The organism is Algoriphagus yeomjeoni, assembly GCF_003259505.1.
GTDB lineage: Bacteria > Bacteroidota > Bacteroidia > Cytophagales > Cyclobacteriaceae > Algoriphagus > Algoriphagus yeomjeoni.
In genome coordinates this window covers 71,387-302,072 of sequence record NZ_QLLK01000002.1, presented here as the reverse complement: position 1 = coordinate 302,072, position 230,686 = coordinate 71,387, and the positions used below count along the sequence as shown (strand labels likewise).

The 230,686-nt window shown below is 39.7% G+C and carries 209 protein-coding genes (1 of these 209 only partly in view); 101 read left to right on the top strand and 108 right to left on the bottom strand.

From position 1 onward, the window contains the following. A protein-coding gene (locus tag LV83_RS04650; protein WP_111610371.1) for a T9SS type A sorting domain-containing protein crosses the window boundary here: on the top strand, nucleotides 1-432 show its final stretch. The gene continues 3,498 nt to the left of window position 1, outside the view; 432 of the gene's 3,930 nt are visible here — the last part of the coding sequence; its start codon lies off the left edge, out of view; its stop codon occupies nucleotides 430-432. Nucleotides 433-513: 81 nt separating this feature from the next. Here the strand turns inward: LV83_RS04650 and LV83_RS04645 are convergent, their stop codons facing one another. From LV83_RS04645 to LV83_RS04615, 7 genes are all read right to left on the bottom strand, one after another. Further along, on the bottom strand, nucleotides 514-924 hold the full coding sequence (locus LV83_RS04645) for a putative toxin-antitoxin system toxin component, PIN family (protein WP_111610370.1): 411 nt from the start codon (nucleotides 922-924) through the stop codon (nucleotides 514-516). Next, nucleotides 905-1,132, bottom strand: a complete 228-nt coding sequence (locus tag LV83_RS04640; RefSeq protein WP_111610369.1) for a hypothetical protein — start codon at nucleotides 1,130-1,132, stop codon at nucleotides 905-907. The genes LV83_RS04645 and LV83_RS04640 overlap by 20 nt, the downstream gene beginning before the upstream one ends. Before the next feature lie 18 nt (nucleotides 1,133-1,150). Next, nucleotides 1,151-2,224 carry a serine hydrolase domain-containing protein gene (locus tag LV83_RS04635; protein ID WP_111610368.1) on the bottom strand — a complete coding sequence of 358 codons (1,074 nt, stop codon included), beginning with the start codon at nucleotides 2,222-2,224 and terminating at the stop codon, nucleotides 1,151-1,153. 181 nt (nucleotides 2,225-2,405) lie between these two features. Continuing rightward, on the bottom strand, nucleotides 2,406-2,831 hold the full coding sequence (locus LV83_RS04630; protein ID WP_111610367.1) for a hypothetical protein: 426 nt from the start codon (nucleotides 2,829-2,831) through the stop codon (nucleotides 2,406-2,408). Between the two features lie 777 nt (nucleotides 2,832-3,608). Next, nucleotides 3,609-4,355, bottom strand: coding sequence for a DUF2310 family Zn-ribbon-containing protein (locus LV83_RS04625; protein WP_111610366.1), 747 nt, complete (start codon nucleotides 4,353-4,355; stop codon nucleotides 3,609-3,611). 182 nt (nucleotides 4,356-4,537) lie between these two features. Beyond that, a complete protein-coding gene (locus tag LV83_RS04620; RefSeq protein WP_111610365.1) occupies nucleotides 4,538-5,509 on the bottom strand; it encodes a DUF4240 domain-containing protein in 972 nt (323 codons plus the stop codon). A gap of 195 nt (nucleotides 5,510-5,704) precedes the next feature. Continuing rightward, nucleotides 5,705-6,910, bottom strand: a complete 1,206-nt coding sequence (locus tag LV83_RS04615; RefSeq protein WP_111610364.1) for an acyl-CoA dehydrogenase family protein — start codon at nucleotides 6,908-6,910, stop codon at nucleotides 5,705-5,707. A gap of 118 nt (nucleotides 6,911-7,028) precedes the next feature. Here LV83_RS04615 and LV83_RS04610 point away from each other — a divergent pair, with 118 nt between their 5' ends. Next, nucleotides 7,029-7,988 carry a tryptophan 2,3-dioxygenase family protein gene (locus tag LV83_RS04610; protein ID WP_111610363.1) on the top strand — a complete coding sequence of 320 codons (960 nt, stop codon included), beginning with the start codon at nucleotides 7,029-7,031 and terminating at the stop codon, nucleotides 7,986-7,988. A 289-nt stretch (nucleotides 7,989-8,277) separates the two neighbouring features. Here LV83_RS04610 and LV83_RS04605 read toward each other — a convergent pair whose 3' ends face one another. Next, nucleotides 8,278-9,888, bottom strand: a complete 1,611-nt coding sequence (locus tag LV83_RS04605; RefSeq protein WP_111610362.1) for an amidohydrolase family protein — start codon at nucleotides 9,886-9,888, stop codon at nucleotides 8,278-8,280. A gap of 395 nt (nucleotides 9,889-10,283) precedes the next feature. On the opposite strand from LV83_RS04605, the gene LV83_RS04600 reads away from it, so the two are divergent. The 6 genes from LV83_RS04600 (at nucleotide 10,284) to LV83_RS04575 (ending at nucleotide 15,486) form a co-directional block, all read left to right on the top strand. After that, the gene (locus LV83_RS04600) at nucleotides 10,284-11,672 is read left to right on the top strand and encodes an MATE family efflux transporter (RefSeq protein WP_111610361.1); all 1,389 of its coding nucleotides are present in this window, start codon (nucleotides 10,284-10,286) and stop codon (nucleotides 11,670-11,672) included. 24 nt (nucleotides 11,673-11,696) lie between these two features. Then, the gene (locus LV83_RS04595; protein ID WP_111610360.1) at nucleotides 11,697-12,410 is read left to right on the top strand and encodes a 6-phosphogluconolactonase; all 714 of its coding nucleotides are present in this window, start codon (nucleotides 11,697-11,699) and stop codon (nucleotides 12,408-12,410) included. Nucleotides 12,411-12,549: 139 nt separating this feature from the next. Beyond that, nucleotides 12,550-13,929: an MATE family efflux transporter gene (locus LV83_RS04590; protein WP_111610359.1), complete on the top strand. Its 1,380-nt coding sequence runs from the start codon at nucleotides 12,550-12,552 to the stop codon at nucleotides 13,927-13,929. A 63-nt stretch (nucleotides 13,930-13,992) separates the two neighbouring features. Continuing rightward, on the top strand, nucleotides 13,993-14,289 hold the full coding sequence (locus LV83_RS04585) for a hypothetical protein (RefSeq protein WP_111610358.1): 297 nt from the start codon (nucleotides 13,993-13,995) through the stop codon (nucleotides 14,287-14,289). Between the two features lie 45 nt (nucleotides 14,290-14,334). Further along, entirely contained in the window at nucleotides 14,335-14,775 is a 441-nt protein-coding gene (locus LV83_RS04580) for a VOC family protein (RefSeq protein WP_111610357.1), read from the top strand. 246 nt (nucleotides 14,776-15,021) lie between these two features. Continuing rightward, complete coding sequence (locus tag LV83_RS04575) at nucleotides 15,022-15,486, top strand: YehS family protein (RefSeq protein ID WP_111610356.1); 465 nt, start codon at nucleotides 15,022-15,024, stop codon at nucleotides 15,484-15,486. Here LV83_RS04575 and LV83_RS04570 read toward each other — a convergent pair whose 3' ends face one another. Continuing rightward, complete coding sequence (locus tag LV83_RS04570; protein WP_111610355.1) at nucleotides 15,487-15,702, bottom strand: YwbE family protein; 216 nt, start codon at nucleotides 15,700-15,702, stop codon at nucleotides 15,487-15,489. Between the two features lie 168 nt (nucleotides 15,703-15,870). On the opposite strand from LV83_RS04570, the gene LV83_RS04565 reads away from it, so the two are divergent. Then, nucleotides 15,871-16,344: a hypothetical protein gene (locus LV83_RS04565; protein WP_111610354.1), complete on the top strand. Its 474-nt coding sequence runs from the start codon at nucleotides 15,871-15,873 to the stop codon at nucleotides 16,342-16,344. A 93-nt stretch (nucleotides 16,345-16,437) separates the two neighbouring features. Here LV83_RS04565 and LV83_RS04560 read toward each other — a convergent pair whose 3' ends face one another. The 8 genes from LV83_RS04560 to LV83_RS04525 form a co-directional block, all read right to left on the bottom strand. Continuing rightward, nucleotides 16,438-16,686, bottom strand: coding sequence for an acyl carrier protein (locus LV83_RS04560; protein WP_111610353.1), 249 nt, complete (start codon nucleotides 16,684-16,686; stop codon nucleotides 16,438-16,440). 279 nt (nucleotides 16,687-16,965) lie between these two features. Then, on the bottom strand, nucleotides 16,966-18,864 hold the full coding sequence (locus tag LV83_RS04555) for a monovalent cation:proton antiporter-2 (CPA2) family protein (RefSeq protein WP_111610352.1): 1,899 nt from the start codon (nucleotides 18,862-18,864) through the stop codon (nucleotides 16,966-16,968). Nucleotides 18,865-18,875: 11 nt separating this feature from the next. Then, nucleotides 18,876-19,436 (bottom strand): glutathione-regulated potassium-efflux system oxidoreductase KefF, encoded by a 561-nt coding sequence (kefF, locus tag LV83_RS04550; protein WP_111610351.1) that lies wholly within the window; start codon nucleotides 19,434-19,436, stop codon nucleotides 18,876-18,878. Nucleotides 19,437-19,447: 11 nt separating this feature from the next. Next, on the bottom strand, nucleotides 19,448-19,882 hold the full coding sequence (locus LV83_RS04545) for a (4Fe-4S)-binding protein (RefSeq protein WP_111610350.1): 435 nt from the start codon (nucleotides 19,880-19,882) through the stop codon (nucleotides 19,448-19,450). A 181-nt stretch (nucleotides 19,883-20,063) separates the two neighbouring features. Further along, nucleotides 20,064-20,558 carry a hypothetical protein gene (locus LV83_RS04540; protein WP_111610349.1) on the bottom strand — a complete coding sequence of 165 codons (495 nt, stop codon included), beginning with the start codon at nucleotides 20,556-20,558 and terminating at the stop codon, nucleotides 20,064-20,066. A gap of 68 nt (nucleotides 20,559-20,626) precedes the next feature. Continuing rightward, nucleotides 20,627-20,971, bottom strand: coding sequence for a hypothetical protein (locus LV83_RS04535; RefSeq protein WP_111610348.1), 345 nt, complete (start codon nucleotides 20,969-20,971; stop codon nucleotides 20,627-20,629). A 63-nt stretch (nucleotides 20,972-21,034) separates the two neighbouring features. Then, a complete protein-coding gene (locus LV83_RS04530) occupies nucleotides 21,035-22,522 on the bottom strand; it encodes a glycoside hydrolase family 32 protein (RefSeq protein WP_111610347.1) in 1,488 nt (495 codons plus the stop codon). Between the two features lie 9 nt (nucleotides 22,523-22,531). Next, nucleotides 22,532-23,809, bottom strand: a complete 1,278-nt coding sequence (locus tag LV83_RS04525) for a glycosyltransferase (protein WP_111610346.1) — start codon at nucleotides 23,807-23,809, stop codon at nucleotides 22,532-22,534. Nucleotides 23,810-24,117: 308 nt separating this feature from the next. Here LV83_RS04525 and rfbA point away from each other — a divergent pair, with 308 nt between their 5' ends. Next, a complete protein-coding gene (gene rfbA, locus LV83_RS04515) occupies nucleotides 24,118-24,978 on the top strand; it encodes a glucose-1-phosphate thymidylyltransferase RfbA (protein WP_111610344.1) in 861 nt (286 codons plus the stop codon). 6 nt (nucleotides 24,979-24,984) lie between these two features. Here rfbA and LV83_RS04510 read toward each other — a convergent pair whose 3' ends face one another. The 5 genes from LV83_RS04510 to LV83_RS04490 form a co-directional block, all read right to left on the bottom strand. Beyond that, the gene (locus tag LV83_RS04510) at nucleotides 24,985-26,007 is read right to left on the bottom strand and encodes a hypothetical protein (RefSeq protein WP_111610343.1); all 1,023 of its coding nucleotides are present in this window, start codon (nucleotides 26,005-26,007) and stop codon (nucleotides 24,985-24,987) included. Nucleotides 26,008-26,010: 3 nt separating this feature from the next. Then, complete coding sequence (locus LV83_RS04505) at nucleotides 26,011-26,328, bottom strand: DUF3817 domain-containing protein (protein WP_111610342.1); 318 nt, start codon at nucleotides 26,326-26,328, stop codon at nucleotides 26,011-26,013. Continuing rightward, nucleotides 26,328-26,903, bottom strand: a complete 576-nt coding sequence (locus tag LV83_RS04500) for a hypothetical protein (RefSeq protein WP_111610341.1) — start codon at nucleotides 26,901-26,903, stop codon at nucleotides 26,328-26,330. The genes LV83_RS04505 and LV83_RS04500 overlap by 1 nt, the downstream gene beginning before the upstream one ends. Nucleotides 26,904-26,992: 89 nt before the next feature. Continuing rightward, nucleotides 26,993-27,511: an acyl-CoA thioesterase gene (locus tag LV83_RS04495; protein ID WP_111610340.1), complete on the bottom strand. Its 519-nt coding sequence runs from the start codon at nucleotides 27,509-27,511 to the stop codon at nucleotides 26,993-26,995. A gap of 122 nt (nucleotides 27,512-27,633) precedes the next feature. Then, nucleotides 27,634-28,302: a protein-L-isoaspartate(D-aspartate) O-methyltransferase gene (locus tag LV83_RS04490; protein WP_111610339.1), complete on the bottom strand. Its 669-nt coding sequence runs from the start codon at nucleotides 28,300-28,302 to the stop codon at nucleotides 27,634-27,636. A gap of 111 nt (nucleotides 28,303-28,413) precedes the next feature. On the opposite strand from LV83_RS04490, the gene LV83_RS04485 reads away from it, so the two are divergent. Further along, nucleotides 28,414-29,010: a riboflavin synthase gene (locus LV83_RS04485; RefSeq protein ID WP_111610338.1), complete on the top strand. Its 597-nt coding sequence runs from the start codon at nucleotides 28,414-28,416 to the stop codon at nucleotides 29,008-29,010. 65 nt (nucleotides 29,011-29,075) lie between these two features. Here LV83_RS04485 and LV83_RS04480 read toward each other — a convergent pair whose 3' ends face one another. The 5 genes from LV83_RS04480 to LV83_RS04460 all read right to left on the bottom strand — a co-directional run bounded on the left by LV83_RS04480 (nucleotide 29,076) and on the right by LV83_RS04460 (nucleotide 33,983). Further along, complete coding sequence (locus tag LV83_RS04480) at nucleotides 29,076-29,585, bottom strand: hypothetical protein (protein WP_111610337.1); 510 nt, start codon at nucleotides 29,583-29,585, stop codon at nucleotides 29,076-29,078. Between the two features lie 30 nt (nucleotides 29,586-29,615). Next, nucleotides 29,616-30,713, bottom strand: a complete 1,098-nt coding sequence (locus LV83_RS04475; RefSeq protein WP_111610336.1) for a formylglycine-generating enzyme family protein — start codon at nucleotides 30,711-30,713, stop codon at nucleotides 29,616-29,618. A gap of 72 nt (nucleotides 30,714-30,785) precedes the next feature. Next, nucleotides 30,786-31,796: a hypothetical protein gene (locus LV83_RS04470; protein ID WP_111610335.1), complete on the bottom strand. Its 1,011-nt coding sequence runs from the start codon at nucleotides 31,794-31,796 to the stop codon at nucleotides 30,786-30,788. Between the two features lie 197 nt (nucleotides 31,797-31,993). Next, nucleotides 31,994-32,536 carry a ferritin gene (locus tag LV83_RS04465; RefSeq protein ID WP_111610334.1) on the bottom strand — a complete coding sequence of 181 codons (543 nt, stop codon included), beginning with the start codon at nucleotides 32,534-32,536 and terminating at the stop codon, nucleotides 31,994-31,996. Between the two features lie 100 nt (nucleotides 32,537-32,636). After that, on the bottom strand, nucleotides 32,637-33,983 hold the full coding sequence (locus LV83_RS04460; protein WP_111610333.1) for a M20/M25/M40 family metallo-hydrolase: 1,347 nt from the start codon (nucleotides 33,981-33,983) through the stop codon (nucleotides 32,637-32,639). 68 nt (nucleotides 33,984-34,051) lie between these two features. On the opposite strand from LV83_RS04460, the gene LV83_RS04455 reads away from it, so the two are divergent. The 4 genes from LV83_RS04455 to LV83_RS04440 all read left to right on the top strand — a co-directional run bounded on the left by LV83_RS04455 (nucleotide 34,052) and on the right by LV83_RS04440 (nucleotide 37,762). Then, nucleotides 34,052-34,567, top strand: coding sequence for a DinB family protein (locus LV83_RS04455; RefSeq protein ID WP_111610332.1), 516 nt, complete (start codon nucleotides 34,052-34,054; stop codon nucleotides 34,565-34,567). A 132-nt stretch (nucleotides 34,568-34,699) separates the two neighbouring features. Then, nucleotides 34,700-35,494 (top strand): PhzF family phenazine biosynthesis protein, encoded by a 795-nt coding sequence (locus LV83_RS04450; RefSeq protein ID WP_111610331.1) that lies wholly within the window; start codon nucleotides 34,700-34,702, stop codon nucleotides 35,492-35,494. Then, nucleotides 35,495-36,196 carry a potassium channel family protein gene (locus LV83_RS04445; RefSeq protein ID WP_111610330.1) on the top strand — a complete coding sequence of 234 codons (702 nt, stop codon included), beginning with the start codon at nucleotides 35,495-35,497 and terminating at the stop codon, nucleotides 36,194-36,196. It begins immediately after the preceding gene. A gap of 84 nt (nucleotides 36,197-36,280) precedes the next feature. Continuing rightward, nucleotides 36,281-37,762 (top strand): S10 family peptidase, encoded by a 1,482-nt coding sequence (locus tag LV83_RS04440; protein ID WP_111610329.1) that lies wholly within the window; start codon nucleotides 36,281-36,283, stop codon nucleotides 37,760-37,762. 140 nt (nucleotides 37,763-37,902) lie between these two features. On the opposite strand, the gene LV83_RS04435 is transcribed toward LV83_RS04440, so the two are convergent. Then, nucleotides 37,903-38,781 carry a glutamate--tRNA ligase family protein gene (locus tag LV83_RS04435; RefSeq protein WP_111610328.1) on the bottom strand — a complete coding sequence of 293 codons (879 nt, stop codon included), beginning with the start codon at nucleotides 38,779-38,781 and terminating at the stop codon, nucleotides 37,903-37,905. 132 nt (nucleotides 38,782-38,913) lie between these two features. Between LV83_RS04435 and LV83_RS04430 the strand changes: the two genes are divergently transcribed. Further along, nucleotides 38,914-39,645 carry a carboxypeptidase-like regulatory domain-containing protein gene (locus LV83_RS04430; protein WP_111610327.1) on the top strand — a complete coding sequence of 244 codons (732 nt, stop codon included), beginning with the start codon at nucleotides 38,914-38,916 and terminating at the stop codon, nucleotides 39,643-39,645. Here the strand turns inward: LV83_RS04430 and LV83_RS04425 are convergent. Beyond that, nucleotides 39,642-40,148 (bottom strand): DUF4442 domain-containing protein, encoded by a 507-nt coding sequence (locus LV83_RS04425; RefSeq protein ID WP_111610326.1) that lies wholly within the window; start codon nucleotides 40,146-40,148, stop codon nucleotides 39,642-39,644. The two genes, LV83_RS04430 and LV83_RS04425, sit on opposite strands and share 4 nt — an antisense overlap. Before the next feature lie 82 nt (nucleotides 40,149-40,230). Between LV83_RS04425 and LV83_RS04420 the strand changes: the two genes are divergently transcribed. Then, nucleotides 40,231-41,025 (top strand): M48 family metallopeptidase, encoded by a 795-nt coding sequence (locus LV83_RS04420; protein ID WP_111610325.1) that lies wholly within the window; start codon nucleotides 40,231-40,233, stop codon nucleotides 41,023-41,025. Nucleotides 41,026-41,060: 35 nt separating this feature from the next. Here LV83_RS04420 and LV83_RS04415 read toward each other — a convergent pair whose 3' ends face one another. After that, entirely contained in the window at nucleotides 41,061-41,864 is an 804-nt protein-coding gene (locus tag LV83_RS04415) for a 3'-5' exonuclease (protein WP_111610324.1), read from the bottom strand. Between the two features lie 2 nt (nucleotides 41,865-41,866). After that, a complete protein-coding gene (locus LV83_RS04410; protein ID WP_111610323.1) occupies nucleotides 41,867-43,222 on the bottom strand; it encodes a UDP-N-acetylmuramate--L-alanine ligase in 1,356 nt (451 codons plus the stop codon). A 325-nt stretch (nucleotides 43,223-43,547) separates the two neighbouring features. Between LV83_RS04410 and dnaB the strand changes: the two genes are divergently transcribed. Next, the gene (dnaB, locus tag LV83_RS04405; protein ID WP_111610322.1) at nucleotides 43,548-45,128 is read left to right on the top strand and encodes a replicative DNA helicase; all 1,581 of its coding nucleotides are present in this window, start codon (nucleotides 43,548-43,550) and stop codon (nucleotides 45,126-45,128) included. A 6-nt stretch (nucleotides 45,129-45,134) separates the two neighbouring features. After that, nucleotides 45,135-46,133: a quinone oxidoreductase family protein gene (locus LV83_RS04400; RefSeq protein WP_111610321.1), complete on the top strand. Its 999-nt coding sequence runs from the start codon at nucleotides 45,135-45,137 to the stop codon at nucleotides 46,131-46,133. Here the strand turns inward: LV83_RS04400 and LV83_RS04395 are convergent, their stop codons facing one another. Both LV83_RS04395 and LV83_RS04390 read right to left on the bottom strand, forming a co-directional pair. After that, nucleotides 46,134-46,619 (bottom strand): hypothetical protein, encoded by a 486-nt coding sequence (locus LV83_RS04395; protein WP_111610320.1) that lies wholly within the window; start codon nucleotides 46,617-46,619, stop codon nucleotides 46,134-46,136. Nucleotides 46,620-46,732: 113 nt separating this feature from the next. After that, the gene (locus LV83_RS04390) at nucleotides 46,733-47,065 is read right to left on the bottom strand and encodes a tetratricopeptide repeat protein (RefSeq protein WP_111610319.1); all 333 of its coding nucleotides are present in this window, start codon (nucleotides 47,063-47,065) and stop codon (nucleotides 46,733-46,735) included. 74 nt (nucleotides 47,066-47,139) lie between these two features. Here LV83_RS04390 and LV83_RS04385 point away from each other — a divergent pair, with 74 nt between their 5' ends. The 4 genes from LV83_RS04385 (at nucleotide 47,140) to LV83_RS04370 (ending at nucleotide 51,282) form a co-directional block, all read left to right on the top strand. Continuing rightward, on the top strand, nucleotides 47,140-47,877 hold the full coding sequence (locus LV83_RS04385) for an electron transfer flavoprotein subunit beta/FixA family protein (RefSeq protein ID WP_111610318.1): 738 nt from the start codon (nucleotides 47,140-47,142) through the stop codon (nucleotides 47,875-47,877). A gap of 35 nt (nucleotides 47,878-47,912) precedes the next feature. After that, nucleotides 47,913-48,881: an electron transfer flavoprotein subunit alpha/FixB family protein gene (locus tag LV83_RS04380; RefSeq protein WP_111610317.1), complete on the top strand. Its 969-nt coding sequence runs from the start codon at nucleotides 47,913-47,915 to the stop codon at nucleotides 48,879-48,881. Between the two features lie 6 nt (nucleotides 48,882-48,887). Further along, nucleotides 48,888-49,484, top strand: coding sequence for a bifunctional nuclease family protein (locus tag LV83_RS04375; RefSeq protein ID WP_111610316.1), 597 nt, complete (start codon nucleotides 48,888-48,890; stop codon nucleotides 49,482-49,484). Between the two features lie 511 nt (nucleotides 49,485-49,995). Beyond that, complete coding sequence (locus tag LV83_RS04370; protein ID WP_111610315.1) at nucleotides 49,996-51,282, top strand: NupC/NupG family nucleoside CNT transporter; 1,287 nt, start codon at nucleotides 49,996-49,998, stop codon at nucleotides 51,280-51,282. Nucleotides 51,283-51,439: 157 nt separating this feature from the next. On the opposite strand, the gene LV83_RS04365 is transcribed toward LV83_RS04370, so the two are convergent. The 6 genes from LV83_RS04365 to LV83_RS04340 all read right to left on the bottom strand — a co-directional run bounded on the left by LV83_RS04365 (nucleotide 51,440) and on the right by LV83_RS04340 (nucleotide 57,708). Continuing rightward, a complete protein-coding gene (locus LV83_RS04365; protein WP_111610314.1) occupies nucleotides 51,440-51,760 on the bottom strand; it encodes a hypothetical protein in 321 nt (106 codons plus the stop codon). 24 nt (nucleotides 51,761-51,784) lie between these two features. Beyond that, nucleotides 51,785-53,260, bottom strand: coding sequence for a M28 family peptidase (locus LV83_RS04360; protein ID WP_211320453.1), 1,476 nt, complete (start codon nucleotides 53,258-53,260; stop codon nucleotides 51,785-51,787). 54 nt (nucleotides 53,261-53,314) lie between these two features. Then, the gene (locus LV83_RS04355; RefSeq protein ID WP_111610312.1) at nucleotides 53,315-54,022 is read right to left on the bottom strand and encodes a pseudouridine synthase; all 708 of its coding nucleotides are present in this window, start codon (nucleotides 54,020-54,022) and stop codon (nucleotides 53,315-53,317) included. Nucleotides 54,023-54,237: 215 nt separating this feature from the next. Further along, the gene (mnmA, locus tag LV83_RS04350) at nucleotides 54,238-55,452 is read right to left on the bottom strand and encodes a tRNA 2-thiouridine(34) synthase MnmA (RefSeq protein WP_111610311.1); all 1,215 of its coding nucleotides are present in this window, start codon (nucleotides 55,450-55,452) and stop codon (nucleotides 54,238-54,240) included. Nucleotides 55,453-55,686: 234 nt separating this feature from the next. Next, nucleotides 55,687-56,964 (bottom strand): serine hydrolase domain-containing protein, encoded by a 1,278-nt coding sequence (locus LV83_RS04345; protein WP_111610310.1) that lies wholly within the window; start codon nucleotides 56,962-56,964, stop codon nucleotides 55,687-55,689. A 69-nt stretch (nucleotides 56,965-57,033) separates the two neighbouring features. Continuing rightward, nucleotides 57,034-57,708, bottom strand: coding sequence for an ROK family protein (locus tag LV83_RS04340; RefSeq protein WP_111610309.1), 675 nt, complete (start codon nucleotides 57,706-57,708; stop codon nucleotides 57,034-57,036). A gap of 248 nt (nucleotides 57,709-57,956) precedes the next feature. Here LV83_RS04340 and LV83_RS04335 point away from each other — a divergent pair, with 248 nt between their 5' ends. Genes LV83_RS04335 through LV83_RS04325 form a run of 3 tightly spaced genes read left to right on the top strand, consistent with a single transcriptional unit; the run spans nucleotide 57,957 to nucleotide 64,757 of the window. After that, nucleotides 57,957-61,298 (top strand): transglutaminase family protein, encoded by a 3,342-nt coding sequence (locus LV83_RS04335; protein ID WP_111610308.1) that lies wholly within the window; start codon nucleotides 57,957-57,959, stop codon nucleotides 61,296-61,298. 40 nt (nucleotides 61,299-61,338) lie between these two features. Continuing rightward, on the top strand, nucleotides 61,339-63,876 hold the full coding sequence (locus tag LV83_RS04330; protein ID WP_111610307.1) for a circularly permuted type 2 ATP-grasp protein: 2,538 nt from the start codon (nucleotides 61,339-61,341) through the stop codon (nucleotides 63,874-63,876). Beyond that, nucleotides 63,873-64,757: a transglutaminase family protein gene (locus LV83_RS04325; protein WP_111610306.1), complete on the top strand. Its 885-nt coding sequence runs from the start codon at nucleotides 63,873-63,875 to the stop codon at nucleotides 64,755-64,757. Before LV83_RS04330 ends, LV83_RS04325 begins: the two co-directional genes overlap by 4 nt. Nucleotides 64,758-64,768: 11 nt before the next feature. Here the strand turns inward: LV83_RS04325 and LV83_RS04320 are convergent, their stop codons facing one another. The 7 genes from LV83_RS04320 to LV83_RS04290 all read right to left on the bottom strand — a co-directional run bounded on the left by LV83_RS04320 (nucleotide 64,769) and on the right by LV83_RS04290 (nucleotide 71,016). After that, nucleotides 64,769-65,122 (bottom strand): translation initiation factor, encoded by a 354-nt coding sequence (locus tag LV83_RS04320; protein ID WP_111610305.1) that lies wholly within the window; start codon nucleotides 65,120-65,122, stop codon nucleotides 64,769-64,771. A 54-nt stretch (nucleotides 65,123-65,176) separates the two neighbouring features. Beyond that, the gene (locus LV83_RS04315; RefSeq protein WP_111610304.1) at nucleotides 65,177-66,028 is read right to left on the bottom strand and encodes a universal stress protein; all 852 of its coding nucleotides are present in this window, start codon (nucleotides 66,026-66,028) and stop codon (nucleotides 65,177-65,179) included. Between the two features lie 62 nt (nucleotides 66,029-66,090). After that, nucleotides 66,091-67,011 carry a 1,4-dihydroxy-2-naphthoate polyprenyltransferase gene (locus tag LV83_RS04310; RefSeq protein ID WP_111610303.1) on the bottom strand — a complete coding sequence of 307 codons (921 nt, stop codon included), beginning with the start codon at nucleotides 67,009-67,011 and terminating at the stop codon, nucleotides 66,091-66,093. Nucleotides 67,012-67,030: 19 nt separating this feature from the next. After that, complete coding sequence (locus LV83_RS04305; RefSeq protein WP_170124554.1) at nucleotides 67,031-67,618, bottom strand: glutathione peroxidase; 588 nt, start codon at nucleotides 67,616-67,618, stop codon at nucleotides 67,031-67,033. A 115-nt stretch (nucleotides 67,619-67,733) separates the two neighbouring features. Then, nucleotides 67,734-69,524, bottom strand: a complete 1,791-nt coding sequence (argS, locus tag LV83_RS04300) for an arginine--tRNA ligase (protein ID WP_111610302.1) — start codon at nucleotides 69,522-69,524, stop codon at nucleotides 67,734-67,736. A 51-nt stretch (nucleotides 69,525-69,575) separates the two neighbouring features. Further along, on the bottom strand, nucleotides 69,576-69,971 hold the full coding sequence (locus LV83_RS04295) for a GxxExxY protein (protein WP_111610301.1): 396 nt from the start codon (nucleotides 69,969-69,971) through the stop codon (nucleotides 69,576-69,578). Nucleotides 69,972-70,065: 94 nt separating this feature from the next. Further along, nucleotides 70,066-71,016, bottom strand: a complete 951-nt coding sequence (locus tag LV83_RS04290) for an arginase (protein WP_111610300.1) — start codon at nucleotides 71,014-71,016, stop codon at nucleotides 70,066-70,068. Nucleotides 71,017-71,343: 327 nt separating this feature from the next. Here LV83_RS04290 and LV83_RS04285 point away from each other — a divergent pair, with 327 nt between their 5' ends. The 3 genes from LV83_RS04285 (at nucleotide 71,344) to LV83_RS04275 (ending at nucleotide 74,559) form a co-directional block, all read left to right on the top strand. Then, on the top strand, nucleotides 71,344-72,492 hold the full coding sequence (locus tag LV83_RS04285; protein ID WP_111610299.1) for a methionine aminotransferase: 1,149 nt from the start codon (nucleotides 71,344-71,346) through the stop codon (nucleotides 72,490-72,492). A gap of 129 nt (nucleotides 72,493-72,621) precedes the next feature. After that, complete coding sequence (locus tag LV83_RS04280; protein WP_111610298.1) at nucleotides 72,622-73,044, top strand: hypothetical protein; 423 nt, start codon at nucleotides 72,622-72,624, stop codon at nucleotides 73,042-73,044. 129 nt (nucleotides 73,045-73,173) lie between these two features. Then, nucleotides 73,174-74,559: an arginine decarboxylase gene (locus LV83_RS04275; protein ID WP_111610297.1), complete on the top strand. Its 1,386-nt coding sequence runs from the start codon at nucleotides 73,174-73,176 to the stop codon at nucleotides 74,557-74,559. Between the two features lie 63 nt (nucleotides 74,560-74,622). Here LV83_RS04275 and LV83_RS04270 read toward each other — a convergent pair whose 3' ends face one another. From LV83_RS04270 to LV83_RS04250, 5 genes are all read right to left on the bottom strand, one after another. Further along, nucleotides 74,623-75,186, bottom strand: a complete 564-nt coding sequence (locus tag LV83_RS04270; RefSeq protein WP_111610296.1) for a mycothiol transferase — start codon at nucleotides 75,184-75,186, stop codon at nucleotides 74,623-74,625. A gap of 68 nt (nucleotides 75,187-75,254) precedes the next feature. Beyond that, nucleotides 75,255-75,596: an L-rhamnose mutarotase gene (locus LV83_RS04265; RefSeq protein ID WP_111610295.1), complete on the bottom strand. Its 342-nt coding sequence runs from the start codon at nucleotides 75,594-75,596 to the stop codon at nucleotides 75,255-75,257. Nucleotides 75,597-75,825: 229 nt separating this feature from the next. Beyond that, a complete protein-coding gene (locus LV83_RS04260) occupies nucleotides 75,826-76,641 on the bottom strand; it encodes a sugar phosphate isomerase/epimerase family protein (protein ID WP_111610294.1) in 816 nt (271 codons plus the stop codon). A gap of 4 nt (nucleotides 76,642-76,645) precedes the next feature. After that, nucleotides 76,646-77,665 (bottom strand): zinc-binding alcohol dehydrogenase family protein, encoded by a 1,020-nt coding sequence (locus LV83_RS04255; RefSeq protein ID WP_111610293.1) that lies wholly within the window; start codon nucleotides 77,663-77,665, stop codon nucleotides 76,646-76,648. A 378-nt stretch (nucleotides 77,666-78,043) separates the two neighbouring features. Next, the gene (locus tag LV83_RS04250) at nucleotides 78,044-78,976 is read right to left on the bottom strand and encodes an aldo/keto reductase (protein ID WP_111610292.1); all 933 of its coding nucleotides are present in this window, start codon (nucleotides 78,974-78,976) and stop codon (nucleotides 78,044-78,046) included. A 283-nt stretch (nucleotides 78,977-79,259) separates the two neighbouring features. Here LV83_RS04250 and LV83_RS04245 point away from each other — a divergent pair, with 283 nt between their 5' ends. Then, nucleotides 79,260-81,338: a S9 family peptidase gene (locus LV83_RS04245; RefSeq protein ID WP_111610291.1), complete on the top strand. Its 2,079-nt coding sequence runs from the start codon at nucleotides 79,260-79,262 to the stop codon at nucleotides 81,336-81,338. Nucleotides 81,339-81,534: 196 nt separating this feature from the next. Here LV83_RS04245 and LV83_RS04240 read toward each other — a convergent pair whose 3' ends face one another. After that, nucleotides 81,535-82,347: an amidohydrolase family protein gene (locus LV83_RS04240; protein ID WP_111610290.1), complete on the bottom strand. Its 813-nt coding sequence runs from the start codon at nucleotides 82,345-82,347 to the stop codon at nucleotides 81,535-81,537. A 478-nt stretch (nucleotides 82,348-82,825) separates the two neighbouring features. Here LV83_RS04240 and LV83_RS04235 point away from each other — a divergent pair, with 478 nt between their 5' ends. Further along, a complete protein-coding gene (locus tag LV83_RS04235) occupies nucleotides 82,826-83,938 on the top strand; it encodes a hypothetical protein (RefSeq protein WP_111610289.1) in 1,113 nt (370 codons plus the stop codon). 61 nt (nucleotides 83,939-83,999) lie between these two features. Next, nucleotides 84,000-84,353 (top strand): hypothetical protein, encoded by a 354-nt coding sequence (locus tag LV83_RS04230; protein WP_146613688.1) that lies wholly within the window; start codon nucleotides 84,000-84,002, stop codon nucleotides 84,351-84,353. Between the two features lie 88 nt (nucleotides 84,354-84,441). Here the strand turns inward: LV83_RS04230 and LV83_RS04225 are convergent, their stop codons facing one another. Further along, on the bottom strand, nucleotides 84,442-85,101 hold the full coding sequence (locus LV83_RS04225) for a metal-dependent transcriptional regulator (RefSeq protein WP_111610287.1): 660 nt from the start codon (nucleotides 85,099-85,101) through the stop codon (nucleotides 84,442-84,444). A 111-nt stretch (nucleotides 85,102-85,212) separates the two neighbouring features. Here LV83_RS04225 and LV83_RS04220 point away from each other — a divergent pair, with 111 nt between their 5' ends. Then, nucleotides 85,213-87,495 (top strand): TonB-dependent receptor, encoded by a 2,283-nt coding sequence (locus LV83_RS04220; RefSeq protein WP_111610286.1) that lies wholly within the window; start codon nucleotides 85,213-85,215, stop codon nucleotides 87,493-87,495. A gap of 36 nt (nucleotides 87,496-87,531) precedes the next feature. Here the strand turns inward: LV83_RS04220 and LV83_RS04215 are convergent, their stop codons facing one another. From LV83_RS04215 to LV83_RS04170, 10 genes are all read right to left on the bottom strand, one after another. After that, nucleotides 87,532-88,089, bottom strand: a complete 558-nt coding sequence (locus LV83_RS04215) for a DUF3347 domain-containing protein (RefSeq protein ID WP_111610285.1) — start codon at nucleotides 88,087-88,089, stop codon at nucleotides 87,532-87,534. A gap of 4 nt (nucleotides 88,090-88,093) precedes the next feature. Next, nucleotides 88,094-88,795, bottom strand: coding sequence for a PepSY domain-containing protein (locus LV83_RS04210; protein ID WP_111610284.1), 702 nt, complete (start codon nucleotides 88,793-88,795; stop codon nucleotides 88,094-88,096). A 64-nt stretch (nucleotides 88,796-88,859) separates the two neighbouring features. Beyond that, on the bottom strand, nucleotides 88,860-90,641 hold the full coding sequence (locus tag LV83_RS04205) for an efflux RND transporter periplasmic adaptor subunit (RefSeq protein WP_111610283.1): 1,782 nt from the start codon (nucleotides 90,639-90,641) through the stop codon (nucleotides 88,860-88,862). 4 nt (nucleotides 90,642-90,645) lie between these two features. Further along, nucleotides 90,646-92,061, bottom strand: coding sequence for a TolC family protein (locus LV83_RS04200; RefSeq protein WP_111610282.1), 1,416 nt, complete (start codon nucleotides 92,059-92,061; stop codon nucleotides 90,646-90,648). After that, nucleotides 92,058-95,867, bottom strand: a complete 3,810-nt coding sequence (locus LV83_RS04195) for an efflux RND transporter permease subunit (protein WP_111610281.1) — start codon at nucleotides 95,865-95,867, stop codon at nucleotides 92,058-92,060. The genes LV83_RS04200 and LV83_RS04195 overlap by 4 nt, the downstream gene beginning before the upstream one ends. A gap of 93 nt (nucleotides 95,868-95,960) precedes the next feature. Beyond that, nucleotides 95,961-96,377 (bottom strand): HYC_CC_PP family protein, encoded by a 417-nt coding sequence (locus LV83_RS04190; RefSeq protein ID WP_146613687.1) that lies wholly within the window; start codon nucleotides 96,375-96,377, stop codon nucleotides 95,961-95,963. Between the two features lie 65 nt (nucleotides 96,378-96,442). Further along, the gene (locus LV83_RS04185) at nucleotides 96,443-96,880 is read right to left on the bottom strand and encodes a CHY zinc finger protein (RefSeq protein WP_111610526.1); all 438 of its coding nucleotides are present in this window, start codon (nucleotides 96,878-96,880) and stop codon (nucleotides 96,443-96,445) included. Between the two features lie 82 nt (nucleotides 96,881-96,962). Next, on the bottom strand, nucleotides 96,963-97,748 hold the full coding sequence (locus LV83_RS04180) for an AAA family ATPase (protein ID WP_111610279.1): 786 nt from the start codon (nucleotides 97,746-97,748) through the stop codon (nucleotides 96,963-96,965). An 88-nt stretch (nucleotides 97,749-97,836) separates the two neighbouring features. Then, nucleotides 97,837-98,046 (bottom strand): heavy-metal-associated domain-containing protein, encoded by a 210-nt coding sequence (locus tag LV83_RS04175; protein WP_111610278.1) that lies wholly within the window; start codon nucleotides 98,044-98,046, stop codon nucleotides 97,837-97,839. Nucleotides 98,047-98,313: 267 nt separating this feature from the next. Then, complete coding sequence (locus LV83_RS04170; RefSeq protein WP_111610277.1) at nucleotides 98,314-100,542, bottom strand: heavy metal translocating P-type ATPase; 2,229 nt, start codon at nucleotides 100,540-100,542, stop codon at nucleotides 98,314-98,316. A 402-nt stretch (nucleotides 100,543-100,944) separates the two neighbouring features. Here LV83_RS04170 and LV83_RS21705 point away from each other — a divergent pair, with 402 nt between their 5' ends. After that, nucleotides 100,945-101,067 (top strand): hypothetical protein, encoded by a 123-nt coding sequence (locus tag LV83_RS21705; protein WP_262510731.1) that lies wholly within the window; start codon nucleotides 100,945-100,947, stop codon nucleotides 101,065-101,067. A 96-nt stretch (nucleotides 101,068-101,163) separates the two neighbouring features. Here the strand turns inward: LV83_RS21705 and LV83_RS04165 are convergent, their stop codons facing one another. The 4 genes from LV83_RS04165 to LV83_RS04150 all read right to left on the bottom strand — a co-directional run bounded on the left by LV83_RS04165 (nucleotide 101,164) and on the right by LV83_RS04150 (nucleotide 106,144). Continuing rightward, nucleotides 101,164-103,092: a c-type cytochrome gene (locus tag LV83_RS04165; protein WP_111610276.1), complete on the bottom strand. Its 1,929-nt coding sequence runs from the start codon at nucleotides 103,090-103,092 to the stop codon at nucleotides 101,164-101,166. 18 nt (nucleotides 103,093-103,110) lie between these two features. Next, a complete protein-coding gene (locus LV83_RS04160) occupies nucleotides 103,111-104,898 on the bottom strand; it encodes a 3-keto-disaccharide hydrolase (RefSeq protein ID WP_111610275.1) in 1,788 nt (595 codons plus the stop codon). Nucleotides 104,899-105,100: 202 nt separating this feature from the next. Then, a complete protein-coding gene (locus LV83_RS04155; protein ID WP_111610274.1) occupies nucleotides 105,101-105,664 on the bottom strand; it encodes a helix-turn-helix domain-containing protein in 564 nt (187 codons plus the stop codon). Nucleotides 105,665-105,787: 123 nt separating this feature from the next. Further along, nucleotides 105,788-106,144, bottom strand: coding sequence for a DoxX family protein (locus tag LV83_RS04150; protein WP_111610273.1), 357 nt, complete (start codon nucleotides 106,142-106,144; stop codon nucleotides 105,788-105,790). A gap of 117 nt (nucleotides 106,145-106,261) precedes the next feature. On the opposite strand from LV83_RS04150, the gene LV83_RS04145 reads away from it, so the two are divergent. From LV83_RS04145 to LV83_RS04120, 6 genes are all read left to right on the top strand, one after another. Further along, on the top strand, nucleotides 106,262-106,654 hold the full coding sequence (locus tag LV83_RS04145; protein WP_111610272.1) for a winged helix-turn-helix transcriptional regulator: 393 nt from the start codon (nucleotides 106,262-106,264) through the stop codon (nucleotides 106,652-106,654). Nucleotides 106,655-106,782: 128 nt separating this feature from the next. Then, nucleotides 106,783-107,244 carry a GbsR/MarR family transcriptional regulator gene (locus LV83_RS04140; protein ID WP_111610271.1) on the top strand — a complete coding sequence of 154 codons (462 nt, stop codon included), beginning with the start codon at nucleotides 106,783-106,785 and terminating at the stop codon, nucleotides 107,242-107,244. 72 nt (nucleotides 107,245-107,316) lie between these two features. Then, nucleotides 107,317-108,684 carry a TolC family protein gene (locus tag LV83_RS04135; RefSeq protein WP_245946994.1) on the top strand — a complete coding sequence of 456 codons (1,368 nt, stop codon included), beginning with the start codon at nucleotides 107,317-107,319 and terminating at the stop codon, nucleotides 108,682-108,684. A 24-nt stretch (nucleotides 108,685-108,708) separates the two neighbouring features. Further along, a complete protein-coding gene (locus tag LV83_RS04130; RefSeq protein ID WP_111610270.1) occupies nucleotides 108,709-109,761 on the top strand; it encodes an efflux RND transporter periplasmic adaptor subunit in 1,053 nt (350 codons plus the stop codon). A 3-nt stretch (nucleotides 109,762-109,764) separates the two neighbouring features. Beyond that, nucleotides 109,765-112,923 (top strand): efflux RND transporter permease subunit, encoded by a 3,159-nt coding sequence (locus LV83_RS04125; protein WP_111610269.1) that lies wholly within the window; start codon nucleotides 109,765-109,767, stop codon nucleotides 112,921-112,923. A 175-nt stretch (nucleotides 112,924-113,098) separates the two neighbouring features. After that, nucleotides 113,099-113,329 carry an acyl carrier protein gene (locus tag LV83_RS04120; RefSeq protein ID WP_111610268.1) on the top strand — a complete coding sequence of 77 codons (231 nt, stop codon included), beginning with the start codon at nucleotides 113,099-113,101 and terminating at the stop codon, nucleotides 113,327-113,329. Nucleotides 113,330-113,584: 255 nt separating this feature from the next. Here LV83_RS04120 and LV83_RS04115 read toward each other — a convergent pair whose 3' ends face one another. Together LV83_RS04115 and LV83_RS04110 are read right to left on the bottom strand one after the other, a co-directional pair. After that, on the bottom strand, nucleotides 113,585-115,960 hold the full coding sequence (locus LV83_RS04115) for a S9 family peptidase (protein ID WP_111610267.1): 2,376 nt from the start codon (nucleotides 115,958-115,960) through the stop codon (nucleotides 113,585-113,587). A 20-nt stretch (nucleotides 115,961-115,980) separates the two neighbouring features. After that, nucleotides 115,981-116,370, bottom strand: a complete 390-nt coding sequence (locus tag LV83_RS04110; protein WP_245946993.1) for an Hpt domain-containing protein — start codon at nucleotides 116,368-116,370, stop codon at nucleotides 115,981-115,983. Nucleotides 116,371-116,724: 354 nt separating this feature from the next. On the opposite strand from LV83_RS04110, the gene LV83_RS04105 reads away from it, so the two are divergent. Beyond that, nucleotides 116,725-117,372 (top strand): DUF7255 family protein, encoded by a 648-nt coding sequence (locus tag LV83_RS04105; RefSeq protein WP_111610266.1) that lies wholly within the window; start codon nucleotides 116,725-116,727, stop codon nucleotides 117,370-117,372. A gap of 104 nt (nucleotides 117,373-117,476) precedes the next feature. Here the strand turns inward: LV83_RS04105 and LV83_RS04100 are convergent, their stop codons facing one another. Then, nucleotides 117,477-118,094, bottom strand: a complete 618-nt coding sequence (locus LV83_RS04100; protein WP_111610265.1) for a deoxynucleoside kinase — start codon at nucleotides 118,092-118,094, stop codon at nucleotides 117,477-117,479. Nucleotides 118,095-118,100: 6 nt separating this feature from the next. Then, a complete protein-coding gene (locus tag LV83_RS04095) occupies nucleotides 118,101-118,991 on the bottom strand; it encodes a 3-hydroxybutyryl-CoA dehydrogenase (RefSeq protein WP_111610264.1) in 891 nt (296 codons plus the stop codon). 178 nt (nucleotides 118,992-119,169) lie between these two features. Between LV83_RS04095 and LV83_RS04090 the strand changes: the two genes are divergently transcribed. Next, the gene (locus LV83_RS04090) at nucleotides 119,170-120,006 is read left to right on the top strand and encodes a CvfB family protein (protein WP_111610263.1); all 837 of its coding nucleotides are present in this window, start codon (nucleotides 119,170-119,172) and stop codon (nucleotides 120,004-120,006) included. Here the strand turns inward: LV83_RS04090 and LV83_RS04085 are convergent. Next, nucleotides 119,984-120,358 (bottom strand): arsenate reductase family protein, encoded by a 375-nt coding sequence (locus LV83_RS04085; protein ID WP_111610262.1) that lies wholly within the window; start codon nucleotides 120,356-120,358, stop codon nucleotides 119,984-119,986. The two genes, LV83_RS04090 and LV83_RS04085, sit on opposite strands and share 23 nt — an antisense overlap. Before the next feature lie 105 nt (nucleotides 120,359-120,463). On the opposite strand from LV83_RS04085, the gene LV83_RS04080 reads away from it, so the two are divergent. Beyond that, on the top strand, nucleotides 120,464-120,958 hold the full coding sequence (locus LV83_RS04080) for a YkgJ family cysteine cluster protein (protein ID WP_111610261.1): 495 nt from the start codon (nucleotides 120,464-120,466) through the stop codon (nucleotides 120,956-120,958). Nucleotides 120,959-121,004: 46 nt separating this feature from the next. Then, entirely contained in the window at nucleotides 121,005-121,937 is a 933-nt protein-coding gene (locus LV83_RS04075; RefSeq protein WP_111610260.1) for an ROK family protein, read from the top strand. Here LV83_RS04075 and LV83_RS04070 read toward each other — a convergent pair. Together LV83_RS04070 and LV83_RS04065 are read right to left on the bottom strand one after the other, a co-directional pair. Further along, nucleotides 121,918-122,304, bottom strand: coding sequence for a hypothetical protein (locus LV83_RS04070; protein ID WP_111610259.1), 387 nt, complete (start codon nucleotides 122,302-122,304; stop codon nucleotides 121,918-121,920). The genes LV83_RS04075 and LV83_RS04070 overlap by 20 nt on opposite strands. 3 nt (nucleotides 122,305-122,307) lie before the next feature. Beyond that, nucleotides 122,308-123,540, bottom strand: coding sequence for a sterol desaturase family protein (locus tag LV83_RS04065; RefSeq protein WP_111610258.1), 1,233 nt, complete (start codon nucleotides 123,538-123,540; stop codon nucleotides 122,308-122,310). 115 nt (nucleotides 123,541-123,655) lie between these two features. On the opposite strand from LV83_RS04065, the gene LV83_RS04060 reads away from it, so the two are divergent. The 4 genes from LV83_RS04060 (at nucleotide 123,656) to LV83_RS04045 (ending at nucleotide 129,516) form a co-directional block, all read left to right on the top strand. Then, entirely contained in the window at nucleotides 123,656-124,150 is a 495-nt protein-coding gene (locus tag LV83_RS04060; protein ID WP_111610257.1) for a DNA topoisomerase IV, read from the top strand. A gap of 23 nt (nucleotides 124,151-124,173) precedes the next feature. Further along, a complete protein-coding gene (locus LV83_RS04055; RefSeq protein ID WP_111610256.1) occupies nucleotides 124,174-126,075 on the top strand; it encodes a DNA topoisomerase IV subunit B in 1,902 nt (633 codons plus the stop codon). A 95-nt stretch (nucleotides 126,076-126,170) separates the two neighbouring features. Continuing rightward, nucleotides 126,171-128,795 (top strand): DNA gyrase/topoisomerase IV subunit A, encoded by a 2,625-nt coding sequence (locus tag LV83_RS04050; protein ID WP_111610255.1) that lies wholly within the window; start codon nucleotides 126,171-126,173, stop codon nucleotides 128,793-128,795. A 16-nt stretch (nucleotides 128,796-128,811) separates the two neighbouring features. Next, nucleotides 128,812-129,516 (top strand): TrmH family RNA methyltransferase, encoded by a 705-nt coding sequence (locus LV83_RS04045; protein ID WP_111610254.1) that lies wholly within the window; start codon nucleotides 128,812-128,814, stop codon nucleotides 129,514-129,516. On the opposite strand, the gene LV83_RS04040 is transcribed toward LV83_RS04045, so the two are convergent. The 4 genes from LV83_RS04040 to pckA form a co-directional block, all read right to left on the bottom strand. Beyond that, on the bottom strand, nucleotides 129,513-130,118 hold the full coding sequence (locus LV83_RS04040; RefSeq protein ID WP_111610253.1) for a hypothetical protein: 606 nt from the start codon (nucleotides 130,116-130,118) through the stop codon (nucleotides 129,513-129,515). The genes LV83_RS04045 and LV83_RS04040 overlap by 4 nt on opposite strands. 130 nt (nucleotides 130,119-130,248) lie before the next feature. After that, nucleotides 130,249-130,686, bottom strand: coding sequence for a peptidylprolyl isomerase (locus tag LV83_RS04035; RefSeq protein ID WP_111610252.1), 438 nt, complete (start codon nucleotides 130,684-130,686; stop codon nucleotides 130,249-130,251). Between the two features lie 112 nt (nucleotides 130,687-130,798). Then, nucleotides 130,799-131,332, bottom strand: coding sequence for an outer membrane beta-barrel protein (locus tag LV83_RS04030; RefSeq protein ID WP_111610251.1), 534 nt, complete (start codon nucleotides 131,330-131,332; stop codon nucleotides 130,799-130,801). A gap of 135 nt (nucleotides 131,333-131,467) precedes the next feature. After that, nucleotides 131,468-133,069: a phosphoenolpyruvate carboxykinase (ATP) gene (gene pckA / locus LV83_RS04025; RefSeq protein WP_111610250.1), complete on the bottom strand. Its 1,602-nt coding sequence runs from the start codon at nucleotides 133,067-133,069 to the stop codon at nucleotides 131,468-131,470. 283 nt (nucleotides 133,070-133,352) lie between these two features. Between pckA and LV83_RS04020 the strand changes: the two genes are divergently transcribed. Then, a complete protein-coding gene (locus tag LV83_RS04020) occupies nucleotides 133,353-134,891 on the top strand; it encodes a peptide MFS transporter (RefSeq protein ID WP_111610523.1) in 1,539 nt (512 codons plus the stop codon). 88 nt (nucleotides 134,892-134,979) lie between these two features. Here the strand turns inward: LV83_RS04020 and LV83_RS04015 are convergent, their stop codons facing one another. Beyond that, nucleotides 134,980-135,675, bottom strand: coding sequence for a TetR/AcrR family transcriptional regulator (locus tag LV83_RS04015; RefSeq protein WP_111610249.1), 696 nt, complete (start codon nucleotides 135,673-135,675; stop codon nucleotides 134,980-134,982). Nucleotides 135,676-135,822: 147 nt separating this feature from the next. Beyond that, the gene (gene tyrS, locus LV83_RS04010; protein ID WP_111610248.1) at nucleotides 135,823-137,115 is read right to left on the bottom strand and encodes a tyrosine--tRNA ligase; all 1,293 of its coding nucleotides are present in this window, start codon (nucleotides 137,113-137,115) and stop codon (nucleotides 135,823-135,825) included. A 173-nt stretch (nucleotides 137,116-137,288) separates the two neighbouring features. Here tyrS and LV83_RS04005 point away from each other — a divergent pair, with 173 nt between their 5' ends. After that, a complete protein-coding gene (locus tag LV83_RS04005) occupies nucleotides 137,289-140,528 on the top strand; it encodes a S41 family peptidase (protein ID WP_111610247.1) in 3,240 nt (1,079 codons plus the stop codon). Between the two features lie 69 nt (nucleotides 140,529-140,597). Here the strand turns inward: LV83_RS04005 and LV83_RS04000 are convergent, their stop codons facing one another. Together LV83_RS04000 and LV83_RS03995 are read right to left on the bottom strand one after the other, a co-directional pair. Next, entirely contained in the window at nucleotides 140,598-140,927 is a 330-nt protein-coding gene (locus tag LV83_RS04000) for a BlaI/MecI/CopY family transcriptional regulator (RefSeq protein WP_111610246.1), read from the bottom strand. Nucleotides 140,928-141,091: 164 nt separating this feature from the next. Then, nucleotides 141,092-141,841: an acyl-CoA desaturase gene (locus tag LV83_RS03995; protein WP_111610245.1), complete on the bottom strand. Its 750-nt coding sequence runs from the start codon at nucleotides 141,839-141,841 to the stop codon at nucleotides 141,092-141,094. A gap of 142 nt (nucleotides 141,842-141,983) precedes the next feature. On the opposite strand from LV83_RS03995, the gene LV83_RS03990 reads away from it, so the two are divergent. From LV83_RS03990 to LV83_RS03965, 6 genes are all read left to right on the top strand, one after another. Then, on the top strand, nucleotides 141,984-142,349 hold the full coding sequence (locus LV83_RS03990; protein WP_111610244.1) for a phage holin family protein: 366 nt from the start codon (nucleotides 141,984-141,986) through the stop codon (nucleotides 142,347-142,349). Between the two features lie 350 nt (nucleotides 142,350-142,699). After that, entirely contained in the window at nucleotides 142,700-143,263 is a 564-nt protein-coding gene (locus tag LV83_RS03985) for a hypothetical protein (protein WP_111610243.1), read from the top strand. A gap of 55 nt (nucleotides 143,264-143,318) precedes the next feature. Then, nucleotides 143,319-144,221 carry a histone deacetylase family protein gene (locus LV83_RS03980; RefSeq protein ID WP_111610242.1) on the top strand — a complete coding sequence of 301 codons (903 nt, stop codon included), beginning with the start codon at nucleotides 143,319-143,321 and terminating at the stop codon, nucleotides 144,219-144,221. A gap of 98 nt (nucleotides 144,222-144,319) precedes the next feature. Then, nucleotides 144,320-144,919 carry an OmpH family outer membrane protein gene (locus LV83_RS03975; protein ID WP_111610241.1) on the top strand — a complete coding sequence of 200 codons (600 nt, stop codon included), beginning with the start codon at nucleotides 144,320-144,322 and terminating at the stop codon, nucleotides 144,917-144,919. Between the two features lie 98 nt (nucleotides 144,920-145,017). Beyond that, nucleotides 145,018-145,989, top strand: a complete 972-nt coding sequence (locus LV83_RS03970; protein WP_111610522.1) for a deoxyhypusine synthase family protein — start codon at nucleotides 145,018-145,020, stop codon at nucleotides 145,987-145,989. A gap of 3 nt (nucleotides 145,990-145,992) precedes the next feature. Then, nucleotides 145,993-147,618, top strand: a complete 1,626-nt coding sequence (locus LV83_RS03965; protein ID WP_111610240.1) for an OmpA family protein — start codon at nucleotides 145,993-145,995, stop codon at nucleotides 147,616-147,618. 106 nt (nucleotides 147,619-147,724) lie between these two features. On the opposite strand, the gene LV83_RS03960 is transcribed toward LV83_RS03965, so the two are convergent. Then, the gene (locus LV83_RS03960) at nucleotides 147,725-149,182 is read right to left on the bottom strand and encodes a Gfo/Idh/MocA family protein (RefSeq protein ID WP_111610239.1); all 1,458 of its coding nucleotides are present in this window, start codon (nucleotides 149,180-149,182) and stop codon (nucleotides 147,725-147,727) included. Nucleotides 149,183-149,435: 253 nt separating this feature from the next. On the opposite strand from LV83_RS03960, the gene LV83_RS03955 reads away from it, so the two are divergent. From LV83_RS03955 to LV83_RS03945, 3 genes are all read left to right on the top strand, one after another. After that, nucleotides 149,436-151,034: a beta-N-acetylhexosaminidase gene (locus tag LV83_RS03955; protein WP_111610238.1), complete on the top strand. Its 1,599-nt coding sequence runs from the start codon at nucleotides 149,436-149,438 to the stop codon at nucleotides 151,032-151,034. A 154-nt stretch (nucleotides 151,035-151,188) separates the two neighbouring features. Then, nucleotides 151,189-152,538: an alanine/glycine:cation symporter family protein gene (locus LV83_RS03950; RefSeq protein WP_111610237.1), complete on the top strand. Its 1,350-nt coding sequence runs from the start codon at nucleotides 151,189-151,191 to the stop codon at nucleotides 152,536-152,538. A gap of 3 nt (nucleotides 152,539-152,541) precedes the next feature. Further along, on the top strand, nucleotides 152,542-153,645 hold the full coding sequence (locus LV83_RS03945; RefSeq protein ID WP_111610236.1) for a glycerate kinase: 1,104 nt from the start codon (nucleotides 152,542-152,544) through the stop codon (nucleotides 153,643-153,645). A gap of 10 nt (nucleotides 153,646-153,655) precedes the next feature. On the opposite strand, the gene LV83_RS03940 is transcribed toward LV83_RS03945, so the two are convergent. The 5 genes from LV83_RS03940 to LV83_RS03925 all read right to left on the bottom strand — a co-directional run bounded on the left by LV83_RS03940 (nucleotide 153,656) and on the right by LV83_RS03925 (nucleotide 155,968). Continuing rightward, nucleotides 153,656-154,096 carry a DUF6526 family protein gene (locus tag LV83_RS03940; RefSeq protein ID WP_111610235.1) on the bottom strand — a complete coding sequence of 147 codons (441 nt, stop codon included), beginning with the start codon at nucleotides 154,094-154,096 and terminating at the stop codon, nucleotides 153,656-153,658. Nucleotides 154,097-154,152: 56 nt separating this feature from the next. After that, the gene (locus LV83_RS21355; protein WP_158530500.1) at nucleotides 154,153-154,302 is read right to left on the bottom strand and encodes a hypothetical protein; all 150 of its coding nucleotides are present in this window, start codon (nucleotides 154,300-154,302) and stop codon (nucleotides 154,153-154,155) included. 61 nt (nucleotides 154,303-154,363) lie between these two features. Then, complete coding sequence (locus tag LV83_RS03935; protein WP_111610234.1) at nucleotides 154,364-154,546, bottom strand: hypothetical protein; 183 nt, start codon at nucleotides 154,544-154,546, stop codon at nucleotides 154,364-154,366. Nucleotides 154,547-154,805: 259 nt separating this feature from the next. Then, nucleotides 154,806-155,162, bottom strand: coding sequence for a response regulator (locus LV83_RS03930; protein WP_111610233.1), 357 nt, complete (start codon nucleotides 155,160-155,162; stop codon nucleotides 154,806-154,808). 215 nt (nucleotides 155,163-155,377) lie between these two features. Beyond that, the gene (locus LV83_RS03925; protein WP_111610232.1) at nucleotides 155,378-155,968 is read right to left on the bottom strand and encodes a DUF4136 domain-containing protein; all 591 of its coding nucleotides are present in this window, start codon (nucleotides 155,966-155,968) and stop codon (nucleotides 155,378-155,380) included. A gap of 320 nt (nucleotides 155,969-156,288) precedes the next feature. Here LV83_RS03925 and LV83_RS03915 point away from each other — a divergent pair, with 320 nt between their 5' ends. After that, nucleotides 156,289-156,771 (top strand): deoxycytidylate deaminase, encoded by a 483-nt coding sequence (locus tag LV83_RS03915; RefSeq protein ID WP_111610230.1) that lies wholly within the window; start codon nucleotides 156,289-156,291, stop codon nucleotides 156,769-156,771. Here LV83_RS03915 and murB read toward each other — a convergent pair. After that, entirely contained in the window at nucleotides 156,768-157,781 is a 1,014-nt protein-coding gene (gene murB / locus LV83_RS03910; protein ID WP_111610229.1) for a UDP-N-acetylmuramate dehydrogenase, read from the bottom strand. The genes LV83_RS03915 and murB overlap by 4 nt on opposite strands. A gap of 146 nt (nucleotides 157,782-157,927) precedes the next feature. Here murB and LV83_RS03905 point away from each other — a divergent pair, with 146 nt between their 5' ends. Genes LV83_RS03905 through LV83_RS03895 form a run of 3 tightly spaced genes read left to right on the top strand, consistent with a single transcriptional unit; the run spans nucleotide 157,928 to nucleotide 161,029 of the window. Further along, complete coding sequence (locus tag LV83_RS03905) at nucleotides 157,928-158,872, top strand: succinylglutamate desuccinylase/aspartoacylase family protein (RefSeq protein ID WP_111610228.1); 945 nt, start codon at nucleotides 157,928-157,930, stop codon at nucleotides 158,870-158,872. A 42-nt stretch (nucleotides 158,873-158,914) separates the two neighbouring features. After that, on the top strand, nucleotides 158,915-160,060 hold the full coding sequence (egtB, locus tag LV83_RS03900) for an ergothioneine biosynthesis protein EgtB (RefSeq protein WP_111610521.1): 1,146 nt from the start codon (nucleotides 158,915-158,917) through the stop codon (nucleotides 160,058-160,060). A 3-nt stretch (nucleotides 160,061-160,063) separates the two neighbouring features. Next, nucleotides 160,064-161,029, top strand: a complete 966-nt coding sequence (locus LV83_RS03895; protein WP_111610227.1) for an L-histidine N(alpha)-methyltransferase — start codon at nucleotides 160,064-160,066, stop codon at nucleotides 161,027-161,029. A gap of 47 nt (nucleotides 161,030-161,076) precedes the next feature. Here the strand turns inward: LV83_RS03895 and LV83_RS03890 are convergent, their stop codons facing one another. Further along, nucleotides 161,077-162,807 carry a phospho-sugar mutase gene (locus LV83_RS03890; protein ID WP_111610226.1) on the bottom strand — a complete coding sequence of 577 codons (1,731 nt, stop codon included), beginning with the start codon at nucleotides 162,805-162,807 and terminating at the stop codon, nucleotides 161,077-161,079. Nucleotides 162,808-163,004: 197 nt separating this feature from the next. Between LV83_RS03890 and LV83_RS03885 the strand changes: the two genes are divergently transcribed. Beyond that, on the top strand, nucleotides 163,005-164,237 hold the full coding sequence (locus tag LV83_RS03885) for a hypothetical protein (RefSeq protein WP_111610225.1): 1,233 nt from the start codon (nucleotides 163,005-163,007) through the stop codon (nucleotides 164,235-164,237). A 119-nt stretch (nucleotides 164,238-164,356) separates the two neighbouring features. Here the strand turns inward: LV83_RS03885 and LV83_RS03880 are convergent, their stop codons facing one another. The 5 genes from LV83_RS03880 to LV83_RS03860 form a co-directional block, all read right to left on the bottom strand. Then, nucleotides 164,357-165,310 carry a YihY/virulence factor BrkB family protein gene (locus tag LV83_RS03880; protein WP_245946992.1) on the bottom strand — a complete coding sequence of 318 codons (954 nt, stop codon included), beginning with the start codon at nucleotides 165,308-165,310 and terminating at the stop codon, nucleotides 164,357-164,359. An 80-nt stretch (nucleotides 165,311-165,390) separates the two neighbouring features. Further along, nucleotides 165,391-166,335, bottom strand: coding sequence for a mechanosensitive ion channel family protein (locus tag LV83_RS03875; RefSeq protein WP_111610224.1), 945 nt, complete (start codon nucleotides 166,333-166,335; stop codon nucleotides 165,391-165,393). A 636-nt stretch (nucleotides 166,336-166,971) separates the two neighbouring features. Beyond that, nucleotides 166,972-168,066 (bottom strand): 4-hydroxyphenylpyruvate dioxygenase, encoded by a 1,095-nt coding sequence (gene hppD, locus LV83_RS03870; RefSeq protein ID WP_111610223.1) that lies wholly within the window; start codon nucleotides 168,064-168,066, stop codon nucleotides 166,972-166,974. A gap of 76 nt (nucleotides 168,067-168,142) precedes the next feature. Next, nucleotides 168,143-169,144: a 1-acyl-sn-glycerol-3-phosphate acyltransferase gene (locus LV83_RS03865; protein ID WP_111610222.1), complete on the bottom strand. Its 1,002-nt coding sequence runs from the start codon at nucleotides 169,142-169,144 to the stop codon at nucleotides 168,143-168,145. A 31-nt stretch (nucleotides 169,145-169,175) separates the two neighbouring features. Next, on the bottom strand, nucleotides 169,176-170,078 hold the full coding sequence (locus tag LV83_RS03860; protein ID WP_111610221.1) for a bile acid:sodium symporter family protein: 903 nt from the start codon (nucleotides 170,076-170,078) through the stop codon (nucleotides 169,176-169,178). A 260-nt stretch (nucleotides 170,079-170,338) separates the two neighbouring features. Here LV83_RS03860 and LV83_RS03855 point away from each other — a divergent pair, with 260 nt between their 5' ends. From LV83_RS03855 to LV83_RS03845, 3 genes are all read left to right on the top strand, one after another. Then, the gene (locus tag LV83_RS03855; protein ID WP_111610220.1) at nucleotides 170,339-171,709 is read left to right on the top strand and encodes a Gfo/Idh/MocA family protein; all 1,371 of its coding nucleotides are present in this window, start codon (nucleotides 170,339-170,341) and stop codon (nucleotides 171,707-171,709) included. Between the two features lie 45 nt (nucleotides 171,710-171,754). Further along, a complete protein-coding gene (locus tag LV83_RS03850) occupies nucleotides 171,755-172,630 on the top strand; it encodes a sugar phosphate isomerase/epimerase family protein (RefSeq protein ID WP_111610219.1) in 876 nt (291 codons plus the stop codon). A 67-nt stretch (nucleotides 172,631-172,697) separates the two neighbouring features. Continuing rightward, the gene (locus tag LV83_RS03845) at nucleotides 172,698-173,777 is read left to right on the top strand and encodes a DUF6807 domain-containing protein (RefSeq protein ID WP_245946991.1); all 1,080 of its coding nucleotides are present in this window, start codon (nucleotides 172,698-172,700) and stop codon (nucleotides 173,775-173,777) included. A gap of 78 nt (nucleotides 173,778-173,855) precedes the next feature. On the opposite strand, the gene LV83_RS03840 is transcribed toward LV83_RS03845, so the two are convergent. Continuing rightward, nucleotides 173,856-174,734, bottom strand: a complete 879-nt coding sequence (locus tag LV83_RS03840; RefSeq protein WP_111610218.1) for an aldose 1-epimerase family protein — start codon at nucleotides 174,732-174,734, stop codon at nucleotides 173,856-173,858. 327 nt (nucleotides 174,735-175,061) lie between these two features. Here LV83_RS03840 and LV83_RS03835 point away from each other — a divergent pair, with 327 nt between their 5' ends. Together LV83_RS03835 and LV83_RS03830 are read left to right on the top strand one after the other, a co-directional pair. After that, nucleotides 175,062-175,655: a DUF6252 family protein gene (locus LV83_RS03835; protein ID WP_111610217.1), complete on the top strand. Its 594-nt coding sequence runs from the start codon at nucleotides 175,062-175,064 to the stop codon at nucleotides 175,653-175,655. A 49-nt stretch (nucleotides 175,656-175,704) separates the two neighbouring features. Then, entirely contained in the window at nucleotides 175,705-176,460 is a 756-nt protein-coding gene (locus tag LV83_RS03830; protein WP_111610216.1) for a hypothetical protein, read from the top strand. 105 nt (nucleotides 176,461-176,565) lie between these two features. Here the strand turns inward: LV83_RS03830 and LV83_RS03825 are convergent, their stop codons facing one another. After that, nucleotides 176,566-177,864 (bottom strand): DUF3472 domain-containing protein, encoded by a 1,299-nt coding sequence (locus LV83_RS03825; protein WP_111610215.1) that lies wholly within the window; start codon nucleotides 177,862-177,864, stop codon nucleotides 176,566-176,568. Nucleotides 177,865-177,973: 109 nt separating this feature from the next. On the opposite strand from LV83_RS03825, the gene LV83_RS03820 reads away from it, so the two are divergent. From LV83_RS03820 to LV83_RS03805, 4 genes are all read left to right on the top strand, one after another. After that, complete coding sequence (locus tag LV83_RS03820; RefSeq protein WP_111610214.1) at nucleotides 177,974-178,570, top strand: class I SAM-dependent methyltransferase; 597 nt, start codon at nucleotides 177,974-177,976, stop codon at nucleotides 178,568-178,570. Nucleotides 178,571-178,693: 123 nt separating this feature from the next. Further along, entirely contained in the window at nucleotides 178,694-179,713 is a 1,020-nt protein-coding gene (locus tag LV83_RS03815; RefSeq protein ID WP_111610213.1) for an aldo/keto reductase, read from the top strand. A 248-nt stretch (nucleotides 179,714-179,961) separates the two neighbouring features. Further along, entirely contained in the window at nucleotides 179,962-180,822 is an 861-nt protein-coding gene (locus LV83_RS03810; protein WP_146613686.1) for a hypothetical protein, read from the top strand. Between the two features lie 4 nt (nucleotides 180,823-180,826). Further along, the gene (locus LV83_RS03805; protein WP_111610211.1) at nucleotides 180,827-181,228 is read left to right on the top strand and encodes a hypothetical protein; all 402 of its coding nucleotides are present in this window, start codon (nucleotides 180,827-180,829) and stop codon (nucleotides 181,226-181,228) included. An 8-nt stretch (nucleotides 181,229-181,236) separates the two neighbouring features. On the opposite strand, the gene LV83_RS03800 is transcribed toward LV83_RS03805, so the two are convergent. Together LV83_RS03800 and LV83_RS03795 are read right to left on the bottom strand one after the other, a co-directional pair. Continuing rightward, nucleotides 181,237-181,851, bottom strand: coding sequence for a DUF4230 domain-containing protein (locus LV83_RS03800; protein WP_111610210.1), 615 nt, complete (start codon nucleotides 181,849-181,851; stop codon nucleotides 181,237-181,239). A 168-nt stretch (nucleotides 181,852-182,019) separates the two neighbouring features. Further along, nucleotides 182,020-184,713 carry a DUF7133 domain-containing protein gene (locus tag LV83_RS03795; RefSeq protein WP_111610209.1) on the bottom strand — a complete coding sequence of 898 codons (2,694 nt, stop codon included), beginning with the start codon at nucleotides 184,711-184,713 and terminating at the stop codon, nucleotides 182,020-182,022. A 311-nt stretch (nucleotides 184,714-185,024) separates the two neighbouring features. On the opposite strand from LV83_RS03795, the gene LV83_RS03790 reads away from it, so the two are divergent. Further along, nucleotides 185,025-185,309 carry a hypothetical protein gene (locus LV83_RS03790; RefSeq protein WP_111610208.1) on the top strand — a complete coding sequence of 95 codons (285 nt, stop codon included), beginning with the start codon at nucleotides 185,025-185,027 and terminating at the stop codon, nucleotides 185,307-185,309. A gap of 117 nt (nucleotides 185,310-185,426) precedes the next feature. Here LV83_RS03790 and LV83_RS03785 read toward each other — a convergent pair whose 3' ends face one another. Then, entirely contained in the window at nucleotides 185,427-185,930 is a 504-nt protein-coding gene (locus LV83_RS03785; protein WP_111610207.1) for a DinB family protein, read from the bottom strand. A 202-nt stretch (nucleotides 185,931-186,132) separates the two neighbouring features. Here LV83_RS03785 and LV83_RS03780 point away from each other — a divergent pair, with 202 nt between their 5' ends. The 5 genes from LV83_RS03780 (at nucleotide 186,133) to LV83_RS03760 (ending at nucleotide 191,829) form a co-directional block, all read left to right on the top strand. Then, the gene (locus LV83_RS03780; RefSeq protein ID WP_111610206.1) at nucleotides 186,133-186,528 is read left to right on the top strand and encodes a heme-binding domain-containing protein; all 396 of its coding nucleotides are present in this window, start codon (nucleotides 186,133-186,135) and stop codon (nucleotides 186,526-186,528) included. After that, nucleotides 186,529-186,993, top strand: a complete 465-nt coding sequence (locus tag LV83_RS03775) for a heme-binding domain-containing protein (protein WP_111610205.1) — start codon at nucleotides 186,529-186,531, stop codon at nucleotides 186,991-186,993. A 579-nt stretch (nucleotides 186,994-187,572) separates the two neighbouring features. After that, nucleotides 187,573-188,556 carry a 2,3-diaminopropionate biosynthesis protein SbnA gene (gene sbnA, locus LV83_RS03770; protein WP_111610518.1) on the top strand — a complete coding sequence of 328 codons (984 nt, stop codon included), beginning with the start codon at nucleotides 187,573-187,575 and terminating at the stop codon, nucleotides 188,554-188,556. Nucleotides 188,557-188,584: 28 nt separating this feature from the next. Beyond that, complete coding sequence (locus LV83_RS03765; protein ID WP_111610204.1) at nucleotides 188,585-190,393, top strand: FAD/NAD(P)-binding protein; 1,809 nt, start codon at nucleotides 188,585-188,587, stop codon at nucleotides 190,391-190,393. Then, on the top strand, nucleotides 190,393-191,829 hold the full coding sequence (locus LV83_RS03760) for a type III PLP-dependent enzyme domain-containing protein (RefSeq protein ID WP_111610203.1): 1,437 nt from the start codon (nucleotides 190,393-190,395) through the stop codon (nucleotides 191,827-191,829). The genes LV83_RS03765 and LV83_RS03760 overlap by 1 nt, the downstream gene beginning before the upstream one ends. A gap of 193 nt (nucleotides 191,830-192,022) precedes the next feature. On the opposite strand, the gene LV83_RS03755 is transcribed toward LV83_RS03760, so the two are convergent. Next, nucleotides 192,023-194,371 (bottom strand): outer membrane beta-barrel family protein, encoded by a 2,349-nt coding sequence (locus LV83_RS03755; protein ID WP_111610202.1) that lies wholly within the window; start codon nucleotides 194,369-194,371, stop codon nucleotides 192,023-192,025. Nucleotides 194,372-194,798: 427 nt separating this feature from the next. Further along, complete coding sequence (locus tag LV83_RS21290) at nucleotides 194,799-195,026, bottom strand: hypothetical protein (RefSeq protein WP_146613685.1); 228 nt, start codon at nucleotides 195,024-195,026, stop codon at nucleotides 194,799-194,801. Nucleotides 195,027-195,779: 753 nt separating this feature from the next. Between LV83_RS21290 and LV83_RS03745 the strand changes: the two genes are divergently transcribed. The 5 genes from LV83_RS03745 (at nucleotide 195,780) to LV83_RS21775 (ending at nucleotide 202,172) form a co-directional block, all read left to right on the top strand. After that, a complete protein-coding gene (locus LV83_RS03745) occupies nucleotides 195,780-196,217 on the top strand; it encodes a transposase (protein WP_111610200.1) in 438 nt (145 codons plus the stop codon). 245 nt (nucleotides 196,218-196,462) lie between these two features. Next, complete coding sequence (locus LV83_RS03740) at nucleotides 196,463-197,758, top strand: serine hydrolase domain-containing protein (protein WP_111610199.1); 1,296 nt, start codon at nucleotides 196,463-196,465, stop codon at nucleotides 197,756-197,758. A gap of 397 nt (nucleotides 197,759-198,155) precedes the next feature. Next, nucleotides 198,156-201,164: a DEAD/DEAH box helicase gene (locus LV83_RS03735; protein ID WP_111610198.1), complete on the top strand. Its 3,009-nt coding sequence runs from the start codon at nucleotides 198,156-198,158 to the stop codon at nucleotides 201,162-201,164. Nucleotides 201,165-201,169: 5 nt separating this feature from the next. Continuing rightward, nucleotides 201,170-201,562 carry a very short patch repair endonuclease gene (locus LV83_RS03730; protein ID WP_245946990.1) on the top strand — a complete coding sequence of 131 codons (393 nt, stop codon included), beginning with the start codon at nucleotides 201,170-201,172 and terminating at the stop codon, nucleotides 201,560-201,562. Between the two features lie 427 nt (nucleotides 201,563-201,989). After that, nucleotides 201,990-202,172, top strand: a complete 183-nt coding sequence (locus LV83_RS21775) for an ogr/Delta-like zinc finger family protein (protein WP_111610197.1) — start codon at nucleotides 201,990-201,992, stop codon at nucleotides 202,170-202,172. A gap of 203 nt (nucleotides 202,173-202,375) precedes the next feature. Here LV83_RS21775 and LV83_RS21285 read toward each other — a convergent pair whose 3' ends face one another. Beyond that, nucleotides 202,376-202,768, bottom strand: coding sequence for a hypothetical protein (locus LV83_RS21285; protein ID WP_146613684.1), 393 nt, complete (start codon nucleotides 202,766-202,768; stop codon nucleotides 202,376-202,378). A 275-nt stretch (nucleotides 202,769-203,043) separates the two neighbouring features. Here LV83_RS21285 and LV83_RS03715 point away from each other — a divergent pair, with 275 nt between their 5' ends. The 4 genes from LV83_RS03715 to LV83_RS03700 all read left to right on the top strand — a co-directional run bounded on the left by LV83_RS03715 (nucleotide 203,044) and on the right by LV83_RS03700 (nucleotide 206,023). After that, a complete protein-coding gene (locus LV83_RS03715) occupies nucleotides 203,044-203,304 on the top strand; it encodes a helix-turn-helix domain-containing protein (protein ID WP_245946989.1) in 261 nt (86 codons plus the stop codon). Between the two features lie 7 nt (nucleotides 203,305-203,311). Beyond that, nucleotides 203,312-205,273: a DUF2075 domain-containing protein gene (locus LV83_RS03710; protein ID WP_111610517.1), complete on the top strand. Its 1,962-nt coding sequence runs from the start codon at nucleotides 203,312-203,314 to the stop codon at nucleotides 205,271-205,273. A 103-nt stretch (nucleotides 205,274-205,376) separates the two neighbouring features. Beyond that, a complete protein-coding gene (locus tag LV83_RS03705; protein ID WP_111610194.1) occupies nucleotides 205,377-205,637 on the top strand; it encodes a DUF559 domain-containing protein in 261 nt (86 codons plus the stop codon). Further along, on the top strand, nucleotides 205,634-206,023 hold the full coding sequence (locus tag LV83_RS03700; RefSeq protein ID WP_111610193.1) for an endonuclease domain-containing protein: 390 nt from the start codon (nucleotides 205,634-205,636) through the stop codon (nucleotides 206,021-206,023). The genes LV83_RS03705 and LV83_RS03700 overlap by 4 nt, the downstream gene beginning before the upstream one ends. Before the next feature lie 218 nt (nucleotides 206,024-206,241). On the opposite strand, the gene LV83_RS03695 is transcribed toward LV83_RS03700, so the two are convergent. Beyond that, entirely contained in the window at nucleotides 206,242-207,144 is a 903-nt protein-coding gene (locus tag LV83_RS03695; RefSeq protein WP_111610192.1) for a hypothetical protein, read from the bottom strand. A gap of 977 nt (nucleotides 207,145-208,121) precedes the next feature. Between LV83_RS03695 and LV83_RS03685 the strand changes: the two genes are divergently transcribed. The 5 genes from LV83_RS03685 (at nucleotide 208,122) to LV83_RS03665 (ending at nucleotide 217,422) form a co-directional block, all read left to right on the top strand. Next, entirely contained in the window at nucleotides 208,122-211,292 is a 3,171-nt protein-coding gene (locus tag LV83_RS03685; RefSeq protein ID WP_111610190.1) for a hypothetical protein, read from the top strand. Between the two features lie 341 nt (nucleotides 211,293-211,633). Continuing rightward, on the top strand, nucleotides 211,634-213,415 hold the full coding sequence (locus LV83_RS03680; RefSeq protein WP_111610189.1) for an ATP-dependent nuclease: 1,782 nt from the start codon (nucleotides 211,634-211,636) through the stop codon (nucleotides 213,413-213,415). 171 nt (nucleotides 213,416-213,586) lie between these two features. Beyond that, entirely contained in the window at nucleotides 213,587-213,973 is a 387-nt protein-coding gene (locus LV83_RS03675) for a P-loop NTPase family protein (protein WP_111610188.1), read from the top strand. Between the two features lie 255 nt (nucleotides 213,974-214,228). Next, nucleotides 214,229-215,983, top strand: a complete 1,755-nt coding sequence (locus tag LV83_RS03670; protein ID WP_111610187.1) for an SIR2 family protein — start codon at nucleotides 214,229-214,231, stop codon at nucleotides 215,981-215,983. A gap of 2 nt (nucleotides 215,984-215,985) precedes the next feature. After that, nucleotides 215,986-217,422, top strand: a complete 1,437-nt coding sequence (locus LV83_RS03665; RefSeq protein ID WP_111610516.1) for an argonaute/piwi family protein — start codon at nucleotides 215,986-215,988, stop codon at nucleotides 217,420-217,422. A 43-nt stretch (nucleotides 217,423-217,465) separates the two neighbouring features. On the opposite strand, the gene LV83_RS03660 is transcribed toward LV83_RS03665, so the two are convergent. Next, the gene (locus LV83_RS03660) at nucleotides 217,466-217,708 is read right to left on the bottom strand and encodes a helix-turn-helix domain-containing protein (RefSeq protein ID WP_158530496.1); all 243 of its coding nucleotides are present in this window, start codon (nucleotides 217,706-217,708) and stop codon (nucleotides 217,466-217,468) included. A 350-nt stretch (nucleotides 217,709-218,058) separates the two neighbouring features. Here LV83_RS03660 and LV83_RS21280 point away from each other — a divergent pair, with 350 nt between their 5' ends. From LV83_RS21280 to LV83_RS03640, 4 genes are all read left to right on the top strand, one after another. Beyond that, entirely contained in the window at nucleotides 218,059-218,247 is a 189-nt protein-coding gene (locus LV83_RS21280) for a hypothetical protein (protein WP_146613683.1), read from the top strand. A gap of 449 nt (nucleotides 218,248-218,696) precedes the next feature. Next, nucleotides 218,697-220,091 (top strand): TlpA family protein disulfide reductase, encoded by a 1,395-nt coding sequence (locus LV83_RS03650; RefSeq protein ID WP_111610184.1) that lies wholly within the window; start codon nucleotides 218,697-218,699, stop codon nucleotides 220,089-220,091. Then, nucleotides 220,088-223,312, top strand: a complete 3,225-nt coding sequence (locus LV83_RS03645; RefSeq protein WP_111610183.1) for a SusC/RagA family TonB-linked outer membrane protein — start codon at nucleotides 220,088-220,090, stop codon at nucleotides 223,310-223,312. Before LV83_RS03650 ends, LV83_RS03645 begins: the two co-directional genes overlap by 4 nt. 722 nt (nucleotides 223,313-224,034) lie before the next feature. Then, the gene (locus LV83_RS03640) at nucleotides 224,035-225,381 is read left to right on the top strand and encodes a RagB/SusD family nutrient uptake outer membrane protein (RefSeq protein ID WP_111610182.1); all 1,347 of its coding nucleotides are present in this window, start codon (nucleotides 224,035-224,037) and stop codon (nucleotides 225,379-225,381) included. A gap of 60 nt (nucleotides 225,382-225,441) precedes the next feature. On the opposite strand, the gene LV83_RS03635 is transcribed toward LV83_RS03640, so the two are convergent. The 3 genes from LV83_RS03635 to LV83_RS03630 form a co-directional block, all read right to left on the bottom strand. After that, nucleotides 225,442-225,729, bottom strand: coding sequence for a DUF6520 family protein (locus LV83_RS03635; protein WP_111610181.1), 288 nt, complete (start codon nucleotides 225,727-225,729; stop codon nucleotides 225,442-225,444). 272 nt (nucleotides 225,730-226,001) lie between these two features. Beyond that, nucleotides 226,002-226,166 (bottom strand): hypothetical protein, encoded by a 165-nt coding sequence (locus tag LV83_RS21350; RefSeq protein WP_158530494.1) that lies wholly within the window; start codon nucleotides 226,164-226,166, stop codon nucleotides 226,002-226,004. A gap of 430 nt (nucleotides 226,167-226,596) precedes the next feature. Next, complete coding sequence (locus LV83_RS03630) at nucleotides 226,597-227,019, bottom strand: MauE/DoxX family redox-associated membrane protein (RefSeq protein ID WP_111610180.1); 423 nt, start codon at nucleotides 227,017-227,019, stop codon at nucleotides 226,597-226,599. A 470-nt stretch (nucleotides 227,020-227,489) separates the two neighbouring features. Here LV83_RS03630 and LV83_RS03625 point away from each other — a divergent pair, with 470 nt between their 5' ends. From LV83_RS03625 to LV83_RS03610, 4 genes are all read left to right on the top strand, one after another. Beyond that, nucleotides 227,490-228,077 carry a cyclic nucleotide-binding domain-containing protein gene (locus LV83_RS03625; RefSeq protein ID WP_146613682.1) on the top strand — a complete coding sequence of 196 codons (588 nt, stop codon included), beginning with the start codon at nucleotides 227,490-227,492 and terminating at the stop codon, nucleotides 228,075-228,077. After that, complete coding sequence (locus LV83_RS03620; RefSeq protein ID WP_111610178.1) at nucleotides 228,074-228,985, top strand: terpene synthase family protein; 912 nt, start codon at nucleotides 228,074-228,076, stop codon at nucleotides 228,983-228,985. The genes LV83_RS03625 and LV83_RS03620 overlap by 4 nt, the downstream gene beginning before the upstream one ends. Nucleotides 228,986-229,004: 19 nt before the next feature. Continuing rightward, nucleotides 229,005-229,199 (top strand): hypothetical protein, encoded by a 195-nt coding sequence (locus tag LV83_RS03615; RefSeq protein ID WP_111610177.1) that lies wholly within the window; start codon nucleotides 229,005-229,007, stop codon nucleotides 229,197-229,199. Between the two features lie 635 nt (nucleotides 229,200-229,834). Next, nucleotides 229,835-230,479, top strand: a complete 645-nt coding sequence (locus LV83_RS03610; RefSeq protein WP_111610176.1) for a DUF6266 family protein — start codon at nucleotides 229,835-229,837, stop codon at nucleotides 230,477-230,479. Nucleotides 230,480-230,686: the final 207 nt, after the last annotated feature.

Genomic DNA, 230,686 nt, shown 5'->3' with positions numbered 1-230,686 from the left:
ACTTACCAATGGTATAGAAATGGAGAGAAAATTCCAGAGGCAACTCAGCGAAATCTGACTGTAAATCAGATGGGTGAGTTTAGCGTGGAGCTAACCAATGAAGCTGGCTGCACTGCGAGATTGGCTTCAGTAAACATGACTATTTCAGGTATTTTTAATCCTAGTATTGTGGTTTCTGAAGAACTGAGAATCTTCCCAAACCCAGCTTCTTCTCAAGTTGAAATTCAAGTTTTGGGAGATCTGAAGTTTGCAGAGAGTTCCATGCGAATCTATGATCAAAATGGCAAGGAAGTCAGCTCCAGCGTGGAGGTAATCCGTCAGAGTTCAAATGCTATTATTTTAGCTATTCCTAGACTTTCTGCAGGAACCTATGTGATTATGGTAGAAGGTCAGGACAACCGGGTTTTTGTCGGGAAGTTGATTAAGCAGTAGGAGTTGTAATAGAGATAGAAAAGCCTCATAAAAGTGATTTTATGAGGTTTTTTGCTTGGGAAATTAAGATCACTTATTAAGCTATTTATGATTATTCCAGTATTCTTTTGGTGTGACTATTCTAGTGTCATCAAAGGTTTTCATAGTAAAATCATTTGTGTTTCCCGTTATCAAAAAATCTGCTTTAGAAATTTGAGCCAACTCTAATAGACGATTGTCAGGGGCATCTTTGATGATTTTCACTTCGTCATTTGGCTCAGAGAATTCGCATATCTCGCTCAATCTAGCGATTAGAAAATCAGCGTTTGTTTTAAAATCAAAAAATCTAGCAAATTTGGGGCGGCTAAGGACTTCAACATATTCTTGAAGTATTTCGCTAGACAGACAAATTGTAGCATTTCTTTCAATGCAATACTCAACAATTAAAAAGGGATAATTTTTTTGAATTAGCGCAGAGACAATTACGTTCGTATCAAGAATTACTTTTTGCATTCCTGTGAGCGTTTATTTCTTCATCTATTTCTTCCATCGTCATATTTGAAAGCCCATATTTTTCTGCAAGTTGAATACTTTTCTCTAGTGCTTGCTTTGTGATTTTTTTTCCGACGATTTCAATAAGTTCAGAAAAAGACATAGAATTTTTATCCAGGCCTAGTTGGTCGAATTCAGAATCAGAAATTAGAAGGTTTAAAGATTTCATAACACTTAATTTTAGAATCTAATTTACGTTTTTTTCTGTTAAGGGTTGATAATCTATTCCTCTTCCCCTTCTCACAATCTTCACCACACGGTTATAGATGATTTCCGCCAAACTCCAGTCATAGCCATCAAAGTTGGTCGTGTTATTAAACTGAATGATGACAGTATCGATGTCTTTGTGATACTTCGCAATGCTCTGATAGCCAACAAGCAAACCGGTATGTTCATACACGTAAATGGAAGAATAGATTTCCTGTTCACCTTCCTTGAATACCGAACCGTCATTTAGCGCACGAAGGAAAATACCCACATCTTCAGCAGTAGCAAGCATTAAGCCTGTGTTTTCTGTTTTAAAATCCTGATCAAGTCCCACGTAATATCCGCTCATCACCTCATCCATATCCACTTCGCTCAAGGAAGTATAAGTGTTTTTCAGTCCAAGTGGTGTCAAAATCTCTTCCCGAATATATTGCTGGTGAGGATATCCTACGGTCTTGTCGATAAGGTCAGAGATCAGCATATAGTTCGTATTGGAATAGCCATAGCCTTCTCCAGGTTCAAAGTCAGCAGGTAAATCCAATGCATAACCTAAGGTCTCTTCCTTGTTAGTTGGAGGATTGGTCCAGTAGTCCGGATGATCGACAAAATTAGGAATGCCAGATCTATGCTGGGCCATCATTCTGAGCGTAATTCTATCCGAGTTTTCTATCCTTCCTGCCAATTCCGGAAAATACTCCGTCAATGTTTTGTCCAATGACAAACGTCCTTCCTTCACCAGTTTGGCTACTGAAACAGCCACATAAAGCTTGGTGATGCTGGCTATCTTAAAAAGTGCTTCTGGGTAAGCTGCGATTTTCTTGTCCCTATCATGCCATCCAGCTGCATAAAACTCTGGGGACTTTCCGCCCTGATCTACATAAACAATCATTCCATCAAATCCCTGTTCAACTCCCTCTTCCAACTGTTCCTGAACTGTATCGGGTAGGGGTAAAATCCAAGCCTTCACCAAAGGCCAAGGCACAAAATACAGGGAACCTATACTGGCAAGGATAAAAAGGATGCGGAGGGTTTGTTTGGTTTTGGAGTTGGGCATTTTTTTAATGAGGCTGGATTAACGGTTTGGCGCTAGGCGCGGTGGCGGATTTCGGCGTATAAAACTGCCAATACACCACAAAAGTTAATCTAAATTAGAATGTTCAATTAATCTTTTTAACCGCAATTGAGCCAAACGCTTGTTACCTGCCGTTTTCAATTTTTATTTATTTCTGGTCATATTATTCTTTGATCAGAGTATCAACTTTATATTCTTTTACCTCAAATATATTGGCAGATGAATCCACTAGTACTGACAAGTGGATTTCCGCTTCACTTCCAAATAAGGTAAAGTCGATGGATGTGGGAAATTCTTTGATTCCAATTATTTCATTTTTATTGTAACCGTATCCTATAAAAGATCCTATTTCCCTTTTTATTTTAGGGTTCACTTTTAACTGCTCAATAGTTTGAGTGACAATTTTTGGCTCCGAACTAATCCAACTAACTAATAGCTCAGATCCAAACGCTAAAATTAATAGTATTGCAAAGTATTTGAAAAACGTCGTGTCAAATTTTTTTCCACTTTTACCCGACCACTGTCTTATAATGAAATAAGCCACAAAAACACCAACAGCGGTGTATAGTATCTTTTCAATGAATTCCATCTAATTGTTTTTTGCAGAGCCTCTATAATTGTAGGTAACGGTTCGCATATGGTGCGTATCCCGTAGGGTATGCACTATATGCATTGTGTGTGCCCAGCATGGGCATCTGATATCGAAGATATCAAATTATTCCAGAGGGTGAAAGTCCCTTATGTGCGGGGGTAACGCCCCGAAGCATTAGCAAGTCGCAAGGTGGTTTGTCGTGAGACATGCACTGAAGGAAGCGAGACAGCAAACCTTGGTTCCAACGAATACGGCCGAGCACGGGAGTGCGAAGGGGGCGCACGTAGTGCTGGATACGGAGGCTATTTAGGTCGGATGAGGTAGCACATCATACTGACGTCCAAAGGTTGGGTAACCAACATGTGCTTAGATGGTAGATCCAGTGGATATTGAGGGAAGGAATATGCTCTTATGCCGATAGGGATCGGCACAGGCTCTGGGGAGATCTCTGGCTGTCGTGAACATCTAAGAGAAGTCAGCAGAGGCCATAGTAGTCAACAGGACTTGAGCTTTGTAAATACCAAGGAGTTCTCACGAGTTGATGAAGGGCCGAACGTATTGTGAAGTGAAAATTCGATAAGGAGCCATCGTGTAGCCTTATCTTAAAAGTAACGGAAAGAGGTTGTTGGTGTAAAGAGCGACAGCCTTATGCTTTACGAACCGCCGTATACAGCCTGTCCCGAGAATCGGGAAGACCCGTACGTACGGTGGTGTGAGAGGCGCACCGTGGGCTTATGGCTCACGGCCGTCTACTCGATTGGCACCAGTTTTTCTTTATTTTCCGTCATAACCAAATATCGTATTACAAGTTTTACAAATTCTATTTGGTCTTATGAGTCCAGAGTCAAATCCTTTTTGTCCACAAACTGGGCATGAATTGTTTTCATCTGGCTCTTTAGTAAAATAACTAATATATACTGGGATTTTAAAATGGTCAGAAAGCTGTTGTCTAATTTTTTCTCCTACCAGATTTAGTTTACCGTTTTTGTAATTAGTCAATTCTTTATAAGCTTCTTTTTCAAAAAGTCCACTTTCTAGCCAGTTTAAATATGTTCTTTCATGTTTTGTTTGCCAATCTTCGAGTGCAATTTCTAATGGAACTTTAGAATAAGGGACTTGTCCTAAACATTTATTACAAGTCAATTCGTCTACAAATTGCAAGGACCTACCTTGCAATAAATAAAAGTCAGAATTTTCGCAAGAGCAATTTATAACATTGTCAACCTCAACAATAACGTTTTTTTCTCTAATTGTCTTAGGTTTGTTTGCAAGGGTCTTATCAAACTTTTCAAGCCAATACTTTTTTATCTCTACATTCTTGTTCCAGGTCTTGAATGAATTATTGTCACGAAAAACAACTATTAGTTCTAAAGTATTTTTGCTTCGTCTTAATTCTCTTGGCTCACAAAAAATTAGATTCTGTCTATAAAGAGAACCTGATAATCCGATAAATTCTTCGCTAGTTGATTTATTGTCAGCCAGTGTCAATTGTATTTTTGCAGGGATAGGTTTGTCAATCATTTTACTGTTTCTATGATTTGCGGACTCTGCTCAAATTGGTGCCAACGGTTCTCAGCTATACGCAGGCAGGGATTTTTACCACTAAACTTCCTACGAAGAACTGAATTTTAAAATTACAACTTAACTGTCCTACGAAGCACGAAACCCCTGCTTGCGTATAGGTGATGTTGGCGGTTCGTTTTTCATTCCCACCCTTTAAAATTTGAATAAGTTTCATAGTCACATCCTGTATCGAAGTCCAACTGTTTTTTTGTCTTTCTTTCATAGGCTTCTTCTGGTAGACTTAAAAGCTCTTCAAAATCTAAATCTTTTGGCATTTTCTTAGGGTCATTCAAAACCTTCTCGAAGAAATCCTTCCCATTTGCAATGGCGCAACATCTCACATAAAGGAAGTAGTCGCCCGAAAAATGATTATTATCATCTTGATATGATTCTTCACCAATATTTCTTGCGTGTTCCCTTGTGTCAAGCAGATATAACTTATAAGCTAGGCTTTCCTTAAATTGCTTAATTTCCGAAACTTTCATTTTTGACAAGTAGTCTATTGCAGGCTGAATTTGGCTGTCTGATGTATTTAAATCCCATTTAATTTTATCAATCACTGCCCAAAACAGGTGGTCTTCAATCATTTTTTTAGGCTTCATTTGTTTCTTTCTTAAATCAGCCCATCGTTTTTCAGATTCTATTTTTGCCTTTTCGACTTCCTCAATGAATGCTTCTTTTTCATTTTCCCATCTCCATTCTAAAAACATATTGTTTCCGAAATCTGGAGTAATTACACCTGAAAGTGGAAAACCTTCTTTTATTCCCTTTCTTCCATCTCCTAATTTGTATTCTAATGATAATTCAAATTCAGTAAGATGAAGATTACCTAAAAATTCATATTCCTTTATTCTATTATATTTTTCATTGTCAGTAAAGAATTCAATGCAATAATTATTGTTGTAGGAAAATCTGTCACGACAAAGAATTTCCCTTAACCTAGAATCGGAAATTTTTGGCTTTTCAATATCAATATAGTTTAAGACACCTAGCATTAATGTCCCACCTTCTGATTCGTCAAAAAATGACTTACCTTTCCTAATCACTTTGAAAGCTCCAAAAAAGTCTCTTTCAAGTTTGGTTATAAAAATGTCTCCTTCTTTTACTTGCATCGTCTGTTTTTAAAATGACCGCCAACGATTGTATATCCCCAATTGGTGATATCTACCCAAATAGGACCGATATCCTCAGGTACTTGGTGATATTTCTCATTTATTTTTTGCTTAGAAAACTTAGTTAAATTTCCTCTCAAAGAGATTTTTACTTTAAAAGAGCCATTTCACCGCGCCCACCGCGGTAAAACGCCCTCATACAAAAGCCCCAATCCCAGTAATCTCCTGACCTAAAATCAGCAAGTGAATATCCTGTGTTCCTTCATAAGTGACCACAGACTCCAAGTTCATCATGTGACGCATAATCGGATACTCTCCAGTGATACCCATTCCACCATGGATTTGTCTGGCTTCACGGGCGATGTTGAGTGCCATTTCTACATTGTTACGCTTCGCCATGGAGATATGCACCGTTTTGGCTTTGCCCTCATTCATCATCTTGCCGACTTTCCAGGCTAGGAGTTGGGCTTTGGTGATTTCAGTCAGCATTTCGGAGAGTTTCTTCTGCACCAGCTGAAAACTTGCTATTGGCTTTCCGAATTGGATCCGCTCAGCGGCATACTTTCTTGCAGACTCATAGCAGTCCATTGCGGCTCCGATTGCTCCCCAGGCAATTCCAAAACGCGCAGAATCCAAGCACATCAGTGGAGCACCCAAACCTGATTTGCCTGGAAGTAGGTTCTCCTTTGGCACTTTCACATTATCAAAAACCAGTTCTCCGGTGCAGGAAGCCCGAAGCGACCATTTGCCGTGAGTTTCTGGAGTGGTGAAACCTTCCATTCCCCGCTCTACGATCAAGCCGTGAATTCTTCCTTCTTCATTTTTGGCCCAGACTACCGCGATATCAGCTTCAGGGGAATTTGAAATCCACATTTTGGCACCATTCAGCAAGTAATGATCACCCATGTCCTTGAAGTTGGTCACCATGCCAGACGGGTTGGAACCATGATCCGGCTCGGTGAGTCCGAAGCAGCCTAAAAATTCTCCAGAAGCGAGTTTCGGAAGGTACTTGTTTCGCTGCTCCTCCGAACCGAATTTATAGATAGGATACATCACCAGCGAACCTTGTACGGATGCTGTTGAGCGCATGCCAGAATCTCCCCGCTCGATCTCCTGCATGATGAGTCCGTAAGCGATATAATCCAATCCTCCGCCTCCATATTGCTCAGGGATTTGCGGACCAAAAGCACCCACATCACCGAATTTCTTGACGATTTCGGTAGGAAAGTGGGCTTTCTGAGCCCAGTCTTCTATGTAGGGAGAGATCTCTTTTTTGACGAAATCCCGGATGGAAGTTCTGATCAATTTATGCTCTTCAGTAAGCAAATCATCCAATTCTAAAAAATCAACTCCTTCAAAGGTATCTTGCTTTAATGACTTTCTGATTTCAACTGACTCCATGTTATTTTTGGTTTATAAAGATGAATCTGTGATTTTTGTCGGGATTTTAAAATCCTCGGCTGATCCTAAGTAAATAGATCACCCACGAAAATACTACCTTTTTATCCTAAAAGTACGCATGGCTGAATCCCATTTTGACCCCAAGATCTTAGATAAAATCGAACTGCTTCAGAAGAAATTCAAAGCCTCTGGTCAGGATATGCTTTCTTACCTGGAAGGCTTGCAGTATGCGGATTACTTGGCCTACTGGGATTATATCAATCTGGATGTCTTGCTTTCACTTCAGCAGCCCAAGACTTCCTTCAAAGACGAAAAAATCTTTATCATCTATCATCAGATCACTGAACTTTATTTCAAGCTGATTATTTCTGAGATGGAGCAGATTGCAGAACTTCAGCCGATTACGGAGGAGTTTTTCAAAGCCAGATTGGAGCGGATCAACATGTATTTCGATCAGCTGATTGGCTCTTTTGCGATGATGTGGAAAGGGATGGAGCAGGAGCAATTTCTCAAGTTCCGTATGTCTTTGCTTCCTGCGAGTGGGTTCCAAAGCGCTCAATATCGTGAAATTGAATTGATGGCTGCAGATGCTTTTAATCTTGTAGCCTTGGATAAGCGAACTGATCCTGATTTCCATACACCGACGGATGAGATTTTTGAAAATTTATATTGGCAGCAAGGAGCAGTGGAATTGGCGACGGGGGAGAAGACGCTGACGCTAAAGAATTTTGAAGCGAAGTACAGCAAGAAATTGATGGACCTCATCGATGCCTACAGACGGAAAAATCTCTGGCAACGGTATATAGATCTGAATGAACCTTCAGCCGAATTGACCGAGACGATGAAGCAGTTTGACCTCAAAGCAAATGTCTTTTGGCCTCTCGCTCATTACAAATCAGCTGTCCGTTTTCTCCAAAGAGATCCAGTGGATATCGCTGCTACTGGTGGGACCAACTGGCAGAAATATCTGCCTCCGCGCTTTCAGAAGGTGATTTTCTATCCAGAACTTTGGACTGAGAAGGAGAGAGAAGAGTGGGGAAAAGGCTGGGTAGTGAAGGAGATTTTTGGGGAAGAGTAGGGATCTAGGAGTAGCAAGATGTAAGTATCAAGTAGTAAGAAATTAGTATCAAGATATTAGAATCAAGATTTAAGACGTTAGATCCAAGAATCAAAACTTAAGAAACAAGAGTCAAGACAATAGTATCAAGACGCAAGTATTAAGATTTTGGAGTTGGTGCTAGTATAGATAAAAGCAATAACGTTAATGTCTAACTATTTAATTGACGCGACTTCGGTCATCGGTCATCGGTCTTCCGTCTAGTCAAGCAAGGGAAATGTGGTCACTGGGATAATAGATGATAAAAGCATCAGCGAGGATAATTCGCCCTCACAAAAGCCTCCGCATTATAATAGCAAAAATCATCAACCAACGCCTCTGTGTCTTCTCTCGACTTAAGATGGGCAAGATGTTTGGCTTCGGAATTCTTTCTTGCCTGTTCGATTACGAAGATTAGATTATTTGAAAATAGCTGAAATTCCAGCGCAGTTGGATAGTGGTCAATAGGGTCAATTAGGCCTTCGAAATCTGTCCCGAGTGTCATGCATTTCCAGATTTTGGGCTTCTCAGCCTCGCTTAGATTTGGATTGGCGTAAGCAGATTTAGCGATTCCCTCAATATTGTCCCAAAGCAGTTCAATTCCATTTCGCTTGGATTTCTTATCCTTCTTGGTAATTCCTAGAATTCGTTGATCAAAAGAAAGACCGAAAAGTCCACCAGTTTTCACGATCATTTCTATGTCTTCTTCGCAGACATTGATATTCCAGGCATTGAATTTTTTGCTGGGATCAGCGTAGCCATCCTTTTCTAAGTGAAAATTTTCTATATGATCTTGTAAGGTTTCTATTCCAGAAAAACCGCAATGCGAAGCTATCACGGGAATTTTATCACCTTTCGCCAAACAAGGTTTGATGATATGTTCGTAATATTCTTGCCGCCCACAGGCACTCATATGCTTGACATCGATCAGGATTCTATAGCCAAGTTTTGGGTTCTTCTCCAAGTTTTCGTTTAGTCCCAATAACTCCAACACTATCCTTTTTCCGAAATCAGTAAAACCCTCGTTCATATTATGAACTTGGTTCAATAGGATTTTTCCCTTGTCCGGAATAGAGTGCGCATGTCCGCAGAGATTGTTATTAAAATGGTGGGAAAAGGTCATAAAAAAGACAGGAACTTTCCACTCGTTTTTGATGATCTGAATCCGCTTTGAAATCTCATCAATTGAGATTCTGTCTTTTTCAAGCAGGTCAGTTCCCAAGGCATGAGATCCTTCTATGGTAAGAATCATCGTGATCTCATCGTCATTTTGAAGGGATTCACTGAGTTCCTTGGATGATTCTGGAATTAGATATCTGGCATTTTCAGCCCAGAGTTCCTTTTTGAATTTGGTTCTCCGCTTCTTTTCATTTTCAAAAATCCTTCTCAAAATACCAGAAGTATGAATCTTATTTGACTCAATTGTTTTTCCAGAATCCATCAGTACAAATTCAAACTCCCTGTTTAATGATTCCCAGTAATCGTAGTTTTTGGATTGCACATAATTGACAGTTTCAAGCGGGATTCGCATATAGAAGGTTTGGATCAGGTCTCTAAGTGGAAGCTTGTCGTGGGTGCTGATGCCAATAGCTATATTCAGCAAATCGCTGGAATTGATCTTGTCCAAACCAAGTACAAACTGCCGCTCCAGCGGATATAGGGAATTGAAGGTTAGTCTCACATTCCCATTCCATGCTTTGACTAGGTCGCATTGACTGTAAGAAGCGCCCATTTTTCCTTTTACATATCCAGCTCTATTGGATGAGATTACGGTCCAAGGACTGAATTCATCCTTTTTCTCATAAGCTTCCCGTTTTTCCTGCATGTGGAAATGGGCTCGCATATGATTGTGACAGTGTAAATCTGAAAACTTCCTAGCCATAGTCTAAAAATTTAAGCGATCGAAATAAATCCTCAGCTTAATTTGTTGATTATTAGGTTAACATGCAATTGGGAGGACTCTTGGTTTGAAAATGGGATGAAAAAGGTCCTGCAGAGAAGATAGTAGCTGTAGACCCTTTGGGCGCCGAAAGGCATTTAGGACCGCAACTTCCAAATCGAAGAGTGGGTAAAGCATCAATTAAATGATCATATGTGCTTTTTTAAACCTGAGTCAAATGAAAATCTAATGATCGAAGTGAAGGGTAGACTTGGGATTTTTATACAAAGAAGGTTTAAGGGTTACTTTTTAAAGTAATTGACTGCATTCAATTTCTGATTTTCGAATATTACTGGCATCTTAGACTGAATGGCCATTTCCCCTCAAACAAACCAAGCATGAGTAATAAAAATCAACTAGCGGAAGTGAGTTTGGTTCGAAGCCTCTTTACCTTGGCTTGGCCGATTATTATGGCCAATATCCTCCAGACTGCCTATCAATTAATAGATACATTTTGGCTAGGGAGGCTGGGAGCAAATGCTGTGGCGGCAGTCAGTATAAGTTTTCCGATTTTGTTTTTGGTGCTTTCACTTGGCGCTGGACTGACCCTTGCTGGAACTGTGATCGTTTCGCAGTTTAAAGGAGCAAATGATAAAAAAATGATTGATTTCGCAGCTTCGCAAACTGTTGTCATTGTCTTTTTGATTTCGATTCTACTGGCTTTTCTCGGCTTCGCCGTTGCTTCCCCTTTGATGAATTTAGTAGGAGCAGGGCCTGAAATTCTGAATGATTCTGTTACTTATTTCCAAGTATCTTCTTTCGGGTTCGTATTTCTGTTTATGTTTTTTGTTTTCCAATCTCTGATGAGAGGGATTGGGAATGTGCTGCTCCCGATGTACATCGTTTTTGGAACTGTTCTGTTAAACTTGGTTTTGGATCCTTTATTCATTTTTGGATACGGAAGCATCGAGGGATATGGTGTGGCAGGAGCGGCTATTGCAAGCATAATTACGCAAGGATTGTCAGCAGCAGCCGGATTATACATTTTGTTCCGAGGAAAGCAAGGCATCAAAATTAAGGTAAGCTTCATGAAACTGGAGTTTAAATGGGTGAAGCGAATGTTTGAACTTGGAATACCGGCCAGTTTGGAGCAATCTTCAAGAGCGGCGGCAATGACGGTAATGGTTATGCTGGTTACCAGTTTTGGTAGTGAAATAGTTGCTGCCTATGGAATAGGAGCTAGAATTCTCAGTTTGGTAATCGTCCCCTCCATAGGAATGGGAATTGCCACTACAACGCTTGTAGGCCAAAATATAGGTGCTGGGCAAATCAAACGAGCGGAAAAAATCGGTGATCTGAGTGTCAAAATAGCTTTCTTCGGACTTACAGGAATTGGGTTAATTCTCTTTCTTTTTGCTGAAACACTGACAGCTTTCTTCGTGCCAAATGATCCACAGGTGATCAAAGACGGAGCGAAGTTCATACGAATTATGAGTTTGAGTTTCGGACTGTTGGGAGTGCAGCAAGTGCTCAACGGGGTTTTCAACGGTTCTCGTTTTACTCAAGCTTCCATGCTGATTTCCATCTTTAGTCTTTGGATGGTTCGCTTTCCAGTTGCCTTTGTACTTTCTGCCAAAACAGAGCTTAGTTTTGAAGGGATTTGGTGGGCTTTTCCAATTTCTAATTTGATCGCAGCTTTGGTAGCTTTTACATATTATAAAACAGGGTATTGGAAAATTCGGACCTTCAGAAATAGAAATGAGTTGATACAATCAGGCTTGGGATGATGATATAAATCAAATGACTAGTAAATGAAACTACACAATTGTAAGAATTACGTAGAGATGAGTCTGCTAGGAGCTGAACTTGTCCATGCTGAAGTAGAGATCAATCCCGATTTGCTTTTCTGTGCTGCGAGCGGGAACTCTCCATCTGGATTATACGAATTGATGGCAGAGAAACACGCGGATTCACCTGACTTTTTTGATTATATGAAAGTGATCAAACTCGATGAGTGGGTGGGTTTGACGAAGGATTCCACCTTCAATTCAGAATATGATATACAGGAAAAACTGCTGAAGAAGCTGGGGATCGATGGAGATCGTTACATCTCTTTCGAAGTGGAAGCGGCGGATCCTGAATCCGAATGTGGTCGAGTTCAGGATGAAATTGACAACCACGAAGGTATTGATATCTGTATTTTAGGAATTGGGATCAATGGACATATTGCGCTAAATGAACCAGCAGAATTTTTACAGCCAAATTGCCATGTAGCGAATTTACATCCGCTTACTTTAGCAAGTGGGATGATTGAAAAAGTTGGAATTCCGCTTTCTGAAGGAATGACTTTAGGTGTTGGCAATATTATGAGTTCCAAAATGGTTATTCTCTTTGTCACGGGCAAAGGCAAAAAGCCAGCGTTGGATTCCTTTTTGGAAGGTAGAATCAGCACAGATTTGCCTGCTTCTCTGCTTTGGCTACATCCGAACGTGCATGTGATCGTAGATAGGAAGTCGGTGCATTGAAAAGAAAGATGCAATGAAGAAGGTGAAAAGCGACAAAATGTGTCCTATATGCGATTAGTAACGCTTTATTAACTCAGCCTGCTTTTCGATCAGCAGAAATTTCCCGTTCTTTCGCCCTTCATAATTTTTCTATCCACCAATGACTTGGCAATTAATCAAAGATGCCCTTCGCGGTAAAGAGCAGGACTTTACCAGTCTCTCGCTGAAAACAGCCATTTTCGTATTAGCTATTCCCATGATCCTCGAGATGATGATGGAATCGGCGTTTGCGGTCGTGGATATCTTTTTTGTGGCCAAACTTGGCGAGCATGCCATTGCTACAGTCGGTTTGACAGAGTCTGTTGTCGTTCTCGTTTATGCCATGGGTTTTGGGATTAGCATGGCAGCGACAGCATTGGTTGCGAGAAGATTTGGAGAAAAAGAATACTTTGAGGCAGGAGCAGCAGCTTTTCAGCTGTTAATCGTTGGAGGAGCTATATCGATTATACTAGGCATTCTAGGCTGGATCTTCGCACCTGATATTCTGGCTTTGATGGGAGCAGAGGCAAAGGTGATAGAAACAGGGGTCAATTATACCCGGATTATTTTCGCAGGAAATACTGCAATCATGCTACTTTTCCTATTGAATGGCGCATTTCGAGGTGCTGGTCAAGCCCATCATGCGATGCGTTCGCTTTGGATCGCCAATGGCTTGAATATGATTTTGGATCCGCTACTGATTTTTGGAGTTGGAAACTGGGCTGGATATGGGTTAGAAGGTGCAGCAATCGCGACGACTTTTGGTAGAGGAATAGGCGTGGTATACCAGTTATATCATTTATTCAATGGTAAGCATAAGCTTAAAATCCTGAAAGAAAACATTGTGATTTCCTGGGAAATTATCAAGAAAATAATGGAAATCGCGATAGGTGGAATGGGGCAATTCCTGATTGATTCTGTTTCTTGGATTGCGTTGACTCGAATGAATGCTGAGTTTGGCTCGGCTTCACTTGCTGGATTTACGATTGCTTTTAGAATATTGATATTCACACTTTTACCTGCCTGGGGATTATCCGGAGCTGCATCTACTTTGGTAGGACAGAATCTAGGAGCCAAGCAACCTGACCGTGCTGAAAAATCAGTTTGGCTGACTACACGATACACCGTGATTTTCATGGCTTCGGTCACAGGTATCTATTTGCTTTTTAACCAGCAGCTGGCTGGCTTTTTTACCTCGATCCCTGAAGTAAAATCAGTAGCTGCACAAGGTCTTTGGGTGGTGGCGCTAGGTTACGTTTTCTTCGCTGTTGGCATGGTGCTGACACAAGCTTTCAATGGCGCAGGAGACACCAAAACGCCGGCTTGGATCAATATCGGCGTACTTTGGTTTATTGAGATTCCACTTGCCTATATTTTGGCTTTTCCCTTTGGATTGGCTCATTTGGGGATTTTTATCTCCATTGCATTTAGCCATAGTTTTCATTCTGTCGTTTCTTTCTTTTTCTTTAGAAAAGGCAAATGGAAGCTCACAGAAGTTTAGGCATGAGGTGAAGTCATATGGTTTTGCTAAATTAAATGACTACAAAGTTCAAAATCTACTCCTATGGAATCTGAAGAACTTATTCTGAGAAAATTAATGGTAGTTATAAAAGATGCTTGTGTTCGTCCAATTCCATCTGATGAGTATTTGGTAAAAAGAATACAGGATAGAATGGAGAGCTTCGATAGTTTGAGAGTTGGTGGTGAGAACAGCGAGCTGCACTTAAGCAATTTTGCGTCACCTGTTTGCTTCTCTGCAGATGAAGAAGTACAAGCAGATTATCGGCTTGAGGATTTGTCCTTATCACAAATTGATGATTGCATTGACGAATTAATTCAAAAGATGGCTGATAGCCTTTGAGGAAGAAACAAGATTTATTTCAATACATACTTAACCCTAAACCCTATGACATCTCTAAACACTTATCTGACTTTTGAAGGAAATTGTGAAAATGCGTTCAACTTCTACCGCTCTGTTTTTGGTGGTGAATTTGCCCATGTGGGAAGATTCTCAGACATGCCTGCTGACCCAACTTATCCTATTGGAGATGAGTTTCGAAACCAAATCATGCACATCAGTTTGCCGATAGGTGAGCATAGTATTCTGATGGGATCTGACACTGGCGGACATGGAGGGCCAGTGACGGTAGGTACAAATTTTTCAATTTCCATCAATACCGATTCTAAGGATAGAGCTGATGCGTATTTTGCGAAGCTTTCCGCAGATGGGAAGGTGACAATGCCAATGGCAAGTACTTTCTGGGGTGATTATTTTGGAATGCTTACAGATCGATTTGGGATCAATTGGATGATTTCTTTTGCTGAGGCTCCTGCGCAGGAAGAGTAAAAGTGAATGAAGTGAAAGCCGAGAAATCCAGTTCTTGGTGATTTTAACCACCGTTCGTGTCACACGAACGGTTTGGTTAAAAATTCAACTATTTCCTACTTTTGGAAAAGCAGAACAACTTTGAGCTAATTTCAACCTTACTCTTTTTCATCTGGCTGGTTTAATGAAAAGCATTTCATTGCTATTTTCAAACCTGCAATTCCTAATTCATCCTTACCTTTGAATTACACCCGCCAAAGAGCATACATGACAAATTCAGATATTTTACGGACGATACGTTATATTTTCAACTTTAAGGATCCCGAAATGGTCGCCATTTTTAAAGCTGGTGGATTGGATCTAAAGCGGGAGGAAGTCGCAAATTTTTTAAAAAATGACGACGAGGAGTATTTCCAGGCAATTATCGATAAAGATCTTGCAGCTTTTTTGAATGGCTTTATTGTCGAAAAAAGAGGCAAAAAAGATGGTGAGGATCCAAAGCCAGAAAAGTCACTAAACAATAATATCATTTTCAGGAAACTTCGAATTGCATTGAATCTGAAAGAAGATGACGTGCTGGAAATTCTTTCATCTGTAGGTATGCACATCAGTCCCCACGAGTTGAGTGCCTTTTTCAGAAAGCCTAGCCAATCCCAATACAGACCATGTAAGGATCAAATTCTCAGGAATTTCTTAAATGGCCTAAAAAAGAAATATCGTCCAACAGCTTAGTTAGTCTTCTACAAAAACATCGACGACTCTTCCAACTTCTCCGGTATCCAGCATGACTTTGATGCCGTGCGGATGAGTAGGAGAAGAGGTAAGGATTCTCTTTACAAAACCTTCAGTGAGTTCACCAGACCGCTGATGGTGTTTCTGTACGATAGTGACTTCACTGTCTAATTGTATGTTTTTTCGGATCGTACCAGTAAGAGTTTTCTTTTCCATTTTTAGATTTGCACGCTTGAACTTGCAAGGTAATTGTGACTTTGATATGATTCAAACAATAAATTATGAATACTTTTTGTAGCATTTTGCATCTATATCACGTAAGAAGTTAAAGCTCCTGTTGTTCCTTTTTTATGCAGTAGCTTTTCACTTAAAGAATTTTTGCATATGAAATTGAAACTAATACCACTATTCGCTTTTGTTTTTATTCTGTTTGGCTGCAAGAACGATGATGACGTTAATCCGGAAGTTTTGACTCAAAATCACTGGGAAAAAGTCTTCCAAGATGCAAGTTTAGATCCTCCCTATGAAGTAGTATATTCTATTGATTTTCAGGCTAATGGGGTTGTAAATTACGAGGCTTTTTTTAGAGATTTGGAAAATAAAAATGTGTTAGGTTTTATAGAATATTACAGTGGCACCTATCAAATTGTTCAGAATAAAATAACTGTTTCAATCACCGAACATTACACAAACCAAGTGAGTGGTGAGATGTATTCGGACAAGGAAAAGTTAAGCTTAGTGGATATAGACAACCAGACTAGAGAATTTCAACTCAGAAATAAGAATTCAGAATTGCATACCATTATGCCTTTGTATGCAAGTTCTCTAGGAATAATTTATGATCGAGTTGAGAAATAGAGTCATCCTAAATTTGAAGGCTTTAAAAAGTAAAGGGCTGATTTCAATTAAGAAATCAGCCCTTTATCGTTGGTTTAGTTTTCAAAACATCCATCAATTGTCTTGCGGGATGTTTACAAGTAACGCTATCAGATCTTTTGGCGTATGAACAGCGCCTAGTTTTTCATCTTGAAAAATTACCTGTAGCTGATATTCCAATTCGAAAATCAGCCCGTTGATGAAGACTTGATCCATATGCAGCTGCTGAATAAAATCTGCATTCTTATGCTGACCAATCAGCGTAATACCATAGGAGTGAAATACTTCAATGGCCTTTTTTAGTAGTGTAAATTGTTGGTTCATAGTAGTGAAATATAGGTGTAGTAATCTGCTCTGAAAATTTTAAAACTTACAGTCTTTCAAAACGGCGTTGGAACTGCTTAGTTCCCAATAATTGAAATAACGTGATAAATCGAATATTCGCTACTTCAAACTAGAGATTTAACAATAAATAGCTTTGTTAATTTCTGTTCCTAGTTTCTTGGTAAATAGGCAAGTAAGCTTTACTTCAAACATCTACGAAGACAAGATGTTTGTTGGATTGATTGAAAAAATACACAAGATAGTCCTGAGTACACCCTGTTATTCTGCAGGCTTTTCTTCTGAATTTACAGCCTCCTTGATAGAATCACTGTCCCAAGTGTGATCATTCACAGAGAATTTTCTCATCAATTCACCCGATAGGAGGCTTTCCTGCATTTCTATCTGCTGACGACTTTTAGAAATATACTCATCTGTATTGTCTTTAAAATTCACCAACACCTTCAGTGCACTCTCGTCATAGTCCCTAAATTGTTTTGCAAGTCTGTGTACAGTATGAGCTCTAAATCCAAGCTTTTTCAATAAATCTTCCCCCATTCTTATGGAAGTATCCAAGTGTTCTCGGTAGATATTTTTCACACCCATTTCCATGAGTTCAAAAGCATCGTATCGGTTTTTGGCCCTTATCATTACTTCCAAATGTGGGAATTCTTCCTTGCAAAGCTCTACTAGTTTTATACTGTACTCTGTATTATCCAGCGCAGAGATCAAAATAGATGCGTCCATCACTCCAGCGGAAAGTAGAAGGTCAGCACGGGTTCCATCTCCAAAATATACTTTGAAGCCCATTTTCCGAAGGTATTCCACCCGATCTGGGTCTGAATCCAGAATAGTTGCTTCCACACCATTTGCCCTAAGGAATCGTCCAAGAGTAGATCCAAAATGCCCGAAACCTATGAGAATCACTTTGTTGTGCTCCTCAATACTGTCCATTTCCTTTTCAATAGTTTTGTGGGTTTTATTAATTGCTGGATTTATGACTTTGTCCAGTACAACCATCAGAATAGGAGTGATGGTCATACTTAATGCGGTGACCGCCATCAAGGTATCAGAAATAGACTGGTCGAAAATCCCGAGCTGTAGCGCAAAGGCATACGTAACAAAAGAGAATTCCCCGACTTGGGAAAGACCTATCGCAAAACTCAGGTTGTCTGAAAGGCTTAGTTTTCTCGACTTTCCTATGATCATCAGAATCACTGTTTTCAGAACTATTATTCCCATGGTCAGAGAAATGACGGTGGTAGCGTTATTGAATATCAAACTGAAATTGATTGTAGAACCCACAGCCATGAAGAAAAGCCCTAAAAGCAATCCTTTGAAAGGCTCAAGATCAGATTCTAGGGCGTGTCGGTAAGGTGAATTGGCTAGGATGACTCCTGCCAAAAATGCACCCAAAGCGGGACTTAGGCCTACTAGTTCCATCAGAAACGAGATTCCAACTACAATCAATAAGGCAGAGGCCGTGAAGAGTTCGCGAAGCCTGCTTTTAGCGACATAATTTAGTAATGGACCAAAACCAAACTGACCGAGAAGTACTACTATCCCAATCGCTCCGAAAATTGATAAGGTCTGAGCCCAGCCCGGTAGGCTATCTATTAAGCCGTGCATTTCAGATGCATTTGTGGAAAGAATCGGATCACCAATGATGAGGAGCGGCAATAGTGCTAAAATTGGGATTACAGCTATATCCTGCATTAGCAGTACTCCAAAGGAAAGCCTACCATTCGGACCGTTCATCTGATTTTTCTCCTTGAGAGATTGCAGCACAATAGCTGTAGAGGATAGTGCCATGGAGAGCCCAATTGCAAGGGATATTTGCCATTGGACTTCGAATAGAATTCCTATTCCAAAAACCAGCGCCGAAGTAATCAGCACTTGACTTAACCCTACTTTTAAAATCAACTGACGCATTTTCCAGAGATTCTTCGGCTCTAATTCCAAACCTATCAGAAAGAGCATCATTACCACTCCGAATTCGGTAGCATGCATGATATCTTGGCCTTGTCCTTCATTTGTAATAAAACCAAGCAAGTAAGGACCTATTAGAATTCCGGCGATCAAGTAACCCAAGACCGAACCCATTCCAAGTTTTTTGGCTAGGGGAACACAGATGATTGCCGCAAGAATATATAAGATGGCATTTACCAAAAATCCATTCATAGGTTCAAAATTTAGAGATTTTTGAAATGAGAGAGATCCGCAGCATCCCGCAGTTCAAGCAGGAATTTCCGATAAGATTCAGCTTTTTTCTTGAGATCAAAAGCGGAGATTTTATGTGTTCCAGCCACTTGAAATGGAGGTAAATAAGTCATGTTGCAGAGCCTGGCAGTTTGCTCAAATGGTCTAAGAAAGTCTTCGATTTTATAGTTATTCCTTCCATCGTATTGATATGCTTCCTGAGATCCACCAGAGGTGATGGCATTTGCGATGTATTTTCCTTTGAGGTAAATACCCCCTGGCCCATAAGCCCACCCAAATTCCAAAACCAGATCTATCCATTGCTTCATGAGCGGCGGACAGGAATACCAATAAATAGGATGATGCCAAATGACGATCTCAGCTTCGAAAAGTGCTTCTTGCTCTGCCTGAATAGAAATATTAAAATCAGGATAGAGTTCATAGAGATCTCTGATTTCTATATTTTCAATACCTGAAATAGCCTGAATTAAGGCTTGATTTGCCTCAGAATGCTCAAATTTGGGGTGGGCAAAAAGTACAAGTACCTTACGCATGTATACTGGCTTTATCCTTGAAAATTAATTTTCTTATGGGTGCCATCACAAAATGGTTTGTTTTGGCTGGATCCACACCTGCAGAAGGCTGATACTTTACTTTGGTTTTTGATGTGACCGTCAGGAAGTTTGACTTTGAGATTACCATAAACCATCAAGGGTCCATTGGGCATTACTTCTACTAGTTGCTCTGACATCACATCTCCTGAACTCGTTTCTTTTTGTTCCTTAAAATAGTACCCAAGTGCACCACTAGGGCACTTGTCTATCTGCTTGACAATCGCTTCTGTACTTGCCCCCTCAGCATTGATCCAAGGTCGTTTTTCAAAATCAAAAACAGAAGCTAAACCTGTGATACAATTTTTGGAATGGATGCATTTGTGAGGTTCCCAAGTAATGGTAACCTCACCATTTGAATATTCTTTATGGATAGGAGTATCCGACATAATCTTTTATTTATAGGTTTGACTTCTTTTTAATATTACAAATTAATCCTTGTAGCCTAGAATTAATAACCCACGGATTATAAAAAAAAGACTCAGCCACTTAACCGAGTCTTTTTGTAACCAATCAAAATTTTGCCTGCAAATTAAGTTGTCTGGCAGGTTCAAACTGAAAATAGTCGTGCTAATTTTTAAGCTGCACTTCCAGTATTTTTTGCCACTTTTCTGCTATTCCGCGTTCTCCTGCTACATCAGTAAAGAGCTCCCCATCATAGATTTCTATTGTTTTAGGGGAATGCGAAGAGTCCTTGAAGTGAAATTGCAATGCTAGGTATTCTAAGATATGACGCTTCTCTTTTCCAACTTGGACCATGCGACTTTTTTCTTGAATACTGACTTTGTTTACCTCTTTTAGGTCTACCATACTTTGCTCAGGATAGCTGCCAAATCTGTGATAAATCAACTTTTTATGCTGGCTATCCAAACCAAGGTGATAATGATTTCTCCATCGCTCATGCTGCGTTGGGAAAGTATTGTTGGAGCTGGAAAACTCCTCAAATGAGGCGAGGTTAGCTGAGGTTAATTTCTTGAGTTTATAACTGTAATACACAAATGGTGAAGCTGTAGCCACCATAGCAAATGAAGTCACAATAAGTGTGACTGGATCAATTGAAATCATAGGATTGGAATTAAATTGAATAGAGTTTTTAGGCGATTGAAGATCGCTAGGCTAGTTTCTATTCAATTTTACCAGGTGTAGAAAAAGTGGATAAAGGTGTCTTTGACGTCAAAAAGTGGAAGGGACTTTTTAAAAAATGAAGGCGATAAATATGTCTTGTATGGACTAACAAATTCAAATTTGCAGTTGGAATTTAACTTGTAGTTTAAGCTCCAATCAACTTTAAATTCGGGAATTTTAAGTATTTCTGGACCAGCATTGAATTGAATGGTACTAAGCTGGATGTGATTGGAAACAGAATCGTGCGAGAGGTCTATATTGGAAGATTCAATAGAGACCGGAAATGCAATAACAGCCACAAACCACATCACCCAACTCAGGGAAATCATGCAGAATGACAGCTGTTTTTTCATTTACTTTCGAAGAAGGATTAAAGGTAAATTAAAATAATCCGAGATGACAATAGGAGCGATATCTTATTTTTTCAAATTATAGATTTTCAAAGAATTGAGACTTTCGGAAACTGCCACATTTTTCCATGGACTTGTAGGAAAAAGGATGGAAGTCATCACTAATTCTCCATCATTTATAAATAACTCAATAGAAGAAGCGTCCAGGAAAATTCGGATTTCCTTAGCCTCCCAGCTCATAGGAGCAGAATGCATAGCAGCAAAATCTCGCTGAAAATCACTCTTTCCTGCATTTCTTCGGTCTATGCTAACCAACCCATTTTCTTTGGAAATGATCACACTTTCTCCTAATTCATTTGACAAGGTCATTGAGAAAGAATCCGATTTGACTTCAGCTGTTAATTCTACTGCCTCTGATGGCAAACCAGCTTCTGTTTGGTTAATCTCAAACTCCTCTGATCTAAGCTTTTCAAGTTCTATGGCAGGGGCAGATTTTAAAAGCAGCGTACCATCCACATCGAATAAGCTGAGTGCTCTAGGGACTGTCATCGCAGACCTCCATGCTTTAGTCGGTACCACGTTTGCATAGAGCCAATTGCTCATCCAGCCTATGAAGAGAGTTCTGTTTTGCTCAGTTGGTAGATTACTCCAAGTTACTCCAGCGTAATTATCTGGTCCGTAGTCGATCCATCGAATCATGGTGTCATCCGGAGTGAATTCACCGTTTTTGAAATCCCCGATAAAGTATTGGGTAGCCGAGCCATTTTGTGGACCACCTGGGTTTATGCTAACTAGCAATACCCATTTTTGCTCTCCTGCTGGTGTTTTGAAAGGAAGTAAATCTGGACATTCCCAGACACCTCCATGCGCTCCGATTGTTTTTCCAAATTCACTTAATAGGGACCAGTTTTTTAAATCCGGTGAGCTGTAAAAATTAATATGATCAAGAACTGCTAAAGTCATTATCCAAGATTTCGAACCGTCTGGATTTGTGATTTGAGATACTTTTGGATCCCGAAAATCTCGGATTCCAGGGTTTTTCAAAACTGGATTCTGTGAATACTTTTCCCAGGTTCTCCCTTTGTCTAGCGAAAAAGCGATTGATTGATTCTGAAAAGTATCCGAAGAAGTTTCTGCCTCTTCTGCATTGTGATGAGTGAAAATTGCCACCAAAGGAGGATTCTCTTTGGTGCCCAACCCAGAGCTATTTTCCGCATCAAAAACTGCACTTCCTGAGAAAATATATCCTAAACTATCAGGATAAAGCGCTGTAGGCAAAGACTCCCAGTTCACCAAATCCCTGCTAACTGCATGTCCCCAGTGCATAGGACCCCAGACTGTGCTATCTGGGTAAAATTGGTAGAAAAGATGGTATTCATCATCCAGATAAACCAGTCCATTTGGATCATTCATCCAGCCTGATTCTGGAGTAAAGTGGTAGTTAGGCCTATATTCCTCAGTAACACTGGATTGAAAAATGATTTCAGGGTCTGACTGGCAGCCAGAAATTATGAGGAAACAAACTGGGATTAGAAGAAGAATAAGTCGATTCATATGATTTGGTTAGTCAAGGCGATTGATCACAAGGTTAAGCACTGTTTCTCGCTTCGCTTCATTTTGGATTACTTTTGAGAGCGTTTTTGCGCTTCCTGTATAAGCTGGATTTGTCCAAAAGTCTACCAAAGCTATCTCAAATTTGCCTGCATCCAAATTGTGTATGCTGGTTCCCAAAGGCCCAAGTTCGCGCTTTGCTATAATTCTGTTCCAAAAATACTGATCAATAATATGGGGAACGATCATTTGAACACATCCATGAGCTGCGCCTTGATGAGTTGTGCCTGAGCCTCCATGATGAATAATTCCTTGGAGCTGTGGTAGAATCCAATCGTATGGAATTTGATTCACATAAAAAATCGAGTCATCACTTTCTTCAATCTGCTCCAATCCACCCCAGGAAGTATTGACAATTGCAGGGATGTTATGCTTTTGAAGTAATTCGATAATTGTTTTAGAGTATTCTTTGGGCTTAGTGTTACTCATTGACCCAAAAGTGAGAAGAATAGCTTTTGGATACTTTTTAAGCCATTCTTTTAGTTCTAATGAAGGTTGGTATTCTTTGAGTTGATTCCTGAAATAGTAACCTACAATCTTCGCTGATTCCGGCCAATTTTCAGGTTTTGGAAAAAGGCTAGGGGAGATGGTATAGATAGTTTGAAGTCGATTCAGTTCAAAATCTTTGAGAGTTTTAGAATTTATTGTTAGTTGAGGAAAATCTGAATAATACTTTCCTATATACTTTCTCATAGCCAGGCGTCTAGTAGCATTAATGAAATTATAGGACTTAAGATTGATTTTGCTACTAAAAGGCTTCCATTTACCTAAGCCTATATGGGGAAATTCTGCTGATGGATGTGTAAGGCATGGCAGTGGGGTAAGCAAGGTATATCGCTCAGGTTCGGCCATCGCTGCCACATAATAATAAAGGCATTTTGCATGAAACACGATTCTATCTGGGTTATGGGTAAGGATTGCATCTCGTTGCTGACTTATGATATTATTTTGAATTTTTAAGGAGCTTTTTGCCAGGTTAATAAAGTTTTTGAGCTGATTCCATCTACTTCCTCCTCCTCCCATGATAGTTTTGCCACTTTGAGAATCAATCAATTCCAAAAATCTTTTATCAAACCCAATGAATTCGTAATCCAATTTGGATACCGTCTCTCTGAATTGCTCTGGAAAAAGGCAGATAACTTCATGACCAGCTTCCGCAAAAATCTCCGCTTGAGCTAAAAAAGGCTCGACATCACCACGTGTTCCTATGGAAGCAAAAAGTATTTTCATCTGTTTATATGTTGTTTTTCACTGGTCAAATAGCCTGTGCCGATTTTTCATAGGGATAATGCCCCGGATAATCATTCCTCTCTGTGGGTAGCTTTCTCATGGGCATTTCATGTCTTAATTTTTTTAATATTTGCTCATTCCGTAGCTTTGAACCATAATCTAGCTCAAATTTTTAAGCTTTTTTATCCAGAATTAATTGAAATGCCTTCTTCAATGAATTGAAGTAAGCAGAGATGACTTTTGATTTTTGTCCTTTTATTGGTAGAAAACCAGAGTTATTAAAATTAAACTAATAGAACCTAAGATACATGAAGGGAATTATTTTGGCTGGAGGATCCGGCACTCGTCTTTATCCTTTGACGATTTCGGTGAGTAAGCAGCTCATGCCAGTCTATGACAAACCGATGATTTACTACCCGCTTTCAGTTTTGATGATGGCGGGGATCAAAGAGATCCTAATCATCACTACTCCTGATGATAGTGAGGCGTTTCAGAGACTTTTAGGAGATGGATCTCAAGTTGGATGTTCCTTTGAATATGCTGTTCAGCCAAGCCCGGATGGATTGGCTCAAGCCTTTATTATTGGGGAGAAATTTATAGGTAATGACAAAGTAGCATTGATACTTGGGGATAATATTTTCTATGGTTCAGGTCTCCACAAAACTTTGCAGGCTTACACCGAGACAGAAGGTGGAGTAGTGTTTGCCTATCATGTGAATGATCCAGAGCGATATGGAGTCGTCGAGTTCGATGAGAACAAAAAGGCTATCAGCATCGAAGAAAAACCTGAAAATCCTAAGTCCAATTTTGCAGTTCCGGGGCTTTATTTTTATGATAATCGTGTGGTAGAAATTGCAAAGAAAATCAAACCAAGTCCTCGTGGTGAGCTGGAAATTACTGACATCAACAATGAATATTTGAAGTTGGGAGAGCTGGATGTAGCTATTTTGAATCGAGGAACAGCTTGGCTGGATACAGGAACTCACCAGTCGCTATTGCAAGCTGCTCAATTCGTAGAAGTAATAGAAGAGCGTCAGGGTTTGAAGATTGGATGCATCGAGGAAATAGCCTATAGAGCTGGCTTTATTGGAGATGAAAAATTGCTTGAGGCTGCCCAAAAGTTAGGAAAAAGTGGCTACGGTGGGTATTTGAGGAGGTTGGTGAAGTAAAGAGAATTACTTCTTGATTAGCTCTTCAAGGCTTGTTTTCATTATTTGCCCCATGTTCTTGCATTCCAGGAACTTATCATTTCCATAATGCTTCGCTAAGTCAGCTTTTAATGAAGCTATATTTTCCGGAAGGGAAATGGTATCGTGCTCCATTGATCGTAGAATATCCAGAATACCTTGCCTAGAAGATTTGAGTCGTGTGGCGATCAATGCACGCTCTTCTTTCTGGTATTGCACCATCGATTCCGGCGTGATGTACTTCATTCCCAACTGGATCAGTACATTGTTTTCCTTGAAATATTGGGGCAGATAAATCGATTTTTTCCCCTCATAAGATTGCTGGTCAAAATCAATCGCCCGAATTCTATAATGTGTCTCCTCAAAGTCAGGAGTAACGTCGATTACAAAGTTTGAAGAATGCATATCTCCAAGCAATCGCACAAAGCAACGTTCGTTGAATTTGACGAATTCCTTGGCCAATCGAATAGGATTCAAATGCGGATCATCCATGTGAGCACGCATGAATTTATCTCCAGGAATACCGGCAATATGCTCCTCGATCAGCGTGTTTTGATGAACTAAGTAAGAGATTCTATTGGGTGAAAGTAAATGTTCAAACTCCAAACCATAAACTCGTGAGGCATCGGCATTTTTGACGTAGAAATAGTCGAAGTTATCGTTGATTCTATTTACAATTCTCACCCGAAATGGCTGAGTATTTCCATACACACAAAGATCAATTCTATCCACATACAAGTGCTCCATCACCGACATGTCGCCACCTGCTTTCAGCAAGGCATAGATTTTTTTGACATTCAGGTGAATCTCTTCACGGTCGGACTGATCGTAAAAAACTGTCTCCCAAAGCGTATCTTGATCCTTGGAATCATATAGCGCAATAGAGCTCGAATAGCGTAACAATTCGTGATAATGGATAGGGATATCCACTTCTCTGGAATACTTAATCAGGTAGCGTCTCAGTCCATTGCTGATCGGAAAAATTCGCTTCTTTTTGCTGATTAATGCCATTTTTTACAAATCCACGTGCTGACTGTTCTTCAGGTTTCTGTCAAAAATAAATGGACCAAAAGGCAAGACTGAAGCAATCAATGCAAATAAAGTTCTGCTGAAATTCCATTTTAACTTATGTGCAGTTGGGAATACGGTGTAGATATAAATGATAAATAGAATCCCGTGAGCCCAGCCTACATATTTCACTGCGAGGGGATAGTCCCACATGTATTTGAGGGGCATTGCGATCAAAAGCAAAAGTAGGAATGAGGTCCCTTCAATAAGAGAGATCCAGCGAAATCGCTTGGCCCAAGTATGTTGTTCTGGTGTTAAACTCATTATTTTTTAGCTATGTTAAATAGGACTTTAAGAGTGTTCCAAAGTTTGCCTTTGAGTGCTTTGTCTTCTGAAATTGTAGATAGTGCATCTGCGAAAAGGTATTCAGTTTCCTTTTCCATATGGATCTGGTAATCTGAAGCAGGCAGTGCATTGATCGGGTGTTTTATACGACCAAACTTCAAAACAATATGTGCATTTAGATCATAAAGTTCTGCCAATGATCTTCCTTCCAGTTCTTTGGAAGAAAGTAGTCCAACTTCATTCATGGAATGACCGACTGCGTTAATCATGTTCACCAGCATCTCCATTACTTCCGGTTTTAATTGCTCCTCCTCATGTAGGACAAGAATTCCTTTTTCGAATTTACCACGAACGACAAGAGGTTCGGGTTTTAGTTCTTCTTTTGGAGGCGTTGCGCCATCAAGATGGACAGTTTTCGGAAGAGTCTTTGGTTTTTCAGCTACTTGAGCAGAAGTTGTTCCTTCGTTTTGCTGATCTGTTTTAGATTCTTTTTCGAAGAAAAAAAGCTCTTCGGTGATGATGTGCTGGAGCTCCTGAATGCTCATATTTTCCATGTGGGAAATTGCTTAAAATTCGCCTTAACACAAAAAAAGAGGGGCAATATCTCTAGTGCCCCTCTAATATTTATTCTCTGTGAATTGGATCAATCCAAATTGAAAATGGACTTCAATTCCACAGCATCTTCTGGTTTCATTCGTTTGGCAAGAACTAATCTAAGCTGCCTTCTTCTCAAAGCACCTTGGAAGTTCTCGATTTCTTCTGGAGTTTCTGGAACTAGTTCAGGAATTCGTGAAGGCTTATTGTTTTCATTTACAGCTACAAAGGTGAAAAACGCACGGTGCGTCATTACCTTTTTATTTGCAGGAATATCTTCGGCTGTCACTTCGATGAATACTTCCATGGAAGAGTTAAATGCGCGGGTCACCTGAGCTTTCAAAGTAACTACATTACCAAGGGCGATAGGCTCTTGGAAAGAGATATTATCTGCAGAGGCTGTCACGACGATGCTGTTTGAATGCTTCTGAGCAGCAATAGCAGCCACCACATCCATCCAATGCATCAGTTTACCTCCCATAAGGTTGTTCAATGTGTTGGTATCATTGGGAAGGACCATTTCGGTCATGATCACTGCGGACTCTCTTGCAAATTTCTTGGTACTCATAAATCTAAATTTTAACAAAAATAGAAATAAAATTTGGCTAGGAAATAACTATCGGTGATATATCGGAATTTAATTCCGAAATCATAATAGAATTATGAGAAATTGAAATTTGAAATTTCAAATCATTTCACCCCCCAACCGTCTTTTCCTAAAAGCGGCACAAATGCAAAGCCATCATATTCTTCTTGAACTACCTTTGTGTTTGATTTTTTAGTGATTTTGAGCATAGCTTGCCGGCGCTTATCACCTACAGGAATTACTAAGATGCCACCTATTTTTAATTGCTGAATCAAAGCTTCTGGAACGATCGGTGCTCCAGCGGTTACAATTATTTTATCATAAGGCGCATAGTCAGGGAGGCCTCCTGTTCCATCACCGTAAAAAAGCTGCATTTCTATTCCCAATCTCGTCAGAAATCGCTTTGTTCCTTCAAATAATTTCTTCTGATACTCAATGGTAAATACCTCTGCTCCAAGTAGATGCAAGATGCTACCTTGGTAACCAGATCCAGTTCCGATTTCTAATATTCTATCTCCTTCTTTAATTTCCAGCAGCTCAGTTTGGAAAGCAACGGTGTAAGGTTGGGAGATTGTTTGACCCTCACCGATAGGGAAGGCTTTGTCTTCATAGGCATGGGAAATCAAAGCAGAATCAAAGAAAAAATGTCTGGGTAAGGTGTTGATAGCCTGAAGAACACGCTCGCTTTTGATGCCTTTTTCCCGGAGCAAAGTTACTAGAGCTCGTCGTTTTCCTTTATGTAAATACGTGTCTTCGAGTTTGAGTAGGGGCATGATTAATTTATGATTCTGCCGTCGAAGATAAAAGATTATTTGGCTTAATTTGAACTTGAATAGGGCATTTGTTGCTTACTCATTGAAACTTTGAAAGTTAAATTCACCGATATGTTTACAGGAATTATTGAAGCTTTTGGTACAATAAATAATATCACCCAAGATGGCAGCAATGTGCATTTTGATTTAGACTCTACACTTGCTTCTGAATTGAAGATTGATCAGTCCCTAGCCCATGATGGAGTTTGCTTGACAGTGGTTCAAACAACACCTGATTCCTATCGCGTAACTGCAATCGACGAAACAATTCAGAAGACAAATTTATCACAATGGAAAGTAGGAAAGAAGGTTAATTTGGAGCGCTGCATGCCTGCAAATGGGCGTTTTGACGGACATATCGTGCAAGGTCATGTAGATCAGGTAGGGAAAGTCAAAAACATATCTGATCAGGATGGCTCCTGGGTTTTCGATCTGGAATTTGATCATGACCTGGGAAATGTGACGGTGGAAAAAGGCTCGATAACCATTAACGGGACGAGTTTAACCTGCTTTAATTCCGGTCCTGGTAGATTTTCTGTAGCTATTATTCCTTACACTTTTGAGCACACCAATTTTCATCAGTTGAAGCCAGGGGACTTGGTAAATCTGGAGTTTGATATTCTAGGGAAATACATACAACGAATCACGAAAGGATACGATTTGCCATGATTTTTTTTAACCACTGAGGCCACAAAGGGAAACGCAAAGTTCGCGATTGTTAGGGTTTAAAGGATTTAATTAAGCTCCTTCCATTTTCTCAGTTGTTCGATTTCTGATTTGAGGATTTCTAGCGCTTCAATCCTTTTTTTTGAATACTCGAGTTCTGATTCAAGATGCAAAGTCGGGTCTGATGGATTTCGCGGAGGGGGTGGACTTGTAAATTTCAATAAATAAGGGAATTTAAAGCTTCTTGAAAGCCCGCATTGTGACATTGTAATAAATTCATCTGAATTAGGGCTATTTGTGTACACTAGCCAAAATTCTTCATTTTCATCTGGGAAAATTGTACATGAATTTGTTAAAGATCCAATTACAAATCCCACCTCTTCCCCCTTTAAAGTTTCCAAAACTTCAAATTTGAAAGAACCATCGTCATTTCTTTCAACAATTTTCCCTAAAAAAATAAGGTCACTTTCTTCATAGTTCAACTTCTGTGCACTTGCCAAATCTTCCTGGAAATAGCAATCGCAAAGTTTTTCTGAATAAAGCTCTGTTACTAAAAGAAAAACTAAAATAAAGTTCATTAAGCTTCACTAACAGTGACTAATCACAATTTACTTCATACTGATTGTTTTCTCTTCAGCATCTTTTACCAATCTGAAACCCACATTAGAAGTACCGCTATCGAAAGCTTGACCCTGACGGGAAGATGGGCGATAATTCACACAGTAGTTATCTGCACAAAGGTAGGAACCACCTTTAATCACGCGTTCCATCGCGTATGGATTGTCAGGATTGTAGCATTGCTTCATGTTGGCATCCAGCTTCGGTGCTTGTCCAGCCAGTCTTGCGTATTTCAGCGCATCATACCAATCATCCGTCAATTCCCAGACATTTCCGATCATATCGTATAGCCCAAATGTGTTTGGAGCGAATGATTTTACTGGAGAAGTTCCTTCAAATCCGTCTAGATTTTGGTTGTCGTTTGGAAAGTTTCCTTGGAAAGTATTAGCTAGATATTGTCCATTTGGAGTTAATTCATCTCCCCAAGCAAAGCGCTTTCCTTCTGCGCCACCGCGTGCGGCAAACTCCCATTCATTTTCCGTAGGAAGTCTTTTTCCAACCCAATCGGCATAGGCTTTAGCATCTTCATAGGCAATATGAACCACCGGGTGGTTTTCTCGTCCTTCCAAATTTGAATCTGGTCCCTCGGGGTTTTTCCAGCTGGCTCCTTCTACCCATACCCACCACAAGGAAATATCCTGAGTCGGAACGGGGTAGGTTGGTGGACTGAATACCATAGATCCCGCTACCAAAAGTGACTCATCTGGTTTTGGGGTGCCAGGAGGTAATTGCTGTTTGAGATCTTCCCATTCCGGTTTTTTCTCAGCGACAGTCACATAGCCTGTAGCGTCCACAAATTTCTTGAATTCTGCATTAGTAACTTCATGCCTGTCCATCCAAAACCCTTTTACTTTCAGGTCTACTGCAGGTTTCTCAGCAGAATAGGCATCTGCCTCATTAGTTCCCATAACGAACTCTCCTCCCGGGATCCATGCCATTCCTTCTATTTTTTCGGATGGTTCAGGCATGCTGGTTATTACCATTTTGTCTTCGTCAATAACCGTTTCAGAAGTCTTTTCCTGACAGGAGAAAAATGAAGTGCTAACCAAGATAAAGCTAGCTAAACTGTATTTTATTGAATTATTCATAAGTGGGTTCCTTCAAGGTTAAAAGTAGTAGAAACTATTCTTTATCCGAAAGATTTCACTAAGTAATGGTGCTTAATCCTCTTCAACAGGAAGCGCATTGATTCTTTCTGTTACTTTTTTTCGCAATTTGTTGAAGAACTGCTTTCGTTCTTTCTCGCATACTACGCTGATTTGAGTTGATTTTTTAATCAGATTTTCGAGGTTACGAAACATTGCATTATTGAATGCTGGATCTGATGTGCCATGGAAATAGATCACGCTATGATTTAAATAGGTTACCTTTTGCTCATCCATGGTGGCAAAAAAAGTATTGTCCCCAATAATAAATTCATTCACGAAAAAGTTATAATCAGCCCCTTCAATTTCTGGATGTGAGGGTATGATTTTCTTGCCCTTTTCAGCCATTCGCTCCAAGTTGTCGATCACCTCCATCATACAATTATATAGAAATAGGGTGTCCTCTTTGGAAGTCATGATACCCATTTCGTGATATAATTCAATCTGCCGTAACGTCACACTTATACCTTCTATGTTCCAGATTTCTGTGGTTGGAATTTTATGGTAGGCTTTGAGAATTTTTTGGGTGATCTCGGCAAACTGATCGTAGGTATTATCCTTGATAGAAAACTTGGTGTCTTTCAAGCTTTCATTAAACAAAATTGATTTTCTCCAGAAAAAGAATTTGAAAGCAGCCAATTCCTTATGATAGTAATGGTGAAAAGGTGGCATGTCTTTTACCAGCCAATAGATGTGTTTTTTAGAGAAGCTATTTACCAGGTTCAACTGGGCATAGACGTCTTCCATCCATTTCATGAAGCTATTTTCCTGATAATCATTTTGGTTACCATGAAAGAGAATGTTATTGGAATGTAGATTAAAAAAGGTGTCCACAGAGATATTGAAGCGACTACAAAGAGTCTCCAGCTCATTGAAATCTAGTAACTTTTCACCTCGAATCCTTCTGTAAGCACTGTCAATGCTGATTTCTAAAATCTCAGCTATTTCGTCGACGAGTGAATTGTAACTAGGTAATGATTGCTTTATTGCTTGGAAAAATGCCGCTTGGCTCTTATTGAAACTCATAGCAACAAGGGTGTAAGGGTATGTAAGTCGTTAAAACTATATTAAGATATAGGAAAGAAGAATAAGAAAAAATCTATACCTCTAAAAGAATTTCATCCAAAGACTTGATTGTCAAATGATAATATAATTATTGTTTGTTTTGTTGTACTTACCTAAGAATAAGGCGAAAAAAAAGCGACTCGAAAGTCGCTTTAAATTTATTCTGCAACATGGGCTGCGGCGTGGAGCTTCCCAAGTTCTTGGTCTATGGTCCAAAGTCCTACTCCTTCTTCTCCAATGATATCGAAAAGCTCAAGCGCTCTTCTAGACATAGTCTCTTCCTCTCTTTGCTCAGTGACATACCACTGCATAAAGCTGAACGTAGCAAAATCCTTCTTGGTGAAGGCATGATCTACAATATTATTGATAGATTTTGTCACGTTGATTTCATGCTCTAATATCAATTCGAAGATTTCTCTTAAGGAATTGAAATTATGTCTAATTCCAGAGATCTCAGGCTGAATGGCATGTCCACCAGCTTCATTGATGTATTGGAATATTTTCATCATGTGCATTCTTTCTTCGTCAGAATGGGTATAGAGGTATTTTGCAGCATTTTCATACCCCATCATATGACACCAAGAAGCCATAGATAAGTAGTAAGCGGAAGATTTGCCTTCCATCTCTACCTGTTGGTTCAATAATTTTTCTGTATCAACAAGTAATGAACGCTGAAGCGTTACAATTTCTTTAGTTTTCATAAGATTAAGTGTTTCATAGTATAAACTAAATATCAGGATTGAAGTTCCAGTTTGGATTGTCTTTCAGCGAATTTGGAATTGATTTAATTAAAGTATGAACTTATCTGGAAAGAGGAATCGGGAAAACAGGAAGGCTTTCTGCTCCAGAATCTGAAACTGACTGTACAGCAAAGAAGTAATTGTCTTTGGAGTACGGTACTGTCAATGAAGTTTCTGTAGTCCAGAATTTTTGTTCCCACATCGAAGAAGAAGTTTCTCGCATCAGCACATAATATCCAGCAGGATTTCCGATTGCAGGAGCTTCCCAAAGTAATTTCGATTTATTGCTCAGCCCACGAACATCTATTTTCACTTCCTGAGGTTGGCCTGGGGAATTAGCCAAAGATGCGAGGGAAGCTAGGTTTACAGCGGAGACTTTTCTCAAGTATTCAAAATCCATAAACTCCGGTAGATCGCCATATTGGATTCCATCTTCTACGCGTACATTTTCGTGCTGATGAATGAAGTTTTCGTTCATTTCAGACATTCGAACAGCAGTGAAGCCATTTCTGGCAAAAGAAGTTTGATCTCCACCGCGCAAGAATCTATCAGCACGATAAATCAATTTCACTTCAAATTGATCGACATACTTATCACCATGCTCCTTGACATACCTTGCCAATTGTCTCGATTTGCTGTCATTATCGGCATTGGTGTACCGACGAATATTACCTTCTTGCTCGGTCTCTGCCACAGGAATTGTTTCTGAGAAAACACGCATTTTTAAGTTGTCTTTGATTAGAGTTTCAGAAGAACTGCTGTTTCCTACGATGTCATTATTTAGCACTGCTATAAGGTTCCATTCTTCTGACTTAGCCTTATCCGCCAAATAGGTAGCTCCTTTTAACCCTTGTTCTTCTCCAGTGAAAGCGACAAACATAATGGTAGCTGAAAACTCATGTGAAGCCATGATTCTGGCTAATTCTATCACTGCTGCAGTTCCACTACCATCGTCATTTGCTCCTGGAGAATTACCTTCAGCATCCATCACATCTTTGTTTCGAGAATCCATGTGTGCCGAAAGGATAAATATTCGAGAATCATTAGGATTAGTTCCTTTGAGAGTCGCTATCACATTAGCGCCAGGAGAGTCCGCCGTTATTCTTCGATTATCAGCTGGAATAGTGAATTTTTCAATTTCTGCGGTCATTCTGCCTCCGGATTGCTTCGCAAAATGATTGAATTTGGAAAGCACATAGCGTTGAGCTGCAGGCATACCATCCTTTTCATCTGTACTCAGGGTATGGCGGGAATTGAAAGAGGCTAATGCTCGCACGTGGTGCTCGAGAGAATCTGAGGAAATTTCAGAAATCATTTGAGCAATTTCCGGATTTCGGATAATAGTAGTTTGTGAAATCGCCACTTGGGTGCAAAGGGCGAAAATGATAATGAGTAATTTTTTCTGCATGATATTGAGGTGGTTTATACTTATGACTTAAATTTATTGCATATATATTCCTCCCAAAGCATTTTTACATGAAAACCATAGATCAACCTAAAAAAGGTGATTATTCGCCTTTTTTTTCAACCTACCTAAATTTAGTGACAGGAAATAATTACGAGGAGCAGGTGCTAAATCAATCGAATGCCCTTTTAAAGCTGTTTGACGAGAAGGGTAAAGCATGGGCAGAAAAATCCTATACAGAAGGGAAATGGACACCCAAGGAAGTACTGGGTCATATCATCGATACTGAAAGAATTATGACTTTCAGAGCGTTATGTTTTGCCAGAGGGGAGAAATCGGCATTACCGGGTTTTGATCAAGATCCCTATGTACTTAATGCTAGATTTGGGCATGTTCCGATTGAACACTTGTTGGATGATTTTGTAAGCCAACGCATGGCATTATTGTCCCTACTTCGAATTTTGCATGAAGACACACTAGATCTGGTAGGGACTGCAAGCGGAAATCCAATTACTCCAAGAGCTCTTTTTTGGATTATTCCTGGTCATTTTATTCATCACCTGAATATTTTAAAGGAACGCTATTAAAAATGAAATCGAGCCGATTTAATCAGGCTGAGAAGAAATAAGAATTATACACCAAGATTATTTTCCTTCTTACGGAACTTCATTGGTAGTCTCGAATAGTCGAGATTGCCACCCCAAAACAATTTAAATTACATGAAACTGTCCATAGTAACCATTGATGCTTTTACCAAAAAGCCTTTTTCTGGAAATCCTGCAGCTGTTTGTTTACTGGAGAATGAACTTACAGCAGATCAAATGCAGATGATTGCAATAGAAATGAATCTGAGCGAGACGGCTTTTATAAGCCGTACTACTCATGACGATTCATTTGGACTGAGGTGGTTTACGCCAGCAGCGGAAGTTGATCTTTGCGGACATGCTACTTTGGCATCCGCATACTGGATGGTAGAATCTGGGTTGGTAAACCCTGGGGATATTATTCGTTTTCAAACTAGAAGTGGAGAGCTTCGGGTCAAAAGTGATGGGGAATGGATGGAGATGGATTTCCCTTTGCTTCCAACTCAAAAAGAAACACATCCTTTTTTCGAGAAGGATTTTTTTGGTTTTCCAATCAAAAGCACTGCGAAGTTGAGAAGCAACTGGATTATTGAATTGGAAAATGCAGAAGCTTTGGAATCTTGCTCTCCTGATTTCACCCTCGTGAAAAAGCATAGTGAGGAAGGAATTATTATTACTGCAGCTGGAAGGAATTCTTTTGATATTTATAGCCGTTACTTTGCTCCAAATTTAGGAATTGATGAGGATCCGGTCACAGGGTTTGCTCACTGTGCTTTGATGGATTTTTGGTTTCAGAGAAATGGGAAAAATAAGTTGAAAGCATATCAGGCAAGTAGAAGAGGGGGAGAACTGCATTTAGAAAAAAGAGGAAATCGCGTAATTATAAGAGGTCAAGCAGTTAAAGTTTTGTCTGGAGAAATTGAATTTTAGATGAATCAATTTGTAAACAAAAGAGGGCGTCAAGTAAAACATGCATTCAATTCTTTTACAGAGTATTGGCTGACCGATGCAAGTTTTGGAGTGCTATTACTGATCCTACTTTTTACAGTATTTGTGCTGCCAATTCTTATCGAATATGGTCATGTGCATGCGTTGTTTGTCAATACAGTCTTTCTGTTTTTGTTTTTCACAGGAATATGGTCATCTCGGTTTAAGATTTTGATAGTATTGACCTCAATTCTTTTTATGACCCAATTGGGCCTTAGAATCCTGCGGTTTTCAAATTATGATTTTGAATTTTACTTGGCAGAAAGAATTGTTGGTATAATGAATATGTTGGTTTTTATATTTCTGAATATCAGGTTATTATTTCGAAATGATGAAGTAAATATTTATAGAATTATTGGGGCCATAAATGTCTATTTATTAGTTGCGATTTTAGGTGCTTTCGTTTTTGAAATCATCTATCTGACTACAGGATCCGGCATAGGCGGCGATGTAGTGCTGGAAGGAATTGACAAAGATTTTGCGCTCTATATTTATTTTAGTTTAGTATCACTTACTACTGTGGGTTTTGGAGATATATATCCCATTCAGGTGATGTCAAAAATGCTTTCGGTTTTCCTCTCTACCATAGGAATACTTTATCCAGCTGTGGTTATTGCTAGACTGGTTTCTGTAAGGAAGAGCTAATTAATTCTACCCATTTGTGTAATTTTTTTCAGGTTTGCATTTACAATTAGTAGTTTCAATTCCGAATAATTATACCCACACTTTATGAGAAAATTTAGTTTAACAGTACTTTTTATGGCTTTACTTTCTGTAGTTTTTGCTCAGGAAGAAAGACATATAGAAATAGAGTCAGCTGTGGTAACTCCCCACGAGACGACCATCAAAGGAAAAAAGGTGCCTTACAAGGCAACGGCTGGAACCCAGCCCGTCTGGAACGAAAAGGGCAAGCCAATAGCTTCCCTATTTTACACTTTCTATGAGCGTACCGATGTTTCAGATAAGACAACTCGCCCGCTTGTGATTTCATTCAACGGTGGGCCAGGTTCGGCATCTATCTGGATGCATATTGCTTACACCGGTCCAGTTGTCTTGAATATTGATGATGAAGGATACCCACTTCAGCCTTACGGTACCAAATCGAATCCACACTCAATTCTAGATGTAGCAGACATCGTGTATGTGGATCCAGTGAATACAGGGTTTTCTAGAATTGTGGATGAAGAGGTGGATCGTTCTACTTTCTTTGGGATCAATTCTGATATTAAATACCTGGCGGATTGGGTAAACACATTTGTTACCCGCCAGCAGCGTTGGGCTTCGCCAAAGTATCTAATCGGTGAAAGCTATGGCACTACGCGTGTGGCAGGATTGGTAGCACAGCTTCAAAATTCACACTGGATGTATTTCAATGGTGTCATCATGGTTTCACCTACAGAATTGGGGATTGAGCGTGGCGCACCAATTCATACGTCTAACTATCTGCCTTATTATGCAGCGACGGCTTGGTATCACAAAGCACTGGATGCGTCACTGCAAAGTCAGGATTTGGAGGATTTCTTACCGGAAGTGGAAGCATTCACAATCAATGAGCTGATTCCTGCTGTGGTGAAAGGAGGCTTGCTGTCCGCAACTGAGCGAGATGCCATAGCTGCGAAATATGCTTTGTATTCTGGATTGGACAAAAAAGTGGTGCTGGAGCACAATTTAATGATACCAACCAATTTCTTCTGGAAAGAATTGCTGAGAGACCAGGGAATGACAATCGGAAGACTGGATAGTAGATATAAGGGCTTTGACAATGCCGGAACAGGCTCTAGACCTGATTTTGATCCAGCATTATCGTCTTGGAATCATGCTTTCGCTCCTTCATTTCAGGTTTATGTGAGAGAGCATCTCAATTACAAAACGGATCTGACCTACAATCTATTTGGCCCTGTTCATCCTTGGAATCGCTCTAATGAGAACACCGGCTATGATTTGGCTGATGCTATGCGCCAAAATCCTTACCTACATGTCATGACGCAATCAGGCTATTTCGACGGAGGTACAGACTATTTCAATGCAAAGTATAACCATTGGCAAATGGACCCATCTGGTAGATTGGCAGATAGACTTTCATGGAAAGGCTACAGAAGTGGCCACATGATGTACCTAAGAGCTGAGGATTTAGAAACTTCCAATGAGGATATTCGTCAGTTTATCAAGAAATCAATGGTAGCGCCAGATATGCCTGCAAAGTATGATTGATAAGATTTAAGTAGTAAGTATCTAGATGCTAGAAAATAGGTCTTTTAAGAAGCCGAAGATAATTCTTCGGCTTTTTTTATTAGTTGGTTTTTCTGGGTCAGACTGAGCGAAGTCGAAGTCTTTACCTCAGTCATATAAATTCAATTAGAAATAGCATGCTTGAACATTTCAAAATCCTCAATCGGTTCCTTTGCACCAATCATCTCTCCCAAAAGCCGATACATATCTGTCGGCTTTTTTCCTTCCTTTCTTAGAAATTGAATGGATGTTGCTCCTTCAGATTTGGACAGTTTCTTGTTTTTTGGGCCTTTCAAAAGTTGGTGATGGTGAAAAGTTGCTTCTTGAAAGGAAGTGAGTTCAAGTCCATTTGCTACGATCTGCTGATCCAATGTTGACCCCAGCAAGTCATTCCCCCTTACGATTAAATCAACTCCATACTGTACATCATCAATTACAGAAGTGAGTTGATAGGCTGGGAGTTTGTCCTTTTTCCTAACGATAAAAAAGGCTGAATCTTCTGGAAGAGTATAGGATTTCTCTCCTGCTGCATAGGTTTTGACTTTGATAAAGTCTGTCTCAAAAGTGTCCATTCGCCAGCAGGTATCAGCTCTTTCCAATGGAATATTTCTCACCTGACAATGCCCTAAATAATAGCCTGAAGAGTCTAATTGCTGGATTTTCTTTCGGGTACAATCGCATGCAAAGACTAATCTTTTTTCACGTATTTCTTCCAATGCTTCCAAATAACTGTTCATTCGGTGAATCTGAGACCATTCCTGCTCAAAGTCCTGAACTGTTTTCGGGCCTTGCTCGTAGCTTATTTCCATAAACTCCAGCGTATCAAAAATATCCTGAACATATTCCGTTCTATATCGCTCCCGATCCAAATCATCTATTCTAAGAAGAATCTTAGCGCCTGTCTCTTCAGCCAAAGCTTTGGTAACCAAAAAAGAATAGAGGTTTCCCAAATGAAGTAAGCCGCTCGGAGTGGGTGCAATTCTTGTGAGTTTCAAATTCATCGGGCGAAATTAAATAGAATAGCGCATAATTACTGTTGAAGAAGTAGTCTAGTCACTTTTGATTTTACTCTTAAGCATCTTTAACTTCCATAAATTCAATAGCTATCAAAAGCCTGCTTATTTTTGGACTTTATGAAATTCAGATTCCTAGTTACCCTATATTTTGCTTTTCTACCAGCAATTCTCGCACAGAGAACCTATTCAGGGAACGTGCTTGATGCTACAGATAAAACATACATGGAAGGGGTGAATGTGGAAGTTCTAGGTTCCACAAGTTCTTCTATAACCAATATTCGAGGCTATTTTTCTGTCAAGGGGAATATAGGGGATACCTTGAAAATCTCCTTTCCGGGATTTATTGAGCAGAAAATATCGTTGGGGGAAGAGACTTTTTTAATGCTTCAGATTCAGGATAGGGCAAGGTTTCTCCCGACTTTTGAGGTAAAGTCTGAGCCTTATGCTTTTCGATTCAAAGATGGGAAATTAACGCTTATCGATCCTGATGAGGAGAAAGCGCCTTCCAATTCAAGTGGTATCAGTGCTGGATATCTTGACTCACCAAATGGGGGAATTGCAATAGCCGGGGTATTATCCTCACTGACCAAGCGGGCGAGACTAGAACGAGAGTATCAGAAAAAACAAGAATGGATGCGGAGGCGAGAAGGATATTATGCCGTCGTTGAATCAGACTCAATTCGTCAAAATCTCATGGTAAAGTATCAGCTTGAACGATCAGATTGGGATAGAATAATTATTCGTTTCAATGAAGGAAACGCCTACCACGAATTTTTGGATTGGAGCAAAGAGCGGGTTTATGCGACGCTGAGTGAGTTTATTGATAGGGAGAGGAGATGGATTAATTAAGATTTTCTCTTGAAAGACCAAGTGACGTAGAATCGTGCAACTTCTTCTTGTTGCGGGTTTTTACCAGTTGAAATCATTGTCAATTTTCCGGTGTCATTTGGCTCTAAAGAGGCAAGAAGAGCAAATAATTCTAGTCCTTGCTCGCAGGTAAATTTGATTTTTTGATTGGCTTTTTTATAGTATTCTGCCCGAAAATCCACAACAAGCATAGCGTATTTTCCCAGACCGCTGATGGCCAACTGGCACAATGCACCTGTACTTAATTCTGCTGCTCCAGCCATTGCAGCAAAATAAATAGAATTAAAAGGATTCTGCGTTCGCCAAGTATATGGGATAGTTACCACACATTTTTCTGCATCCAATTCTTTAATCCGGAATTTCCAAAAAACCGCTGATGGAAGCTTAATCAACATGCCAAACCAGAAATAAAACGGGTTACTCATTTTTTTTTGATAGGCTAAAGCAGCAGGCTTTAAGGAAGAATGGGTTTCTTTGTCGTTCATATTTCTTTAATCGAGAGCTTAAAGTAGTGAAAAATGCTTTCTGGTATTTAATTTGAAACAAGAGAAGAAAAAAACAACCACCATGAAAAAAATAGCAATAGTATTTTGCGCCGGATTAATACTGTATTCATGTGCTAAAGTGCCATTAACAGGCCGGAATCAACTTGCATTGGTATCAAATGAAGAGATCCAACCTTTAGTAGATGAACAATACGATCAGGTATTAAAAGAAGACAAAGTCGTAACCAATACCGCAGACGGGCAAAAGGTTCTCAAAGTGGGGAAGCGTATGGCTGAAGCCGTGGAAAGCTACTTGGCTTCTCAAGGATATCAGGAACTAGCGAACTCATTCGATTGGGAGTTCAATTTGCTCCAAAGTGACCAGGTCAATGCTTGGTGTATGCCAGGAGGTAAAGTGGCTTTTTACACGGGAATTATGCCATTGACTCAAACGGAGACAGGTATAGCTGTTGTCATGGGGCATGAGATTGCGCACGCCGTTGCGTCACATTCTGCAGAGCGTATGTCAAATGGTATGGTCGCTAATTTAGGGGTAAGTGTGCTTTCCAGTGCAATCGGCCAGAACCCTTCAATGACCCAAGCTATTTTCCTTCAGTCTGTTGGTATTGGGGGAGAATTAGGGATGTTGAGTTTCTCGAGAAAGCACGAGTTAGAAGCAGATGAATTGGGTTTGACCTTTATGGCAATAGCTGGATATGATCCACGTGAGGCTCCAATTTTCTGGGAAAGAATGCTTGCCAATGAAAATGGTCAAGCTCCACCGGAATTTCTTTCTACTCACCCAGCTTCGCAAACAAGAATTGACAAGTTAAATAAGCACATGCCTAAGGCTTTGGAATTTTATAAAGGAAACTAATAACAAAAAACCCGGAGTTACTTCCGGGTTTTTTGTTATTGATTAAATCCTCTCAGTTTGATCTGAGTTAGCTTCCTTTTAGTGTCCAACGGGAAATCACCGCGCATCATCCAATCATAGTATCCTGGCTCATCTTTGAGTACCTGAGTGACAGGAGTTCCTTTTTGCTTTCCGAAGTTGAATACTTCTACACCTTCGTTGTTGAACACAAATCTCCCAGCCAGATCTACCATTTTTTCATTCAGCATGTCATGGAGTTTCTTCATGTCGTTTTCGAAGACGCCCATTTTGTTCCCTTGCAAGTCTTCCATTTCTTCTCCTAAATAGCGTTCTATTTGTGCTTTGAACACATCTAATGTAGCAAGTGTGTCTGCTTCAGCACTGTGTGCATTTTCTAGCGTTTGTCCGCAGTAGAACTTGTAGGCGGCAGTGAGGTTTCGCTTTTCCATCATGAAGAAAATCTTCTGCGCATCCAAAAGATTTCTTTTGTCTAAATCAAACTCGATTCCAGCCCTGAGAAATTCTTCTACCAGAAGCGGAATGTCATACTTTAAAACATTAAACCCAGCCAAATCTGATTGACCAATGAATTGGTATATTTCTCTCGAAAGTTCTTTAAAGGTCTTTTCCTCTTTCACATCCTTGTCATAAATGCCGTGAATTAGCGATGACTCAAGCGGAATAGGAATGGTTGGGTTGATTTTCTTGGTGTAGATTTCCTGTCCTCCATCTGGCTTTACCTTCACGATGGAAATTTCCACGATTCGGTCTGTCGAAATGTTGATTCCAGTGGCTTCTAGATCAAAAAATGCTACGGAATTCTTCAAGTTTAATTTCATGGTTAATTGAATTTAGCTTTAATCGGCTCCAGATCCATTTTGTCGTAGGATCCCGAACTCATCAAAAGTAGGTTGGAATTAGTATAGTCTTGAGCCAAAAGGAATTCTTTAAGGCTTTTGCTATCTGTAAATAATTTTAAATCAGGTCGTTGGAAGCCTTCTCTTAATGTATCTTCATCCATCAACTCTAGTTTTTTCAATGCGACAGCATGAGGATCAAGGTACACAATTGCGAGGTCAGCCGCCTCCATTGATTTGGCGTAGTTTGGCAAAAACTCCTTATTCAGCGAAGAGTAAGTATGCAATTCCTGCACAGCAATTAGCTTCCTGTTTGGGAATTGAGTTTTTACAGCCGAAACAGTCGCTTTTAATTTGGAAGGAGCGTGAGCAAAGTCCCGGAAAAGACTGGAGTTACCTGTTTCCACCAAAAGTTCTTGACGCTTTGCTGCGCCTTTGAAAGTCTGGATACTTTTGTAGAATTGTTCTTTAGTCAATCCCAATGCCAAGCAAATATCTAAAGCACCTTGCAAGTTTTGAAGGTTGTGTTCTCCGAAAATATAGATTGGAATATGGCCATTTTCTGTTTCCAGAAAAGTCTTGCCGCCTTTGATGATAGCTGGATGAGCATTATAGGCAGTTTTTGTAGCTGAAATTTCACTTTTCTCAGCTGCTGCTTTTACTAAAGGATCGGCTTCGCAATAAATCAATTCTCCAGAATCAGGAGTTAAATTCATCAATTTGCTAAACTGCTCTTTATATACTTCAAAGTCTGGAAAAACATTGTAATGATCCCAGGCTATTCCGCTCACCAAAGCAATATCATGTTTATAGTGAAAGAACTTCGGCGTTCTGTCTAGGGGAGAGGTAAGATATTCATCGCCTTCGATAATGATCACCGGAGCATCAGAAAGTTTAACCATCAAGTTAAAGCCTTCGATCTGGGCTCCAACGAGATAATCAAAATCTACCTGTTGATCTTTCAGTACATGAAGAATCACCGAAGTAATTGAAGTCTTTCCATGTGAGCCAGCTACGATTACCCGCTTTTTATTCTGACTTTGATTATAGATGAATTCTGGGAAAGAGTAAACAGGAATGCCCAATTCCTGAGCTTTTATAAGTTCAGGATTATCTATTCTGGCATGCATGCCTAAGATTATACCCTCCAAATCAGCTGTGATTTTTTCAGGAAACCATCCATATTCAGCCGGCAAAATCCCCGCTTTTTCTAATCTCGTACGGGATGGTTCGTAGATTTCATCATCAGAACCGGTGACCTGATAGCCTTTTTCTACGAGTGCTAAGGCTAAATTATGCATCACTGCTCCACCGACGGCTATAAAGTGATATTTATTCATTGAGTAAAATAACGAGTGGGAATTATACTTCAAACTTAAAAATAATTATTGGCAGCTTGGGGGCATAGCAATTCTAATTCAAAAGATTTTATTTAGTTGTTGAATTTTGACTGGTTAGTTAAAAGGATTTTGTGTTTGTTTTCCCAATAAATGCAACTACCTGAGTGTCTGAATTTATCTCTTATAATCGGAGTTAAGGCTGGATTTTTGTGATAATTAATAGGTTGATTTCCTTTTCGAGGCTTGGTTATTGAGGAGTTTAATTGTTGATAACTCTGGTAAAAGTTGTTTAGAACTCTTGCCTTTTTCAGAATACATTTGTTCTATGACCGAGAAAAGTAGCAATCCCCGTATTACCCGAAACAAGCCCACTCACCAAAATACTAACATGCTAGGCAAGGTGCCGCCGCAAGCCATTGATCTTGAGGAAGCTGTGCTAGGTGCATTGATGCTCGAGAAGGATGCGTTGACAAACGTGATTGATATTTTGAAGGTGGAGAGTTTTTATAAGGATTCTCATCAGGTCATTTTTCAGGCGATTCTTGATCTTTTTACCGAAAGTCAGCCGATAGATTTGCTTACCGTTACTTCTCAGCTTCGCAAAAGCGGTACGTTGGAGATTGCCGGTGGGGCTTTTTATGTGACTGAACTTACTTCAAAAGTAGCTTCTGCCGCCAATATTGAATACCATGCTCGGATTATCACTGAGCAATCCATCAAGCGTGAGATGATCAGAATTGCGTCTGATATCCAAAAAGATGCTTACGAGGAGACTACTGATGTTTTTGAGTTGCTGGACAAAATGGAGCAGAATCTTTTTGAGATATCTGAAAAAAATATCCGGAAGAATTACTCCGATATGAAGTCCATCATGCGGGAGGCGATCATAGAATTGGAAGCCAGAAAAGGTCAAAAAGACGGTTTGACTGGTGTCCCTTCTGGTTTGACTGCGTTGGATCGAGTGACCTCAGGATGGCAAAAATCAGATTTGGTGATTATTGCGGCTCGTCCTGCAATGGGTAAAACGGCTTTTGTACTTTCTGTTTTGAGAAATGCAGCGGTAGATCACAGTCGTCCGGTGGCAATCTTCTCACTGGAGATGTCCTCGATTCAGTTGGTGAATCGTTTGATTTCCTCCGAGGCTGAATTGGACTCAGAGAAAATCAAAAAAGGTACACTTGCTGAGCATGAGTGGGCTCAATTGGTTCATAAGACTGCAAAACTCTCCAAAGCACCGCTTTTCGTAGATGATACGCCTGCACTTTCTATACTTGAGCTTAGGGCAAAATGTAGAAAGCTAAAAGCTCAGCACGATATTCAGATGATCGTGATTGATTATTTGCAGTTGATGTCAGGAGATTCTAAAGGCGGAGGTGGAGGAAATCGAGAGCAGGAGATTGCAAGTATTTCCAGAGCCTTGAAGAAAATCGCAAAAGAACTAGAGGTTCCTGTAATTGCACTTTCGCAGCTTTCCAGAGCGGTGGAAACCAGAGGAGGAGATAAGCGTCCGCAACTTTCGGATTTAAGGGAATCAGGAGCCATCGAGCAGGATGCCGATATGGTGATGTTCCTTTACCGTCCTGAATATTATGGCATCACCGAAGATGAAGATGGTAATTCTACGCAGGGAGTCGGAGAAGTAATTATTGCTAAGCATAGAAATGGCTCCTTGGACAATGTGAAACTTCGATTTATCGGTAGATATACCAAATTCCAGGATTTGGATGGCTTTGGCAATATGCAAGATCCTCAAGGTGGAAATGCTGTTTACCGACCAACATTCGCAGCTCAATCGAGCGGGATTTCTGAGTTTGATTCTGGAAATACAATCAAACTTCAAAGCAAAGCAAACAGTGATGACGGAGACGATTTATTGAATAGAAATAACTCAGAAGACGCATTTTAAAAGCTTATGAACGCTATAACTCTACAAAGCACTCAATCTTCAAAATTACTACTGACCGATGTTCAAACTCGAAATTTGCATCCTGGAGAAGTACGCGTACTGATTAAAGCTGCGGCGCTGAATCACCGAGATGAATGGTGCAGACAAGGACTTTATCCAAATATTCAGGACGGTGTTGTTCTAGGTTCTGATGGTGCTGGAGTGGTGACTGAGATAGGAAAGGGAGTAGATTATGGGCTGTTGGATAAAGAAGTAATCATAAATCCCGCATTGAATTGGGGAGAAAATCAAAAAGTGCAAGGTCCAAATTTTGAGATTTTGGGCATGCCTAGAAACGGGACACTTGCAGAGTCAGTCATTGTTCCTGTAGACAGACTTTACGAGAAGCCAGCTCATATGACTTGGGAGGAAGCTGCAGCTTTGCCCTTAGCTGGATTAACAGCTTTCCGGGCACTTACTTACCAGGGGAATATTCAGGCTGGGGAAAACTTGCTAGTCACTGGATTTGGTGGTGGCGTAGCTCAATTTGCGGTCCAATTTGGATTGGCACTTGGTGCAAAGGTTTCAACGAGTAGTAGCAGCACTGAGAAACTGGAAAAAGCTAAAGCTTTGGGTGTATCAACTACTTTTAATTACTTGGATCACAATTGGATATCAAAAGCCATGGAAGTTACCAATGGTTTTGATTTGATCATAGATGGAGCTGTAGGCGATACGTTAAATCATCTGATTCAAGTTGCAAAACCAGGTGGGAAAATTGTTTTTTACGGAGCTACTTTAGGGAATCCATCTAAGTTGGAGGCAAGAAAAATATTCTGGAATCAGTTGAAAATTATGGGAACTACTATGGGTTCTGATCAAGATTTTAAGAATATGGTTTCCTTTGTCAACGAGAAAAAAATCAAGCCTATAATAGATCAGGTTTTCGGATTTGACAAGGCAGAAGAAGCCTTTAATCGGATGCGGGATGGAAAGCAAACCGGAAAAATAGTTTTGGTTCCTTAATTAAACCTCGATGTAAGTTTCACCAAATTCCTTTTTGGCGATTCTATAGATCTCATCTTTATCTAGTGGAACTACTAGCATATCGCCAGGTTTAGCGACCATACTGTCCTTCCAAGGCGCCTGAAACTTTAATGTTTTAGTCACTCCTAACTCATCAAAATGTGCTTCATTCACAATAATTCCCAATATTTCCCCCTTTGGATGATAGCAGCCCCAACCATGCTCTAGGGCTTGAACTATAGTGTATTTTTTTTCAAAAGTTTCAGCTTTTACTAAATACAGCTCATTTACACTTGTCTGATTTTCAACCAACCAGTCTCCAACCTCAGCAGTGTTTTGGGTTTCTTCTCCATCAGATGTTTTTGTGATCACCAATTGCCCCGGTTTTGCTTTTTTGGCTCGGATCATACTCTTTTTTTTATAGCGTTTACCGCTTTTTTCTAAAATAGGGAGAAAATGAGCCAGCATTTCTTTTTGGGTGATCATGGAACTATAGGGTTAGATTATTTGATATAGGTCATATAAAACTACTAATTTCAAGTTAAGGATTGCTCACATTTTTTTATGAATTCAGTACTTTTTAGCCAATCTGACTAGTCTTAATCCAAGTCATTTTCAAAGAGAAAATTCTGATAGGCATTCTGAAGCTCTTGCAATGCTTTCATATTTTTTTGTTCACGAGCCAGAGAAATTCCATCTTCAAAAATCACTTTAGACTGCTCTAAATCACCCATTTCTGCATAAAGATGTGCAGCAGGAAAGTACGTTGCAAGATAAGTAGGATGCTCAGATAGCAATTTCATGAAGAGACTATGAGCTTCCTTGGGGTCCGATTCTCTGTGTTCTATAGCCAATGCATACCAGTTGAAAGGGTTCTCCGGTTCCTCTTCGGTAAATTGTTTTAGTAGCGTTATCCTGTCCAGATTGCTCATCAATAGTTTTTTTAATTAAGTGCTTACTGTTATTTTCACGATAAATAAATCTAACCTAATCTAATTCTAAACCAATGAAGATTCTTGTTTGTATCACCCACGTACCCGATACTACCTCCAAGATTCAGTTTACAGCCGACAATACCAAGTTTGATTCAACGGGCGTTCAATATATTATTGGACCTTATGATGATTACGCTTTGGCAAGAGCAGTCGAACTGAGAGATCAAGCGAGTGGAAAGTTAACTGTTATGAATGTAGGAGAGGCGGATTCTGATCCTACTTTAAGAAAAGCTTTAGCAATAGGAGCAGATGATGCTATACGCGTAAACGCTGCGCCTAAAGACTCATACTTCGTAGCCCAGCAAATAGCTCATTATGCAAAAGAAGGAGCTTACGATCTGATTTTGATGGGTAGAGAGTCTATTGATTTCAATGGAGGAATGGTTCATGGAATGGTTGGCGAATTGCTGGGAATGCCGTCCTTTTCGCCAGTGATGAAACTAGATGTAGATGGCTCAACTGTGAAAATGGCCAGAGAAATCGAAGGTGGTAAGGAAATGCTCGAAGCTAGCCTTCCATTGATTGCGGGCTGTCAAGAACCAATTGCAGAGTGGAAAATTCCAAATATGCGCGGTATCATGTCTGCCAGAACCAAGCCTCTTAATGTAGTGGAGCCAGTATCTCAGGAGACTCAGGCTGAAGCTAGCAAATATGAGCTGCCTCCAGCTAAAGGAGCGGTGAAATTGGTGGATAAAGATAATGTGGCAGAGCTGGTGAAGCTGTTGAAAAATGAAGCAAAGGTGCTTTAATAAAAACCCAATAACTTGTTATAAATTAGGATATTATGTCAATTTTAGTATATATAGAACAGGCTGAAGGAAAGGTAAAAAAGACTAGTCTTGAGGCAGTTTCTTTTGCAAATGCTTTAGCAGCACAGACTGGAGAAGGAGATGTGATTGCAGTTGCTCTCGGCACCATTGGAAATGAGGAGTTAGCCTCTGTAGGAAAAGCGGGCGCAGCAAAAGTGCTTCACGGTGCTGAAAGTAAGTTGGATGCCGGAGTGATCCAAGCACACGCTTCCGCGGTAGCACAGGCTTTCAATCTAGTAGGAGCAAAGACATTGGTTTTGGCTAAATCTTCCCTTGGAGATGCAGTTGCGGCAAGACTTGCGATTAAAATAAAAGCAGGCTTGGTGTCAAATGTGGTAGAGTTACCGAAAACTGATTCTGGATACCTTGTGAAAAGGAGTATTTACACAGGAAAAGCTTTTGCTGAAACTTCTGTAACGACAGAAAATAAAATCCTTGCAATCAAAAAGAATGCAATTGATTTGAAGCAGGATGGAGCAGCTGCTCAGGTTGAAACCTTCGATGTGGCGTTGGAAGACGCTGATTTTGCATCAAAAATTACATCTACCGAACGTGCTACAGGCGACGTTTTGCTTCCTGAAGCAGATATTGTAGTTTCAGGTGGAAGAGGCTTGAAAGGGCCAGAAAACTGGGGTATGGTAGAAGATATGGCTAAAATTTTAGGAGCTGCTACTGCATGTTCTAAACCCGTTTCTGACCTCGAATGGAGACCTCATCACGAGCATGTGGGACAAACTGGAGTAAAAGTCGCTCCAACTTTATACATAGCGATAGGAATTTCAGGAGCTATTCAACATCTTGCAGGAGTTAACTCTTCAAAGTGCATTGTGGTCATCAATAAAGATCCTGATGCTCCTTTTTTCAAAGCTGCGGACTACGGAATCGTAGGCGATGCATTTGAGGTTGTGCCAAAATTAAACGAAGCATTAAAAGCTGAATTATAAATTTTTGTGGAAAAAATCATAGAACTTGAGATTTTGGGACTTTCGTCCAATCATTCCCAATCAGGGTCATTTACCTTGGTGTTAGGTGAAGTTGGTGGAGCAAGACGGTTGCCGATAGTGATCGGTATGTTTGAAGCTCAGGCGATCGCTTTAGAAATCGAAAAGATTGTTCCAAATCGTCCCATGACACATGATTTGTTTAAATCATTTGCATCTGGGTTTAATTTTGATATTGAAAGAATCGTTATAACTGACATGAAGGAAGGTGTCTATTATGCTAAAATCAAGTGTAAAGGAGACAAAATCGAGACAGATGTAGATGCTCGACCTTCGGATGCAATAGCTATAGCGATACGATTTGGAAGCCCTGTATTTTGTACCGAAAAGGCTATGTCCGAAGGGGCAGTTGAGCATTATGAGGTAGAGAAAAAGGATGATAAAACACCACCAAAACCTTCCACACAAAAGTTCACGACTAAAAAAGAACCTTCTTTGAAGGATTTCAGCTTGGACAAGCTTAATCAGATGCTTGATAAAGCTATCAATAATGAAGATTACGAACGAGCAGCTCGAATCCGAGATGAAATCAACAAGAGAAACTGATACAGTTTAAGGCCCGGGTTAGCTCGGGCTTTTTTTATGATTTTTTCTTTACCACGAAGACCACAAAGAAAACGTAAAGTGCGCAGTTTTCCTGCTTCCAAATTTAGTTTAAGTCTCATGACTAGGACTCACTTTACTGAAGTTTTCAAACTTCGAAAGACGATAGGGGGAATTTACTTCATTTCTTAGAAAATGATGCAGTCGGGAGAGGGGACTGCATTAAAATGAGCATGTGATACTGTTTGTGATGACAGAAACAGTTACGAAGTGAAATTTCTAGCGTGTTTTAGACGATAAATAGAATGGCAGTCCGAAGACAGCATTAAAATAGGCACAAGTCTGAAGACTTGTGCCAAAAATTGTGTTTTGTGACTCTGAATTCTGATCACTGCGACTGATCACTGTTCACTATTTACCCCTAATTCTCATTTTAAAACTTAACCTCATGATACATGATTGTTTTCCGAACCTGCGTTCCTTATTTTTAGCTTTTATTTGCAACACTTACTGAATGGATTATATAAGAGGAGTCTTTGGTCTGGCCGTCATCGTTTTGGTGGCTTTTATTTTTTCAAGCAATAGAAAGAAAATCGATTGGAGATTAGTTGGTATTGGGATCCTACTTCAATTGGTTTTTGGGTTTTTGATTACTCAGGTACCTGTTGTGGAAAGTGCCTTTGCTATGGTCAGTCGAGGCTTTGTGAAGTTTCTGAGCTTCAGTCGGGATGGGGCAGCATTTATTTTTGGAGATTTAGCAGGAGATGGCTACGGTTTCATTTTCGCTTTCCAAGTTCTTCCTACAATTATCTTCTTTTCTACGGTATCAGCAGGTTTATACTACTTAGGAATACTACAGAAAGTGGTTTTCGGTATCGCTTGGGTAATGGCGAGAACGATGAGATTATCTGGTCCCGAAAGCTTATCAGCAGCAGGAAATATCTTTTTAGGACAAACTGAAGCCCCTTTGTTAGTTCGACCTTTTATTCCTCAGATGAGTAAATCTGAACTGATGTGCTTGATGACTGGCGGAATGGCCACAATTGCCGGGGGTGTTTTGGCGGGTTATGTGGCTTTTCTAGGAGGAGATAGTCTGGAGGAGCAAAGTAGATTTGCAGCTTATCTTCTCGGTGCAAGTATCATGAATGCTCCAGCTGCTATCGTAATGTCCAAGATGTTTATTCCTGAGTTGGAAAAGGAGCGGGTTCAGGACAAGCTTGAAGTGAACGAGGAAGCGATGGGAGTGAACTTGATCGATGCCATGTCTATTGGTGCTTCCGAAGGTTTGAAATTGGCATTGAATGTAGGAGCAATGCTTTTGGCATTTATTGCCGTCATCGCAGCGCTCAATTACCTCTTGATGGGGATTTTGGGAGATGTTACAGGGTTGAATGAGTTTGTGGTGAGAACTACAGGAGGTCAGTTCCAAGGTTTTTCATTAGAATATCTTTTTGGCCAAGTCTTCCGGGTTTTTGCCTGGGTGATAGGAGTGGAGTGGGCAGACACATTGCAAGTAGGTTCTTTGCTAGGTCAGAAAACTGTCATTAACGAATTCGTAGCTTACTTGAGCCTTTCTGAAATGAAGGAAATGGGAAGCCTAAGCGCCAAATCAATTGTCATCGCTACCTATGCACTTTGTGGTTTTTCCAATTTCAGTTCAATTGCAATTCAGTTGGGTGGTATCGCCATCATCGCTCCAAACCAGCAGGCTAATATTAGCCGATTGGGATTAAAGTCATTGCTTGCAGCGTCGCTTGCTTGCCTGATGACGGCGACGATTGCGGGGATGTTGTTTGGGTAGGTTTTTTGAGTAGGGAGTATTAAGTAGCAAGACATAAGATTTTACAGTCTAGACGCAAGAAATTAGAGATCAGAATCAAGAGTTTAGAGGCGAGAGTAAAAAAATTAAAGAGGTAAAAAGAGAGATGACATCATCTTACTTTTTACCTCTCAATTTCTTATTTCCAATCCCCTGTTTTTCTAAATTCTTTTATTTCTAAAAGCCAGTTTTTATATTCTGGGCTTTCAAAGTCCAAATCACCGTTGTCATCTAACGGAGGATAAGGTTGATTGCCTGCTAGAAATCCTTCAAGCCAATATTGTGCTGATTCCGAAATCTCATCCATCTCAGCTTTTGAAACACAAAAGTCTATTTTTTTTATTGGACACCAAGCCAATATCCTTCCAGGAAAAGTGTGAGGGTTCCCTATCAAATAATGCTTTCCTTCACAGCCTTTATGTTTAAACCAAAATCTCTTATCTATTTTGGGAGTGTCCATTAAATATAATTTTTGAAGTACTTATTATTTTTTATCCCCATAAAGCTTTTTCCCTGCCTCTTCATACTTATCACCAGCAACCCACATTGGTTGAGCTTCTGCATTGGCGATGTTTTGCGCAGCAAGGATAAATGACTTCCAGTAAAGCGTCACATAGTCCAAATCCATGGAGTCCACGTGATCTCCAGCTTTGTGATAATACTTGTTGATCTCATCGTCGAATGCCGTGAATCCAAGGCTGAAAGTAGGAGCAGGGATGCCTTCTTTGGCGAAGTTCACATTATCTGATCTATCGTAAAGTCCTTGCTCTGGAGCTGGATCTGCTATAGCTTTCAACCCAAAATCTGCAACAGCCTCAGCAACCAAGTCATCTGCGGTAGTTCTGCCCAATCCGATCACCGTAATTACTGAAGTATCATTATAGCCAGCACCATCGATGTTTAGGTTGTAGATGATTTTATCCAATGGAATTAATGGGTTTGCTGCGAAATAAGCAGAACCTAGAAGCCCTTTTTCTTCTGCAGTCCAAAGTGCCAAAAGAATGGATCTTTTTGGTGGATTTTTGGCAAAGAACTTTGCAGAGTTCATTACCGCAACAGTACCTACAGCATTATCTCTAGTACCATTGTAAATGGAGTCACCACTGGCATCTGGCGCCCCAATTCCCACGTGATCGTAGTGTGCAGATAGCATGACGAATTCATCCTTTAGCGTCTTGTCTGTGCCTTCAATCCACGCAAGTACATTTTTGCCTTCTACAGGTGTGTTTTTCTTGCCTTCTATTAAAAGATTGGCCTCAACCTTACCATCAGTCAATTGATTCTTAATCGTGTTTTTCACATCTTCTATCCAGATGTATGGCATTTTGCTAGACTCGCCATTATCTATTACCATCTGGCTTCGATTGAGGTAATTGACAATCAATGGCCATGGAATAGATGGGATATTAAACCTTTCAATAACTCCGATCGCACCGGCAGCTTCGGCGAGTTTTCCTTTTTCAGCTCCTAAACTGAATAGATCAGCTGGACTCATGCGATCTGGAGCGCCAACGTTGGTCAATAGGATTTTGCCTTTTAAGTCTTTTCCCTCCAAATCTTCTGCAAGTCCAAAACCTACATCGACTAACTCATATTTTCCAGAAATACCATCTCCGCTGATCACAAGCATGTTTTTACCTTGGGAATAAAGCGAGTCCCTCAATTTGATTTCGCCCTTGCTTGGAGGAGAAGACATCATGAATGGAATATTTTGGAAATAACCATCTGCTCCGGGAACTGGTTTTGCACCAGCATCCTCCAACTGCATCGATATGTAATTGTAGGCCATGGCCATTTCTGGAGCCCCAGGGTCTCTTCCTTTCAATTCATCTGATGCTAGATAAGTGAGGTCAGCGACTGCAGCAGTTTCGTTGAATTTTTTATCAATTTTCTTCTTTTGAGCTTCTGCCACAAAAGTCACAGATAACAAAAGGCTTAGTCCTAACAGTGATTTTTTCATAGGGTTTATATAAAGTGTATTCTAAAGTAGTTGAAATTAAGGAAAAGATGGCTTCTAACCTTCTAAATCAAGTGCTGACCAACCTAGATCACTTATTGTTTTTTGGAAATGAGAAGGAAGTGAAGCTTCAATAGATACTTTCTTTTTCGAAATCGGGTGAGTGAATTCAAGCTTTCTAGCATGTAATAGTAGGTTCACCATACCAAATTGCTTCTCGAAAAATTGGTTCTGCTTATTATCTCCGTGTTTTTTATCTCCCAATATATAGTGACGAATATGTGCTAAATGCCGTCTGATCTGATGCGTTCGGCCCGTTTCAGGTTTTAGCTCAAGCAAACTGTAGCGACTTGAAGGATATCTTCCTGTGGTATTAAAAGGGATTTCCGCTTCTGCCAAAACTTGAAAATGCGTTTGTGATTCCTGCAATTTCCCAGAGCGCTCACTTGTCAAGGGATGATCAATCAGGTTCGACTTAATCGTAGGAATCCCTCGAACAATGGCTAGATAAGTTTTCTTCACCGATCGATCAGCGAATTGCTCTTTAAGTAGGGGGAGGACTTCTTCATTCTTGGAGAAAAGCAAAACACCACTTGTCGGTCTGTCCAATCGATGAACCGGTGAAACATGCTGACCAATTTGATCACGAAGCAACTGCAAAGCAAAGACGGTTTCCTCCGCTGCGATAGAAGTCCGATGAACAAGCAATCCAGAAGGTTTATTGATGGCAATAAGGTATTCGTCTTCGAAAAGAATTTCTAACACTGGAAAATTTAAAATGAATGAATTAAGAATTTAAAATAATGGCTATCTGAAAGTAATGAATGGGGTTCAGGTTTGGCTATTCCCCCTTTATAAAGGAGGCTAGGGGGATTTGTTGTTTTAGGTAAAAAGAGGCTAATAAATTGAACTTCAAATTTCAAATTACATTAGCCTCGTATTCCGATAGCTATCGGAACGTAAATTGTAAATCCTAATTCCTAAAATATCGTCCCAGATCCTATACATTCCTCAACCTCATACCAAGCTACAAATTGACCCGAAGCTACACCCTTCTGAGGCTGATCGAAGATGACGTAAAGACCATTTTCTTTCTGGATCAACGTAGCTCCGCTGAGAGGCTGGCGGTAGCGGATTCTGGCTTCGTATCTTCTGCTTTCGCCGATGTTGAGTTTCAAATCTTCTCTAATCCAGTGTATATCTTCGTTTTTGACAAATAAGCCATCACGAAGTAAGCCAGGATGGGTTTCTCCCAAACCTGTGTAGATCACATTCTCTTGCGTGTCAGTAGAAATCACAAATAAGGGTTTTCCGGTTCCTCCTACATGAAGTCCTTTCCTTTGACCAACGGTGAAATAATGTGCGCCATTATGCTCACCAAGGACTTTTCCTTGATTCTGAGTGTAGTGCGTTGGCAGAGAAATAGCATCCAAAGTCTCCTGATTATAGTCTTCAGGAGCAAATCCTGCTGGTATTTGCTTATTCTGGTAGATGGCTAGTTCTTCAGGAATTTGAATAATCTGGCCTTTTTTAGGCTTTAATTGTTGCTGAAGGAAATCAGGCAAACGTACTTTTCCTATAAAGCAAAGCCCCTGACTGTCTTTTTTATCAGCAGTAATTAAGTCCATCTCTTTGGCTTTTGCACGGACATCCGGCTTTTGCATATGCCCGATTGGGAATAGCGCTTTGGCTAACTGACCTTGGTTCAATTGACACAGGAAATAACTCTGATCTTTGTTTGGATCGGCTCCTGCAAGCAATTGATAGGCTGTTTTTCCATCAGCTCCTATAGTTTCGCCTTTCTGGCAATAATGCCCAGTTGCTACAAAGTCAGCCTTTAGCTTTTCTGCAGCTTTCAGGAAAATATCGAATTTGATCTCTCTGTTGCAAAGAATATCCGGATTGGGAGTACGGCCTGCTTTGTATTCAGCAAACATGTAATCCACAATTCTATCCTTGTATTCTTCGCTAAGATCTATGGCTTGAAATGGTATTCCCAACTTTTCAGCTACCAGCATAGCATCGGTGGAGTCTTCCATCCAGGGGCATTCGTTGGAAATGGTGACAGATTCATCGTGCCAGTTCTTCATGAACATCCCGATGACTTCATAGCCTTGCTCGATGAGAAGGTGAGCGGCTACGGAACTATCGACCCCTCCGGAGAGGCCGACTACTACTCTTGGTCTTTCTTTCATACGCTGTAATAAGTAATGGATTCAAGGTCCATTAGGTTACAATGAGTGCAGAACAACATTTTATTAGAAAATGGTTCTGCTTAGCGCAAAGTTAAGGGAAATCTATTGTACTGTGATTTGTTTAAAGTACTCAAACAAAATGTCGTTCGTGATGACACGAACGACGGCAAGAGAAATTTAGTGAGCTAAGATTTTATATCGATCCTGATGACACGAACGATGGTTTAGCTGATTTTAATTAGAGCCGCTAGGCTGATATTTCCCATAAACCGCATCTTTGAACTTTTTGTGAAGCTTGATTTGATCATATGGGAAAAGCTGGACAAAAAGAACGGCTGTAATCTCATTGACCGGATCAACCCAAAAAAGTGTACTGGCTGCTCCATCCCAAAAGAATTCACCTACAATCCCGTTCATTTCTTCAGCACTTGCCGGTGGAGCTACTCGCACTGCGAAATCAATTCCAAACCCTACATTTCCTTTGCTAGGCAACCAGGATCTTTCGGTCACAGAATCAGGAAGTTGATTGGTACTCATGAGCTCAACTGTCTCAGGCTTCAAAACACGGACACCATCAAACTCACCTTTGTGAACCAGCATTCTGGCAAAAGTCATGTAATCGTCCAAAGTCGAAGTAAATCCAAATCCTCCCGGAGTCAGTGGCCACTCATTGATATTGAAGTTATGAGCTTCTTCATTTGGCAATTGTTCGAGCTGACCTTCACCTGTTCTTCGGTAAGATGCAGACATTCTTGCTCTGTCACTTTCTGGGACAAAATACCTTGTATCTGTCATGTTAAGTGGATCGAGTACATGCTCCTGAACATATTGCTTGTATGGAACTCCAGCAATTCTTTCTACCAAAAATGCCTGAACATCCACAGATTGACCATATTCCCACTGGGTACCAGGCTGAAACCAAAGCGGAATTTGCCCGATTCTCTTGGCCATTTCATTTAAATCTATCTCAAAACTTCTCGGATCTTTCTCTGCAAGAATATCACTTAAGCCAGGTATATCAGCACGGTTTGGAAAGCCAGCGGTATGCCGGGTTAAATCTCGAATAGTAACTGGTCTGTCCGCATCAACGAGTTTGATATCTCCATTTTCATCTACACCATCATAGACTTTCATGTCTGCAAACTCAGGCGCATATTTTGAAAGTGGATCATCCAACTGGAATTTACCTTCCTCGTAAAGCGTCATCAGCGCCGTTCCTGTAATTGGCTTGGTCATAGAGTAAATCTGCACAATGGTATTTCTATCCATCTTCACCTGATTTTCCCGATCAGCATAGCCAAAAGCATTGAAATAAACCTCTTGATCTTTTTCAAAAATTAATGCTGAAACTCCTGCAAGATTTCCACTGTCTACAAAGCTCGATAGGGTAGAGTCTATTCTTGCCCGGACTTGCTCATTTACCAGTAGTGTTTCTGTGTTGTCTTTTGACTGCCTCTTTTCACAACTTGAAAAAATAAGGATGGCAAAGGCATAAAGGAATAGGTGTTTCATAGGTATAGGTTATTGGGAACTAGGGTGAATTGAAATCTACGAAAAATGAAGAGGCTGATAAAGTAGGATTTAGAGCTTAAAATCCTCTTCCCAGAACTTGAATCCACCTGTGAAAGCATTTTGATTTGTGCCTAATCTGCAACCTTCAGGAATTTCGGAAAGCAACTTCGAGTTTCCACCACCGAGTAGAATATCATCAGGCTGGAAAGTAGCACGGAAGATTTCAACAGTTTTCTGTACGTTTTTCTCCCATCTCTTTGATCCGCTTTTGGTCAGATACTCTTTATTCACATATTCTTCAAAAGTCTTTTTCTTAAAAGGTAGGTGTCCGCCTTCTAGTGGAACAATGACATTGTGGATCACCATAGCTGTTCCAAGTCCAGTTCCTAAACCAAGAAAAAGCAATTTTTTACCCTCATATCCACCAAGTGCCTGCATGGCAGCGTCATTTATAATTTTAACTGGGCAATTGAAAGCTGCATGGAAATCAAATTTATTCCATCCTTCGCCAAGGTTTACAGGCTCGGAAACAATTCTGTTTTCTTTGACCATACCAGGGAAACCCATGGTAATCATGTCATAGTCCCATTGAGCGGCATTTTCTTTGACTAACTCGACCATCTCTGCAGGCTTGAAATCAGCTCCAGATGGGATTTTAATTCTTTCTTCAGCACCTGTAGCCAGGATTTTTACATTTGAACCCCCTATGTCGATTACGAGGATTTTCTTTTTCTTTTTTTCCATCCATTGAAACTAAATAGAAATGTTTACTTACAGAAGAAGAAATTGATTCAATTCTCAATTTTGAGAAAAAATAGTAGAGAGTTAATACAAAAGTAATTTCTCCTTTATGTGATTTTTCTAGAGCCAAATGCAGAAATGTCCCTTTTCTTACTTTAAATTACACCTAATACGAGCAGCCCAGATGACCCAAATCGTTTGCAATTATTAAATGATTTGATCTTTTTGAAGTAAAATTTTCAACCTAGCCTATGTCTATCAAAGTTGCCATCCGGCACTATACAAAGTACGAGTACGATCGTCACATTACCCTGAGTCCTCAAGTGATTCGATTGCGGCCTGCACCTCATTCACGAACTCACATTAAAGGATATTCACTGAATATTAAGCCGGAAAATCACTTTATAAATTGGCAACAAGACCCATTTGGTAATTATTTGGCCAGAGTAGTTTTTCCTGAGAAAGTCAAGTTTTTTGAAATTGATGTGGAGGTGATAGCCGATATGGTGGTGATTAATCCTTTTGATTTTTTTGTGGAGGATTATGCCGGAAACTTTCCTTTTGAATACGATGAAAGCGTAAAAAGACAGCTTGGACCTTATTTGGAAATCAAAGAGTCAGATCCACTTCTGATGAAACTAGTAGAAAAGGCAAAAGCTTTGATTACTAAAGATATTGTCACGGTGGATTACCTAGTTGCGATAAATTCGATGATTAATCAGGAGCTCCGTTATAATTTAAGAATGGAGCCCGGTGTTCAATCATGTGAAGAAACACTAACATTAGGATCTGGCTCCTGCAGAGACTTTGCTTGGCTGATGGTTCTGGTTTTACGACATGTTGGCTTAGCTTCCAGATTTGCATCAGGTTATTTAGTGCAATTGAAATCAGATGAGAAATCTCTAGACGGTCCATCAGGACCAGAGGAGGATTTTACTGATTTACACGCTTGGACGGAAGTTTACGTGCCTGGAGCTGGTTGGATTGGTTTGGATTCCACTTCAGGTTTATTTGCCGGAGAAGGGCATATTCCACTTGCCTGCACGCCAAGTCCGCAAGATGCAGCACCAATCACCGGAATGTCAGAACCTGCTGAGACGGAGTTTTTCTTCAAAAATGAAGTAACTAGAATTGAAGAGACTCCCCGCGTGACCAAGCCCTATTCTGAGGAACAATGGGAGAAAATATTGGCAGTTGGAGATAGGGTAGATGAAGATTTGGACGCAAATGATGTACGATTAACCATGGGAGGGGAACCTACCTTTGTTTCTGTGGATAATCAGGATGCCCCCGAATGGAATACTGCTGCTGATGGAGAACACAAACGTAGTCTGTCAAATATACTTTTTCATAAACTAAAAGGGGAATTTGGAACTGGCGCTTTGATGCAATATGGCCAGGGTAAATGGTATCCTGGAGAGCCTTTGCCTAGATGGAAATTAGCATGTTTCTGGAGAAAAGATGGAGAACCAATGTGGCATAATGATGCCTTAATGGCTGATCTTTCTGTTGATTATAAACTGACCAGCAAGAAAGCTAAGAGCTTCATGAATACGCTGGTCAAGGAAATTAATGTTGATCCGTTAAATGTGACGCCACTTTACGAAGATCCATTTTATTTCATTTGGCAGGAAGGAAAAGTTCCTGTCAATATCAATCCAGCGAAATACAATTTAAAATCTTCCTTAGAGCGCCAAAAGCTAGCGAAGCTTTTGAAAAAAGGCCTTGGTAAGCCCGTTGGGTATTCTGTTCCTTTGGAATGGGAGTATGAAAAAGAAATGTGGCAAAGCTGTCGATGGAAGTTTCGTAATAAGGATTTGTATTTGGTACCCGGTAATTCTCCTGCAGGCTTACGGTTGCCATTGGACTCGATTGAGTTTACTCCACCAGAGGACGAGCCACTCAAGCCTGAGAATGATTTATTTGCAGAAGTAGAAGCACTTTCTTCAGGCAAAAAAGCGAAACGAGTCAAACGAAATCCAATTAATTCCAAGCGAATTTTTAAGACATCATTGGTTGTGGAAGTTCGTGAAGGGAAATTATTTGTTTTTTTTCCCCCAGTCTCTTTCATAGAGCATTATTTAGATTTAGTGCGTGCTGTTGAACGAACGGCTCAAAAGCTCAAAGTGCCAATTCTCATTGAAGGATATGATCCACCGTCAGATAAGCGAATAGAAAAGATGATGATTACTCCAGATCCTGGAGTGATTGAGGTAAACGTGCAACCCGCCAAGAGCTGGAAGGAGGTTACTCATAATTATGCAGTTCTTTATGAAAAGGCCCGTGAATCGCGACTTATTTCTGAGAAATTCAATGTAGATGGAAAGCATACCGGTACAGGTGGCGGAAACCATATTACACTTGGAGGCTCTTCACCGGAAAATAGTCCTTTGCTGCGGAGACCAGATGTATTGAAGAGTTTTATTACCTACTGGCAACATCACCCAGCCTTGTCTTACTTGTTTTCTACACAGTTTATTGGACCGACTAGTCAGGCTCCACGAGTGGATGAAGGTAGAGATGACATGCTATATGAACTGGAGTTAGCCTTTCAGCAGGTTCCAAATGGCAAAGAAAACGAGATTCCATTTTGGATGGTGGATCGTGTCTTTAGGAATTTATTGGTAGATATTACTGGTAACACCCATAGAGCTGAGTTTTGTATCGATAAGCTTTACTCACCTGATTCCAGTAGTGGTCGTTTGGGAATTTTAGAGTTCCGAGGCTTTGATATGCCACCTCATTACAGAATGAGTATGGTGCAACTTTTACTGATTCGGGCGCTGATGAGCTGGTTTTGGAGAGAGCCATATGATCATAAATTGGTGCGCTGGGGCACTTCTCTTCACGATAAGTTTTTACTTCCTCACTACTGCGAAAAAGATATGCTAGAAGTGGTTAATGATTTGAAAAGAGCAGGCTATGACTTTGATTTGTCCTGGTTTGACCCATTCTTTTCATTCCGTTTTCCATTTATTGGAGAGCTTCAAGTGGATGATATCCATGTGGATTTGAAAATGGCAATTGAACCTTGGCATGTGTTAGGCGAGGAAATGTCCAGCTCGGGAACAGCTCGATATGTAGATTCTTCTTTAGAGCGACTTCAGGTGAAAATCTCAGGATTGACTGAATCCCGTTATCACTTGCTATGCAATGGTCATAGAATTCCTTTGAAAAATACAGGAGTTCAAGGAGAATTCGTAGCAGGAATTCGATATAGAGCTTGGCAACCATATTCTGCCTTGCATCCTACCATTGGAATTGATACACCTCTAGTGATAGATTTGTATGATACCTGGACTAAGAAATCTATTGCTGCCTGCCAATACCATGTAGTTCACCCGGGAGGCAGGAGTTATGATAATTTCCCTATCAATAGCAATGAAGCTGAGTCGAGGAGAATATCTAGGTTTTTTGACTTTGGTCATACGATTAATCCTTCTCCAGATGCACCTTTGACTGTTCAGGATGATCAGAAATCTGGCAGATATATCACTAAACTGGATTTGAAAACAACCTATGATCCTTCACCTGAAATTGTCAATCCAGAATTCCCTTATACGATGGATTTAAGGCGATATAAAAAACGATGATTTTATATTATTTCAGGGTTAATAAGTTCATTTTTGAGGCATGATTGAGTCTTATCTTATTGACAAAATGTTCAATAATGAGCCGTTTCTGGATGAAATGGCCACCGACCAAGGTAAAATACATCCACATTGGGAAAGAATAGCCAAATACTATGAGCAAATAGGCTCAGGTCGTATGGGGCAATTCCATGAGGAAGTTGGTCGTCAACTCCGTGAAAATGGCGTAACATACAATGTCTACGGCGATCCAAATGGGATGAACAGACCTTGGATATTGGACCCCGTTCCGATGGTTTTCAGCAGTGACGAATGGGAGGGAATAGAGAAAGGCTTACTTCAACGTACGGAGTTACTTAACCTGATTTTAGGTGATTTGTATGGGGATCAGACATTGATCAAAGAGGGAAAGATTCCTTTTGAGTTGATTTATAATCATGGGGGATTCCTCAGGCAAGCGCACCACATAAAGCTAGGTGGAGAGCAACAGCTCATACAGTATTCATCCGATTTGGCGAGAGGCCCAAATGGAAAGATGTGGGTGCTTCATGATCGCACCGATGCCCCATCTGGTGCGGGTTATACTTTTGAGAATAGAGCTGCAATGACGCGGGTTTTCCCAGATTTGATCCGTGAAAATCATGCGAGAAAAATCACATCTTATTACCAAACATTCAAAAACACACTTACAAGCCTTACAAATAACAAGGAAAACCCACGGGTGGTGTTATTGTCACCTGGTCCGACGAATGAAACATTTTTCGAACATGCCTACATATCCTCTTTTATGGGATTTACGCTGGCTTTTGGTGAAGACCTTACAGTAAGTGATGGTTATGTATGGCTGAAAACGATCAAAGGTCTTGAAAAAGTTGATGTAATTATCCGTCGGGTTGACGATGTTTTTTGTGATCCTTTGGAATATAAAAGCAACTCCCATCTGGGAGTTGTCGGGCTAATGGAAGCTGTAAGGCAACGAAAAGTTTTAGTCATTAACCCATTGGGATGTAGAGTGTTGGAGAATCCAGGCTTAATGGCATTCCTACCGAAAATCAGTAAGCATCTATTAGGTGAAGACTTGATTTTACCTTCTGTAGCTACATGGTGGTGCGGGCAACCAACCGAGATGAAATATGTCTTTGAGCATATAGAATCCTTGGTAATTCGAAATATCTATAGAGGCACACACAAGAAATCTGTTTTTGGTGGTAACCTCAGCAAGGAGGAAATAGAAAAGTTAAAGCGGGAAATCAGACGCAGTCCATACATGTATGTTGGGCAGGAAATGGTTGATTTTTCTACTACGCCATCTTGGATAAATAATAAGCTGGTTGCTAGAAATGCTGTTTTTCGAAGTTATGTAGTCGCTGACACTGAAAATAAAAACTATAAAGTAATGCCTGGAGGATTGTCCAGAAGCTCTCCAGAGAAGGGGGCATTTTTAGTTTCAAATCAAACAGGTGGAATTAGCAAGGATACTTGGGTTTTAGGTAAAGGAAAAGAAGTTGCAACTCCAGTCGCCAAAGCAATTAAAATTCAGCCTTTGGTTCGAAATGTCCTCCCAAGTCGTACTGGCGAGCGTTTATTTTGGCTTGGTAGGTATTTGGAGCGCGCTGCATATTCTGTACGTTTGATGAGGATGACGCTTCTTTCTTACAATGAAGCGGATGAAGATATTCATGTTCATGATAATCCAGTGCTTAGCACTTTACTGCAAACACTCACCGTAATGACCGGGACATTGCCTGGCTTTACGGTGAAAAAGAATCTCAAAAATCCAGAGGCTCAGCTTTTATCTTTAGTTCATGATGTGAAAAAGATGGGGAGTTTGGCGTATTCAATTCAGTCTTTTCTTACGAATGCATATTCCGTACGCGACAGATTGAGCTTGGATACATGGAGGATTCTGGATAGCATTTCTGAGGAGCTCGCCAAAATGCGAAATGCAGATACCACCCTGATGCAAGCCTATCAAAGCTTAGATAATATGGTGGTAAAGTTGATGGCCTTTTACGGGTTGAATATTGATAACATGACCCGTGAACCGACTTGGCACTTATTGAACATTGGAAGGTTTATAGAATCGGCATCAAACAACTGTTTGATCCTTAAGGGAATGCTGACCAAATCTTTTGATTCTGAATCAAATAAAGAGCTGATGGAAGATACTTTGCGCTGCAATGAAAGTTTGGTGACGTATCGCTATCGATACCGATCTAATTTGGAGATGCATGGGGTGTTGAGCTTGTTGATTCTGCATGAAGACAACCCAAGGTCCTTGATTTTCCAATTATTAGAAATTGACAATCATTTGAGTACGCTGCCAAATCAAGATGAAAAGGAGCTATTTAGCATAGAGCGTAAGAAACTGCTTCAGGCTATCACGAAAATCAGATTGTGCGATATTGACGAAATTTCTATTCCAAATGTAGTAACTCAAGAATTTGTAGAGTTGCGTGTGCTGCTGGATGAGATCATTGGCCTATTGCATGAAACTTCCGATTCTATTTATGAGAAATACTTTAGTCATACAGATACCAGGTATAGTATGATTCAATCTTCTGTTATTCCTGAGATATGAGGTATAAGGTCACACATATCACAAATTATATTTACGATTTTCCTGCGGTGCTCTGTCACAATTTGATGTTCCAGATTCCGCCAGATCTTCCTTTTCAGAATGTTGAAGAATACCTTTGCGAGATCAGTCCAAAGCCAAGTACCGAGATTGAGCGGGTTGATTTTTTCGGAAATAAGTACCTTTATTTTTCTGTGGAAAGATCACACAAGAATCTCACCGTGACCTCTAAAAGTGTTGTTGAGCTCTCTTCTCCATCTTGGGTTTCGGTCAAGCCGGATGAAACAATGCCTTGGGAAAAAGTGGTCGCGTTGCTTCATACCACAAAGACCTCGACCGATGTTCGACAATATTACTTGGAGTCAAAGCATGTGAACTTCATAGATGGGATAGGTGACTATGCTTTAGAATCTTTTACGCCGGGAAGGCCGATCATGGAAGCAATGCTAGACTTGAATACACGAATATTCAATGACTTTGCTTTTACCCCGGGATTCTCTGATATCAGTACGCCACTGGAGAAAGTGTTCAAGCACAAAAAGGGGGTTTGTCAGGATTTCGCACATTTCTCCTTAGCGTGCTTAAGGGTGCTAGGTTTGTCCGCCCGCTATGTCAGCGGTTATTTGGAGACTTTACCACCTCCAGGCAAACCGAAAATGATAGGAGCAGATGCTTCGCATGCTTGGATTGCCATCTACGTTCCTGGCCATGAATGGATTGAGTTTGATGCTACTAATAACCTATTGGTAAATGATAAGCATATCCGAGTTGCTGTAGGTCGTGATTTTGCAGATGTCACACCTCTCAAAGGAATTGTCTATAGTGGAAGTAAACAGGAGATGAAGGTGAGTGTGGATGTGAGGAATTTGGAAGAGGTGGAGTAATCTAAGGAGGATTATCCTCCTGACTTCTTTGCCTTGTATCCTGCTGACTGAAGCACTTGGACTACTTTATCCCGATGATCTCCCTGAATGAGGATTTCTCCTTCTTTAGCTGAACCGCCAACGCCACATTTGTTTTTTAGCATTTTTCCCAGCTCTTTCAAGTCGTCCTCACTTCCTATGAACCCTTCTATGAGAGTGACTTTCTTGCCTGCGCGGGCTTTTTTATCAAGTAAAATTTTCAAATTCTGTTGATTTGGGGCAAGTGTTTCTTCGCTTCCTTCATCTTCAGTTTGAAACTCAAAATCATCGCTAGTTGAATAGACAACTCCATCTCGCTTTTTCCAATCGTTATTTTTTTTCGCCATATCAAATGAAAATACCCACCCCGAAGAGTAGGTATTCTTTAATTAATTCTTGTTTTATTTTACTTTAAATGTCCATACTGGTCGCTTGGCGTGATTTACCACATCTTCTGCGATAGATCCTGTAAATAAATGAATAAGGCCGGTACGACCGTGAGTCGCCATTGCAATCAGATCTGCATCTACATCTTCCGCAAACTCCACAATTCCTTCTTCCTCGGAATTTGAATTGTAAATCTCTGCAACAGCATGTTCTATTTCATACTTATTTACGAACCTCTTGATTCGTGATGCTGATCTTCGAGTCGTTTCAAAATTCCCAGGAGTATTGATAACCACAAGATAAAGATTTGCATCAAACCATTTTTGAAGGGTTTTTAGCCGAGATGCCAGCTCATCTTGATTTTCTTTGAAGTCACTTGCAAATACGATCTTCTTAAATTTAGTTGGATCAGTAGCAGCTTTGACAGTAACCACCGGACAATGGGCTGTTCTCACCACTTTTTCCGTATTGCTTCCAATCAATATTTCCTCAAGCCCACTACTGCCTTTTGACCCCATGATGACCAAGTCTGGATCTTCTTCAATGATAGACGAGGAAATATTTTTAAAAGCATTTCCTAAAACGATTTTAGTGGAAAATGAAAAGTTGCTCTCTTTATATTTTTGCTCCAACTCTTTAAACTGCTCTTTGCGGCGATTTATCAGCTCTATGAAAAAAATCTGATTTTCCATTTCAGGCATCATTTCCCCTCCACCCATTGTGCCCATGCCAGACCCGGAAGGGACTTCTACTACATTTAAAATAGAAATTTCTACACTATCGAATTTGCTGGCTATGGCAGTCGAGAAATCAAGCGCATTCTGGGCTTGTTCTGAGAAATCGAAAGGGACGAGTATTTTAGTCATGGTCAAGTTAAATTGGTTAACCCCAAATTACCTTTATTTAAAAGAATAGAAAAGGACTTTGTTTACCTTTTTCCTAAAAAAACTAAACCAATTCCGAATAATATCACCCAAACCAAGGTGCTGAGTGCCATTTTTTTCAAGTTGGGATCAATCGACTGCGAATCTTTACCTTTTTGCACATTAATACCAATCCGGATCATTAGTGGGAAAAGTGCCAATGCCAATAAAGAAGTCCATTCTTTGGTGATAAAGGCAAATACCAACAAGCAATAGTTACCCCCCAAAATCAAAATCCAATTGTAAATATTGGCAGCTTTTCTACCTATTCTCACGGGAATAGATTTTTTTCCCGCTGTAGTGTCTGATTCTATATCCCGGATATTATTGATATTCAGAACAGCTGTGCTGAAAAGTCCCAATGCAATTCCTATCCAAATTATGGAGTTGTCCCAATCCAAACTATGGAGGAAAAAGGTGCCAAAAACACCCAGCAATCCAAAGAAAAGAAATACCGAAATGTCTCCTAATCCTGCATAGCCGTATGGATTATTTCCTGAGGTATATGAAATAGCCGCCCAAATAGCGACCAAGCCTAATCCCAAGAATATCCCGAAAAGTACCCAATCCTGAATCGCAAAATAGAGTAAAAGTAAACCTGATACTAAGGCTAATATCCCAAAAAGATACATCGCCTTTTTCATTTCAGGTAAAGAAATTAAACCAGATTGGACCGCCCGCATAGGACCCTGACGTTCTTGATGGTCAGCCCCATGAATGGTGTCTCCATAGTCATTGGAAAGATTTGAGAGTATTTGCAAAAATATGGTGGTCAATGAAGCTAGTAATAAGATCTCCCAGCGGAAAACTTGCTTATATACTGCCAAAAATGAACCTGCAAAGATGCTAGCTAGGGCTAGTGGTAATGTACGAAGCCTGACCGCATGGAGCCAGGCTTCTTTTTTTGTTTGAATGGCTTGTTTCACTCAGTCGGAAATCTTCTTATTAAGCGTTGATTAGATCTAGAATTTCCTGATCCAATGGTGATACTTTGGAAGGAAAATAGTTGATAAGTTCGCCTTTTTCATTTAGGATGTACTTGCAGAAATTCCAGCTTGGCTCTTCGTTGTTCCAGCCATTTAAATTTGCGTCTGTTAGCCATCTGTAAATCGGATGTTTATCGAATCCTTTCACTGATACTTTCTCAAACATGGGGAATGTAACGCCATAATTCTCAGAGCAGAAAGATTTAATTTCCTCGTTGGACCCTGGTTCTTGACCTCCAAAATTATTTGCAGGAAAGCCTAAAATGACGATTTTGTCACTATGCTCGGCATAAAGTTTCTGTAATTCTTCGTATTGAGGTGTGTAGCCACATTTAGAAGCGACATTGACTACCATCACTTTCTTTCCTTTGAAGTTGCTAAAATCAACGACATCTCCATTCAAGTCTTTCATGGTGAATTCATAAAATGATGGTGCCATAGTTTCTTTGGTTATAGAGGTGTTTTTAGCTTTTAAAACATGAGTTTTGCTGATAGAGTAGGCACTCATTAGGAATAAAAAACAGCCAAGGAATAATAAATTTTTCATGTGGGTATATTTTGATTTTTTAGGGTCACCCCGAATATTCGGGGCTGGCTATGGAATCTCGCATGGTCTAAAACCGAATAAATATGTGACTTTGGAGTCATGTTTGAGTTCATAATTACATTCGGTCAGGTACAGTGATTCCAAGCAACTGCATTCCTTTTTTCAGTGTCTTTGCAGTATGACCTGAGAGTGCTACTCGGAAAGCAAGAATTGATGAGTCATTTTCAAGAAATATAGGAAGATCTGCATAGAATCTATTGTATTCTTTCGCTAAATCGAAAAGGTATTGTGCTAAAATTGCTGGAGAATAATCCAATCCAGCTTGGGAAATTTTCTTTTCAAAATCATTAAGCAGATAAATTAGGCTCGATTCTGAATCTTCAATTGTACTAACTAAAGAGAAGTCCGCTTGTTTGTAATCAACACCAATTTGTTCGGCCTTTCTTAGGATAGATGCTATTCGAGCATGTGAATACTGAATAAAAGGACCAGTATTTCCTTGAAATTCTATAGACTCCTGAGGGTTGAAAAGCATGCGTTTCTTAGGATCGACTTTCAGCAAGAAGTATTTCAAAGCTCCCATTCCAAGTGTTTCATAAAGCTCAGTGGCTTGGGCCTCATTGAATCCATCGATTTTACCTAACTCCTTTGTGTGCTGTGCGGCTGTATCGACCATTTCCTGCATCAGGTCGTCGGCATCTACCACAGTTCCCTCGCGGGACTTCATTTTGCCTGTAGGAAGATCTACCATTCCATAGGACAAATGATACAAACCTTCGCCGTATGGTCTGCCCAATTTTCTCATGATCTTAAACAATACATCAAAGTGGTAATCCTGCTCATTACCAACAACATATACAGACTTGCTAATTCCAAAATCATCATATTTCAGATCAGCCGTTCCCATATCTTGGGTGATGTAAACAGAAGTTCCGTCTCCACGAAGAACCAGCTTTTCGTCTAGTCCTTCATCAGTTAAGTCCACCCAGACTGAGCCATTTTCCTTTTTGAAAAATACGCCTTTTTCCAAGCCTTCACTTACTATGTCCTTTCCTAACAGATAGGTGTCTGACTCGTAATAATAGTTGTCAAAGCTAACGCCCATGCGCTGGTAAGTTTTTTCGAAACCAGCATAAACCCAGGTATTCATTTGCTTCCACAGCGAAACAACTTCCTTATCATTAGCTTCCCACTTGCGAAGCATTTCTTGTGCTTCTAAGAAGAGCGGTGCATTCTTTTTTGCTTCATCTTCAGATTGTCCTTTCTCCGTGAGTTCAGCAATTTGTTCTTTGTACTTCTGGTCAAAGATCACATAATACTTTCCTGCCAAATGATCGCCTTTTAGACCAGAAGATTCAGGAGTTTCTCCATTGCCAAAATGCTGATAGGCCACCATGGACTTACAAATATGAATTCCGCGGTCATTTACCAAATTGGCTTTGATGACTTCGTACCCATTTGCCTCCAGAATGTTTGCTACAGAAAAGCCCAAAAAGTTATTTCTTAGGTGACCCAGGTGAAGCGGTTTATTGGTGTTCGGGGAAGAGTATTCCACCATCACTTTTTGACCATTTGCAGGGAGTTGGCCTATGTTTTCATTAGCAAAAAGCTTTTGGAAGACATCCACCCAAATCATGTTGTTGAGTTCCAGATTCAGGAAGCCTTTCACCACATTGAAACCGGCAACTTCCGCCACGTTTTCTTTCAGGTATTCACCGATCAGATTGGCTGTTGCTTCAGGAGTTGCTTTGGATACTTTCAGGTAAGGGAAAACTACGAAGGTATAAGTTCCTTCAAATTCCTTCCGCGTAGGAGCGAGGCTGATCTGCTCCAAAGGCAAGTCGTGGTTGAAAATATTCTGAAAGGCAAGTTGAATGCCGTTATGTATTGATTCTTGTATGTTCATGTTTATTCTACCACGGAGGGCACAAAGGGCAACACAGAGGCCACCATGAAATTATTTAGTATTTATGACTCTTCTAATACCCAGTTTAAGTCTAGGTACATTGAAATTAATCAATAATCCAAGTTTGAATTTTCCAAGTTTGACATAATTGAGTGTTTGGGCAAAGTGAATATCTGTAGTTCTTTCCACAGCTTTCAACTCCAAAACTAGCTTACTTTCCACTAAAATGTCAATGCAGTAGCCATTTTCTAGTTCTGCTCCATCAATAATCAATGGCATCTTTTTTTCAACTTCAATAGAAAGTCCTTCATTTCTAAGTTTATAAGCTAATGCTTGTTTGTAGGCATTTTCTAATAATCCGGGTCCTAACTGCGTGTGAACTTCCATAGCGATTCCAATTACCTTGGTTGCAAGATCATTTTCAAAGGTCAAGTCATATCTATCCATCGTCTATCTATAGATTTTTCCCAATTAAAATAAGGATAAAAATGATCATTGTGCTCTCCGTGCTAACCTCTGTGACCACTGTGGTAAAGTAAAATCAAAAATTATCTACCAAACTTTTAGTAGTCGCTTCGAGGACTTCAAAAGCGTTTTCGGCCATCACGTTCTCAGAGTCTAGCGTAGGATTTACTTCCACGATCTCCCAGCAACAAACACGTTTGTCTTGAATGAGTTTGACGTTGAGTTCTATCGCTTCCTCCACCGTCAGTCCATCAGGGACAGGTGTCCCGGTTCCCACGGAGATCGAGCTATCCAAACTATCCACATCAAAGGAAATATAGATTTGATCACAGTTTTTCAGCGACTCCAATGCTTCAGTAGCTATCTGATCTATTCCTTTTTGTCTTACTTCTTTAGTACTAAAGTTTTTGATACCGTAGTTTTTGATTAAATGATCTTCTGGTGCTTCAGTATCACGAACAGTGATAAATACAATATCACTGGGATTTATTTTAGGAGATTCTCCACCTATGGTTTTTATACGTTTCCAAAATGCCAAAGTCTCTTCAGATGGTTCATTCACTTGACAATCCATGTTATCCAGCTGTGCCACCATCGCTAAAGGCATTCCATGCATATTTCCAGAAGGAGTCGTGAAAGGGGTATGTAAATCAGCATGCGCATCGATCCAAATAACCCCTAAACGCTTATCAGGATCTGCGGCTTTTATACCCATGATCGTTCCTGCCGCAGTGCTATGATCCCCAGCTAAAACGATAGGGAATTTCTTTTCCATCCTTAGTGACTCGATGGTGGAATAGACATTTTTCAATACCTGATAAACTCCATCGATGTATTTAGCATAAGGGAAATTGTTTCCCTTCCACAAGTAATTATTCGCATCAGGAACGTTGATCGGATCAAACTGTGTGAAAAAATCAGACTTCTTGTCCAGGCTGGCAATTTTCAAAGCATCAATCCCCAAACTGGCTCCGCGGGTTCCAGCGGCAATCTCTGATCGTACTTCTACTAGTATTATATCACGCATTTTTAGCAGTAGTTAAAGTTATATTGGGTTGGCTAAAGCGAGGCAAAAGTAGTTAAAAATGCCTTTAAATGATCACTATTCAAAGTTCAATTGACAATAGACAAGGGTCAAGTTTGAAAATTATGGTAGGTGGTTTGATATAATTCTCCGCTTTTTTCCCGCAGATTCTCGCTGATAAGGTTCTCAGATTCCCGCAGATCTATTAGTCAGATAGGTAAGAACTTTTTATCGAAAAAATCTACGTAAGTCAGCGCTATTTTTCTGCGCAAATCTGCGGGAAATGAAATCAATCAAAAAATACTAACTCAAAATCAATAGTTTTGACCTATGCCTATTTCATCCAAACTGCCCAATGTAGGGACGACGATTTTTACTGTAATGTCCAAGCTTGCTTCTGACTGTGGAGCAATTAACCTTTCCCAAGGATTTCCTGGATTTGATTGTGACCCTGAATTGTTGGACTTGGTGACCAAATACATGAAAGCAGGACATAATCAGTACGCGCCTATGAGCGGGATCCCTATTTTTCGTGAGAGAATAGCTGAAAAAACTAAGTTGGTTTACGGAGTTAAACTGGATTCAGAAACTGAAGTGACTGTTGTTTCTGGAGCGACTGAGGCTCTTTATGCTGCAGTGTCTGCAGTGGTGAAGCTTGGGGATGAAGTGATTTTATTTGATCCTGCGTATGATTCTTACGCTCCGGCTGTTGAGTTGAATGGCGGGAAACCTGTCTTTGTACCGTTGGAAATGCCAGATTTTTCAGTGAATTGGAATAGAGTGAAATCAGCAATCACGGATAGGACTCGCTTGATTATGGTCAATACTCCTCACAATCCAAGTGGCTATGTATGGACAACCAAAGATCTTAATACACTTGCTGAATTGATTCAGGATAAAGATATATATGTCGTAAGTGACGAGGTTTATGAGCACATCACTTTTGATGGAAGAAAACACTTATCGCTATTGACAAATTCGCTTTTGAGGGAAAGAACATTTGTCTGCGGTTCTTTTGGCAAGACTTTTCATGTGACTGGATGGAAAATCGGCTACTGTTTGGCCCCCCCGCAACTCACAGATGAATTTAGAAAAGTCCACCAGTTTTTGACCTTTAGTACAGCAACTCCTCTACAATATGCTTTAGCAGATTTCTTGGCTGAGCCATCTCGGTATTTGACCTTGCCTGATTTTTATCAAGAAAAGCGGGATTTATTCTGCGAAGGATTGAAGGAAACCTCCTTTAAATTTACTCCGGCTCAGGGAAGCTTTTTTCAAATGGTGTCGTATGGCCATCTTTCTCAGGAATACGACTACGATTTAGCAGTTAGATTAACCAAAGAAATTGGTGTAGCTAGCATTCCTATATCGGTGTTTTTTTCAGATAAGAAGGACCATAAAATTCTTCGTTTTTGCTTCGCAAAGGAAAATAAAGACCTTTTTATAGCTTTGGACAAATTGCAGAACATAAAATTCTAAGCTTTCTAGCTGAATTATCCCATTCTCAATCAGGTGTTTTTATAAACCCTATAAAAATTATAGGGAATATAGGATAATAAGGATAACCCTTTTACATTTGAAGCGTATTAGATCTTTAAACTTGCAACAATGAGCGCATTACCACAAACTAGCCCAATTTCAGAAGAGCAATTGATTAGCTTTTCCAACGGAATTTCCAGCATTTCAGTAAATCAACAGGAAATCGTGAAGATTTTTAGTCAAAAATCAGGTTTGATGATGCAGGGTATTTGCAGGTTTGAGTCTCCCTTTGAAATCCTCTTCCCACTTTTCAAAGGTCTTAGTGAGTCGGGGAAGCCAAAAAGTTTGAATTTGAGATTTTCTTCAGAGGAAAAAGCAGCTTTTTTTTATTATCCTGAAGCCAATCACGCAGCAGTATCGCAGTTCTTTTCGGAATTGGTTTTACTTCTGCAAAAGGAAGTGAAATTCAAGAAAGTACTCAAGGAGGTAATTATCAATAGAAACCATTTCAGGTCTGAGCAGTTTTTACTTCAGCATGCAATGATGGATTGAATGAATAATTAACATATCATTACTATTAACTAATATTGGGACAGTCCGAAGGGATTTGTCCCTTTTTCATTTGAATTCCCCTAATAAAAAGCAATTTTTGCAGGGCTTTAACACCAATTATTTTTGCTAATGAATACTTACAAAGATCTGATTGAGCAGACATTTGACTTTCCTACCAAGGAATTTGAGGTAGAAAACAATGAACTGCATTTCAATGGAGTGAACATGATGGAGATTATAGAAACCTATGGTACTCCGCTTAAGCTTACCTATTTACCTAAAATCTCCGAGAGTATTCAGAACGCAAAGACGTATTTTAAGAATGCAATGGAGCAGCATGATTACAAGGGTAAATACACTTATTGTTATTGCACCAAGTCTTCTCACTTCAGTTTTGTGCTCAACGAAGCGCTAAAAAATGACATTCATATTGAGACTTCATCGACTTTTGATATTCCATTGGTTCGAAGTCTCTATGCGAAAGGAAAGATCACCAAGAAGACTTTTATAGTCTGTAATGGCTTCAAACGTGAGCTGTACAAGAAATACATCACTGAATTGCTCAACGACGGTTTTGTGAACTGTGTGCCGATTTTGGATAACATCACTGAGATCGACTATTATTTGGAGCATGTGAAAGTTCCATTCCAAGTTGGAATCAGAATCGCTGCAGACGAGGAGCCAAAGTTTGGTTTTTACACATCTAGACTTGGTGTGAGATACAATGACATCATCAAGCTGTATGAAGACAAAATCAAGGATAATCCGAATGTAAGCCTGAAAATGTTGCATTTCTTTATCAATTCCGGCATCAGAGATACGGCTTATTATTGGTCTGAATTGACGCGATTTATCCAGAAATACGTGGACTTGAAAAAGATTTCTCCTACGTTGGACTCGATGGATATTGGTGGCGGATGGCCGATTAAGACCAATGTCTTTTTCGATTATGACTACCAGTATATGGCTGAGCAAATCGTGAAAAACATCAAGTGGATGTGTGGCAAAAACAATACGGACGAGCCAAATATTTTCACTGAGTTTGGAAGCTATACCGTCGGAGAGAGTGGGGCTGTGCTTTATTCAGTTTTGGAAGAAAAGCTTCAAAATGACAAAGAGCTTTGGTATATGATCGACGGGTCCTTTATCACGCAATTGCCAGATAGCTGGGGTTTGAATCAGAAGTATATTATGCTAGCTGTCAATAATTGGGATGCAGAATATCATAATATCAATCTTGGTGGACTTACCTGTGATAGCATGGATTATTATAACTCTGAGGCTCACCAATACAATATTTACCTCCCAAAACCTGAGAAGACAGTTCAGTATTTGGGCTTTTTCCATACGGGTGCTTATCAGGAATCGCTAGGTGGATACGGCGGAATTCAGCATTGTCTAATCCCTGCTCCAAAGCATGTTCTGATCGATCGAGATAAAGATGGAAATGTAACCCACAGACTTTTCGCAGAAGATCAGACGGAAGAAAGTATGTTAAAGACTTTAGGGTATTAAAAGAAAAAACGGCTGTTAATTCAATTAGCAGCCGTTTTTGTTTCATTAGTTTGAAAGTTAAAGTTATTCAGGCAATCGACTTCGGAGCATATTGATCTGGCCCATGTGATTTGCCTGATGCTCCATTACATGAAACCATGCCCAGTGATTATTGACCTCTGAGCCTTTGATTTTACTTGAAAACCACCTGTCATCTTTAGTTTTGAGAAGCTCATTCGTTTTTACTCTAACTTGGGTCCAAGCCTCCAGATAATAGCTAATAGGTTTATCTATAAATTCTGCTCTTGCTTCATCTCCTAGGCTAAGCGCAACTCCCCATTTTTCTTTTTCCTCCTCATTTAGCTGTCTGTTTTCAAAAGTCAAAGCTTGATAATAAACTTCTGTGGCAGCCAGGTGCATAATCATAGCACCAATTCTATTGGCTTTATCATCCAACAAAAAATCAGTTTGCTCTTGATTTAGGCCTTGCACGCTCATAATAATTCTTGCCCGGAGATTCTCAAGCATAGAAACCATGTTTCCGATATCATGATCATAGCCTTTAGCAGGGTTAATCTGCGCTTGGCTGATACTGTTGGAGAAAAGAATTAGCCCAATTACAACTGGGAGTTTATGCAGCATTTTCATTGTAGAAAAAGTTAGTGAACTCGTAAAATGGGTAAAAAATCTAAAAGTAGGTAGTCAATAGTTGTTAATCATTCTCCAGACTTAAAGATTCTATTCATCAAAACCCACTTTTCTCCAGGTTTTGCCCATGGAATAGGTTGCTGATATTTCCACATAAAAGCCTCCCATTCGGCGATTTTAGGATTGGTTGCATCGAATTTAGCTTTTTCTTCAAAGTCAAATTCATCTATTGTTTCTAGCAACATAAACATGCGATTTCCTGTACGGAAAATCTCAATATTGAGAATACCTGCATCTATATCATGCTGGGTTACTTCTGGCCAAGCAGCTCCAGGAGAATGATGCTGCTCGTATTCTTTGATGGATTCCTCATCATCAATGAGGTCAAGAGTAAGTGCGAATCGTTTCATTTTTTTAGTATCAAGTTGCTAGATGTAAGTATCAATATATAGATATAAGACTTAAGAGATTAGAGCCAAGAGTCTAGACAGAAGCAAGTCCTCCTTGGAATTGAAAGCTGCGTGGAATAAGAAATACTTGTAAAAGGGGGGTGGGGGTACCTCATTTTCAATGCGTTTTGGGCTTTACGATGGAGGTTCAAAAATCTCAAATCTCAAATCTCAAATCTCAAATCTCAAATCACCGAAACCATTTCCTAAACTCCCCAATCGTCTGCTCAGCTGCTGCATCTGGATTAGGGTAGGGGAAAGCTTCTGCAGAAACAAAACCGCTGTAGCCAATAGTCTTGATAGATTCAGCAATTTCCCTCATTGATGTATGTCCAAATCCCATTGGTCTTCTATTGCTGTCCGCGAAGTGAATATGCCCTATGTATTTTCCCCATTTCAGAATACTTTGTTCTAAGTTTTCTTCTTCAATATTCATATGGAAAAGATCGGCCAATAGTTTTACAGACTTGGTATCCAGCGTATCTAAGAATTTTGAACCTGCCTCAAGTGTATTGAGCAAGTTAGTTTCGTAGCGATTTAGAGGTTCATAGATTAAGGTGACACCTTTTGCTTCGGCATGTTTTCCTAGTTCATTCAATGCTTCAGCTAGCCAAGACATGGTTTCTTCTCTGTCATTTCCAGGAAGTATATTTCCCTGCATCGAACCAATAATCGCCGGTGCACGGAAAGCGGCTCCAAAATCCATCATTTCTTTGATAAAGGAAATTGCTTTTTTCCTGATTTCTGAATTAGGATCGGTAAGCGTCATTCCGTGAATTACCTTTCCAGCGCCGGTTCCCACTGCTGCAAGTTCTAAGTTATATTTTTCAAGAAGTTCCTTTAGTTTTGGAATTTCGATCGCGTCCGCAGAAGCAGTGAAAAGCTCTATCGCATCAAATCCAAGTTTGGACGCTTTATGCATTCCAGCTTCCAGATCCTCCCAAAATATCCAAGGTCCAGTTTTTATTTGTGGCACTAGAGCTATCGTTACACAGGATTTTATCATTTTCTTATTTGTCAAAATCTATCATTATTTTAATTATTCCCTCTTGATCTTTAGACCAATCCGCGAGAGCTTGCTCTGATTCATCAATACTCACCACTTTACTGATTACCTCATCTACCGGAAATTTTCCTTGCTCCAAATAGTCAATTACCTCAGGAAATTCGGTAGTGCAATTTCTAGAACCGAGGATCTCTATTTCCTTTTGAACGAAGAGCGAAGTGTTGAATTCCACAGGTGCTTTTGCGTAGCCTATGCACACAACTCGCCCGGTAAAAGCCACTTCTTCTACAGCCTGACGGTAGGTGATAGGACTTCCAACAGCTTCAATGATCACGTCAGGGCCGTCATTTGTTGTCAGCTCCTGTAGTGTTTGATGCAAGTCAACCTTCTTGGGATTTATGGTATACTTTACACCAATTTTCTTTGCAATCTCAAGTTTAGCGTCATCCAAATCAATTGCGATCACTTCCGCTCCTTTATTAACTGCTGATGCCACAGCTCCTAATCCTACGATTCCACATCCAATTACTGCTACGCGATCTTCAGCACTTACCTTTGCTCGGTTTACAGAATGAAAACCAACGGTAAGTGGCTCTGCCAAAGCTAGCTCACGAAGAGATAATTTTTCAGAAGGAAAAACATCCTGCCAAGGCAAGGTTATGTATCTACACATTGCTCCAGGTCGGCGAACGCCCATGGTTTTATTTTCCTTGCAGGCATTACGTGCTCCTTTTCGGCACGCTATGCATTTTCCACAATTCAAGTAGGGATAAACTGTCACTTTCATCCCAACTTTGACGGACTCAGGAACGTCAGTTCCCAGTTCCTCGATAATTCCTCCAACTTCATGACCGAGGATATTAGGGTATTCCTGAAGGGGAAAAAGTCCTCGATAGCTATTCAGATCACCACCGCAAAAGCCAACCATGCCAACTTTGAGGAGAACTTCACCAGCTTTTGGACTGGGTTTTTCTACTTCCCGGAGTTCTGTTTTGCCGATATCTGTGAGGACTAATGCTTTCATGTGTTTATAATTTGTTTTTTAATGGTCACATGGAATCTCGCGTATGGGATAATTATCTCAGTGTGTGACTTTTCAGTCATGCTCGATTTCATGCGGTATGAGTTATTGTGTTGAATATTTTACTTCAAAATTTATTTTGTGTTGACTTCGACTTCGCTCAATCTGACAAGGTCTTAGGGCTTCACTAAATCAAATTGGACTTCGGCTTCGCTCAGTCTGACTAAATTGTAACGTTGAACGGAGTCTGAAGTCACTCTGAGCGAAGTCGAAGGGTTACTTCTTAAAAACAGATTGCTTCACTTCCCGACGAATCGGGACAGGCTCTCTGTCGTTTGCAATGACGCTGTATACTGTAATCTGATCATTGCTACCTGTCTCCTAAATATTATTCTCAGGCTTTCCTTCGTACCACATTTGGTTTTTGACGGGTGCGACCAGGATTTCTATTTCTTCCAAAAGGCCATCAGGAATTTTGAAATCGAGTACGCTTACGTTTTGAGAACTAGTAGCAAGGTCACACATGCCAACGATAGTCGTAGTGATGTCCCGATGATCCAAAGCATAGCGAATCGCAACGTCACTTAGTTTTACATTAAATCTAGCGCAAAGGCTTAGTAGTTTGGATTGCATGTCCTTCATAGCCTGCGGAGATCTATGCCATTCCGGCAAAGGAGCATCCGATAGAATGCGTTGCATCAAGGGAGCTGCATTCATCAGACCAAAGCCTTTATCCTTTGAAAGAGGAACGAGTTCTCGGTTTATCTCGTCTTCGAGCAAATTGTAATGGGCCCAAGAAAGGACCGTGTCCACCTCTATATTTCGTGTGATTTCTGCCAAGTAATTCACGGGTAAACCTGTGATTCCAATAAACCTGGCTTTCCCGGATTCTTTGAGTTTGACTAAAGTTGGCCAAGCTTCATTAAGAATTTGCTCTTTATCAACGAACTCGATGTCATGAAGCTGAAGCAAATCAACATAATCTGTTTTTAATCTGGAGAGAGATTCATCGACAGATTTGAGAATTCTCTTTTCAGAAAAATCAAATTCCTGTAGGTCATAACGCCCACATTTTGTAGCCAAAATAACTTGTTCACGCTTTCCTTCTAGCGCATTTCCCAGTCGCTTTTCCGCTAAAGTAATTCCGTAGAAAGGAGAAACATCGAAAAAATTAACTCCGTGGTCTATTGCATAGTGAACGGCTCGATAGCCATCTTTTTCGTCAGAAACATCAAAAACATCACCCATAGGCGATGCTCCAAATCCAAGAATAGACAAGTTCAGGCCTGTCTTTCCTAATTTTCTGTATTCCATTTCTTGGGTTATTTGTGGGTTAAATGATAATCAAACCAATATATTGAGTATTTCTGGGGGAGACAATTTATCAGATAGATCGATGATTCTTTAGGTAGCGTTTTAATTAATGAACTGTTTTCAAAAAATGGCCGAGATGAACGGCCTAAAGTGAAATAATGTGAAAATACTGCTTTTTGGAATCCTATTCTACTTTCAAAATCCTTCACTCGTGTATTTATCCCTGTTTTTTACAGCTAAAAATAGTATCATCGCATCTAGAATTAATTTAACCCGAATATATATGAAGCATAAGTTCTTCTTTACCATGGCTGCAGCTTTGGTTACTTCCATTTCTATCTCACATGCTCAGGATAAGCTCAAAAACATGCCTGGCTATGAGCAATACCAAAAAATAGCGCCACAAATAAGGTCTTCTGTCATTCCAGGCAGTCTAAATGTAAAATGGGCTGAGGATGGCAAATCCTTTGAATACGTAGAAAATGGCAAGCTTCAGTCTTTCTCAATAAAAACGAAAAAAGTAACAGAAGTTGGAGAAATCCCAACTCCTGAGCGAAGAGCTTGGAATCGTCCTGCCCGAGGTCGCCAGTTTGATTCGGCAGAGTCACCAGATGGTAAATTCAAAGCATACACAAAGGATCGCAATATGTACCTCAGCAATGCTGATGGCAGCAATGTGATCGCCATCACAACCGATGGTAACGAGGATAATCAAATAAAATACGGTATTGCTACTTGGGTATATGGAGAGGAATTAAGCCAGAATACCGCCATGTGGTGGTCTCCTGATGGAAGTAAAATCGCTTTCTATAGATTTGATGAAAAGGATGTAAAGAAATACTACGTCCTGTTGAATCAATTAAGTTTATATGATTCACTTGAGATCGAAGCCTATCCTAAAGTGGGTGAGCCAAATCTTCCCGTGGATCTGATGGTCTATGATGTAGCGACCAAAAAGATGACTGAATTGGATATCAGAGATGGTAAGCCTTACAGCGATGGAGATTTGGGAACATATATTTATGACTTGTCTTGGACTCCAGACGGCAAAGAATTGCTTTATCACAGCACCAATAGACGTCAGAATATCCTCGAGCTTCGTGCTGCTAACCCAGAAACAGGTAAAAGCCGAACGGTAATCCGTGAAGAGTGGCTTCCGAGTTTTGTGGAGAATTCCCCAGAGATGGAAGTTTTAGCCGATGGTGAGCATTTCATCTGGGCATCTGAAAGATCAGGTTTCAATAACTATTACCTCTACAATTTTGATGGGACACTGGTAAATGCGATTACCACTCATCCTTTTGAAGTTTCCAATATTGTAAAGGTAGATGAAGAGGATAAGACCTTGTATTACATGGCTCGCAGTGGTGAAAATCACATGCTGATGCAGCTACATCGCGTAAATCTTGACGGTACAAAAGATACCCGATTAACAGATCCAGCTTTTAATCACTCGGTGACTATTTCTCCTGATGGGAAATACTTTGTAGATGTAGCTCAAACTCATGACATTCCTCCATTTACCAATTTGGTGGATGCCAAAGGCAAAGTGGTAGCTGAATTGGCAAAAAGTGACATGAGTAGGTTTGAGGAGTTAGGTCTGAATAAAGTGGAAGTATTCACTTTCACTTCTAAAGATGGAGTGACTGAGTTGCACGGAATGATTCATTTCCCATCGGATTTTGACCCAAGTAAAAAATACCCAGTAATCCTTAGTAACTATGGTGGACCTGCTACGAATGCATTTCGGGAGAATTTCACACTTCCAGATCCATTGACTGAATATGGGTTTTTGATATTGAATATTGATGGTAGAAATGTAAAAGGTCGAGGCAAAAAGTTGCTGGATCAATTATACGGAAATCTAGGTTTGGTAGAAATGGATGATTTTGCCGAAGGCATCAAATCACTTCATGATAGACCTTATTTCGATAAGGATAGAGTAGGCGTATTTGGAACTTCTTATGGAGGAACCACAGCGGCTTCTATGCTACTAAGATTTCCTGACTTGATTCATGCGGCTGTCGCAAACTCTTCAGTAACGGACTGGAGATTATATGACAACATCTACACGGAGCGTTTTATGGGCACACTAGAAAGCAATGAAGCTGGTTACAATAGGTTCAGCTTAATGAATATGGCTGACCAGCTACAAGGTGAACTTTTGGTATTCTACGGAACTGCTGATAATAATGTGCATCCATCCAATTCGCTGATGTTGATCAAAGCGTTTCAAGATGCCGGCAAAAGCATAGAGGTGCAAGTAGCTCCAGACGGCGGTCACACCGCCTTGAACAGAGATAGAATGATGGAGTTTTTCATCGAGCATTTGGTTACAGATTACAAAAAAGATGTTCGTTAATTTAGCATAGATTTTATACAAAAACCACCTGCTGAGTGATTGGCAGGTGGTTTTTTGTTTTAGCCGCAAAGTCCACTGAGTCCCGATATCGGGATTCGCAGAAGACGCAGTTGATGCTCAATATAAAATCTAATAATTACCGTCTTTGCGAGGCACGAAACAAGCTAAACTTCAATATTGGTAAGTATTACCATTTCTATTTAAAGCTAGTTACGTCAAGCTTGAATAATTCGGCCGCGTTTTTCCATAGGATCAATTCTTTCTTTTCCTGAGGAAGATCAAGATTCTTCATGAAATTTAAATAGGATTTCATGGAAGAAATTGGCCAATCTGTTCCATAGAGTAGGTATTTAGGATTTCCAGCATAAGTGATCATTTGCTCGAGCTCGTTTTTCATCCAACGCTCAAATTTCTCCGAGAAATCTCCCAATACTAAGCCTGAAAAATCCGCATGTACATTTTGGTTTTTGTAAGTGACTTCCATGCAGTCTTTGATCCAAGGATTGCCGACATGGCAGATCACAATTTTCAAGTCAGGATAATCCACCGCCAAATCATCGTGATGAATAGGGTGGGAATATTTTACCCGTCCTGTGGGCGCATAGGTATCACCTGAGTGAAACATGACTGGCACATCATACTCTATTGCCATGTCATAAACGACTTTCATACGCGTATCATTTGGGTAAAAGGGCTCATAACCTGGATAGAGTTTCAGCCCTTTAATTAGGCCTGCTTCGAGATATTCACCGATTTCCCTTAAATCATGATGATTGTAATTCAAGTAGCTTATGCCAGCCACGACACCTAGGTTTTTCCTGTTTTCAATCGCCTCAACCACTTTTTTGGTACTTGGTCTGTGTTCATTGACTTTATATGAAGTGAGCACCAGAGAATAGTCAACGTGGTTTTCCTCCATGGTTTCAGTCAGTTTATTCAGACAGTCTTCAAGTGAAACTACTCGGTCTTCGTGGTAATTGTTAATGTGGGTATGTACGTCTATGATCATGTTTCAAAAATTGGTTTGTGTAGAATGTACCAATAATTTGACCAAGGTAAAAAAGTCAAATGCGATTAGACGACGAATAAAGTATATTTTCCTCTCTTTTATAGCGCACTATAAGAAGCTGCCAAAGGCTTTAGCCAACCAGATTTTTTTTGAATGTTTGAACCCTTGTAAACCCTGTGATCGCTAAATGGATCAGTTTTATAACCCACTGATGACTAAGGTAATGGAGAATTTGTTGAGCAAATGAAGGTCTTAATTTGTTATTTTTTTCTAAAAATTGAGTACTCCTAAAAATGACATTGAAATCAGTAAAAATTGAAATTGAAAATTCTGAAATAGTTTTAATTTTGGTACTGCTCCCGGATGCAAATTTTTAAGTAACTGATTAATTTTTAAGTAAATACGATTGAATAAATCGATTTAGTAACGGATAGCCGAAACCGTTAACAGTAGGCAAAATTCCTAAATCAATTACAAAATGAAGACAGTAAAACTTGGCAAACTTACCCTTCCGGATTTTGCCGCAGAGAAAGCTATTGGTGTACGAGGTAATGGCTCGCTGATGTATGCCAAAGAAGTCGTCTCAGGAAGGATTCCTCCCAAATTCGGTTTGGATCTTACTTCTGAGGATAACAAAGCTAAGCTTGCTATCCAGCGAATTAAGTTGGAACCAGATCTAAAGATCGGTGTCATCAACGCGGGTATTTACAGTAAAGCAGAGGTGATTTCCCATATAGAAAAGCAAACATCTTTTGGAAAGCAGATTGCAGACGCAGAGGTAAAGTATGCGGAATATATGATGAATCAGATGCTGGGTAAAATTCCGGTTGCTTCTCTGCGATTTGTGATGCCAAAAGCGGAAGCTTTACCCACTATCCCTAAAGAATGGAAAATCATTCCTAAAGCTCAGTGGAAGCTCTTTTCCAATAAGGTTTTATTTTGTGAAAACACTACGGATAGTGTCACCAACGAAGTAGCAAATTATAGAATAAATAATGTGCATCCAGTCTTTGAAAATCGTGGGTTTGAACTTATTAAACTGACTGGTGTGAATGACAATAGGTCAAATTTTGCTGCTAGAGCCAAGGAATCTCGCGTGGTTTATATCAGTGGTATTGGCCATGGGAATTATGATAATTTTACCGGGCATGGCAATGCTAGCTTGATCCGTGTTGGTTCATATGATCCTACGGAAGTTGACCATAGCTCTATCCACTTATTGAGTTGTAGAACTGGAAGGGATTTGGGACCAAATACAGTCAGCAAGGGTGCAGTTTCCTTTATGGGTTACACAGAAAATTTCACATTTACCTGGGCAAATTCAACCCTTTTTTGGAAAGCTGACTCACAATACGATATAAGTATGGCTCTTGGGCGGACTGCGCAACAGGCAGTATCAGATTCTGTTGCTCAGTTTAATGTAGGAATGGCATCTGTACCGGGAACGACTACAGCAGCATTGCTAATGCAAGACCGTGACCTGATGCGTTCTCCCATGTCCGGAATTGCCTGGGGTAGTAAAACAGCCAAGATTCAGCCCTATCTTTTCTACAATATGACATTGGCTGACTATACTATTAGACGTTTTTAATAAATTAAATAGCAGTTGTATACCTATAAATAAGCAACTGCTATTTTTTACTTTTATGACCATGGAAAAGATCACTTTGCCGCCTATCGCTGTAGAAGCTAAAGTAAAACCGCTCAGCTACAATCCGCATACCGCTGACTTTATCTATTATGATAAAGTGGCTGAAGGTGAGCAAAAAATCTACCCACTAACTAATTTGGATAAGGGATCACGGATCAAACTTGCCATCAAACGATACCAGTCCTCTGAGGAAAATGCGCTTGTATCTACATTGAATGGTGAAAGTTACACTAAGGATAAAATTGTCCAAGAAATAAAACAGGGAACACCTATAGGAGAGAACTTCGTCGGATTAGATCTTAACTATTTGGAATATTACCTGAGCACTTTTCCAGAAGTAGCTTTTCTGAAGTAAGAATAGGATAAACACTCATCAACGGAGCATTTACGGCTAAAAATTCTTCTTAAAAAATAGCCTAGAGATAAGACTTAAACTAACTTCATTACCCTATTACTCTTACTAAAAGTCTTTCGCATACTTTTTCGCTCAACGTCTCAGAAGTATGGCCCACATAAGTGGCAACCATACTTTGATCATAGTTTTCTACAGAATTGATGGTTAGCTCTGTCCCCAAACTTAGTTCACGACTGTTAAGAAATTCCAAAAATTCGGTGGATGAATTTGTCAAAGCCGCGAGGATGACGGTTTGTCCAGCTTTACATTTTGAAAGCGTTAAGTAATTGATCTCTTGGATACGCCCTTGCTTATCAGGAATCGGGGAACCGTGTGGATCAATGGTCGGGAAACCCATCATTTCATCCATTCGTTCGAAAAACTTTGGCGCATGAATATGCTCTACTTGTTCAGCAATCTCGTGGACTTCCTCCCAGCCAAATCCCATTTTATTTACTAGAAACATTTCTGTAAGTCTATGCTTGCGGATAATCAGTGCCGCTTCTTTTTTGCCTTTTTGGGTGAGTATAACAGGCTTGTATTTTTCATAAATCAGCCAATCATTCTTCTGAAGAGTTTTCACCATACTATTCACAGTGGGCATACTGACTTGCATTTGTGCAGCCAGTTCTGAGATATTCACCTCATTCTTATCATTTGCCAGGTTAAAAAGGGTCTTCAAGTAATTCTCTTCTGTTTGTGATGCCATGATTTATTGCTTTAGTATTCAAATATGAGAAAATAATGTTGAAAACAATTTTGTTAGATAAATCTAACATTATAAATTTGTCGTATCTAATTTGAAATTATCTCCCAGTTTATGACCTATAAGTATTTTCTTTTTCTGGTTTTTAGTCTTTTCACTTCTGTAGCTTTTGGTCAAAAATATGTGCTCAGTGGTAAGGTCATTTTTCAGGATGAACCGGTAGAATTTGCTAATGTTTTCGTGAAAGGCCTGGGTACTGGAGCAGTTACAGGAGCAGATGGAGGTTTTGAAATTTCAATAACAAAAGCAGGAACATTCACTATTCAGGCCTCTATGGTTGGTTTTCAAACGGCCCAACAGGTAGTGAAAGTACCTGGTGAGGATTTATCGGAGTTGATTTTCTCACTTAAGGAAATGGATGGGGGACTTGATGAAGTAGTAGTCAGTGGTACCATGCAGGAAGTGTCCAAATTGGATAGCCCAGTACCAGTAGAAGTGTATTCAGCGAACTTTTTCAGAGCCAATCCAAACCCTTCAATCTTTGAGTCCCTACAAAATGTAAACGGTGTTCGACCTCAGATCAATTGTAACGTCTGCAACACAGGCGACATTCATATCAATGGTTTGGAAGGACCATATACCATGGTTTTGATTGATGGAATGCCGATCGTGAGCGGTTTGGCGACCGTGTATGGATTGACTGGAATTCCACAGGCACTGATCGATAGAGTGGAAGTAGTGAAAGGTCCAGCCTCTACATTGTATGGTTCAGAAGCTGTAGGTGGTTTGATCAATGTGATCACAAAAAAACCTGAATCAGCCCCTTTGGTGTCTACAGACTTCTTTGCTACAGGTTGGGGAGAGATGAATCTGGATTTGGGTTTGCGCTCAAATTGGGGTGAGAATATTCAATCACTTACTGGTGTAAATGCTTTTTATTATGATAACCCAATAGATAATAACGGCGATGGCTTTACTGATGTGACGCTTTCGAAAAGGATATCTTTTTTCCAAAAAATCAATGTAAGCCGACCAGAAAACAGAGTTTTTACCATGGCAGGAAGGTACGTCTACGAAGATCGATGGGGAGGAGAGATGAACTGGACAAGTGCAGATCGTGGTGGGGATGAAGTGTACGGGGAGAGTATTTATACCAGCAGATGGGAGACATTTGGTACTTGGCAATTGCCTACCTCAGAAACCATGAATTTTCAGTTTTCAGCAAATGGTCATAACCAAAACTCAGTTTATGGGACGACTATTTATACCGCTGAGCAATATATAGGATTCGGGCAATTGACTTGGGCCAAAACTGCCCAGAAACATGGTCTATTGCTTGGAATGGCTTATAGATATACATTTTATGATGACAATACACCTGCCACATCTGATCTGATTTCAGATTCAAATCAACCTTCAGTCATTCATTTGCCAGGGCTTTTCCTACAGGATGAAATTAAGTTTACTCCAAATCAGAGTTTGCTACTAGGAGCGCGATACGATTATAATTCCATCCATGGTTCCATCTTTTCCCCTCGTGTGAATTACAAACTTTCATCAGCTGACAAGAACACGGTCTTTAGGCTTTCGGCAGGAAATGGTTTCCGGGTAGCGAATGTGTTTACAGAAGATCATGCAGCGTTGACAGGAGCTCGGGAGGTCATTTTTACGGAGGAATTAAAGCCGGAGCAAAGCTGGAATGGAAATGCTAATCTGGTGAAGAAAATCTATTCAGATAAAGGTGTGTTTATTGGATTGGACGGGTCAGCTTTTTACACCTATTTCACCAATCGGATTATTCCTGACTACGAGACAAATCCTAATCAGATTATTTATTCCAACTTGGATGGTTCGGCAGTATCCAAAGGTGTGTCACTAAATATCGATGCTGCCTGGCCAAACGGATTTACAGTGACGGCTGGAGGAACACTTATGGATGTGAGTATAGAAGAGGGAGGGGTAAAAACCCGTCAATTACTTACCGAGCGATTCTCTGGCGTATGGTCTGTAGGTTATGAGTTTTTCCGCTTAGGTTTGACAGTGGATTATACTGGAAATGTTTATAGCCCGATGCGTCTTCCTTTATTGGGAGAGCTGGACGATAGGCCTGAATATTCTCCTTGGTATAGCATACAAAATATACAGCTATCAAAAAAGCTAGGTGAAAAGTGGGAGATCTATGGAGGAGTGAAAAATCTGTTGAATTTCACACCCGCTGCAAATTCCATTGCCAGAGCTTTTGATCCATTTGATAGGGGAGTTGACTTTGCACCAGATGGCTCGGTGATTCCTACTCCGGGAAATCCAAATGCCTTGACCTTTGATCCAACTTATGTTTATGCTCCTAATCAGGGGATTAGAGGATTCTTGGGTTTGAGATTTACAATTTCAAATTGAATGTAGGGGGCGGAAAATCTTTCGCCCCCTACAAAATCAAATCTTCTCAGTGACAGAACCGCATTTCAACATTTTGTCCCCGAAGTATGGATTTCTGATTTCTTCAGACAAACTGATCCAATTTGCTCCTTTGTTGCCATTTGCCATAGGGCAATGCTGAAGAAAAAGGTTTCCTGAAGCCAACTCGCTGCTTTTAGCCAATTCAATCATTTGATCAGAAAGTTCATCAAATGCATCACGCTGAATTGCTGTGTCAGTTGTTCCAGCGATTTTCTGGACCTCTTCTTTCATAGAATTGTACTTTTCTTCAGTCAGAAGTGCTTCTAATTTTTTTGCTTCCTCACTTACTTTTTCTCCATTAGTTTCTACCAAGGCATCTTTCAACCCAAAATAGGTATTGAAAATCTGTGTAGTTGACTCTTCTTTAAAAGAAATCATTGTTGTAGGAGTTGAGGCTAATTCATCAGAAGTAGCGGACGACATTTCCTGAGATGCCTCATTTTCCATGTGATCTTCATGAGTAGACTTGCTAGAGCAAGCCATAGATAGTGCTACTAAAACAGATAGTGCAATTGGTAATCTTAGATTCTTCATTGATTTAGGTTTTATTTTTTTGATATATTTTTTTCTGTTTTGTCATAAAGAATAAGGTGAATCCAGAACCTACTGCTGCCAATCCCGCTAGGGAAAATACCCGCAAAAGCAGGTTGTTGAAGTCATCTCTTCCTGCATAATCCATGGTGTGAAACATCCAAAGGAAATCAAACCAACGCCAGGCCCTGTGTCTGACTTTAGAGAATTCTCCACTTTTGGCATCCACATAGGCCACCAAGTTTTCAGGATGATTGAAATGCACTGCCCAAACAGGTAGCGCTGAACCTCGATATTCATGATGAGGGCTAGTTTCTGTTAGGTATTCCATTTCTCTGATTTGCAGATCATCTTTAATGTAGATTTGGGCAATTTCCCGCGCCTCGGTTTCAGAGATTTCCGAATGTAGAACTCCTGACTGTGCATCAAATAACTTGCTTTCATTCACCCAGAAATAGGGTTTATGATTGACAAATCTAAGTTCAAGGGAAGCTATCAAGAGCGTAGAGTCCAGTTTTGACAGATCAATCAATTCTGTTGCATTTTCATGCATCATATGATCCGTTCGGAAATGATCTCCATGAATCTCATCGATATCCGTCCAGCTAAAGTACAAGCCTGAAATGGTCCAGAAAATAAATTGAATCCCGATGAAAACGCCCAAGAATCGATGGATTCTTCTGGCGTAGAATTGATTATTTTTCCTCATTTTAAAGTATTTACTAGTTAAAAGTAAATCTTTATTTTAATTAGTTTCCACTGAAAACTGCCGGCTAGTGACGATGCTCTGCTGAACTAGATACAGCTTTCGATCCATTGTAATCCATAACTGGCTGTCCTTTCAAATAGGTGGCTTTCACTTCCCCGCAAGTCAGCATGGATTGTCCGAAATAAGGGTTTCGAATCTGTTCTGATTCGCTAAGCCAATAGGCTCCTTTATTATCAAAAGCCATCGGGCAAAATTCCTTATAAACCTTGTCTTTCGTCAGTCCAAAAGTTTCCGTCATATCCAGAAAAGCCTGGGAAAGAGGCGCAAAGTGTATTCGTTGTTTTGCGATATCAGTTTCCTTTGCTATCATTTCTGCCGCTTTTTGTACCTCAGTTCGGATCGACATCCATTGATCATAAGCTGAGCCCTTCACCAAATTCATGTCCACCTTTGAAAGGTTACTTTTGATAGAAGCTGCGGCTTTCTGAGTTGCCACTGCGTCGTCGTTGACCAGAGAGTTTTTTACTTTGAAGTATTCCTCGGTCAATTGAGTAACCTGTGATTGAAAAGCCGCGGAAACATCAAGTGTTTTTGTTTCCGGACGATTCATCATGCTGTAGCCTCCAGCCAATTGTGAAGCCGCATCAATAGCAAATACGCCATTGGTAACAATCTCTTCTCCAATCTCTAAACCTGCCTCTACAGCATACATATCGCCCATTTTAGAACCTATGGTAATCTCTCGCATTTCAAAAGCGGGGTATTCGGAATTAGGAACTTTGACATACACAATGGAACGCTTACCTGACCAAAGTAAAGCAGTGCGCGGTATAGCAATTCCTGCATTTTGAGATTTTATATTCGTTTTCACTTTTGCAGAGACAAACATCTCTGGCAAAAGCTTTCCGCCAGGATTATTCATTTCTGCACGTAGAGAGGCCGCTCGGGTATTCGGATTCAAAATCGGATCAATGTATGTGACTTTTGTTTGATAGGTTTGACCGGGAATTCCTGCAGCTGTAAATGAAATGGTATTTCCCACAGCTACCATCGATAAATCCGATTCGTAGGCATCGAGCATCACCCAGATTTTATCCAAGTCTACAATGTTGAAAAGCACTGTACCGGTATTGACATAATCACCCACAGCGATATTCCGCTGGGTAACTACACCGCTATGTTCTGCCAAGACATCAAATTCAGTTTTAGGCGTTCCGGAATTTTCTAAGGTCGAGATTTGTGCATCGGATAATTTCCAAAGTCGTAATTTCTCTCGTGCAGCTTGGTATAATTCTGGGAAAACTTCCCTGGTTTTTAGCGCTTCCAAAAGCTCTTTCTGAGCTGTAACCAACTCTGGCGAATAGACAGTCGCGAGACGCTGACCGAGTTTTACTTTTTCCCCTGTAAAACTCACAAATAGCTTTTCTATTCTACCTGGAAATTTTGCAGTTACAGATGCATTCTGGCGCTCATCAGCCTGAATTTTCCCAGTCAACAGCAACTCTCCGCTACTATTCATCCCCCCAACGATGGAGGTTTGGACATTTGCCAAAGCAATAGCCTCGGGCGTCATCTCATGTACCATTGGGTTGGTAGATCCAGGACTGCTCGCAGTGGCTACAGGAATCAAATCCATCCCACAAATCGGACAATCTCCGGCTTCATTCAGCTTGATCTGAGGGTGCATGGAGCAGGTCCAAAGTTGATCGGCTAGGGATTCCAGCCCGTGATTGTGCTCTGCATCGACAGGTTCAGTCATTGAAGGGCTTATAAGCCAGCCGATTGTGATTCCGATGACAAACAGCAATACTCCAAATAGGTATAACTTTTTAGTTTTAGTTTCCATGTGATTACTTAGAATAAGGTTGAATCCCAGTAGCTGAAAGCATATCCAGCATGGCTAGGGAAGTATATTGTCTGGTAATTGCCCCGATTTTTGAGAATTCGTAGTCCAAAATCAGTTGTTGTGCTCTGAGGACTTCTTCGAAGTCTTGCCCACTTGTAGCGTAAGCAGTTAGTAGTAGGCTGAGGTTTTGATTTGCCAGGTCGAGTTGCTGCTCGTAGAGTCGGACTTTTCGATTGGCATCTTCGAGATCCCGGAAAGCTTTTGCCCACTCAATCTCCAGTTGATTGAGCGTGTTTTCTTTGTTGAATTGAACTGCTTCCTGACGAAGTTCAGTTTCTTTGATCTTTGCTGTAGTCTTCTTTCTATAAATAGGCAAGGTCACGGTCACCATGGGCATAATCATATCCTTTCCACCCATAGACATGCCATCCTCAATTCTAGGCTGAAAGGGCATGTAATTCACACCGGCACCCAGCATTGGTCTGCCGTCCAGTTTTGCCATTTGCTTTTGAGATTCCAGTGCCAAAAGCTCTGCATCGTACATGGCTAGCATGGGATTATTGGCCGAGATGCTATCTAGAATGGCTTGTTTTTCCAAATTCATTACAAATGGCAGTAAGGGTTCTGGATTAGAAAGCTGAGCTTCACGAGGGGAATTCATCAGTTTGTTTAATTCCACCTGAAGGGGAATTTTATTTGCATTCAGCAAATCCAACTCATTATCCAATGTGTTGATTTGTAGTCGAATTCGTAATACATCTGTCATGCCTGGCCCAGTGGATCCCATAGCAGCTGGAGAAGTCATTGCAGAAGAATTCGCTTGGCTTGACATACCCTGAGTTTGATTCCCCATGGTATTCATTCCGGCTGAACCTGCAGAAACGCTGGAGCTTGAAGAAGGTGCCATGGGTGTTGAACTCGGTCCTTCTGCAGATGAGGAAGAATTTTCAAAGCGGATCAAGGCCATTCGCTCGTATTTGCGCAGGATTTCCAGATTTTCTTCAGTGATTCGGATTTCCTGTTCCAATTCTGCCAAGGCGTACCAAGTAGTTTTAACTTGGAAAAACAGGTTGTTTTTGGCATCCAAGAAAAGCTGATAGCGCGCCAATGCCATTTGATCGGCTTCTGACTCTTGAGCTTTAAGCATTCCAAACCAAGGGAACATTTGCATCAAGCGGATATCTGCCTGCTGATTCCCCATAAATCGCTCCATTGGTCGAAAGTAAAATCCAACTTGAAGCTCAGGATTGGGAAGGCTGACTTGATTTCCAATTTCTGTTGCGGCCAAATATTCATTGTAATAGGCTTTCAGTTCAGGATTATTTTCCGCCGCCCTGACCAAATATTCATCGAGATTTTGTGAAAGAGCAAAATGCCCAACACTGGCCCAGAGAATCGCTAATGTGAGTAGCTTTTTCATGTGTTCTTATTTTTTAATTTTCGCTCAGCCCACCAACTGAAAAGCACTGGGACAAGAAATAAGGTGATCAACTCTATCGTCATTCCTCCAAAAGAAGGAATCGCCATAGGGATCATGATGTCAGATCCCCTTCCTGAAGAAGAAAGTACCGGAATCAAGGCCAGCAGGGTAGTGGCGGTGGTCATGAGACATGGCAAAACACGCCTACTTCCCGCTTCCAGCACTGCTTCTCGAATTTCTTTTACCGTTTTCGGACTGTTGGATTCAAAGCTTTGCTTGAGGTAGGAAGCTACAACAACCCCGTCGTCTGTAGCTATTCCAAACAGGGCTATAAACCCTACCCAAACAGCCACGGAGAGGTTGTAGCTTTTCATTTGAAATAATCCCCGCATCTCTGTACCGAAAAAGGAGAAGTTTAGAAACCAATCCTGTCCATATAACCAAAGCATGAGGAACCCTCCGGAGAAAGCCATTGCAATACCTGAAAACACAAATACCGTTGTGGAAACAGATTTGAATTGAAAGTATAAAATCAGGAAAATTGCTATCAGACAGAGGGGAACGACAATCGCTAGGCGTTGCTCGGCTCTGACCTGGTTTTCGTACGATCCTGAAAAAGCATAGCGTACTCCGGTTGGAACTATCAATTCACCTGAGTCTATCTTGCTCTTCAGGTAGCGTTGTGCGTCTTCTACTACGGTCACTTCCGCAAAACCAGGCATTTTGTCCAAAAGCACATAGCCCACCAGAAAACTGTTTTCCGCCCGAATCATATCCGGTCCAGGTCTATAGGTGATATTGGCCAATTGTCCAAGTGGAATATAATTACCAAGCGGGGTAGGGACTTGGATGTTTTCGAGTGCCGCTGGATCGTCACGGAATTCCCGGGCATAGCGAACTCGGATAGGGAATCGCTCTCTACCTTCTACAGTCGTGCTGACTTTCATACCTCCAATGGCCGTTTCAATGAAATCCTGCACATCGACCACATTCATTCCATAGCGGGAGATTTGCTCCCGATCAATGTCGAGTTCGAGGTAAGGCTTACCTACAATCCGATCTGCAAAGACCGCTTCTTTCTTGACTGATGGCACTTCCTTGAGGTATTGCTCCAGCTTCATTCCAAACTCCTCTATAGTTTGAAGATCAGGCCCATATACCTTGATTCCCATAGGAGCTCTCATGCCAGTTTGAAGCATGACCAGTCGAGTCTCGATGGGTTGAAGCTTTGGAGAGGAGGTCACTCCTGGAATATTGATGACTCCAATTATCTCTTCCCAGATATCGTCAGGAGAAGTGATTTCCGCTCGCCATTGTCGGAAGTATTCACCTTCATTATCAGGAATCATGTTGGCCGGGTCGATATTACCTGGTGTATTTAAACTGGGATCGTAAAATTCTCCCGATTTCAATTCATAATATCCATCCTCATTTGTTTTAAAACGAAGACGATTTCCATCTGCGTCCGTGGCATATTCTGATTTGTAGTTGATCGTATTTTCAAACATTGAAATAGGAGCAGGGTCAATGGCAGTCTCTGCACGGCCTGCTTTTCCAACTACTAAATCCACCTCAGGAATCGCAGTCACCAGCATATCCAATTGAGCAAGTACCTCCTTGTTCTCTGTGAGACCTGAATGCGGCATGGTCGTAGGCATCAATAGAAAAGAACCTTCATTTAGCGAGGGCATAAACTCTTTTCCCAATCCTGGAAAACTATGCGTCATGCTCGACCAGAATCCTGTCGCACGAAGATTCCATCCGATTCGGTCTGCAGTATTAGAGAAAACACCAAAAACCCGATCGAAACCCAACCAGACATTCATACCCAAAAGGAATATGACTAATGGCATGATTAAAAATTTGCCTTTATTATTCAGACACCAGAGAAGAATCCTAGGATAGTAGTGAAGGAAAATCGAAAAGGTTCCTAAGACCAATCCGATAATTAAAGCGATGAATATGAAATTCGTCAATAGGCTATTGGAAACACCTAATGGGAGCCATTTGATAGTTAGCAACCAGGAAATCGCAATCACTGTGATTCCAACACGGATATAATCCTGGTACTTTCCAACTCGCTCTGGATAATAGTGGATGAGCAGGTTTGCAATTCCAAAAGCAAATAAGACCCAACCAGCCCAAGCCCATATGGTAAAAGCTACAATAGGTCCTAAAACAACCAGTGCGATATTCAGATAAAGTCCTCTTTGCTTACTAGCGCTTTTCAAAGAGAAAACCCAATGAGAAAAAGCCGGCATGATCAAGAGTGTAAAAATCAAAGCCGCTATCAAAGCAAAGGATTTGGTGTAGGCTAAGGGACCAAAGAGCTTTCCTTCTGCTGCCTGTAAGGTAAATACTGGCAAGAAGCTGACGATTGTTGTACTTACTGCGGTGAGTATGGCAGAAGCTACCTCTGATGTAGCCAAGTAAACGGTCTTCAACTTTGACTGTCCTGCAGGAGCATCTTCTAAATGACGCAGCACATTCTCATTGAGAATAATCCCCAAATCCACCATGGTCCCAATCGCTATCGCAATTCCTGACAGTGCTACGATATTCGCATCTACACCAAAGTATTTCATGAAAATAAAGCACATGAGCACTGCTAAAGGCAGAAGTGCAGAAATCAGGAATGAGGCTCGGAGATTTGATACCATTACCACGATGACGATAATGGTGATTAAGATTTGGAGCGAAATAGCTTCGTAGAGCGTTCCAAGCGTCTCGAAAATTAATCCCGAACGATCATAGAATGGAACGATGGTGACTTTGGAAATTCGTCCATCAGCAAGTGTTTTGGATGGTAGCCCCTCCGAAAGCTTTTCGATCTCTGCTTTTACACCTTCAATGACTGCCAAGGGATTATCTCCATATCGGGCTATGACTACCCCGCCGACAGCTTCGGCTCCTGACTTATCCAGGATACCGCCCATATTTCGAACTTGCGGACCAATATTTACTTTAGCGACATCCTGGATACGAATTGGAACATTATCGGTGACTTTAACTACCGCCTGATCCAAGTCCGAGAGCTCTTCAACATAGCCCAGACCTCGGACGAAGTAGTCCACTTTATTTACCTCTATGGTATTAGCACTGACATCGAGATTGCTTTTCCGTACTGCCTGCATCACATCAATCAGCGTGACACCATAGGCTTTCAAGGCAGTTGGATCTACGTCCACCTGATATTCCTTCACATAGCCACCCACTGAAGCTACTTCAGAAACCCCTTCGACAGCAGTCAGCGAATAGCGGACATAATAATCCTGTATGGTTCGGAGTTCGTGAAGGTCCCAGCCACCGACTGGATTTCCATCCGCATCCCTACCTTCCAAGGTGTACCAAAATACCTGACCTAATGCGGTTGCATCGGGGCCAAGTTTAGGTTGGACGTCCTCAGGTAATAGTCCTGCTGGAAGCGAGTTGAGTTTCTCCAAAACCCTAGATCTACTCCAATAGAATTCTGTGTCTTCGTCAAAAATGATGTAGATACTGGAAAACCCAAAAGCAGAGCTACTCCGGACGCTTTTTACGCCAGGTAATCCCAGTAGTGAAGTGGTGAGAGGGTAGGTGATTTGGTCTTCCACATCCTGAGGAGATCGCCCCATCCATTCAGTAAAGACGATTTGTTGATTTTCTCCAATATCAGGAATAGCGTCCACAGGTACTGGATCTCGTGGCAGAAATCCAGTGTCCCAGTTGAACGGAGCAGTCACTACTCCCCATGCGATGATCAACAATAGCAGAAGTACAGTGACTAGTTTATTTTCAAGAAAAAACTTGATGATTTTATTAAGCATAATCGAATCCGGTAAGCGAAATAGAAAGAATCAATTGCCCAAACAGGCAATCGCTTATTCTCCCAACTCATCTGAATTGGGCTACCGGAAAGATTAAATTAAGAAGGATTGATGAAGTACCTGAAGGTCTTGCCTTAGAACTGGAGGGGGATAATCGGTGTAATTTTCGTTTTTCTCAGTTGGAAAAATTGATAACCCAAAGACGGTATAAACTAAGGAAACAACGAATTCTGGTGAGTAATCAAGATTGACTGATGACTTCTGAAGATCTTGGTCTAAAACGAGCAATTCAAACTCCTCATTGCAGCAATCTTTTTCTTCGTGTTCGCTTGAATCTTTTTCAGAATGACAACTTGGCTTCTTTTTAACCATCTCACATTCAATATGGGAAGTCGAAAAACCAATTGCGCTCTCCGTCTCTGTACCCATGCAGAGGTGGATGGTCTTTGCCAAACCTACACTACTGAGTAGGATCATCAGGGAAAACGCTATGGAAAGAATCTTTTTCAACAGGACAAACTTACGAAATAAACGGTTTAGAGTTTAACTATTTAAAATTTCATTTAGCTAACTAGCTATAAATCAGATTTGTTAGGAGTATCTGTTTCAAAGTATAAGTGATAATGCTTGCTACATCCAGGGTTGAATGCAGCAGTGCAATTTCGACAGGTATTGCCGCTTGCTTGGTAAGCTTTGATTGTCAATTCCGAACCACAAACGCCACATAGAATTGCTTTGGTGTCAAACTCAGCCTTTGGCCACACTTGAGGTTTGTGATCAGCTTCCTCTTCATGGCAAGAAAAGCACGGATAGTACTTTTCACAACATTTGAATTTGATCGCAATTACATCCAAATCCGAATGCCAGTGCTGGCAGCGGGTCTGGTTATCAACTGTTTTACCGTAGATATTGATTCCTTTGATTTCTGATTTCACGAGTGGAAGGAGAGGAGCTTGTTGGGCTAAGACTTGTGTTGTGAGAAAGAAAAAGAACGAAAAGGCGAGGTGTTTCATTGGGATTTTGCTAATGCTTTTTTTAAACATATAATCAAAGATACAAACTCTGAATTTCAAATTTTGATATGATCCACAAACCCTAGAGGTGTCTCAAGAATGCATCTGGATTATTCAGAAAGTTTTTTAGGATGGTGAAATGTTCGGTGTCCTCGTAGTTCACTTTTTGAATTTGCTCTCCAAATTGGAAAATTGTCGCATTTGGAAGAGTCATTAAGATCGGGGAATGTGTCGCAATGATAAACTGACAACTGTGATTTTCTGCCAGGTTTTTGATCAAGGAAAAAAGCGCCAGTTGACGCTGTGGCGAAAGTGCAGCCTCTGGTTCATCGATTAGATAAATTCCTTCTGCCTGAAGTCTTCCCTCCAAAACTTTCAAGAAACCTTCTCCGTGGGAAACCTCAGTGAGATCACCATATTTCTTGCGAAGCGCTTCTTTTTGACCTAAAATCGACCCGACGGCAAGTTTGAGGCCTGTTCCGCTCAATCGTTTTTCAAAGTCTACAATATCTCCCTGCATCTCACTATCCATGTTTTGAAGACGCTTTACGAAGCCAAAGTAGTCCTCTGCCCGGAAGAAGAATCCACGGTAAGCCTTTTCATTCCATTGTGTGATGATTTGCTCGCCAAAATTTTTGACTCCATCGAGAGTCTCATCACTTTCTAGATCTGTACTTCCTATTGCAGGAAAGTTTAGCTTTATAGCCAATGCTTTAAGCAAAGTAGACTTTCCCGAGCCGTTTTCTCCTACAAAAACTGTAATCGGACTGTCAAAACTCATGGTGCCCAGTTCCTTCAGCGATTTCAGGGAAAAAGGAAACTGGCGATCAGAGCCAGAAGGAAGGTTGATTTGACGGAGGTAGTACATTTTTTAAGACCTGAGACGTAAGATATTAGACTTAAGACATAAGAAATAGAGATTAGAGATTTCCCAAGCTTAGCGTTTTTTCAGTGATTTACTCAGGTTTTGCAATAAAGCCTGCTTTTAAAACGGTTTTGAAGACTTCATCAGCTGTGATTTCATCAGATTCTACGGTGAGAATTCTATCGTCACTCTGTAAATCCACAGACCAGGATTCGATTTTTGGTTCAGCGTTTAAAATAGGAGTGACCTTTGCCAGGCAATTGCCACATGCGATGTTGGTTTTGAATTTTTGAGTTTTCATTTGAATCTAATTGAAATATTGGAAAATTAGAGTTTGATGGTTTTAAAGTGGTAAGGTTGTCAAGTTGAATCATTTATTAAACTAATATGGTTTGTCAGGTTGAGCTTCCCGCATAGATATCGGGATCGAAGGCTTTTCCGGTACAGTAGGTCTCCGACTTCGCTCGGACAGACAACTCACTAATAAAGTTTTAATGTCTAAAATCTAGCTTCTTGATATCAAAGTCTCGATTCTTTGCTCTAGTATCTTGATACTTATGTCTTGCTACTAAATTCTTTTTCCTTTCAACCGCAAGCTATTCAGTACCACCGATACCGAACTAAAAGCCATCGCAGCTCCGGCGATCATAGGATCAAGCAAGAAGCCGTTGATAGGATACAGCACACCTGCAGCAATTGGAATTCCTATCAAATTGTAAATAAACGCCCAAAAGAGGTTTTCTTTTATTCCTCTTACGGTCAAGTCTGATAGATTTAGCGCTTTTGGAATTACTTCCAGATCTGAGGATATGATAGTCATCTTCGCCACATCCATGGCGATATCCGAACCGTGACCCATCGCGATGCTGACATCAGCTTGTGCCAAAGCTTCTGAGTCATTGATTCCATCGCCGACCATCGCTACGATTTTGCCTTTAGATTGAAGTTCTTTGACGAAGTCTGATTTGTCAGAAGGCATCACTTCAGCTTTAAAATCAGTCAGACCCACTTGCTTTGCCACTGCGGACGCAGTTTGCTGATTATCGCCTGTCAGCATGTAGACATCAATTCCTTTTTCTTTGAGTTTACTTATAGCTGATTTTGAATTCGGTTTGATCTCGTCTGAAATTGCAATAATGGAAAGAACAGATTCTTTATCTGCAAAGAAAACAATAGTCTTGGCTTCATTACTCCAAGCCTGTGCTTTGTTTTGCATATCCGAATTCAATGAAATTCCTTGTGCTTCGATTAGACTTAAGTTTCCGACAAAGAAGGGTTCTCCAGAATTATTTTTAGCTTCTACCCCTTTACCGGTCAAGCTTTGAAAGTCTTTAATTGATTCAGCTTTGACATTTTCTTCACTCAGTTTTTTACTAACTGCATCTGCTAGCGGATGTTCTGACTTGGATTCAATAGCTAATAGGATTGGAGCAAAAGTGTTTTTCTGCTCCTCAGTTTCCCATTGAATATTAGATACAGTTGGCTTTCCGGCGGTTATTGTTCCGGTTTTGTCCAGGATGATAGCGTTGACTTTATGAGCGATTTCCAAGCTTTCTGCGTCTTTGATCAGAATGTTGTTTTCAGCACCTTTTCCAATTCCTACCATTATTGCCGTCGGCGTAGCCAAACCCAATGCACATGGACAGGCAATTACCAAAACGGCAACTGCATTCAAAATCCCATGGGATAGGGCATCTTCACCACCCATAATCATCCATACCGCGAAGGTGACAATAGAGATTGCAATGACCGTTGGGACGAAGATGGAGGCAATTTTATCCACCAATTTCTGGACTGGCGCCTTGCTACCCTGCGCTTCCTGTACTCGTTTGATAATCTGCGCAAGTAGTGTTTCGCTTCCGACTTTTTCAGCTTTGAAGTGAAAGCTTCCTTTTTGATTAATGGTACCAGCGAAAACGGCATCTTTTTCTGATTTCTCTACAGCAATCGGTTCTCCACTGATCATACTTTCGTCCACAAAGGAGTTTCCTGAGATCACTTTTCCATCCACCGGTATTTTTTCTCCTGGACGAACGATGATTTCGTACCCTTTTTGAACTTCAGAAATTGGGATTTCTTTCTCCTCTCCATCAATCAGAGCTTTCAAAGTCTTGGGTTGAAGTCCCATCAAGTTTTTGAGTGCAGTGGAAGTTTTTGATTTTGCTTTTTCCTCCAGCATTTTGCCGAAAAGAATGAAGGTAATAATCACCGTAGCTGCCTCGTAATACACATGAGATTCAAAGCCTCTGCTGATCCAAAACTCTGGAAATACGGTGTTGAAAAAGCTAAAAATGAAGGCAATCGCCGTACTCAAAGCAACCAAAGTGTCCATATTGACACTTCTGTTTTTTGCTTGCTTCCAAGCACTAACGAAAAATCTCTTTCCAAAAACGAAAAGAACGGGAATAGATAAAATGAGAGAAATCCATGCTCCAGGCTTCCAATGCATAAAAAACATACCGATAATAAAAATTGGAACCGTCAAAATAGCGGCTCCTATGGTATCCCTTTTCAGCTCTTTGTAATGTTCCTTTTGGTTGGTGGAGACCTTTTCTTCCACATTCTCTTTCTCGGTGATCAATCCGTAGCCAATTGCGGTAAGTGCGTCATTCAAACCCTCAGGGTTGATTTCATCAGTATATTCTACCAAAACGGTGCTACTGGCAAAGTTTACCTGAGCGGATTTAACTCCGTCGGTGTATTGAAGTATGGTTTCCACAGAAGAGGCACATGCTGCGCAAGTCATGCCGGTGACCGGAAAAGTTTCTTTATGTACGGATTGGGTTGAATCTTTCATATGTTCATTTGTCTTGATTCGACCTTACAAACTTAGGAAGATGATAGGAGGGAGTTGTTATGGAATTTTGAGGAAAAGTTATGAGATTTTGTGGTCGGGTGTTTTAACCACGGAGTTCGCAGAGGATAACGCAGAGAGCGCAACTTAATATGTTGGCCTGCTTCTCCAGAAGCTGGACTATTTTGGAAAATGGCCCATTCGGGGCATTTCGTCTGTAGAAATGGTTTGCAGATATAAATTTAGCGTTCCATCGGAACACTGCGTTATGGCTTTTGCTAACCGCGGAGTTCGCAGAGGATAACGCAGAGAACGCAACTTAATATGTTGGCCTGCTTCTCCAGAAGCTGGACTTGTTTCGTTTGTTCCATAGGAACAATTGGTTGGTAGAAATAAATATGGATTGTGGGTAAGCGTTCCATCGGAACGCATGGTAAAGATGAATACACGAATCGTCCCTACGGAACGAGGATTTCTTTTGGATCTGAATTAGCTATAAATGTGCCGTTCTATGGTACGATCACATGAACTACAATAGCCAAAAAAAAGGCCTAGCGATTTATTTCGCTAAGCCTTTTATATCAAAACTTCTGTTTACAATTGTCTGTCGACTGTGGACCAAATTTATCTCAATGAATTAATCCACTTGGCAATTTTCATTGCATCTTCTTTGGATACCTGTGCCATCGGAGGCATTGGAGTCGCATAATCTGGCCAGTTTTGAGGCTCAGGATTATAGATCAATTCAACGATTCTTTCGTCAGAATATCTTCTCTTCGCTACTTCTTCATAAGCTGGGCCAATAACCTTTTTGTCTTTCATGTGACAAGCTGAACAGGTGTTTTTTGCCAAAATCGTCTTGATCTCTGCATCTGTTGGAATCGCAGAAGCAATGGCCTTCGCTGGGGCTGGTTTGGCTGGAGCAGGTTTTGCCGCTACTTCTTTTACAGGCTCAGGAGTTGGCGTTTTGATTGCCATTTTTGCTCCAGCAGGAATTTTGTGAAGAGTGTAGTAAGCATCTGGATGGACTAACGAGAAGCTTCCATCGACTGCACGAACACCATTAAGGCTAAGCTTGTGCACGTAGTCTTCTCTCAAACCTTCCACGGCAATTCTTGCGGACATACCATCGGCAGCTACTTCTACACCAAGAATTTTTAGGTTTTTATTGTCAACTGGTGGGCTACCATAAACTGGGTAGTATTTATAAGTGAAGCTTTCCACCGAATAAGAAGTCAAATCCTCAGCAGTTGCTTTATTGACTGGCTTGGTAAACTCAATTAAGAATCCATCTGGCTGAGCTTTAACTGTTCTCATTTCGAAAGGAATGTTATGATTCCAAACTAAGCGCTGCAAACCTTCATTAGCTTCGCCAGCGGAACCCCAACCACGATTGGTCTCTCCGATGAACAAGGATTTGTCTGCTGCCCAAGCCATTCTTAAGATTCCTGACTGGAAACCAGATCTAAAATCAATCGAAGCACCTTGCATCACACCACCTACTTCTTCAAGAACTACTCGCATGATTTTACTTTGACCTTGGTCACCAATCAAAACCTGTCCTTCAAATGGTCCAAAAGTGCCTTCAGGGATCAAAACTGGTTCGGCGTTGGAAATACCCTGAATACCATGTGGCAACCATACTGCCGGAAGCTTCAAATCAGGAAGTTTTTCCTTGGCTTGTGCCATGGTGATATAAGGTGCATCGATTACGTTTTCTGGCTTCAGAAATCCACCGTTACCATTTGGGACCTTTTGTGGATCCACTACTTTGTTGAATTCCTCTGTGGTTAATTTCAAAGGAGAATCCGGGCGTCCAGTCCATACCAAACCTGCTGGGTGACCTGTGAAATCTCCTTTTTCGATAAACCAAAGCCCACCTGAACCCATGTAATCACCTTGATTTTCTGTGTAAACCAACTGATCGCCTAGCATTCCCAAACCAGCTGGAGATCTCATCCCAGTAGCATAAGGCTCCATGCTTCCATCACGGTTTATTTTCATGATCCAGCCTCTCATTGGTTCGCGGCTTTCGCCTCTCCACCATTCCTGATCGCCAAAAGCAACGTTGGCAGAAACGAAGAATGAGCCGTCAGGACCTACTTTAGGACCGAAGCTATATTCGTGATAGTGTGCAGAAATCGGCCAAGCATAAACTGTTTCATATAAATCAGCAGTTCCGTCTTGGTCTGTATCCACCAATTTGGTCAACTCACCTCTCTGGGCCATGTAAAATGCGCCATTTTCGTAATGAAGACCTAAAATCTCATGAAGACCGGAGGCGAACTTCCTGAAAAAAGGCTTAGAACTCGTAGGGTTCTCCACTATAAATACGTCTCCTCTACGCGTAGCTACGCCGAGGTCACCATTTGGCAAAACGGTCATGCCACCAACTTCCAGAAGGGTGCCTTCTGGAGCTGTAACTCGCATGATTTTAAAGAAGTCCTCTTCTTTTGGAGATTCCTGTGCATCTACTTGCCCTGGAAAAAGCTGAATTGCAGCTGCTATTCCAAAGGCAATTTTTGTGAATTTATTCTTTAGTAATTTTTTCATCTTTGCGCTGTCTTTGGATTAAAAGAGAAGATTGTAAACGATGTTTCCCTTTGCAGGCAAGAAAATCCCAGCAGTACCATCAACGGAATGGGCCACTGGAGCTCCGAAAGTCGCTTCATCGTATTGCAGGTAGACACCGGTTTCAGGCAATAAATAATAGCCTTTATTGATTCTTTGAATCTCTGTACCCGCAGCTACTTTGTAATAGCCTGTGCCAATTCCAGAGACGGATCTATTGATTCCTTTTCCTGATTCCAGAATTTTTATTTCATCCTTTACCGCTTGATCAGCAAGAAGATATGAGAAAACAATATCTTCTGAACCATCCATTAACTGATAACCTTTGGTTCGGAATTCTTCTGAAGCGGAGTAGTCGCTGTTTACCGCATTGACTGCTGGCGCGCTCAGGTTAATTACTGCACCACGAGGAACAGAAACACCGTTTCCACGGCTATTCCACATAGGGGTAGCGTCTAGGAATTCACCTCTCCACACTTGGATCAGCGTACCTGTTTCCATATCGTACGCATAGTTTACCTGCTCCTCACTGGCAACTGAAACTACGTGACTCAATCTTTTTGAACCAGGATAGTCACGGAAGCTTCGCAAAACTGGAGTTTCGTCTGCGTCTACCAATATCGGATCAGTAGCTTGAGAAGCTCCAGCTTCTGAAACCAAAAGATCAGTGCTTCTAAGTCCAGGCCCAGATATTGAAAGATTGAATCCATCTACTGACCAATTTCTGTTTTTGGAAGCAATAATCTGAATAGTGTTATCTCCAGCTTTTAATTGCTTTCGAACTCGAACTCCTCTATCAGATAGACTAGAAATGCTTTCAGCTCCTGCAGCAAAACCAGCAAGTCCGCCTGGAACTTGAAGTGTGATTTGGTATTCACCAGGCTCATCCACATTCAAGTTTGCAGTATACTTTGTCAAATTCACATCAGAAACTGATGCTGGCACTTCACTTAAAGTAGCAACAGTCCCTTTGGCTACGGCTGTTTTTCCTGCTAGCTCTTCCAGGTTATTGATGGAACCTTGATATGTCTCATAACTTACGTTAGAAACGGTTGGAGTTTTAGCATTGAATGGGATGATTTCAACGTTTCTGAATGCTACAGCACCGTGATCTCCTTGGATTCTCAAAGGACCTTCGGCCACATCTTTGCCAGTCATAGAGCCGCGGGTAGGGCCAAAAACTTCCAGATTTTCGTGAATAGTTACGCCATTGAGTTTCACGGAAAGGAAACGTGCGTTTTCGATTTTGCTACCTGATGCGTCGAATTTTGCAGCTTGAAAAGAGACTTCCAGTTTTTGCCAAACACCAGGAGCTTTACTAGCATTTTGTCTTGGAGCATATCCTTGGTAACCTTTTTGGCCTTCAGGCTTGCTTTCGTCCCAGCGCTGATAGATCCCGCCGTTGTCACCAGGTTTGGTGGTGGTAGTAGTCCAGCTATCCAGGATTTGAATTTCATAATTTCCTTGGAGGTAAACGCCAGAGTTAGAGCCTGGAGCTACCATGTACTCTAATGAAAGATCTAGATCGCCATACTTGTCTTTGGTAACTATGTCGGCTCCTGGATTTTTCTTGGTAGGAAGATTTGCAAAAACTCCGGAGCCATCTGCAGCTTGAAGTTCATTAGGAATAGTAGGGTTAGCCCAGACTTTTCCTACTTCTGTCCAGCTGCCTTTGTTTCCTTCAAAGGAACTCAGGTCAAGCGTGACAGGATTTTGCTGTGCTTGCACAATACCAAGCTGTAAGGCAAAGGCGGTGGCAAACAAGCCTACATGTTTGTTCAAAATCATGTGAATTGGAGGGTTATTTGATAGTATGAGGTTTGATTGGAAAAATGAGAATTATTAAATAATCATTGAATTTTCTTTCAAGTCCAAAGATAAACGCTCAGGTTTTAACTACAAGGCAAACTCGCTCGATTGACTATTAGCTTTCATTCAAAAAATGGCAATAAATCATCAAATGGGAAGAATTTAGAGTTTAGAAGCAGGATTAGATCTGATCTAGGCTTTTTCTTCCGGATTTTATTTGTTTTCTGAATTCAGAAGGCGTCATCCCAGTCTCTTTCTTAAACTGTGCTGAGAGATAAGCAACACTACTGTAATTGAGGAGATCAGCGACTTCTGACAGATTTTTTTCATTGTATGAAATCAATTCCTTCACCCGCTCTATTTTTAATTTAGTGATATACTTTTCGATGGTAATGCCTTCTACCTGCGAAAAAAGTTTACTCAAATACGTGTATTCATGATTTAGCTTTTCTGCGATATAGTTTGAGTAGTTTTCAGCCAAGTATTCCTTCGAATGTTGAATTTGATCAACTAAGAGACTCTTGATCTGAGAAATTAAAGCTGACTTTCCGTCTTCAAGCAGTTCGAAACCATTTGCTTTCAGTTTCTCAGCCAAAGTTATTTTTTGTTGATTATTGGGAGATGAATCTAACCTGATTTTCCCCAAATCAACAGAGGAATAGGAGAGGCCCAAGTTATCCAAGGTCTTACAAACCGAAGCAATACACCTAGGGCAAACCATATTTTTGACGTAGATCAGCGGCATAGTTTTTAAGGATTGTGCTTTAACAAATGTATTCAACCAGTTTAAAGTTCTTGTGCCTTCCAATTTTTAAATTAAAAAAGCATCCTGGACTTCTCCTAGGATGCTTTTCATGATAAGCTATTATTAGCTGATTTTTGCTAAGAATACTCTCGAAACTGCCAATAACGCAAGTGCTACCAAAGGCATAATCATAGCGGAAACGGGATCTCCATTTGCTGAATGAGCAATGAACGCTGAGATGAAAGTGATACCAAATCCTGCATAAGCCCATTCTTTTATGAGTTTTTGGGAAAAAGGAAGCAGTAGTACAAGTGCGCCTAGTATTTTTGCAACTCCCAATTCTATTCGGAAGAAGTCCTTAAATCCCATTGCGGTAAATCCAGCCGATACATTTGGATCGGTGAAATAAGCATATGCGCTGAAAAGCATCATCAATGAAACCAGTGAGGTGGATGTCCAATAAATTATTTTGTTCGTCATAAGATTGAAATATTTTTTGCAAACCTATGGTAATTAACTATACATTTGTAAGTACTATACTAGGATATAGTACTATACTTCGGTATAGTATAGCCTAATTCTATTTGAGAGGATGTTATGGAAAAGTTAGATAAGTCAAATCATACGCAATGCACAGGGATTATCCGCCCAGTTCAGGATGCGCTGGATGTATTGAATGGAAAATGGAAGCTCCCAATTATCGTAGCTTTACTGCATGGATATAAGCGATTTTCGGAAATTTCTAAGCAAGTCCCAGGGATAACAGACCGAATGCTTTCGAAAGAGCTTCGTGATCTGGAAATGAACCAGCTTGTGAAACGGTCGGTGTATGATACTTTTCCTGTGACAGTAGAATACACCATGACCAAGTACGGTGAGACGCTCAATGATGTAATAGCTGCACTTCACGTATGGGGAGAGAATCACCGGAAAAGAATTTTCGGAGACGACTTACTGAAACAACCAGTAAATAAAGATCACTTAGGTTGATCTTCTCAAAACTGGGCAGAAAGTCATTGTCAAAAATATTTAATAAAACTTTGTTCTGTATTTGCAGAACTAACTGAACTTTGTGTATCTTTGTCCCGTTACTAGCCCATAACCCAAATAGAACGAAGATGGTATTAACTGAAAGACATAAAGAATTGATCGAACGAATTGGTGTATTTCACGAGCATAAGGGCATGCAGCCTTTGGTGGGAAGAATCATTGGTTTGCTTTTGGTTCATGAAGATGGGGAGGTTTCATTTGATGAAATAGTGGAGCAACTCGGAGTCAGTAAAAGTGCAGTTAGTAATGCATTGACTTTTCTACAAGCAAAAGATAGATGTATCTATTCAACCCGTCCTGGTGATCGTAAAAGGTATTTTGCGCTGAAACTAAGTGATTGGAGAGAGGACTTTGCCAAGGAATTGGAAAACATTGCCGAAATCCAAAAATTCATCGATGAGGTGCTTGAAGTCAGAACTGAAAAGAATCATGAATTCAATTGTAAAATGAAAGACTTTTCTGAGTTCTTGGGCTTCTTCAAAAAGGAAATCCCTGCACTATTTGAACGATTCAAGCGACAACAAGCTTAAAAAAATTTGAACAGTAAGTTCATTAAAAACAGAACCAACTATATATTTTATAACTAACTATTATTCAACGACATGTTAAAGAAGTATTTAACCTATGCATTTTTCCTGATGGCTCCAGCTATGGCTATGGGTCAAGAAGCAGCGCAGGAGTTCAGCTTGCCAGATACGCTTACTTTGAAAGAAAGTATTCAGATTGGTTTGGAAAATAACCGCACGCTGAAAAAAGCTATGCTAGATGAGGAGAAGGCAACCTATCAGCGAAACGAAATACGTGGAGCAGGCCTTCCTCAGTTTTCTGCTTACGGGCAATACAACAATTTTCTGGATGTATTTCCTCAAGCCGTTCCTGGTGGGATTTTCGGTGGGGATCCAAACGAAATTCAGGTGATTGCGCTTGGCGTGCCACAGTCTTTGAAAGCTGGCTTTGAATTGAACCAGTTGATCTTTAGCAATTCCTATCTCATTGGTTTGAAAGCAGCAAAAACGGGTGAAGAGTTTTATCGCATTCTGTCTGAGCAGTCGGAAGAAAATGTGATCCACGAAATCTCCATGAATTTCTTGGGCGTGATTCAGCTGGAACTTCAGAAAGAAAATCTTCAGGCCAACATAGATCAGTTGAAAAGTCTTCAAAATATTCTACAATCTCAATACGATAATGATCTAGCCAGAAAAGTAGACTTGAATCGGGTAAAAGTGAATTTGACCTCAATTCAAAGCGAACTGGTAAATCTGGAGATAGCTATTTTTCAACGGGCAGGGTATCTGAAGTTACTAATGGGAATACCGGTAGATGCTGAGATCAATTTGGATCAATCTGCAGCAGATATGGATGAGAAAATAAAGGATTTTCAGCTGCAGGATTTCAACATTTTCGACAGAAAAGATATTCAGGTTTTGGGTGTACAAGAGAAATTGTATGAATTCGAATACAAGAACATCAAGGCAGCGCATCAGCCTCAGTTGGTTGGTTTCGCTGATTGGAACAAAAATGCTTTCTCTTCTGAATTTGATTTTTTAAGTCAGGGAAGAGTTTGGTATCAGGGGTTTTTAATTGGTTTGAAACTACAGATCCCAATTTTCGATGGGATGCAGACTAAATACAAAGCTGCTCAATCTAAAGTCAGCGCTCAGCAATTGAGTCTAGATCGCTTACAGGCAGAAGACGCAGCTGAGTTGGAATATAAAAATGCGCTAAACAAATACTACAATTCTTTAAATACCCTAGCGTCTCTGGACAGCAATCTGGACCTGGCAAATGATGTTTTTGAGGAAACCACTCTGCTATACAAAGAAGGGTTAAGTCCACTTACAGATTTGCTCGATTCCGAGACAACACAGCGTGAGGCTCAGGCCAACTACAACAATCAAATTATCCAGGTTCGAATTGCCCAATTGGAGATTCTGAATTCTTCGGGGAAAATCAAAAATCTTTTACTCTAATAGAAAACTCATACCAACGAAACGATGAAAAAGTTAATCATTATAGCCTTGCTCCTGGTTGGGGTAGGAGCAGTAGCTTTCACGCTTTACAACAACAAGGAAGAAATGAACGAAGCAGCCACACTTGCCATGAAGTCCAGCGAGTTTATCTCTGTGACTGTGGAAAAAGTGGAAGAAAAGACTGTAAACAGGAATTTCGAAGCAAATGGGATTTTTGAACCTTCTCAGGAATTGAAATTAATGTCTGAGACCTCTGGAGCGATTGTGAAAATCCAAAGAAGAAAAGGCGATTACGTAAGAAAAGGCGATTTAATCGTGCAAATCGATGATCGTTTGATTCGATCGGATTATACGATTGCCAAACTAAAAAGAGATCAAGCCGAGAAAGACTTGAAGCGTTTTGAAAATCTGGCTGCGACTGATGCGATTACTAAAAAACAGTTTGAAGAAAGTGAAAATGCCTTCAAAATCGCTGATGCACAACTTTCAGCTTTGAAAAAGAGACTGGACGACACACAGGTGACTGCTCCGATTGCTGGTTTTATCAATGAAGATTATTACGAATTGGGCGCTTTAGTGAGCCCAGGAATGCCTTTGGCAGATATTATCAATAAGTCTCCTCTGAAATTGTCGGTGAACGTCACTGAAAGTGAAATAGCAAAAGTAACTAAAGGCGAAGAGATCGCGGTGAAAGTGAACGCCATTTCCAATCAGGAATTTACAGGTAAAGTACATTTCATATCTGATATGGCAGATGCTTCTTTCAAATACCAAGTGGAATTGATCATGACGAGTAAAAATCAAGATCAAATCAAGCCGGGTATGTTTGGAACGGCTCAATTTAAATTTTCTCAGGATGAGAAAGTGCTCAAAATTGACAGAAAATCCATCTCCGGAAGCTTGAAAAATCCAGGTGTTTACCTTATCAAAGATGGTACAGCTGTTTACCAGCCAGTGAAAATCAATCCGCTGGATGATGGAACAGTTGAAATTTTGGATGGGCTAAAAGCTGGTGACGAAGTGATCGCTTCTGGTCTGATCAATGTGAAAGAAGGTACCAAAGTGAAAGTTCAGTAAGCTATGCAAATCACTAAAATATCCATACAACGGTCGACCATGGTGGTCGTGCTGTTTACCGTACTGACTTTGCTGGGGATTTTTTCCTACACACAATTGTCTTACGAGCTTTTACCAAAAATGGAAACCAACGTAGTGACCATTTCCACGGTATATCCTGGCGCAGCGCCTTCTGAAGTGGAGACTTCAGTAACAAAGAAAATTGAGGATGCTGTAGCCTCCTTGGAAGGGATCAAATCTATGAATTCGATTTCTCAAGAGAGTGTTTCTATCATCACTATTGAATTGGAAGCAGGAGCAGACGTGGATTATTCCATGCAAGATGCGCAGCGTAAAATCAATGCGATCTTGGGTGATCTTCCTGAAGATGCAGATCCTCCAAGCTTGGGTAAGTTTGACTTGGATGATTTGCCTATTATGCAATTGGCTGTTTATTCCAATCTGAATCCGTCTGAGTTTTATGATTTGATCAAAAATAAGATTCAGCCTTCTTTGGCTCAGATCAAAGGTGTGGCTCAGGTCAACATGCTCGGCGGTACAGAGCGTGAGATTAAAGTGAATTTGGATAGAAACAAGCTGGACGGGTATGGGATCTCGCCCATCGCTGTAGCCCAGACGATCAATGCAAGTAACTTGGATTTTCCTACAGGACGACTGAAGGACGATGAAGGACAGGTTTTAATTCGTCTTGCCGGTAAGTTTCAAAACATTCAGGATATAGAGAATCTGGTAATTGCTTACCGTGACGATGAATCGCCAATACAGCTGAAAGAAGTTGCAGAGGTGGAGGATTCCTATAAAGACGAGGATATTTTGACACGACTAAACGGCAAATCTGCAATTGGCTTGACTATACAAAAACAGTCTGATGCCAATGCCGTGGAGGTTTCTGAGGTTTTGGTAAATGAGCTCAACACCCTGGAGCAGACCTACGCTAAAGAGGGAGTTTCATTCCAAATCTCCCAAAACACTTCTGAGTTTACATTGGAGGCAGCGAATCATGTAATTACTGATTTGATTATTGCAGTTGTACTGGTGGCTTTGATCATGCTGTTGTTCTTACACAGTATCCGTAATGCAGTGATCGTGATGGTTGCTGTGCCGGCTTCCATTGTGGCGACATTCACGGTCATGTTCTTGGCAGGATTTACTCTGAACCTCATGTCATTGCTGGCACTTTCACTAGTGGTTGGTATCCTAGTGGATGATGCCATTGTGGTGATAGAAAATATCTACCGTCACCTGGAAATGGGTAAAACTATCGCTCAGGCTTCCTACGATGGTATCCGGGAAATCGGTGCTACAGTAGTCTCCATTACCTTGGTGATTATTGTGGTATTCGTACCTCTGGCGATGACTGGAGGGTTGATTGGAGGGATTTTGGCTCAGTTCAGTATTACCGTTGCCACAGCGACTTTGATCAGTTTACTGGTAGCTTTTACCTTGATTCCACTACTCACATCACGATTTTCCAAGCTGGAGCATTTGGATAAGAATTCCTTTTTTGGAAAAATCGTCTATGGTTTTGAGGCAGGCTTGGATGCTTTTGTGGATTGGCTTGTTGGTATTTTGAGATGGGGATTTGCACATAAAGTTGCTTTGTTGGGGATCACATTTGTACTCTTTATTTCATCTTTTTTCTTAGTGATAAAAGGCTTTATCGGCTCCGAATTCGTATCTGAAGGAGATAGAGGAGAATTCCTGCTTAGGCTGGAACTTCCAAAGGATGCAACACTGGAGCAAACTAACTTCAAGACTCGTGAGGTGGAAGATTATCTGAGAACACTCCCTGAAGTCACTGAAGTATTTACCACTGTTGGTGTAGCAAGTGGGCAGTTTACTGGTTCTCAATCTTCTCCATTTACTTCTGAGATTTTGGTGAAACTGGTTGCTCCTGAGTTTAGGTCTATGACTGGACCGGATTATGCCAGAAATCTTGAAAACTACTTGGAGGAGAATATTACCGGAGCAGAATACACAGGTGTTCCAATTTCTATCATGGGTACTGCAAACGATGCACCGATACAGGTGATTGTTTCCGGTCCTGACAAGGATTCTATTCGGGTAGTTTCCGAAAAAATCGAAGGAATTTTAGCTGGATTGAAAGGCACAAGAAAGATTGAAAGCTCTCTGGAAGATGGTAATCCAGAAATCCGCGTAGAAGTGGATCGTTTTAAAATGAATGAGCTGGGACTTTCCATGGATATGGTGGGTGGAGCGCTTCAGGTGGCATTCAACGGTAATGACGATTCTAAGTACACTGATGGTGATTACGAATATGATATCCTAGTGAAGCTGAATGAGTTTGATAGAAAGTCAATCTCGGATGTTCAGAACCTTACTTTTCTCAATAGAAAAGGTCAGCTGGTGAAGCTTGAGCAATTCGCGACAGTAAATCAGTCGGAAGGTCCGACTAAGTTAGAGCGTAGAGATCGGGTTTCTTCTGTGAAAATCACCTCTCAGGTAGCTGGTGTTCCTTCTGGAACGGTTGGCGCCGAGTTGACAGCAGCTATCGATGCAATGGATCTTCCACAGCAGGTTCAGATCAACTACGATGGTGATATGAAGAATCAAGCAGAAGGTTTTGGATCCTTAGGAATTGCCCTTTTGGCTTCTATTATTTTGATCTACTTGATCATGGTAGCCTTGTATGATTCTTATGTCTATCCATTGGTGGTGATGTTCTCACTTCCTATGGCATTGATCGGTTCCTTGCTTGCTTTGGCACTGACTAAAGGAACGCTAAGTATCTTTTCTATCATGGGTCTGATCATGCTGATGGGGCTTGTAGCTAAGAATGCGATCCTTTTGGTCGATTTCACCAATCAACTTAAAGAAGAAGGAGTTGCCGTGAAAGAAGCCTTGGAGAAAGCTGTGAAGATTCGTTTCCGCCCAATTCTGATGACTACGATTGCAATGGTGATTGGTATGATGCCAATTGCTTTGGCAACCGGTGCAGGTGCTGAGTGGAAAAATAGCTTGGCTTGGGTGATCATCGGCGGTTTGCTTTCTTCTATGTTCCTGACTCTGGTCGTAGTGCCTGTGATCTACTATTTGTTTGACAGATTTATGGTGAAAATCGGTAAGGGAGAGAAAAAGCAAATCGAACTCGAAGATACCAATGTTGAGGAGTTTGAGTCTGAAGCTGCCGCATACGTCTAAGAAAAAATCCAGTATGACCGAGGACCGATGTCGGGTGACCGATGCGGCCTCAACGCCAGGTTTTTACTGAGATGACAATGAACTGGATTCATTTTTCCAAATAAGACTAAGAATTATAAAAAAAAATAACCCTTGCTAATCAGCAAGATTAGCAAGGGTTTAAACTACCTGCCCAATGAAGAATTATACTGATTTACGCAAAATCTCAAAGGTTTTCCATCAATATGGAATTGACCTGACGGGGAAGAGAAAATACGCTTCGTTTGAAAGTGATCTGAGAATGGACAAAGTATTTGTCTCAGGTTTGATTTTCGAATTGGAATATGAATTAAGAAAACAGATTGCCGATGATAAGGTTGAGGGTGTGAAAGTACCCGCCCAGATTATTGAATTGTTGATGAGTTAATTAATGAAAAAGAGTCCCGGATGTCCGGGACTCTTTTTTTATAAGTTCTTTTTTAACCACAGAGTCCGCAGTGGTTTCGCTGAAAGCGCGGTATAGATTTAGGGTTTCAGCGACATAGAAACAGCCGGTTTTCTTAAACTATTTTCATACCCTCACAGTGAATGTTTTAAAATCTTCTCCTATTTAATTAGGTTTTTTCCACAAAAAAAATGGTTGATCGATAGACCAGCCACATTTTTTCTGAAAATTGAATTTTTACTCTTCCAATAAAGTACTATTAAACAACTTTAGAATACGCTTGTATTCGTCTGTCCAAGAACTAGGCTCTACGAACCCGTGATCCTCTACAGGATAGATTGACATTTCCCAATTGTCCTTTCCTAGTTCAATAAAGCGCTGAGATAGTCTCACTACATCCTGGAAGTGTACATTCACATCCACCATTCCATGTGCCATAAGTAAATTTCCTTTTAGGCCTTCGGCAAAGTAAATAGGAGAAGAACGTCGGTAAGCAATTGGATCTTCTTCCGGAGTATTCAGAATGTTGGCTGTATATCCGTGATTGTAATGTGCCCAATCCGTAACAGATCGAAGCGCTGCACCAGACTTGAAAGTTTCAGAAGCATTGAAAAGTGCCATCAACGTGATAAATCCACCGTAGCTACCGCCATATAAGCCAACTCGCTCTGGGTCAACGCCATGGTTAGCCACGAGGTATTTAACGCCGTCAACTTGATCAGAAAGGTCTTTTCCTCCCATGTGACGATATATTCCCGTTCTCCAATCTCTTCCATATCCAGCAGAACCTCTGTAGTCAATGTCCAAAACGGTATATCCCAAATCGGTCAAGAGATTGTGGAACATGTATTCTCTAAAGTAGCTACTCCACCATTTATGAACGTTTTGCAAGTAACCAGCACCATGAACGAAAACTATTGCTGCACCATTCTTTTTGGCTGGATCTGGCGTATATAATCTCGCCGGAACTTGTGCCCCATCTTCTGCTGTGAATCGTACGATTTCAGGATCTTTCCAATTATATGCTTTGAATTCTTCGCTTTGACCTGAGGTCAATTGTTCAGCTTTGGCGCCCACTTTATTGTCTTGAAGGTAAAGCTCCGCTGGTTTGTTACTGTAAGAGTAAATAATGGCCAACTTCTTCTCATCAGGCGAAAGGCTGACTTCATTATTGCCAGTCATGGAAGTTAGTTTCTCCATTTTTCCGCCCATCACAGGCATCTTGTAGAAATGACGCTCTCCAGGATCAACCTCAGAAGTAGTTAAATACCAAGACTTTTTGTCCTTGGAAAGGAATGGATCAAAAACTTCATATTTCCCAGAAGTCAATGCTTTCTTCTCTCCATTTGTCATATCTAGAAGATAAAGATGGGAATATCCGGTTTCTTCAGATTGAAAATAGATGTGCTTGTTGTCTGGAAGCCATCCCAACGTGCCACCGAAGAATGATCTACCTATTCCAGGGCCAGCAATCCAAGCCTCATCACGCTGTCTATCCAGGGTATTCAGCTTTCCAGTTTGCAAATCGATCGCCGCAATCCATCGGTCTTTATTGTCTGCAGACCCTATGTTGACAATCGCCTTGGTGCCATCAGGAGAGAAATAAGGACTAGAAATCATGACATCTCTTTCCTTTTCTTCCCAGGTTTTGTCAGGATAGTCAGTCACATAATCTGGTAAATCCTTTATACCAGGTAGATCTGAGGTACTGATAAAATAGACTGTGTCGCGCTGAAGATCGTAGATTCCGACCTCCATTTTTGTAGGCGTTGTACCTACTTTAGATCGCGTGTTGAGGTCTGTTGTATAGCCTGATGCGTCCACATAGTCAGGAACAATGGTATTCTTGTTACTAGAAGAAGTGTAAATGGAAAATGTAGCGTAATTGCCGTCTGGAGACAGTTGAAGATTCACTGGACTTTTACCTTCAGTATAATAAGTGAATTCCTCTTCCTCCGCATCGCGAAAAGCTTCACGATACTCCCGGCGCATTTTATCATTTTCTTTACGCTCTTTTACTACGTCTAAGAGTTCCAGATTTTCAGACTCCAACCAAGCTACTTTTTCATCTTTTGTATTGGACTTATCCTTTGGCTTTGATTCTGTGGAGATATTGGTGACTTTTCTAGTCGTTTTAGAAGTTCTGTTGAAGACATAAAGATTGTTCTTTGATGCAAAGGAGATCTCATTTTCATTTGCCATGAATTTGGCATTTGAGAAGTTTTCAGGCCACTCAATTAGTGTGGTCGAAATGCCTGTCGCCATCACTTCTAGCATTAGTTTTTTGTCTTTCTGATATAATCTGAGCGATTTGTCTGAATTGAATTCTTCTCCACTACGTTCGTTGGCTCTCATTTCTGCCCAACTCAATTTTGAAATATCGCCTTTTTTAGACAGTGCTAGTTTATATAAGGAATCTGCTGGGTCATGTGCTTGATTGTAACGGAAGTAGATCGTTTGAGAGTCATCACTCCATGATGCCGAAGATGGGAAAGTACCCATCCACAAGGGATCTCGCATGATGTGCTCTACACTTAAAGTGGACTGTGCCTGAGCTTGCAAAAAGGCAATGCAAAGCAAAGGCAGAAACAGTAGTTTTCGCTGAATTTTCATTAGGGTTTTTATTCTGTGATTTAATTTAGTGTCTCTAGAAACTTATTAAGCTCCTTTTCTATTGCAGATAATTGAGTTTGTAGGTCGATATTTAGCACCTGGAAATCATTAGGGTTATTCTCCATTTCTTCTAATAATTTTCGAGTTTTTTGAGCTCCTATATAGCTCATGCTAGGTTTAGCTTTGTGACATCGTTTTTTAATTGTAGGGAAATCATTCAGCTTGTGAAATTTATCCAACTCGGTTAAATCTTTGATGTTGGTTTCTAAAATGATCTCAATCATCTCCTTTATCATTTCTGGCTCATCTTCGCCAAAGAACTGGTAAATTGATTGCTCGCTTATGGATTGATACATGATTGGGTGAAAAAGGGTATTAAAAGTAAAAAGTACATTTGTCACTCTCTTCATAAAATTAAACACAATTTTGAAAAAGTATACTTTTCCGACTGGTTCATTCAATATTTCATGAACAATGGTCTGAGATTTCTTATGATTGGTTAATTTTGTGTCCAATCGATTTAAATTTAAATGCAAATGCAACGGAATAAGAAGATCTTTTTAATTCTATTTGTGATTTTCATGTTAATCATGTGTTGGATCGGATATGATATTTCTCAAAGAACAACTTTCCCTGGATCGAAAGGGAATCTAGAACAACGCATAGGAGACGACCTTGAAAAAGATTCAAAGTAAGTAACCTAACTCCAGCGTTTTTATTTGCATAGACTTACACAGCAATCTCGCTGTGATAAAACCAACCCAATGGATAACTTAATGACCCGCCAACTTGACCTTATTTTACGTGAGGGAGAGGTGGATTTTGAGCGGGATTTTGATTTGGAAATAGAACCAAAATATTTAGATACCAAAGGTCGAAACTGGCTTACTGAAATCTATTCTGACCTTGGTGGCACTGGAGATATTCCTTTGTTGCAAAAGCTCAAGTTAGATTTTAAAATTGGAAGAAATCTTTTCGTTTACGATGAAGAATTGCACTTTAATAGATATCGACTAATTACTTTTAGATCAGACCTTTATTCTGAATTGAATTATCCTTTTGTAGAAACTCAAAAAAGGCTTTGCAGAACTTATGAGAAGGAATGCCTGAAAGTTGGCCTGCAGCAAAGAATATGGAATGGTGCACCTGTGGCAAAGCAATGTTTTGGCGAGGCAAGTGAGCCTGGGGATTTTTCTGGAAATGGAGCAATAGGATGGAAGCTGACAGCTTATAACGATGCTCAGTATGACTTACAAACAAGAATTCATGGGTATAAGCTCTTTAGAATTACTCCCTTTGAAACCTTGATGACAGGTGGATCATTGAAGCGTCTGGATCAGTTGCTGATCAACCCCAAAGAGGAGCAGAGAGCTATGCTTTTGAATTGGTTTTTAAGGAAATATCAAGGCTAAAAAAATCAAACCACATAGCCATATAGATTTCATAGGGATTCAATTTTAAAACCTATATTTTTCTAGGTGGCTATGTGGTATATTAATTTTATTGCTTTAAAATCTCAAGAGAATAAACCGAAAATCTCCCGCTCTACTTTTTCCACGACGAATGAAAAATCTCCTGGATTCTCCACAAAGTCCAGGTTATTGACATCAATGATTAATAGTTTACCCTCTTTATAGCCAGCGATCCATTCTTCATAATGCGTATTCAGGTTTTTAAGGTAATCTATGCGCATTGTCGTTTCATAGGTTCTTCCTCTTTTCTCGATTTGACCTACCAATTTTGGAATATCCGCTTTTAAGTAAATCAGTAAATCAGGAGCTTTCACATGAGAAATCATACTTGAAAACAAGCTCTGGTAGTTCTCATAATCCCGCTCAGTCAAAAGCTGACTTTTATAAAGATTAGCCGCGAAAATGTATGCGTCCTCATAGATTGTTCTATCCTGAATAGTAGGGATGTCACTCTCCTGAATCTTCTTAATTTGATTGAATCGAGAGTTGAGAAAATATACCTGTAGGTGAAAAGCCCATCTCTTCATATCTTCATAAAAATCAGGAAGATAAGGGTTGTTATCTACAGCTTCAAATTCAGCTTTCCAGCCATAATGTTTGGCCAGTTTTTCGGTAAGGGTAGTTTTTCCGCTACCTATATTTCCGGATACAGCAATGTGCATTTTTTCTTATTTTGAGAAACGCGGAGACACAATTGAATCCTTACTTCCTGGGGTGTATTTGTAAAAACCCTCACCAGATTTCACTCCTTTGTAGCCTGCTTGAACCATATTTACCAGCAATGGACAAGGGGCGTATTTTGGATTGCCAAATCCGTCATGAAGTACTTTGAGAATAGAAAGACACACATCCAATCCTATAAAATCTGCAAGTTGCAGCGGCCCCATAGGATGAGCCATTCCAAGTTTCATTACTGTGTCTATTTCATTTACTCCTGCAACACCCTCAAATAGGGAGTAGATCGCCTCATTGATCATTGGCATGAGAATTCTGTTTGCCACAAAACCAGGATAGTCATTTACTTCCACAGGATCTTTGGAAAGGTTGTTCGATAAGGTCATGATTTGCGCAGTGACCTCATCTGAAGTGGCGTATCCGCGAATAACTTCTACCAACTTCATCACAGGCACTGGATTCATAAAGTGCATTCCTATTACTTGCCCTGGTCTTTTAGTAGCGGCAGCGATTTTGGTAATGGAAATAGAAGAAGTATTACTTGCTAGGATGGCGGCATCAGGACTGAATTGATCGATTTGTCTAAAAAGATCCAATTTAATGTCCATATTTTCGGTGGCAGCTTCCACTACCAAATCAGCAGATTTCACTCCCTTTTCCAAATCTGTAAATGTTTGGATTTTACCTAAAGCTGCACTTTTATCTTCTTCGGAAATCAGCCCTTTTCCTACTTGTCTATCAAGGTTTTTGGTGATGGTCGCCAATGCTTTATCTAAGAATTCCTGCTTGATATCTATCAAGCTGACATCATAGCCATGCTGCGCAAAAACATGCGCAATGCCATTTCCCATAGTGCCAGAACCAATAACTGAGATATTTTTCATACTTAGGTGATTAAAAATTAAAGTTAGAATTTGGGTTTAGAATCAACGGTATTTATCTGTTGAAGAGTTCAAAGCTACTCCTGCCATGTAGTAAATCCAATTTTTTAACTTTCGATCTCCGACTTTGTTTGTCACAAAAGTTAAGATTCAAACTGCGATTATTAGCTACCTTTGTCGCATGCAAGAACTAGGTCTAATTTCAAAATTACCCATTAATAGATTTACTGATTTCGGTGCTTACTTAGCCTTGAGCTCTGGGGAAGAACTTTTACTGCCAAAAGGATACCTTAAAGGCGAAGAAAAGGAAGGAGACGAAATCGAAGTATTTGTATATACAGATAGTGAGGATCGGCCGGTTGCTGTAACTCAAAAGCCCTTGGCACTTCTAGATGAGTTTGCTGTTTTGAAAGCTAAAGAAGTGACTTCATTTGGTGCATTTGTGGACTGGGGCTTGCCAAAAGATCTTTTTGTGCCCAAATCAGAAATGGGTAAAAACATGGAAGTTGGCCAGAAATACTTAGTCAAGGTTTGTGTCGACTTTAAGACCAATAGATTGATTGGAGTAAATAAGTATAGAGATTTTCTACGTTTAGCTCCTTTTGATTGGGAAGAAGGAAAAGAACTTGACGGAGTAATTTTCGAGGAAACCGATTTAGGTTTCAAAGTACTTATAGATAATGAGTATGAAGGCCTACTTTTTAAAAATGAAGTTTTCCAGCCTTTAGAGCTTGGTGAAAAACGGAAGGTCTATATCAAAAAGAATCGTGAAGATGGTAAGCTGGACTTGCAGCTCTTGCCTCCTGGTCGAGTAAAATACGACGAGGGCTCAGAAAAAATCCTTGCCATATTAGAGGCTAAAGGTTTCTTGCCATTGCACGATAAATCTGCTCCTGAGGAAATTCAGCAACAATTGGGAATGAGCAAAAAGCATTTCAAACAATGCATAGGTCAATTATATAAAGCCAGAATGATTCAGATCGAACCAGATGGCATTAGACTAAATGCATCGAATTAAGCTTTAAAATATCTGTTGGCGTAGTACACAAAATTGCCCTGTTACGTAGTGCGGCAATTGGGGCCTTAATGAGGTTGGGAGATTTGATTAAGATATTTAGCCAACTTTCATCATCCCAGTTCTTGCCAGCGATGAATCGTTGGTAGTCCGGATGAGCTCGGTTAAGTAAGTCCTTGGCCCTTAAGTTTAATTTAGTTAAGAGACTGTGCCATTGGGTGGCTGTGAGCCTTTCTTTAGTCAGGTCTATAGAGTTGACAAATTTGGAAATCGATTTGGCATAAGCTAAGGTTTGCTTATCCACCGGCTGTGCCGGAGAATGGTAGAAGTAAAGTTCAGAAGGATGTGTTTTCATGGCGTTTCAGGGTTTATTTACCTATTAAGATACTGAAAATCTATGTTTTATAAAAGAATTAATTTTCTCAAAGTGAATACTTTCATAAGTTAACTTTTCTAAATTTTGGAAATAGACCTTAAAAATTTTAATAAAGAGAGTAAATCAGAATATTCTTCTAATCAAAAATTGAAGGCTAGACTTAAAAAAGTAAAGCCTAAAGTATTGGATGAAAAATTCGAAGAATTGCATCAAGAAGCATTTCGAGAAATAGGTTGTTTGGACTGTGCAAATTGCTGTAAAACAACAAGTCCGATTTTTTTGAATACAGACATTGACCGCTTGGCGAGAGTATTTCGAATGAAAAGTAGCGCCTTCATTGACGAATATTTACATCGGGATGAGGATGGAGATTTTGTATTAAATTCTTCGCCTTGCACTTTTTTGGGTGCAGATAATAAGTGTTTGGTTTATGAAGATCGGCCCAAGGCATGCCGGGAGTATCCACATACCGATCGTAAAAAAATGCATGGTATTTTAGAGCTTTCACTTAAAAATACACTCGTTTGTCCTGCAGTTTTCAAAATTTTCCAGCAGATTGGGAAGGATTATAGGAAGTAATACTTTTCTTTTGCTTTTTTGAAACCATAAACCTATAGATAATATTATGCAAAATCAGGAAGCACATTTCCTTGGAGTGGACGTGGGGGGAACTCACTTGAAAATCGGCCTTGTTGACAGAGAGGGCAATATTTTAGACTTTGTAAAGGAAGACACCACTTCATATCGTGACCATCCTGAAGGTTTTGGGCCAGCGTTTATAGCAGGTTTGGGCAAATATTTCACCAAATATCCACAGGTAAAGGAGGTAGGAATTGGCTTGCCTGGAATGATATCAAAAGACAGAACTACACCTTTGGAGATCCCGGCTATTCCTAGTTTAAATGGGTTTGACCTGAAAGGAAACTTACTAGCGAAATACCCAAAATATTTCTTTGCGCTAGAAAATGATGCTGCCGCTGCTGCCATAGGGGAATTTTATTTTGGAAAGGATGATCCTCCCCAAAATTTCCTTTTTATCACTATGGGAACAGGAATTGGAAGTGCCTTGGTTTTAGATGGACAAGTGTTCAAAGGCTCCAGAGGCAACGCCATGGAAATGGGACATATGCTTTCCAAAGGTGCAGCCAGACTTGAAACTCTCATAGGAAGACAAGGCATATTGAATATCATGGCTCGACTGATCGATGCGTATCCGGAAAAAGCCGGTGTCTTGGTAGGTGCGGAGCTAGGGACGCATTTACTCGTGGATACTGCAAAAGCTGGAAATCCAGTTTCTCTGATGGTTTTTGAAGAAGTAGCTCGGATTCTTGGAGAAGCGATTGTATCTGCAATAAGAATATTAGATGTGACGGATGTTTACTTTGGAGGAGGAATTTCTGCGGGTTTAGAATTCATGATGCCTACACTTGACCGTACGATCAAGCAATATTTAACGCAATATTATGGTAAGGATTTGGTCTTGAAAAAAGCCACTTTAGAAAACAATGCAGGAACTCTGGGCGCCGCAGCGCTTTGTTTTATGGGTTCAGGGTTGTAATAGTAACTTCCGAAACTTTACTTATAGCATTCAAGCGAAAAAGAACTCTTAGGGGTTCTTTTTCTATTTCTACCCCTTCGCAAGCATTGCTTGGCTCTAGAAAGTAGAAGAAAAAAGTCTGACTTTTATCCACCAATTCCACTCGGTCAGGGCGTCCAAAAGTTTTGATCAAGGCTTGATTGTCAACTCCCAAAAATGAATTTTTGAGTCGCTCCAGTTCTTCCAAATCTTGCATTCTTAACCCTTTGCACCCATAATGATCCGCTTTCCAGTTTTCCATATTCATACTGCCTGTATCTCTTTTTGAGCTACAGGATAAAGAAATGGATAGAATAAGTACTGTAAAAAGGAAAAGTGATTTAGTCATAATCTACAGGGAGATAGAAGGTATTTGTGATTTAAGCTGCTGATTTTTCCAGAGCCAAAATAAGGAGGCAAGCGAATAAGCACTTAAAATTCCAATTAGAATCGGCAAAGGTAGGAGAGATTGAATTAGGAAAAAGACAACTCCAGCAAAAGCTACAATTCTTACTAGCTCCTGAGGTAAATACCAGTTTCTTTTTTCAAAAACCCCAGAAAAACTTACCGTAGTCCAAATGATTAAGACACTGACAAGCACTTTTGGAATCCAAGTGAAAGAATCAACTTTGAACAAGAAGAATCCTGTCAGGAGCAATACGAAAATGTACTGGGTAAATACATACCAATTTAATGACGGGGGCACTACGGTGTCGAACTTTTGATAATCATCTTCAATCTCCTTGGGAGCCCGATATCCACCCAGATAATCTGGCAACCAACCAGGTTTATTGAAAAGATATCTCAATCGATCTGACCAATTTGGGATCATTTTGAGCTCCTCTTTCATAGTAGAATAGTGGGCCAAATTCACCCAAACAGGATTCCAACTTTTGACTGGTGTAGTGATCCCGTAAGTTGGTTTTTCTTCCTCTTCCTGAAAAGTGCCAAACCACTTATCGAAAATGATGAAAGTTCCAGCGTGATTTTTATCAATATACTTCGGATTGCGGCCATGATGAACTCGGTGATGCGATGGAGTATTCATGAATTTTTCTAAGAAACCCATTCTGTCTATTGCCTCTGTATGAATCCAAAATTGGTATAAGAGATTGATTCCCGAGGCCAAAACCAACATCACAGGATCAAAACCCAACAGGGCAAGCGGAAAATAAAAGAAGAATGTCCAAATAGTTTGTGTGCTACTTTGCCGAAGTGCAACTGATAGATTGTACTCCTCGCTGGAGTGATGCACTACGTGTCCTCCCCAGAATAAATTGATCTCATGACTCATTCGATGTGCCCAATAGTAGCAAAAGTCATATAAGAAAAAGAGCAAGAAAAATGTCCAAACGTTATTAGGGATTTGAAAGAATGCAAGGTGCTGATAAATCAAGGTATAAATACCGATGGAAAGGATTTTGATAAATACGCCAGTGACTTGTGAGATTACTCCACAATTGATGTTCGTAACGGCATCATTGAGTCTATATCCGGGATGTTTTTGAAATCTGAGTGCAATCATTTCTATTGCCATCAAGATGAAATACATCGGGATCGCGATCACTACTGGACTGAGGTTCATTATTTTGGGTGTTTTTCTGAAGCTACTTGTCAAAGATAATGATAAAAGGAACATCGAGAAGTCGAATTCTGTTTGCTCAAATCCTTTATATTAGCACATTCAATTTCCCTCAATTATGTATTACCGATTCGGAAAAGCCTTTTATTTCCTTAGTGTCACCCTCTTCATTTTCTTCCTGCTTTATTTCTATTCTGCGTTGCCTGAAAATGTCAGCTATAGTTACGATGAAAATGGGTTATCACCTGAAAAGCTTGAAAAGGGCGCATTTTTCTATGGAATGATTGCCATTTTTATAATTATGAATGTGATTGTCTTGCTTCCTCCAAAGTTGCTAGAAACCAAAAATCACAAAGGATTGATCCGTGTTTTCCCAATTGGCGATAGGTTTCGCGATTATTATTTGGCTTGGTTTTATTCCTTTGGTGGCATTCTAAATCTGAGTTTAGGAATGTTGGTGTTTTACACCCACGCTATCAACAATCAGGAAGTAATCGCAGCAAGTCAATTTAATTTCTTTTTCTACCTCATTCCAGGCCTTTTTGTGCTCTGGGTATTAGGTTTGTTTGGTATTCTAGTGGGAAAATTCAATCAGGTAAAAAATAATTCTTGAGCAGAATAAGCGTCAATAAAATTATGGCTGGAGAAGTAAAATATACAGAAGACAGTATTAAATCCCTTGATTGGAGGGAGCATATCAGACTAAGACCGGGTATGTATATCGGGAAATTGGGCGATGGAAGTGCCCAGGATGACGGTATCTATGTCTTGGTAAAAGAAGTTTTGGATAATTCCATCGATGAACACATGATGGGATATGGAAGGACCATTGACGTCAAAATCTCGGAGCACAAAGTGGAAGTTCGGGATTACGGTCGTGGTATTCCGCTTGGGAAAGTGATTGACTGTGTGTCCAAAATCAATACTGGTGGTAAATATGATTCAGGAGCTTTTCAAAAGTCAGTAGGACTTAATGGTGTAGGTACAAAAGCTGTAAATGCACTTTCTGATTTTTTTAAAGTTCAAGCTTACCGGGAAGGAGAAACCAAAGTTGCTGAATTCGAAAAAGGAATATTGGTAAATGATGCTCCTGTATCAAAGTCATCAGATCGGAACGGAACCAAAGTGGTATTTTCTCCTGACGCCAGCATCTTTAAAAACTATCATTTCATTCCCGAATACTTAGAAAATCAAATCTGGAACTATGCTTATCTAAACGCTGGCCTCACGATTAATTATAATGGTAAAAAGTACTTTTCAGATCGAGGACTTTTCGATCTTCTTTCTAATAAAATAGACGAAGAAAGCCAGCGCTACCCGATCATTCACCTGAAAGGGAATGATATAGAAATGGCTCTTACTCACTCCAATCAGTATGGAGAAGAGTATTATTCATTCGTCAATGGGCAATACACCACGCAAGGTGGAACGCACTTGGCGGCTTTCCGTGAGGCTGTTGTAAAGACAGTGAGAGAATTCTTTAAGAAGGATTATGACGCCTCTGATATTCGTCAAAGTGTGGTAGCTGCGATTTCCATTCGTGTACAAGAGCCTGTTTTCGAATCTCAAACTAAGACTAAACTTGGTTCTCAATCTGTTGGACCAGATGGGCCCACTGTCCGCACGTTTATCAATGATTTCTTAAAAACTGAGCTTGATAACTACTTACACAAAAATCCGGCGGTTGCAGATGCACTCTTGAAGAGAATCCTTCAATCTGAACGAGAACGAAAGGAGATTTCCGGAATTAAGAAATTGGCGAATGAGCGAGCCAAAAAAGCCAATCTTCATAATAAAAAGCTCAGAGATTGCCGAGTTCATTACGATGATCCAAAGGCAAATGATGATGTAAAGGCGAATACAATGCTTTTCCTCACAGAGGGGGATTCTGCCTCCGGATCTATTACCAAATCCCGTGATGTGCAGACTCAGGCTGTTTTTTCTCTTAGAGGTAAGCCGTTGAATTGCTTCGGTATGACCAAAAAAGTGGTGTATGAAAATGAGGAATTCAACTTGCTCCAGCATGCTTTGAATATTGAAGACGGAATTGAGAACCTTCGCTATAGAAAGATTGTAATCGCTACTGATGCTGATGTCGATGGCATGCACATTCGCTTGCTTATCATGACTTACTTCTTACAGTTTTTCCCTGACTTGGTGAAAAACGGCCATTTATTCATTTTGGAAACGCCTCTTTTCCGGGTTAGAAATAAGAAAGAAACCATTTACTGCTACACTGACGAAGAAAGACAGCGAGCTATTCATAAACTTGGAAATAAGCCAGAAATTACCCGATTTAAAGGGTTAGGGGAGATTTCTCCAGAGGAATTTGGTGGCTTTATCGGTGAAGACATTCGCTTGGAGCCCATCATTCTGAATAAAGAAACTAAGATTGCTGACTTGCTTACTTTCTACATGGGCAAAAACACACCAAACCGCCAGAACTTTATCATCAAAAACTTGAAGATAGAGAAGGATTTGGCTCTGGAAGATCCTAAAAAAGAGGAAGAGCCTGAAGAGGACAATGAAGCTGCCTAACTGACAATCAGCTAATAGTGGATTTTCAATCAATGACTTAGATTTTGAGTTGAATGGTTCTATAACCATCAGCTTAAAAAATACTGTACGACAATATGAGTGACGATAACAATTTACCTACGAACGGAGACGACTCCCTGCACACATCAGTCCCGGTGACGGGAATGTATAAAGAGTGGTTTTTGGATTATGCTTCTTATGTAATTCTAGAACGGGCTGTTCCGGCAATCGAAGATGGATTGAAACCTGTGCAGCGAAGAATTATGCATGCCATGAAGGAGATGGATGATGGTCGATTTAACAAAGTCGCGAATATCATCGGTCAATCCATGCAATTTCACCCACACGGAGATGCTTCCATTGGTGATGCAATTGTAAATATTGGTCAAAAAGAGCTTCTCATAGAAACTCAAGGAAACTGGGGAGACGTGCGTACAGGAGATCGTGCTGCAGCTGCTAGGTATATTGAGGCTAGACTTTCCAAGTTTGCACTGGAAGTATTGTTTAATTCACAGACTACCGAATGGCAACTTTCATACGATGGTAGAAAACGGGAGCCAGTTACTCTTCCAGTCAAATTCCCACTTTTATTAGCACAAGGTGTAGAAGGTATCGCAGTAGGGCTTTCTACGAAGATTCTTCCTCACAATTTTTGTGAGTTGATTTTGGCATCTATCGAAATCCTCAGAGGCAATAAAACCAATGTGCTTCCGGATTTTATCACAGGTGGATTTGCGGACTTTTCTGAATATAATGAAGGTCTGAGAGGTGGTAAGGTAAAAGTTAGAGCAAGAATTGAAGAAGAGGATAGTAAAACGCTATTAATTAAGGATATACCGTTTGGTGTGACTACAGATACACTGATAGATTCTATTCTGAAAGCAAATGATAAGGGTAAGATTAAGATCAAGAAAGTAGTAGATAATACAGCCAAGGATGTTGAGATAGCCATTCAGTTGGCGCCTGGTGTTTCGCCGGATGTGACGATTGATGCCTTGTATGCGTTTACAGATTGCGAAGTCTCTATATCTCCAAATGCTTGCGTGATTATCAAGGATACACCGGTATTTCTGACGGTAAATGAAATTCTAGAATATAACACCAAGCAGACCAAAGCACTTCTTAAGCGGGAGTTGGAAATCCGTAAAGGAGAATTGATGGAGAAGCTTCTTTTCTCTTCACTTGAAAAAATATTCATAGAAAACAGAATCTACCGAGATATAGAAGAATGTGAGACTTGGGATGATGTGTTGAAAGCTATTGACGATGGTTTGGAGCCTTATAAGCCTGATTTTTATAGAGAGATTACGACAGACGATTTGGTTCGTTTGACAGAGATTAAGATCAAGCGTATTTCCAAGTTTGATACCTTCAAAGCTGACGAGCTGATGAAACGTCTTCAGGATGAATTGAAAGAAGTAAACCATCACTTAAGGCATTTGACAGATTATGCGATTCAGTACTATGAAAACCTCCTAACCAAATATGGTAAAGGCAGAGAGCGAAAGACTGAAATCAGAACATTTGATGCGATTCAGGCTAATGTGGTAGCTGCAAACAATGCAAAGCTTTATGTAAATCGCGCAGATGGCTTTGTAGGATATGCCTTGAAAAAAGATGAGTTCGTCTGCGATTGCTCTGATTTGGATGATATCATCGTGATTCGCAAAGATGGTGTTTGTATGGTTTCCAAGATCCAGGAAAAGAATTTCATGGGCAAGGATATTTTGCATGTGGCTGTATTTCGCAAAGGAGACGAACGCATGGTGTATAACTTCATCTATTTGGATGGAGGAACAGGTCGTGCGATGGTGAAACGCTTCCAAGTCTTAGCTGTCACGCGAGATAAGGAGTATATGCTTACCAAAGGGAGTAAAGGGAGTAAAACCCTCTACCTAACCGCCAATGCTAATGGTGAGGCAGAAATTATTACCGTGTACTTGACTCAGGGAGCAAAAGCGAGAGTGAAGGTTTTTGATTTCGATTTTGCTTCAATAGACATTAAAGGAAGAGGAGCAGGAGGGAATATTCTGACTAGGCACCCAATTCGCAAGATCCAATTAAAAATGGAAGGTGTGTCGACTTTGGGTGGGTTGAATATTTATTACGACCCTATTGTTGGTAGATTAAACACAGATGAGCGAGGTAAATTAATTGGGAATTTTCTCGGTGATGATCGAATTTTGGTGTGTTACAAAAGTGGTGATTACGAATTGACTAGTTTTGAAACTACCAATCGGTATGACGCGCCAAATGTTGTTTTAATTGAAAAGTTTAATCCAGATAAGATACTGTCAGCCATATACTTTGATGGTGCTAGTAAAAGTTATTATATAAAGCGTTTCCAGATCGAAACTACGACGTTGAATAAGAATTTCAATTTCATTTCTGATCACAAAAATTCATATCTGAAACTTATTTCCTCTGAAAAGCAGCCTCAGGCTCGTGTTACTTTAATCAAAGGAAAAGAAGAGGAGGAGATGGAATATGATTTGGATATGCTGATCGATGTCAAAGGTTGGAAAGCTCTGGGCAATAAGTTGAGTACCTATGAAATCAAAAGTATAAGCTTGATTGAATCCAAGAAATCAGACCAATCAGAAGAAACTGAATCTGATCAAGATGAAGATGATTCCGACGCTGATGATGATTTGGAAGTAGGATCTACTATTGATTTATCCGTTAAGAAAGATGATGAAGAACAATTGGGGTTATTTTAGTCCTCTCTATTTTTAGATGGACACAAAGAATCAATTGGAAATAATAGATCAGGATTGGCTGGATTATTTGAGCCAATACATCACCGATAACAAGAAGTCGGTGATGGAAAAAGTCCTTGCACAAAGAACGAAGTTTTTCACTGTAGTGCTGGAGGATATATTCAAACCTCATAATGCCAGTGCAGTTCTGCGGACCTGTGATTGTTTCGGACTTCAGGATGTGCATGTCATCGAAAAAATGAATGCTTATAAGGTAAATCCTTTCGTGACCAGAGGAGCCTCTCAATGGATTGATTTACATAAATATTACAATAAAGAAGGATCAGCAGTTCAAGATTGCTTTTCAGTGCTTAGAGAACAGGGGTATAAAATCTTTGGGACTAGCCCACTACCTGGTTCAATATCCATTCATGACCTGGAACCTTCTGAGAAGATTGCTTTGGTATTCGGAAACGAGCACGATGGAATCAGTCAAGAAGTACATGAAAATGTGGATGGACTTGTTCATATTCCTATGCTAGGCTTCACTGAGAGCTTTAATATTTCTGTGGCAGCTTCCATCTCTCTTTATGAATTAGTAAAAAAAGTAAAAAACTACAATCATCCTGATTTCTATTTGACTGAAGAGGAGAAGCAACTTCTTCGAATGAAGTGGTATCGATCTGTAGTCAAGCGAGATGATTTACATGAAAAAGCATACTTGAAGTCAAAAAAATCTTAGTTCTTCTTATTGAAAAAACCCTTTATTTTTTCGTTTAAAGGCACTTTTTGAGATTTGTTTTTAGCGCGTTGTTTTTGTCTCTGCTTTTTCTTTTGCTCTTTACTTTTTACTAGAACCATTCGAGCAGAAATCCCAACCTGACCTCGATAGAATTCTTCTCGCCCAACTAGGTTGATGTTTGGTTTGTAGTCTACGGAAATCACTGTATTTAGAACAGTCAATTCCAACCCTCCAATCAGATCCAATCCCGCAGTAGCATTTCCGTAGGTATGAAGGATTTGCTTGCTTTCTGGATCTTTCACAAAACTTTCTTCCATTCCAAAAGAGGGGCCAATTCCATAATAATAATTAAATCGTTTTGAGATAATTGGGTGGTGTTTTTCCAACAATACAGAAAGTGTAGTATTTAGTTTAAAATCTGACTGCGCAATTCCCTCGATAGAAAGCCGCTTGGTGATACGCTGTTGAGCAGTGAGTCCTACTGTTCGGTATTGATTGCTATTCCCAAATCTAAGTCCTAAAGCAGTTCCATAACGCTGTGCTTGAGCCAAAGAAACGGAGAAGAAAGTAAGGAGAATAAGTAGAGTTAGACGAGTATTCATAAGTTATTCCAAAAAGAAATGACCCTTGTTCAATAACCATTCCAACCTTTGATTTTTATCAAAACCCACAAAAAAATGACCTCAAAAGCAAAGTGCTTAAGAGGTCACTATAAATAGAATTTGAGTGAATTTAAGCCTCAGAAACTACGATTTTCTCGATTTTGTCTCCAGCTTTAATCTCATCGATTACATCTAGACCTTCTACTACTTTTCCAAAGCAAGTGTGGTTTCTGTCCAAATGAGCAGTGTTATCACGGCTATGACAAATGAAAAACTGAGATCCACCGGTATTTCTACCAGCATGCGCCATCGAAAGGACTCCACGATCATGGTACTGATTTTCACCGTCTAATTCACATTTGATGTGGTAACCCGGTCCACCAGTTCCATTTCCTTTTGGACAGCCACCTTGTATCACAAAATTTGGAATAACTCTGTGAAATGTTAATCCATCGTAAAATCCTTTATTAGCAAGGTCAATGAAATTTTGAACTGCAATAGGTGCATCCTTTTCATAAAACTCCACTTTCATTGTTCCTTTTTCTGTAATAAATTCTGCTGTCTTCATCTTTTCATGTTTTCGATAAAATTTTTATTGAGGCAAAAATAGCTCTTACTTTGAATTTATTATATAGAAAAAAGCTTTTAAAAACTTATTACTTCTTTTCCCTGAAACTTGACTATTTCAATTTCACTGTTACTCCTAGGTTCAGTACTGAAATACCATAACCAATTTCTCCAAATGCCCCGATTTTTTCAGTAAAATGGTAACGCGCTCCAGCAAATAGGCTATAAGTAAATCCACCTGCAGCATCTGGCTCTGGCATACCTGGAGTAGAATTCTCTAAACTTACAGAAGCAATATTATAGCCTAGAAGTAAGCCGGCATATGTATCGAGCTTTTCTGTTAAATCAAAATGATAGGCTCCCCTAGCTCCAAAAATCAAATAGGTATAAGAAATTTTACCTAAGAATGGAATGTTGTCATTAGAACCTGCATAGCCAAGGTAGCCTCCTAAGGAAATTTGGTCATTAAAACCGTAATCAAGAGAAACACTCAGAGGAATCCCTACATCACCTGCTCCAAAAGTAGGAACTAAACCTACGCCAACATTTAGATCTACTTGTCCTTGCTGAAATTGTTGCGCTTGAACTTCATTGATAAGTGTGATTGCAAAAAGAAATGCAATAGCTGATAAAATAATTTTTTTCATAATTTTTAAATAGTTAGAGATTATTATATCCAAAAGTATGGTCCTATAAACAGCCTATCAATACGTTAAATGCCCTATAAAAAAAGGACTCTGCATTCAAAATGCAGACTCCAAGGGTATCCGGGTTTATAACTGTTACAGGAGAGGTGCCCCTTCTAAAATATCAGCTGATGCATAATTCTTGAATTTCTCAAAGTTGGCCCTGAATGCTTCAGCCAAAATTTCCGCTTGCTTATCGTAGCCTTCCTTATCTGCCCAAGTATTTCTTGGATTAAGTATCTCAGCAGGCACATTTGGACATTCTTGAGGTATTTCAAACCCAAAAACTTGATGTTTTCGATAAGCAACTTGCTCAAGTTTTCCTTCCAATGCAGCTGTGATCATTGCACGGGTATAGGTTAATTTCATTCTGGAGCCTACTCCGTATGTACCACCAGTCCATCCAGTGTTGATCAGCCAAACATTCGTTTCGTATTTCTCCATTTTCTCACCAAATAAAGTTGCGTACTCAGTTGGATGGAGCGGTAGGAATGCTGCTCCGAAACAGGCTGAAAATGTCAGTTTGGGTTCTGTAACCCCCATTTCTGTACCTGCTACTTTTGCTGTGTAGCCTGAAATGAAATGGTACATCGCCTGGCTTTTGTTTAGCTTAGAAATAGGAGGGATTACTCCAAATGCATCTGCCGTTAGGAAAAATATATTTCTTGGAATTCCGGCTTTGGATGGTTCCAAAGCATTTGGGATATAATTAATCGGATAAGCCGTTCTTGTATTTTCAGTTACAGATTTGTTCGCAAAATCAACCTCTCTGGAGTTTGCTTTGAATCGGGTGTTTTCTACAATAGAACCAAACCTGATTGCATCCCAAATTTCAGGCTCTTTCTCTCTGCTCAAGTCTATGACTTTTGCATAGCAACCTCCTTCAAAATTAAATACCCCGTTTTCTGTCCAGCCATGCTCATCATCTCCAATTAAGTTTCTATTTGGGTCCGCAGAAAGAGTGGTTTTACCAGTTCCAGAAAGCCCAAAAAAGATAGCTGTATCACCTTTTGAGCCAACATTTGCGGAGCAATGCATGGAAAGGATATTCTTATCGTGTGGCAGGATAAAATTGAGGACAGAGAAAATTCCTTTTTTCATTTCTCCTGCATAGCCTGTTCCCCCAATCAAAATAATTCGTTCGGTGAGGTTGATAATGGCGAAATTGGGATTTTTAGTCCCGTCAGTTTCAGGATCAGCTTCAAATTCCGGTGCACAGATGATTGTAAAGTCATGCTCGAAGTCCTTCAATTCGGACTCAGAGGGTCTCAAAAACATGTTGTAACAAAAGAGGTTGTGCCATGCTTTTGTATTTACCACCTTCAATTTGAGCCGATGATTTTCATCTGCTCCTGCGTAGGCATCTCTTACGAAAAGCTCCTTGTCCGCCAGAAATGCTTTCATTTTTTCCAAAAGCAAATTGAATTTCACGGAATCAAATGGGATATTAATGTCACCCCACCAGATAGTGTCTTTGGTTTTGTCGTCAAGTACTATGTAGCGGTCTTTTGGTGATCTACCGGTGAATTTGCCGGTATCAGCCATCAACGCACCAGTTGATGTGAGGTTTCCTTCTTTTCGCACTAAAGCAAATTCCACCAGTTCTGCTGGTGGAAGATTTGAATGAACTTTTCTTTCTGTGGTAGATTGAAGAAAAGCCAGGGGTGAAGTCTGGTTTGCCAGATCTAGTTCCTGCATAAATATTTGGGTTTACAATCTGAAAATTGTCTGTACAAAACTACTCAAATCCATGCTATAAAAACCAACAAAAAGTGCTTTATTTTTCAATACAATCGGTTGCGTACAAAAAACAGATGTTTATTCTGTTTGATATTCAGGACGATGCTCATGTCCTATTATAGCTTTTTTCCAATAGTGTAATTTTTAAACGTAAGCCAATAATTCAGCAGCTTTAACTTTGGAAACAAGGCTGAAAAAGGTTTATCATTGTAAAATTTATTTCACCCAAATAAAACTATCCTTGGAAAAAGACCTTAATTCCGAATTGACCGAGCCAACAATTTTTGGCCACCCTAGAGGTTTATTTTACTTATTTTTTGCAGAAATGTGGGAACGATTCAGTTTCTACGGCATGCGGGCATTGCTGACCCTCTATATGGTTGATGTCATATTTGAGGCATTAAGCGATCGGGATTATGCTACAGCAGCAGTTTATGCATCTTATGGATCTTTAGTTTATGCCTCTACTGTAATCGGAGGGAGGATTTCTGATAAAATACTGGGAATGCGTAATTCCATTTTTCTGGGTGGAATACTGATGTCACTTGGGCATTTTGTTTTGGCAATTGAAAATAACGTTGCCTTTTTTCTTGCTCTGTCTCTTATAATTGTAGGAAACGGATTCTTCAAACCAAACATATCGACTTTTGTAGGCACTCTCTATCCCGATGGTGATGCCCGAAAAGATTCTGGATTCACTATTTTTTACATGGGGATTAATATTGGTGGTTGGATAGCACCTCTGCTATGTGGTTGGCTAGCGGTGACCTATGGTTGGCATTATGGTTTTGCTTTGGCAGGATTTGGTATGCTTTCAGGCCTTATTTTCTTTTGGAGTGGGATTCGCAATGGCGTTTTTGGTGACAAAGGGATGCCTCCGGCAACAGGGGAGATTGAGCGTAAAGTGGCCGGTATCAAAAATAGATACTTGATCCCGTTACTATCGTTTTTGGCTGTACCGGTAGTAGCGTATTTGCTGTCCGCTTACAAGCCACTTGGTAGCGATGGAGATTTCTTTGGAGATCAGAATATTGTGAATATTATCTTCAAGATAATTGGTGTGAGCATTTTGGGCTATTTGGCTTATATCATTTTTCAATCCACTAAAGAAGAAAGAGGTAAATTAATTGTAGCAGTTCTTATTACAGTTTTCATGACCATTTTCTGGGGCTTTCATGAACTTTCAGGTAGCGTAATCACTCTTTTTGCTGCTAGAAACATTGATTTGGGAGGTATCATGACTGCTTCGCAAACAAATTCATTAAACTCGATGTGGATTATCATTCTAGCCATTCCTATTTCACTTTTGTGGACTTCTCTGGCCAAAAAGAACTTGAATCCACGAACTCCATTCAAATTTGGAATGGGCCTTTTATTTGCAGGACTCAGCTTCTACATCCTACACATCAGTAAGACTAGCGCTAATGAAGCTGGATTAGTGCCCTTTGCTTACTTACTTCTCATGTACTTTTTGATCTCGATAGGCGAGTTATTTATGTCGCCAGTTGGACTTTCTAAGATCACAGATTTATCTCCAAAACGTATTGTAGCATTTATGATGGGGGTTTGGTTTTTGTCCTCCGCTTTTGCTTTTCAGGTAGTTGGATTTATTGGAAAGCAGTTGGCCATAGAAAGCACGGATAAAAATATTGGGGGTTTTGACACCTTGGAAGTTTATACCGACGGTTTTTTATTAATCGCGATGTACTCAGTAGGTGCTGGTCTTATAATTTTGCTGGCGTCTCCATTTATCAAAAAGTTGATGGGTGATGTGCATTAGGCAAGCGCTACAAGTTTAATTTTAAATCAAAAGAGGCAATCGAATTCGATTGCCTCTTTTGATTTTTACTTACTGCTGAATAGACTTATTAAAATAGACTTGTCTGTACGGTAGTTTTCTTAGTTGCCTGAATAGTGCCTTTCAGCATTTCCTGCATTAATCGCAAAAACCCAGGTTCCCAATTTTCTGAGTGAATTTTGAGATCTTTACCTTCGTATTCTATTGGACCAAGCATTTTTTCATAGCCAATAATCATACTCCAAACGGTGTAGAAGGTGATTTCTGGCTGAAGTTCCGCTCGAATACTTCCATCTTTTATTCCTTGGCTCACCATCATGATTCCGATTTTGGCTGGCTCATGATGAATTTCCAAAAGCTTTTGAAAGTGAGTGGATTCCAGTGTTTTTGGGTCTATCAATTTTCTCGTTTCTGGATTATTGTACTTTTTCAACAGATCCAAGAAATTCAATATGGCATCGTAATAGACTTGATTGGATTTCGCAAAAACAACGATTTTCACCAAAAGATCACTTAGCATTTCTAAGCCAGACTTGCCTTTGGATCGGTAAACATCCCGGAATTCATCTTTAAATTGGTCGAAGGCTTTTTTGGTCAGGGCCATGAAAAGATCCTCTTTGTTCTTGTAATAGAAGTAGGTGAGGCCTTTACTGATTCCTGCGGTCTTTGCTACATCTTCCATTCGAGTAGCCAAATAGCCTTTGGAAGTGAAAAGCGAAACTGCTGAATCTAAAATGAGTTTTTCTTTATTTTTCTCTCCTGCCATGGGGTATATTCATTTTCTAAAAATCGAATTCAAAGATATTAAACTTGGGTCAAAAACTGGGTTTTGTATCTTTATATTTTAGAAAAATCTCATAAAAAAAGGCTTTAGGATAATCCTAAGGCCTTTTCTGTGGTGAGTATCATTGACTTACTTCACTTCAACGATGTAGTAATTTTTCTTTCCTTTTTGTACCAAAAGGTATTTCTTTTGAAGAAGAGTCAAGTTTATGGAAGCATTCGGATCAGACAATTTTTCTTTGTTTATACTTACTCCGCCACCCTGAATCATTTTTCGAGCCTCGCCTTTGGAAGCAAACACCACTCCCTGAGTAATTTCTCCAAAGAGGTCTAAAATTGAAGTTAATTCGGAATATTCCTCTTTACTAACCTGAACTTGTGGCACACCATCAAACACTTGCAAGAAAGTACGTTCATTTAGGGCTGCGAGGTCTTCAGTTGAGGATTTACCAAAAAGAATATCAGAAGCTTTAATAGCCATTTCTAATTCAGATTCGCCATGAACCATAGTTGTGATTTGCTTAGCGATCTCCTTCTGTAATACACGAAGGTGAGGAGCTTCCGCATGCTCAGCTTCTAGTTTTTCGATTGTTTCCTGATCCAAAATGGTGAAAATCCTGATGTATTTTGAAGCATCTGCATCGGATACATTCAGCCAAAACTGGTAGAATGCATAAGGAGAAGTTTTCTCTGGATCTAGCCAAACAGAACCGCCTTCAGTTTTACCGAACTTCGTACCGTCAGCTTTGGTGATCAAAGGAACAGTCAGTGCATAGGCTGATCCTCCACCCATTCTTCTGATCAATTCTGTTCCCGTGACGATATTTCCCCATTGGTCAGACCCACCCAGCTGAATGGAGCAATTTTCATTTTTCCACAAATGATAAAAATCATATCCCTGAATCAGCTGATAGGTGAATTCGGTAAAAGAAAGGCCGTTTCCATCCTCTAGACGTCTTTTTACAGAGTCTTTGGACATCATATAATTGACAGTAATATGCTTGCCGATATCTCTGATAAAGTCCAAAAAGCTAAACTTAGACATCCAGTCGTAGTTATTGACGAGCTCGGCTTTGTTTGAAGTAGTACCAGCGAAATCAAGAAATTTGGCTAATTGATCCTGAATACAAGAGATATTGTGATCCAGCGTGGCTTTGTCTAAAAGATTACGTTCTGCAGACTTAAAAGAAGGATCACCAATCATCCCCGTTGCACCACCTACCAAAGCAAAGGGTTTATGTCCAGCACGTTGGAAGTGCAATAAAGTCATCACTCCGACCAGATGACCTATATGCAGAGAATCTGCCGTCGGATCAAATCCTAGATAGGCAGAAGTCATTCCTTTAGTAAGGTGGTCTTCAATATCGGGAGTCATGTCCTGAAGCATGCCTCTCCAGCGTAATTCTTCTATGAATGAATTCATCTAATGAGTTGATTTTTCGAGGTGCAAATATAGGTCTGTCAGCCTAAGGAATGAAGTAAACCTGTAATCCTTTGAAGTATTTTAATGGCTTAGGCTGGGAAAAGTACCGATCAAAAAATGTCGTCTAATAAAATTTGCGATTTTGATTACTTTAATGGCCAAATCCCAACCATATGACTACTAGACTTAAGATTTTTGCAATTCTTTTGAGTTGCTTATTTGGCCACTCCATTTTGGCTCAGAATTCACCCCAATGGATGCGATATCCAGCTATTTCTCCGGATGGTAGCCAAATTGCATTTACGTTCAAAGGGGACTTGTACGTAGTTCCTAGCGCTGGAGGGGCAGCAAGACAGATTACTTTTCATGAGGCTCACGATTATCAAGCGGTGTGGAGTAGAGATGGAAAAACCTTGGCTTTCGCTTCAGATCGCTATGGCAACTTTGACATATTTGCGATGAGCCCCGAAGGTGGTCCGGCCACTAGGCTTACATACCATTCCAATGATGAACAACCTTTTGAATTCTCGGCAGATGATCAATCTGTGATTTTTGGAAGTCAGCGAATGGATATTGCAGAACACAGACAATATCCTACAGGATCGCAGCCAGAGCTATATTCAGTGCCAAAAAATGGTGGTAGAGTCGATCAGGTATTTACAATTCCTGCAGAATACGTGTCTGTAAGTAAGGATGGGAGCAAAATGCTTTACCATGATAAAAAAGGCGGAGAAAATGAATGGAGAAAGCATCATCAATCTGGAATTGCACGGGATGTATGGATGTATGATGCCAAAACCAATACCCATAAAATGCTCACTACTTTTTATGGAGAGGATAGAAACCCAGTTTTTTCTCCTGACGAATCAGAGATTTATTATCTAAGCGAGACAAATGGGAGCTTCAATGTTTTTTCTATGAATGCTTCCAATCCTGCTCAAACTGAAGCACTCACAACTCTTAAGACTTTTCCTGTTCGCTTTCTCAGTATTTCAGATGATGGGTTGATGAGTTTTGGATACGATGGTGAGCTCTATACGCTGCGCAAAGGTGAAACTCCAAAGAAAGTTGCCGTTTCCATCCAAACTCAGGCAATTTCTAATTCCGATAATTACATCGCTATAAATGGTGGAGTCCGGGAAATGTCAATTTCCCCTGATGGTAAAGAAATAGCTTTTGTAGCCAGAGGAGAGGTTTTTGTAACCTCTGTGGATGGTTCTTTGACCAAACGAATCACAAATACACCTGAGCAAGAGAGATTCGTGGAATTTGCTCCAGATGGGAAATCATTGGTTTATGCCAGCGAGCGTGAAGGAAAATGGCAGATGTTTAAAAGTACCAAAATGAGGTCAGAAGAGCCATTTTTCTTTGCTTCTACTTTATTACAAGAGATGGAACTATTAAATATAGAAGGCGAGGCGTATTTGCCAAAACTTTCTCCTGATGGTAAAAAACTAGCTTTTGTCGAAGATAGAAGAACTCTTAAAGTTTTTGATCTCGATACTAAAGAGACAGTGACTCTACTGACTCCCGATGAGCTATTTCACATGAGAGATGGTGATCAATATTTTACTTGGAGTCCAGACAGCAAGTGGCTTTTAGCTACGTATAGACCTACCATGGTTAATTCTGAGGTGGTTCTGCTCGATGCTTCCGGCAAAGAGAAAATGAAAAATCTTACCAACAGCGGATTTGGAGATAGCGAAGCAAAATGGGTGAATGATGGTAAACAGATGCTTTGGTTTTCAAACCGTGACGGTCTGAAAAGTTATGCAACTAGTGGTCAAAGTCAAAATGATGTTTACACGCTCTTCTTTGATAAAATGGCATGGGAAAAATTCACACTATCTAAAGAAGATTTTGATTTGATGAAAGAGATCGAAAAAGCCAATAAAAAGGATGAGAAGACCGATAAACCGAAAGATGAAAAGGAGGGAGAAAAGGCTAAGAAAGTTGAAAACTTGAAATTTGATTGGGATGGTTTTGATGATAGAAAGGCTAGACTTACCATCCATTCCTCTTCTTTGGGAGATGCTCTTTTGTCTAAAGATGGTGAGAAACTCTATTATTTGGCAGCATTCGAAAAAGGTATGAATCTATGGAGTACTAACCTTAGGACAAAAGAAACTAAGCAGGAAATATCCTTGGATGCCAGTTCTGCAAGTTTGACCTGGGATAAAGATCAGAAATACTTGTATTTACTTAGTAATGGTAGTATCTCTAAGATCAATCCTGAAGGAATGAAAAGGGAGTCAATCAAGATTTCTGGTGAAATGACCTATGATAAGGAAGCGGAAATGGCTTATATGTTTGAGCACATTTGGCTTCGTACTAAAGGGATTTTTTATACACCAACCATGCACGGAATTGACTGGGAGGAATCCAAAGTGAACTATGAAAAATATCTACCATCTATAGGCAATAGCTACGAATTTGCTGAAATGATTTCCGAAATGATTGGAGAACTGAATGTATCACATGCAGGTTCAAGGTATTCCAGAACAGTGGAAATGGCGGATGCTACTGCAGCGCTAGGCATATTTTGGGATTATGGTTTTGAAGGGGATGGTATCAAAATTACTGAAGTGATTGCAGGAGGTCCGTTGGATAAAGCTGATTTGGATATCAAAAAAGGGATGATCATCGAGAAAATTGATGGAATTGCCTTAACTGCTGAAAATGACCTTGCTAAGTTTCTCAATAGAAAGTCTGATACGTTTACGCTGATTGAACTTTTCAATCCTGAAACCAATGAAAGAAAACAACTAACTATCAAGCCTATTTCTCTTAGGGCAGAAAATCAATTGCTTTATAAGCGTTGGGTGAAAATGAATCAGGCTGAGGTGGATAGCTTGTCAGGCGGTAAACTTGGCTATGTGCATATTCCGGGGATGAGTGATGGCCCTTACCGAAATGTATATGAAGAGATGATGGGCAAATACCACAATCGCGAAGCTGTAGTTGTAGATACTAGATTTAATGGTGGTGGAGATTTGGTAGCTGATTTAGCCATGTTCTTTACTGGGGAAAAGTTTTTAACCTATGCTACCGAAACTAGGTCGGTGGGATATGAGCCTACTGCTCGCTGGACTAAGCCTACACTTGCGATGTTCAATGAAGCCAATTATTCGGACGGACATTGTTTTGCTTGCGGATATACTGATTTGAATATTGGTAAGACGGTAGGAATGCCTACGCCGGGTACCTGTTCATTTGCAGGCTGGGAAGGATTGCCAGATGGATCTCGATGGGGAGTAGTGCCAATTTCTGCTAAAAATAAAGCCGGAGAATGGCTGGAGAATAATGAAACTAGGCCGGAGTTTGTAGTAAAAAATATGCCAGGAAAAATCGACCAAGGCATAGATCAACAGCTTGAAAAAGCAATTGAAGAATTGCTTAAAGAAGTAAATTGAATTCTTTAGCGACAAAAAAAACCTGGTAGCAATACCAGGTTTTTTTCATTTGCTTTTTATCAATAGTGCTTATTGATATGACTTTGTGTTCAATGTTTCGTCATTCTTGAAGAAATCAGTTAGCTTTCCGAAAGAATTTTCGAAATAACCATCCAACATTTTTTTGATGATGAAAGAACGATATTCGTCTTTCGATACTATTGGAAAGTATTCATGACTCTTACCGTAGGACTTGTGACTTACAAACCCTTTGCGTTCTAATATCCTAACAATGGTAGAAACAGTGTTGTATGCAGGCTTGGGCTCGGTCATGGGTGCAAGGATGTCTTTGACGAACCCTCGTTCGATTTGCCAGAGGATCTGCATGATCTCCTCTTCGGCTCTTGTTAATGGTTTCATAAATAAGGCGTTAAGTTTTAATTAAAAGAAAATTATTCGTTTAGTTTCACAATTGCAAAAAAAACCACCTTTACTTTTAATATTTTTTAACAAACTAGAAAAATGGTTTGCATTTTGAACTACAGATTTCAACAAAAAATGACCTCAATTGAGGTCATTTTAACTTATACAGTTCTTAATTTTATTATCCTAGTTAGGTGAAGCAATTTGACGATAGGATAGGTTGGATCAAACTCATACCATTTCACAGCAAAATTTGGACGGTTTGGAAGTTTGTGATGGTTGTTTTGGAATAATTCCCCAAGCATCAACACGTCGAGTAGCAAACTATTTTTTGAATGATCATTATTGTCAAAATTTGAATAGCCATATTTATGACCACTCCAATTGACAATAGCTCCATGCACTGGACCCATTAAAAAATGGATAGGAAGAAGGAAATACATCCACCAATGCGTGCCAGGCAAATCGAAAACTGAGATGCAAAGAACATAAATTGTCACATATAATAAGCCCCAGCCGACTCTTACCAGCATCGTATCAGCAAATTTATCAAACTTGTTCCAATCAGGAATATCCTTTGAAAACCGCTCTTCAGGCTTTAATCGGAAAGAAAAATATTCGTTATAAATATTTTTAGTCTTCCACATCATTGTGAACAAGTTCTCTGTGTGATGTGGGCTATGCGGATCTTTCGGAGTATCACTGTAGGCGTGATGCATTCTATGAAGAATCGCATAGGCTCTTGGTGATAGATAAGAACTGCCTTGCCACATCCAAGTAAAGAAGTAAAAGAATTTCTCCCAATACTTATTCATATAGAACATCTGATGGGCGGCGTAACGGTGCAAGAAGAAGCTTTGGCAAAACAAGGAGAAATACCAATGCAGAAGAAAGAAAATGATGATTATCACTCGGTCTAGGTTTTATGTTAAAGCTGCAAATATAATGTTTCGTGATTCAGAGAACGAATTCTGATCCTAATCCATTCCAATTAGGTAGATGATATTTATCAGGATTTAAGGATTATTAAGGTAAATCTGTAATTTTAGTCCTATGGAAAACAAAAATAAACCTTTGAATTTTTTAGTTAAAATCCTTTTGGGAGGCATTTCTGTTCTAATCGCAGAATTCTTTTTGTCTGGTATTCACATTGACACGTTTATTACCGGGTTTATTTTAGCTGCTGTCATTATTTTAATCAATGTTACGCTTAAACCACTATTGGTTGTTTTGACTTTTCCCATAACGATAGTGACTTTAGGCTTATTTTTACTGGTAATCAATGCATTGATGATCATGCTTGCTGATCGAATTATTCCGGGATTTCAAGTTGATAGTTTTTGGTGGGCAATTTTATTTGCCATCGTACTATGTATTATCAATGCACTCTTTGGAAATAATTTGAATGCTGCGGATTAAACCAAAATATTATAAATATTTGATTACCAATGATTAATAATTATGTTTAGGTGAAGTTTTTGATCAAATAAAAATTATTTGATATCAGCTTAACTCTTTTAGCTCATCTTTTGTTAGGTGAGTGACCACAATTGGAAAAGGTAGAATTTGGTAATTATCATTCTAACTCCTAAGATTCAAAAATAAAACTTACTCATTTTCAAATTTGCAACGGCTTAAAAACTCAATTTGGGTTAAGGCTTTGTTCAATTGGTAAAATTCGATTAGATTTTGGTATTATATTACTATTTCCTTTATTACTATTGAATTTCTAATCACTTAACATTTTATATTCTTTAAATAATTGCCCCATGTCAATATCAAATCCAGGTTTTGATCCTACTCGAATAGCAGAGTTGAAGGAAGAGCTGGGGAAGCTCGATAAAACGTTTAAAATTATTCCCGACGAAGAAAATTCTGATGAATTTGTCAATTTCTATTTCATAGGAATGTATCAAGGTAAAGAAGTGATTTATGATGCTGCTTTGTATACGTTAAGACTGCACCACGCAAGCGAAGTGTATGAATTAGCAGAGCATAAAGCCGCTCAAAAATTCCCGAATTTCAAAGGAATATCCTATGAAGAGGATGAAAATGGAAATTTGAAACCATTAACGAGCGAAGAAGAGGAGATCGGCTGGTTTATCACGGAGATAATAATGGAAATAGAGGAGGATGAGAGTGTGAAAGTTCAGGAATTTGTAGATATAGATACCCATCATGATTATGGGATTGGGCTTGATGGAGCTTTGAATATTGAGCATATCAATGAGAAGGTGATTTCAAATTTTATTAAGGAGTTTAATGACGATACCTTGGAGTTGGATGACACGATGTATGCTTTCCAATCTGAAGAAGAGGATATTGAGGATTAATTCAGGTCAATAGAAATTCACCTAAATAACGCTTGTGATTCCCAAGCGTTTTTTTATGCTAAAAATTGCTTATTCATCGATTTACAAGCACCCGTTGCCGGAGGGGCATAGGTTTCCAATGGAAAAATATGAGTTGCTTCCTGGTCAGTTACTACATGAAGGAATTGTACAGGAGGATAACTTTTTCGAACCAAAACCTATCGATGAAAAATGGATTTTGAATACGCATACTCAGGAATATTGGAACAAGCTTCAATACTTAGGTTTGACAAAATCTGAAGTAAGGGCTACTGGATTTCCATTATCCAAGGAGCTTGTTCTACGGGAAATAACAATATTAAATGGTTCTGTCCAGGCAGCAGAGTATGCTATACAATATGGAATTGCTATGAATATAGCCGGTGGTACCCATCACGCCTATGCTGACAAAGGAGAAGGTTTTTGCTTGTTAAATGATATTGGAGTTACGGCTAATTATTTAATTGAAAATCAGTTATCTAAAAATGTTCTAGTAATTGATTTGGATGTTCATCAAGGAAATGGAACGGCTAGTTTGTTTGCAGAAAATCCAAACGTGTTTACATTCAGTATGCATGGAGCAAAGAATTACCCGATGCGAAAGGAAGTTTCTGATTTGGATTGTGCTATACCGGATGGAACAAATGATGTGGAATACCTTAGGATTCTTGAAGCTCAACTTAATCGTATTTTAAAAGATTTTTCTCCTGACTTTATTATTTATCAATCTGGAGTGGATGTTTTGGAGACAGATAAATTAGGAAGACTGGCTCTGACTGTAGATGGTGTGAAACGACGCGACGCTTTAGTCCTAAATCTGGCCAAATCACTCCGATCGCCCATTATGTGCTGTATGGGGGGAGGATATTCTTCGAAAATATCCCAAATAGTCGATGCCCACACCCAAGTTTACAGACTGGCACAGGATATCTATTTTTAGTCAGCAAATCTTTATTTTATCCATTGATCACCTCATGATTCTTGTAAAATCAATACTTTCTTTATATTTGCGCCCTTGTAATCAATAACATCAACAAAGTGAAAAGAGGACTAAATCTAATCGGTGCATTGAGCCTTGCTACAGTGCTTTTATACGGCTGCGAAACTGCAGGAACTGCTGACTCTTCTGAAAGCAGCACTTCATCTGAAGTAACACAAGGTGATTTAACTATTGCTTTTGTTTACACAGATAGTGTAATCAACAAATATGATTACTTCAAAACTAAGTCTGCAGAGCTTACTGAGAAAGGAAAGAAATTCGAAGGGGATCTTCAGGGAAGAGCTTCTGGATTTCAGCAGGAAGTGCAAACTTTCCAACAGACTGGCGGTAACATGACTCCGAATCAAGCTAGAGCTAAGCAGGAAGAATTGGCTAAGAAAGAGCAAAATTTGATGACTTACCGTGATAATTTGATGCAAGAATTATCAGCCGACGAAGCAGCACTTTACAGCGAAGTTTACGATAGAGTTCAATCTTATATTAAGACCTATGCTGAAACGAATGAGCTAACAATGGTTTTGAGCTACACTAGAGGTGGTGCTGTATGGTATGGTAATGATGCTTTGGATATCACTGAGTCGGTTATTGAAGGTTTGAATAAAGATTATACTGCAGCTCCTGCAGATACAGTGAAATAAACTGAGATACATTTTCCAAATATTGAAACCCGGCCTTGGCTGGGTTTTTTTGTGGGGAAAAATTGGGTAATTTTAACCTTCCAACGATAATTTATAGAATGAAAATTACTGAATTTTTAAAGCACAATTATAGACACTTCAACGCAGCTGCATTGATCGATGCAGCAGAAGGATACAAAAGCCATTTGGATAATGGTGGTAAGATGATGGTAACTTTAGCGGGTGCTATGTCCACAGCTGAGCTGGGTATTTCCCTTGCAGAGATGATCCGTCAAGATAAAATCCAAATTATTACCTGTACTGGCGCAAACTTGGAAGAAGATGTGTTCAATTTGGTTGCACATGATTATTATGAGCGTATTCCAAATTACCGTGAGCTAACTCCAGCGCAAGAGCAGGATTTGGTGGAAAGACACATGAACCGTGTTACTGATACCTGCATTCCAGAAATGGAAGCCATGAGAAGAATTGAAAATGTAATTTTGGAAGAGTGGGTGATAGCTGATCAAGCTGGAGAGGCATTTTTTCCTCATGAATTTTTCTATAAAATTTTACTTTCAGGAAAGCTAGAAGATTCTTATCAAATCGACCCGAAAGATAGTTGGTTGCTAGAAGCAGCTAAAAAGAATATTCCAATCATAGTCCCAGGATGGGAAGATTCCACTTTGGGAAACATGTTTGCAGGGCATGTGATCTCTGGAGATGTGAAGAATGTGCATACGGTAAGAAGTGGAATTGAGTACATGATGTACCTAGCAGAGTGGTATACAAATACTGCAACTGACGAAAGTACCATCGGATTTTTCCAGATTGGCGGGGGAATTGCAGGAGACTTCCCTATATGTGTGGTGCCGATGTTGCATCAGGATTTGCAAAGAGACAATGTGCCGCTTTGGGGCTATTTCTGCCAAATCTCTGATTCGACCACTTCTTATGGTTCGTATTCTGGGGCTGTTCCAAATGAAAAGATCACGTGGGGCAAATTAGGAATCGATACTCCGAAATTCATTATCGAATCTGATGCAACGATTGTAGCACCTCTGGTATTTGCCATTGTGCTGGATCAATAAATTATGAGAAAATTTAATAACGTATTTCAAAAAGCAAGTGGCGTCATGCTACTTGCTTTTTGCTTTTCATTTAATCTTCAAGCCCAGGAGGTCGTTTCTCTTTCTGGTGCAAATAGCCCTCAGGATGACATGAATCCTGTTTGGATTGGAGATAATACCTTGCTTTTCACCCGTGCTTTTCACCCTGATAATATAGGTGGAGTCACCGACCCAGGAGATATTTGGATGACCAAAAAATCTGAAGCTGGAGAGTGGCAAGAAGCTGTCCATCGCTCTGATTTGAGCACAGGTGGTTATGATTTTTCACTTGGGCTAGAGGATCTACTTACACTTTTGGTGTATCACACAGGAGGAGAGAGATTCGGAATATATCAATATTCCAAATTTGGTAAAGACTGGAATTTTCTTCGTCAAGTATCAATGCCAGGTTTGGAAGAACTCGCAGGGAAGGTATCTGGACGAGTAGGATCCGCAGGAAAAGTTATTTTTTTATCTGCAAAAGGAAAGGATTCAATGGGAAATGAAGATATCTACGTGAGCGAGAAACTAGGACCTGTAGAATGGTCAAAACCTGTTAATATAGGATCAGGTGTCAATACTATTGGACAGGAGATGAGTCCTTACTACAATAACAAATCAGGAGAATTATACTTCTCTTCTAACATGCATGAAGGTGCAAGTGGAAAGGATATTTTTATAGCAAAACGCCTAGGTGATGGCTGGAATAAATGGAGTAAACCTATGATTTGGCAGCAAGTGAGTTCGCCAGGATCTGAAGTCTCGGTGACCTTTATTAATGAAGGAGAAGTAGTTTGGACTAGTACTCAGAATAGTGATGGCTTCGCTGATTTGTTGACTTTCGAGACAATTGTTCCTCTCGAAATTCCCGATGCAATTATTACCCAAGATCCTGATCCTGTGGCTGCTATTGAAAAGTCGACTTCAGCTAAAACGGTTTCTATGGTGCCTATTTATCCTTCTTCAGCAGTTGGTTTTCCAGAAGTAAAGGTTGCAGAACAGGAAATAGAGCAGGAAGAAAATCCTATTTCTTGGTTTGTTGTAGATGCTAAAAATAAGACCTTGGTTCCTTTTTCTATTAGTTGGAAAGTAGGCGAAACAACAGTTTCTAAAAATGCTTCTGATTCTCTTATGTTATCAGAACTAGCAGGGTCACAGCTGAAAGAGGTCAAGATCAATGCTGAAGGATATTTTCCAAAGACTGTTTTAATCAGTCAAATTAAAACAGATGAGCCAACAGTAGTGCTCATGACCAAAGCTGAGTCTGGGAGTATGATATTACTTGAAAATGTAAGTTTCAAGCGAGGAACAGCAGAACTGGAAGGAGAGGATACCAAAGCAACTTTGACTGAACTAGCGGGATTCCTATTGGAAAATCCAGCTATGAAACTTAGAATTCATGGACACACAGACAGTGCTGGAGACCCAGGATTGAATAAGGCGCTTTCGTTGGATAGAGCGAGCAGTGTAAGGGATTTCTTAATTGAGCAAGGAGTACCATTTGAAAGCTTAAGGATATCAGGATGGGGAGGCACTAGGCCAACTGCTTCTAACTCAACTGAAGTGGGAAGGTCTAAAAATAGAAGAGTAGAACTGGAAGTAGAACGATAAGCAGTATTCAGTCTCAGTGATCAGTAACAGTTTTAGACCTGATTTAACTATTTTCAGATATGAAGTAAAACGGCTTTGAAAGTTATTTCAAAGCCGTTTTGATTTTTTAAAGCGAGAAGTCTCCTCGATAATCCCTTCTTACAAATTGATTAGCAGGCTCAAAGTTCGTCACCTTCATATTTGGACCATCCCAAACCAGTTTGATTCCTCTTCCAGGGTAGTCAAATTCATTGGCGTTATCTGGTTTTGGTGTTCTATAGTCATAGCTTCTAATGGCAAGATTTCCCATCAAAACTGATTCAGTAAGTGGACCAGCGATAGAGAAAGGAGAGCTCAAGTTTTTATATTCCTTAGATCCATAACCCGCAATACAAGCTTCAACCCAGTTATTATAATGCCCATTATCTCCTCCAGGTACTCGGTAAAGGGTTTCTGGTACATTGATATCCTTTGTCTTTGAAGTAGGAAGAAGCTGAGGGTTAATACCATAGGTCGAGCACATCATTTTTCCTTTTGTGCCCTCTATGATTACCCCATTTCCACCATCACCCATTTGCTCATTTGGAGCAAGTTCCTCAGGTCTATTCGGTTGAATTCCGCCGTCCATCCAGTGGAATTCAAGGTCTTCCTTTCCAGGTCTAGCGAATCGCAATGTGATATGCGAAGAAGGAGGACAGCTTTCAGGGAAATATCCTCTTTGAAATTCGCCTACATAAACTGACCCAACGGAACATTCGGCAGATACCGGATAACCGAGATCTAATACTCGGAATGGAGGCTCCATGATATGGCAGGCCATGTCACCAAGTGCTCCAGTACCATAATCCCACCAACCTCTCCAGTTAAATGGCACTAGGTTGCCCACATAATCTTTGTACGGGGCTGTACCAAGCCATAGGTCCCAATCCAAATCGGTTGGAGGAGTGACAGGCTCTTTTGGCCATTGGATACCTTGAGGCCAAACAGGTCTATTAGTCCAGGTATATACCTTAGTAGCTTCGCCAATCAAGCCTGCATCATACCATTCTACCATTTTACGAACCCCATCTCCAGAGGAACCTTGATTACCCATTTGAGTTACTACTTTGTATTTTTCGGCAGCTTGTGTGAGCATTCTAGCCTCGTAGATATCGTGAGCAAGAGGTTTTTGAACATAGACATGTTTTCCCATTTTCATAGCTGCCATAGCGGCTACAGCATGTGTATGGTCGGGAGTTGACACAGTGACTGCATCAATATTGTTTCCTTCTTTGTCCAGCATCTCTCGGAAATCCTTATAGTATTTTGCTTTAGGATGCAATTCTCTACTTCCTTTTGCTCTGCTATCATCCACATCACAAAGCGCGATAAAATCTGCCTTTTCAGTTCTGGTAATTCCGCGCACGTCACCACCTCCCATTCCACCAACACCTATACTGGCAACTCGAAGCTTGTCACTTGGTGCTATAAATCCTGGTCCGCCTAAAACATTTCTTGGTACAATGTAAAATCCGGCGGCAGCTAACGCACTGCCTTTAAGGAACTTTCTCCGGGAGCTCCCAGAACCTGAGCTATTATTTTTCATTTTTTTGTTGATTATGTTAAAAGGGTTTTTTGTCTTTTTGTGGGAAAGTAGGTCAAATAAAACATTCTTTTCACCGTGAGAAATTTGAAATTATTAAAAACTCCTCACATTCTTGAACCCATTTATAAAAATACTGGCTGTATTCCATGCAAGGTTGTATAAGAGACGTGGATTATTTGTTTTATTATAAATTCAATTTGATTGAATAAACTTATTAAAAAAAATAGATTAAGTTTACTTAAATCTTTACGCTATGAAATATTCTCTTTGGACATTTGCTGTACTTGCAGCATTTTCTATTAGTTCGTGCCAAGCTCCAAATTCAGTTAAACTAGATGAAGCGGGCATCATTCCAATTCCCACTTTGATTTCCCCATCGTCAGGAGCTTTTGAATTAGAGTCTACTTCTTCTATTCAATTAATTGGTGAAGGAAATGATTTGTCTCGTGTTGGAAATTTTTTAGCCGATAAGTTACGTCCTGCTACTGGTTTCGAAATTCCAGTTTCGAATGAAAATGGTGATTTGATTTTGGAATTGGTAAGCGGGGCTGCTTCTGAGAAATACAGTATAAATATCAGCAGTGATCAAGTGAAAATCGCTTCAACTTCTGCAGCTGGCCTGTATTATGGAATGCAAACGCTGATTAAAGCATTACCAGTCGAGATTGAAAATACTTCAAAAGTAGATGCGGAGTGGATGATTGGAAATGGTGTCATTGAGGACCAACCCGAGTTTTCTTATAGAGGAGCAATGCTTGATGTAGCTAGGCATTTTATAAGCATAGAAGATGTGAAGCATTACATCGATCAGATGGGAAGCTTGAAATTAAACTACTTGCATCTTCATTTATCCGATGACCAAGGGTGGAGAATTGAAATCAAATCTTGGCCGAAATTAACTGAAATTGGAGGGAAGACTGAAGTTGGAGGGACTGAGGGTGGCTTTTTCACACAGGAGGATTACAAAGAGATAATCCAATATGCAGCAGATAGATTTATTACCGTAGTGCCTGAAATTGACATGCCCGGTCACACAAATGCTGCTCTGGCTGCCTATGCTGAGCTAAACCCAGGAGTGAATTTGCCAGACGGAGATTTTGCCACGATGACAGAGGGTAAAATTGATTTTGATATCCTTGATAAGAACCCTCAACCAGCCGAGCTTTATACTGGAATTGAAGTGGGGTTCAGCACATTTGCGACGAATAAAGAGATCACTTACACTTTTGTAGAAGATGTGATTAAGGAGCTTGTAGCACTTACACCAGGCCCGTACATTCATATTGGAGGAGATGAGTCTCATGTTACTGAGAAGGACGATTACATCTACTTCGTGGAGCGAGTTCAGGAAATTGTTACCAAATATGGTAAGACTAGCATAGGCTGGGATGAAATAGCTACTGCTAAATTGGCTCCTGGAACTGTAGCTCAGTTTTGGGCTTTGGAAGAAAATGCCAAGTTGGCGAAAGAACAAGGAAATCAAATTCTGATGTCACCAGCTAAAAGAGCTTATTTAGATATGCAGTATGATTCTACATCTAGGCTTGGACTACATTGGGCTGCCTATATCGAGCTAGATGATTCGTATAATTGGGATCCAGCTACCTATGCAGATGGCATAAATAAATCTGACATCCTTGGAGTAGAAGCTCCACTATGGACCGAAACGATTACTAATCGTTCCGAAATCGAATATATGGCCTTTCCAAGATTGGCAGCTTTAGCTGAAGTAGCATGGTCAAGTAATGAAAGGAGAAATTGGGATGATTTCAAAAAGAGAGTCGCTTTGCAAGGTAAACGTTGGGATATCAATGGAATAGAATTCTATCGGTCTCCAAAAGTCGATTGGTAATTATAATCAGTGAATTTTAAAACCCGGCTTCTGTCGGGTTTTTGTTTGCATAGCCGTCTATATTCTTTGATTTTCATTAAAATGAACCTAATATGGATGTTAATTTTAAAATCATACAGTCAATCAATTCGATTGCTTTAACTAGAATATTTTAATGGGCGATTACATTATATCCTTCGCAGATTGGATTTGGGGTACTCCAATGCTTGTCATTTTAATGGGGGGTGGACTGCTACTACTGGTGCATTCTGGATTTGTTCCTTTTCGAAAGATTGGACATGCTATAGGTTTGCTTAGAGGAAAATATGATGATAGTTTAATGCCTGGACAGATATCCTCTTTTCAAGCTTTGTCTTCGGCAATCGCCGCAACTGTAGGACTGGGGAATATTAGTGGTGTTGCCATTGCAATTAATATGGGAGGACCGGGAGCTATTTTTTGGATGTGGGTATCAGCATTTGTGGGAATGGCTACCAAGTTTTACACCTGTAGCCTTGCCATCATGTATCGTGGTAAAGATTCTGAGGGGCAAATACAAGGAGGTCCCATGTATGTAATTGAAGAGGGGATGGGTAAAAAATGGAAATTCCTTTCTGTGATTTTTTGTACAGCAGGAGTCTTAGGCTTGCTCGCTATTTTCCAAGCTAATCAATTAACAGCAGTACTAAGAACGGTAATTTTGGAGCCGGCAGGCTTAGATGAAGGAGATAAAACGCGTTGGATCATAGGAATTACCATGATGGTACTAGTCGCGATTGTTATTCTAGGAGGTATCAAGAGAATCGCTGGAGTAGCCTCTAAGATGGTTCCTTTTATGGTTGGTCTTTATTTTGTGACAGTGATCATTATTGTTTTCAAATACATCGGTGATGTGCCTGAAATGCTTTTGAGAATAGTTACTGATGCATTTACCGGCGAGGCAATGGCGGGTGGTGCAGTAGGAGCGGTAATAGTCATTGGTGCCCGTAGAGCAGCATTTTCAAACGAAGCTGGGATAGGAACTGCACCTATGGTCCATGGCGCTTCTAAAAATAACGAACCTATTCGTGAGGGTTTGATAGCAATGTTAGGTCCATTTATAGATACGATTGTAGTTTGTACGCTTACGGCCTTGGTGATTATGCTCACAGGCGTTTGGGAATCCACCGAAAAAGACGGTGTCAGACTTACGTTGGCTGCATTTGATTTGGCTATCCCTCAGTATGGTAGATATCTATTGATGATCGCCGTTTTAGTTTTTGCATTATCTACTATGTTTACCTATTCATACTATGGACATAAGTGCTTTGGTTATTTATTTGGAGCCAAAAAAGCAGATTATTACAATTACTTCTATTTGATTACAATTGTAGCAGGTGCCGTAGCATCGCTCGATGTAGTGATAAGTTTGGTGGATGGAATGTATGCGATTATGGCTGTACCTACGATGATTTCGACAATTTACCTTGCTCCAAAAGTGCGGATTGCGATGAAGGATTATTTTGTAAGAATGAAAAAAGCCTAAGCTATGAATGTCTTGATTTCTCCAAATGCATTTAAAGGCACTATGACTGCCCGGGAAGCTGGAGAAATTATAAGAGAATACATTAAAGCTGAATTTCCTGATGTCGCTACTACTTTACTTCCTATTGCAGATGGAGGTGACGGGACTTGTGAGCTGTTAACAGAAATACTCCGGTTGGAGAAAAAGTCAGTATTGGCCCTAGATTCTATCGGTAGACCTATTCCTAGTTCTTACGGGTGGGATGAAACTTTAAAAAAAGCTTATATAGACGTTTCTACGGCTTCAGGTATTGCTTCACTGAAACAGGATGAGCTAGATCCATTTGTGTCTTCAAGTTTTGGTACTGGGCTACTGGTAGGTCATGCAATAGAACTTGGAGCTAAGGAGATAATTTTAGGTTTGGGTGGCAGTGCTACTGTTGATCTAGGAGTTGGGATATTGGCCGCATTAGGAATTGTGTTTTTGGATGATAGCGGAAGAGAAATAACTAAGTATTCTCCTCAATTTCTTTCCAAAATCGAGCATATCCAAAAATCGATAAACATTCCAAAAGTTAAATTCACCTGTCTTTGTGATGTGAAAAACACCTTTTTTGGGGATAGAGGAGCTATTCCTGTATTTGGACCTCAGAAGGGAATCTTGCCTAATCAGATTGAATCCTATGAGTCAGTTTGTAAGTCTACGGTTAAGCTGCTTTTTAAAAAACAAAGAAAAGTTTTCGCGGATAAGCCGGGCTTTGGTGCAGCAGGTGGAATTGCGCTGGGCTTGTCGTCTTTTTTCGAAACTGAAATTAACTTTGGCTCAACATACTTTTTTGAAAAAGTAGATTTAGAATCTAAAGTGCAATCTGCAGATGTCATAATAACCGGGGAAGGCAAGTATGATGATCAATCTGATGAGGGTAAAGCATGCTTCGAATTAATGCAGCTAGCACATCAAAAAGATAGAAAAATTGCCTTGATTACGTCAGGAAAAGAATCTGGAACCAAAAAATTCGATCTAGTACTTACTTTGCCTGATTTAGATTTTTCCAAGATAGATTATAGAAAAAGGTCCAGAGAAAACCTGAGAGCTGTACTCAAAAAGGAATTTACCCTGAACTTTTAATTAAGACAGATTAAACCCGATGACGATCGGCTTTCCAATTTTTAATGCTTTTCTTAATCTCCTTAGGCGCTGTTTTCTCTTTAATAGTTTTGTCTATCAATGCTAGTATTTCATCATCTCCTGCAAATCTCAATGCAATAACTTGGGCAGAAGTAAGCTGCCGCTCCTTTTCATAAAACGATGTGCCAGTTAGGTGGTAGTAGTGCTGTCGCATTTCTAATCTGATGATTCTATTCTGATTTTTTAAAGCATAGATTCGCGGCAGATAAGAAATAAAAAAAATAATAAGCCCTAATAAAAGGAAATACATGCTTTCAGCTGCTGACTGAGAGTTACCGAAATCTATTCTGCCAATTGTCCATCCCACGAACAAAAGAGTTAATGGCAAAATCACAAAGTGATGTAAGGGGTAATATTTTGCGTGGTTCTGGAAATTCTGAGTATCTGACATGATTTAGGGCATAAAAAAAGGAGGCTAGAGCCTCCTTTAAAGTAAGATATAAGATATTAATGATCAGCTTTTTTCTTCTTAGTGAAGGTGCTTCTCGTATCAACTGCAGTGATACCGGCCCCAATACCGATTAATACACATACAATCACTAGGAAAGTTTGAGCCCCTCCAGCAAGTGGAGAAGTGAATACGTCTAATAGTATCATGATCAATTTTTTGAATTTCTAAAGATGCCCGAAGATAAATTCTTATCTACAAATAACCAAGTTAATCGAATTGATCATCATCGAAATCTTCTTCTTCCTCGTCGTCTTCGTCGAAATCCACGATACTATCATCGTCAAATTTACTTTCTTCGTCTAGATCATATTCGTCTTCGAAGTCATTACCGAAATCATCATCATCATTGAAGTTGTCGTCATCTTCGAAATCGTCGTCAAAATCCTCCATAGTAGTTTAGATAGGGGTTTTTAATAGTTGAACGTCACGAATTAAAGTAAAAAATCATTTCGCACCACACAGTTGGTATTTTTTTTTCAAACTTTTTTTAAGCTTGTTTTATTTGAATAGTTAATTAATTCACATAACCTTAGTACAAATTAATTCTAAGATGTACAAGGTGCTAAATGCTGCCGCTGCTAAGTGATTTTTTTTAAAATCGGATTTAGAACTTGAAAGGAGATGTAAAAAAAAGACCCAAGTTATTGGGTCAGTTGAAAATAGATTTGATATACTTTTTAATCAGTGGTTTTGACAAGTAATCTTTAACGACACTATACCTGCTTGCCTTATTTATGTCGCGTTCATCTACAGAACTACTCAAAATGTATATTTGTGCCTCGTTTTTATCGGAATTAAACGAATCTAAGAAATCCCAGCCAGTCATTTCAGGCATATTGAGATCTAAAAAAAGATAGTTAGCTTTTATGGAGTAAATTTCTTGCAGAGCCGCTCGGGCGCTTTGATATTTATAAAATTGACATGGCTCTTTCACATTTCGCGAAATGAGTTTTTCAGTAACAAAGGTACTGATCGGATCATCATCTATTAGGACAATTGTTAGCATTAAGTGCAAAAATTCGTGGCTGAAATACAATATAGCTAGTACAAAAGTAGTAGTTAATTGTACTTTTACAAATATTTTGCCAAATAAGACGCGAAAAGAATTTATAATTTCTTGTGAAATAGTATTTGGATTAAGGTAAGTGCCTCCTAATCTATTTTTCGAACAAACTCAAATCAATCCAATTCCTTCACTAGTAGAGTCCTATGTTTGAATTCTTATTCAGCATCCTTTAGTTCATAAAGAAAATATTCAACAATCTTATCGGTTGTTTTTAGTACTTTCTTACTTTTTGTTTTTAGGCTACTGACTTCAGTCACGCCAGTTAAAGTCATCAAGAGTTTATCTTCTTTTTGGTCGATAAAATCTACAATTACCTGAACTAGCTCATAGTTGCTAGTCGTTGGACTATTGTTTCGGTTGTTAAAATAGGGGTCATATGGATTATAAATCCATGGTCCTAATACTCTTGACCCCCAGTATGGATAATAATTATTGCTTGAATAGGTATCTCGCTTTCTCTGGTCTTCATTTGATGTATATCGAATAATTAATTCAGGTTCACTTTTATCATAAACTAGACCTTTAGCTTCTAGTGCTTCTCGGAGATGTATCTGAACCTGTTCGTCTATGAATTGAGAGGAAAAACCTCTGATCCCTACTTCCTGATTAATGATTACAAATGACTTATATGGTCTGCGAACTGGCACTTCAGTATTTTCCTTGAATATCTCTATTGAATTACATGAACTGAGAACTAAAAGGGAAAATGTTACTAGGAATAGGTTTTTTATGTGAATTGGGTTCATTGTGTTATTAGTTTATATGTATATCGGCTTTGTTACCAGTAAATAGATAAAAGCGACTTAATAGATGGTATACTCTAGCTTTGAGGCCGCTTCGGTCTTCGGTCATCCCCGCCTGTAGTTCGGGCAGGGGTCTTTCAGCCAACCAAGCAAAGAATCTAAGGTGACTGGCATCATTTCGGATAATCATATTCTTTTATTTTAAAAACGGGGGAGGAATTAGAAAGTTAGCTTTTACTAGTTAACGAAAATCTTGGAGTTAATATTTAAGTATTCTTGCATGCCTTTACTATCAAATGCTAATTTTGGCGAAAGTTTAAGATATGAGTAGACCTGATTTTGATGATATTTTTATGGAGCTGGCAGTCAATTTGGCTAAACGTTCTCATTGTATAAAGAAGCATGTGGGAGCGGTGCTCACAAAAGATACGCGTATAATTTCGATAGGATATAATGGCCCACCTGCTGGCACACATAATTGTGATGTGGAATTTCCGGAAGTTGGATGTGCAAGAGATAGTAAGGGAAGTTGCTCCTTAGCCCTTCATGCTGAGCAAAATGCGATTTTGTACGCAGTAAAAAATAATACTTCTGTAGAAGGGTCCACGCTGTTTGTCACCTTGTCGCCTTGTCTTGCTTGCTCTAGGATTATTTTTTCAATGGGAATATCTAGAGTAATTTACCTATTTTCCTATGCAGAGTACAAAGGAATAGGTTCTGACGAAGGGGTTGATTTCTTGAGAAAATTTGGAGTTCAAGTAGATAAATACGAGAAGACTCTTGAAGTAAATGACCAGTTGGTCTAAAGGAAATTTACTTCGGGATGGATGTTTATTTTGAATTTTTCGAAAACTGATTGCTGAATTTTTTCTGAAAGATTTTTTATCTCATTTCCATCCCCATCTCCATAATTCACTAAAACCAATGGTTGTTTACCATGAACTCCAATTTCTCCAAACCGCTGTCCTTTCCAGCCACATTGCTCGATTAGCCAAGCTGCTGGAACTTTTATCCCTTCTTCATTAGGGTAGCCAGGAATTATTGGGTACTCATCTTTTAAGTCCTGGAAATGCACAGCTGAAATAGTCGGGTTTTTGAAAAAGGAACCAGAATTTCCAATTTCCTTTGGATCAGGTAATTTGGATTGACGAATTTCTATCACAGCATCAGAGATAGCTTTAATACTTAACTCTTTGATGCCGTTGGATTCCAAAGTTTCTTGGATAGCGCCATATTCTGTATGGAAAATTGGCTCTTTTTGGAGTCTAAATACAACGGAACAAATCACGTATTTTCCTTTCAGTTCATGCTTGAAAATACTTTCTCTATACCCAAATTGGCACTGCTCAGCATTGAACTCTTCAATCTCCAACGTTCCTCTGTTCAAGGCCTTCAGACTTGAGAATACATCTTTGATTTCCACACCGTAAGCACCGATGTTTTGCATGGGTGAAGCGCCGACAGTCCCAGGAATTAAGGATAAATTTTCTATTCCCGCCCAACCATTTTCAATTGCTATCAGTACAAACTCATGCCAGTTGACACCAGCACCTGCTTCGATCAAATAAAACTTCTCTTCTTCTAAAGCAGTATTTATACCCTCGATTTCAATTTTGATTACTAGCTTTTCCTGGTTTTTTGTAAGAAGGATATTGCTTCCTCCGCCTAATATCAAAGGTTTGATATTCTGAGATTTAGCCCATTTTAATGCTTCCTTTAATTGGTTTATTGATTTTACGGCAACAAAAAAACGAGCTGTTTTATCAATTCCAAAGGTGTTAAATGGCTTAAGGGAGATGTTTTCTAGTATATTCATATGCGGAGACTGCCTTGCGAAATAAGCAAGATTTTGTTCGAATACGAAATGAAATCACCCAATTGAATTTTATTGCATTCAATCGTCCATGTGGAAGTTCTCTCGGTAGCTATCAAGATGGACGTTGAAAATCAACTAATATATAGATGAAGGAATTAGTCATAAATGGTGTACGGATCAGACCCGGCCAGTCGATGAATATAGAAATTGCGATAGCTAAACTTCCAACTCACACGCTAATTGATCTCCCAATATTTATCCGATCTTCAAAAGAGGACGGCCCTGTGGTATTAATCAGCGGTGGAGTTCATGGAGATGAAATAAATGGAGTTGTAACAGCTAAGAGGTTACTGGAAGAAGTAGATGAGGGTCTTGAGCTGCTAAAAGGAACCTTGATTTTTATTCCTCTGGTGAATATTTACGGTTTCTTGTCCAACAGCAGAACTTTTCCTGATGGAAGGGATCTAAACCGTAGCTTCCCTGGCAGCAAAAAAGGATCTTTAGCAGGAAGTATTGCTTATATCTTAAGCAGTGAAATCATACCTCAGATTGATTTTGGAATAGACTTTCATACGGGTGGGCGAATGCTTACCAATTTCCCTCAAGTACGAGTAGACTATAAGGATAAAGTGGCGGTGGAACTCGCTAAGGCTTTTGGAACTCATTATGTGGTGAACTCAAAGTATATAGAGAAATCCTTTAGAAAAGAGGCCTTTAAAGCTAGGAAGCATATTCTGGTATTTGAAGGCGGAGAGTCTATGAGGTTGGATGAATACGGTATAGAAGAAGGCGTGAACGGTACTAAGCGGATGTTGGTAAGTTTAGGTATGCTAGCAGATGCTCCAGCCGCGCAAGAAAGTATTTTCTTGAAAGAAAGTAGCTGGGTTAGAGCCAAGGCTTCTGGGATTTTTAACTCTAGCGTGAAAGTAGGTGAGTCAGTAAAGAAAGGCCAAATCTTGGCACGAATTTCGGATCCGTATGGTCATGTGAAAATCCCTGTAAAGGCTCCTACAAATGGTCACATAATTGGAATGAATAACATGCCAGTCATTAATGCTGGAGATGCTTTGGTCCATATTGGCAAGGAATAGTACTCCTAAACTTTTATCTTGAAGCTTAGTTATCAAATGTATATGAACTTATCAGAAACTTTCCATCGTGTAAGAAACCACTCCCTTCACCTATGTAAGAATTTGATCACCGAGGACTTTAGCCTGCAGGCTTCGGAAGAAGTAAGCCCTCCTAAATGGCACTTAGCCCACACAACTTGGTTTTTTGAACAGTTTATTTTGGTACCAAATGACCCCAGTTACGAGGTAAAACATCCCCAGTTTAACTTCCTGTTCAATTCGTATTACAATTCCCTTGGTGCAAGAACAGCACGAAATCAGCGTGGTTTAATGTCTCGTCCTTCTGTGGATGAGGTGAAAACTTACCGAGCCTACGTGGATGCAGCTATGCTCAACTTGATAGAAAAGAAAGATCCTAAGATTAATGAGTTGGTAACGCTAGGATTGAACCATGAGCAGCAACATCAGGAATTGTTAATTACAGATTTGAAATACAGTCTTTGGTTTAATCCGCTGAATCCAAGGGTGATGGATATTCAGGAATACAAGGTTGAATCCAAGTCAAAATGGGTGAATGTAAATGCTGGAGTTTATCAAATCGGCTATAAAGGCAAAGATTTCTGCTACGATAATGAGCTCAATCCTCACAAAGTATATATCAATGATTTTGCCGTTTCAACTACTTTGGTCACTAATCAAGAATATTTGGAATTTATTGAGGCTGGAGGTTATGCGAATCCAACATACTGGCATGATGAAGGATGGGCTTGGGCCAAAGAGCTTGAAATAAAAGCTCCTCTATATTGGGAGCAGCAAGACGGAGCCTGGTTTTATTTCACGTTGGATGGGTTAAAACCAATTATTCTTGATGCTGCTGTCGCTCATGTGAACTTCTACGAAGCCTCTGCTTTTGCATCTTGGAAAGGAATGAGATTGCCAACTGAATTTGAATGGGAAGTGGCCCAAAATCAATTTGAATGGGGAAAACGGTGGGAGTGGACAAACTCGGCTTATTTGCCTTATCCGGGTTTTGAAGTCGCTCCTGGAGCAATAGGAGAGTACAATGGGAAATTTATGATAAATCAAATGGTTTTGCGCGGTGCTTCAGTAGCGACTTCTGAAGGCCATTCAAGACCTACCTATAGAAACTTTTTTCACCCTAAATACAGATGGCAATTTATGGGCATTCGCCTGGCCAAATCACTTTAATTTATGAATGCAAAAAATACCGATTTCGGGACTTTCGCCCAAGACGTAATGCTCGGTCTAAATTCAACTCCGAAAACTTTACCATCAAAATATTTCTATGACGCTAAAGGAGATAAGCTGTTTCAGCAAATCATGGCCTTGCCTGAATATTACCTTACCAGAAAAGAATATGAAGTACTGGAGGGTCAACACAAGCAGATCCTCGCACCAATTCTTGCCTTAGAAAAACCTTTTAATTTGGTAGAACTAGGGGCTGGCGATGGGATGAAAACAAAAATCCTACTGAGATACCTTGCGCAATTGAATGTGGAATTCACTTATTATCCAGTTGATTTCTCCGGCTCAGTATTGGAAGAATTAGAGGAAAGTTTGTCGTCGGAATTTCCATCTATGAAAGTTCATCCAATTCAGGATACTTATAGAGATTCTCTGAAGAAACAAGTTTGGGAAGATGGAAAGCCAAATCTGATTTTATTTTTGGGAGCAAATATTGGGAATTTTGGAGTCGATGAAGCCAAGAATATCATTGATCACCTACGGGTCGGAACAAAAAAAGGAGACCTTGTATTGATTGGTTTCGACCTGAAAAAAGACCCACAAATTATTCTGAATGCCTACCACGATGAGCATGGAGTGACACGTGAGTTCAACATGAATTTACTTGATAGAATTAACCGTGAGCTGGACGCAGACTTTGACAGAGAGTCATTTATCCATTGGCCTACTTATGATCCGGTAAGCGGGGAATGCAGAAGCTATTTGGTTTCCCAAAAATCACAGGAAGTTACTATTGGAGCACTAAATCAAACCTTCGAATTTGAAGCATTTGAGTCGATTTTCACAGAAATTTCCAAAAAGTACAGCTTGTCAGAAATCAGCCATTTAGCATCACTAGGAGGTTTCGAAGTGAAGCAGAACTTTATGGATTCCGAAGGTTATTTTTCGGATGTGTTGTGGGAAAAGCAATAAAAAAAGCACCGATTTCTCAGTGCTTTCTTTAGTTGTTATTTTGACGTTTAGCTGAAATAACGCTTCAATCCCTCCAGTCTTTCTACCAATTCACCTTCCACTCTTCTGTAGTCTGATACATTCGACAAAGGCGCATTAACTGAAAAGTAATACTTGATTTTTGGTTCGGTTCCTGATGGTCTGGCAGAGATCTTACTTCCGTCTGCGAGATAGAACTGCATCACGTTGGATTTATCCATATCGAGTTTCTCAGTTTTACCGGATTTCACATCTTTAACCGTACTTTCTTTCACATCAACGATTTTAGCAACTGCAATTCCATTCATTTCGGCAGGTGGGTGATGACGGAAATCAGTCATCAAAGCCTGGATTTGCTCTGCCCCATCTTTTCCTTTTTTGGTCACGGAAATCAGCGATTCCTTATAAAATCCAAATTGATTGTAAATCTCCGCAAGCACATCAAAAACGGTCTTGCCCTGAGTCTTATAATATGCGATTACTTCAGCCACCATGGCGCAGGCACTGACCCCATCTTTATCACGGACAAAGTCACCTACCAAATATCCGTATGACTCTTCACCACCGCCAATGAACGTTTCTTTGCCCTCGAGATCTTTGATAATGGCTGCGATATTTTTAAATCCAGTCAAGACTGAGAAGCATTTCACTCCAAAACCTTCGCAAATTCTATCTATTAGTTCAGTGGTTACAATCGTGTTTACCATGAATTGCTTTCCATCAAGTTTCCCCGCCTTTTTCCATTGACTCAAAAGATAATAAGTAAGCAACGCCCCAGTTTGGTTTCCATTCAATAATTCAAATTCACCAGAAGCATTCGGAACGGCAGCTGCATAGCGATCACCATCCGGATCACAAGCAAGTACCAATTCAGCTCCAACTTCTTTTCCTAGCTTCAACGAGAGCGTCAAAGCCTCCGCTTCTTCTGGATTTGGATAAATTACAGTGGGGAATGTTCCATCAGGTTCAGCTTGTTCTTTTACGATGTTCACATTGTTGAATCCAAAAGCATTTAATGCTGCTGGAACCATTTTGCCGGAGGCTCCATGAATAGGAGAGAAAACAATCGGCATATCTTTTTGCGCAGCGATAGCCTCAGGAGACAAGCTCAAACCTTTGACAAGCTTCATGTAGATCTCATCAAAATCCTCTTCTATATATTGAAAGAGAGCATCATTCTTTTCCCAGTTTACATCATCAAAGGAAGTGATTTTCTTAACCTCATCGATAATGTTTTTATCATGCGGAGCCACTACCTGCGCACCATCATCCCAATAAGCTTTGTAGCCATTGTATTCCTTCGGATTGTGAGAAGCAGTGATCATCACGCCACTTTTGCAGTCGAAATGTCTCACGGCAAAAGATAGCATTGGAGTAGGACGCATTTCTTTAAAATAAAGCACATGAATACCATTGGCAGTGAGCACATTCGCCGTGGTCATGGCGAAAAGCGTATTGTTAATTCTACTGTCGTGAGTGATTGCTACTCGTATTGTTTCTCCTGGAAAACATTTCAACAGGTAATTAGCAAGGCCTTGAGTAGCCATACCAATCGTGTAAACGTTCATTCTATTCGTTCCAACGCCCATTAAACCTCTAAGTCCACCAGTACCAAACTCGAGATCTTGGTAAAATGAATCTGTTAACTCAGTTGGGTTTTTGTCAATAAGGGTACGGATTTGGGCTTTCGAATCTTCGTCGATATTGCCACTAAGCCAATAATCTGCTTTGGCTAGGATGCTAGGGTCTATGGTAGTCATATTTTAAAAATTGTTTAAGTTCTAAGATATAGAAAATCATAAAAAATGCCACCTGTTAAATCGTTAGGTATTGAAGATGTGCATTTTAATTTTTAGAATGAATATGATTTTAATAGCTGCATGCATTCTATTTCTATTTTTTTTAGCAAATAGATTCATTTACTTTTAGACCGATTACAATCTCAAAGGAAAATAAAATGAAGCATAGTGGTGGCCGATTGATTGGCTTATTTGGTCTGTATTTTATCACATTAATCTATACAAATGCACAAACAGACCAGAATGTCCAACCTGTTTTTGAACCTGTATCATTAAGCACTCCTGTCTACATACAACCTTTTGATCTCAATGAATCCTTTGATGGCATAATTCAGCTCATCACTCAAGATCCACAGTCTGATTTAAATGGATATGAACTGAAATGGTCAATTGAAAAAATTGATGCATGGAATGGCACACAAACGCTTTTTACAAATCGAAAAGCCGTTGGCAAAAACGATATAGGCCTCCGCAACGAGGTTGCTCTGGACCTTCCAGCTAATTGGACAGCAGGGGATTTGCTTAATTTATCTTTGTTAGATACTAACGCTGTGGTTTTGTATTCTATTTCTGAGCCTATTCGAAAACCAAAAGAAGGAAATCAAAGCTATTTTAAGCAACGATCAGTTCTAGATAATCAAAGGATTCGTGTGCGGGAATCTACTCTTGATTTTCAGGTAGTAGTAGGGGAGACCTTGTATATTTTTGGTAAAGAATATGGGAACCTTCAGCTGGTAAAGATTGGAATGAGATTTATCAATTTCAGCCAAAATATTGAGGTCGGTCATTTTTCATCGGCTGTTCAAAAATTAACTTGGAAGCGCCTAAAGGATGGTGCAATTCAGATAAAATCAACTTATCAGGCTAATTCTAACGTCCTTACCTGGACAGTTTTCCCTAATGGAGAATTGAAAATGGAAATTTCCTCTTTAGAATCAATTGCAGATTTGGAGGGAATAGAATTTTCCTTTCCTGCTGAAAAAGTAGAGAAAACACAATGGATTGGTGAGGGGTCGCATGAGTTGAGTGAAGTCGGTACTTTTGGACTTTGGAGAACTAATCCTGAGGAACTATTAGCAGAATCAACAATTGACTCACGGTTAAAAGTAGCGTTAGGAATACACGCTTTATTGCTAGATACTGATGAAGGTTCTATTGAAGTAAGAAGTGAAACACCAAATATTTTTTTAAGACTCGACCGGGTTGAAGAAAAATTTGATACTATGGAGAATGGCTCACTGTTAGATTCAGCTTCAGCGATAAATTTTCACTTTAATATTCAAAATGAGTATTCGCAGTATTACTCCTTATCTGAGACAAGAGCTCCTATTGATGTAAAAACTTCTGAAGAAACTCCTCCTCATATGGTATTGTTGATGAGGTTCAATTGAACTGGCATTTTGATAAAACGAAGTTGAAAAAATTGCGATACTTCAGAGATTTTAGCTTCTATTTTACACTTTTTTGACCGAAAGAAATCAGTCTATTGGTCTGGAAGAATTCCCTCATACTAAGTATCCTTTTTCATATCATCCTCGAGATCATCCTCCTCACCTACGGGTAATGGGTCTTTTGGGTCCGGAATGAAATCACCTTTGAGTACTACTTCTTTTTTTTTTATCCTAGAATAATGCTTTTTAGGAATTATGCCATAACCATATCTAATGGAAAATACTTTGGTAAACTCTGCTCCATAAAAGAAGATTAAACACGAATAGGAAACCCAAAGTAATACCAAAATAACTGATCCTGCGGCTCCGTAGGTAGATCCAGGCTCGGCTGCACCAAAATATATTCCCAATAGAAATTTAGAAATTGAAAACAGGAATGAGGTCAATAAGGCACCAATCCAAACAGATTTCCACTTGATTTTAGCATCAGGTAAATACTTGAATATTAGTGCAAATAGAAGAGTAACAACCCCATAGGATATGGCGAAATCTACTACAAAAGCAAATACAACGACAAAGTCCGGTAATATGCTTTTGATAAAATCACTGAAGAATGATAGTAAGGCTGTTAATACAAAACTTATTAGAAGTAAAAACCCTAGCACTAATACAAATCCAAAACTTACTGCCCGTTCGACTAAAGTATAATACCATTTAACATCATCCGTCTGCTTCAGGCCCCAAATTGAATTGATAGAAATTTTCAGGTGAAAGAAAACCCCTGAAGCACCAAAAATAAGAATTCCGATTCCTATAATCGATGCCACTATAGACTTGCCGCTTGTCTGAGTTTCTTCTATCATAGACCTCAGAAACTCTGCAGTCTCAGGTCCTAATGCGGAAGATAACTCATTGGTTAATTGACCTGTTACGATATCCACTCCCCAAATTGCACCTACCGTATTGATTACAATAACCAATAATGCAGGCATAGAAAGTACTGCATAATAGGCGATTACAGCACTTAGTCGCCAAGGATCAGCATTATTCCATTGCTTGAAACTTTCCAGCATTAAACTGGGGATATGTGTTATTTTAAAACGCGAGGGCGTAATTTTTGTCATTGTTTTTTCAGTTTCCATAAGCCCTTTACTTATTTGTTAGAGCCATTCTGTGGAGAAATTGAGAGTCCAGATAGTTGTTTATTCAGCTGTGTCCCACCTTTGATTCCAAAGTCCAACGTACGGATTGGGAATGGAATCGTAATGCCATTTTTATCAAATGCTTTTTTGAGCGTGACAATAGCCTCATTCCTAACTGGTATAAAATCCTTATTGTTATCATTAAAGGCACACCAGATGTTCAATGTGAAATTAATTGAGCTATCACCGAACCCAGTCCAAAAAAGTGTTGGCTCCTCTGACTTAAGACGAGTGGTAACATTCATAGCAGCTTCTAACGCTATTTTCTCTACTTGCTCCAGATCTTCACCATAGCTCACTCCACATTCGATTTGAACTCTTCGTTTGTCAAATTCAGTAAAATTGGTAAAGCATTCTTGGAATAAATACCTATTTGGTACATATACGATTGGACCGTTGTAGGTCCTTACTTTCGTGACTCGTAGGTTGATATCTATTACTTCGCCTTCATGTCCATCGTGTGTCCGAATTATATCGCCGATCTTGTAAGGCTGATTAAAAGTGATATAGACACCTGAAATGAAATTGGCTGCAGTATCCTGAAATGCGAAACCTAAAGCCAAACCAATGATACCCAATCCAGCTAAAATAGATGAAACAGTTTTGGATAAATCCATAGCTGATAAAGCTAACATGATTCCTAGTACAAGTACTCCGATGTATATAAGTTGCCCAAGAAATCTGGAAATAGTTTCATTTGTGCCAATTCTCTGGATATAGGTAGTTGATAATCTCTTAATTGATTTTGCAATAAAAATTGTAAAGACTAGGAGAATTATGGCTAGGACAAAATTCGGTAGGTTACTAATCAGAATATCTAGCCATCCATTTAATTTTTCTAAAAGTTTATTGAATATTTTTTCGGTATCGTATCCTAGAATTTCTGCTATCCTCATATTTTACTTCTTTTTTTCTATGTAGGTCAAAAAAACATGCCAAGAAGAAGATTTGAGGGCATAGCTGGGGTTTGAGGAGAGATTTGGAGGTTGTAAAGATGGATTAGGTCTTAGGAGTTCACTTAATTGCCTTCTAGAGAACTGAAGTAAGGCTAATCTTTTTTCTTTAGAAAAAAGGCTCCTTTAGGTTTAGTTGAACTTCATCTCGCAGTTTGGGAAAATAAAACCCAAATTTGAGATGATCCTAAAGTTTCATTGTTCAAGAATAGTATTAAAATGCAAGGATAACTTTTTGGCTTTTTGGATAAGAAAGTTTCTGAAATGCTTTTCTAACTCACTTTTCAATGGGATTTGCCAGTATTTCTGATTAACCGACACCTAGCCTTCTGATATTCAACAGACCTTTCTTTTGACTTAGGTTACTTGGTTTGATTTGTTCTACTTCAATAACCACCACATTTCTTTCCCCAGCTATCAATAATCCCGAACCCGAATCCGGAGGCCTAGCGAAGTCGAGGCAATTTTGATCTATGGGCATCATTGTGGATAATCATATTGTTTTTAAAATATTATACCTTTTCCAACAGAATTAAAACAAAAAAAGGCCGGTTTAAAGAAACCGACCTTGCCTTGATTTTATAAATTTCCTCTTAATCCTTGTTCTCGTTCTATGGCTTCGAAGAGTGCTTTGAAATTTCCTTTTCCAAAGGATTTTGCTCCTTTTCGCTGGATAATCTCAAAGAAAAGTGTTGGTCTATCCTGTACAGGTTTGGTGAAAATCTGAAGTAAATATCCCTCATCATCTCTATCCACCAGGATATTCAGATCTTTCAAAGGCTGCAGATCTTCATCTATTTTGCCCACACGATCCAGTAAATCATCGTAGTAGGAGGAAGGGACCTCCAGAAATTCTACTCCTCTTTTTCGCAATTCTGTCACGGTATGAATGATGTCATCCGTCGCAATCGCCATGTGCTGTACACCCGGGCCGCGATAGAAATCAAGGTATTCTTCGATCTGAGATTTCTTTTTGCCAGCGGCAGGTTCATTGATTGGGAATTTGACGTAGCCGTTGCCATTGGACACTACCTTGGACATCAAGGCAGAGTATTCCGTAGAGATATCCTCGTCGTCAAACGTGATCAGCAGTTTGAACCCCATGACATTCTCATAGAATTCCACCCAACGATTCATTTCACCTAGTTCTACATTTCCTACGCAGTGATCTATGTATTTCAGGCCAATTGATTGAGGAGTATATGCACTTGATCTAGGTTGATACCCTGGTAGGAAAATGCCCGTATAGTTAGTTCTATCCACAAAAGTATGGATGGTTTCTCCATAAGTTTTGATTGAAGATACCACTACATGGCCATATTCATCACTAATCTTTTTGGGTTCGGAAGCTGATTTTGCGCCTCTTTTGGTGGTCTCCTTCCAAGATTGTGCTGCATCATCCACCCATAGGGCTAGCACTTTCACTCCATCGCCATGTTTTTTTATGTGCTCAGCGATTTCACCCTCTGGATGAAGAGGTGAGGTAAGTACCAGTCTGATTTTATCCTGTTTGAGGACATAGGACGCTCTATCTTTAATACCCGTTTCCGGGCCAGCATAGGCAATCAACTCATATCCAAATGCATACTGATAGTATAATGCAGATTGTTTGGCGTTGCCTACATACAGTTCTACATAATCGGTGCCTTTTAAAGGCAAGAAGTCTTGACTCATGGTTAGTTATTATTTGGGTTATGCTCTTCTTTCAAAGTTATAAAATATCCCAAAGAATATTTGGTCAAACCTGTCTTTATTCCTGAGGGTTCTTATTAACGAAGACAGAAACTAACGCCATTATCAAAAATGCCAATGCCCAAGAACCCAGCGAGCTACTAGTAGCAAGCCAGATTAACACTAAATAATAGGCGGGAGCTAGCGCAAAACCTATCAAAAACTTCCATGTTGATGAGAATACTGGGTCTTTTACTCCTGGCTTTTTCAAAAGCCAAAGCCAGTATAAAGGAAAATTAAAAATCTTCATCAATTTATTCGTGAACCCTGATGCTGGCTTCACTGGTTTTGGTACCTGACCAGTTTTCAAAAATACTTCTACATCTTCTCTGGAACTTAAATCAACTTGATTCTCGATCAGGCTTTGTAATTGAGCTTCATATTCTTCATCAGGAATCTCAACAACAAGATTTTTCAAAGCTAGTTGAACAGACTTGGTCAACAAACCTGATTTCGCCGCCGGCATGTCTACAGGAATCACTTTTCCAATTGTCATTCTAGCGATACTTCCTGATCGCTTATGTGCACTATAATCCAATGCAACTGGCAAAATTACAGGTGTTACCTCAGGATATTTTTCTTTCAATCCAAAAGCAATTCTGGTAAATCCCTTGCTCAATGGACGGAGATTTCTGATGAGGCTATGACTGCCTTCGGCAAAAATAATTACTGTTCCATTTCTCCGAAGTACCTCATAGGTTTGGTCAAAAGTCCCTTGATTTTGCTGTATAGTTGAAAATCCATCACGAACCCGGTAAACAGGTAACATGTGGATGAAATTGAGCAATTTGGCGACAAAGGATTTTTTAAAGACTGACGCACGAGTCAAAAAAGAAGGCTTAAGACCAGTGTGAGTAGCTAAAAGGAGCGGGTCAATCAATGCATTTTGGTGGTTTGCAACGAGTAGGATGGGAGTGTTTTTTGGAATGTTTTCTTTTCCTTCGATGACTATTTTATTGAAGTATCCCTTCAAAGAAATCATTACCAGGGTGCGAAGGAATTCATTAATTAAATATTGCATTGATTATTCAGCGTTTCACAGCCTGTTTTATTCAGCTTTTTGATTTCCAAAGACTTGCGATGGTCATACCTGATATTAGATGCCAGATGCCCCACCAAGCCGTAATAATAGCCATTCCGCCAAGGCCATCAAAATATGTAAATATCAAAACTAGTCCTAAACCTGAATTTTGAATACCAGTTTCTATAGTCATCGTTTTTACATCTGGCAGAGGTAACTTGAATAATTTGCCTGTAAAAAAGCCTGATCCTAAGGCAACAATATTATGAGCCAGCACCCAAAGGAAAATCTGGGAAATGTACTTGGTGAAGAGATCGAAATTTCCTGCAAATGCAATGACCACAAAGGCTGCAAAAATCAGAATGCTGATGGGCTTAAGAATTTTGGACGCTTTCTCTGCAAAATTAGAAGCGTATTTGTGAGTGATAATTCCTAAAATTAACGGGACACCCAGGATCAAGGCTACTGTGATGAAAGTATCGGAATAGTCTAAGCTGATTTCCTTTAGTAATAGCTTGGTGGGAGCATAAAAACTTGCCCACAACGCGAAATTCAAAGGCGTGCTGATGATAGAAAGCATGCTGGAAAAGCCAGTCAAACTTACTGAAAGAGCAGTGTTTCCTTTAGCAAGGCTGGAAAGGAAGTTGGAGACATTCCCCCCAGGGCAGGCTGCCACTAGGAACATTCCTAAAGCAACTGAAGGCGGAGGGTTCATGATCAGGACTAGGCACCAGGTGAGAAATGGCAAGAGAATAAATTGTGAGAATACGCCCAAAAAGAATCCCTTTGGGTTTTTTGCTAAGTATTTAAAATCCTCAAATCTCAGGTCCAACGCTACTCCATACATTATGAGGGCAAGTGCCAGATTAAGCAGCAGTAAATCACTGGGTGAAAAATTCAGCTGGATCGAGTCCAGTTCGCTTGATGTGTTCATTTAACAGGAAAAGTGGGCTTGGGATTTATTATTCTAATATCACCGTAAATAGTGATAAATTAAATTATCACCATAACTATTGATAGAGAAAAGCAATCGTTTGCACAAGTAATTCAGGTGTACAAATAATTACTATTGATTGCTAGAAAGAGAATGTTTAGATTAAAAATTCATAGCTGAAATACTGTATTCTGTTGGAATTAAGGAATAATCAGTAAGAATTCTAAGAAAAAACAATAACCCTATAACCATAACTTAAAATGGAAAAACGAAGAGAGTTCATTAAGAAAAGTCTCTTGGGCACTGCCGGCATAGCCATGGCTGGAATGAGTATGAGTGCCAAGTCCTATGCTTCTATCATTGGAGCAAATGAGCGAATCAACATCGCCGTGGTCGGAATCCGCGGACAAGGAAGCAATCACATCAACCAGTGGTGCGCATTAAAAGACAACCGAAATGTAAGGCTGAAGACTCTTTGTGATGCTGACGAACAATATTTCTCAGAGAAATCGAAGGTTGTCATAGACAAAACAGGCATTACTCCGACGACAGAATGGGATCTAAGGAAGGTCTTAGAAGATAAGGAATTAGATGCCCTTTCTATGGCTATTCCTAATCACTGGCATGCGCTGGCTACCATATGGGCTTGCCAAGCTGGAAAACATGTTTACATAGAAAAGCCCGCCAGTCACAATGTCTGGGAAGGTAGAAAAATGGTAGAGGCTGCCCGCAAATATGATAGCAGAGTGCAGGTAGGTTTCCAAAACAGATCAATTGCCAATGTGATGGAAGCGATGGAATTCCTCCACGGAGGAGGAATAGGAGATGTATATATGGCTCGGGGAACTTGCTTCAAGCCACGGGATTCTTTTGGTAAAGTGCCAGATAGTGCTCCTCCAGCATCCTTACACTATGATTATTGGAGAGGTCCGGCAGAGATGATTCCATACAATGAAAAGAAAGTACACTACAACTGGCATTGGCACTGGGCCACTGGAAATGGCGATACCGGAAACCAAGGACCGCATCAATTTGATGTAGCTCGCTGGGGGATGAATAAGAATGAGCACCCAGTTTCAGTTTATTCCGCAGGAGGAATATATGGGATAGATCCAAACGAATGCTCTCAGGAAACTCCAAATACGCAAACCTCAACATTCAAATATGCAGATGGAACTATGCTCGAATTTGAAACCAGAGGAAGATATACTAATGGAGAATCTAGCTTAGACATACATATTGGAAATATTTTTTATGGCACCAAAGGATATTTAGAACTGGATGGTGGCACATGGAAAGCATTTCGTGAGAAAGAAGCAGAGCCTTTTGCCCAGTCCAAAAAAGAAGCTGCGCCAGCTCCAAGCAATCAAGTTTTGGCTGCGCCAGGTGGCGCTGAGCATTATGCCAACTTCCTCGATGCAATCAGAGCTGGGAATAACGAGACGCTACATTGTGACATAGAGGAAGGTTTTAAGTCCTCAGTTCTACCATTGATCGCCAATGTGTCTTATCTAACTGGCCGGGAATTACGATTTGACGGAGCTACTGAAAAATTTGTCAAGGATAAAGAAGCAGATAAAATGCTCACCCGCGATTATCGTGATCCTTACACTGTTCCCAGCAAGGTATAATCTCAACTTTCTACAACTATAATCCTTACAAATACATAAGAGTCAATGAGTAATTCTAGAAGAGATTTTATACAGAAAAGTGCAGCAGCAACTTTGAGCCTGGCTGCTTTGCACATTCCTTTTGATGCATTTTCCATGGCAAAATCAGGCATGAAATTCGGCTTGGTGACTTACCAATGGGGTAGGGATTGGGATTTGCCAACACTAATAGCAAACTGTGAAAAAGCTGGAGTGCTAGGAGTGGAGCTTCGTACAGAGCATGCCCACGGAGTAGAAACAAGCTTGACTTCAGCCGAGCGCGCAGATGTCAAAAAGCGGTTTGAAGATAGTAAAGTGACTTGTTTGGGATACGGAAGCAATTTCGAATACCATAGTCCTGATCCGGCAGTGGTTCGCAAAAACATCGAGGGTACCAAGGAGTACATCAAACTTTGCAAAGACATTGGAGCTACTGGAATTAAGGTAAAGCCGAATAATCTTCCTGCTGATGTTCCTCAGGAAAAAACAATTGCTCAGATCGCTAACTCCTTCAATGAAGTTGGGAAATTTGCAGCTGAACATGGACAGCTAGTTCGAGTAGAAGTTCATGGAAATTTGACACAAGAGCTTCCGAATATGAAAGCAATCTTTAATCAGGTAACAGAACCTGCAGTGAAGATTTGCTGGAATTGCAATGCCGAGGATCTTCTTCCCCCTGGTCTTGAAGCCAATTTCAATTCAGTCAAAAAGTGGTTTGGGGACACCGTTCATGTTCGGGAGTTCAACGAAGGAGATTATCCCTATCCTGAGCTTTTCAAACTATTCAACGACATCAAGTACGATGGATGGATCCTATTGGAAGCCCGTACTGAGCCAGCTGATAGAGTAGCTGCTCTGCAAGAACAACTGGCATTATTCAACAAATTAAAAAAATCAAAATGATCAGATAAATTGCTTTTATATGCTCATAAATTATAGTCTAAAACTTTAAATCAAGAATTTACAAACGATGTGCAAGCAAAATAAACTCTTTAAATACTCTGCTGTAATTGCCTTATCAGCACTCTCTTTTTCATGTGGCGGTGCCGAGGAAAAAGCCGAAGAATCAGACTCCGAACCAATGGAAGACAGAATACAACTGGTTCAAGATGAAGTAGCTAAGAAAGTAGATGTCATCATTGATGGGAAGTTTTTTACTTCTTATATGTATCCAGATTCTCTGGAAAAGCCGGTTTTGTATCCAATCAATACAGCAAACGGTACCGCTATCACCAGAGGCTGGCCAATCACTCCAAGACCAGGAGAACGAGTGGATCATCCACACCACTTAGGCTTATGGTTTAATTATGGGGATGTGAATGGATTAGATTTCTGGAATAATTCTGCTGCGATCACTGACAAAACTAAGTATGGTCATATTGTTCATAAGTCTATCAATTCAGTTAAAAGCGGAAATGAAGAAGGCGTTTTGGAAGTGAGCTTGGATTGGATGAATGATAAAGGCGAAGTTCTATTGACAGAGAATACCACATTTATTTTCAGAGGTAAGGACGATCAGAGAACCATTGATCGTATTGCTACTTTGACCGCTCCAAACGGGGAAGTAAGACTAACTGATAACAAAGAAGGTATGCTTGGTCTTCGTACCGCTAGACAACTAGAGCATCCATCCAATAAGCCAGAGATTTTTACCGATGCTTCCGGAAAAGCTACCGATGTCCCTACTATGAATAATGAAGGGATCACGGGCATGTACCTTAGCAGCGAAGGCATCACAGGTGATGACGTATGGGGCACCCGTGGCGATTGGGTAAGCTTAAGCGGTAAGATCGGAGATGAAAATATTTCTGTTGCTATATTAGATTATCCATCTAATCCAGGGTATCCAACTTACTGGCATGCAAGAGGATATGGTTTGTTTGCCGCCAATCCATTAGGCCAAAAAGCTTTAAGTGACGGCAAGGATGAACTGAACTTCAAACTAGCTCAAGGAGAATCCGCTACTTTCAAATATAGAATCATCATCTATTCCAATGAGAACGTAATGGATGGGCAAGTCAACCGAGACTACATCGAATGGGCTAAGTAATTAGACCAGTTCTTTTCAAAAAATAGGCTGATCCATAATTTGGGTCAGCCTTTCTTTATATAAGGAAACTCTTTTGATCTAGTCTAATATTGTGATTTCATAGCTTTTAGAGTCACTTTGATGAGGTTCCAATTTTAAGATCCCATCTTTCTCTTCGAATTTTTGGTTGGAGTTGATGCTATCTCCTATGCCTAGCCAAGGTTCAATACAAACAAAAGGAGCACCGGGTTTCGCCCAGATTCCTAGGTAGTTGAAATCGTCGAATTTCACAGATAGTATTGGTCCACTGCTTTTGTGGCTGAGGCTAACTTTTCGAGATTTGAGATTTTTGAAAATCAAGGCATCCTTATCGAATAGATTCTTGTTCAGTGGAAGTGTGGCTGTGTTATTCAGCACTAACTTTTGATCCAGTCCTATTAATCCGTTTTCTTCCACTACCCAAGTTGAATCTGTTTCATATTGCTCAAATTCTAAAAAATAGTCTTCATATTCTTCTTCATCCTTCAGAGGACAGTTAAAAGCAGGGTGTGCACCGATGGAGTAAAACATGGCCTTATCTCCCAGATTTGATATGATATGTTCAACTTTTAGAGTCTTGTTTTCTAGTGTGAAAAGTATGTCTAATTGGAATTTGAAAGGATATAGCAGCATCGTTTCTTCATCCCAAGAAAAACGAAATCTAAGTGATGAATCCGTTTTTTCAACTAATTTAGGTTTGTTCGAATTGCGGACTAATCCATGCTTAGGCATTTCATATTTTTGACCACTGATAAACGTAAATTCATTTTTTAATGCTCCAATAATTGGAAAAAGAACTGGTGCTTGGCCATTCCAGATGTTTGGATCTCCTTGCCAAAGATATTCTAGACCTGAAGCTTTATTTTTAATAGAGCTAAGCTCCATACCTATTTCATTTACCTCTATCGATAATTCCGAGGATACTAATTTGTGGCGCATAAAATGAAATAACACTGTGCGATTTAGTTTTCCAAATCAATTTTTTAAAAGTCCCTGAAAGGTAGTTTAAAAACACTAGCTGTATGATCTCTCATGTATTGCATTTCTAGAAGCCAGTCTTTTCAATATCAGAACAGTTTATTCCATGGCATAGCATGTGAACTCTGTATATAGTAAAGCTTGCTGATGTACGCTAAGAACCTATTTGATGGAATTTCATTCTGTGCGAATCGAATTCTGTGTGTATTTATTCCTCAGAACGTGAAGAATGCGTACAATTTTAGTTTTCTAGTGTCTAAACCTACCACTTCAAATTGCTCTCAAATTATGTCAGATAAAACCCATAAACTCATTTTATTTCTAGGCCTATTTTCTTTTGGATTATGTAGTTGCGATGCATTAGAGGAAATCATACCCGATAAAACAAATGCTGGTGTAATCAGTGCTCTGTTGAATGGAGAGGCATTTAAAGTTGAAGGAGGCAAAGGCATACTGGCTTCTGAATTTCTGAAAGCAGAATTGGATTCCTCCGGTACTGATTTTTTACTAACCATTTATGGAATTCGAATAGAGGATGATAAGAAAGCTCTGGCAATGGGTATTCAATTAGCCGGGGAGTCTATCGCCAATGTTCAACCGGGAGATGTCTTCACCGATTGGATTTTGGTGGATGATAAGACGAGCACTTTTAAAGGCGCAAAAGGAGCTGTAGAAAAAAGAATTTCTGCGAAATCGGATGAAAATGTTTTCAAAGCAAGCTCCTACAACACAGATGAAATGACTTTAACTATTTCAGAAATTGATATTGAAGCGCAAGAAATCTCAGGAACCTTCAAGTTTTCAGCCTTGAATACCGAAAATGATACCCTGATCAATGTGACCGAAGGGACATTTGAGCAGGTAAAATGGAAAGCATTATAACTATAAAACACTACCCTTCAATCTATTTATGAACTTAATCACAACTATTATGAACAGAAAAAACAGTTTTAAAACCATCCTATTAGCTGCTTCTGCAGGGATATTAGCGGTTGCTTGTACAGAAAAAGATGAAATTCCTAATTATCCGCAGAGCGAAGTAAAGATATTGGCAACTATTGATACCGGGGAAGGAGCTGCAGGTGCACGTACCAATAACTTAATTTATGGAAACTTTGAGATTTCGGATATTAAGGTTTCTATCGATAATCTCAAATTGATTCTTCGCGGAACCAATGAGAATAGCAAGAAACCAAGCATAGTACAGGTGAGGGAGAATTCTCCACAGGTAATTACTTTACTCGAAGATGGAAATATTTATGAGCCATTAATTGCTACGGCAATGGCTTATGATGGCGTGTATGGCAAACTAAATTTTGACCTAGTTCAAGCCGAAAATGTACCGGAAGATGATGATATCTACGGGCTGTCTCTTTTTGTAAGAGCCCAGTGGTTTGACACGCCTGCCCAACTTTATATTGATTTAGAGGATGAAGTCAGTATTCGGTTCAACAAGGGTATTGAAGTAGCTGGATCGGTTGACTTGTATTTGACTTTGTACCTAGACACACTTCTTGCAGGTATAGATCCTAATCTTGTGTCTGATGGAAATGGTAATGGATTGGTAGAAGTAGGGCCAAATGACGAAGATGGAAACGGTGAAGCGTATGATGCAATTATCGCCAATTTGGAAAATTCGCTTTATTTGAAAAATGGAGAATTCAAGGAAGATAAGTCAAAGAATTAAATGCTAATCGCCCTATAATTTTAAATTTCTAGCAATTGTACCATCAGCTGATTTTGGATTTTAGTCCAGAATCAGCTGATGTTTTTTGTTTGATTAAGAGCTAAACTATGGCAGTTTTTTAAAGTTGATTTTTGGTTTAAGACCAGTTAGTTTTCGACGGTGCATACTATTTAATTCCTCATTTTTATCAAAAAAACCTCCATTTCTTAAATAAAATTGCCCGGATTTTTCTCCTCCCGCATAGTCCATTCTATAGCCTCGCTTAGCGATATCATCTCCTGTAAATTTTGCTTCAGTTAATTCTATCCAATTCCCATTCTCATCAGCAGCCCATTGGTTTCCATAATTGGCTGTGCGTTCAAGGTGACCAGATTCTGGGACAAAATTCTCCAGAAATGAATGAGGCCTCTTGTACCAAGTATCCGTTTTAGGTCTTAAAAAACTGGCGATAAGCATCCATTTGCCTATCTCAGGATCTTTAAAATAGGCCGTATAAATCGTGTTTCCTTTACCATCAGGCATCACAGAGTTAAGAAAGTGGTAAGTTTTTCCAGCCTTCCAGTCATACCTAAGAAAGCTCTGACCACCGGAGCCTTCATTTCCAAATTCACCAGTATAGACATCTTCACCTTTTTTCAAAAGAATGATTTTTTCCTCATCAGGAATTTCGCCTGGATTATCCGTTTTGAAAGGACTCCATACCGAAAACAGAATTCTTCGCTCTGTCTCTGAATTTACCTGAATTCCAAAATATCCCTCAGCAAAGCCATTAGCCATGAAATAGGAACCTATGGGATCTGAACCTACGGGAACGGTGACTTCATTATAGAACCATTTGATGTTTTTATTCTCAGGTAAAGTGTAGGATAAGTGTACGGATGGACCTCGTCGACCCCAATAAAAGCGATTGGATTCATTGTCTTTGACAAAAGCTAATTCAAGTTCTCCTTCATAGGAGATTAGGAGACTTTTAAGTTGAGCAAAGTGATTTCCAGATTTTTTAATACCCTTTAGTTTGATCTCGTTATAACCCGAGGCAAGTTTGAATTCACCTACTGCTATACTTCCGGATTCTCCTTTCTTAAGCGAAATGTCTTGAGTGTTATTTAGCGATATACTTATCTCAGAATCAGCTTCCTGTGTGTTCAATTCTAAAGCAATAAATACTTCTTTTTCGACAGAAGATTTCACATAAATGCTGAATTCACTCGCTGCATTTGACCAGGTTAATATTCCAGCTTCTCCAATTTTTTCTTGGTCATTTCCAGCTGTTTGAAAGGTGTTTCCACCCAGAGGGACAGTTATAGAATTTTTATTTTCCTGTATTGGGGATTTTGCTGCAGATGAAATTACAAGGCATAGAGTTAAAGCAAAATATAGGACAGTCCGCAAGGTGTATTTCATTGAAGTTTTAGAGGATTTTTATAAAGATATATTTCCAAAGTGAAATAGGGTAATTAGCAATAACTTTATGCCGAAGTTCTTAAAATTACATTCGAGTAAATAATATGAAATGAGCGTTTCAGTTACCCAAGACGAAGTGAAATTAAGTGATGAAGTGATCAATGCACTTTATCCTATCAAAATGCAGAAGCTTTCCAGTACGCATTGGACTCCAGTGGAAATAGCTAAAAAAAACATAAAGTTTTTAACTGAAGGTGAGCGCGATGTAGTCTTGGACTTGGGGTCTGGATCAGGAAAATTTTGTTTGGTAGCAGCATTAGCATCCAAGGCTACTATAGTGGGAGTGGAGCAACGGGAAAATTTGGTTTTGCTTTCTAGAAAAATCTCGAAAAACCTAGGGCTGCATAGCCTAAATTTCCTTCATGATGATTTAATTGATGTTGATTTTAAAGACTATGATTCCTTCTATTTTTTCAATGCTTTTGAAGAGTTTATTAATCCCAAAGATAAACTCAACAGACAGCAGGATTTGGATGAGTTAGCTCATCAAAAGTATATTCACTTGCTACGGGAAAAGTTTGATCAGACTGCAGCTGAAACTAGAATTGTGACTTATTGTGGAGCCTGTGAGGAGATTCCGGAGAGCTACAGGTTAGTAAAATCCGAGAATAAAGGGAAATTAAAGTATTGGGAAAAGAGAACTTAGACAAGTTCTGACTAATAGAAATAGCAAGGATTTTTCCCTTTGTCAAAACTTACAAGAAACTGTTTTAAGTAGTCTCCTGTTTACAAAGCATAACTCTTTTTTTAAGCACAAAATAACAACACTATGAAGTACAATTCTGTCGGGAATACCGGCTTATTGGTATCCGAACTTTGCTTTGGAACCATGACTTTTGGAGGTCAGCATGAGGATATGTGGGCTAAAATCGGTAAGCTCCAGCAAAAGGAAGTAAATGAAATGCTTACTGCCGTAGTCGAATCCGGAATCAATTTTATCGATACTGCAAACGTGTATTCCTTTGGTCAGTCTGAAGAACTTTTGGGTCAGGGATTATTGGATATTGATGTGCCTCGAGATGAAGTGGTAATCGCTACTAAACTTCTGGCAAAGATGAAGGACAAACCAAATAGTGCCGGACTCTCTAGATACAACATTTTCAATTCAGTAGAAGCTAGCTTAAAAAGGCTTCAAATGGATTACGTCGATATTCTATATGTTCACGGAGTTGATCCGCTGACCTCCCTAGAAGAAATTGTTCGTGCACTCAATGACATTGTGGAATCCGGCAAAGTTCGATACATCGCAATTTGCAACTGGCCGGCATGGATGGTTGCCAAAGCTCAGGCGATTGCACATTACCGGGGATGGCACAAATTCATGGGGCTTCAGTATTATTACTCCGCAGTAAGCCGGGATATTGAGCATGAATTAGTGCCGATGGCAGTCGACCATAACATCGCTATTTTCCCATGGAGCCCATTAGCAGGAGGGTTTTTGACAGGCAAGTTTACCCGGGAAGGTGCTGATGCTGATTCTAGAAGGGCGAGTTTTGATTTCCCTCCAATAGACAAAGAAAAAGCGTATGATTTGGTGGATGTAATGTCTGATTTAGCCAAAATTCATGATGCAAGTATCGCTCAAGTTGCATTAGCTTGGGTTAGACAGCAGCTAGGAGTTACCAGCACAATCATCGGAGCAAAAACTTTGACTCAGTTAAAGGATAATGTAGATTCCACGCAACTGCTTTTGACAGAAGATGATCTGCGGAAAATTGATAAAATCAGTCCACTTCCAATGCAGTATCCGGGCTGGATGGTGGAAAGACAGTCTAATTATAGAAAGTAAGTATTCGACTAGTCGAGAATAATTTTCTTCAAAAACTGAAATAATCTAGAGACGGAAGAGTGGATTGGTAGTCCATTTTTCTGTCTCTTTTTTTTTAATTATTGGATATTTCCAACGCGAAATATTGATAGCATCAGTATAGTATAAAACTTTAAAAATTCTTGCTATCTTATTGAGGCTAAATCCTATGTGAGTTTTTATAGCTAGGAAAGTGTTGATTCAATCAACCATTTTTAAAATAGTCCATGATGAATAAATACCTTTTAAAAAGCAGGCTAACACTCATTCTTTTTGCCTTGTCAATAGTTGGCTGCGTCAACCTCAAGTCTGTTGGTGATTTTTCAGCTTCCTCGATAGAAAGCATCAAGAATTTTGAACAAATAGACTATTCCTTTTTGCAGCATTGCCTGGATAGGTGTGCTGAAGAAGCTATTAGATTGTACGAAATAAAAAGAGCCCAAGAGTGTAGCTGTGCTCTCTATGAGGAAGCTGATAGTGTAGCTCAGGTGTTTTACAATACAATAGGGGGATATTTCGAAGGACTAGGGCTCTTGTCACAAAATGAACTCACCAACTACAGTAGCGAAGCTTTAATTGGAGCTCTAACTACCCAAGAAGTAGGTCCTCTTCAAATCGATGAGCGGACTGCTTCCGCTTTTTCAAGTCTTTCGAATACACTCCTGAGAGCCTCTACTGATTTTTACCGGAGAAAGAAGCTGGCAAAATATATAGAAGAAGCAAATGAGCCCATTCAGGTTTTGCTGGAAAAGTTTGAAGTGATCGTCAGTACCAATCTCAAAGGTGAATTGAGATTCAAGCGAGAGCGATTGTATGCTTATTACATGGATATGAAAATGAGTAGAACTGTGGTTTCAGAATACGAAAAAGGACAAGCAACAGCAGATTATTATCAAGCTTTAGGGGAAATTAAGCGGAAAGAAATGGAGCTTGCGGTATTTGGAAAAAGTCTGGCAGAAATAGCAAAAGGGCATCAAGTACTGTATGAAAATAGAAATGAGCTATCGGTCAAAAGTCTCCAAAACTTAGCAAAAGGATACTCTAGTAACATCAAAGGTCTAATCTCTGAATTCAAAAAACTTAATCACTAATAATATGGCCAATTTGACTTCCGATCAAGCAACCCAATTGTCTGATAATTTTTACAGTTTGGCAATGGCAATTGGTGACTTCAGGTATGAAAACTGGGATAAGCTATCCTTTGAAGAAAATAAGGAGCTAAGCGAAACTCAAAACATGTTGCTCCAGACAGGAGAGGATATTTTGGCTTTTTCTACCACTTTGATTATGGATGAAACCATTGATTCTTTAGCCAAAATAAATTCAATTACTGGTGAGATTCAGGATTCAATCAAGAAGCTCAACAGTATTCAAAAGGGCCTGAATGTAGCTGCAGCAATTCTGCTTCTGGGGGTTGCAATTGTTAATCGTGATACCAAAGGAATTGGTGACTCAATCAAAGGAGTTTATGAAACTTGGCAAGCGCCAATCCTTTAGCTGGAAGACTACTTTTTGAGTAGTTCCATCTGCTCCTCATTTTCGATCACCTCTTCATTATAAACCAGTGTCCATTCCAATGATTTGGTGAGGATGAAAATGTTGAGCAGTTCGCTCATCAAGCGATCTTGGGCATCAGACTTAAGAGTGGATTCATCGATTTTCTTGCGAAACTGAGCCGTTATGCTGGTTTTGATCTTGTTGTAATCCTTGCCTTCAAATTGATTAAGGTAATCCTGAGTCACATCGTAGTATTCGAATTCAGGATACACATTGACCACTGGCTCGGGGATTTTCACTAGGGTGACAGTCTTGCTTTCCGGGTCAATTTCAGTCTCCATTTGCCTCAAATCATATTCTACTGTAGCCTTCGCCTTAGCGATGATCAATGCCTTTTTATCTGCACTGACTAGGTTTAAAAAAAGTTTCTGGGAGTTTTTGTAAGTGAAAACCTGAGAATAATAGGCTTCTGTTACGATTAATTTACCCACTTGCTGTATCTGCTGCTGTATCATGGAGGAGTTAGCTTGCAGTTCGGCTTCTTCGTTTTTATTGTTAACAAAAAGCCAGATACCACCAAGGAGTATCAGTGCCGCTAAAAATCCAATTACAAATTTGATCATAAGAATTTATCTGAAGGATTGGCTTAAAAGTACGGGAATTGATTAGAAAGGATATACTTAAGTAGTATTAACTCTAATTCCAAAATGAAAATACCAGAGAAGTCAAAAAAAGCGATGAGATAATCCCATCGCTTAATTTTCTAACTCTTTTAATTTCCATCTTTTAGTTCACCTTGCATAAAGCATCAGTGACTTCATCGCCCATGGTGACTCACCTTTTTCCATGCTTTCAATTTTCAGGAACCTTGATGTTCCATCTGCTTTCCACTGAACAGTATTTTCTCCCTGATTTCCTTTTGCCTCTGCTACTTTCGTCCAAGCTTTTCCATCAGACGAAGTAGATACCGAATATGCAATTGGAAACTCTTTATTTCCAGCGTCAAACTGAACTTCAGTAATATGCTTTGCGGAAGGAAGTTCAACTTGGAACCACATGCCAGGCTCTTGTGAACCATCAGTTTTCCAACCTTTGTAGGTGAATGCATAAGAGGGATCTTTTGTAGAGCCAACTCCCTGCAAGGCAGTGCTACTCGCCGATATTTTCCAGTTATCCTGTAGCGGAAGTGCTTTTGGGATTTCTGAGACAAGTTCGTCAAACTCATAGGTTCCCTCTTTGTCGGCTGTTTCTTTTCTTAGTTGAGCTACATATTCAGGACTTACGAAGCTTCCTGAATTTCCGAAGTCGTTTCGGATATAAGAAACTACAGAAGCAATATATTCATCGTCATTGCTATCCATCGCAATCATTACTCCCTCGTATTCCTTTCCATCAAGTGCTCCATTCAATCCATGCAGCAAGGTTTTAACTGCATATTCTGGATGACCCATTAGTCTTTGTGAACCGGAGAAAGCTGGAGCAATCAGCTCACCGCCACCAGTAGGAGTACCCAAGCCTTTTGCACCGTGGCAGGTGGAGCAATAGCTATCGAAGATGGTTTTTCCTTTGTTGAAAAGCGCTAGTTGTTGAGGTTCAAACTGCGTGGCAGCCAGCTCCTTTTCCTTTGCCAAACGCTCCAATAACTGAGTCCCTACGAGTTGCATTCCCTGAGATTGATTTTCTGCTAAGGTGGCTTTGATCAACTCTTCATTCTGATCAATTTTAAGTACATAAGCACTTAATAAAGCTTGCAAGGCAACATCCTTTGAGGAGTCTTTGATCATTTCCTTGTAATCAGCTGCCAAACTCTTCTCGCCATATTTGTAAAGACTTTCGCTTGCACGAAGCGCCTGAATTCTCATTTGAGGACTTTTATCTTTCATCAGCTTTTTAATCATTGGAAGTTTAAGAGCATTCAATCCTTCAAGAGTCCATAAGGCATGGATTCTAGCCAACTCATTGTCAGAGGTGTTTACTAGTTTTTCCAATTCACCCACCACTGATTTATCCTGATTCAGGATGATAAGCTGCTGAGCTTTATCTCTCCACCAGCCGTTAGGGTTGCTAAGGTGACGTACAAGTTCTGCTGAAGTCTCATCCAGCATCTTCGGCTTCTCCTTATTTCTTTCCATTCCCTCATAGGTCAGTCTCCAGATTCGCCCATTTCCAGCAATGTCATCCATTTGATACTGTTGGATCTTGGTTCGTAGGTAGCTTCCTTCCTGAGTCCAGTTTCCCTGCTGAATAATACCGCGATACATATCCACGATGTACATGGTGCCATCAGGCGCGGTGGCGATATCTACAGGCCTGAATAGGGGATCTGTAGATTGTATAAACTCAGATTGAGCTTCTCGGTAGGGGTTTTGTATGTATGACAATCCATCTGTTTTCTCTGTATTTACTTGACGAACTATACGGCCAACTGGCTCACCATAGAAGTATTTATTCTGAATTTCCGCAGGAAGTCTATCTCCGCGAAATACATCATTTCCAGCTGCTCCGGTAACATTATTTAGTGATCCGTCAGCTTTAGCTTCTCGCATTCCAGGTTGGAAATCAGCCAATTTTACCAAGCTAAAGGGCTCTCTGAATCCGTCTTTGTACTGGCCTTTGACTCCAAAATTTCCATAGACAAGCGGAAACTGAAATCCTTGTGGCACTCCACCAGCTCCATCCTGGAACCAAGTCTGTCCATAATTATCCTGAGTTACTCCCCATTGGCCCCATGGATTTCCTGCAGGTTCTTGAATAACTCCATCTGGTGTCCAGCGGATTCTTCTGGAATTATAGGTGCTATACATCCAGTTGTCCATGGTCCAAGTCAGGAAGCTAGTCTGATGCTCCACATTACCGGATCTTCCTAACCCAGAGGCAAAAAGCTCCTTTTTGTCCGCCTTTCCGTCACCATCAGTATCGGTGTATTTATAGACATTGTCCTCATTTGACTCCATGGACAAAATGGTGTTTTTGCCAAAAGGAACCACATATCGAGGAAATACCAAGCTATCTAAGAAGATGACACTTGTTTCATAAACGCCATCATTGTCCTTGTCTTCCCATCTGGAAATCCTCGAAGTAGGCATGAGTTCGCCTGTGGCGTCGATATCCTGCATGTAAGTTCTAAGCTCGAGGACATACATACGCCCATTTCCGTCAAACTGAATTGCCGCAGGTTCACGGATCTGAGGTTCAGAAAGAATAGGCTCAAGCTTGTATCCTGGCTGAAGAATAAATGATTTCAATTCTTCATTCGCCGAAACGGGAATCAAAGGTGCTTGAGGACTGAGGTCTATGCCTTTCCAAACGGGCGATTCCATATCTGCATCTTCAGGGATGCTTATGGCAGGGTAGGGCTGCTCCAATCGCTTAGGATCCATGGAATCCGCCGGTGATACATCAAAAGGTGATTTTTCCGGTGTACAACTGGAGAAAATAGCCAGAGTTACAGTATAGGAAAATATGAGGTTATTTGAAATTCTCATTAAGAAATATGACTAGGTTTATCATTGATTTCCTTCAGTTTATGGAGGAATTGCAAAATATGAGATTCTATGCGAAAAGGGGATACCAAAGAAATAATTGTGTTAAAAATTATCTTTGGAGTACTTTATATACAAAGCAAGTAGCTGGCTCATACTAGATTTTAGCAGTTGATTTTTTGAAGAAAATAGAATTAAAAGTTAGCCTAAAATCAAGATTTCTAGGAGGATATGTTTTATCCAGATTTTATAGTACCTGTTAAAAGTTGTATATTCTAACCTTAGTTAACTTCTATAAACCTAAAATAACGACCATGGATAAGTTAGAAAAACTAGAAATGATGGATAAGATCCTGAGAGAATTTGATGATTTGAAAAATAGTCAAACTTCTGTATTGAAGAAAATATCGAAAATAGAAGCCGATAACATCAATCTCGGTGTGAGCCTTCTGGAGAAAAAATTACCAGATATGTGGTCAAATGTAGATAGCAACCTTGCTTTAGTCACTTCTCTTGAAGAAGAATTCCAAGAGCTTCGGGATAAGTTTTACACTGACAATAACATCAAGGCTTTACAAGATGAAGCTAACAAAGCTTGAGTTCAACTAATAGAAAAGATAAAATCCTTGCATAAAGCAGGGATTTTTCGTTTTTATCCGGATGGGTTTAAGTGAGGGTAATTATTCTAGCTAATCCAATTTGCAAGCGCTATAGATCTAATTCTGTAAAATCCTCACAGTGACGAGCAATTGCCCGAAATGTCGCTGCGTATGTTCTGCCGCATGAAAAAGTAATCCTCCAACAGTAGAAGGAAGTTTAGCTCTTCCTACTCCACGGAATTCAGTCAAGGTATCAGCATTGATTCTTGCTATAAATTCTAAAAATGCCAGAATCTGCAAATCAAGATGACTCAAGAGTTCTTCAGTTGTCAGGTTATGGTCCAGCTCACCTTCCTTTTTCAAATTATCAAATTGAATCTTACTAAGAGATTCTGCTTTAGCATAAGTCACCATGCGATCCAAAACCCCTGTGAGATGCTGCAAATGAAAAGCTGCACTTGCCATTCCTGCAGGTCTTTCCCAAAGTAAATCTGATGGAAAATCTTTCATCAAGCCATGAATCTCCTCCTGAGCTTGCAGGACAGCATGCACTACAGGTTGCAAGAGGAGTGGGTAGCCATCTATTGGCCCTCTTAGCCATACTTCGGGTTTCTGCGTCATGGAAGTAAATTAATGGTGAAGGGTAAGTACTTACAAAGTTAATTTTTTGGCAGCCAAGATTTAATGGTGGAGTCAAAAACCATAGAATAGTCTTAAAATTTGCCATTTATCAAATTTTTATAGAAAAATATGAAGCTTACAATCTTAATATAACTGCTATGCGTATTAAATTCAGAAGAATATTTTACTAACCCCTATTACTATGAAAAAATTTGGTTTACTCCCTGCTGCCGCTATTGTAGGCTTATTGTTTTTTCAGGCTGCACAAAAGCCAGAACCTGAAAAGCATCCTGATCTCAATTTATTTGACGCAAAAATGCCTGCCAATGTGAAAGCAGTGGTAGAGCAGAAGTGTTATGGATGTCACAATGCTGAATCTAAAAATGAGAAAGGCAAGAAGAAGTTGGATTGGGATTTTTTCGAATCGGAAAAAAAATCCAAGCAACTGGCCACCATGTCTAAAATCAATGAAGTACTGACTGAAGGCGATATGCCCCCAGCAAGGTTTTTGGAAAATAAGCCTGAAGGAAAACTCTCAGACGAAGAGATGGCAATCTTGAAAGAATGGAGTGCAGGAAAGAAGAAAAAAGCAGAGTAAATGAAGGCTTGGCAATACACAGGGCTAGCAATAGCCCTGATTTTTCTTGGAGTTCAATTCGTTCCCAACGATCTTCCGGAGGTGAGCCAGGATAATCCCGGTGATTTACTGGGTTCTGGTATTGTAGATGGAGAGGTGGCAGATTTACTACAAACTGCCTGTTACAACTGCCATAGCAATGCAACTAAATACCCTTGGTATTCTCAAGTTGCACCTGTGTCCTGGTTGGTTGCCAAGGACGTAAAAATGGCTAGGGAAGAGGTTAACTTTTCTACTTGGGCCGAATACGAGCTGATGGATCAGCTGGCAATTTTGGATGATATTTATTCGAATGTGGAAGAGAAGCACATGCCTTTACCGATTTACATCACCATGCATGCAGAGGCTGATTTGGATGATGTACAGCGACAAAAAATAGTTGATTGGGCGGAGGCTGCCATGGATATCATTGCTGAGGAATATTGAGGTTTTATTCTTTATTGAAGAAATAAGAGATAATTCTAAGTGCTAAAGTCAGTAGTCTGAAAATGAAGAATAGATCTTATGTATATCCGCTGTGGTGCCATTAAAAGGATGAAGGATACTTAAAAAGTGGGATCTATAACAGTCAACCTTATTTAGGGAAGTATACTCTTTTGTATTAGGTTCTGTGTTTTCCGACCAGTCAAGCGAAGAGTGTATAGTGCCTGACATCATTTCGGATAATCATATCAACTTAAAGGCGAAAAGAATAAATCGACTTGAAAGATTGGGGTGAATTTTTCCTACATATCGGTATGATTTCTACACTTGATTTCTAAGAAATTTACTTAAGCATTTTTTTAGGTTTTTAAGAAGTGTTTTTTTAGTTAACTCTATTCAATTTGTTTTAAGTCCCTTAAATCAAATTCAAGGGGGATTTTAGGTGAATAAGTATACAATGAGTTTTCATTTTGTGCTGGTATTTAGTTGGCATACGCTAAGATATATCTCCTTCATAGCCCTATAGTATTGAAAGGTTCGGTTTTAGCTAAGTATGCCATAATGCTAAACCATCCATTTCTAATGAATAACCCAACTCATCCTTGTTTTACCAGGATTTTAGATACTGTAGGGCATACACCGCTAATTCGTCTTAATCGATTGTTTCCTGAAAAGCAGCTGAAAATAGCAGCAAAAATGGAGGCTTTTAATCCTGGCGGAAGTATTAAAGATCGTACAGCCTTACAACTGATCACAGACGCTATGGAAGCTGGGAAGCTGAAAAAAGGAGATACGGTCGTAGAATCTAGTTCGGGAAATATGGCAATAGGTCTCGCACAAACATGCAAGTATTTCGGCCTTAACTTAGAAGTGGTGGTAGACCCAATGGTTAACAAGCAAAATGTTAAAATCATCAAAGCCTATGGAGGCAAAGTGAATTTTGTGAATACAGCAGCCAAAGAAGGCGGATATTTGCAGGCTAGGTTGGATAGGGTACAAGAGATTTTAAGAGATAATCCAAGAAGCTTTTGGACCAATCAGTATGGCAATCCGAAAAATCCTGCAGCTCACAAACAGACCATGCATGAGATCGTTAAAGACCTAGGAGCAGCGCCAGATTATCTTTTTGCTGCTACCAGTACCTGCGGGACGCTTATGGGATGTGCAGAATATATCAATGCAAATAAGCTCAAAACCAAATTAATTGCTGTGGATGCGGTGGGAAGTGTGATTTTCGGAACTCCAGCAGCTGAACGCAAAATCCCAGGTCATGGAGCAGGCAGAAAGTCTCAATTCCTTGACACAAAGGCAATTTTCGATGTGGTGCACGTAAGTGACGAAGAATGCGTGGCAGGATGTCGTCTGTTGATGAATACTGAAGCCATACTCTGTGGTGGGTCTTCGGGAGCCGTTACATCAGCAGTTCAAAGATATGCTTCAAACATTCCCTCTGGAGCTTCTATTGCCATGATTTTATGTGATCGAGGCGAACGTTACTTAGATACTATTTACAATGAAGAATGGGTGAAAGAGAATATTTCAACCCAAGAGACTGTTCTGGTCTAATTTCTTTTCAAGTCAAAAATATCAATAAATGAGTCAAGAGAAAATGCGAATAGCAATAGTAGGATTAGGTCCAAAAGGACTCTATGGCTTAGAACGCCTTCTTGCTAATCTAGCAGAAGCAGAATATCCTTTTCCTACAGAAATACATTTGTTCAACAAGTCAGATTCCTTTGGTGCCGGGGAAATCTATAATCCTGCTCAGCCATCGTATTTGAAAATGAATTATGTCAATGGCTATATCAACATGTGGCCTGAGCAAAAGCCTAAACCAAATGTTCCTCACCCAAAATCTTTTGTGGAATGGCTCAATGAGCGTAAAGATGAGTTTCCAAATGACTCTGAATACACCTTTTCTTCAAGAGCTACAGTAGGACGATACCTATCTGAGGGATTCAATGAGTTGCTTGAAAACTGTCCGGAGCATATTTCAATTTTCAAGCATGTAGGTGATGTCATAGGTATAGAACAGAATGAAGACGGTTATTCTGTTGATTGCAAAGTTTCAGATGACAATGTTCCTTTAAGAGTTAATGCTATACAGAATCTGTTAATAGCGACCGGCCACCCTTGCATCAATGATGCTGACTTAGTGGCTCAAGATACTCATATAGACTTTATTTACCCAGTAGATCTGCGTCTCAAGGGGATTTCCTCTGGGAGTAAGGTAGCTATAAAAGGAATGGGGTTAACTTTTATCGATGCAGTACTAGCCTTGACGGAAGGGAGAGGCGGGAAATTTGTAGCGGATGAAACAGGTGACCTCATCTACACCAAATCAGGAATGGAGCCTGAAGTACTTTATCCATTTTCCAAGTCTGGAATGCTAATGATTCCCAGGGGAAATACCTACGGAAAATCATCACTGGCGCCTTTCTATTTTAATAAGGAATCAGTTGAATATAGTGAGACATTAGAAGGGAAATATGATTTTGAGCATCAACTTTTGCCGCTCATAGAGCAGGACTTTACGGTTGTATATTATTCCAAATTATTTTCAAGTAAAGGACTTAAACTGGAAGTTTTGAAAGATTATGCAGAAGTGGAATTTCAGATTGAAAACTTCCACGAGCAAAATCCTGACCTGCCGAGATTTGATTTCTATAGCTTTCTTGAAGGGACTATTTCGGATGGCGAGTTGAATAAAAGTACCCTTGAATTCATTCGTATGAGTATTCAGGAAGCAGAGAGAGGTGTTGAAGAAAGTGCATTTGCCGCTGCTGCGGACGCCTGGCGGCATCTAAGTGACTTATTTAATGAACTTTATAGCTTTGGTGGACTAAAGCCACAATCCCAAAAGACTTTTCTGGAAAAATATGCCGGACACCTGAACAGAATAAGCTATGGTCCACCTATTGAAAACATGAAGAAAATCGAAGCTATTGCAAAAGCTGGCCTGATCGATTTCTCCTTTTCCCAAAATCCGGAAATTTCTTACTCTTCAAAAACTATACTCTCAAATAATAAGGAAGAGAAAGTCTCTGTAGACTTTCTGGTAGATGCACGTGTTCCCAAAATCCAATTACATCGCTGTGCAGGACCACTATATAGTACTTTGCTGGAGCAAAACTTAATCATTCCCTATGTGAATCGATTGGAAGGCCGTCTTGATTTCAGACCGGGATGTTTGGCCATCAATGAAAAAGGAAATCCCTTGGATGAAACTGGCTGGGCAAATGAAACTATAACCTTTACCGGAACTCCAACTGAAGGACTCACTTACGACAATGATTCTCTTTCCCGGCAAAGGAATGATTTCGTAAGTGATTGGGCTAAAGACCTAACAAAAAAAATACTTCAGGAAGAACCCGAAACACAACTTCGATCAAACTCAATCTAATGGCTCGCTTACCAACACTTACTCCAATCACCTCTTCATGGATGCATGAACTCATGGATGAAAGGCGCGTTTTGAATCAACTGCTGGAAAAGCACGGCTCACCTATAAATATCCATCAGACGGACCTAATGCAAAAGAATTTCGAATTGTACCTTCGGGTGTTTGAGGAGGAAGGTCTAAAGAATAAACTATTTTTCGCCAGAAAAGCCAACAAAACCAAAGGTGTAGTCAGAAAGGCTCATGCACTTGGGATGGGCATAGATACTGCAAGCTATCGTGAATACATGCAATGTCTGGAAATGGGCATTCCAGCTTCAGACTTGATTGTCACGGCTGCAGTCAAAAACAGAGAACTAATCGAAAAAGTAATTAAGAACGGCAGCCTGCTTGTTCTTGACAATGAAGATGAATGCTTACAAGTTCAAGAATCAGCTGAAGAATTAGGTAAAAACGCAAATATCGCTTTTCGAATCAGTGGTTTCATTGTTCGGGAATCTAAGCTTTATAGCAGATTTGGATTCGATTTGGAGACCTTTGGTTCCTTCGTTGACGAGAATTTCTTTAATTCCAATAAATTCGATCACCTCATCTACAAGGGGCTGCACTTCCACCTCAATGGCTATTCTACCGAGGAACGAAGTTTAGCCTTGAGCCAGTGTCTAGAATTATCAGAGCAATTAAGTCTAAAAGGATTTAAAACTGAATTCATAGATATAGGTGGAGGAATACTCATGAACTATCTCAAATACGAAACAGAATGGGATAATTTTAGCTTGCAACTTCGTAGGGCAATCATTAACAGAAGAGATCCGATAACCTTTGAAAATCAGGGTTTAGGGCTGCAAGTCTTTGGGGGATCACTGCTGGGTGAACTAAAAACATATCCATTTTGGAACTACTTATTCAAGGGTGATTTTCTAAGAAAAATTCTTTATCATAAAAATTCCTCTGGTATTACTCTAGCCCAGCATGCTAAGAGTCTTGGAGTAGAAATCAGAATGGAACCTGGGAGATCTATGTTGGACCAAGTTGGTCTTACTGTCTCCAGAGTCGCTTTTCGAAAAAAAGATTCTAGGGGAGACTGGTTGGTGGGTCTTGAAATGAACATGACTCAGATGCTGAGTGGGAGCGCCGACTTTATGTTGGACCCTTTTGTATTATATCAAAATGAAGATGCAGAAGGAGAAGCCGCTGAAGTGTATTTTACCGGTGCTTATTGTCTTGAACGAGATGTCTTGCTGAAACGAAAAATTGCTTTGCAAAAACTCCCGCAAGTAGGAGACTTGGTGATCTTTGTGAATACAGCAGGATATATGATGCACTTTTTTGAGTCAAGTGCACATCTATTTCCTTTGGCTACAAACCTTATCTGGAATAGATCAATTGAAAATAGCAAAATTGATCTGGCTCATTTTCAAAATGATGACAACCATTAATATACCTCTATAGTACTAGTCAGTCCGATAGATCGAGGTTTGAAAATAATTTTGCCTTTCGCCCGTCTATTGGTTTGCAATTCATGACTGAATTGTTTCATACAATTTCAATATGAGACATACCGAAATTCCTGAAATTGGTCTTTGGAAACCCTTCCAACTTTAGATAGAAATAGATCTCCAGCTATTCCTATTAGAAATTATATCTCGCAGTTAGCAGCAGGATGCGTGTTTCCTGCTTAGAATAGTAATCTTGGGAAAAGCTATTTGTCAGGGAATTCCCCGAATACCTTCTGGAGTCAAACACATCCCTCACAGCCAAGGTCACACTTCCTTTGTTATTCAAAAATGATTTTTGGAGACTAGTATCCAAGTAATACACAGCTAGGCTTTTTCCCTGAGCCTGTATCTCAGGAGACTCATAACTGGCGGCAAGCTGAAAGTTGAATCCAAAAGGAAGTGTAAAATCCTGATTCAATTTAGCATTCCAAGTAAAGCCCTTATTTGTGAATTCCTCGCTGATATTGGAAGCATCTACCACAATCCTTGTAAAGGTCAGACCACCATTCAATGAATACCAGTCAGAAACTTCTGCCGTACCAATAAACTCCACTCCATAAAGCTGGGCAAAGTTTAAATTGTCAGGCTGAGAATAGGAGATACCATCTTCTATGATCGTGATAAAGTCAATTTGATTGTTGATTTTTCTGTAAAATAGATTTGTGGTCAAACTCGTTTTCTCGAAGTTAGCCAGGTGACCAAACTCAAATGAATTGATCATTTCTGGGATCAAATTGGGATTTCCCCTTCTTACATTCAAGCTATCCGTGATATTAGGAAAAGGATTCAATCTCCAAGCTCTAGGTCTATCAATTCTCCTGCTGTAGGTGAATTTTATGCCGTGGATGTCATTTAATTTATACAATCCCTGTACGCTGGGAAACAGATTGAAATACCGCTGTTGATTCTCTTCCTCAGAGTTATATAAGTAGGTATCTACTTGAGTATATTCTCCACGAAGACCAAGGCCATATTCAAACTTTGGCTTGACACCGGAGTAAATCAGGTATCCCGCATGAATTTGATCCTGATATAAAAAGCGATTGCTCACCGCTGGATCTATCACAAAATCCTGTCTGCCCTCATCAAAGCGTTGATAGATGAAATCATTGTCAAACTCCCGTATGTTGGATTTTAATCCTGTTTCGAACTTCCCATTTTCCAAGGGTTGTATGTAGTCAGCCTGCAGCACCGTGATATTTCGCACTTCATCGGTAAAAGCCCGCTCTCTTCCTGTTAGGTTTTCCGAATCTAGAATCAAGGTATTATTGAAGATTTCAATATTCTGAGTTTTATACTGGTTTCTGAACGAATGACTGGCTGTAGCTCTGAAGAGATGTCCTTTTTCTTTGAAGTTATGTTCAAAAATCAAGGCATTGTCCAAACCATCGTCGCTTTCCCCTTCATTATTTCTTCGGATATAGTCAAAATCCTGGCCCAAGCGCCTCTGCTGGGCATAAAGCGTATTGATATTTAAAGTCTCATTGGCTTGAAAAACCCCTTCATAACTCAGGGTGTTATTTCCAAAATAGTAGTCCGCGCCAAAGTTCAGGTTGTTACCAATATCTGAGTCAGAACTTCTCGTGGTTTGTTCCAGCGTTTCATCGTCTTCGAAAATCAGACGGGAGGAATTACGTTCTCCCACAGATTTCCAATTTCTATAATTGTAACCTGCATAGACATTGAATTTCATATTTCTATGATTGATTCTACCACCTAAATTTGTTCTACCCCTTGTCCCATAAGTAGCTTCTGCACCGCCATGAGTTCCTAGTTCTATGCCTTTTTTCAAAACGATATCAATCACACCTCCTTCTGCCTCGGCATCGTAGCGGGCATTGGGGTTATTGATGATTTTGATCTCTTCCACCACCGAAGCTGGCAATTGATCCAAATTCTGAGTGAGGGAAGAATTACGGCCGTTGATCAAAATATTGGTATTCGAACTTCCACGAAGTGATATTCCTCCATCATCGCCTACAGAAACTGAAGGTGTATTTCGCAAGATATCTAGAAGAGTTCCTCCAGCATTTGCCAGGTTATTTTCTGGGGTGATGATCAGACCTTCCAGCGTGGACCGAACCGGGAGTTTAGAAGTTTCTACTACCACCTCATCGAGGTTTTTACTTTCACTTTCGAAGGTCAAAGAACCCAGATTAATAGCTCCACTGGCATCTATATCAGAAACAATCAGGTCTTTGTAGCCTATAAAAAAGGCTTTGAGCAAATAGTTACCTGCGGGAATAGATATACTGAATTCACCGGACTCATTGGTGTCGGAATAGGCTTCCGGGGTTTTATCCTCCTCTGCTGAAAACAATGCCACTTGGGCATAACCCACAGGCTCATTGGTTTTAGAATCAATCAATTTTCCAGATACCTGAACCTGCTGCGCAACTGAGATTAGGGGAATAAAAAATAATAGAATTAAAACAAAGAAAAGCGTTCTACAGTGGCACTTTTCAAGGAAGTTATTATTCATGGTGATTGGCTTCAAAAATAAGGTTGAGACTTTATACTATCATAACAGACTTTAGCTCAAGTTGTTTCTGTCAATTAATGATTGGGCTGTATATTAAAAGAGCATATATGAATCCTACGCGTTAAATTCAATTTGGAGCCTTGTTTTTACTATAGACCTCAGCATTTATGATACCTGACCTTGGGTACATTTTGCACCCTTAGGCAGGATCTCCCCATTTTTGGCAAATTCTTTCTGGTGAAAATGATGCAATCTGAAATGTTTGCGCAGCTTAAGTTCACAGGTTTTATATAAAAATTAGCTTGAAAAGCCTTTTGAGTAGGTAAAAGGAATCTGAGTAAATTGTAATTAGCTTTATTAAACAATTATCGGATTGAATTTTGTGATTTAAATGGTATCATAATGAAACACTTATGCAATTTTATGTTTAAAGTGATTTCTGATATATAAGTAACCCAAAAGCTCTTATGATGAACAACTTGTTATTAAAATATATTTCTACAGCATTCAGTTTACTCTTAGCATTACTTCTAATTCCAAGCCTTTCATATTCCCAAGTGCCAAAAGGTGTGCCCAAACCTACCGGTCCAATTGATTTATCCGAGACCAGCAATGTTGTCATATTTATTGCGATTCCTGCTCTGATTCTTATCATATTCCTAATTTTTAGAAAAAGAATTAAGAAGGTAAAAGAGGATAAAAAAGAGAGACTTAGAAAAGGCGAGTAAGCTTTTCTAAAGCTGGAGTAAAACCTCCATCTAAAGCTGGAGGTAATTGATTGGTATCGAAATTCTACGAGGGTTTGAATTTCCTATCACTAGAAATGCGACTGAAGCCCTTCTTTTGATGGTTTTAATTCTTTCTCAATAGGAATGTGGCTTTAGCCCATTCCTATGGATGATTATCTTCCCAACCCCGGCTTTAGCCAAATTCAAAAGAATTCAAATATTCGGCTAAAGCCGGAAAACAATTTTTGGTATTTGTTTGAAACCTCCATCTAAAGCTGGAGGTAATTGATTGGTATCGAAATTCTACGATAGTTTGAATTACCTATCACTAGGAATGCGGCTTCAGCCCATTTCCATTGATGATTATCCCCCCAACTTCAGCCAAAATCAACGAGTTGGAATTATTCGGCTAAAGCCAGAAATGGTCTGTCGGATTTTGTAATCCTCCAGCTGAAGCTGGAGGTAATTGAGGTATCGAAATCCTACGATGGTTTGAATTCCCTTTCACTAGGAATGTGGCTTTTGATGGTTTTAATTCCCTCTCAATAGGAATGTGGCTTTAGCCCATTCCTATGGATGATTATCCCCCCAACCCCGGCTTTAGCCAAATTCAAAGACCTTCTATAGTAATTGTTCTTGATATAGATTAAATTAATTGAGTTTTTTAAAATTTTTCAGCCATGCCATTTATCAAAGTCTATATCCACTTCATATGGAGTACAAAAAACCGCTTCCCATATCTTAATTCTACAGAATCGAGAATGAAAGTGTGGGAGCACATACGTCAAAACGCTAAGGCAAAAGGAATATTCGTTGACTTCGTGAGTGGGTATTCAGACCACTGCCACTGTCTTATATCGCTGGGAGGAGATCAAACTATCCAGAAAGTCATGCAGTTGGTGAAAGGAGAATCATCTTTTTGGATTAACAAAAACCAACTGACCACAGAGAAATTTGAATGGCAGGATGAATATTATGGCGTTTCAGTATCTGAGTCAATTCTACCGAGAGTTCGAAGGTACATTCAAAATCAGGAGGAACATCATAGAAAGAAATCCTATCAAGAAGAATTTGAAGAATTCATCTTGAAACACGGGTTCCAGAAGTTTCACGATTAAAGATTCGGCTAAAGCCGGAAAACAATTTTCGGTATTTGTTCGAAACCTCCATCTAAAGCTGGAGGTAATTGATTGGTATCGAAATCCTACGATGGTTTGAATTCCCGATCACTAGGAATGCGGCTTTAGCCCATTCCTAAGATGATTAATCCCCCAACCCCGGCTTTAGCCAAATCAATAGGAATTCTCCCTCACCCCATTCCTATTGCTTATTTTTCAATAATTTTAAACTAAACTCTACCAGAATGAAAAAAATAGCGATACCCTTTTTCTTATTTATCGCCGGGATCCAATTTGGATTTGCCCAGCGGGAATTGATCCATGCCAGTCCATCTCAAATGGGATTTGATGAGGCTTTCATCAACCGCAGCGTAGATTTCCTGATGAAAATGGGGATAGCCAGTTTAGCTTTTCCAGGAGCGCAGCTTTTGATAGCCAAGAACGATACGGTTATTTTTCACAAAGCCTACGGTTACCATACCTACGACAGCATTCAGCCTGTAGCATTAAACGACCTCTATGATTTGGCTTCGGTGACCAAAATCGCCGGGCCTTTACCTGCCTTAATGAAGTTGGTGGACGAAGGGAAGCTTGATCTGGACAAACCTTTCAGCACCTATTGGGAACCTTGGCAAAAACGAAAAGACAAAAAGGACCTGACGCTGAGGGAGATTTTGGCCCATCAGGCTGGTTTGGTTCCTTACATTGTGTTTTTGAATGAGGTGGTACGGAAAAATGGCAAGATCAAAAAACGATTTGTGCATGATTCATCGGATAAGCGATTTCTGGGACAAGCATATGACGGGATTTATATCAATAATCGCTTTGAACGGAAGATGAACCGAATCATCAACCGATCCGAAGTCTCAGTCGAAAAGAAATACCTGTATTCAGGACTCACTTTTTTGATTTTCCCTAGGTTGATCGAGCAACTCACAGGAAAGGACTATCAAACTTATTTGGAAGAGAATTTCTACCAGCCTATAGGTGCACATACTTTGGGATATTTGCCCACAGGCAAAAACTTCGTGAACGCCATTGTGCCTACCGAAGTGGATTCAATTTTTAGGAAAAGCCTGGTAAAAGGATGGGTACATGACGAGAATGCAGCACTGAAAGGAGGCGTTTCTGGTAATGCGGGCTTGTTCGCTACAGCCGATGACCTGGCAAAATTGATGCTCTTGTATCAGAATTATGGAAGTGCGGATGGGCAGCAGCTTATTTCTGCCGAAACCGTCAAAGAATTTACCGAAGTACAATACCCAGAAAACGACAATCGTCGGGGGCTAGGTTTTGACAAACCTCTTCTGAATAATACTGAGCTTCCCTTAGCAGAAGCGTATCCATCTCCTTTGGCAAGCCCCGCCAGCTTCGGCCATTCTGGTTTTACAGGAACCTTTGTATGGGCCGATCCAGAAAATAAGCTCACCTATATCTTTTTATCCAACCGAGTATATCCGTCCAGAGATCACCAGAACTTATACAGTTTAGGTATTAGAGAAGGGTTGCAGGATGTTTTTTATAGGGCTGAGGGGAGGTAGGGTTCTAATTTTGAGTACCTCAGAAGAAAGGTGAGCTTAAGCTTATAATTTCACTTCTATATAGAACCATTGCTTTTCAAATACGATGAACGGTTATCACTCTGCAATGTAGGACTGAGGTACAAAATACCAAAGAAGCATTCTAATTAATGGTTTATAACAATCAAAAAGGATTGCCACTTAGGAGGTATTGGATTTTTAGATGATTAGTTCTAAGTTTAACAATAGTATAACCAAAGAGTACTAAAAAGCATATTACTGATCAAAGTCCTAACCTATATTACACTTAGACTTACCAATAAACTAGTAATTTTTAAGGTTTGGATAATACAAAAACGTCACATTATATTCTCACAAGATGCGCTTCCAGAATCATGAATATTAAAATTCAAGCGAAATGATTGACAAAAAAATCACTTCACTCATTGGTAAAGCCATCCGGGAAGGGAAATACCTAAACATCACCTATAAAAACAAGGAAGGGAATATTACACCTTTTTGGGTCAGCATACTTGATATAAATTCAAAAGCTGTACTTCAGGTAAATATGTTTAATGTGACAAAGGATGAACCACTCCTAAACAAAAAAATATTTATTTCATCTATCCAGAGTGCTGAAATCCTGAAATTTTCACATTGTGAATCTTCAGATAAACTGATCAAAAAGCTGGATGAGGATGAAAGCTTGCAGGCATATGAGTTTGACCGGTATGACAATAATATATTGAACTACTACTTGGAATGCTACAAAGCCAATAAAGACCCATTTCTTCACAAAGCCCATTTAATTCAGGGATTGGATTTGACTGAGTTAGCAAAGGAAAATCCATATCCCTTAACAGACGAACAGCAAAAACAGATCATAAAAGACATTTATCACAATGATTACCGGAAGTATTATGAGTACGAACTGGCTATCAGTGAATTTTCAATTGATTTACCATCAAAGGGCAAATTTGTTATTGCATACAGAAAGCTTACCCTAGATCCTGTAAATAAAACCTTACATATAGGTAGCAAAACACAGTTCAATTCAAACTTTTATATAAAAGATGTAAAGCACTCCTTGTCTTACTATACTGATTTGAGTCCGGCAGATTTTGAAGCGGTTTACGAAAAAGATCGAACCGAAGCAGAGGAGTTATTGCGATCCAATTTCAAAACTGGTGAATTGATCAATTCTAGGCCCGAACTTGTCGTTTTGGGATATTCGCAAATAGATATTTCTGGTATTTATGACAGCATACATACAGAATACGAGCAGAAAGAAATGCAAGTTCCACTGAAGGCCTTCTTTCAAAACCTATCACTACTAGACAGGCAAAATCGAAAGGAACCACATATTGTACTGTACGATCAGAATATAAATATTGATCAGATTCAAACCATCTATAATGCGCTAAAATACCCAATCACCTATGTGCAGGGACCACCGGGAACAGGCAAAACACAAACCATTTTAAATATTATTGTCAACTGCCTTACCAATGGGAAATCACTGTTGATTTCGTCAAATAATAATGTTCCTATTGACGGGATTAAAGACAAGTTGTACATAGGTAAATACAGAAATAAGGAAATTCTGTTACCAGTACTCCGCCTTGGAAACAATGAACTGGTGGCCCAAGCACTTGAGGTAATTAAAAAGTGGTATGCTTTTGAAACCAAAGACGTTCCAAAGGAAACTTTGCTTTATAATCTCAAAGAAAAGTCAAAGGAGAAAAACAGAAAACTGCTCGAGAAAATTAAAAATCATGAGACCAGATTAGAGCAGTCTCAAAACCTCGAATTTGTAAACAGCATGCTAGCTCAAGGGGCGAATTATTTGCTGGAAAAAGAAAAACTTGCCATAGAAGAGAAACTCGGGCAGATCCCAGAAACCAATCCTGATGATCTGGACGATTTATATGAAGTCATTAAAGACAATCATCAGCTCTTGCAGTTTTTTTACTACGAATCTCTAAGATACCTGAAACGTCTCAGAACCAAGGATTATGCTGAGTTAATAGAAATTCTTGACATTGAAGATTCTAAACTACAGGTTAAAGAATTTAACAAATGGATTGCAAACGATGAGAACTTAGAAAAGCTCACAAAAGTATTTCCCATAATTCTTACAACCAATTTATCAAGCCGGAAGCTCGGCCGACAATTCAAATTTGATTTACTGGTCATTGATGAAGCTGGGCAGTGCGATATTTCTACCAGCTTGATTGCAATTTCAAAATGCAAAAACATGGTTTTAATTGGTGACACCAACCAGCTAAAACCGATTGTTGTATTTGAGGAAAGTACAGATCAACAATTGATGAGGTTGTTTGGCATCGAAAATACCTATGATTACCACAACAATTCCATTCTTTCTTTATATAAAAGGATTGATAATATTTCCAGGGATATATTGCTGAGCTTTCATTACCGATGTGGTAAGAAGATTATCAATTATTCAAACATGCGATTTTATGAGAGTAAACTGAACCTTTCCAAGATTAAAGTTGATGGAGAGCTGAAGTTGATCGATGTGAACAATGTAAATCAACAGAGTAGAAATGCTTCCATTGAAGAAGCAGAAGAGATCGTAAAATACATTGCAGACAATAAATTAAAGGATGTCTTCATCATTACTCCATTTAGAAACCAAGAAGCAATTCTGAATCACTATCTAGGAAGAGCGAAATCCGCTAATCAAATAGATAAATCGGTGAGCTGCGGTACTATTCATAAAATACAGGGACAAGAGAACAAAACCATTATCATATCCACCTCTATATCCAGAAACACTACTTCCAGAACCTACGACTGGATAAAAAACAACAGCCAGCTAATCAATGTTGGTGTAACAAGGGCTCAAGAAAATCTCATAGTAGTTGCTGATAAAAGTGCGATAGATATACTTTCGAGGAAGGATGATGACCTATATGCTTTGGTTGATTACGTTCAAAAGAACGGCACCACCCAGATTCGACAAAGCACTGCAAATAGGTTTACCATAGGGTTTTCGAATGATTCAAAATTTGAAGATGAATTCTACAAAACAATGAGTCATTATTGTTCAGTTCAGGGTAGCCGATTTGAACGAAATGTAAAAGTTTCTGATGTCTTCCCGGAAGAAATTAGCAATCAATTGGTCAACAAAAAGGAATTTGATGGGGTGATTTATCAGGGGCGGATTCCAAAAGTGGTATTTGAGATTAATGGCACCGAGCATTACAGAGTCAAAAAACGAATTGATTCAGATAAAATAAAAATGCAACTCCTTCAATCAAAAGGTATTGATTGCATTACCATTCCTAATCCTTACGTCAAGCATTATGAATTTATCCGGGAATTGATGAATAAGATCAAAGGAGGCGTATATCAAAAATCTTTGTTTGATGAATACGATTCCATGGTTGTTCTTAAATAAGACAATTGGAATCAAAGCCTTACATAATTCCAAAAATAGCAATCGCCCAGTTCAGCGAGGAGAACGGCTTCTACACCACCAAAGCCCGCTCCATCAACATGTCCCAAATCAAGGCCAAGGGTACAAAGCCAGAGAAGCTATTGAAAAAAGCATTATGGCTGGCAGGGGTGAGGTACAAAACTCCTAAACACAAACTTTTCGGTAACCCTGATATCAGCCTAAAAAAATACAAACTCCTCATCTTCGTGGACGGCACCTTCTGGCATGGCTACGACTGGGAGAATAGGAAAGAAGCCATCAAATCCAACCGAGAATTCTGGATCGCAAAGATCGAGCGGAATATGGAACGGGATCAGGAAGTGAATGACTTTAAAAATCAAAAGGTTGGACAGTATTGAGGTTTTGGGACTTTGAGGTGAAAGGGGAACTTGGCCCAAATTTAAAAAAGATATTAACCCATTTTAATGAGTACAATAATTAAGATATTGTGTAGCAGATAAAAATAGGAATGTGGCTTTAGCCCATTCCTATGTGGATTCTACCAATAAATTGGCTTTAGCCAAAATCTACGGGATTCAATTATTCGTCTAAAACCGGAAAATGATTGACTTAAAATTTATCCTTAAAAAAACAAAGAGCCCAACTTGCGCTGAGCTCCTTGCCGATCGGGGACACCCCGGTCCAAATGTTTTTCAAATATATTGTAATTATTACGTAAGATTCAATACAGTGGTTGTATTCGCCTAAAGGAAAAAAAATAGATACTCATAGTTGAGAAATAACAGCAACAGTTTAACAGAGATAGATTTCATACATATTACATTCATGAATCCAACTACTTACACTCACCAATTCCTTTCCTCCGACCAACCCACCACCTGCCCACACTGCGGACTCAGGACAGAGATCATTTCAGACCAAAGCCATACCAACAGCCAAATCCAAATTCATCAATGCCCTGATACATCCTGTGGATTTCAATTTGTGGTGACAAATGATGTTGAATAGTCTCTGAAAATATTAGTCAATTAGCAGATTCGCTGTTATTCAGGGCGGGGAGGCGGTCGAAATAGCGGGCCAGCGCCCGGCCTTGTGCGGATGAAGCATTATTTCGACAAAGGTTTTTGTTACTTTTTGCCTTCAAAAAGTAAGACAAAGGAAGAGTTTGAAAAAAGTGATGTGGATAAATAAAAATATCATCCTCCACAATCTCAAATTGATACTCTTTCTAAAAACCCATCCAACCCCACTTCACTATCAAAATGAATACTTCTATCCACACCAGTTTCAAAAAACAAGATCAGTGCTAGAATATCCTCAAATACCCTAAAGGAATACCCTTCATAATTATAGATAAATAATGCTCGCTCTCTTGTACCCTTTGATAAAATGACCGTCTCAATAGTTCTGGATGACCTCAGGTAGTCGCTCTGACAGAATACAATGGCATTGTTCCCCATTAGCAGTTTATCCTTAATACCCCTTCTCCACAGTCTCCAACCTCCCCCCAATCTCCCTCTCATCAGTAAAGGCCTCCTCACTCTCTTCAAACCCCTCAAACTCATGCCACTCATGATCCACTTCCGGATTATACGGAGAGGCATGCAGCCTAGGCAATCCCCAATCATCAGGGAGGACCGAGCGCTAAGAAATGATCCCTTTGGATCATTTTAGCGAGGGGCCAGGTTGCGGGTAGGTGTGGAGCAAACCGAGAGTTAAGAAAAAGTCCTGTGGACTATTTTGGCGAGTAGCTTCCTCCACAGTAACGCCTGTTGGATTAGAAAATACCACAATCCAACTGCTTGTAATTATCAGCATCCCGGTAGCGGTAGTTGAATTGTATGTTTTTCATTCTCAAATATAAATAAAAGAAGTCTTTTTGTCGACTATAGTCGGTGGTACGATAGTCTACATTTTTTCAGATTGCAGTATGGACGTTAAGGCGGAATACGGCAAAAAAGTAAGGGAGATAAGGAATAATAAAAAGGTTTCCCAAGAGAAGCTTGCAGAACTAGCTGATCTGGATAGAACCTATGTTTCGGATATAGAAAATGGAAAGCGAAATGTATCCATAGAGACTATTTATAAAATCGCCAAAGCTCTGGAAACCCGATTAATTGACTTTTTGAATATTGATTGATTTTTTGATGCAAAGAAGCTACTACTCTAATTCCATTTCTGAATTTATAAAGGATAATAACGACAAAATTCTTGGTCAGTTAATCAGAAATCACGATTTCGCAGCGGACATCTTACAGCGAAATGCATGGATCAAACAGATTGAAATTCTTAAAAAGGAATTGGCTTCAATTAATAGAGGTCAAATTTATTTTGAGTTTTCTATTCCTAGAATGGGAAAGCGTGTAGACAATATTCTAATCATTGATGATTTCATTTTCGTTCTAGAATTTAAAGTTGGTGATACAGAGTATCAAAAGCATGCAGTAGATCAAACTATAGACTATTGTTTAGACTTGAAGAATTTCCATGAAGGTAGCCATCATGAAAAACTAGTTCCATTAGTGATTTCTACAAGAGCTCCCAGTGTTAGTAATAATTATGAAATAAGCGACAAGTTGTTTGAGCCTATTAAGGCGAATCAAAACAATATTGGAAGTATCATAGCTCAGACACTTTTATTGAGTAACGGAATTGAAATCAATCCATTTCTGTGGGAGAATTCAATTTACAAGCCTACTCCAACTATTATTGAAGCATCTCAGGCTCTTTACAGAGGACACTCTGTCTCGGAAATCTCTAGACATGATGCAGGGGCAATTAACCTATCTATTACCACTGAATGTATAAATAGGATCATTGAACAGTCTAAGGCTGATGGGAGCAAATCAATTTGCTTTTTAACTGGTGTACCAGGCGCAGGAAAAACCCTAGCCGGGCTCAATATCGCTAATGAAAGAAGAAAAGCTCATGAAGATGAAAATGCAGTATTTCTTTCAGGAAATGGCCCTTTAGTGTATGTGCTAAGAGAGGCTTTGGTAAGAGATGAAGTTCAAAAGGAAAAGGAAAAAGGCCAAAAGCTTACCAAAAAACAATCAGCAATAAAAGCCAATGCTTTTATTCAAAACATTCACCATTTTCGAGATGATAACCTCATCTCAGATCAAGCTCCAGATGAAAAGGTGGTTATTTTTGACGAAGCCCAAAGGGCATGGACCAAAAAGAAAGCTTCATCTTTTATGAAGGGGAAAGGGATGGAATTTGATATGTCCGAACCTGAGTTTTTGATTGAAGTGATGAATAGGCATACTAATCATTGCACAATAATATGCTTAATCGGCGGTGGACAGGAGATCAATACCGGTGAAGCTGGCCTTTCTGAATGGGTAAATGCATTGAAAAATCACCACCAAGATTGGGATATCTATTACTCCAATCTTATTACGGGTGACAATGACTATTTAGCTGACGAAGAATTAAAAAATTGGCTAAAAACAAATGGCAATTCAGAAGAGTATCTTCACCTTTCAGTTTCCGTCCGTTCATTTCGATCAGAAAGAATTTCATCTTTTGTTCACGAGGTTATAAGGGGTGATTCAATTCAAGCAAAGTCCATATTGGCAGAAATCAATAATGTTTTTCCAATTTGTGTAACTAGAGATTTTAGCACGGCAAAACAATGGCTTAGAAAAAAAGCTAAGGGAACAGAAAGAATAGGATTAGTTGGAAGTTCTGGAGGCAGGCGATTGCGGGCTGTAGGGATTGATGTGAAAAATGAAATTACAGCAGAAGACTGGTTTTTAAATGATGCCTCAGATGTTCGTTCTTCTTACTTTTTAGAGTCAGTCGCAACTGAGTTTGATATTCAGGGGCTGGAAATAGACTACCTGTGTTTGGCTTGGGATATTAACTTCTATTTCAAGGAGGATAAATGGAATTATCAATCCTTTGAAGGATCTAAATGGAAAGCTATCAAAAGTGAAGTGGATAAATCATATCTAAGAAATGCCTACCGGGTACTCATGACTAGAGCTAGACAAGGAATAGTTATTTTTATTCCTCATGGAGATAGCTCAGATCTGACTAGGCCACCCAGTTTGTATGATAGCACATTTGAATTTTTAATTTCTTGTGGTATGAAGGAAATTTAATTTTCTACCTCACCCTATCCCTCTCCTCTAGGAGAGGGGATTAGGCAGTGCTAGCGTGAATGGATGTATTTCAAATCAGGCTTTTGTTTATATAGTATAGCAAATGACCTACTCTTCCAACCTCTTCTACGGAGCCACAGCTACGACACTTCAAAAAGCCAAAGAGCTGAGGAAAACTCTTACACCTGCCGAGCGAAAGCTCTGGACGGTTCTTCAAAACAAACAACTAGACGGCTACAAATTCCGTCGACTACCTCACCTTAACTCCCGATACGCTTCGCTATCGGGAAGAGGGCATTTGATCCTGCTAGCATTAAGTTATTTATTCCAAAATCACTTTCTGATTATATTGACTAGCAAATGACCTACACATCCAACCTTTTTTACGGAGCTTCCGCAACCACCCACCAAAAAGCAAAAGAGCTAAGGAAAATGCTAACTCCAGCCGAGCGAAAGCTCTGGACGGTTCTTCAAAACAAACAACTGGACGGCTACAAGTTCCGTCGCCAGCACCCGCTCTACAAATACATTGCAGATTTTTATTGCCATGAGCTACGATTGGTGATAGAACTCGATGGCGAAGTCCGTGAAGGGGAGGAGCAACGGGAGCATGACATCAATAGAGATGCCGTTATAAAGGAATATGGCATTCATATCCTAAGATTCAGGAATCAAAAAATATTAAGCGACTTACCTAAGGTACTAGAGCAGATACTGAACTATATATCAAGTAGTAAGTCAGAATATTGATCGCTAATCAGGTATTCAATTCTGACCACCATACTTCATTTTAGCAGTGACAAACTCCCTCTCCTAAAGAGCCTGTCCCGATAGCACAGCGTATCGGGAAGAGGGAGGGGTGAGGTAGAATTACAAATCACACCCAGTCACTACAATCACTATGACTACACCTAGCGGGAAAATTGAGCTTAAAAGTATTAATGAAAATAGGACTCAACAGTTTAACACTATAGATCCGGATTAAAGCCACACCTGCCATGAATGACTGTCTTGGTATCTATCCATTCGTCAGCATAGCGCTCATACTCTTCCAATTCCTCCTTGATTCGCTCCAAGTGCTCAGTAGGAAGGAATTTTTTCCAATTGATTTGGTAAGTAATTCCAGGTATAAAAATTCGCTCACTTCCAGGAACCTCAATTCGGATATCGGGTTCACTTGGATAGGTTAGCACAAAAGGTTCTGTAAGCCAATATTCTGGTGCATATTCAGGATTTCGCGTCCAATAGAAAGAATAATACCTGTTCTGCTCGGATTGACTGAAATTAGGTTTGATCCAAGCAGGTATTCCAAGTTGAAACCACATTTCATTTTTTTCATACTTAAAACAATACAAGGCCTCCTTTTTTGTTAAGTTTTTGACATACCTCAGGTCTTTTGAATCAAGAACCTTAGCATAGTTGATTTCCAATTTACCACCGGGCATAGGTACGGGGTATAGGCTTGGTACCTCAAATCGAATTTCTTTATTGGCTTTAATTATCAACTTTTTAATTCCCATTTCAGGATCTGGAAATTCGGGATAGGGGCTATAAATCTGATAACGGTACCAATATTTATAGTAGTCATTCATGTATAGAGAAGCATCAGGTTTTTCAACTCCCGGTTTTAGCCCATGTTGAAGTATTATTATGTTTTGAATATAAGCTCCCACTGTTAACCCACCCGTTTCAAGTAGATAATTGATTCGCCCTAAATGTTCCTCTTTTTCAATAAAAGCATTGAAGTTAAAAAGAAAATCGCCCCCAATTGGAGGGATAGGGAAGTCTTGGTTTATACCAATTATGATCGGAGGGTGGGTAGGAATCACTACTGTCAAAAGTAGATTTCCTAACGAATCATAGAGTTCCATAGGATCGGAAATTTTATAAAATGCTCATGATCCCGAAACTTCGGGATCACACAGTGCGATGAATATTCTGGGAACTCCATCCCGTTTCCTTCGTCACGGGACAGGTTATGGCCATAGAAAATCAATTATAAACACATGAAACTATTAAATTGCTAAGAATTAGAAAAATGTAGTGGACACTAATTTCACCTCACTATATGATTCAATCAAAAAAATCCTTCCCCTCACTTCACTTTTTCCTCTTTTAGTGTAATAGTTTTTCCATAACCTTTCTGTTTGTTGATCGGATTGATGGATCTTCGAAGGAAGATAATCTCCACTTACTCTAATCGTTATTGAAAGCTCCCTTTTTTTTGACCTTCTCACTCCACTTTCAGCAGTGACAATCACCTTCTCCTAAAGAGCCTGTCCCGATAGCTCAGCGTATCGGGAAGAAGGCGGGGGATGAGGTTGAAAAATACCCTGTACAGGGTATAGATTCTTCCAATATTTCCACTTTCTTGCTACTGTTCTTTATCACCTGAGGGGACAACCAACTTTTATAGCATTATTCTGGGCTTAAATCCGGAAACGACCAAACACCTTATGATTCTGATAGCTTGATGATAATACTAAACGTTCGCCCTCTCTTAAAGGAGAAGGAGGGGTGAGGTAGATCCATATGCTCTAGAAAAGCAGCTTCAGGTGGTAAGTTTTGTTGGCATCATGGGGATTGATAGTAAAGTTGTATTGGACTACATGTTAATAATTAGCAGGGACCAAGCGCCCTCTCCTAAAGGAAGAGGGGTGGGGTGAGGTAGACCAAGCCAATTGCAAATTTAGGGTAGGATAAGGCGTGCAGAAGTCTTCTAGAGGAAGATTTAAGCCTTGGGCCAGCTTGTAAGGCAGGCAAACTTCACCCAGTAATTACAAATCATTTGACTACACTCAGACGGGAAATAAAATTATTTAGATATAAAAAACTATTCATATTAAACATGGAATTTTCTGTTCAGAATATTCGCGATGCCTACAAGAAGCTAAAGTCATATGTATATTACGACCATACCGATCTTGTCCTAAGAAGGCAGCTCGTTGAGTTTGAAACAAGTATCGGCAAGGATTACCTATTAAATAATCCTTCATCACATTACAGTTCTAAAAAAGGATTTGAATACATCTTTGAGGATTTTACACTTGAGGATAAACTGGACCGAATTGCAAAAGAACTTAACAACTATCATGAGAATGGCGAGTTCTTCGTCGGACTTATCCAAAAAATTTCTATTGATTACTATCCAAAAAAAATAAAAGGAGAAAGAGAGTCTAGCAAAAAAAACAATTTTATTTCAAACAAAAGAATTAGAAGTAGTTATGAAATAGAAAGACTAACTCCATTTATAAATGCTCCTATTGAACTACATATTGTTGCTGTTCTGTGGATTTTGGTCGAAGGATATCGTATTGATAGTCTCCTTAGTAATGAATCACTTGGAAATCGCTTATTACTCAATAAAGATAAAACCGCAGTTGTTCAAGGATCAGGTTTATTCAAACCATATTACAATCAGTATCAGAGATGGCGAGATGAAGCGGTTGAGACAGCTGTCAGAATCATCAAGAAAGGAAAGAATGTAGCATTCTTAAATCTTGACCTAAAAGAATATTTCAACTCAGTAAAGATTCCTAGGTCAGAATTATATAATGGGCATGAATATGAAGTGCTTAACTCTGAATACAACTTAAAGAAGATATTTCTTAATATTCATGTAAGCTATACAGAAAAACTTAATAATGATCTAAATAAAAATCCCCAATTATCCAAAGATTTTGATGTAGCCTTACCGATAGGCCTTGTTTCATCTTATGTTCTTGCTAATCATTACTTGAAAAAATTTGATGATTCAATCTCTAAAAAAGTAAAACCTGCATATTATGGTAGATACGTAGATGATTTGATTTTTGTAATAGTTGACCCTGAAACTAGCTTTAGTGAAACAAACTCAAGTAAAGAATCAATTATTGAAAACTTTATTAGAGCAATTTTCCCTGAAATTATTACTGTAGTTGGTTCGGAGAGAATTGAAGAACAATCGCAAAACGAAGACTTAGAAAATAATGCTTTTAAACTTGAAGAATATGAGACATTGTATTGTCAGCTAGATAAATCTCTACTACACTATTTTGATGCTGATGAATCTCATTTAGTAATAGACCGCCTAAAACAGGAATTAGATGAGAGAACAAGCGAATTTCGTGACTTTCCGGAAGAAGGAGCTAACAACCTTACTTTAGCTGCCAGTGCTTATCATCTTGATTATGATGGTACAGAGGGTAAGATTAGAACTTTGAAAGACTATAAAGAAAATCGGTTTGGTTTAACCCTCTTTCTATCCAATAAAATATTTAGCGCACTAAGACATCAGAATAATCTAACTGACCATGAAAGTGAAGAGGTTGTGAGATTCTTCAAGGGAGAGAATTGTTTAAACTTTTACAGACTTTGGGAACGTATTTTAACTCTTCTATTGGTAAATCAAAAACCAGCTCAATATGTTGATTTTCTTTTTCATTGTTATGAGCAAATTGAGGCATTGCATATTAATAAAGAGACAGGCCAACTACGTTCAGGTAAAGTTAAAGATACTCTTTTTGAATATTTGGATTCTTCAAATGAAATCACTCTGTCTCTTAATTTAGATTTTATTTCAAAAACAAAGAAAGTGGAGCGAGATTTTGATTTTAAGAAAAATGCTCTATCCAATTATAATTTTAGATTTGTTTTTGGTCTACAAGAGCCTACCAATTCCAAATCCTATTGGATAACAAGATTTCGAAAAGCAAACATGATGAGGCATAACTATGTTGTGCATCCATTACTGACTTACACCAAATCATCAAAAGATGGAAAACTGAGAAGCTTGGTTGCTATAAAAACCGATTTTAGTAAGTATCAAATAAGTGAGGATCTTATGGTAAATTCACCAAGGCGTGTCAAGTTTTGGGAATGTTGTCTATCAGTTATTTATGAAGACCTTGGTAAAAGGTTGAGAAGACAAGGTGGTCAGGGAGATTATTACACTACTAATATTTTTTCAATAAGTAAAAAGAAAGGGTCCATAGAATCGCACGATTACATGGATGCAGCCTTCGAACGGTTTGCTAAAATTAATGAATCTCATGTAGCAAATTATGAACAATTTGATCATGACTTCCGTGATAAATTTTTCAATCGAAAGCATGACGAAAAGAAAAACAGTCCAACCGTATACGTTGAAGAAATAAGAGTTGATTCTAACAAACGCTTACCTAAAGCAATAAAAATTGCATTTGCCAACACTCAAGTCAGATTGTCTAATGTTATTCTTGGTATGAGAGGAACACCAAATTTAGATTCAGACCGATATGATTCTTTGGCGGCGATATTAAATGCAGCTAGTAAAGAAAAATCTAACTTGCTATTGTTCCCGGAATGTTTTATTCCGATAAATCTCCTTTCAAGTTTGGCTAAGTATTCAGAAAGAAATGATTTTGCAATTATAACTGGAATTGAACATGTTAAAGTGAAGGACTCGGTATTCAATTTTGTAGTTACAATTTTGCCAACTGAAGTAGGTGGTATCTCTGATTCCGTCGTAAGCATTAGATTGAAAAACCATTATTCTCACGAAGAGCAATCGTTGATTAAAGGAGATCATTTAAAGGTACCCTTACCAAAGGTCTATCGGCATGACATCTTCAATTGGCGTAACTTTTACTTTTCACCTTATTATTGCTTTGAGCTTGCAAATGTGTGGCATAGAAGTTTGTTTAGGAGTAAGTTAGATATGTTAGTAGGGGTAGAATGGAATAAGGATACAAATTATTTTTCAAACATAGTTGAGTCCTGTGCAAGGGATTTACACTGCTTCATAGCCCAGGTAAATACTAGCCAATATGGAGATTCAAGACTAACACAGCCTACAGAATCGGCGAGAATGGATCTTTTAAGGTTAAAAGGTGGACTTAATGATACGATTTTGGTAAGTGAGATTGAATTATCGGCTATTAGAGAGTTTCAGCGCAAAACCTATGAAGTGACACGAGAAAGAAAGGAATATAAACCATTACCTCCAGATTATGATTTTAATTTCGTTCTTAAAAGAATAAATAATGAATCAGTGTTATAGGTGTAATGTTTAGAATGAATTAGGGCCTTACATTCCAAGTTGCCATCTTCATAGAAAATTTAATAGGAGCTAGATGCTCAAGGAAATCTGCGGCAGGAAGTAGCTTCTGTTGCAGCATTGGGATTAAGCTAATTCACTTTGCATATATGCCAAAAGACAGCAATCTCTAAAAAGTGATAGTAAGAGCTATAATCGATTAATGTTGGATAACCTTTAAGATTGAAGAATAGAGACTAATTTATTGAATTATTATCTTTAAAGATATAGAAAAAATAACCGCTATTGCTGTTATAATAAGTTATATACCATTTTAGAACGATAACCCAAACAAAGAAAATAGAATGAAAATTTTCGACATAAGCATTAAAAATTTCAGAGGAATTAGAGTCTTAACAAATTTAAGAGTGGGCGAAATAAGCTCTTTTGTTGGCAAAAACGACTCTGGTAAGTCTAATATACTAAAGGCTCTTGATGCATTTTTTAATGATAAATTTAGTATCAACGACATTTTCAAAGGAATTCAAAGTGACGAGAAAACAGAAATTTCAATAAGATTTGAAACTCAAAATCAAATTAATCCATTAGCATTAGACTCTGATGGCAAAATACATCTCATTAAAACCTTTTCGTTTAATAACGCTGGTAAGATAGTAAAAGAACTTTTCTACGTTTGTAATGATATTAGTAGTGATGATATCAATAATTGTTGGGGGGTTAAAGAATCAGATATTAATGGTTTTTTAATGACATTAAATGTTAAATTTTCAAAGTCAGGGCGTGGTGTTACCAATTTGTCAAAAATTGAATTAATTGACACAAATACTCAAAGTTTAGGACGAGCTGAAAAAAAATATATTGCGGATGAATATATTAAAAACATTCAAAAGCAATATGATTTTATTGAAATGCCCGAATATTCATTATTTGACGCAGAACAGGATTTAAATGTTGGTTCAACTTCTTTTCAATCACAATTTAAACCAATTGCGACACAATCACTTCAAAATAATTCAGCATTAACCTCTCAAATTGAAACTAATGTTCAAGAAGATTTAGAAACAGAGTTTGGATTGATTGCTGATTTAATGAAGAAAAACGTTCCTAATTTAGAGAAAATCAAACCCAATGTGGCTTGTAATTGGGGGAATTTAGTAAAGTTCGACTTATCATTAAAATTTGCATCTGATACGTTTGAAATTCCAATTGCAAATAAGGGAACTGGATTCAAAAGACTTTTAATGGTTGCATATTTTGAATATCTTGCTCAAAAAACAACTAAAAAATATCAAATTTTTGGAATAGAAGAGCCTGAAACATTTTTACATCCAGAACTACAAAATGACTTATTAGAATCAATAATATTGCTTTCAGAGAACAGTCAATTTTTTATAACTACACACTCTCCAGTTTTTGCTGGAGCCACCAGAGATTCAAATATTGTTGTTGTTAAAAAAACAAATGAAATATCCGATTACTTTAATTTTGAAAATGAAGCAGATATTTTGAACGTTGTGATTAAGGAACTCGGGATAAGACCAAACTATAACTTACTTAACGATAATTACAGGAAAGCAGTATTTGTTGAAGGCAGTGGTGATGTTAAGTTTTGGGAACTAGCAATTACTAAGATTGATGGGAGTTTACCAACAGATATTTTATTCATACCGTGTGGTGGTGACCAAGTAGAATTTTTCGTAAATGCGGAACTATGTAGAAAAATTAATAGACGTTTTATTTTTATTTTAGACTCAGATAAAGGTGCAGTCGATTACGACTCTAAACTTGATAATAAAGCTTTATTAATTGCAAAGGTTCTAGAATTGGGTGGCGAATTTGATGTTTTAAGAAAAAGAGAAATTGAAAACTATTATTCCAAACCAGCAATACAAAGACTTCTTGGAGATTATGTTTTACCAGCAGAATTTGAGATTCAAGACTATTCGGACATAAAAGAGGAGATTAAAACACACATTCTAACCCCTTCTGGACAAAATTTTAAAGCCAAAAATAACTTTGAAATCTTTGACGAAATGACAAAAGAAGAATGGATAAGTTGTGCGACTGTAGTAGAAGATGGAAAAACAGACATAGAAGTAATAATTGAAAAAATACTTAACGAATAAAAAAATGGCATATAATAACTTGCTTGATAAAATAGAGAATGTTGTTGATGAAAAAAATACAAAAAATAGAAGTTGACTTAAATAGCAACGGATGGAATAAATTACTAAACTAAATATTTCAAAGGTAACAAGCAGTAATATTAAATTTATAATTACTTAATAATAAAATAAATGATAAACTATAAAGAAGAACTTATAACTAAAATTGAAACTATAGAAGACAAAGTGAAACAACTAATATCAGGATATAAGCACTTTGATACAACTAAAGGGATATATGAAATAATTGAAATTCAAAATTCAAAAGTTAAAGAAATGTATACGGAAGACAAAATTCATAACGTGTTCTCTTCTAATGGATGTAAATTTTCAGGAATTGTTACTGTTCGTGCTTTCGCATATCCCCCAAATTCAGATAAAAGTGGTTATACATCACATTGCTTTAAAATTAATTTTAAACCAGTGGTAGTAAAGTTTGATTTTGAAACAGAAAGTTTTAATATTGAGGCTCCTATAGATATTGACTATATAACATTGGAAGATACTTGGATGTGCTAAATAGCATTAGTTAGATTACATGCTATATTTGCAATTTCTAAAAAAAATATGCTGTAAGTGATTTTCAAGGAGGTTGAGGTCAAGAAAGCCAATTATAAATTGATAAAATATTAGGATTAAGTTATAACCTACGACTAGATTGGGTTTATATACTTCAATTGTCGAAAGGTACTATTTTTCATAGATCAAAGACAGTTCACTAATAATTTTTATTAGATATTATTTATCTTCAATAAAGGCTTAATAACAAATAATATGGCAATGGATCAAAGTGAATTTATTAGAAAAATTATAGCAAAGATTGATAAGTGTTCTTGGTTTTTGGGTGCGGGATTCTCGGTTAGTGCAAACCTACCAACTGCTAACCAAATTATCTGGGATTTGAAGAAAAAATACTACTGCTCTGAAGAAAATCAGGATATTCATGATACAGATATTCAAATTCAACAAATACGTAAAAAAATACAAGAATTTTGTGATTCAAAGGGTTTTCCCAAAGAATATGATGATAGGGAATACTCTTTCTATTTTGATCTTTTGTTCGGCGATAATGAAGAGGAACAAAGACAATATTTGGTGGAAGCCCTAAATTCGGGTAAGATCACTCTATCAATTGGTCATAGAATTTTAGCATCGTTGATGTATGCAGGAATATCTAAAGTTGTCTACACTACCAACTTTGATAAGGTTCTTGAAAATGCCTATTCCTACATTTCCAATAAAGATCTAGCGTCATATCACTTAGAAGGTGCAAATGCATGCAAAGGAGCACTTAACAATGACGAATTTCCACTATATGCAAAGGTGCACGGAGATTTTCAATATAAAAAACTTGCAAACTTAGCGGAGCACCTTGTTGAAGCTGATGAGGAGATAAGAAAATGCTTTCTGTCTTCTGCTTCTCGATTTGGCTTAATTGTAGCTGGCTATAGTGGTCGGGATAAAAGTATCATGGATCTTTTAAATGAGTCTTTGAGTGCTACCAACGCTTTTCCTCAAGGCTTGTACTGGACAACTTTAAAAAATTCTAAGGTTCACACAAAGGTGCTCGAATTGATTCAATCAGCTAAGTCAAAAGGAATTGAGGCAGACATTGTGGAAGTTGATAATTTCGATTCTCTAATGACGAGATTGTGGAGAAATTTACCTTCCAAACCAACTCAGTTAGTAGAAAAAGTTGAGAGGATTTCAGAAAGAATAGTAAATATTCCAATTCCTAAACCCTCAAAAAATGGTCAATTAATTAGGTTTAATTCGGTTCCTATTACAGATATCCCTACAGAATGTTTTAAGATTGAAGCTGAACCAAAGTTAGACTGGGAGGTAGTAAAAGATCTTCGAAAATTAGCCAAGGATAAAGCTATTTTGTGGATTGATGAAAATGTTTATGCATGGGGGAATTTAGATACAATTAAATCTGCTATACCTGGTTTTAAGAAAATAGAAACAACTGACATTGCAATAGAAATAAGTGATCTGAATAATCACAAATCTCTTCAATCGGCTCTTGAGGAATTGATTTGCGGATCGCTCTGTCAACGTGAGGAATTGTTAGCGAGAAAACATACAATCATTATTGGTAAAGAGCACTTTACTTCTGAAAAATTAAAAAGTTTAAAATCTGCTGTTGGTCAAATGGGTGGATATTTTCCCAAGGTTAAGGTTGTAAATAGCGTGGGATTAGAAGAAAGTATTACACCGATCTGGTCTTATTGTTTGAACGTAAGAATTAAGCAAATTGACGAAAATTATATTTTAATTCTTAGTCCTGATATATGGATATCACCTCAAAGAACAAGGAGAAATTATGTTGATTTTTTAAGACAGAAAAGATCAGGATTAAAGAATGACAAACTGGACCAGCTCCTATCGGCATGGATAGAAACAATATTTATAGAAGTAGGTAATGGTAATACTGTTTCATTAAAACCGTATTTGGCGACTGGCTCTAATGGGTCAAATAACATAAGAACTACTAATAGAACCTCTTATTCACGCAAAACCAAATAATGATGAATGATGCTCAATTTTCAGAACCAATCAATATTACAAATTTATCTGCTTTAGGTGGTTATAGTGAATTACCCGAACCTGAATTAATATTTGCAAATGGAAAAATAGACAGACATCCTTTAAAGGGACTAATTGAAAACGGTCCTTACAGTCAATCAATTGGTTATTTAGATGAAATAAAAATTGCCTTTATCACCGCAAATGGTCATGGGGCCAAATTAACTCAGATATTCAAGGAACTCAGAAGTACTGCTAAAGCTGTTGAAGCAACTAATTATTATCCAGACTATCCCGGATTTTCTGCTGTGTATAAAACTCCAATTTTAATAGCTGATAAGGAGAAGTTGGCAATCGAGTTATCTTCTGATTTAGATCAATATGCAAAAAATGGCGACTATTTAGGGCTTGCAAAAGCCTTGTTAGGAGAAATTGCCAAATTACAAAATCTGAGAAGTTCTTTTCATGTTTTATATCTATATCTGCCGAAGGAATGGGATGAATGTTTTATTAATGAAGGGTTTGATTTGCATGATTATCTAAAAGCTTATTGTGCTCCTATTGGAATTCCCATTCAAATTCTAACTGAATTTTCAATCTCCAGAAAATGCAGAGCTAATGTAATGTGGGGAATAAGTTTAGCTACGTATTCCAAAGCAGGAGGTGTTCCTTGGAAGCTTAACAATCTTGCAATAGATGAAGCATTTATAGGAATAAGTTATGCGATCAAGCAACATGAATCTGGAAATGAATATTGTACATGTTGTAGTCAGCTTTTCGAACCGGACGGCACCGGATTTGAGTTTGTGGCTTTTGACACAAAACCAAAATTCACCGATCTCAGGAAAAACCCTTACTTATCAAGGGAAGACATGCAATCCATACTCACTAAGAGTTTACAGATTTACCAGAGGAATCATTTTGGGAAGACGCCAAAGAAAATAACAATTCATAAGAACACTCATTTCACGGAAGAGGAAATTCTTGGAGCACTCGATAGCTTTAATGACGGAACTGAAATAGAACTCGTTCAAATCGTAGAAAAGTCTCCATTTATCGGTATTAAGTATAAGGACATGAAGCCTGATTCATTTCCAGTAATCAGGGGTTGCTATCTACCTATTAGTTCAAATGAAGCCTTATTATGGACGCAAGGTTTAGTACCAAGAATTAGTTTAGATAACCCAAATTACGGAGTATATAAAGACTTTGCATTGAAAAAAACGCCCACACCAATTCTATTGAGGAGGTTTAGCGGTAGCGGGGGATGGCATGATACATGTTCAGGTATTCTGGGATTAACCAAAATGGATTGGAATAATAATACACTTCATAAAAAAATCCCTGTCACACTTGATTACTCGAGTCGCTTTGCTCAAATCGTAAAGCAGAATCCGAACTTGATTGATGCAGAGTATAATATTCGGTATTTTATGTAATTTAAATTAGTTTAAAAAAGGATTTTAAATTGATTCACCACGTTTAAGGATTTTCAAAATTTATCTCATAATCTATTTCCAAAATTTCCATTGGATGTACACCATAAGCCTTTGCTAGTTCAATGATTGTTGTGAAACGAACATCTACACCATTTTCATATTTTTTGATATCTGCGTGGTCCAAGCTGCACCTTTGAGCCAATTGCCTGTAGCTCAATCCGCTTGAGACTTTTAGCTCTTTCAATTTTTCTGCGAGTTGTTTGATTAATTTTTCTTTTTCCGCCAATTCCTTAAAAATTTGATATGTGGAATTGAAATTCATTGAAATTAATGTAAAAAGTGTTGGTTAAATATCCAACATATATAACCTTTCACTATATTAGCCTAGGATTTCAAAAGTTGAAACCTAATATTTGTGGAATATCTGGTTCCATAGTATTCGCACTTGAGTCTCGAAACTGAAAACGGCCAATTTTCGAAAGTAGAAATGAGACAAAGGTGAGAATGCTCACGCCATTGGCGTGGGCTACTCGCTTGCTCATTTCTAAGGTGCTTGGCCGTACCTCAGTTTCTGCAAGAAGGAGAGTCCACTCCAATGGCTTTTTTTCTTGGGACTATCGTTATAACCCAAGTATCATGGAACAGACCTTAATTTTTTCTGGATTAACAAGCTTCCCGGGAAGGAATTTCTGGAAAGGGGAGAGGACTGCTTTTTACCTTGGGACACATTGCTCATTACCTATCTATTGTAGATTATTACCAGTGGAGCACGGCATCGCCGCGGTAGATCGCCTGTATCCCCTGAAGCCTAAGAATCCGATTTAAGGTTTCGTTTTTTATCGCCGATTAAGGGGAGGTGCACATCCCTGAGCAGATCGGTTACTACACACTCAGGTCAGCAAGCTCACAGTAGCCGGTAGCGCTGACACATTTCTTATTATTAATTATTGCTGGACTATCGGTAGAAGGTAGGGTGGGAAGGGTATGTCTTGTGGGAAGTAGCTAGTATCAAGTAGCTAGATACTAGAGCCAAGAACCTAGAATCAAGAGCCAAGAAGTTAGATTCAAGATGCAGAAGTTCGTGATTCTACTTTCATCTTTCTGACTTTCCTTCTGGCCACTGCGACTGCCTACTGCGACTGATGACTGGAACCGCTTCGATTTCGAGACTCTCGTCTCTCAAGTGCTCAGCGTGACACAACATCGGTCATCCGACATCGGACAACTGTCTTCCGTCTTCGTTCTTCCGTCTTCCAGCTTAAAACCTAAAAGCAATGAAAAAAACATTACTCATCTGCTTACTGGGATACCTATGCGTACCCACAAGCACATCCACAGCACAAGTTGCGGATTCACCCCCAGGCACTGATTTGGTTTATCAGTCTGGATTCCCAGGGCAGGAGGGCGAGAGTCCTTCTGCCTACTTGGATACCTTGACGATCGGTGATCAGATTCCTTCTGGCATTGAGTTTTCCGAAGTCTTGCAGTTTGATTCGGATAAGCTCCGCCTGGATGATTACCGGGGCAAGTATGTCATCTTGGAGTTTTGGGCGCCCACCTGTACAGCCAGTATTGCCTCCCTTCCTCAGCTAGATGCCATACAAAGAAAATATGGGGATAGGATTGCAGTGATTCCTGTCTCAGTATTCGAAGAGGAAAGGGTGTCCCTGCTGCTCGAAAATTACAAATCTCTACAGAATCTTACCTTGCCTTTGGTAGTGAATTCAAAGCGCTTATTGGCATATTTTCCACATTTTGTAATTCCGCACCTGATAGTTTTGGACCCCGATGGAAAGATCCTTGCAATCACAGGAATGGAAGATCTGACCGAATCCAACCTCAATACCTTATTGGCTACAGGGGTTTCCCCATTCAGAATTAAGACAGATAAAAAGATCAGAATAGGTTCCAAAACCAAACTGATCGCTGAAACTCCTGAAATACAGCATAAGAATATATGGTTTCAATCAGCCTTTACTGGCTATATCCCCGATCTGAGAGGTTCCCTGACACAAGATTACTCCAGCATGTCACATATTAGGCTAATCAATATGCCACTGATCAACCATTTTCAGTTGGCCTATTCGGAGCGGGATCTGGTGGACTATTTTGGAAGGAACAGGATGGAGCTGCTCGGGTTTGAGGAAGAGGAACTTTGGACTGATGGTAGGGGGATGGATTATGTGGACTGGATGGCTAAAGGCGACCATGTATTTGGCTACGAGCTGATAGCTCCATTATCGATGAATCCCTACGTATTGATGCGCGAGGATTTGAAGCGGTTTTTACCCCATATCCAAGCTTCTGTGGTATCAAAGAAAAAGAAGGTATATGCACTTGTAAAGCAACAGGAAGGAGACTTTCCAAAAGCTGAGGAAGAAGAAAAGTCTTATAAAATGCTTTCAGTCGGGGTGTCCATGACCAACTACCCCCTCCAGGGTTTTGTCTACCATCTCAATACATATTTCCTGGCTACTAGTGAGTATCCCATAATCAACTTGACAGGAATTGATTATCCGATCGATCTAACCTTGGTCGCCAATCTTTCTGATGTGGAAAGTCTTCGTACCGCCCTCCGGCAGAATGGCTTGGACCTGAAAGAGCAATATGCAGAAATACCTGTCCTGGTACTTGAAAAAATCTCACCACCTAAACTGTTGATGCCATGAGAAACTTTTTATTTGTATACCTTCTATTTTCCTTTGGGTTAGGCCATGGGCTTTTTGCGCAGGCAAATGTAAAACAACAAGGTCAGGTGATAGATGCTGAATCTGGGTCACCTTTGGCGGGAGCATTGATTTCATTTTCACCGGGAAACTATAGGGTCATAGCTGATGAAGAAGGAGAATTTACCGTGGAATTGCCTGAAGGTACCTATGAAATAGAGGTGCAGTTCCTGGGATATGAAAGCAATACTACCTCTGTAGGAATTCCAGCATCAGCTAAGCTGATTATTAATCTTGAATCTTCAGGAATTGGGCTTGACGAAGTCCAGGTTTTGGCGACAGGATACCAGCAAATCCCCAAAAGCAGAGCAACGGGATCATTTGTGAATTTGGATGAGGAATTGATCGACAGAAGGGTGAGCACCAATATAATTGATCGATTGGAGGATGTTACATCCGGCCTTATCATCAACAGAACAGGTGATGTGGGCAGGGACCCTCTTTCGATCAGAGGGCGAAGTACCTTGGGTAGATTTTCCCAGCCCTTGATCGTCATTGATAATTTCCCTTTTGACGGTAGGTTGGAGGATATCAACCCAAATGATGTTTCCAGTATCACAGTGCTTAGAGATGCTGCGGCAGCATCTATTTGGGGTGCCAGAGCAGGAAATGGGGTCATTGTGATTACCACCAAGTCAGGTGTTAGTAACAGACCGTTTCAGGTTAGCATCACAGGCAATGCCAACTGGATTGAAAAACCTGACCCTTTCCTTGCACCTGCCATGTCAGTCAATGATTTTATCGACGTGGAGCAGCAATTGTTTGCTTCAGGTTTTTACGATTTTTCCTTGACTTCTATTACCAATCCTGTACTGACCCCAGTGATTGAAACTCTAGCTGCTCAGCGAAGCGGGCACATCACTGACTCAGATGCTACTGACCTAATTGAGGGGTATAGGAATAATGACCTACGAAGAGATTTGGATAGGTATCTCTTTCGCCCACAGCTCAACCAGCAATACAATGTGGCTATGTCTGGTGGGAGCAAAACCCATACATACCGGATTGCATTGGGCTATGATGGACTCCAGTTGCCGGTAGTGGGAAATTCCCAAGACAGGTTTACGCTTCAATTGAAGCATGACCTCCGGTTACTTGATGGAAAACTGGGTTTTCAGGGAGCATTTTATGGTACACTAAATCAAAGCCTTGACCAAAATGCCGGGCCCGATGACCTCTTTTTCTCTTCCGGTTTACAAATGTATCCTTATGCACAATTGGCTGATGAATTTGGCAACCCACTTCCAGTAAATCGGGGATACAGCGGTGGATTGAAAGCTAAAGCAAAGGAAGAAGGGCTGTTGGATTGGAGCTACTATCCCTTAAATGAACTAGGCAGATCTCCTTCCATGATGAGCAACAATGACTGGAGAATTAATTTGGGGTCTGACTACGAGCTCATTTCCGGACTCAGGATTCAAATGCTTTATCAGTTTTGGAAAAACAGTTCCGTCAATCAGACCCAGTATGGATCGGATAGTTACTTTACAAGAGAGCTGGTTAATTTGTATACCCAAGTTGATGATAACGGAAACAAATCCTATCCTATTCCGGAAGGTGGGATACTGGATAGATCCAACCGTCTCTCTTCCAGCCATTCTGGGAGGTTTCAGCTGAACTACGAAAAATCATGGTCTGAAAAGTTTGAACTAAATGCCTTGGGAGGTGTCGAAGTGAAAGCCTTGGATTGGGAATCAGTAAGCAGAAGGTTATATGGATACGATGAAGAGCGTGCTACCACAGTTCCGGTAGATCATGTAAACAGATACCCACAATATTATCTTCCTGCCCTCACCAATACGGTTCCCGGTGGCGAAAGTATCTCCGCTGGGGCAGACAGGTTTTATTCCATATTTGGTAATGCATCACTGAAGTATAAAAACAGATACCTAGTTACAATCAGTGCCAGAAAAGATGCCTCAAACCTATTTGGAGTCGCAGCGAATCAAAGAGCAGTTCCACTTTGGTCATCAGGAATAGGATGGACAATAAGTGAGGAGGATTTTTATGGTTCTGGGGCGATTCCCTATCTGAAACTTCGGGCTAGCTATGGGTATAATGGAAATGTGGATAGAAGCTTGACAGCCTTCACTACGGCCAGGTTGCTACCGCAGAGCAGTCTGACCCAGCTTCCCTATGCCAATATTCTAAACCCACCAAATAAGGACCTGAGATGGGAGCGGATTAAGATTGTCAATCTTGGAATCGATCTGGAATCCAGAAACAGTAGGATTTCCAGTACTCTTGAATTTTATAGTAAGCAGGGCTTGGATTTGATCGGCCAGACACCTTTTGCCCCAAGTTCGGGGGTACAGACGTTTACAGGGAATACGGCATCCACCCTTACCAAGGGATTTGATCTGGAAATCAATACGAAGAATATTCAGGGAATATTTTCATGGAATTCTACTTTTCTACTTTCAGGCCTGAAAGAAGAGGTGACTTCCTTCGAGATAGAACCTGCGGTAAGCAGCTTGTTGAATTATTCCCTGGCAGGCTTGGGAGGAACCTATTTCCCTTTGGTTGGAAAGCCATTATTTGGGGTTTACAGTTTGCCATGGGAAGGACTGAACCCTGATACAGGGGCCCCACTGGGGAATTTGGATGGAGAGAAATCCGAAGATTACGCTTCCTTGGTGAATGGGGCAAGCCTGGAAAGCATCCTGTACCATGGACCAGCCCGGCCCACAACCTTTGGTGCATTTAGAAATACGATTTCTTACAAGGGCTTCAGTCTTTCTGCGAATTTAAGTTACCGGTTTGGATATTATTTTCGAAGAGCTTCAGTGAACTATGTTTCCATTCTGGAAGGAAGGGGAGGTCATTCAGATTTTTCTTTGAGATGGCAGAATCCTGGAGACGAATTGCTTACCCAGGTGCCATCCATGCCTGCTTTTCGCAATCCCTTGAGAGACACCTTTTATAGGGTTAGTTCAGAACTGGTCGAAAAAGGAGATCACATTAGATTACAGGATATCCGAATAGGCTACCTGGCTCAAAAATCCACTAAAGGACTCATGGCAGGAATTAGTAGGGCAGAGTTTTATCTCTATGTAAATAACCTTGGTCTGCTATGGTCAGCCAGTGACTCTAGGTTGGATCCAGATTTTGGATGGGCCACACCTAGGCGGAGTCTCGCCTTAGGGTTGCACTTGGAGTTCTGATAAGTTAACAAATTCATGGGCAGCCAGTGGCTTTCTTCATAAGGGCAGAGAGGGGTGGTTTCCTCCATAATTAATACAGCTGGTTGAAGGACAGAGGTTATACTTCTGTCCGCCCATTTATCTTAATAAATAGAATTTTAAGTTGGGCCAGGCTTCCGGAAACAGTCTGGAGGAAGGTAGAAACCCATTAGGATGACAATTTATCAGGTTTCTCCTGATAATTGGGGGACGACGGAAAGCTATTTAAAACTATAAACACATGAAATCGAGCCTGCCTGAGGCTGACAGGCATGAGGAGAACTACACACTGAGGGATGATTTTCATTGTGAGATTCCATATGACCTTTAAAAGACAAATTATATACATATGAAATCGAACATGAAGAGAACCACACACTGAGGGATGATTTTCATTGTGAGATTCCATATGACCTTTAAATGACAAATTATATACATATGAAATCGAACATGAGGAGAACCACACACTGAGAGATGATTTTCATTGTGAGATTCCATATGACCTTTAAAAAACAAATTATATACATATGAAATCGAACGTGAGGATAATCACACACTGAGGGATGATTTTCATTGTGAGATTCCATATGACCTTTAAAAGACAAATTATATACATATGAAATGCCCATGAGAATGGCTTCGCACACAGGGAAATGATTACCTAGGGCATTCCATGTGGCATATGAAAATCAAATTATAAACACATGAAAAACATAATAAGCAGAATTGTAATATCAGGAAGTTTAATGGCAGGACTTTTAGCCTGTGATGGGTTTCTTGATGAAAAACCAGATAATAGTGTCGTGGTGGTATCCACCATCAAGGATGTCAGAAGTCTGTTGGATAATTCGTCAGTATTTAACCGCCAAGGAAATTTAGTGAGTAGGGCCTCAGATGAATTTGAGACATCGGAAAAAATACTAGCCAATCTCTTCGTTGCCGAAAGGAGAAGTTATTTATGGCTGGATGATCCATATCAGGGTGAAATGGTGAGTGATTGGGTATTTCCCTACGAGCAGGTATTCTATGCAAATGTAGCGTTGGACGCATTAAATAAGATAGGTAACATAGCCAGTGAAGAACATCAACAGCTGAGAGGTGAGGCTTTGTTTCATCGTTCTTATGCCTATTTCAATCTACTTCAGCAATTTGCGCCAGCCTACAGGCTGGATGGAAATAACGGTGGTTTAAAAGGGATTATACTTAAAAACAATGCAGATATCAATGAACCGGCAGTGAGGTCTAGTTTAGACCAGTCTTATAAGCAGGTTAAAAATGATCTATTGGAAGCTGTGGATTTGCTTCCGGTTTCATCCTTATATAAAACCAGACCTGATAAAGCTGCTGCTTTGGGTTTATTGTCAAGACTCAATTTAGTCACGGCTAATTATGGAGAGGCAGGAGAAGCAGCTAGTGAAGCACTTATGATCTATAAAAATAGGATGGATTTTAATGAAATTGATGTGGAAGCCAGGTTTCCATTTCCTCAATTTAATGATGAAATGGTTTTTTATTCCTTGCTTCGATCCAGTGTTTTTAACATTTCAAATGAGGTTTTTATTTCCGAGGATATTCAGAATCAATTAAAGGAAGGAGATTTAAGAAGAATGGCATTTTTCAATGAAGCTGATAGTGGACGGTTAATATATACTGGTAAGTTCTCAGGGAACACGGCTTTTTTTGGAGGGATAAGTGTTGGGGAATTGGAGTTAACAGCTGCTGAAGCCTTTGCCAGAACTGGCAACTCTGAGAAATCACAACTTTTCTTAAATGCTCTTTTGGCTAGGAGATTTACACCAGACCACTTTGAAGAAATCAAGGAAACAGGTCAGAAACTATTGACTATTATAATTAACCAGAGAAAACTTGAGTTAATAGGTCGGGGAATTCGTTGGTTTGACTTGAGAAGGCTAAATCAGGAACCAGAACATGCCACAGTTTTTACTAGAGGAGAGAATCAAGTTGAAATTCTACCCAATTCTCCCAAATATGTATTTCCAATACCTGATTTGGAAGTGCAGCGGACAGGGATTGAACAAAATGAACGATAGTTTAAAAAAAGTCCCAAGTGTCATTGACACTTGGGACAATTAAACTATGAAACTATGATTTTATGGAATCGCCATGTATGTTCCAGGTTCTACCTCGATCTTCACACCGGTAGAAGGATCGTCATTTAGAAAGGTAACAGCACATTCAAGACCACCTTCATCACAAAGGTAGTTAGTCTCTTCTATCTCACCTGTAATTTCCCGATACCCATTAGGGGCATTTGAATCAGGAGTCCAGACCTTAGAAGTAGGCTTTTCCATACTGATAGCAGGTGCATTAAATGCAAAAGCGGCAAACGCTGCCAGCACAAAAGCAAACAGCGGTAATCTTTTTACTAAATTTTTCATCGTTACGTCCTGTTTTTTAACAGATCAAAAACAGGGAAAACGTTTAGGATTGTCCATCAAGAACACTTGCTCATGGCAGACATGGTTAAAATACCTACTATATTAGAGGGTTTTCGGTTTCTCCCTTTTAGGAACTCACCAGTGTAGACCCGCCTCGAACTCAGGTCTTCTCGAGGAGTAAGTTCCCATCTTATTTTTTGCAGCCCATTCTTGCAAGGTTTCGGGCTGTGGGGGCGGTTTACAGCAGCCGCCCCTTTTTTTACCTTTAGGGTTTATAAAACCCCGAAGGTTTTTATCTTTTTTCTGCCGCCGTTCGTCTCTCCATTTAGCGCAGGTCTCTTGATCTGTGCTTTGGATGCTGCAGACTTCTGACTGCTTTTAACTTCCGGCTGTCCTGCTTCTCCAGAAGCAGGACAGCATCCCCATCTGTTTTCCATCTTGCTGGCACTAGGTTTTCGTCTCCGAATGATGCTTGTTGGCCAGCGCTGGTTCAACTATTAATCATGCAACCCCAGGGCCTGGCCTGCCCGCCGTGGCGGGGCTACCAATCTGACATGCCTACGGCATTGCCTCGTTTTCCGTCCCGTGGTCTGTGTCTTTACAGACTATTTTCTCATATGGATTCGTTTTCACTCCTCGGCACAAACATCCGTATCCCATTATGATCTTGGGCCGAGGAAAATGGCCTTTTGATCCTTTTTACCATGGGTTAAGCCTTTGGCTCACCCATGGCTATTAATGGTTTCACCCCTTCAGGGTGATTCTCTCAATGTCTACCAACCCATGATTTTTGGTATTAAACCTCCAACCTCCAACTTCCAACCTCCGTCTTCTGTCTTTGAAATTTCAGCTTTCTCACTTCATCTTTTAGCTTTCATTTCTGCCCACTGCGACTGGATACTGCGACTCCCATCTCAACCCCCAAACTCCCAATCCAATACACACCACATTAAGAACAAAATGCTCCGCCCAGCCCATACTCTCCAGTATCCCCGCACAGTTGCACGGCACCCTCGGAAAAGCTCCCACCCAAATCAGTCCCACATAGGTTGTGAATACTGTCAGCAATAAGATGCTTCCCAGATATCCCCACCATCGGGTTACTGAAAAGAGTAGGAGGAGGGCAAGCAGCAACTCAGTTATTGGTATGGCAAAAGCCAGAATCTCCGCCAGTTCCGCAGGGAAGGTCTGGTTCAGAAATGCTTTTCTGCTAGCGCTGAACTGGATCAGTTTATCAAGTCCAGTATAGGTCCAGAGGAAAATTAATATGGTGCTCAATATTCTGTTCATAATCGTAGTATGGTGCTTATCACTTTATTCATTATCGAATCATCATAGTTAGCATTGACTTAGTCCCTCTCCTAAATGCCTGCCCTGCAGTGTTGCAGGGAGACCGTCCCGAGAGCAAAGCGATTAGGAAGAAGGTTAGGATGAGGTAGCCCATAGGAGAATAAGTAGTGTGCTCAATATTCTGTGAATAATCATCGTATGGTACATTTCACTTTTTACTTAATCATTCCCAAACCTATATGGTCTTGAGAAGAAATAAATAGGTGTTTTTTCCTACCTGGTAAAATAAAAACTATTAATAAGGAAATATTTCCTCTTTTTTATGCTGTAAAATGAATAGACTAAAAAATACCTATTGCAAATGTTAAATACTTATATTTAAATTAACAGTGTAGTTTTTTCTACCAGGCTTTTGCAAGAGGCCTATTTTACATTCTCCAGTCAATCAAAATTTTTTAAAGCAAGATAAAATGGAAACTTATTTAAACAGGATGAAAGAGGACTATGATCAACTGGTCCCAGAACTTTCACTCGATTATCAAAAGTTGAAGCTCTACATGTATCTCCGGAAGGGCAAGAAAGGAATGGTCCTTAAAGAATCCAATGCAGTAGAGTTATGCAGCAGATACATATGCGAGGGATATATGGGGCTTATGAAGGCAATGGAAGAAGGAGAGGTTCTGAAGGAAATTTTTAAGGAATCAGATGTGGCTTTTGACTTCAAATCCTACTGGAAAGGGAAAAAGACAAAGTCCTATCTCCTTTGCTTAACGGATGTGGTTTATTTCGAAGTAAGTAAGAAATCTGAATCTGACCTAATCAGGAATTTCCCTGAATTTACCAGACTGGGTTTAGCCATAAACCATAGACTCTTGGAAAGGCTCTCAAGACGCTCTTCGATAAAAGGAATGGGGATTCATAAAGGCTACAGGAAATTCCTTCAGATTTTTCCGGGTATCGATCAGATTATTTCTCAGAATAAAATAGCCAGCTATTTTGGATGCACAGCGAGGACAGTCAGATCAGTTCAAAGGGAATTTAGAGACTGGGAATCATGAAGAAGTACATACTTCCAGTGTCAATCAATACTGCTACCCCTCTTTTAGAAGAGAAAACCTATAGCTGGTTGTGGGAATCAGGATTGGTTTCCAGTGAATCCAGGTTAAAGAGGATGCAAGACCAGAAAATCATGTGGTTTGCGGGCTACCTATTTCCGGAAATTGACCCTGTTAAATTAGAATTAATCACCAGGTTTTTTTGCTGTTTGTTTCTCTTTGATGATTTGTTGGATGAAGTAGCACCCAAGGAAGCGATGTACTTGCTAGATGCTTTGGCAGTTGATACTTCTGAATTATCTGAATGCACAAGCCTAAGCAGCACCAAGGTACTTATTGATCAGTTGGGAAATCTGATTCTTTCGATCTCTCTATCAGGAAGTGAGCATTGGCAAGCAGGATTCTACGCAAGCTGGAGGGATTACCTAAAGGCCCAGCAATGGGAAGTTGATAACAGGAAACTAGGTCAGGCTCCTTCTCTGCCTGAATACAAAGAAATGAGGCTTTTCAGCTCGGGAGTATATCTCGCACTTCATTTACTGAAAGTGGATGGATCCAACCTGGATTGTTCTATTAGTTGGATTGAGCAGAAGGTAGGTAGAATAATCTGCCTTTCTAACGATCTCAGATCTATGGAAAAGGAAAGAAAAGATCAGGATTTTCATAATGAGTTACTGCTTTTACAAGTGCAGACAGGCTGTAGTGATTCCATGATTTATGGCTATGCCAACACACAGCTTGAAGGCTTATTTGATCAGTTGTTTAAACTCCTAGACATGATAAAAAAAAAAGAAGGCTATTCTGAAACTTGGGTGAATGAATTACTTCTGCTATTAGGTGGCTGTATGTATTGGTCAGATCAGGATACGGCAAGGTATGGTAAATCTGTAAATGGAATAAGTAAATTTTAATAAGAAATGGAGGTGAATCATGAGCAAAAAACGCTGTGTCATATACCCCAAAGATGTGCAGATTATCACAGGGAGAAGTGAACGTTACGGACATTCCCTACTTGGTAAAATCAAGGTTGTGAATGGAAAAGAGCCTTACCAATTCGTCACCCTACATGAGTTTGCCGAATTCTCAGGAATACCCATCAGTCAGATCGAGAGTTATATTTACTGAAATCATGGCTAGGCGTAATTCTATCTCAGCAGAAGGTCTTCCAGCGTGTCGCCTGATATCCTGTAGTTGTGCTAACTAGAAAATAGTAGCCAAAGGGTGCTTTCTTTCGACTTTGCATCGGCTTTTCATCGACTCAGAGACTACTTTTCTTCAGGGCCATGTAAAAGAAAACCCTATCCAAAGCAAACCTAATGAGGGACAACTGGAAGGAAATGCTTTCCTCTGATAACTAAAGCGTACTAATTTTTATAACATCAATGCAAGCAGAGAAGCATTTTCCGGGGGTTGATCTGAATGAAGATGGAAGACGGGAGACGTAAGGCGGCAGAGGGGAGAAGAAGACGGAAGACAAAGTCGAAGTGGTCTTTTATTTGGAGTTTCAATCATATTGCTCTGGGCGATTTATTTTATATGTATATCCCCAATTGCGCCAGTAAAAGGTAAAAATCGACTTGAAGTATGGGTAACACTGGCTACTTCGGTCACCCGTCATCCCCGCCTGTAGTTCGGGCAGGGGTCTTCCAGCCTGATAAGCAAAGAAAAAGAGGTCACTGAAATCATTGTGGATAATCAGATTAAATAAAAACGACTAAATACAAACTATCTATTGAACTTTATTCAAAACTTCATTCGCTATGGCAATCATCAATACTAATATACTGGGGAAGATCTCAGGCAAGCTGGGAAATACAGTGATTTATGAGCGGAATGGAAAGACCATTATCAAGAGTCTTCCCGCTAAGAGCAGCAAAACCCCGACTGCGAAACAGCTCTATCACCGGGCGGCATTTAAGAGAGGGCAACAATTCCTCGTTCCTATAAGAGCAGAGTTGGAGCAGGGATTTGCCAAAAGGTATGCTGGACAAAGTCAAGGCTTCAGCAGAGCGCTTTCAGTGCTGCTGAAAACAGGTGTCCTCAATGAAAATGGAGTTCCGGTGCTCTATCCGGAGAAAGTCAAGATTTCTGAAGGCGATGTATTGGGAATAGACGGGGCCGAGGCGCTGTGGGTAGGTGATAATATGCTCGAGATCACCTGGTATCCCAATGCCTTTATGGGGTATGGCAAGGATGCCGACCGCCTCTTTGTTGTAGCCTATGATCCTGAAAGCGGACGCAAATGGGCTAATACTGAAGGTAACTACCGGAAGTCGGGTTCCCAGCAGATCCAATTCCCTTGGTTGTCTGATCTACAGGGAAAATTTTATGTATATGTCTCCTTCTTCTCTGAGTCCTATGGTAGAAGACAGTTTTCGGATTCTGTATGTCTGGGCAGGGTGTGAGGTGAATCCCCGTTGTCCCTTCCCCGTAGTTCTTCTCCTCTTCGTGTTGCCCCATCTCGTCTAAGTCTCATAACTAGACCAGATAAAATGCAGTCTTCAGACTGCCAACAGATAACCACCCCCGCAGGTCCTTGCGTTTCCATCTTGCTGGCACATGGCCTTCGTCTCTGAAAGACGACTATGGGCCAGCGCTGTTGAATTAATTTA

Excerpts from the sequence above, each read along its gene's own strand:
- LV83_RS04305 (WP_170124554.1), bottom strand. The coding sequence starts at position 67,618 with ATGAAAAATTTATTATTCCTTGGCTGTTTTTTATTCCTAATGAGTGCC.
- LV83_RS04345 (WP_111610310.1), bottom strand. The coding sequence starts at position 56,964 with ATGAAACACCTATTCCTTTATGCCTTTGCCATCCTTATTTTTTCAAGT.
- LV83_RS04490 (WP_111610339.1), bottom strand. The coding sequence starts at position 28,302 with ATGCCCCTACTCAAACTCGAAGACACGTATTTACATAAAGGAAAACGA.
- LV83_RS03620 (WP_111610178.1), top strand. The coding sequence starts at position 228,074 with ATGAAGAAGTACATACTTCCAGTGTCAATCAATACTGCTACCCCTCTT.
- LV83_RS04075 (WP_111610260.1), top strand. The coding sequence starts at position 121,005 with ATGCAAAATCAGGAAGCACATTTCCTTGGAGTGGACGTGGGGGGAACT.
- LV83_RS03845 (WP_245946991.1), top strand. The coding sequence starts at position 172,698 with ATGTGCAAGCAAAATAAACTCTTTAAATACTCTGCTGTAATTGCCTTA.
- hppD (WP_111610223.1), bottom strand. The coding sequence starts at position 168,066 with ATGAGTCAAGACTTCTTGCCTTTAAAAGGCACCGATTATGTAGAACTG.
- LV83_RS04640 (WP_111610369.1), bottom strand. The coding sequence starts at position 1,132 with ATGAAATCTTTAAACCTTCTAATTTCTGATTCTGAATTCGACCAACTA.
- LV83_RS03980 (WP_111610242.1), top strand. The coding sequence starts at position 143,319 with ATGCTAAAAATTGCTTATTCATCGATTTACAAGCACCCGTTGCCGGAG.
- LV83_RS04615 (WP_111610364.1), bottom strand. The coding sequence starts at position 6,910 with ATGGAGTCAGTTGAAATCAGAAAGTCATTAAAGCAAGATACCTTTGAA.
- murB (WP_111610229.1), bottom strand. The coding sequence starts at position 157,781 with ATGAATATACTAGAAAACATCTCCCTTAAGCCATTTAACACCTTTGGA.
- LV83_RS04535 (WP_111610348.1), bottom strand. The coding sequence starts at position 20,971 with ATGAAAAAACAGCTGTCATTCTGCATGATTTCCCTGAGTTGGGTGATG.
- kefF (WP_111610351.1), bottom strand. The coding sequence starts at position 19,436 with ATGCGTAAGGTACTTGTACTTTTTGCCCACCCCAAATTTGAGCATTCT.
- LV83_RS04085 (WP_111610262.1), bottom strand. The coding sequence starts at position 120,358 with ATGAAAACACATCCTTCTGAACTTTACTTCTACCATTCTCCGGCACAG.
- LV83_RS03745 (WP_111610200.1), top strand. The coding sequence starts at position 195,780 with ATGCCATTTATCAAAGTCTATATCCACTTCATATGGAGTACAAAAAAC.
- LV83_RS04195 (WP_111610281.1), bottom strand. The coding sequence starts at position 95,867 with ATGCTTAATAAAATCATCAAGTTTTTTCTTGAAAATAAACTAGTCACT.
- LV83_RS04290 (WP_111610300.1), bottom strand. The coding sequence starts at position 71,016 with ATGCGTGATATAATACTAGTAGAAGTACGATCAGAGATTGCCGCTGGA.
- LV83_RS03825 (WP_111610215.1), bottom strand. The coding sequence starts at position 177,864 with ATGAAATACACCTTGCGGACTGTCCTATATTTTGCTTTAACTCTATGC.
- LV83_RS04215 (WP_111610285.1), bottom strand. The coding sequence starts at position 88,089 with ATGAAGAATCTAAGATTACCAATTGCACTATCTGTTTTAGTAGCACTA.
- LV83_RS04555 (WP_111610352.1), bottom strand. The coding sequence starts at position 18,864 with ATGAATGGATTTTTGGTAAATGCCATCTTATATATTCTTGCGGCAATC.
- LV83_RS03735 (WP_111610198.1), top strand. The coding sequence starts at position 198,156 with ATGATTGACAAAAAAATCACTTCACTCATTGGTAAAGCCATCCGGGAA.
- LV83_RS21280 (WP_146613683.1), top strand. The coding sequence starts at position 218,059 with ATGGAACAGACCTTAATTTTTTCTGGATTAACAAGCTTCCCGGGAAGG.
- LV83_RS03665 (WP_111610516.1), top strand. The coding sequence starts at position 215,986 with ATGAATGATGCTCAATTTTCAGAACCAATCAATATTACAAATTTATCT.
- LV83_RS04145 (WP_111610272.1), top strand. The coding sequence starts at position 106,262 with ATGGAAAAGTTAGATAAGTCAAATCATACGCAATGCACAGGGATTATC.
- LV83_RS04060 (WP_111610257.1), top strand. The coding sequence starts at position 123,656 with ATGTATTACCGATTCGGAAAAGCCTTTTATTTCCTTAGTGTCACCCTC.
- LV83_RS04425 (WP_111610326.1), bottom strand. The coding sequence starts at position 40,148 with ATGAACGACAAAGAAACCCATTCTTCCTTAAAGCCTGCTGCTTTAGCC.
- LV83_RS03815 (WP_111610213.1), top strand. The coding sequence starts at position 178,694 with ATGAAGTACAATTCTGTCGGGAATACCGGCTTATTGGTATCCGAACTT.
- LV83_RS03965 (WP_111610240.1), top strand. The coding sequence starts at position 145,993 with ATGAGAAAATTTAATAACGTATTTCAAAAAGCAAGTGGCGTCATGCTA.
- LV83_RS03695 (WP_111610192.1), bottom strand. The coding sequence starts at position 207,144 with ATGGAACTCTATGATTCGTTAGGAAATCTACTTTTGACAGTAGTGATT.
- LV83_RS03805 (WP_111610211.1), top strand. The coding sequence starts at position 180,827 with ATGGCCAATTTGACTTCCGATCAAGCAACCCAATTGTCTGATAATTTT.
- LV83_RS04135 (WP_245946994.1), top strand. The coding sequence starts at position 107,317 with ATGTTAAAGAAGTATTTAACCTATGCATTTTTCCTGATGGCTCCAGCT.
- LV83_RS04580 (WP_111610357.1), top strand. The coding sequence starts at position 14,335 with ATGACATCTCTAAACACTTATCTGACTTTTGAAGGAAATTGTGAAAAT.
- LV83_RS03625 (WP_146613682.1), top strand. The coding sequence starts at position 227,490 with ATGGAAACTTATTTAAACAGGATGAAAGAGGACTATGATCAACTGGTC.
- LV83_RS03940 (WP_111610235.1), bottom strand. The coding sequence starts at position 154,096 with ATGTCAGATACTCAGAATTTCCAGAACCACGCAAAATATTACCCCTTA.
- LV83_RS04180 (WP_111610279.1), bottom strand. The coding sequence starts at position 97,748 with ATGTACTACCTCCGTCAAATCAACCTTCCTTCTGGCTCTGATCGCCAG.
- LV83_RS04270 (WP_111610296.1), bottom strand. The coding sequence starts at position 75,186 with ATGAAAATGCTGCATAAACTCCCAGTTGTAATTGGGCTAATTCTTTTC.
- LV83_RS03905 (WP_111610228.1), top strand. The coding sequence starts at position 157,928 with ATGAAGGAATTAGTCATAAATGGTGTACGGATCAGACCCGGCCAGTCG.
- LV83_RS04050 (WP_111610255.1), top strand. The coding sequence starts at position 126,171 with ATGAGTGACGATAACAATTTACCTACGAACGGAGACGACTCCCTGCAC.
- LV83_RS04125 (WP_111610269.1), top strand. The coding sequence starts at position 109,765 with ATGCAAATCACTAAAATATCCATACAACGGTCGACCATGGTGGTCGTG.
- LV83_RS04090 (WP_111610263.1), top strand. The coding sequence starts at position 119,170 with ATGCAAGAACTAGGTCTAATTTCAAAATTACCCATTAATAGATTTACT.
- LV83_RS04325 (WP_111610306.1), top strand. The coding sequence starts at position 63,873 with ATGAGGTATAAGGTCACACATATCACAAATTATATTTACGATTTTCCT.
- LV83_RS03925 (WP_111610232.1), bottom strand. The coding sequence starts at position 155,968 with ATGAACCCAATTCACATAAAAAACCTATTCCTAGTAACATTTTCCCTT.
- LV83_RS04170 (WP_111610277.1), bottom strand. The coding sequence starts at position 100,542 with ATGAAAGATTCAACCCAATCCGTACATAAAGAAACTTTTCCGGTCACC.
- LV83_RS04430 (WP_111610327.1), top strand. The coding sequence starts at position 38,914 with ATGAAATTCAGATTCCTAGTTACCCTATATTTTGCTTTTCTACCAGCA.
- LV83_RS04605 (WP_111610362.1), bottom strand. The coding sequence starts at position 9,888 with ATGGCTAGGAAGTTTTCAGATTTACACTGTCACAATCATATGCGAGCC.
- LV83_RS04015 (WP_111610249.1), bottom strand. The coding sequence starts at position 135,675 with ATGGCAGGAGAGAAAAATAAAGAAAAACTCATTTTAGATTCAGCAGTT.
- LV83_RS03650 (WP_111610184.1), top strand. The coding sequence starts at position 218,697 with ATGAAAAAAACATTACTCATCTGCTTACTGGGATACCTATGCGTACCC.
- LV83_RS03915 (WP_111610230.1), top strand. The coding sequence starts at position 156,289 with ATGAGTAGACCTGATTTTGATGATATTTTTATGGAGCTGGCAGTCAAT.
- LV83_RS04435 (WP_111610328.1), bottom strand. The coding sequence starts at position 38,781 with ATGAATTTGAAACTCACAAGAATTGCACCCACTCCGAGCGGCTTACTT.
- LV83_RS03990 (WP_111610244.1), top strand. The coding sequence starts at position 141,984 with ATGGAAAACAAAAATAAACCTTTGAATTTTTTAGTTAAAATCCTTTTG.
- LV83_RS04275 (WP_111610297.1), top strand. The coding sequence starts at position 73,174 with ATGAATACTTACAAAGATCTGATTGAGCAGACATTTGACTTTCCTACC.
- LV83_RS04250 (WP_111610292.1), bottom strand. The coding sequence starts at position 78,976 with ATGGAATACAGAAAATTAGGAAAGACAGGCCTGAACTTGTCTATTCTT.
- LV83_RS21350 (WP_158530494.1), bottom strand. The coding sequence starts at position 226,166 with ATGGAAAACAGATGGGGATGCTGTCCTGCTTCTGGAGAAGCAGGACAG.
- LV83_RS03740 (WP_111610199.1), top strand. The coding sequence starts at position 196,463 with ATGAAAAAAATAGCGATACCCTTTTTCTTATTTATCGCCGGGATCCAA.
- LV83_RS04225 (WP_111610287.1), bottom strand. The coding sequence starts at position 85,101 with ATGGCATCACAAACAGAAGAGAATTACTTGAAGACCCTTTTTAACCTG.
- LV83_RS04395 (WP_111610320.1), bottom strand. The coding sequence starts at position 46,619 with ATGATCACCCAAAAAGAAATGCTGGCTCATTTTCTCCCTATTTTAGAA.
- LV83_RS04160 (WP_111610275.1), bottom strand. The coding sequence starts at position 104,898 with ATGATTTTGAACAAACATGTAGGCTTGTTTGCCACCGCCTTTGCCTTA.
- LV83_RS03890 (WP_111610226.1), bottom strand. The coding sequence starts at position 162,807 with ATGACTACCATAGACCCTAGCATCCTAGCCAAAGCAGATTATTGGCTT.
- LV83_RS04570 (WP_111610355.1), bottom strand. The coding sequence starts at position 15,702 with ATGGAAAAGAAAACTCTTACTGGTACGATCCGAAAAAACATACAATTA.
- LV83_RS03950 (WP_111610237.1), top strand. The coding sequence starts at position 151,189 with ATGGGCGATTACATTATATCCTTCGCAGATTGGATTTGGGGTACTCCA.
- LV83_RS04210 (WP_111610284.1), bottom strand. The coding sequence starts at position 88,795 with ATGAGGAAAAATAATCAATTCTACGCCAGAAGAATCCATCGATTCTTG.
- LV83_RS04150 (WP_111610273.1), bottom strand. The coding sequence starts at position 106,144 with ATGACGAACAAAATAATTTATTGGACATCCACCTCACTGGTTTCATTG.
- LV83_RS04530 (WP_111610347.1), bottom strand. The coding sequence starts at position 22,522 with ATGAATCGACTTATTCTTCTTCTAATCCCAGTTTGTTTCCTCATAATT.
- LV83_RS04205 (WP_111610283.1), bottom strand. The coding sequence starts at position 90,641 with ATGGAAACTAAAACTAAAAAGTTATACCTATTTGGAGTATTGCTGTTT.
- LV83_RS03755 (WP_111610202.1), bottom strand. The coding sequence starts at position 194,371 with ATGAATAATAACTTCCTTGAAAAGTGCCACTGTAGAACGCTTTTCTTT.
- LV83_RS04400 (WP_111610321.1), top strand. The coding sequence starts at position 45,135 with ATGAACGCTATAACTCTACAAAGCACTCAATCTTCAAAATTACTACTG.
- LV83_RS21775 (WP_111610197.1), top strand. The coding sequence starts at position 201,990 with ATGAATCCAACTACTTACACTCACCAATTCCTTTCCTCCGACCAACCC.
- LV83_RS04165 (WP_111610276.1), bottom strand. The coding sequence starts at position 103,092 with ATGAAAAAATTACTAAAGAATAAATTCACAAAAATTGCCTTTGGAATA.
- LV83_RS04115 (WP_111610267.1), bottom strand. The coding sequence starts at position 115,960 with ATGAAAATTCAGCGAAAACTACTGTTTCTGCCTTTGCTTTGCATTGCC.
- LV83_RS03635 (WP_111610181.1), bottom strand. The coding sequence starts at position 225,729 with ATGAAAAATTTAGTAAAAAGATTACCGCTGTTTGCTTTTGTGCTGGCA.
- LV83_RS04365 (WP_111610314.1), bottom strand. The coding sequence starts at position 51,760 with ATGGACACTCCCAAAATAGATAAGAGATTTTGGTTTAAACATAAAGGC.
- LV83_RS04370 (WP_111610315.1), top strand. The coding sequence starts at position 49,996 with ATGGATTATATAAGAGGAGTCTTTGGTCTGGCCGTCATCGTTTTGGTG.
- argS (WP_111610302.1), bottom strand. The coding sequence starts at position 69,524 with ATGAACATACAAGAATCAATACATAACGGCATTCAACTTGCCTTTCAG.
- LV83_RS04280 (WP_111610298.1), top strand. The coding sequence starts at position 72,622 with ATGAGCGCATTACCACAAACTAGCCCAATTTCAGAAGAGCAATTGATT.
- LV83_RS04540 (WP_111610349.1), bottom strand. The coding sequence starts at position 20,558 with ATGATTTCAATTGATCCAGTCACACTTATTGTGACTTCATTTGCTATG.
- LV83_RS04460 (WP_111610333.1), bottom strand. The coding sequence starts at position 33,983 with ATGCAGAAAAAATTACTCATTATCATTTTCGCCCTTTGCACCCAAGTG.
- LV83_RS03885 (WP_111610225.1), top strand. The coding sequence starts at position 163,005 with ATGAAGCATAGTGGTGGCCGATTGATTGGCTTATTTGGTCTGTATTTT.
- LV83_RS04595 (WP_111610360.1), top strand. The coding sequence starts at position 11,697 with ATGAAACTACACAATTGTAAGAATTACGTAGAGATGAGTCTGCTAGGA.
- LV83_RS04455 (WP_111610332.1), top strand. The coding sequence starts at position 34,052 with ATGAAAACCATAGATCAACCTAAAAAAGGTGATTATTCGCCTTTTTTT.
- LV83_RS04500 (WP_111610341.1), bottom strand. The coding sequence starts at position 26,903 with ATGGAAAATATGAGCATTCAGGAGCTCCAGCACATCATCACCGAAGAG.
- LV83_RS04045 (WP_111610254.1), top strand. The coding sequence starts at position 128,812 with ATGGACACAAAGAATCAATTGGAAATAATAGATCAGGATTGGCTGGAT.
- LV83_RS04385 (WP_111610318.1), top strand. The coding sequence starts at position 47,140 with ATGAAGATTCTTGTTTGTATCACCCACGTACCCGATACTACCTCCAAG.
- LV83_RS04255 (WP_111610293.1), bottom strand. The coding sequence starts at position 77,665 with ATGAAAGCATTAGTCCTCACAGATATCGGCAAAACAGAACTCCGGGAA.
- tyrS (WP_111610248.1), bottom strand. The coding sequence starts at position 137,115 with ATGAATTCATTCATAGAAGAATTACGCTGGAGAGGCATGCTTCAGGAC.
- LV83_RS03855 (WP_111610220.1), top strand. The coding sequence starts at position 170,339 with ATGGAAAAACGAAGAGAGTTCATTAAGAAAAGTCTCTTGGGCACTGCC.
- LV83_RS04140 (WP_111610271.1), top strand. The coding sequence starts at position 106,783 with ATGGTATTAACTGAAAGACATAAAGAATTGATCGAACGAATTGGTGTA.
- LV83_RS04645 (WP_111610370.1), bottom strand. The coding sequence starts at position 924 with ATGCAAAAAGTAATTCTTGATACGAACGTAATTGTCTCTGCGCTAATT.
- LV83_RS04450 (WP_111610331.1), top strand. The coding sequence starts at position 34,700 with ATGAAACTGTCCATAGTAACCATTGATGCTTTTACCAAAAAGCCTTTT.
- LV83_RS04155 (WP_111610274.1), bottom strand. The coding sequence starts at position 105,664 with ATGCCGCTGATCTACGTCAAAAATATGGTTTGCCCTAGGTGTATTGCT.
- LV83_RS03850 (WP_111610219.1), top strand. The coding sequence starts at position 171,755 with ATGAGTAATTCTAGAAGAGATTTTATACAGAAAAGTGCAGCAGCAACT.
- LV83_RS04120 (WP_111610268.1), top strand. The coding sequence starts at position 113,099 with ATGAAGAATTATACTGATTTACGCAAAATCTCAAAGGTTTTCCATCAA.
- LV83_RS04095 (WP_111610264.1), bottom strand. The coding sequence starts at position 118,991 with ATGAAAAATATCTCAGTTATTGGTTCTGGCACTATGGGAAATGGCATT.
- LV83_RS04200 (WP_111610282.1), bottom strand. The coding sequence starts at position 92,061 with ATGAAAAAGCTACTCACATTAGCGATTCTCTGGGCCAGTGTTGGGCAT.
- rfbA (WP_111610344.1), top strand. The coding sequence starts at position 24,118 with ATGAAGGGAATTATTTTGGCTGGAGGATCCGGCACTCGTCTTTATCCT.
- LV83_RS04315 (WP_111610304.1), bottom strand. The coding sequence starts at position 66,028 with ATGACTAAAATACTCGTCCCTTTCGATTTCTCAGAACAAGCCCAGAAT.
- LV83_RS21355 (WP_158530500.1), bottom strand. The coding sequence starts at position 154,302 with ATGATACTATTAGACGTATTCACTTCTCCACTTGCTGGAGGGGCTCAA.
- LV83_RS04420 (WP_111610325.1), top strand. The coding sequence starts at position 40,231 with ATGAAAAAAATAGCAATAGTATTTTGCGCCGGATTAATACTGTATTCA.
- LV83_RS03800 (WP_111610210.1), bottom strand. The coding sequence starts at position 181,851 with ATGATCAAATTTGTAATTGGATTTTTAGCGGCACTGATACTCCTTGGT.
- LV83_RS04600 (WP_111610361.1), top strand. The coding sequence starts at position 10,284 with ATGAGTAATAAAAATCAACTAGCGGAAGTGAGTTTGGTTCGAAGCCTC.
- LV83_RS04575 (WP_111610356.1), top strand. The coding sequence starts at position 15,022 with ATGACAAATTCAGATATTTTACGGACGATACGTTATATTTTCAACTTT.
- LV83_RS03970 (WP_111610522.1), top strand. The coding sequence starts at position 145,018 with ATGAAAATTACTGAATTTTTAAAGCACAATTATAGACACTTCAACGCA.
- LV83_RS03760 (WP_111610203.1), top strand. The coding sequence starts at position 190,393 with ATGGCTCGCTTACCAACACTTACTCCAATCACCTCTTCATGGATGCAT.
- egtB (WP_111610521.1), top strand. The coding sequence starts at position 158,915 with ATGAACTTATCAGAAACTTTCCATCGTGTAAGAAACCACTCCCTTCAC.
- LV83_RS03930 (WP_111610233.1), bottom strand. The coding sequence starts at position 155,162 with ATGCTAACAATTGTCCTAATAGATGATGATCCGATCAGTACCTTTGTT.
- LV83_RS04585 (WP_111610358.1), top strand. The coding sequence starts at position 13,993 with ATGGAATCTGAAGAACTTATTCTGAGAAAATTAATGGTAGTTATAAAA.
- LV83_RS03630 (WP_111610180.1), bottom strand. The coding sequence starts at position 227,019 with ATGAACAGAATATTGAGCACCATATTAATTTTCCTCTGGACCTATACT.
- LV83_RS04630 (WP_111610367.1), bottom strand. The coding sequence starts at position 2,831 with ATGGAATTCATTGAAAAGATACTATACACCGCTGTTGGTGTTTTTGTG.
- LV83_RS04030 (WP_111610251.1), bottom strand. The coding sequence starts at position 131,332 with ATGAAAAAAATTATTTTATCAGCTATTGCATTTCTTTTTGCAATCACA.
- LV83_RS03765 (WP_111610204.1), top strand. The coding sequence starts at position 188,585 with ATGAGTCAAGAGAAAATGCGAATAGCAATAGTAGGATTAGGTCCAAAA.
- LV83_RS21290 (WP_146613685.1), bottom strand. The coding sequence starts at position 195,026 with ATGATAAGAATCAGAGCAGGAATCGCAATAAATATGACAACATTGCTG.
- LV83_RS03810 (WP_146613686.1), top strand. The coding sequence starts at position 179,962 with ATGAATAAATACCTTTTAAAAAGCAGGCTAACACTCATTCTTTTTGCC.
- LV83_RS04565 (WP_111610354.1), top strand. The coding sequence starts at position 15,871 with ATGAAATTGAAACTAATACCACTATTCGCTTTTGTTTTTATTCTGTTT.
- LV83_RS03710 (WP_111610517.1), top strand. The coding sequence starts at position 203,312 with ATGCAAAGAAGCTACTACTCTAATTCCATTTCTGAATTTATAAAGGAT.
- LV83_RS03860 (WP_111610221.1), bottom strand. The coding sequence starts at position 170,078 with ATGAACACATCAAGCGAACTGGACTCGATCCAGCTGAATTTTTCACCC.
- LV83_RS04285 (WP_111610299.1), top strand. The coding sequence starts at position 71,344 with ATGCCTATTTCATCCAAACTGCCCAATGTAGGGACGACGATTTTTACT.
- LV83_RS04130 (WP_111610270.1), top strand. The coding sequence starts at position 108,709 with ATGAAAAAGTTAATCATTATAGCCTTGCTCCTGGTTGGGGTAGGAGCA.
- LV83_RS03935 (WP_111610234.1), bottom strand. The coding sequence starts at position 154,546 with ATGGAGGATTTTGACGACGATTTCGAAGATGACGACAACTTCAATGAT.
- LV83_RS04245 (WP_111610291.1), top strand. The coding sequence starts at position 79,260 with ATGAAGCATAAGTTCTTCTTTACCATGGCTGCAGCTTTGGTTACTTCC.
- LV83_RS04230 (WP_146613688.1), top strand. The coding sequence starts at position 84,000 with ATGGAAAAGATCACTTTGCCGCCTATCGCTGTAGAAGCTAAAGTAAAA.
- LV83_RS04465 (WP_111610334.1), bottom strand. The coding sequence starts at position 32,536 with ATGAAAACTAAAGAAATTGTAACGCTTCAGCGTTCATTACTTGTTGAT.
- LV83_RS03875 (WP_111610224.1), bottom strand. The coding sequence starts at position 166,335 with ATGAGGATAGCAGAAATTCTAGGATACGATACCGAAAAAATATTCAAT.
- LV83_RS03685 (WP_111610190.1), top strand. The coding sequence starts at position 208,122 with ATGGAATTTTCTGTTCAGAATATTCGCGATGCCTACAAGAAGCTAAAG.
- LV83_RS04510 (WP_111610343.1), bottom strand. The coding sequence starts at position 26,007 with ATGGCATTAATCAGCAAAAAGAAGCGAATTTTTCCGATCAGCAATGGA.
- LV83_RS03880 (WP_245946992.1), bottom strand. The coding sequence starts at position 165,310 with ATGCTGGAAAGTTTCAAGCAATGGAATAATGCTGATCCTTGGCGACTA.
- LV83_RS04100 (WP_111610265.1), bottom strand. The coding sequence starts at position 118,094 with ATGCACATTGCTGTATCCGGAAATATAGGTAGCGGAAAAACTACCCTT.
- LV83_RS04380 (WP_111610317.1), top strand. The coding sequence starts at position 47,913 with ATGTCAATTTTAGTATATATAGAACAGGCTGAAGGAAAGGTAAAAAAG.
- LV83_RS04545 (WP_111610350.1), bottom strand. The coding sequence starts at position 19,882 with ATGTCGGATACTCCTATCCATAAAGAATATTCAAATGGTGAGGTTACC.
- LV83_RS03895 (WP_111610227.1), top strand. The coding sequence starts at position 160,064 with ATGAATGCAAAAAATACCGATTTCGGGACTTTCGCCCAAGACGTAATG.
- pckA (WP_111610250.1), bottom strand. The coding sequence starts at position 133,069 with ATGCAGGAACTAGATCTGGCAAACCAGACTTCACCCCTGGCTTTTCTT.
- LV83_RS04240 (WP_111610290.1), bottom strand. The coding sequence starts at position 82,347 with ATGATCATAGACGTACATACCCACATTAACAATTACCACGAAGACCGA.
- LV83_RS03945 (WP_111610236.1), top strand. The coding sequence starts at position 152,542 with ATGAATGTCTTGATTTCTCCAAATGCATTTAAAGGCACTATGACTGCC.
- LV83_RS04625 (WP_111610366.1), bottom strand. The coding sequence starts at position 4,355 with ATGATTGACAAACCTATCCCTGCAAAAATACAATTGACACTGGCTGAC.
- LV83_RS04390 (WP_111610319.1), bottom strand. The coding sequence starts at position 47,065 with ATGAGCAATCTGGACAGGATAACGCTACTAAAACAATTTACCGAAGAG.
- LV83_RS04070 (WP_111610259.1), bottom strand. The coding sequence starts at position 122,304 with ATGACTAAATCACTTTTCCTTTTTACAGTACTTATTCTATCCATTTCT.
- LV83_RS03615 (WP_111610177.1), top strand. The coding sequence starts at position 229,005 with ATGAGCAAAAAACGCTGTGTCATATACCCCAAAGATGTGCAGATTATC.
- LV83_RS04610 (WP_111610363.1), top strand. The coding sequence starts at position 7,029 with ATGGCTGAATCCCATTTTGACCCCAAGATCTTAGATAAAATCGAACTG.
- LV83_RS04495 (WP_111610340.1), bottom strand. The coding sequence starts at position 27,511 with ATGAGTACCAAGAAATTTGCAAGAGAGTCCGCAGTGATCATGACCGAA.
- LV83_RS04295 (WP_111610301.1), bottom strand. The coding sequence starts at position 69,971 with ATGGATAGATATGACTTGACCTTTGAAAATGATCTTGCAACCAAGGTA.
- LV83_RS04590 (WP_111610359.1), top strand. The coding sequence starts at position 12,550 with ATGACTTGGCAATTAATCAAAGATGCCCTTCGCGGTAAAGAGCAGGAC.
- LV83_RS04505 (WP_111610342.1), bottom strand. The coding sequence starts at position 26,328 with ATGAGTTTAACACCAGAACAACATACTTGGGCCAAGCGATTTCGCTGG.
- LV83_RS04065 (WP_111610258.1), bottom strand. The coding sequence starts at position 123,540 with ATGAACCTCAGTCCAGTAGTGATCGCGATCCCGATGTATTTCATCTTG.
- LV83_RS03820 (WP_111610214.1), top strand. The coding sequence starts at position 177,974 with ATGAGCGTTTCAGTTACCCAAGACGAAGTGAAATTAAGTGATGAAGTG.
- LV83_RS21285 (WP_146613684.1), bottom strand. The coding sequence starts at position 202,768 with ATGCCTCTCCGTATAATCCGGAAGTGGATCATGAGTGGCATGAGTTTG.
- LV83_RS04000 (WP_111610246.1), bottom strand. The coding sequence starts at position 140,927 with ATGAAACCATTAACAAGAGCCGAAGAGGAGATCATGCAGATCCTCTGG.
- LV83_RS03835 (WP_111610217.1), top strand. The coding sequence starts at position 175,062 with ATGTCAGATAAAACCCATAAACTCATTTTATTTCTAGGCCTATTTTCT.
- LV83_RS04480 (WP_111610337.1), bottom strand. The coding sequence starts at position 29,585 with ATGAACTTTATTTTAGTTTTTCTTTTAGTAACAGAGCTTTATTCAGAA.
- LV83_RS03645 (WP_111610183.1), top strand. The coding sequence starts at position 220,088 with ATGAGAAACTTTTTATTTGTATACCTTCTATTTTCCTTTGGGTTAGGC.
- LV83_RS03865 (WP_111610222.1), bottom strand. The coding sequence starts at position 169,144 with ATGCAATATTTAATTAATGAATTCCTTCGCACCCTGGTAATGATTTCT.
- LV83_RS04560 (WP_111610353.1), bottom strand. The coding sequence starts at position 16,686 with ATGAACCAACAATTTACACTACTAAAAAAGGCCATTGAAGTATTTCAC.
- LV83_RS03955 (WP_111610238.1), top strand. The coding sequence starts at position 149,436 with ATGAAATATTCTCTTTGGACATTTGCTGTACTTGCAGCATTTTCTATT.
- LV83_RS04005 (WP_111610247.1), top strand. The coding sequence starts at position 137,289 with ATGACTACTAGACTTAAGATTTTTGCAATTCTTTTGAGTTGCTTATTT.
- LV83_RS03610 (WP_111610176.1), top strand. The coding sequence starts at position 229,835 with ATGGCAATCATCAATACTAATATACTGGGGAAGATCTCAGGCAAGCTG.
- LV83_RS03670 (WP_111610187.1), top strand. The coding sequence starts at position 214,229 with ATGGCAATGGATCAAAGTGAATTTATTAGAAAAATTATAGCAAAGATT.
- LV83_RS03840 (WP_111610218.1), bottom strand. The coding sequence starts at position 174,734 with ATGCGCCACAAATTAGTATCCTCGGAATTATCGATAGAGGTAAATGAA.
- LV83_RS03780 (WP_111610206.1), top strand. The coding sequence starts at position 186,133 with ATGAAAAAATTTGGTTTACTCCCTGCTGCCGCTATTGTAGGCTTATTG.
- LV83_RS03960 (WP_111610239.1), bottom strand. The coding sequence starts at position 149,182 with ATGAAAAATAATAGCTCAGGTTCTGGGAGCTCCCGGAGAAAGTTCCTT.
- LV83_RS03675 (WP_111610188.1), top strand. The coding sequence starts at position 213,587 with ATGATAAACTATAAAGAAGAACTTATAACTAAAATTGAAACTATAGAA.
- LV83_RS04440 (WP_111610329.1), top strand. The coding sequence starts at position 36,281 with ATGAGAAAATTTAGTTTAACAGTACTTTTTATGGCTTTACTTTCTGTA.
- LV83_RS04185 (WP_111610526.1), bottom strand. The coding sequence starts at position 96,880 with ATGAAACACCTCGCCTTTTCGTTCTTTTTCTTTCTCACAACACAAGTC.
- LV83_RS04330 (WP_111610307.1), top strand. The coding sequence starts at position 61,339 with ATGATTGAGTCTTATCTTATTGACAAAATGTTCAATAATGAGCCGTTT.
- mnmA (WP_111610311.1), bottom strand. The coding sequence starts at position 55,452 with ATGAAAGAAAGACCAAGAGTAGTAGTCGGCCTCTCCGGAGGGGTCGAT.
- LV83_RS03985 (WP_111610243.1), top strand. The coding sequence starts at position 142,700 with ATGTCAATATCAAATCCAGGTTTTGATCCTACTCGAATAGCAGAGTTG.
- LV83_RS04360 (WP_211320453.1), bottom strand. The coding sequence starts at position 53,260 with ATGAAAAAATCACTGTTAGGACTAAGCCTTTTGTTATCTGTGACTTTT.
- LV83_RS04260 (WP_111610294.1), bottom strand. The coding sequence starts at position 76,641 with ATGATAAAATCCTGTGTAACGATAGCTCTAGTGCCACAAATAAAAACT.
- LV83_RS04235 (WP_111610289.1), top strand. The coding sequence starts at position 82,826 with ATGAAGACAGTAAAACTTGGCAAACTTACCCTTCCGGATTTTGCCGCA.
- LV83_RS04040 (WP_111610253.1), bottom strand. The coding sequence starts at position 130,118 with ATGAATACTCGTCTAACTCTACTTATTCTCCTTACTTTCTTCTCCGTT.
- LV83_RS04340 (WP_111610309.1), bottom strand. The coding sequence starts at position 57,708 with ATGGAAAAAAAGAAAAAGAAAATCCTCGTAATCGACATAGGGGGTTCA.
- LV83_RS04265 (WP_111610295.1), bottom strand. The coding sequence starts at position 75,596 with ATGAAACGATTCGCACTTACTCTTGACCTCATTGATGATGAGGAATCC.
- LV83_RS04620 (WP_111610365.1), bottom strand. The coding sequence starts at position 5,509 with ATGCAAGTAAAAGAAGGAGACATTTTTATAACCAAACTTGAAAGAGAC.
- LV83_RS03640 (WP_111610182.1), top strand. The coding sequence starts at position 224,035 with ATGAAAAACATAATAAGCAGAATTGTAATATCAGGAAGTTTAATGGCA.
- LV83_RS04635 (WP_111610368.1), bottom strand. The coding sequence starts at position 2,224 with ATGCCCAACTCCAAAACCAAACAAACCCTCCGCATCCTTTTTATCCTT.
- sbnA (WP_111610518.1), top strand. The coding sequence starts at position 187,573 with ATGAATAACCCAACTCATCCTTGTTTTACCAGGATTTTAGATACTGTA.
- LV83_RS03705 (WP_111610194.1), top strand. The coding sequence starts at position 205,377 with ATGACCTACTCTTCCAACCTCTTCTACGGAGCCACAGCTACGACACTT.
- LV83_RS04320 (WP_111610305.1), bottom strand. The coding sequence starts at position 65,122 with ATGGCGAAAAAAAATAACGATTGGAAAAAGCGAGATGGAGTTGTCTAT.
- LV83_RS04335 (WP_111610308.1), top strand. The coding sequence starts at position 57,957 with ATGTCTATCAAAGTTGCCATCCGGCACTATACAAAGTACGAGTACGAT.
- LV83_RS04470 (WP_111610335.1), bottom strand. The coding sequence starts at position 31,796 with ATGAGTTTCAATAAGAGCCAAGCGGCATTTTTCCAAGCAATAAAGCAA.
- LV83_RS03790 (WP_111610208.1), top strand. The coding sequence starts at position 185,025 with ATGGATAAGTTAGAAAAACTAGAAATGATGGATAAGATCCTGAGAGAA.
- LV83_RS04105 (WP_111610266.1), top strand. The coding sequence starts at position 116,725 with ATGGATAACTTAATGACCCGCCAACTTGACCTTATTTTACGTGAGGGA.
- LV83_RS04110 (WP_245946993.1), bottom strand. The coding sequence starts at position 116,370 with ATGAAGAGAGTGACAAATGTACTTTTTACTTTTAATACCCTTTTTCAC.
- LV83_RS03795 (WP_111610209.1), bottom strand. The coding sequence starts at position 184,713 with ATGAGAATTTCAAATAACCTCATATTTTCCTATACTGTAACTCTGGCT.
- dnaB (WP_111610322.1), top strand. The coding sequence starts at position 43,548 with ATGACCGAGAAAAGTAGCAATCCCCGTATTACCCGAAACAAGCCCACT.
- LV83_RS04485 (WP_111610338.1), top strand. The coding sequence starts at position 28,414 with ATGTTTACAGGAATTATTGAAGCTTTTGGTACAATAAATAATATCACC.
- LV83_RS03680 (WP_111610189.1), top strand. The coding sequence starts at position 211,634 with ATGAAAATTTTCGACATAAGCATTAAAAATTTCAGAGGAATTAGAGTC.
- LV83_RS04445 (WP_111610330.1), top strand. The coding sequence starts at position 35,495 with ATGAATCAATTTGTAAACAAAAGAGGGCGTCAAGTAAAACATGCATTC.
- LV83_RS03830 (WP_111610216.1), top strand. The coding sequence starts at position 175,705 with ATGAACAGAAAAAACAGTTTTAAAACCATCCTATTAGCTGCTTCTGCA.
- LV83_RS03785 (WP_111610207.1), bottom strand. The coding sequence starts at position 185,930 with ATGACGCAGAAACCCGAAGTATGGCTAAGAGGGCCAATAGATGGCTAC.
- LV83_RS04055 (WP_111610256.1), top strand. The coding sequence starts at position 124,174 with ATGGCTGGAGAAGTAAAATATACAGAAGACAGTATTAAATCCCTTGAT.
- LV83_RS04410 (WP_111610323.1), bottom strand. The coding sequence starts at position 43,222 with ATGAATAAATATCACTTTATAGCCGTCGGTGGAGCAGTGATGCATAAT.
- LV83_RS04035 (WP_111610252.1), bottom strand. The coding sequence starts at position 130,686 with ATGAAGACAGCAGAATTTATTACAGAAAAAGGAACAATGAAAGTGGAG.
- LV83_RS04475 (WP_111610336.1), bottom strand. The coding sequence starts at position 30,713 with ATGAATAATTCAATAAAATACAGTTTAGCTAGCTTTATCTTGGTTAGC.
- LV83_RS04525 (WP_111610346.1), bottom strand. The coding sequence starts at position 23,809 with ATGAAAATACTTTTTGCTTCCATAGGAACACGTGGTGATGTCGAGCCT.
- LV83_RS04415 (WP_111610324.1), bottom strand. The coding sequence starts at position 41,864 with ATGAAATTAAACTTGAAGAATTCCGTAGCATTTTTTGATCTAGAAGCC.
- LV83_RS04220 (WP_111610286.1), top strand. The coding sequence starts at position 85,213 with ATGACCTATAAGTATTTTCTTTTTCTGGTTTTTAGTCTTTTCACTTCT.
- LV83_RS03700 (WP_111610193.1), top strand. The coding sequence starts at position 205,634 with ATGACCTACACATCCAACCTTTTTTACGGAGCTTCCGCAACCACCCAC.
- LV83_RS03775 (WP_111610205.1), top strand. The coding sequence starts at position 186,529 with ATGAAGGCTTGGCAATACACAGGGCTAGCAATAGCCCTGATTTTTCTT.
- LV83_RS04175 (WP_111610278.1), bottom strand. The coding sequence starts at position 98,046 with ATGAAAACTCAAAAATTCAAAACCAACATCGCATGTGGCAATTGCCTG.